Annotated in this window: 205 protein-coding genes, 2 tRNA genes and 2 pseudogenes (2 of these 209 running past the window's edge); 100 read left to right on the forward strand and 109 right to left on the reverse strand. The window is 59.5% G+C overall.

From position 1 onward, the window contains the following. Positions 1-649: the 3' portion of a replicative DNA helicase gene (dnaB, locus tag B9Z43_RS02545; RefSeq protein ID WP_108322562.1), read on the forward strand. The gene continues 776 nt to the left of window position 1, outside the view; 649 of the gene's 1,425 nt are visible here — the last part of the coding sequence; its start codon lies beyond the left edge, outside the window; the stop codon is at positions 647-649. Between the two features lie 18 nt (positions 650-667). Here the strand turns inward: dnaB and B9Z43_RS02550 are convergent, their stop codons facing one another. From B9Z43_RS02550 to B9Z43_RS02560, 3 genes are all read right to left on the reverse strand, one after another. Next, positions 668-2,335: a PhoH family protein gene (locus B9Z43_RS02550; protein WP_108322563.1), complete on the reverse strand. Its 1,668-nt coding sequence runs from the start codon at positions 2,333-2,335 to the stop codon at positions 668-670. A gap of 161 nt (positions 2,336-2,496) precedes the next feature. Next, on the reverse strand, positions 2,497-2,973 hold the full coding sequence (locus B9Z43_RS02555; RefSeq protein ID WP_108323184.1) for a peroxiredoxin: 477 nt from the start codon (positions 2,971-2,973) through the stop codon (positions 2,497-2,499). Positions 2,974-3,133: 160 nt separating this feature from the next. After that, the gene (locus B9Z43_RS02560) at positions 3,134-3,511 is read right to left on the reverse strand and encodes an Mth938-like domain-containing protein (RefSeq protein ID WP_108322564.1); all 378 of its coding nucleotides are present in this window, start codon (positions 3,509-3,511) and stop codon (positions 3,134-3,136) included. Between the two features lie 110 nt (positions 3,512-3,621). On the opposite strand from B9Z43_RS02560, the gene B9Z43_RS02565 reads away from it, so the two are divergent. Genes B9Z43_RS02565 through B9Z43_RS02590 form a run of 6 tightly spaced genes read left to right on the forward strand, consistent with a single transcriptional unit; the run spans position 3,622 to position 9,691 of the window. After that, complete coding sequence (locus tag B9Z43_RS02565; protein ID WP_108322565.1) at positions 3,622-4,863, forward strand: pyridoxal phosphate-dependent aminotransferase; 1,242 nt, start codon at positions 3,622-3,624, stop codon at positions 4,861-4,863. A 54-nt stretch (positions 4,864-4,917) separates the two neighbouring features. Then, on the forward strand, positions 4,918-6,240 hold the full coding sequence (locus B9Z43_RS02570) for a homoserine dehydrogenase (RefSeq protein ID WP_108322566.1): 1,323 nt from the start codon (positions 4,918-4,920) through the stop codon (positions 6,238-6,240). Continuing rightward, the gene (gene thrC, locus B9Z43_RS02575; RefSeq protein WP_108322567.1) at positions 6,240-7,685 is read left to right on the forward strand and encodes a threonine synthase; all 1,446 of its coding nucleotides are present in this window, start codon (positions 6,240-6,242) and stop codon (positions 7,683-7,685) included. Before B9Z43_RS02570 ends, thrC begins: the two co-directional genes overlap by 1 nt. An 8-nt stretch (positions 7,686-7,693) precedes the next feature. After that, positions 7,694-8,950, forward strand: a complete 1,257-nt coding sequence (gene glp / locus B9Z43_RS02580) for a gephyrin-like molybdotransferase Glp (RefSeq protein ID WP_108322568.1) — start codon at positions 7,694-7,696, stop codon at positions 8,948-8,950. Beyond that, the gene (moaD, locus tag B9Z43_RS02585) at positions 8,947-9,198 is read left to right on the forward strand and encodes a molybdopterin converting factor subunit 1 (RefSeq protein ID WP_108322569.1); all 252 of its coding nucleotides are present in this window, start codon (positions 8,947-8,949) and stop codon (positions 9,196-9,198) included. The genes glp and moaD overlap by 4 nt, the downstream gene beginning before the upstream one ends. 4 nt (positions 9,199-9,202) lie before the next feature. After that, positions 9,203-9,691 carry a molybdenum cofactor biosynthesis protein MoaE gene (locus B9Z43_RS02590; protein WP_108322570.1) on the forward strand — a complete coding sequence of 163 codons (489 nt, stop codon included), beginning with the start codon at positions 9,203-9,205 and terminating at the stop codon, positions 9,689-9,691. Positions 9,692-9,704: 13 nt separating this feature from the next. On the opposite strand, the gene B9Z43_RS02595 is transcribed toward B9Z43_RS02590, so the two are convergent. Then, a complete protein-coding gene (locus B9Z43_RS02595; RefSeq protein WP_108322571.1) occupies positions 9,705-10,262 on the reverse strand; it encodes a hypothetical protein in 558 nt (185 codons plus the stop codon). An 87-nt stretch (positions 10,263-10,349) separates the two neighbouring features. Here B9Z43_RS02595 and clpB point away from each other — a divergent pair, with 87 nt between their 5' ends. From clpB to B9Z43_RS02610, 3 genes are all read left to right on the forward strand, one after another. Further along, on the forward strand, positions 10,350-12,956 hold the full coding sequence (clpB, locus tag B9Z43_RS02600; protein ID WP_108322572.1) for an ATP-dependent chaperone ClpB: 2,607 nt from the start codon (positions 10,350-10,352) through the stop codon (positions 12,954-12,956). Positions 12,957-13,088: 132 nt separating this feature from the next. Further along, complete coding sequence (locus B9Z43_RS02605) at positions 13,089-14,312, forward strand: MFS transporter (RefSeq protein WP_108322573.1); 1,224 nt, start codon at positions 13,089-13,091, stop codon at positions 14,310-14,312. A gap of 54 nt (positions 14,313-14,366) precedes the next feature. Beyond that, on the forward strand, positions 14,367-16,067 hold the full coding sequence (locus B9Z43_RS02610) for a thiamine pyrophosphate-binding protein (RefSeq protein ID WP_108322574.1): 1,701 nt from the start codon (positions 14,367-14,369) through the stop codon (positions 16,065-16,067). A gap of 73 nt (positions 16,068-16,140) precedes the next feature. On the opposite strand, the gene B9Z43_RS02615 is transcribed toward B9Z43_RS02610, so the two are convergent. Next, on the reverse strand, positions 16,141-16,524 hold the full coding sequence (locus tag B9Z43_RS02615) for an SWIB/MDM2 domain-containing protein (protein WP_108322575.1): 384 nt from the start codon (positions 16,522-16,524) through the stop codon (positions 16,141-16,143). A gap of 2 nt (positions 16,525-16,526) precedes the next feature. Next, positions 16,527-16,778 carry a hypothetical protein gene (locus tag B9Z43_RS16985; RefSeq protein ID WP_146183902.1) on the reverse strand — a complete coding sequence of 84 codons (252 nt, stop codon included), beginning with the start codon at positions 16,776-16,778 and terminating at the stop codon, positions 16,527-16,529. Here B9Z43_RS16985 and rraA point away from each other — a divergent pair. The 10 genes from rraA to B9Z43_RS02665 all read left to right on the forward strand — a co-directional run bounded on the left by rraA (position 16,759) and on the right by B9Z43_RS02665 (position 26,638). Beyond that, positions 16,759-17,277 carry a ribonuclease E activity regulator RraA gene (gene rraA / locus B9Z43_RS02620; RefSeq protein ID WP_108322576.1) on the forward strand — a complete coding sequence of 173 codons (519 nt, stop codon included), beginning with the start codon at positions 16,759-16,761 and terminating at the stop codon, positions 17,275-17,277. The two genes, B9Z43_RS16985 and rraA, sit on opposite strands and share 20 nt — an antisense overlap. 250 nt (positions 17,278-17,527) lie before the next feature. Beyond that, positions 17,528-18,859, forward strand: a complete 1,332-nt coding sequence (gene aceA / locus B9Z43_RS02625; protein WP_108322577.1) for an isocitrate lyase — start codon at positions 17,528-17,530, stop codon at positions 18,857-18,859. Positions 18,860-18,964: 105 nt separating this feature from the next. Continuing rightward, complete coding sequence (gene thrS, locus B9Z43_RS02630; protein WP_108322578.1) at positions 18,965-20,884, forward strand: threonine--tRNA ligase; 1,920 nt, start codon at positions 18,965-18,967, stop codon at positions 20,882-20,884. A gap of 86 nt (positions 20,885-20,970) precedes the next feature. After that, positions 20,971-21,567, forward strand: coding sequence for a translation initiation factor IF-3 (gene infC, locus B9Z43_RS02635; protein WP_108322579.1), 597 nt, complete (start codon positions 20,971-20,973; stop codon positions 21,565-21,567). A 132-nt stretch (positions 21,568-21,699) separates the two neighbouring features. Further along, on the forward strand, positions 21,700-21,903 hold the full coding sequence (gene rpmI / locus B9Z43_RS02640) for a 50S ribosomal protein L35 (protein ID WP_108322580.1): 204 nt from the start codon (positions 21,700-21,702) through the stop codon (positions 21,901-21,903). 25 nt (positions 21,904-21,928) lie between these two features. Further along, positions 21,929-22,291 carry a 50S ribosomal protein L20 gene (rplT, locus tag B9Z43_RS02645; RefSeq protein ID WP_026036460.1) on the forward strand — a complete coding sequence of 121 codons (363 nt, stop codon included), beginning with the start codon at positions 21,929-21,931 and terminating at the stop codon, positions 22,289-22,291. 112 nt (positions 22,292-22,403) lie between these two features. Continuing rightward, a complete protein-coding gene (gene pheS / locus B9Z43_RS02650) occupies positions 22,404-23,441 on the forward strand; it encodes a phenylalanine--tRNA ligase subunit alpha (protein ID WP_108322581.1) in 1,038 nt (345 codons plus the stop codon). Between the two features lie 34 nt (positions 23,442-23,475). After that, the gene (gene pheT / locus B9Z43_RS02655) at positions 23,476-25,908 is read left to right on the forward strand and encodes a phenylalanine--tRNA ligase subunit beta (RefSeq protein WP_108322582.1); all 2,433 of its coding nucleotides are present in this window, start codon (positions 23,476-23,478) and stop codon (positions 25,906-25,908) included. Positions 25,909-25,920: 12 nt separating this feature from the next. Then, complete coding sequence (locus tag B9Z43_RS02660; RefSeq protein WP_108322583.1) at positions 25,921-26,271, forward strand: integration host factor subunit alpha; 351 nt, start codon at positions 25,921-25,923, stop codon at positions 26,269-26,271. Positions 26,272-26,302: 31 nt separating this feature from the next. Next, positions 26,303-26,638 carry a DUF1840 domain-containing protein gene (locus B9Z43_RS02665; RefSeq protein ID WP_108322584.1) on the forward strand — a complete coding sequence of 112 codons (336 nt, stop codon included), beginning with the start codon at positions 26,303-26,305 and terminating at the stop codon, positions 26,636-26,638. 28 nt (positions 26,639-26,666) lie between these two features. Here the strand turns inward: B9Z43_RS02665 and B9Z43_RS02670 are convergent, their stop codons facing one another. Both B9Z43_RS02670 and B9Z43_RS02675 read right to left on the reverse strand, forming a co-directional pair. Next, the gene (locus tag B9Z43_RS02670; protein WP_108322585.1) at positions 26,667-27,146 is read right to left on the reverse strand and encodes a DUF192 domain-containing protein; all 480 of its coding nucleotides are present in this window, start codon (positions 27,144-27,146) and stop codon (positions 26,667-26,669) included. A gap of 96 nt (positions 27,147-27,242) precedes the next feature. Further along, positions 27,243-27,500: a cold-shock protein gene (locus B9Z43_RS02675; RefSeq protein WP_108322586.1), complete on the reverse strand. Its 258-nt coding sequence runs from the start codon at positions 27,498-27,500 to the stop codon at positions 27,243-27,245. 145 nt (positions 27,501-27,645) lie between these two features. Between B9Z43_RS02675 and clpS the strand changes: the two genes are divergently transcribed. Both clpS and clpA read left to right on the forward strand, forming a co-directional pair. Further along, the gene (gene clpS / locus B9Z43_RS02680; RefSeq protein WP_108322587.1) at positions 27,646-28,005 is read left to right on the forward strand and encodes an ATP-dependent Clp protease adapter ClpS; all 360 of its coding nucleotides are present in this window, start codon (positions 27,646-27,648) and stop codon (positions 28,003-28,005) included. A 55-nt stretch (positions 28,006-28,060) separates the two neighbouring features. Further along, positions 28,061-30,397, forward strand: a complete 2,337-nt coding sequence (gene clpA / locus B9Z43_RS02685) for an ATP-dependent Clp protease ATP-binding subunit ClpA (RefSeq protein WP_108322588.1) — start codon at positions 28,061-28,063, stop codon at positions 30,395-30,397. 71 nt (positions 30,398-30,468) lie between these two features. On the opposite strand, the gene B9Z43_RS02690 is transcribed toward clpA, so the two are convergent. Further along, positions 30,469-31,989, reverse strand: coding sequence for a helicase HerA-like C-terminal domain-containing protein (locus B9Z43_RS02690; RefSeq protein ID WP_108322589.1), 1,521 nt, complete (start codon positions 31,987-31,989; stop codon positions 30,469-30,471). A 70-nt stretch (positions 31,990-32,059) separates the two neighbouring features. Between B9Z43_RS02690 and B9Z43_RS02695 the strand changes: the two genes are divergently transcribed. The 9 genes from B9Z43_RS02695 to rng are packed head-to-tail and all read left to right on the forward strand — an operon-like array spanning position 32,060 to position 39,616. Beyond that, complete coding sequence (locus B9Z43_RS02695; RefSeq protein WP_108322590.1) at positions 32,060-32,785, forward strand: YebC/PmpR family DNA-binding transcriptional regulator; 726 nt, start codon at positions 32,060-32,062, stop codon at positions 32,783-32,785. A gap of 13 nt (positions 32,786-32,798) precedes the next feature. Continuing rightward, positions 32,799-34,079, forward strand: coding sequence for a phosphoribosylamine--glycine ligase (gene purD, locus B9Z43_RS02700; RefSeq protein ID WP_108322591.1), 1,281 nt, complete (start codon positions 32,799-32,801; stop codon positions 34,077-34,079). Positions 34,080-34,103: 24 nt separating this feature from the next. Further along, complete coding sequence (locus tag B9Z43_RS02705) at positions 34,104-34,751, forward strand: 1-acyl-sn-glycerol-3-phosphate acyltransferase (protein ID WP_233249996.1); 648 nt, start codon at positions 34,104-34,106, stop codon at positions 34,749-34,751. Then, a complete protein-coding gene (hemF, locus tag B9Z43_RS02710; RefSeq protein WP_108322592.1) occupies positions 34,748-35,668 on the forward strand; it encodes an oxygen-dependent coproporphyrinogen oxidase in 921 nt (306 codons plus the stop codon). The genes B9Z43_RS02705 and hemF overlap by 4 nt, the downstream gene beginning before the upstream one ends. Continuing rightward, positions 35,665-36,300 (forward strand): nicotinate (nicotinamide) nucleotide adenylyltransferase, encoded by a 636-nt coding sequence (nadD, locus tag B9Z43_RS02715; RefSeq protein ID WP_233253943.1) that lies wholly within the window; start codon positions 35,665-35,667, stop codon positions 36,298-36,300. Before hemF ends, nadD begins: the two co-directional genes overlap by 4 nt. Next, positions 36,300-37,028, forward strand: coding sequence for a ribosome silencing factor (gene rsfS / locus B9Z43_RS02720; RefSeq protein WP_108322594.1), 729 nt, complete (start codon positions 36,300-36,302; stop codon positions 37,026-37,028). Before nadD ends, rsfS begins: the two co-directional genes overlap by 1 nt. Positions 37,029-37,034: 6 nt before the next feature. After that, the gene (gene rlmH / locus B9Z43_RS02725) at positions 37,035-37,502 is read left to right on the forward strand and encodes a 23S rRNA (pseudouridine(1915)-N(3))-methyltransferase RlmH (protein WP_108322595.1); all 468 of its coding nucleotides are present in this window, start codon (positions 37,035-37,037) and stop codon (positions 37,500-37,502) included. Beyond that, on the forward strand, positions 37,499-38,101 hold the full coding sequence (locus B9Z43_RS02730; RefSeq protein WP_108322596.1) for a nucleoside triphosphate pyrophosphatase: 603 nt from the start codon (positions 37,499-37,501) through the stop codon (positions 38,099-38,101). Before rlmH ends, B9Z43_RS02730 begins: the two co-directional genes overlap by 4 nt. A gap of 45 nt (positions 38,102-38,146) precedes the next feature. Next, positions 38,147-39,616, forward strand: coding sequence for a ribonuclease G (gene rng / locus B9Z43_RS02735; RefSeq protein WP_108322597.1), 1,470 nt, complete (start codon positions 38,147-38,149; stop codon positions 39,614-39,616). A gap of 34 nt (positions 39,617-39,650) precedes the next feature. Here rng and msbA read toward each other — a convergent pair whose 3' ends face one another. Next, positions 39,651-41,420 carry a lipid A export permease/ATP-binding protein MsbA gene (gene msbA / locus B9Z43_RS02740; RefSeq protein WP_108322598.1) on the reverse strand — a complete coding sequence of 590 codons (1,770 nt, stop codon included), beginning with the start codon at positions 41,418-41,420 and terminating at the stop codon, positions 39,651-39,653. A 175-nt stretch (positions 41,421-41,595) separates the two neighbouring features. On the opposite strand from msbA, the gene tolB reads away from it, so the two are divergent. The 7 genes from tolB to B9Z43_RS02775 all read left to right on the forward strand — a co-directional run bounded on the left by tolB (position 41,596) and on the right by B9Z43_RS02775 (position 46,548). Next, positions 41,596-42,846 carry a Tol-Pal system beta propeller repeat protein TolB gene (tolB, locus tag B9Z43_RS02745; RefSeq protein WP_233250016.1) on the forward strand — a complete coding sequence of 417 codons (1,251 nt, stop codon included), beginning with the start codon at positions 41,596-41,598 and terminating at the stop codon, positions 42,844-42,846. A gap of 35 nt (positions 42,847-42,881) precedes the next feature. Next, positions 42,882-43,406: a peptidoglycan-associated lipoprotein Pal gene (gene pal, locus B9Z43_RS02750; protein ID WP_199222235.1), complete on the forward strand. Its 525-nt coding sequence runs from the start codon at positions 42,882-42,884 to the stop codon at positions 43,404-43,406. An 11-nt stretch (positions 43,407-43,417) separates the two neighbouring features. Continuing rightward, on the forward strand, positions 43,418-44,176 hold the full coding sequence (gene ybgF / locus B9Z43_RS02755) for a tol-pal system protein YbgF (protein ID WP_108322600.1): 759 nt from the start codon (positions 43,418-43,420) through the stop codon (positions 44,174-44,176). A gap of 17 nt (positions 44,177-44,193) precedes the next feature. Then, positions 44,194-45,306 (forward strand): YeeE/YedE family protein, encoded by a 1,113-nt coding sequence (locus tag B9Z43_RS02760; protein ID WP_108322601.1) that lies wholly within the window; start codon positions 44,194-44,196, stop codon positions 45,304-45,306. Beyond that, a complete protein-coding gene (locus B9Z43_RS02765; RefSeq protein WP_108322602.1) occupies positions 45,303-46,082 on the forward strand; it encodes a ThiF family adenylyltransferase in 780 nt (259 codons plus the stop codon). The genes B9Z43_RS02760 and B9Z43_RS02765 overlap by 4 nt, the downstream gene beginning before the upstream one ends. 44 nt (positions 46,083-46,126) lie before the next feature. Continuing rightward, positions 46,127-46,202, forward strand: a tRNA-Lys gene (locus tag B9Z43_RS02770). Positions 46,203-46,296: 94 nt separating this feature from the next. Further along, positions 46,297-46,548: a hypothetical protein gene (locus tag B9Z43_RS02775; protein WP_108323192.1), complete on the forward strand. Its 252-nt coding sequence runs from the start codon at positions 46,297-46,299 to the stop codon at positions 46,546-46,548. On the opposite strand, the gene B9Z43_RS02780 is transcribed toward B9Z43_RS02775, so the two are convergent. The 4 genes from B9Z43_RS02780 to dapC all read right to left on the reverse strand — a co-directional run bounded on the left by B9Z43_RS02780 (position 46,545) and on the right by dapC (position 52,078). Then, positions 46,545-48,536, reverse strand: coding sequence for an ABC-F family ATP-binding cassette domain-containing protein (locus B9Z43_RS02780; RefSeq protein ID WP_108322603.1), 1,992 nt, complete (start codon positions 48,534-48,536; stop codon positions 46,545-46,547). The two genes, B9Z43_RS02775 and B9Z43_RS02780, sit on opposite strands and share 4 nt — an antisense overlap. Before the next feature lie 156 nt (positions 48,537-48,692). Then, positions 48,693-49,571, reverse strand: coding sequence for a 50S ribosomal protein L3 N(5)-glutamine methyltransferase (prmB, locus tag B9Z43_RS02785; RefSeq protein ID WP_108322604.1), 879 nt, complete (start codon positions 49,569-49,571; stop codon positions 48,693-48,695). Further along, positions 49,568-50,746 carry a succinyl-diaminopimelate desuccinylase gene (gene dapE / locus B9Z43_RS02790; protein ID WP_108322605.1) on the reverse strand — a complete coding sequence of 393 codons (1,179 nt, stop codon included), beginning with the start codon at positions 50,744-50,746 and terminating at the stop codon, positions 49,568-49,570. The genes prmB and dapE overlap by 4 nt, the downstream gene beginning before the upstream one ends. Before the next feature lie 96 nt (positions 50,747-50,842). Then, entirely contained in the window at positions 50,843-52,078 is a 1,236-nt protein-coding gene (gene dapC / locus B9Z43_RS02795) for a succinyldiaminopimelate transaminase (protein WP_108322606.1), read from the reverse strand. A gap of 145 nt (positions 52,079-52,223) precedes the next feature. Between dapC and smc the strand changes: the two genes are divergently transcribed. From smc to def, 4 genes are read left to right on the forward strand one after another with little or no spacing between them, the layout of a single operon-like run. Further along, positions 52,224-55,751 carry a chromosome segregation protein SMC gene (smc, locus tag B9Z43_RS02800; RefSeq protein ID WP_108323195.1) on the forward strand — a complete coding sequence of 1,176 codons (3,528 nt, stop codon included), beginning with the start codon at positions 52,224-52,226 and terminating at the stop codon, positions 55,749-55,751. Positions 55,752-55,778: 27 nt separating this feature from the next. Continuing rightward, positions 55,779-56,813 (forward strand): cell division protein FtsZ, encoded by a 1,035-nt coding sequence (locus tag B9Z43_RS02805; RefSeq protein WP_108323200.1) that lies wholly within the window; start codon positions 55,779-55,781, stop codon positions 56,811-56,813. A gap of 11 nt (positions 56,814-56,824) precedes the next feature. Next, a complete protein-coding gene (ligA, locus tag B9Z43_RS02810) occupies positions 56,825-58,933 on the forward strand; it encodes an NAD-dependent DNA ligase LigA (RefSeq protein ID WP_108322607.1) in 2,109 nt (702 codons plus the stop codon). Then, entirely contained in the window at positions 58,930-59,469 is a 540-nt protein-coding gene (def, locus tag B9Z43_RS02815) for a peptide deformylase (RefSeq protein ID WP_108322608.1), read from the forward strand. The genes ligA and def overlap by 4 nt, the downstream gene beginning before the upstream one ends. Before the next feature lie 4 nt (positions 59,470-59,473). Here def and B9Z43_RS02820 read toward each other — a convergent pair whose 3' ends face one another. From B9Z43_RS02820 to lptF, 5 genes are read right to left on the reverse strand one after another with little or no spacing between them, the layout of a single operon-like run. Beyond that, on the reverse strand, positions 59,474-60,643 hold the full coding sequence (locus B9Z43_RS02820; RefSeq protein ID WP_108322609.1) for a pyridoxal phosphate-dependent aminotransferase: 1,170 nt from the start codon (positions 60,641-60,643) through the stop codon (positions 59,474-59,476). Positions 60,644-60,678: 35 nt separating this feature from the next. Next, complete coding sequence (locus tag B9Z43_RS02825) at positions 60,679-61,620, reverse strand: CysB family HTH-type transcriptional regulator (protein ID WP_108322610.1); 942 nt, start codon at positions 61,618-61,620, stop codon at positions 60,679-60,681. Between the two features lie 43 nt (positions 61,621-61,663). Next, positions 61,664-62,047 carry a sirohydrochlorin chelatase gene (locus B9Z43_RS02830; RefSeq protein ID WP_108322611.1) on the reverse strand — a complete coding sequence of 128 codons (384 nt, stop codon included), beginning with the start codon at positions 62,045-62,047 and terminating at the stop codon, positions 61,664-61,666. Further along, positions 62,044-63,150, reverse strand: coding sequence for an LPS export ABC transporter permease LptG (lptG, locus tag B9Z43_RS02835; RefSeq protein ID WP_108322612.1), 1,107 nt, complete (start codon positions 63,148-63,150; stop codon positions 62,044-62,046). Before lptG ends, B9Z43_RS02830 begins: the two co-directional genes overlap by 4 nt. Further along, complete coding sequence (lptF, locus tag B9Z43_RS02840; protein WP_108322613.1) at positions 63,147-64,256, reverse strand: LPS export ABC transporter permease LptF; 1,110 nt, start codon at positions 64,254-64,256, stop codon at positions 63,147-63,149. The genes lptG and lptF overlap by 4 nt, the downstream gene beginning before the upstream one ends. Positions 64,257-64,279: 23 nt before the next feature. Here lptF and B9Z43_RS02845 point away from each other — a divergent pair, with 23 nt between their 5' ends. From B9Z43_RS02845 to B9Z43_RS02860, 4 genes are all read left to right on the forward strand, one after another. Continuing rightward, the gene (locus tag B9Z43_RS02845; RefSeq protein ID WP_108322614.1) at positions 64,280-65,758 is read left to right on the forward strand and encodes a leucyl aminopeptidase; all 1,479 of its coding nucleotides are present in this window, start codon (positions 64,280-64,282) and stop codon (positions 65,756-65,758) included. An 8-nt stretch (positions 65,759-65,766) separates the two neighbouring features. Then, entirely contained in the window at positions 65,767-66,201 is a 435-nt protein-coding gene (locus tag B9Z43_RS02850; RefSeq protein WP_108323202.1) for a DNA polymerase III subunit chi, read from the forward strand. Then, positions 66,198-66,479, forward strand: a complete 282-nt coding sequence (locus B9Z43_RS02855) for a hypothetical protein (protein WP_108322615.1) — start codon at positions 66,198-66,200, stop codon at positions 66,477-66,479. Before B9Z43_RS02850 ends, B9Z43_RS02855 begins: the two co-directional genes overlap by 4 nt. Before the next feature lie 87 nt (positions 66,480-66,566). After that, positions 66,567-67,733, forward strand: coding sequence for a branched-chain amino acid ABC transporter substrate-binding protein (locus tag B9Z43_RS02860; RefSeq protein WP_108322616.1), 1,167 nt, complete (start codon positions 66,567-66,569; stop codon positions 67,731-67,733). 72 nt (positions 67,734-67,805) lie between these two features. Here B9Z43_RS02860 and B9Z43_RS02865 read toward each other — a convergent pair. Continuing rightward, a tRNA-Ser gene (locus tag B9Z43_RS02865) sits at positions 67,806-67,896 on the reverse strand. A 175-nt stretch (positions 67,897-68,071) separates the two neighbouring features. On the opposite strand from B9Z43_RS02865, the gene B9Z43_RS02870 reads away from it, so the two are divergent. After that, positions 68,072-70,348: an arginine/lysine/ornithine decarboxylase gene (locus tag B9Z43_RS02870; protein WP_108322617.1), complete on the forward strand. Its 2,277-nt coding sequence runs from the start codon at positions 68,072-68,074 to the stop codon at positions 70,346-70,348. Positions 70,349-70,428: 80 nt separating this feature from the next. Here B9Z43_RS02870 and fabI read toward each other — a convergent pair whose 3' ends face one another. Both fabI and B9Z43_RS02880 read right to left on the reverse strand, forming a co-directional pair. Next, positions 70,429-71,244, reverse strand: coding sequence for an enoyl-ACP reductase FabI (fabI, locus tag B9Z43_RS02875; protein WP_108322618.1), 816 nt, complete (start codon positions 71,242-71,244; stop codon positions 70,429-70,431). 58 nt (positions 71,245-71,302) lie between these two features. After that, complete coding sequence (locus B9Z43_RS02880; protein ID WP_199222236.1) at positions 71,303-72,868, reverse strand: hypothetical protein; 1,566 nt, start codon at positions 72,866-72,868, stop codon at positions 71,303-71,305. A 274-nt stretch (positions 72,869-73,142) separates the two neighbouring features. On the opposite strand from B9Z43_RS02880, the gene rimP reads away from it, so the two are divergent. From rimP to B9Z43_RS02920, 8 genes are all read left to right on the forward strand, one after another. Then, positions 73,143-73,706, forward strand: a complete 564-nt coding sequence (rimP, locus tag B9Z43_RS02885) for a ribosome maturation factor RimP (RefSeq protein ID WP_108322620.1) — start codon at positions 73,143-73,145, stop codon at positions 73,704-73,706. 73 nt (positions 73,707-73,779) lie between these two features. Next, the gene (gene nusA, locus B9Z43_RS02890; RefSeq protein WP_108323204.1) at positions 73,780-75,264 is read left to right on the forward strand and encodes a transcription termination factor NusA; all 1,485 of its coding nucleotides are present in this window, start codon (positions 73,780-73,782) and stop codon (positions 75,262-75,264) included. Between the two features lie 25 nt (positions 75,265-75,289). Further along, positions 75,290-78,241, forward strand: coding sequence for a translation initiation factor IF-2 (gene infB / locus B9Z43_RS02895; protein ID WP_108322621.1), 2,952 nt, complete (start codon positions 75,290-75,292; stop codon positions 78,239-78,241). Then, positions 78,242-78,616, forward strand: a complete 375-nt coding sequence (rbfA, locus tag B9Z43_RS02900) for a 30S ribosome-binding factor RbfA (protein ID WP_108322622.1) — start codon at positions 78,242-78,244, stop codon at positions 78,614-78,616. It abuts the gene before it with no gap. Positions 78,617-78,619: 3 nt separating this feature from the next. Continuing rightward, complete coding sequence (gene truB, locus B9Z43_RS02905) at positions 78,620-79,600, forward strand: tRNA pseudouridine(55) synthase TruB (protein ID WP_108322623.1); 981 nt, start codon at positions 78,620-78,622, stop codon at positions 79,598-79,600. Positions 79,601-79,613: 13 nt separating this feature from the next. Further along, positions 79,614-81,431 (forward strand): translational GTPase TypA, encoded by a 1,818-nt coding sequence (gene typA, locus B9Z43_RS02910; protein ID WP_108322624.1) that lies wholly within the window; start codon positions 79,614-79,616, stop codon positions 81,429-81,431. A gap of 13 nt (positions 81,432-81,444) precedes the next feature. Then, the gene (locus tag B9Z43_RS02915) at positions 81,445-82,329 is read left to right on the forward strand and encodes a DMT family transporter (protein ID WP_108322625.1); all 885 of its coding nucleotides are present in this window, start codon (positions 81,445-81,447) and stop codon (positions 82,327-82,329) included. Then, a complete protein-coding gene (locus B9Z43_RS02920; RefSeq protein ID WP_108322626.1) occupies positions 82,322-83,404 on the forward strand; it encodes an enoyl-CoA hydratase/isomerase family protein in 1,083 nt (360 codons plus the stop codon). The genes B9Z43_RS02915 and B9Z43_RS02920 overlap by 8 nt, the downstream gene beginning before the upstream one ends. Before the next feature lie 81 nt (positions 83,405-83,485). Here the strand turns inward: B9Z43_RS02920 and smpB are convergent, their stop codons facing one another. Continuing rightward, positions 83,486-83,974: an SsrA-binding protein SmpB gene (gene smpB, locus B9Z43_RS02925; protein ID WP_108322627.1), complete on the reverse strand. Its 489-nt coding sequence runs from the start codon at positions 83,972-83,974 to the stop codon at positions 83,486-83,488. A gap of 94 nt (positions 83,975-84,068) precedes the next feature. Between smpB and B9Z43_RS02930 the strand changes: the two genes are divergently transcribed. From B9Z43_RS02930 to B9Z43_RS02970, 9 genes are all read left to right on the forward strand, one after another. Continuing rightward, positions 84,069-84,509, forward strand: a complete 441-nt coding sequence (locus B9Z43_RS02930; RefSeq protein ID WP_108322628.1) for a type II toxin-antitoxin system RatA family toxin — start codon at positions 84,069-84,071, stop codon at positions 84,507-84,509. After that, the gene (locus B9Z43_RS02935) at positions 84,502-84,861 is read left to right on the forward strand and encodes an RnfH family protein (protein WP_108322629.1); all 360 of its coding nucleotides are present in this window, start codon (positions 84,502-84,504) and stop codon (positions 84,859-84,861) included. Before B9Z43_RS02930 ends, B9Z43_RS02935 begins: the two co-directional genes overlap by 8 nt. 8 nt (positions 84,862-84,869) lie before the next feature. Beyond that, the gene (locus tag B9Z43_RS02940) at positions 84,870-85,778 is read left to right on the forward strand and encodes a class I SAM-dependent methyltransferase (RefSeq protein WP_108322630.1); all 909 of its coding nucleotides are present in this window, start codon (positions 84,870-84,872) and stop codon (positions 85,776-85,778) included. A gap of 99 nt (positions 85,779-85,877) precedes the next feature. Further along, positions 85,878-87,347, forward strand: coding sequence for an IMP dehydrogenase (guaB, locus tag B9Z43_RS02945; RefSeq protein WP_108322631.1), 1,470 nt, complete (start codon positions 85,878-85,880; stop codon positions 87,345-87,347). Between the two features lie 71 nt (positions 87,348-87,418). Next, on the forward strand, positions 87,419-89,032 hold the full coding sequence (guaA, locus tag B9Z43_RS02950) for a glutamine-hydrolyzing GMP synthase (RefSeq protein ID WP_108322632.1): 1,614 nt from the start codon (positions 87,419-87,421) through the stop codon (positions 89,030-89,032). Positions 89,033-89,077: 45 nt separating this feature from the next. Beyond that, on the forward strand, positions 89,078-89,692 hold the full coding sequence (locus tag B9Z43_RS02955; protein WP_108322633.1) for an FMN-binding negative transcriptional regulator: 615 nt from the start codon (positions 89,078-89,080) through the stop codon (positions 89,690-89,692). A 2-nt stretch (positions 89,693-89,694) separates the two neighbouring features. Continuing rightward, entirely contained in the window at positions 89,695-91,068 is a 1,374-nt protein-coding gene (tadA, locus tag B9Z43_RS02960) for a tRNA adenosine(34) deaminase TadA (RefSeq protein ID WP_369910045.1), read from the forward strand. 68 nt (positions 91,069-91,136) lie between these two features. Beyond that, complete coding sequence (locus B9Z43_RS02965) at positions 91,137-92,048, forward strand: LD-carboxypeptidase (protein WP_108323206.1); 912 nt, start codon at positions 91,137-91,139, stop codon at positions 92,046-92,048. Positions 92,049-92,112: 64 nt separating this feature from the next. Continuing rightward, complete coding sequence (locus B9Z43_RS02970; protein WP_108322635.1) at positions 92,113-94,590, forward strand: penicillin acylase family protein; 2,478 nt, start codon at positions 92,113-92,115, stop codon at positions 94,588-94,590. A gap of 22 nt (positions 94,591-94,612) precedes the next feature. Here B9Z43_RS02970 and B9Z43_RS17240 read toward each other — a convergent pair whose 3' ends face one another. The 6 genes from B9Z43_RS17240 to mltG all read right to left on the reverse strand — a co-directional run bounded on the left by B9Z43_RS17240 (position 94,613) and on the right by mltG (position 99,610). Then, the gene (locus B9Z43_RS17240; RefSeq protein WP_199222237.1) at positions 94,613-95,149 is read right to left on the reverse strand and encodes a hypothetical protein; all 537 of its coding nucleotides are present in this window, start codon (positions 95,147-95,149) and stop codon (positions 94,613-94,615) included. Between the two features lie 210 nt (positions 95,150-95,359). Continuing rightward, positions 95,360-95,986, reverse strand: coding sequence for an ankyrin repeat domain-containing protein (locus B9Z43_RS02980; RefSeq protein ID WP_369910046.1), 627 nt, complete (start codon positions 95,984-95,986; stop codon positions 95,360-95,362). Between the two features lie 112 nt (positions 95,987-96,098). Then, entirely contained in the window at positions 96,099-96,908 is an 810-nt protein-coding gene (locus B9Z43_RS02985) for a TatD family hydrolase (RefSeq protein ID WP_108322637.1), read from the reverse strand. Between the two features lie 3 nt (positions 96,909-96,911). Beyond that, on the reverse strand, positions 96,912-97,916 hold the full coding sequence (locus B9Z43_RS02990) for a DNA polymerase III subunit delta' (protein ID WP_108322638.1): 1,005 nt from the start codon (positions 97,914-97,916) through the stop codon (positions 96,912-96,914). Beyond that, entirely contained in the window at positions 97,913-98,554 is a 642-nt protein-coding gene (gene tmk, locus B9Z43_RS02995) for a dTMP kinase (protein ID WP_108322639.1), read from the reverse strand. Before tmk ends, B9Z43_RS02990 begins: the two co-directional genes overlap by 4 nt. Before the next feature lie 54 nt (positions 98,555-98,608). After that, positions 98,609-99,610: an endolytic transglycosylase MltG gene (mltG, locus tag B9Z43_RS03000; protein WP_304481715.1), complete on the reverse strand. Its 1,002-nt coding sequence runs from the start codon at positions 99,608-99,610 to the stop codon at positions 98,609-98,611. A gap of 131 nt (positions 99,611-99,741) precedes the next feature. Between mltG and B9Z43_RS03005 the strand changes: the two genes are divergently transcribed. Further along, positions 99,742-100,695, forward strand: a complete 954-nt coding sequence (locus B9Z43_RS03005) for a folate-binding protein YgfZ (RefSeq protein ID WP_108322640.1) — start codon at positions 99,742-99,744, stop codon at positions 100,693-100,695. Between the two features lie 76 nt (positions 100,696-100,771). Here B9Z43_RS03005 and B9Z43_RS03010 read toward each other — a convergent pair whose 3' ends face one another. Both B9Z43_RS03010 and B9Z43_RS03015 read right to left on the reverse strand, forming a co-directional pair. Then, a complete protein-coding gene (locus tag B9Z43_RS03010; RefSeq protein WP_108322641.1) occupies positions 100,772-101,629 on the reverse strand; it encodes a YbgC/FadM family acyl-CoA thioesterase in 858 nt (285 codons plus the stop codon). Positions 101,630-101,633: 4 nt separating this feature from the next. Further along, complete coding sequence (locus B9Z43_RS03015) at positions 101,634-102,596, reverse strand: alpha/beta hydrolase (RefSeq protein WP_108323215.1); 963 nt, start codon at positions 102,594-102,596, stop codon at positions 101,634-101,636. A 155-nt stretch (positions 102,597-102,751) separates the two neighbouring features. Between B9Z43_RS03015 and B9Z43_RS03020 the strand changes: the two genes are divergently transcribed. Beyond that, positions 102,752-103,888, forward strand: a complete 1,137-nt coding sequence (locus tag B9Z43_RS03020) for an iron-containing alcohol dehydrogenase (RefSeq protein ID WP_108322642.1) — start codon at positions 102,752-102,754, stop codon at positions 103,886-103,888. A gap of 37 nt (positions 103,889-103,925) precedes the next feature. Here the strand turns inward: B9Z43_RS03020 and B9Z43_RS03025 are convergent, their stop codons facing one another. The 6 genes from B9Z43_RS03025 to B9Z43_RS03050 form a co-directional block, all read right to left on the reverse strand. Then, positions 103,926-104,432 carry a hypothetical protein gene (locus B9Z43_RS03025; protein WP_146183903.1) on the reverse strand — a complete coding sequence of 169 codons (507 nt, stop codon included), beginning with the start codon at positions 104,430-104,432 and terminating at the stop codon, positions 103,926-103,928. A 112-nt stretch (positions 104,433-104,544) separates the two neighbouring features. Next, positions 104,545-104,934 carry a TfoX/Sxy family protein gene (locus B9Z43_RS03030; RefSeq protein ID WP_108323220.1) on the reverse strand — a complete coding sequence of 130 codons (390 nt, stop codon included), beginning with the start codon at positions 104,932-104,934 and terminating at the stop codon, positions 104,545-104,547. A 14-nt stretch (positions 104,935-104,948) separates the two neighbouring features. Next, entirely contained in the window at positions 104,949-105,896 is a 948-nt protein-coding gene (locus B9Z43_RS03035) for a rhodanese-related sulfurtransferase (RefSeq protein ID WP_108322644.1), read from the reverse strand. A gap of 57 nt (positions 105,897-105,953) precedes the next feature. Beyond that, a complete protein-coding gene (locus B9Z43_RS03040) occupies positions 105,954-106,595 on the reverse strand; it encodes a LysE family translocator (RefSeq protein ID WP_108322645.1) in 642 nt (213 codons plus the stop codon). An 83-nt stretch (positions 106,596-106,678) separates the two neighbouring features. Further along, entirely contained in the window at positions 106,679-107,764 is a 1,086-nt protein-coding gene (locus tag B9Z43_RS03045) for a phospholipase (protein WP_108322646.1), read from the reverse strand. 96 nt (positions 107,765-107,860) lie between these two features. Continuing rightward, positions 107,861-110,224 (reverse strand): Tex family protein, encoded by a 2,364-nt coding sequence (locus B9Z43_RS03050; protein ID WP_108322647.1) that lies wholly within the window; start codon positions 110,222-110,224, stop codon positions 107,861-107,863. 724 nt (positions 110,225-110,948) lie between these two features. On the opposite strand from B9Z43_RS03050, the gene B9Z43_RS03060 reads away from it, so the two are divergent. From B9Z43_RS03060 to B9Z43_RS03070, 3 genes are all read left to right on the forward strand, one after another. After that, on the forward strand, positions 110,949-111,683 hold the full coding sequence (locus B9Z43_RS03060) for a hypothetical protein (protein WP_108322649.1): 735 nt from the start codon (positions 110,949-110,951) through the stop codon (positions 111,681-111,683). Positions 111,684-111,785: 102 nt separating this feature from the next. Continuing rightward, the gene (locus B9Z43_RS03065) at positions 111,786-112,355 is read left to right on the forward strand and encodes a hypothetical protein (RefSeq protein ID WP_158270464.1); all 570 of its coding nucleotides are present in this window, start codon (positions 111,786-111,788) and stop codon (positions 112,353-112,355) included. Next, positions 112,352-115,183: a YjbH domain-containing protein gene (locus B9Z43_RS03070; protein WP_158270055.1), complete on the forward strand. Its 2,832-nt coding sequence runs from the start codon at positions 112,352-112,354 to the stop codon at positions 115,181-115,183. Before B9Z43_RS03065 ends, B9Z43_RS03070 begins: the two co-directional genes overlap by 4 nt. Positions 115,184-115,228: 45 nt before the next feature. Here the strand turns inward: B9Z43_RS03070 and B9Z43_RS03075 are convergent, their stop codons facing one another. The 15 genes from B9Z43_RS03075 to B9Z43_RS03145 all read right to left on the reverse strand — a co-directional run bounded on the left by B9Z43_RS03075 (position 115,229) and on the right by B9Z43_RS03145 (position 131,970). Beyond that, the gene (locus B9Z43_RS03075; protein WP_108322652.1) at positions 115,229-116,134 is read right to left on the reverse strand and encodes an SDR family oxidoreductase; all 906 of its coding nucleotides are present in this window, start codon (positions 116,132-116,134) and stop codon (positions 115,229-115,231) included. Then, positions 116,131-117,066, reverse strand: a complete 936-nt coding sequence (locus B9Z43_RS03080) for a glutathione S-transferase family protein (RefSeq protein ID WP_108322653.1) — start codon at positions 117,064-117,066, stop codon at positions 116,131-116,133. The genes B9Z43_RS03075 and B9Z43_RS03080 overlap by 4 nt, the downstream gene beginning before the upstream one ends. Positions 117,067-117,077: 11 nt before the next feature. Beyond that, positions 117,078-118,094: an NADP-dependent oxidoreductase gene (locus B9Z43_RS03085; protein ID WP_108322654.1), complete on the reverse strand. Its 1,017-nt coding sequence runs from the start codon at positions 118,092-118,094 to the stop codon at positions 117,078-117,080. A gap of 26 nt (positions 118,095-118,120) precedes the next feature. After that, the gene (locus B9Z43_RS03090) at positions 118,121-118,543 is read right to left on the reverse strand and encodes a PaaI family thioesterase (RefSeq protein ID WP_108322655.1); all 423 of its coding nucleotides are present in this window, start codon (positions 118,541-118,543) and stop codon (positions 118,121-118,123) included. Positions 118,544-118,560: 17 nt separating this feature from the next. Then, the gene (locus tag B9Z43_RS03095) at positions 118,561-119,352 is read right to left on the reverse strand and encodes an SDR family oxidoreductase (protein ID WP_108322656.1); all 792 of its coding nucleotides are present in this window, start codon (positions 119,350-119,352) and stop codon (positions 118,561-118,563) included. 13 nt (positions 119,353-119,365) lie between these two features. Further along, positions 119,366-119,671 (reverse strand): Dabb family protein, encoded by a 306-nt coding sequence (locus B9Z43_RS03100; protein WP_108322657.1) that lies wholly within the window; start codon positions 119,669-119,671, stop codon positions 119,366-119,368. Next, positions 119,671-121,485: an acyl-CoA dehydrogenase gene (locus B9Z43_RS03105; RefSeq protein WP_108322658.1), complete on the reverse strand. Its 1,815-nt coding sequence runs from the start codon at positions 121,483-121,485 to the stop codon at positions 119,671-119,673. Before B9Z43_RS03105 ends, B9Z43_RS03100 begins: the two co-directional genes overlap by 1 nt. Before the next feature lie 95 nt (positions 121,486-121,580). Further along, positions 121,581-122,756, reverse strand: coding sequence for an acetyl-CoA C-acyltransferase (locus tag B9Z43_RS03110; RefSeq protein ID WP_108322659.1), 1,176 nt, complete (start codon positions 122,754-122,756; stop codon positions 121,581-121,583). 58 nt (positions 122,757-122,814) lie between these two features. After that, positions 122,815-124,926: a 3-hydroxyacyl-CoA dehydrogenase NAD-binding domain-containing protein gene (locus B9Z43_RS03115; protein ID WP_108322660.1), complete on the reverse strand. Its 2,112-nt coding sequence runs from the start codon at positions 124,924-124,926 to the stop codon at positions 122,815-122,817. 119 nt (positions 124,927-125,045) lie between these two features. Next, on the reverse strand, positions 125,046-125,741 hold the full coding sequence (locus B9Z43_RS03120) for an ABC transporter ATP-binding protein (RefSeq protein WP_108322661.1): 696 nt from the start codon (positions 125,739-125,741) through the stop codon (positions 125,046-125,048). Position 125,742: 1 nt separating this feature from the next. Next, positions 125,743-126,519, reverse strand: coding sequence for an ABC transporter ATP-binding protein (locus B9Z43_RS03125; protein WP_108322662.1), 777 nt, complete (start codon positions 126,517-126,519; stop codon positions 125,743-125,745). Then, complete coding sequence (locus B9Z43_RS03130; RefSeq protein WP_108322663.1) at positions 126,516-127,808, reverse strand: branched-chain amino acid ABC transporter permease; 1,293 nt, start codon at positions 127,806-127,808, stop codon at positions 126,516-126,518. Before B9Z43_RS03130 ends, B9Z43_RS03125 begins: the two co-directional genes overlap by 4 nt. Before the next feature lie 3 nt (positions 127,809-127,811). Beyond that, positions 127,812-128,846: a branched-chain amino acid ABC transporter permease gene (locus B9Z43_RS03135; protein WP_108322664.1), complete on the reverse strand. Its 1,035-nt coding sequence runs from the start codon at positions 128,844-128,846 to the stop codon at positions 127,812-127,814. Between the two features lie 133 nt (positions 128,847-128,979). Then, positions 128,980-130,212 (reverse strand): branched-chain amino acid ABC transporter substrate-binding protein, encoded by a 1,233-nt coding sequence (locus B9Z43_RS03140; protein ID WP_108322665.1) that lies wholly within the window; start codon positions 130,210-130,212, stop codon positions 128,980-128,982. 129 nt (positions 130,213-130,341) lie between these two features. Further along, positions 130,342-131,970 carry a 3-(methylthio)propionyl-CoA ligase gene (locus B9Z43_RS03145; RefSeq protein WP_108322666.1) on the reverse strand — a complete coding sequence of 543 codons (1,629 nt, stop codon included), beginning with the start codon at positions 131,968-131,970 and terminating at the stop codon, positions 130,342-130,344. Positions 131,971-132,086: 116 nt separating this feature from the next. On the opposite strand from B9Z43_RS03145, the gene B9Z43_RS03150 reads away from it, so the two are divergent. The 7 genes from B9Z43_RS03150 (at position 132,087) to B9Z43_RS03180 (ending at position 138,370) form a co-directional block, all read left to right on the forward strand. Continuing rightward, the gene (locus B9Z43_RS03150; protein ID WP_108322667.1) at positions 132,087-133,619 is read left to right on the forward strand and encodes a YdiU family protein; all 1,533 of its coding nucleotides are present in this window, start codon (positions 132,087-132,089) and stop codon (positions 133,617-133,619) included. After that, the gene (gene msrB / locus B9Z43_RS03155) at positions 133,616-134,020 is read left to right on the forward strand and encodes a peptide-methionine (R)-S-oxide reductase MsrB (protein ID WP_108322668.1); all 405 of its coding nucleotides are present in this window, start codon (positions 133,616-133,618) and stop codon (positions 134,018-134,020) included. The genes B9Z43_RS03150 and msrB overlap by 4 nt, the downstream gene beginning before the upstream one ends. Before the next feature lie 24 nt (positions 134,021-134,044). Next, positions 134,045-134,575 carry a septation protein A gene (locus B9Z43_RS03160; RefSeq protein ID WP_108322669.1) on the forward strand — a complete coding sequence of 177 codons (531 nt, stop codon included), beginning with the start codon at positions 134,045-134,047 and terminating at the stop codon, positions 134,573-134,575. Between the two features lie 5 nt (positions 134,576-134,580). Beyond that, complete coding sequence (locus B9Z43_RS03165; protein ID WP_108322670.1) at positions 134,581-134,841, forward strand: BolA family transcriptional regulator; 261 nt, start codon at positions 134,581-134,583, stop codon at positions 134,839-134,841. Positions 134,842-134,895: 54 nt separating this feature from the next. After that, a complete protein-coding gene (locus tag B9Z43_RS03170) occupies positions 134,896-135,675 on the forward strand; it encodes a peptidylprolyl isomerase (RefSeq protein WP_108322671.1) in 780 nt (259 codons plus the stop codon). A gap of 153 nt (positions 135,676-135,828) precedes the next feature. Continuing rightward, positions 135,829-137,799, forward strand: coding sequence for a U32 family peptidase (locus B9Z43_RS03175; RefSeq protein ID WP_108322672.1), 1,971 nt, complete (start codon positions 135,829-135,831; stop codon positions 137,797-137,799). Positions 137,800-137,896: 97 nt separating this feature from the next. After that, positions 137,897-138,370: a glycine zipper family protein gene (locus B9Z43_RS03180; protein WP_146183906.1), complete on the forward strand. Its 474-nt coding sequence runs from the start codon at positions 137,897-137,899 to the stop codon at positions 138,368-138,370. A 77-nt stretch (positions 138,371-138,447) separates the two neighbouring features. Here the strand turns inward: B9Z43_RS03180 and B9Z43_RS03185 are convergent, their stop codons facing one another. Further along, complete coding sequence (locus tag B9Z43_RS03185) at positions 138,448-141,843, reverse strand: DEAD/DEAH box helicase (RefSeq protein ID WP_108322674.1); 3,396 nt, start codon at positions 141,841-141,843, stop codon at positions 138,448-138,450. A gap of 24 nt (positions 141,844-141,867) precedes the next feature. Then, a complete protein-coding gene (purL, locus tag B9Z43_RS03190; protein ID WP_108322675.1) occupies positions 141,868-145,854 on the reverse strand; it encodes a phosphoribosylformylglycinamidine synthase in 3,987 nt (1,328 codons plus the stop codon). Positions 145,855-145,988: 134 nt separating this feature from the next. On the opposite strand from purL, the gene map reads away from it, so the two are divergent. Together map and B9Z43_RS03200 are read left to right on the forward strand one after the other, a co-directional pair. Further along, positions 145,989-146,801, forward strand: coding sequence for a type I methionyl aminopeptidase (gene map / locus B9Z43_RS03195; RefSeq protein WP_108322676.1), 813 nt, complete (start codon positions 145,989-145,991; stop codon positions 146,799-146,801). A gap of 1 nt (position 146,802) precedes the next feature. Further along, a complete protein-coding gene (locus tag B9Z43_RS03200; protein ID WP_108322677.1) occupies positions 146,803-149,424 on the forward strand; it encodes a [protein-PII] uridylyltransferase in 2,622 nt (873 codons plus the stop codon). An 18-nt stretch (positions 149,425-149,442) separates the two neighbouring features. Here the strand turns inward: B9Z43_RS03200 and B9Z43_RS03205 are convergent, their stop codons facing one another. After that, positions 149,443-150,153, reverse strand: coding sequence for a GntR family transcriptional regulator (locus tag B9Z43_RS03205; RefSeq protein WP_108322678.1), 711 nt, complete (start codon positions 150,151-150,153; stop codon positions 149,443-149,445). Between the two features lie 88 nt (positions 150,154-150,241). Between B9Z43_RS03205 and B9Z43_RS03210 the strand changes: the two genes are divergently transcribed. From B9Z43_RS03210 to B9Z43_RS03220, 3 genes are read left to right on the forward strand one after another with little or no spacing between them, the layout of a single operon-like run. Beyond that, positions 150,242-151,399: an LLM class flavin-dependent oxidoreductase gene (locus B9Z43_RS03210; RefSeq protein WP_108322679.1), complete on the forward strand. Its 1,158-nt coding sequence runs from the start codon at positions 150,242-150,244 to the stop codon at positions 151,397-151,399. Further along, positions 151,396-152,322, forward strand: coding sequence for an aldo/keto reductase family oxidoreductase (locus B9Z43_RS03215; protein WP_108322680.1), 927 nt, complete (start codon positions 151,396-151,398; stop codon positions 152,320-152,322). Before B9Z43_RS03210 ends, B9Z43_RS03215 begins: the two co-directional genes overlap by 4 nt. Positions 152,323-152,333: 11 nt before the next feature. Then, on the forward strand, positions 152,334-152,867 hold the full coding sequence (locus B9Z43_RS03220; RefSeq protein ID WP_233249997.1) for a flavin reductase family protein: 534 nt from the start codon (positions 152,334-152,336) through the stop codon (positions 152,865-152,867). Positions 152,868-152,929: 62 nt separating this feature from the next. On the opposite strand, the gene B9Z43_RS03225 is transcribed toward B9Z43_RS03220, so the two are convergent. The 6 genes from B9Z43_RS03225 to B9Z43_RS03250 all read right to left on the reverse strand — a co-directional run bounded on the left by B9Z43_RS03225 (position 152,930) and on the right by B9Z43_RS03250 (position 160,004). Next, entirely contained in the window at positions 152,930-153,766 is an 837-nt protein-coding gene (locus B9Z43_RS03225; protein ID WP_108322681.1) for a carbohydrate ABC transporter permease, read from the reverse strand. Then, positions 153,763-154,641 carry a carbohydrate ABC transporter permease gene (locus tag B9Z43_RS03230; protein ID WP_108322682.1) on the reverse strand — a complete coding sequence of 293 codons (879 nt, stop codon included), beginning with the start codon at positions 154,639-154,641 and terminating at the stop codon, positions 153,763-153,765. The genes B9Z43_RS03225 and B9Z43_RS03230 overlap by 4 nt, the downstream gene beginning before the upstream one ends. Before the next feature lie 75 nt (positions 154,642-154,716). After that, positions 154,717-155,982, reverse strand: a complete 1,266-nt coding sequence (locus B9Z43_RS03235) for an ABC transporter substrate-binding protein (protein WP_108322683.1) — start codon at positions 155,980-155,982, stop codon at positions 154,717-154,719. A 48-nt stretch (positions 155,983-156,030) separates the two neighbouring features. Further along, positions 156,031-157,110 (reverse strand): ABC transporter ATP-binding protein, encoded by a 1,080-nt coding sequence (locus B9Z43_RS03240; RefSeq protein ID WP_108322684.1) that lies wholly within the window; start codon positions 157,108-157,110, stop codon positions 156,031-156,033. 116 nt (positions 157,111-157,226) lie between these two features. Next, the gene (locus B9Z43_RS03245; RefSeq protein ID WP_108322685.1) at positions 157,227-158,375 is read right to left on the reverse strand and encodes a Gfo/Idh/MocA family protein; all 1,149 of its coding nucleotides are present in this window, start codon (positions 158,373-158,375) and stop codon (positions 157,227-157,229) included. 42 nt (positions 158,376-158,417) lie between these two features. Next, positions 158,418-160,004, reverse strand: coding sequence for a glycerol-3-phosphate dehydrogenase/oxidase (locus B9Z43_RS03250; protein ID WP_233249998.1), 1,587 nt, complete (start codon positions 160,002-160,004; stop codon positions 158,418-158,420). Positions 160,005-160,139: 135 nt separating this feature from the next. Here B9Z43_RS03250 and B9Z43_RS03255 point away from each other — a divergent pair, with 135 nt between their 5' ends. Continuing rightward, positions 160,140-160,919: a DeoR/GlpR family DNA-binding transcription regulator gene (locus tag B9Z43_RS03255; RefSeq protein WP_108322687.1), complete on the forward strand. Its 780-nt coding sequence runs from the start codon at positions 160,140-160,142 to the stop codon at positions 160,917-160,919. 16 nt (positions 160,920-160,935) lie between these two features. Here B9Z43_RS03255 and B9Z43_RS03260 read toward each other — a convergent pair whose 3' ends face one another. Beyond that, entirely contained in the window at positions 160,936-163,398 is a 2,463-nt protein-coding gene (locus tag B9Z43_RS03260; protein ID WP_108322688.1) for a YgiQ family radical SAM protein, read from the reverse strand. Positions 163,399-163,584: 186 nt separating this feature from the next. On the opposite strand from B9Z43_RS03260, the gene B9Z43_RS03265 reads away from it, so the two are divergent. The 6 genes from B9Z43_RS03265 to B9Z43_RS03290 all read left to right on the forward strand — a co-directional run bounded on the left by B9Z43_RS03265 (position 163,585) and on the right by B9Z43_RS03290 (position 170,500). Next, a complete protein-coding gene (locus B9Z43_RS03265; protein WP_108322689.1) occupies positions 163,585-164,127 on the forward strand; it encodes a heme NO-binding domain-containing protein in 543 nt (180 codons plus the stop codon). Then, on the forward strand, positions 164,124-165,458 hold the full coding sequence (locus B9Z43_RS03270) for an ATP-binding protein (RefSeq protein WP_108322690.1): 1,335 nt from the start codon (positions 164,124-164,126) through the stop codon (positions 165,456-165,458). Before B9Z43_RS03265 ends, B9Z43_RS03270 begins: the two co-directional genes overlap by 4 nt. 106 nt (positions 165,459-165,564) lie before the next feature. Further along, positions 165,565-168,648 (forward strand): DUF748 domain-containing protein, encoded by a 3,084-nt coding sequence (locus B9Z43_RS03275; RefSeq protein WP_108322691.1) that lies wholly within the window; start codon positions 165,565-165,567, stop codon positions 168,646-168,648. A 36-nt stretch (positions 168,649-168,684) separates the two neighbouring features. Then, positions 168,685-169,284 (forward strand): YigZ family protein, encoded by a 600-nt coding sequence (locus B9Z43_RS03280; RefSeq protein ID WP_108323226.1) that lies wholly within the window; start codon positions 168,685-168,687, stop codon positions 169,282-169,284. 23 nt (positions 169,285-169,307) lie between these two features. Continuing rightward, entirely contained in the window at positions 169,308-169,901 is a 594-nt protein-coding gene (locus B9Z43_RS03285; protein ID WP_108322692.1) for a chromate transporter, read from the forward strand. Then, on the forward strand, positions 169,898-170,500 hold the full coding sequence (locus B9Z43_RS03290) for a chromate transporter (protein WP_108322693.1): 603 nt from the start codon (positions 169,898-169,900) through the stop codon (positions 170,498-170,500). Before B9Z43_RS03285 ends, B9Z43_RS03290 begins: the two co-directional genes overlap by 4 nt. 12 nt (positions 170,501-170,512) lie before the next feature. On the opposite strand, the gene B9Z43_RS03295 is transcribed toward B9Z43_RS03290, so the two are convergent. The 3 genes from B9Z43_RS03295 to B9Z43_RS03305 all read right to left on the reverse strand — a co-directional run bounded on the left by B9Z43_RS03295 (position 170,513) and on the right by B9Z43_RS03305 (position 172,465). Further along, complete coding sequence (locus B9Z43_RS03295; RefSeq protein WP_108322694.1) at positions 170,513-170,863, reverse strand: hypothetical protein; 351 nt, start codon at positions 170,861-170,863, stop codon at positions 170,513-170,515. Positions 170,864-170,986: 123 nt separating this feature from the next. After that, on the reverse strand, positions 170,987-171,721 hold the full coding sequence (rlmB, locus tag B9Z43_RS03300; protein WP_108323228.1) for a 23S rRNA (guanosine(2251)-2'-O)-methyltransferase RlmB: 735 nt from the start codon (positions 171,719-171,721) through the stop codon (positions 170,987-170,989). A 57-nt stretch (positions 171,722-171,778) separates the two neighbouring features. Continuing rightward, on the reverse strand, positions 171,779-172,465 hold the full coding sequence (locus B9Z43_RS03305) for an ABC transporter ATP-binding protein (protein WP_108322695.1): 687 nt from the start codon (positions 172,463-172,465) through the stop codon (positions 171,779-171,781). Between B9Z43_RS03305 and B9Z43_RS03310 the strand changes: the two genes are divergently transcribed. Together B9Z43_RS03310 and mnmH are read left to right on the forward strand one after the other, a co-directional pair. Then, a complete protein-coding gene (locus B9Z43_RS03310) occupies positions 172,464-173,114 on the forward strand; it encodes an arylesterase (protein WP_108322696.1) in 651 nt (216 codons plus the stop codon). The two genes, B9Z43_RS03305 and B9Z43_RS03310, sit on opposite strands and share 2 nt — an antisense overlap. Further along, positions 173,111-174,172, forward strand: coding sequence for a tRNA 2-selenouridine(34) synthase MnmH (mnmH, locus tag B9Z43_RS03315; RefSeq protein ID WP_108322697.1), 1,062 nt, complete (start codon positions 173,111-173,113; stop codon positions 174,170-174,172). The genes B9Z43_RS03310 and mnmH overlap by 4 nt, the downstream gene beginning before the upstream one ends. Before the next feature lie 25 nt (positions 174,173-174,197). Here the strand turns inward: mnmH and B9Z43_RS03320 are convergent, their stop codons facing one another. From B9Z43_RS03320 to B9Z43_RS03425, 24 genes and pseudogenes are all read right to left on the reverse strand, one after another. Next, positions 174,198-174,392, reverse strand: a complete 195-nt coding sequence (locus tag B9Z43_RS03320) for a hypothetical protein (protein WP_108322698.1) — start codon at positions 174,390-174,392, stop codon at positions 174,198-174,200. A gap of 10 nt (positions 174,393-174,402) precedes the next feature. Next, on the reverse strand, positions 174,403-175,278 hold the full coding sequence (locus tag B9Z43_RS03325; protein ID WP_108322699.1) for a DUF2189 domain-containing protein: 876 nt from the start codon (positions 175,276-175,278) through the stop codon (positions 174,403-174,405). Positions 175,279-175,383: 105 nt separating this feature from the next. Further along, positions 175,384-176,607 (reverse strand): PLP-dependent transferase, encoded by a 1,224-nt coding sequence (locus B9Z43_RS03330; protein WP_108322700.1) that lies wholly within the window; start codon positions 176,605-176,607, stop codon positions 175,384-175,386. Between the two features lie 62 nt (positions 176,608-176,669). Then, complete coding sequence (locus B9Z43_RS03335; protein ID WP_108322701.1) at positions 176,670-177,194, reverse strand: phosphoribosyltransferase; 525 nt, start codon at positions 177,192-177,194, stop codon at positions 176,670-176,672. Positions 177,195-177,248: 54 nt separating this feature from the next. After that, positions 177,249-178,577, reverse strand: a complete 1,329-nt coding sequence (locus tag B9Z43_RS03340) for an adenylosuccinate synthase (RefSeq protein WP_108322702.1) — start codon at positions 178,575-178,577, stop codon at positions 177,249-177,251. Positions 178,578-178,594: 17 nt separating this feature from the next. Further along, a complete protein-coding gene (locus B9Z43_RS03345) occupies positions 178,595-179,755 on the reverse strand; it encodes an ATP phosphoribosyltransferase regulatory subunit (protein ID WP_108322703.1) in 1,161 nt (386 codons plus the stop codon). Positions 179,756-179,822: 67 nt separating this feature from the next. Continuing rightward, positions 179,823-180,008 (reverse strand): DUF2065 domain-containing protein, encoded by a 186-nt coding sequence (locus tag B9Z43_RS03350; protein WP_108322704.1) that lies wholly within the window; start codon positions 180,006-180,008, stop codon positions 179,823-179,825. 3 nt (positions 180,009-180,011) lie between these two features. Beyond that, on the reverse strand, positions 180,012-180,914 hold the full coding sequence (hflC, locus tag B9Z43_RS03355) for a protease modulator HflC (RefSeq protein WP_108322705.1): 903 nt from the start codon (positions 180,912-180,914) through the stop codon (positions 180,012-180,014). An 11-nt stretch (positions 180,915-180,925) separates the two neighbouring features. Beyond that, the gene (gene hflK, locus B9Z43_RS03360) at positions 180,926-182,305 is read right to left on the reverse strand and encodes an FtsH protease activity modulator HflK (RefSeq protein WP_108322706.1); all 1,380 of its coding nucleotides are present in this window, start codon (positions 182,303-182,305) and stop codon (positions 180,926-180,928) included. Between the two features lie 56 nt (positions 182,306-182,361). Next, complete coding sequence (gene hflX / locus B9Z43_RS03365) at positions 182,362-183,549, reverse strand: GTPase HflX (protein ID WP_108322707.1); 1,188 nt, start codon at positions 183,547-183,549, stop codon at positions 182,362-182,364. Positions 183,550-183,591: 42 nt separating this feature from the next. Continuing rightward, positions 183,592-183,855, reverse strand: coding sequence for an RNA chaperone Hfq (hfq, locus tag B9Z43_RS03370; protein WP_108322708.1), 264 nt, complete (start codon positions 183,853-183,855; stop codon positions 183,592-183,594). Positions 183,856-183,924: 69 nt separating this feature from the next. Continuing rightward, positions 183,925-185,265, reverse strand: a complete 1,341-nt coding sequence (der, locus tag B9Z43_RS03375; protein ID WP_108322709.1) for a ribosome biogenesis GTPase Der — start codon at positions 185,263-185,265, stop codon at positions 183,925-183,927. Positions 185,266-185,284: 19 nt separating this feature from the next. Next, positions 185,285-186,412, reverse strand: a complete 1,128-nt coding sequence (gene bamB, locus B9Z43_RS03380) for an outer membrane protein assembly factor BamB (RefSeq protein WP_108323231.1) — start codon at positions 186,410-186,412, stop codon at positions 185,285-185,287. A 5-nt stretch (positions 186,413-186,417) separates the two neighbouring features. Next, positions 186,418-187,083, reverse strand: a complete 666-nt coding sequence (locus B9Z43_RS03385) for a tetratricopeptide repeat protein (protein WP_108322710.1) — start codon at positions 187,081-187,083, stop codon at positions 186,418-186,420. 23 nt (positions 187,084-187,106) lie between these two features. After that, on the reverse strand, positions 187,107-188,435 hold the full coding sequence (gene hisS, locus B9Z43_RS03390) for a histidine--tRNA ligase (protein ID WP_108322711.1): 1,329 nt from the start codon (positions 188,433-188,435) through the stop codon (positions 187,107-187,109). Beyond that, entirely contained in the window at positions 188,432-189,697 is a 1,266-nt protein-coding gene (gene ispG / locus B9Z43_RS03395; protein WP_108322712.1) for a flavodoxin-dependent (E)-4-hydroxy-3-methylbut-2-enyl-diphosphate synthase, read from the reverse strand. Before ispG ends, hisS begins: the two co-directional genes overlap by 4 nt. Continuing rightward, the gene (locus tag B9Z43_RS17475; RefSeq protein WP_255417083.1) at positions 189,694-190,191 is read right to left on the reverse strand and encodes a RodZ domain-containing protein; all 498 of its coding nucleotides are present in this window, start codon (positions 190,189-190,191) and stop codon (positions 189,694-189,696) included. The genes ispG and B9Z43_RS17475 overlap by 4 nt, the downstream gene beginning before the upstream one ends. Further along, positions 190,100-190,399: a hypothetical protein gene (locus tag B9Z43_RS17335; RefSeq protein ID WP_233250000.1), complete on the reverse strand. Its 300-nt coding sequence runs from the start codon at positions 190,397-190,399 to the stop codon at positions 190,100-190,102. The genes B9Z43_RS17475 and B9Z43_RS17335 overlap by 92 nt, the downstream gene beginning before the upstream one ends. Before the next feature lie 26 nt (positions 190,400-190,425). Beyond that, positions 190,426-190,629: pseudogene (locus B9Z43_RS17535) on the reverse strand (helix-turn-helix domain-containing protein); the annotation flags it as partial. Positions 190,630-190,641: 12 nt separating this feature from the next. Continuing rightward, on the reverse strand, positions 190,642-191,775 hold the full coding sequence (rlmN, locus tag B9Z43_RS03405; protein WP_108322714.1) for a 23S rRNA (adenine(2503)-C(2))-methyltransferase RlmN: 1,134 nt from the start codon (positions 191,773-191,775) through the stop codon (positions 190,642-190,644). 32 nt (positions 191,776-191,807) lie between these two features. Beyond that, a complete protein-coding gene (gene ndk / locus B9Z43_RS03410; RefSeq protein WP_108322715.1) occupies positions 191,808-192,233 on the reverse strand; it encodes a nucleoside-diphosphate kinase in 426 nt (141 codons plus the stop codon). Positions 192,234-192,357: 124 nt separating this feature from the next. Further along, positions 192,358-193,563: a pseudouridine synthase gene (locus tag B9Z43_RS03415; RefSeq protein WP_108322716.1), complete on the reverse strand. Its 1,206-nt coding sequence runs from the start codon at positions 193,561-193,563 to the stop codon at positions 192,358-192,360. Then, entirely contained in the window at positions 193,560-194,312 is a 753-nt protein-coding gene (gene scpB, locus B9Z43_RS03420) for an SMC-Scp complex subunit ScpB (RefSeq protein WP_108322717.1), read from the reverse strand. The genes B9Z43_RS03415 and scpB overlap by 4 nt, the downstream gene beginning before the upstream one ends. Positions 194,313-194,445: 133 nt before the next feature. Further along, positions 194,446-195,432 (reverse strand): RluA family pseudouridine synthase, encoded by a 987-nt coding sequence (locus tag B9Z43_RS03425; protein WP_369910058.1) that lies wholly within the window; start codon positions 195,430-195,432, stop codon positions 194,446-194,448. Positions 195,433-195,503: 71 nt separating this feature from the next. Here B9Z43_RS03425 and B9Z43_RS03430 point away from each other — a divergent pair, with 71 nt between their 5' ends. Then, a complete protein-coding gene (locus B9Z43_RS03430; RefSeq protein ID WP_108322718.1) occupies positions 195,504-196,310 on the forward strand; it encodes an outer membrane protein assembly factor BamD in 807 nt (268 codons plus the stop codon). On the opposite strand, the gene B9Z43_RS03435 is transcribed toward B9Z43_RS03430, so the two are convergent. From B9Z43_RS03435 to B9Z43_RS03475, 9 genes are all read right to left on the reverse strand, one after another. Beyond that, positions 196,276-198,381 carry an ATP-dependent DNA helicase gene (locus B9Z43_RS03435; RefSeq protein ID WP_369910048.1) on the reverse strand — a complete coding sequence of 702 codons (2,106 nt, stop codon included), beginning with the start codon at positions 198,379-198,381 and terminating at the stop codon, positions 196,276-196,278. The two genes, B9Z43_RS03430 and B9Z43_RS03435, sit on opposite strands and share 35 nt — an antisense overlap. Then, complete coding sequence (locus B9Z43_RS03440; protein ID WP_108323237.1) at positions 198,378-198,584, reverse strand: DUF465 domain-containing protein; 207 nt, start codon at positions 198,582-198,584, stop codon at positions 198,378-198,380. Before B9Z43_RS03440 ends, B9Z43_RS03435 begins: the two co-directional genes overlap by 4 nt. 8 nt (positions 198,585-198,592) lie before the next feature. Next, positions 198,593-198,925: a hypothetical protein gene (locus tag B9Z43_RS03445; protein ID WP_108322719.1), complete on the reverse strand. Its 333-nt coding sequence runs from the start codon at positions 198,923-198,925 to the stop codon at positions 198,593-198,595. Next, complete coding sequence (gene zapE / locus B9Z43_RS03450; protein ID WP_108322720.1) at positions 198,922-200,019, reverse strand: cell division protein ZapE; 1,098 nt, start codon at positions 200,017-200,019, stop codon at positions 198,922-198,924. The genes B9Z43_RS03445 and zapE overlap by 4 nt, the downstream gene beginning before the upstream one ends. Positions 200,020-200,132: 113 nt before the next feature. After that, on the reverse strand, positions 200,133-201,560 hold the full coding sequence (lpdA, locus tag B9Z43_RS03455) for a dihydrolipoyl dehydrogenase (protein ID WP_108322721.1): 1,428 nt from the start codon (positions 201,558-201,560) through the stop codon (positions 200,133-200,135). 59 nt (positions 201,561-201,619) lie between these two features. Continuing rightward, a complete protein-coding gene (gene odhB, locus B9Z43_RS03460; protein WP_108322722.1) occupies positions 201,620-202,870 on the reverse strand; it encodes a 2-oxoglutarate dehydrogenase complex dihydrolipoyllysine-residue succinyltransferase in 1,251 nt (416 codons plus the stop codon). A gap of 44 nt (positions 202,871-202,914) precedes the next feature. Beyond that, positions 202,915-205,782 (reverse strand): 2-oxoglutarate dehydrogenase E1 component, encoded by a 2,868-nt coding sequence (locus B9Z43_RS03465; RefSeq protein ID WP_108322723.1) that lies wholly within the window; start codon positions 205,780-205,782, stop codon positions 202,915-202,917. Positions 205,783-205,985: 203 nt separating this feature from the next. Beyond that, complete coding sequence (locus B9Z43_RS03470) at positions 205,986-207,884, reverse strand: propionate--CoA ligase (protein ID WP_108322724.1); 1,899 nt, start codon at positions 207,882-207,884, stop codon at positions 205,986-205,988. Between the two features lie 152 nt (positions 207,885-208,036). Further along, complete coding sequence (locus B9Z43_RS03475) at positions 208,037-208,642, reverse strand: isochorismatase family protein (RefSeq protein WP_108322725.1); 606 nt, start codon at positions 208,640-208,642, stop codon at positions 208,037-208,039. A 72-nt stretch (positions 208,643-208,714) separates the two neighbouring features. Between B9Z43_RS03475 and B9Z43_RS03480 the strand changes: the two genes are divergently transcribed. Both B9Z43_RS03480 and B9Z43_RS03485 read left to right on the forward strand, forming a co-directional pair. Continuing rightward, positions 208,715-209,314, forward strand: coding sequence for a C40 family peptidase (locus B9Z43_RS03480; protein ID WP_233250002.1), 600 nt, complete (start codon positions 208,715-208,717; stop codon positions 209,312-209,314). Continuing rightward, a complete protein-coding gene (locus tag B9Z43_RS03485) occupies positions 209,311-210,015 on the forward strand; it encodes a VOC family protein (protein ID WP_108322726.1) in 705 nt (234 codons plus the stop codon). Before B9Z43_RS03480 ends, B9Z43_RS03485 begins: the two co-directional genes overlap by 4 nt. Before the next feature lie 6 nt (positions 210,016-210,021). Here B9Z43_RS03485 and B9Z43_RS03490 read toward each other — a convergent pair whose 3' ends face one another. The 3 genes from B9Z43_RS03490 to B9Z43_RS03500 all read right to left on the reverse strand — a co-directional run bounded on the left by B9Z43_RS03490 (position 210,022) and on the right by B9Z43_RS03500 (position 214,396). Continuing rightward, the gene (locus B9Z43_RS03490) at positions 210,022-211,197 is read right to left on the reverse strand and encodes a YbfB/YjiJ family MFS transporter (protein ID WP_108322727.1); all 1,176 of its coding nucleotides are present in this window, start codon (positions 211,195-211,197) and stop codon (positions 210,022-210,024) included. A gap of 148 nt (positions 211,198-211,345) precedes the next feature. Further along, positions 211,346-211,840: a hypothetical protein gene (locus tag B9Z43_RS03495; RefSeq protein ID WP_108322728.1), complete on the reverse strand. Its 495-nt coding sequence runs from the start codon at positions 211,838-211,840 to the stop codon at positions 211,346-211,348. A 489-nt stretch (positions 211,841-212,329) separates the two neighbouring features. Then, positions 212,330-214,396 (reverse strand): ATP-dependent DNA helicase RecQ, encoded by a 2,067-nt coding sequence (locus B9Z43_RS03500; RefSeq protein ID WP_233250003.1) that lies wholly within the window; start codon positions 214,394-214,396, stop codon positions 212,330-212,332. Positions 214,397-214,501: 105 nt separating this feature from the next. Between B9Z43_RS03500 and ylqF the strand changes: the two genes are divergently transcribed. The 5 genes from ylqF to B9Z43_RS03525 all read left to right on the forward strand — a co-directional run bounded on the left by ylqF (position 214,502) and on the right by B9Z43_RS03525 (position 219,728). Continuing rightward, positions 214,502-215,440: a ribosome biogenesis GTPase YlqF gene (ylqF, locus tag B9Z43_RS03505; protein ID WP_108322729.1), complete on the forward strand. Its 939-nt coding sequence runs from the start codon at positions 214,502-214,504 to the stop codon at positions 215,438-215,440. Positions 215,441-215,544: 104 nt separating this feature from the next. Further along, positions 215,545-216,498, forward strand: coding sequence for a tripartite tricarboxylate transporter substrate binding protein (locus B9Z43_RS03510; protein WP_158270056.1), 954 nt, complete (start codon positions 215,545-215,547; stop codon positions 216,496-216,498). 40 nt (positions 216,499-216,538) lie between these two features. Next, positions 216,539-217,408: a fumarylacetoacetate hydrolase family protein gene (locus B9Z43_RS03515; RefSeq protein WP_108322731.1), complete on the forward strand. Its 870-nt coding sequence runs from the start codon at positions 216,539-216,541 to the stop codon at positions 217,406-217,408. Positions 217,409-217,425: 17 nt separating this feature from the next. Next, positions 217,426-219,090 carry an FAD-dependent oxidoreductase gene (locus tag B9Z43_RS03520; protein ID WP_108322732.1) on the forward strand — a complete coding sequence of 555 codons (1,665 nt, stop codon included), beginning with the start codon at positions 217,426-217,428 and terminating at the stop codon, positions 219,088-219,090. A 44-nt stretch (positions 219,091-219,134) separates the two neighbouring features. After that, on the forward strand, positions 219,135-219,728 hold the full coding sequence (locus B9Z43_RS03525) for a 3'-5' exonuclease (protein ID WP_108322733.1): 594 nt from the start codon (positions 219,135-219,137) through the stop codon (positions 219,726-219,728). 7 nt (positions 219,729-219,735) lie between these two features. Here the strand turns inward: B9Z43_RS03525 and B9Z43_RS03530 are convergent, their stop codons facing one another. From B9Z43_RS03530 to B9Z43_RS03550, 5 genes are read right to left on the reverse strand one after another with little or no spacing between them, the layout of a single operon-like run. Further along, positions 219,736-220,323 (reverse strand): malonic semialdehyde reductase, encoded by a 588-nt coding sequence (locus B9Z43_RS03530; RefSeq protein ID WP_199222238.1) that lies wholly within the window; start codon positions 220,321-220,323, stop codon positions 219,736-219,738. Positions 220,324-220,358: 35 nt separating this feature from the next. Next, positions 220,359-221,366 carry a tripartite tricarboxylate transporter substrate binding protein gene (locus B9Z43_RS03535; RefSeq protein WP_158270057.1) on the reverse strand — a complete coding sequence of 336 codons (1,008 nt, stop codon included), beginning with the start codon at positions 221,364-221,366 and terminating at the stop codon, positions 220,359-220,361. A gap of 37 nt (positions 221,367-221,403) precedes the next feature. Beyond that, positions 221,404-222,021 (reverse strand): nuclear transport factor 2 family protein, encoded by a 618-nt coding sequence (locus B9Z43_RS03540; protein WP_108322736.1) that lies wholly within the window; start codon positions 222,019-222,021, stop codon positions 221,404-221,406. An 18-nt stretch (positions 222,022-222,039) separates the two neighbouring features. Next, positions 222,040-222,342: a Dabb family protein gene (locus B9Z43_RS03545; RefSeq protein ID WP_108322737.1), complete on the reverse strand. Its 303-nt coding sequence runs from the start codon at positions 222,340-222,342 to the stop codon at positions 222,040-222,042. A gap of 12 nt (positions 222,343-222,354) precedes the next feature. Beyond that, positions 222,355-222,660, reverse strand: coding sequence for a YciI family protein (locus B9Z43_RS03550; protein WP_108323244.1), 306 nt, complete (start codon positions 222,658-222,660; stop codon positions 222,355-222,357). Positions 222,661-222,806: 146 nt separating this feature from the next. On the opposite strand from B9Z43_RS03550, the gene B9Z43_RS03555 reads away from it, so the two are divergent. Beyond that, a complete protein-coding gene (locus B9Z43_RS03555; RefSeq protein WP_108322738.1) occupies positions 222,807-223,706 on the forward strand; it encodes a hypothetical protein in 900 nt (299 codons plus the stop codon). Positions 223,707-223,797: 91 nt separating this feature from the next. On the opposite strand, the gene B9Z43_RS03560 is transcribed toward B9Z43_RS03555, so the two are convergent. Continuing rightward, positions 223,798-224,793: a tripartite tricarboxylate transporter substrate-binding protein gene (locus B9Z43_RS03560; RefSeq protein ID WP_108322739.1), complete on the reverse strand. Its 996-nt coding sequence runs from the start codon at positions 224,791-224,793 to the stop codon at positions 223,798-223,800. A 239-nt stretch (positions 224,794-225,032) separates the two neighbouring features. Here B9Z43_RS03560 and B9Z43_RS03565 point away from each other — a divergent pair, with 239 nt between their 5' ends. After that, a complete protein-coding gene (locus B9Z43_RS03565) occupies positions 225,033-225,815 on the forward strand; it encodes a class II aldolase/adducin family protein (RefSeq protein ID WP_108322740.1) in 783 nt (260 codons plus the stop codon). A 93-nt stretch (positions 225,816-225,908) separates the two neighbouring features. Here B9Z43_RS03565 and B9Z43_RS03570 read toward each other — a convergent pair. Next, positions 225,909-226,673 (reverse strand): annotated as a pseudogene (locus B9Z43_RS03570) (DUF2130 domain-containing protein); the annotation flags it as partial. A gap of 6 nt (positions 226,674-226,679) precedes the next feature. Beyond that, a protein-coding gene (locus tag B9Z43_RS16995; RefSeq protein ID WP_146183907.1) for a hypothetical protein crosses the window boundary here: on the reverse strand, positions 226,680-228,430 show its 3' portion. 103 nt of this gene lie beyond the right edge of the window; 1,751 of the gene's 1,854 nt are visible here — the last part of the coding sequence; its start codon lies beyond the right edge, outside the window; the stop codon is at positions 226,680-226,682.

Raw genomic sequence — 228,430 nt, forward strand, 5'->3', positions numbered from 1 at the left:
CTCCATGGAAATGGGCGCCTCCCAGTTGGCCGTTCGTGTGGTCGGATCGATTGGCCGTGTCGACCAGGGTCATTTGCGAACCGGTAAATTGACCGACGAAGAATGGCCGCGCCTGACGGAAGCCATTGAGAAACTGCGCACGGTGTCCTTGCACATCGATGAAACGCCGGGCCTGACCCCTTCGGAGTTGCGTGCCAACGCCCGCCGCCTGGCGCGCCAGTGCGGCAAGTTGGGTCTCATCGTGGTGGACTATTTGCAGCTCATGAGTGGCTCGGGGAGCTCTGGCGGTGATAACCGCGCCACCGAACTGGGCGAGATTTCACGTGGCCTGAAAATGCTGGCCAAAGAGCTGCAGTGTCCGGTCATTGCGCTGTCTCAGCTCAACCGAAGCGTGGAACAGCGCACCGACAAGCGCCCCATGATGAGTGACTTGCGGGAGTCGGGCGCGATCGAGCAGGATGCCGACATCATCATGTTCATCTACCGCGACGATTACTACAACAAGGATTCCAAAGATCCTGGTGTGGCAGAAATCATCATTGGCAAACAACGAAACGGTCCCACCGGGACCGTTCGTTTGGCTTTCCTGAAGAATCTGACCCGCTTTGAAAGCTTGGCCTCGGGAGGCTTGGGCAGCGACGATTACTGATCGTCGCCGCTGAGCAACTCAGAGCGTTTCGCTGGCGAAGTCAGCCAAGCGAGAGCGCTCACCGCGCGCCAGCGTGATGTGTCCGCCATGGGCCCAGCCCTTGAAACGGTCCACGGCATAAGTCAAGCCTGAGGAGCCTTCTGTCAGGTAGGGCGTGTCGATCTGGGCCAGGTTGCCCATGCAGATGATCTTGGTGCCCGGACCAGCCCGCGTGATCAAGGTTTTCATCTGCTTGGGCGTCAGGTTTTGCGCTTCATCGATGATCACGTACTTGTTCATGAAGGTGCGACCCCGCATGAAGTTCATGCTTTTGATCTTGATCCGGCTCTTGATCAGTTCATTGGTGGCCGCGCGCCCCCATTCGCCCGCATTGCCGCCATCGCCCTTGGCCAGAAACTCCAGGTTGTCGTCGAGTGCGCCCATCCAGGGGCCCATTTTCTCTTCTTCGGTGCCCGGCAAGAAGCCAATGTCTTCGCCCACGCTCACGGTTGCGCGGGTCATGATGATTTCGGTGTAGCGGCGATCGTCCAGAACCTGCGTCAACCCCGCGGCCAAGGCCATCAATGTTTTACCGGTACCTGCGGTGCCCGCCAGCGTCACAAAGTCCACATCGGGGTCGGTGAGCAGGTTCATGGCGAAGTTCTGTTCGCGGTTGCGTGTGGTCACGCCCCAGACCGCGTTCTTTTGCGAGGTGAAGTCCTTGAGCGTGCGCAGCACGGCGGTCTTGCCGCGGATTTCGGTCACGCGGGCATACAAGCTGGGCTCGCCTGGGGCTTCAAAGTACACAAATTGGTTCATGAACAGGCTGGGCACGATGGGGCCTGTGATGCGGTAATAGGTGTGTGTCCCTTGCTGCCAGCTTTCCACGGTTTTTCCATGCTTGGTCCAGAAGTCGGTGGGCAGAGCCAAAGAGCCTGGGTAGAGCAGGTCGCCGTCTTCCAGTGTCTTGTCGTTCTGGTAGTCCTCGGCCTGCAGGCCCAAAGCGCGGGCCTTGACCCGCATGTTGATGTCCTTGGAAACCAACACCACTTCTCGGGGCTTGTGCAGCTCGCCCAAGGCTTTGACCACGCCCAGAATCTGGTTGTCGGCTTTGCCTTGAGGCAAGGCCAGCGGCAAGCTCAGGTCCAGCGCTTGCGTCTGGAAAAAAAGTTGCCCCAAAGCATCGGTGTAACCCGTTGTGTTCAAGGGCGAGCCTTTGCCCAAGTCTGCGCCTTGGGCTGACGCGAGGGCGTCCAGCGAGCGGCTGGCCTGGCGCGCATTGCGGGCCACTTCGGTCATGCCTTTTTTGTGACCGTCCAGCTCTTCCAGCACGATCATGGGCAAGAAGACATCATGTTCTTCAAACCGGAACAGACTCATCGGGTCATGCATCAGCACATTGGTGTCCAGCACAAACAGCTTCGTTGGACCTGTATGGCGTTTGCTGCGCGTCGGTTTGGTTTTTTCGCGCCCGCTTTCACGGGAGTCGGGGGCGGCAGCTTGTGGCGCTGCGGCCAATGGGGCGGTGTCACGAACAGCGGCGGTCTTGCTCGGCTTGCCTGTGCGTTTGGCGTTGCGGGACTCTTGCGATGGCACGGGCTTGTTCGTCGCCTCTGGTGCTGCGCTTTCATGGTCATCGGGCTGGGTGTCGAAAGCCTTGTGGGTCAGACGGCTGGCGCGTTGGGTGGGAGCGGGTGGCAGTGGCATGGACGAAAGCCTCTTGAAAAAGTGAAACGGATGCCGTTAAAAAAGAAAAAGCCGCCTGGAGGCCAAGGCGGCTTTTACGTGGTGTGTGGGGCTGATTTTCACCGGCATGAATTCATTATGCACGAGCCCTGTGACAACTATCGAGAAATGATTTTAAAAAATCACTTGGCCTTTTTCAGGTCTTTGACGGCCTTGAGGACTTCCTCCACATGGCCAGGAACCTTCAGACCACGCCATTCTTGCTTGAGGGTGCCATCTTCGCCGATCAGGAAGGTGCTCCGCTCAATGCCTTTGACTTTCTTGCCATACATGATCTTGTTTTTGACCACACCAAACATGTGGCACATTTTTTCTTCGGTGTCGGCGATCAGTTCGAAGGGCAGTTCCAGTTTGGTCTTGAAATCGTCGTGCGACTTCATGTTGTCGCGCGAAACGCCAAAGACGGCTGCGCCTGCTTTGACGAAATCCTTGTATTTGTCGCGAAACTGCATGGCCTCTGTCGTGCAGCCGGGGGTGTTGTCCTTGGGGTAGAAGTACAGCACAACGTTTTGGCCGAGATGGGAGACGTTCGAAACTTTCAAACCGCCTGTGGCGTTCGATTCAAATTCGGGGAGGGGCTTGTTCAGAACGATCGCCATAAAACTTTGATCTCGCTTGACTGGTTGAGCGTTTGCCACCATCGGTTGGCGTCAGCTTCGCTAAAGGCCATGAGCCTTGACAACCTTCTATTTTACTCTGAAAGCACGGGACTCGGACACCAGGATTCCATGGCCTGATAGGAATCCGAAAATGCATCCTTTAAGGTTCTATCAACAGTGCGGCAAGGACTTTGCGGCCTTCGCTGGCGAGGATGTTGTAGGTCCTGCATGCAGCGGCTGTGTCCATCGATTCCAAGCCGATGCCTTTGGCAATCAAGGGCGCCATCAAGGAAGCGGGGGGGAATTGCAAGCGTTTGCCACAGCCCAGAATGACCAGCTCGACGCCGTCTTTGGCCAGGGACTCAAAGGACTGCACATCGAGCTGAGCGAATTTGTGAGGCGCCCATGTCCATGAGGGCAAACCTTCCAGGCTGCTGACCACCACGGACTGCGTGTGCTTGAAACCATTGACTTCGATCCAGTCAGGTCCATAGGCATTGATGGTGGGGGCATTGGATTTGTCGGGCTGGAGTTTCATGGGGTGGATCCGATGCGCGTCTGATGGCTTGTGGACTGGAGGCCGAAACAGGCCTGAAATTGTGGTCAAATTATAGGTTTTCCCTCACCGCAACTGCCTTTGGAGGCACTTTGAAGCCTATTCAGAAATCCGCCAAGCTCGCCAACGTCTGTTATGACATCCGCGGCCCCATCATGGACCGTGCCCGTCAGATGGAAGAAGACGGGCACAAGATCATCAAATTGAACATTGGCAACCTGGCGGTTTTTGGTTTTGACGCGCCCGAAGAAATTCAGCAAGACATGATCCGCAACCTGCCCAATTCGGCAGGCTACTCCGACAGCAAAGGCATTTTTGCGGCCCGCAAGGCGGTGATGCACGAGACCCAAAAGCAAGGCATTTTGGGCGTGACGCTGGACGACATTTACCTGGGCAACGGGGCCAGCGAATTGATCGTCATGGCCACCAACGGCTTGCTCGACGATGGCGATGAATTGTTGTTGCCTTCACCGGATTACCCACTGTGGACCGCTGCCGCCAGTTTGTCGGGCGGCACGCCCGTGCACTACCGCTGTGACGAAGCCAACGGCTGGATGCCTGACCTGGCCGACATCCGCGCCAAAGTCACACCACGCACCAAGGGTATCGTGGTGATCAACCCGAACAACCCGACGGGAGCCTTGTACTCTGACGCACTGTTGCAGGGCATTGTGGCCATTGCACGTGAACACGGCTTGGTGATCTTTGCCGATGAGGTGTACGACAAGGTGTTGTACGACGGCGTCAAGCACACGCCTTTGGGCAGCTTGTCGCAAGATGTGTTGACCTTGACCTTCAATTCTCTGTCCAAGAGTTACCGCTCTTGCGGTTACCGCGCTGGCTGGATGGTGATCTCGGGCGACAAAAAAGCGGCCAAGGATTACATCGAGGGCCTGAACATGCTTTCGAACATGCGCTTGTGTGCCAACGTGCCAGGTCAGTGGGCCATTCAAACGGCGCTGGGTGGGCACCAGAGCATCAACGAGCTGGTGGGCGAGGGCGGTCGCTTGCGCAAGCAGCGCGATTTGGCGTACGAATTGATCACCGCCATTCCTGGTGTCAGCTGTGTCAAGCCCCAAGCGGCGTTGTACATGTTTCCCAAGTTGGACCCAAAGATGTACCCGATCCAGGATGACCAGGATTTTTTCTTGCACCTGTTGGATGAGACCAAAGTCATGCTGGTGCAAGGCACGGGCTTCAATTGGCCAGATCCTGACCATTTCCGGATTGTCTTTTTGCCACATCTGGACGATCTGCGCGAAGCGATTGGCCGCGTGGCGCGCTTCCTCGAAGGCGCCCGCAAGCGTTTTGGCACCGAACATTTGGTGGCCTGATATTTTTTGAATCATGACCCGGAATGTTCGGGTCCAACTGTAGAAGAGAAGTCGATGAAACCGATCAAAGTGGGCCTGTTGGGCATTGGTACTGTGGGCAGTGGCACTTTCAATGTGCTCAAGCGCAACCAGGAAGAAATCCAGCGCCGTGCGGGCCGTGGCATTGAGATCGCCATGGTGGCTGACCTCAATGTGGCACGCGCCCAAGAGGTGGTAGGCGCTGGTGTGCAGGTGGTGGCCGATGCCCGCGAGGTGATCGCCAACCCTGAAATCGACATCGTGATCGAATTGATCGGTGGTTACGGCATTGCCAAGGCTTTGGTGATGGAAGCCATTGCCGCAGGCAAGCATGTGGTCACGGCCAACAAGGCCCTGCTGGCCGTGCACGGCACCGAGATTTTTGCGGCAGCCCAAGCCAAAGGCGTGATGGTGGCTTTTGAAGCCGCTGTGGCCGGTGGCATCCCGATCATCAAGGCGCTGCGCGAAGGCCTGACCGCCAACAGCATCCAGTGGGTGGCCGGCATCATCAATGGCACCACCAACTTCATCTTGTCCGAGATGCGCGACAAAGGCCTGGACTTTGCTGTGGTGCTCAAGGAAGCGCAACGCCTGGGTTACGCCGAAGCCGATCCGACCTTCGACATCGAAGGCGTGGATGCAGCCCACAAAGTGACTTTGATGAGCGCGATCGCGTTTGGTATTCCCGTGCAGTTTGACAAAGCTTATGTCGAAGGCATCACTCAACTAGGTGCAGCGGACATCAAATACGCCGAACAGCTGGGCTACCGCATCAAGCTTTTGGGCATCACCAAGCGCACGGCACAAGGTGTGGAACTGCGCGTTCACCCCAGCCTGGTGCCGACCCAGCGTTTGATCGCCAATGTGGAAGGCGCCATGAACGCCGTGATGGTGCAAGGCGATGCCGTGGGCACCACTTTGTATTACGGCAAAGGCGCAGGCTCTGAGCCTACGGCCAGCGCCGTGATCGCCGATCTGGTGGACATCACCCGTTTGCATACCGCCGATCCGCTCAACCGCGTGCCGCATCTGGCCTTCCAGCCAGGCGCGATGAGCGATCTGAAGGTCTTGCCCATGGCTGAAGTCGTGACCAGCTATTACCTGCGTTTGCGCGTGGCCGATCAAGCCGGTGTGTTGGCCAAGCTGACCGGTTTGTTGGCCGATGCCGGTATCAGCATCGATGCGGTGTTGCAACGCGAAGCCGACCAGGTCAGCCAGGCCGGTGAGAACCAGACCGATGTGATCATCCTGACCCACGATACCCGCGAAGGCGCGCTCAATGATGTGCTGGCCCAGATGCAGGCGCTGCCCACCGTGATGGCGCCCATCGTCCGTATCCGTAAAGAAGAGTTGAACTGATGCGTTACCTGTCCACCCGCGGCCACGCTGACCGCAAACGCTTTTGCGAAATCCTGCTCGAAGGTCTGGCGCCCGATGGCGGCTTGTACCTGCCCGAGTCCTACCCCCGTGTGGATGCGGCCGCTCTGACGCGTTTGCGCCAAGTCTGGCAAAGCCAAGGCTATGCCGCCTTGGCATTTGAGATTCTGTCGCTGTACATCGACGACATTCCGGCAGAAGACTTGAAGGCCCTGTGCCAGAAGACGTATACCGCGCAAGTGTTCGGCACGCGAGAGATCGTCCCCCTCAAGCCTTTGCAAAGCGCAGGCAACGCCAAACCTGATGTGTACCTCGAAGCCTTGTCCAACGGCCCGACGCTGGCCTTCAAGGACATGGCCATGCAACTGCTGGGCAATTTGTTTGAATACGAGTTGGCCCGTCGCGGCGATGAGCTCAATATTTTTGGTGCCACCTCGGGCGACACCGGCAGCGCGGCCGAGTACGCCATGCGCGGCAAAAAAGGTGTTCGCGTTTTCATGACCAGCCCCTATGGCCGCATGAGCCCGTTCCAGCAGGCCCAAATGTTCAGCCTGCTCGATGAGAACATCCACAACATCGCCATCGAAGGCGTGTTCGACGATTGCCAGGACCTGGTCAAGGCGGTCTCCAACGATCTGGCGTTCAAGCGCCAGTACAAAATCGGCACGGTCAACTCGATCAACTGGGCCCGTTTGCTGGCCCAGGTCGTTTACTACTTTGCGGGTTATTTCCAGGCCACCACCGCCAATGACCAGAAGGTCAGCTTCACGGTGCCCAGCGGCAATTTCGGCAATGTCTGTGCCGGCCATGTGGCCCGCATGATGGGTTTGCCCATCGAGCGTTTGGTGGTCGCCACCAACGAGAACGATGTGCTGGATGAGTTCTTCCGCACCGGCGTTTACCGTGTGCGCGGCACAGCCGACACGCATGAAACATCGAGCCCTTCGATGGACATCTCCAAAGCCAGCAACTTCGAGCGCTTTGTCTTTGATTTGCTCGAGCGCGACGCGTCCAAAACCCAAGCGATTTTCGGTGAAGGTCTCAGCCGTGAAGGCTTCTTTGACTTGTCGGCCGATCCGCGCTTTGCCAAAGCCGCCAGTTTTTATGGCTTCGAGAGCGGTAAAAGCACCCATGCCGATCGACTCAAAACCATCCAGCAGGTGTTTGAACAGTACGGTGTGATGGTCGATACCCACACGGCCGATGGCATCAAAGTGGCCAAGGAGCATCTGAATCCGGCTGTGCCGATGATCGTGCTGGAGACGGCTTTGCCCATCAAATTTGCCGCCACTTTGGTGGAAGCCTTGGGCCGCGAGCCAAACCGGCCTGCGCAGTTTGAGGGGATTGAACAATTGCCCAAACGCGTCATGGTCATGAACGCGGACGTGGCGCAAATCAAGGCCTACATCGCAGCGCACTGCGATTGAGAACGCCCATGTCCAGCGCCCCACGATCGCCTTTGATGCCTCTGGATGAGGCACTGTCCACATTGCTGCAGCAGATCACGCCAGCGAATGGCTCGGAGCTGGTGGCCACCTTCGACGCCGATGGGCGCGTGCTGGCCAAGGATGTGGTGTCGTCATTGCAGGTGCCCGCCTTCGACAATTCGTCCATGGATGGCTATGCCGTTCGCTGTGCGGACTTGCTGCCGGGTGCCGAGTTGTCGGTGACGCAACGCATTCCTGCTGGCCATCAGGGGCAGCCTTTGCAAGCGGGGCAAGTGGCGCGGATTTTCACCGGTGCGCCCGTCCCACAGGGCGCTGATGCCATCGTGATGCAAGAGCAGGCCGAGTTGGTTGCCGACGGTGACATTCCCCGTGTGCGTTTCACGCATCGGCCGCAAGTGGGTGAGTGGATCCGCCAAAGCGGTGAAGACATCCGCCAAGGGCAAACCGCTTTGCGCCGTGGTCAAAAGTTGGGGCCCGCTGAGCTGGGTTTGGCTGCCAGCCTCGGATTGGCCCAGTTGCGTGTTGTGCCGCGTCCTCGCGTGGCTTTGTTCTCTACAGGCGACGAGTTGGTGATGCCAGGTGATGTGGCACCGCAAGACATGCCCGCAGGCGCCATCTACAACTCCAACCGCTTTTTCTTGCGGGCCTTGTTGCACCGCTTGGGCTGCGAGGTCAGTGATCTGGGCATCGTGCCTGACCGCCGTGATGCCACATTGGCCGCGCTCAAAACGGCAGCCGATCACCATGACCTGATTTTGACCAGCGGCGGCGTGTCGGTGGGCGAGGAAGACCATGTGAAACCCGCCGTGCAAGCTTTGGGCGCTTTGGCTTTGTGGCAAATTGCCATGAAGCCCGGCAAGCCCTTTGCCTACGGCCATGTGCGGCGCGAAACCCAAAACGGCACCGCCCATTTTGTGGGCTTGCCGGGCAATCCGGTCTCCAGTTACATGACTTTCCTGCTTTTGGTCAGACCCTTGATCTTGAAGCTGCAGGGCGTTGAGAACCTGGGCCCCGAGTGCCTTCAGTTGCCCGCCCATTTCGAATTGCCCAAAGCCGATAAACGCCGGGAGTTCTTGCGCGCTCGCCGCAACGACCAAGGGGGGCTTGATCTGTTTCCCAACCAGAGTTCGGGGGTGTTGACCTCGGTGGTTTGGGGCGATGGCGTGATCGACAACCCGTCGGGCAAGACCATTGCTCACGGCGACATCGTCCATTTTTGGCCTTTCGCGGGATGGTTGTCATGAAGATTCAAATCCGATATTTCGCCTCTTTGCGCGAGACCTTGGGCATGCCCGGCGAAACGCTGGAAACCACCAGCGCAGATGTTGCCGCTTTGCGTGAGGAGTTGATGGCCAAGGGCGGCGCCTACGCGCAAGCCTTGTCGTCGGGTCGTGCCGTACGGGTGGCGGTCAACCAGGTCATGGCGTCAGGCGATACCCGCTTGTCCGAGCATTGTGAGGTGGGCTTTTTCCCACCCGTCACTGGGGGCTGAAGGCATGTCCGCTCGTGTGCTGATTCAGACCGCCGACTTTGACGTGAGCGCCGAGATCGATGCGCTTCGGGCTCAGGACTTGCGCGTAGGGGCCGTGTGCAGCTTTGTGGGGACCGTGCGCGATACCCAGGCCTTGACCGGGCAAGCGCAAGATGAAGTCCAGGCCATGGAGTTGGAGCATTACCCGGGCATGACCGAAAAATCCATCGAAGCCATGATCGATGAAGCGCACACGCGCTTTGATTTTTATGGCGCACGCGTGGTGCACCGGGTGGGTCGCTTGCTGCCGGCCGATCAGATCGTGCTGGTGGCGGTGACCTCCGCCCACCGGGGTGAGAGTTTCAAGGCCTGCGAATTTTTGATGGACTACCTCAAAACCCAAGCGCCTTTCTGGAAGAAAGAGCAAACCCCCGAAGGGGCGCATTGGGTGGATGCCCGCGTGTCCGACGATGCCGCCTTGGCCCGCTGGGGCATTCAGTCCACCAACGCTTGAGGGTTTGGCACGCTCAGTGCGTGTAGCGCGGTGGCGTTTCGGGCTCCAGCGCTGCAGGCTCGATGGCCGCAGACACATTGGGGGCCGTGGTGAAGCCCCATTCGGCCTTGACCAAGGCTTGTTGTATCAAGTGAACCAAGCCGTGCACCAGGCTCGCCTGCAGGTTGAGCTGACAAGACTTGACGGCGGCATCCACCGATTTTTCCTGGAAAGTCATCAGCAGGCCGCCACCGGCTTGCAAGCTCAGCTGTGCGTCTGTGATCAACAGCGGCTCTTCCCCCAAGGGCCGTTGTTCGGCTTTGGCCTCGAACGGGGTGGCGAAGTCGGCTTTCTGCAAAAACGCATCCCGTTTGATTTCGGTGAGCATTTTTTGCGATGAAGGATCGGGCGCGGCCACCCCCGGCTGACTGGCCTCCAGACGAACCACCGATTGGTCAATGGCCGGCATCAGGCGCAGGCACATGCGGCGCGTCAACCAAAAGCGGAACTCTTGCTTGTCAAGTGTGTTCAAGCGCAACAAGATCCGGTCTTGGCGTTCTTCATAACTGACTGAAAGCTGGTGAATGTTCATGATTTGATTTTAGGCAAATTCCGCGCTCACCTTGGCGCTTGAAAATGCCAAGAGTGGCCCAAGCTTGGAAACATTGGAGAAACATTCATGCGCATCGATAAATTGACCACCAAATTTCAGGAAGCCTTGGCCGATGCCCAGTCTTTGGCTTTGGGCCGTGACCATGCCTACATCGACCCCGCACATGTGCTGGTGACGATGCTCAAGCAAGATGAAGGGCCCAAAGCCCTCTTGCAACGTGCCGGTGTTCAGGTCCCGGGCCTGTTGCAAGCCTTTGAGGCGGCGGTGACCCGTTTGCCTCAAGTGACCGGGCAAGATCAGGTGCAGGTGGGGCCTGACTTGGTCAAATTGCTGCAAGCGGCCGAAAAGGAATCCATCAAGCGAGGCGACGCCTTCATCGCCAGTGAGTTGTTTTTGCTGGCTTTGGCTGACAGCAAAACCGAGGCCGGACGCCTGTGCAAGGAGAACGGACTCTCGCGCAAAAGTCTGGAGTCCGCCATCGATGCCGTGCGCGGCGGCCAGACCGTGGGCAGTGCCGATGCCGAGGGGCAACGCGAAGCCCTCAAAAAATACTGCATCGACCTGACCGAGCGCGCCCGCATTGGCAAGCTCGATCCGGTGATTGGTCGCGACGATGAAATCCGGCGTGCCATCCAGGTCTTGCAGCGCCGGACCAAAAACAACCCCGTGCTCATCGGTGAGCCTGGTGTCGGCAAGACCGCCATTGTCGAAGGCCTGGCCCAGCGCATCGTGGCCGGTGAAGTGCCTGACTCGCTCAAAGGCAAACGCGTGTTGTCTTTGGACATGGCGGCTTTGTTGGCGGGGGCCAAGTTCCGTGGCGAGTTTGAAGAGCGCCTGAAAACCGTGCTCAGCGAATTGGCGAAAGACGAAGGACAGACCATCGTGTTCATCGACGAGCTGCACACCATGGTGGGCGCCGGCAAAGGCGAGGGCGCGATGGACGCCGGCAACATGCTCAAGCCTGCTTTGGCGCGGGGCGAGTTGCACTGCGTGGGGGCAACCACGCTAAATGAATACCGCAAGTACATCGAAAAAGACGCGGCATTGGAGCGGCGCTTTCAGAAGATTCTGGTCAGCGAACCCTCTGTGGAAGCCACGATCGCGATCTTGCGTGGTCTGCAAGAAAAATACGAAATCCACCATGGCGTGGACATCACCGATCCGGCCATTGTGGCGGCGGCCGAGCTGAGCCATCGCTACATCACCGACCGCTTCTTGCCCGACAAGGCGATTGACCTGATCGACGAAGCCGCCGCCAAGATCAAGATCGAAATCGATTCCAAGCCCGAGGTCATGGACAAGCTCGATCGCCGCTTGATTCAGTTGCAAATCGAGCGTGAAGCCGTGCGCAGAGAAAAAGACGAAGCCTCCCAAAAGCGCCTGACCTTGATTGAAGAGGAAATCATCAAGCTCAAGAAAGAGGCCGCCGATTTGGAAGAAATTTGGCAAGCCGAAAAAGCCCAGGCCCAAGGCGGCCAGCAAGTGCGCGAGCAGATTGACCAGTTGCGCCAGCAAATCGAAGAGCTGACCCGCAAGGGTGATTTCAACAAGGTGGCCGAGCTGCAATATGGGCAATTGCCTGCCTTGGAAAAAACACTCAAAGACGTGCAAGCAAAAGAAGCTGCTCCCGGCGAAAAACCGGTACACCGCTTGTTGCGCACCCAGGTGGGCGCTGAAGAGATTGCCGAGGTCGTCTCGCGTGCCACGGGTATCCCTGTGTCCAAGATGATGCAGGGGGAGCGTGAAAAACTGCTGCAGATGGAAGACAAATTGCACCAGCGTGTGGTGGGGCAGGACGAGGCCATTTCGGCCGTGGCCAATGCCATTCGCCGTTCACGCTCGGGCCTGTCTGATCCGAACCGCCCAACCGGCTCTTTCTTGTTCCTGGGGCCTACCGGTGTGGGCAAGACGGAGCTGTGCAAAGCCTTGGCGGGTTTCTTGTTTGACAGCGAGGACCACCTGATCCGCATGGACATGAGCGAGTTTATGGAGAAGCACTCGGTGGCCCGTTTGATCGGTGCGCCGCCCGGTTATGTGGGTTACGAAGAAGGGGGTTACCTGACCGAGGCCGTGCGCCGCAAGCCCTACAGCGTGTTGCTGCTGGACGAAGTGGAAAAAGCCCATCCGGATGTGTTCAACATCTTGCTGCAGGTGCTGGACGACGGCCGACTGACCGACGGCCAAGGCCGAACGGTGGACTTCAAGAACACGGTGATCGTCATGACCTCCAATTTGGGTTCTCACCTGATCCAGGCCATGGTGGGGCAGCCCGCTGAGGACATCAAGGACGCCGTCTGGGACGAGTTGAAGGCGCATTTCCGCCCCGAGTTCCTCAACCGCATCGACGAGACCGTGGTCTTCCACGGGCTGGATGCCCAGCACATCGCCTCGATCGCCAGCATCCAACTGCAAGCTTTGCGCGATCGCTTGGCCCGCATGGACCTGAGCCTGGATGTCAGCGCTGCAGCTTTGTCCGAGTTGGCCAAGGTGGGTTTTGATCCGGTGTTTGGTGCCCGGCCGCTCAAGCGCGCCATCCAGCAGCGGCTGGAAAATCCTTTGTCGCGTTTGTTGCTGGAAGGGCGTTTTCCGCCCAAGAGCACCATCGAGGTCTCGGTGGACCCTGTGCAAAACCCGGGCCATTTCGATTTCAAGGTGATCGAAGCGGCCGTTTGATTGCAGCGCTCCCATAGGGGCATGGTGGCGACACCATGCCCCTTTTTTCATGGCTAAACTGCAGCTTTTGCAGCGTGCCAAGCCCTCATGTTCTTGGAGCCGCCCGTTGCGAGCAGGAAAGAACAGACGTTTATGCAACTGGCCTCATCGGGTTCTGAGCCCACAGTTTCCTTGCAAAGTGACGCCAAAGTGATGGGGCTGGTCGGTCTGGCCCATGCCAGCTCGCACTTTTCGCACCTCTTGCTGCCCTTGATGTTTCCCATCTTCATTCGGGACTTCGGCTGGTCTTATTCCGAGCTGGGCTTGCTCAGCACCTTGTTTTTTGTGGTCTCCGGCGTGGGCCAAGCTTCGGCGGGTTTTGTGGTCGACCGCCTGGGGGCTCGGCCTGTCTTGTTCTGCTCCCTGGTCTTGTTCACCTTGGCCTGTCTTTTGGCTTCCGTGGCCGAGGGCTATGCGGCCCTCATGGCGGTGGCCGTGCTGGCAGGTCTGGGCAACGCACCTTTTCACCCTGTGGACTTCACGATCTTGAACCAACGGGTGTCGACCCCGCGCTTGGGCTATGCCTTCAGTGTGCATGGTTTGAGCGGCAATCTGGGCTGGGCTGTCGCCCCTGTGTTTTTCACGGTCACTGGCGCACTTTGGGGATGGCGTCAGGCCTTTGTGGCGGCCGCTGGCCTGTATGCATTGGTGTTGTTGATGCTGGTGCTGAACCGTGCTGCGCTCAAGACCGAGCCCTCTGCACGTCAGCACGGTGGTGCAGGCGTGACAAATGATTTGGCGTTCATGCGCTTGCCCGTGGTGTGGTGGTGCTTCGCCTTCTTTTTGTTGTCCACCGTGACGTTGGCGGTGGTGCAGAATTTCTCCGTGCCCATCCTCAAAGCCTTGCAAGGCGTGAGTTTGGAGCTGGCCTCGATGACGCTGACCGCCTACATGTTGTGCGGCGCTGTGGGCATGCTGATCGGTGGTTTTGTAGCGGCGCGCTGGCCGCGCTGGAGCGATCGCGTGGTGGCCGCCTGCATGGCGGGTGCCGCGGTGTTGATGGCCTTGTGTGCCAGTGGCTTGTTTGGACAGATGGGCACCTTGTGGGTTCTGGCGGCCACAGGTTTTGCCATTGGTGTGGGGGGGCCAAGCCGCGATTTGATGATCAAGAAGGCGACGCCTAAAGGCGCCACTGGGCGGGTCTATGGCTTGGTTTACTCAGGCCTGGACGTGGGCTTTGCTTTGTCGCCCCTATTTTTCGGTGCTCTCATGGACCGCGGGCTCTACCAAGCGACCTTGCTGGGGGCTGCTTTGGTGCTCTTGTTCAGCGTTGTGGCCGCTTTGGGGGTGGGCAAGCGCACAGCAGTGCCCGCTTGAGCACTTAACGCTTGGGCGACAGACGCCCGGCAGGCGCTTGGGCAAAATCAGCGCATGACACAAAAAATCGCTGGCCATCTTCTCGTTGAATGCCTCTTGGCCCAAGGCGTTACCCATGCTTTTGGCGTACCGGGTGAAAGCTACCTGGCGGTGCTGGATGGCTTCCATCTGCACCGCGACAAGATCCGTTTTGTCATCTGCCGCCAAGAGGGCGGTGCGGCCTACATGGCCGAAGCGCAAGGCAAGTTGACCGGCCGTCCCGGGGTCTGTTTCGTCACCCGGGGTCCAGGTGCGACCAACGCCTCGATTGGCGTGCACACGGCTTTTCAGGACTCCACCCCGATGGTGCTTTTTGTTGGCGATGTGGCCAGCGACACGCGCGACCGCGAGGCTTTTCAGGAAATGGATTACACCCATTTTTTTGGCCCCTCGACCAAAGGCATGGCCAAGCGCGTCGAGCGCATCGATGATCCCGAACGTTTGCCTGAGTACGTGGCACGGGCTTTTGCGACCGCCATGAATGGCCGTCCCGGCCCCGTGGTGCTGGTCTTGCCCGAGGACATGCTGACCCAGGCGGTTGAGCATGCTCAAGCCTTGCCACGTGTCGAGCCCGTTCAGGCTTGGAGCGATCCAGGTGCATTGCGCAGTTTGAGAGACATGCTCCTGAGTGCACAAAAACCATTGGTCATTTGTGGCGGAGGAGGGTGGACTGTGCAGGCTGCGCAAGCCCTGCAGCGTTTTGCCGAAAATTGGCAATTGCCCGTGGCCAACGCGTTCCGCTTCCAGGACACCTTTGACAACCACCACCCTTTGTACGCGGGGGATGTCGGCATCGGCATCAATCCTGCCCTGGCGGCTCGCGTTCGGGACTCGGATTTGATCCTGGCCATTGGCCCGCGTCTGGGTGAGATGACCACGGGTGGCTACACCTTGCTCAAAGCCCCCAAGACGCTGCAAAAGTTGGTGCACATCCACGGCAGTGCCGAAGAGTTGAATCGGGTGTATCAAGCCGATCTGGCCATCCTCTCCACGATGAATGCAGCAGCCAGAAGCCTTGAAGTGCTGACGGCGCCCACCGATTTGCCTTGGGGCGACTGGACGCGCTCAGCGAATGCCGATTACCTGGCCAATCTTGTACCGCAGGCATTGCCGGGCGATATCGACATGCCCGCCATCGTCGCGACCCTGAAAAAACACCTGCCCGAAGATGCTGTGCTGACCAACGGCGCAGGCAACTTTGCCAGTTGGATGCACCGGTTCTTTCAACACAATGGTTTGGTCAAAGGCCACAAGACCCAACTGGCACCGACTGTGGGTGCCATGGGTTATGGCGTGCCAGCAGGCATTGCCGCCAATTTGCTGACAGGCCGGTTGGCCTTCACCATTGCGGGCGATGGTGATTTCCTGATGAACGGACAGGAGCTGGCCACGGCGGTCCAGCATGGGGGCAAAAGCATCATCTTGTTGTTGAACAACGGCATGTACGGCACGATCCGCATGCATCAGGAGCGTGAATATCCAACCCATGTGACGGGCTCACAACTGAGCAATCCTGATTTTGTGATGTTGGCTCAAGCCTATGGCTATGCTGCAACGCGCATTCGCAAAACGCAAGAGTTCGAGGCTGCCTTGCTTGATGCGCTGCAAAGACCGCAAGGCACCTTGATTGAGGTGATGCTCGATCCGGAGGTGATCACCACCCGAGGCACGCTGAGCGCCATCACCCAATCGGCCTTGGCCAAGCGCAAGGTTTGACGTCATGTTTGCAGCGCTGCTGCAGGCATAAAAAAACCCGCTTAACGCGGGTTTTTTTATGGGCTCACCAGAATCACTTCAGGTGCTTGCCGATCAAGCCAGCCATTTCGAACATGGTGACTTGGGCTTTGCCAAACACAGCCTTGAGCTTGTCGTCGGCATTGATGGCGCGGCGGTTGGTCGCGTCTTGCAAGTTGTGCTTTTTGATGTAGACCCACATCTTGCTCACGACTTCGGTGCGTGGCAGGGGAGTAGCACCCACCACGGCGGCCAATGCGGCGCTGGGGGTCAATGCTTTCATGAACGCAGCGTTGGGTGTGCGTTTTTTAGCAGGAGCTTTGGCCGCTACTTTTTTAGCGGGTGCTGCAGCTTTTGGTGCTGGAGCGGCTTTCTTGGCCGGTGCTGCTTTTTTAGCGGGAGCAGCTTTTTTTGCCGGGGTTTTTTTCGCAGTTGCCATGGTTAAGTTCCTTTGATCGGAAGTTGGTTCGCCGCTGAGAAACGATGCGTTTTCAGCTGAATGCATGCTACTGGAGAAATCTTCACTTTCCAAGCGGAAATATCAATTTTTGCTAGGGGTTGTTGCTGATTTGTCTTGCTTGTTCCACATTTCAAGATCTTTTGCCCCGGCATGGTGCGTATGGCCTGTGTAAGTGCGCTGATTTCCACTCGCGTCTTTTTCAAGGACACCTCTATGCCCCAAACATCGGCCATCTCTTTTTCTACGTGTGATTTCTGCGATGCCAACAAAAGGAATGACAGCGGAGACTTTCGCGTCATACCCACCGTGTTCCAAAACTATGGCACTCGCCATCAGTTCGCTGGCCCTGTTTTGACGGTCAAGTGTTACGAGGACAACAGCCATGTCAAGCAGGCAGTGGAGACCGAAGGGCACGGCCGTGTGCTGGTGGTCGATGGTGGTGCCTCAGTCCGCCGTGCCTTGTTGGGCGGCAACTTGGCCGCTTCGGCGCAACGCAATGGCTGGGCTGGGATTGTCATTGATGGTTGTGCGAGAGACGCCGCAGAACTGGCGGTGCTGGACATGGGCATTCGCGCTCTTGCCCTGAACCCCATGCCCACTGATCGCGCCGGACAAGGACAGACCGGCTTGACCATTCACATTCAAGGCGTGCAAGTCAACACCGGCGATTGGCTGTATGCCGATCAAGATGGCATCGTCATCAGCACCACAGCCTTGCATCTTGTTTCATGATGCACATCGAGGCTTTCATAATTTGAAATTTTTAAATGCTGCAACGCGTCATTTTTTCTCAATATGGGAAATGTAATTTTATATTGAGAAATTTATTCTTTAAGTTGTTGATTTTAAACAAATAAAAATAACTCTTGTATAAGACATAAGAATGAAAATAAGTCTTGTACAAGAGTTAAGATTTGTCCAACGACGAAGCAGAATCCGCTGCCCACATCGCCCGATTTCAACTTGACTTCAGGAGTTCTCCATGCCCGCTAACCTCAATCAACAACTGAGCCGTGAACAGCAAATCGCCGCCCTCGAAAAAGACTGGGCGACCAACCCACGTTGGAAAGGCGTCAAGCGCGGTTACTCCGCAGCCGACGTGGTTCGTCTGCGCGGCAGCATGCCCATTGAGCACACCTTGGCCAAGCGCGGTGCAGAAAAGCTCTGGGAAAAAATCAACGGTGGTGCCAAAAAAGGTTACGTCAATGCCTTCGGCGCGATCAGCGCCGGTCAGGCCATGCAACAAGCCAAAGCTGGTCTGGAAGCTGTTTATCTGTCGGGCTGGCAAGTCGCTGCCGACGGCAACACATCCGAAACCATGTACCCCGACCAATCGCTGTACGCCTACGACTCGGTGCCCACCATGGTGCGCCGCATCAACAACACGTTCAAGCGCGCTGACGAAATCCAGTGGGGCCGCGGCATCGAGCCAGGTTCCAAGGACTTCATCGACTACTTCCTGCCCATCGTGGCCGATGCTGAAGCCGGTTTCGGTGGTGTGTTGAACGCTTTCGAACTGATGAAGAACATGATCGCTTCGGGCGCTGCTGGCGTGCACTTCGAAGACCAATTGGCAGCCGTGAAGAAATGCGGTCACATGGGCGGCAAAGTGTTGGTCCCAACACAAGAAGCCTGCGAGAAGTTGATCTCCGCACGTTTCGCTGCCGACGTCATGGGCGTGTCCACCATCGTGTTGGCCCGTACCGATGCCGAAGCCGCCAACTTGATCACTTCTGACCACGACGCCAACGACAAGCCATTCTTGACTGGCGAGCGCACACAAGAAGGTTTCTACCGCGTCAAAAACGGTCTGGAGCAAGCCATCAGCCGCGGTGTGGCCTACGCCCCCTATGCTGACTTGGTGTGGTGCGAAACAGGCGTGCCAGACATTGGCTTTGCCCGTGAATTCGCGCAAGCCGTGCACGCCGCCTGCCCAGGCAAGCTGCTGTCATACAACTGCTCGCCATCGTTCAACTGGAAGAAAAACCTCAACGACAGCCAGATCGCTTCCTTCCAGGATGACCTGTCGGCACTGGGCTACAAGTACCAGTTCATCACACTGGCCGGTATCCACATCAACTGGTTCAACACCTTCCAGTTCGCACATGCATATGCTCGCGGCGAAGGCATGAAGCACTACACGGAAATGGTGCAAGAGCCTGAGTTCGCAGCCCGCGACAAGGGTTACACCTTCGTGTCGCACCAGCAAGAAGTCGGTGCAGGCTACTTCGACGATGTGACCACCGTGATCCAGGGCGGTTCGTCCTCGGTGAAGGCCTTGACCGGTTCTACTGAAGAAGAGCAGTTCCACTGATCGACTTCCCAAGAGGCTGAAGGCGAGGGCGGCTAAAATCTGTCCTCAGCGTTTAGACACCTTTTTCAAGCGCGGCCTTTGCCGCGCTTTTTTACTTGTACACACATGGTTCAGATCACTCTTCCCGACGGTTCATTGCGCGAGTTTCCAGGCCCGGTCACGGTGGCCGAGGTGGCCGCTTCGATTGGCGCAGGCTTGGCCAAAGCCGCTTTGGGCGGCAAGGTCAATGGGCAACTGGTGGACACCAGTTTCAGCATGGCGGCCAACTCGCAGCTGGCCATCGTGACGGCCAAAGACCCTGAAGGCCTCGAGTTGATCCGTCATTCGAGCGCACACCTCTTGGCTTATGCCGTCAAGGACTTGTTCCCCGAGGCGCAGGTGACGATCGGTCCAGTGATCGAGAATGGCTTTTATTACGATTTTTCGTATAGCCGTCCCTTCACGCCAGAAGACTTGGGGGCCATTGAAAAGCGCATGACCGAGCTGGCCAACAAAGACGAAGCCGTGGTGCGCCGTGTCTTGCCTCGTGACGAGGCGGTGGCTTATTTCAAGAGCTTGGGCGAGCACTACAAAGCCGAGATCATCGGCAGCATCCCGGCCGATCAAGACGTCAGCTTGTACCGCGAAGGCAACTTTGAAGACCTGTGCCGTGGCCCCCACGTGCCCAGCACCGGCAAGCTCAAGCACTTCAAACTGATGAAGGTGGCCGGTGCTTATTGGCGCGGCGACAGCAAGAACGAAATGCTCCAGCGCGTCTATGGCACAGCCTGGGCCAGCAAGGACGATTTGCAGCAGTACCTGACGCGCCTGGAAGAGGCCGAAAAGCGTGACCATCGCAAGCTCGGCCGCGAGCTCGACCTGTTCCACATCGACGAGCACGCGCCGGGTCTGGTGTTCTGGCACCCCAAGGGCTGGACCGTCTGGCAAACCATTGAACAGTACATGCGTCAGGTGTACCGCGACAACGGCTACCAGGAAGTCAAGGGTCCACAGATCATCGACAAGAGCCTGTGGGAAAAGACCGGACACTGGGACAAGTACCGCGATAACATGTTCACGACCGAGTCGGAAAAGCGCGATTACGCCTTGAAGCCGATGAATTGCCCAGGACACATCCTGATTTTCAAGCAGGGCATCAAGAGCTACCGCGACCTGCCACTGCGCTACGGTGAGTTTGGGCAGTGCCACCGCAACGAGCCATCGGGTGGCTTGCACGGCATCATGCGCGTGCGCGGCTTCACGCAGGACGACGGTCACATCTTCTGTACCGAAGACCAGATCCTGCCCGAGTGCGACACTTTCACCAAGGTGCTCAAGAAGGTTTATGCCGACTTCGGGTTTACAGACATTCTGTACAAGGTTTCAACCCGTCCAGCGGCGCGCATCGGTTCGGACGAGCTCTGGGACAAGGCCGAAAAAGCCTTGATGGACAGTTTGCGTGCTTCCGGCTGTGATTTTGTGATCTCCGAAGGCGATGGCGCGTTCTATGGTCCCAAAATCGAGTACACGCTGAAAGACGCCATTGGCCGCGAGTGGCAGTGCGGCACGATCCAAGTGGACTTCAACCTGTCCGAGCGTCTGGATGCCGAGTATGTGGCCGAAGACGGCTCGCGTCAGCGCCCCGTGATCCTGCACCGCGCTATCGTGGGCAGCATGGAGCGCTTCATCGGTATTTTGATCGAGCAACACGCCGGCGCCTTGCCCACTTGGCTGGCGCCGCTGCAGGTGTCTGTGCTCAACATCACCGATGCGCAGTCCGATTACTGTCGTGAAATTGCTGCAAAACTGCAAAAATCAGTGTCAAATCAAGGCCTTAGGGTCGATTTGGACCTGCGCAACGAGAAAATCACGTATAAAATACGTGAGCATTCGTTGCAAAAGCTGCCTTACATCCTTGTCGCTGGCGACAAAGAAAAGGCAGCAGGTACCGTCGCAGTGCGCGCCCGAGGCAACAAAGACCTCGGTGTGATGTCGATCGATGCGTTCATTGAACTCATTGCTGCCGACATCGCTTCTAAAGCCTGAAGGTGAGTTTCGCCACAAGCTTTGGCCCGTGGGCACAAAGGCGGTTAGGCTGCTGTTCGCAGTTTTTACCCTTGAAGGATTGAGTCATCGCTACCGAATTTCGTGATCGTCGCCAACGCGAAGAACGCAAACACCGTTTGAACCGTGAAATCATGGCCCCTGAGGTCCGTGTTTCCGGCCCTGAAAACGAGCCATTGGGCATTTTGTCTCTGGCAGAAGCCCTGCGCATGGCTGGTGAGTTGGATGTGGACCTGGTTGAAATCGCCGCCACCGCCAATCCACCAGTGTGCCGTTTGATGGACTATGGCAAGTTCAAGTACCAAGAGCAAAAGCGTGCGGCGGAAGCCAAAGCCAAGCAAACAGTCATTGACATCAAGGAAGTTAAGTTCCGTCCCGGCACTGACGATGGTGACTACAACATCAAGATGCGCAACATCCGCCGCTTTTTGGCAGATGGCGACAAATGCAAGATCACCTTGCGTTTCCGCGGTCGCGAGATCACCCACCAAGAGTTGGGCATGGCCTTGCTGAACCGGATTCGCGACGAATTGGCAGATTTGATCATCGTCGAGCAGTTCCCCAAGCTCGAAGGTCGTCAGATGATCATGATGATCGCGCCAGGTCGTAAAAAGCCCGCCGGTAAGCCTGCAGATGCTGCGGCGCCAGCCGATCAGGCGGGTTGAAGAGTTTGATCTGCCTTCGGGCAGGTCGAATCAAGAGCTTCCTTCGGGAGGTTTTTGTAAAAGTGGCTCGGGGCCATCAAGGCTGCAAAGATTTTGCAGACGCCTCACGAGCACAAATAAAGGAGCATTGAAATGCCCAAGATGAAGACCAAAAGCAGTGCTAAAAAGCGCTTCCGTGTTCGTCCAGGTGGTACCGTTAAACGCGGTCAAGCCTTCAAACGTCACATTCTGACCAAGAAGACCACCAAGAACAAACGCCACCTTCGCGGTGCAGTGGCTGTTCATGAGACCAATATGGGTCACATGGCACAGATGCTGCCCATGGCTGGCCTGTAATTCACTGACGAACTAGGAGAAAAATATGCCTCGCGTTAAACGTGGTGTAACGGCACGCGCCCGTCACAAGAAAGTTTTGGCCCTTGCAAAAGGTTTCCGCGGTCGCCGCGGCAATGTCTTCCGTATCGCCAAACAGGCGGTGATGAAGGCGGGTCAATACGCCTACCGTGACCGCCGCACCAAAAAGCGTGTGTTCCGTCAGTTGTGGATTGCCCGTATCAACGCCGCTGCGCGTGAATGCGGTCTGACCTACAGCCAGTTCGCCAACGGCCTGAAGAAGGCTGCCATCGAAATCGACCGTAAGATGCTGGCGGATATCGCTGTGCACGACAAGGCCGCTTTTGCTGGCATCGTGAACCAAGTCAAAGCCAAATTGGCCGCAGCTTGATTTCATGAGCGACATGGACTTTTTGTCCATGCCTCGCGCACTCGATCAAAGGGATTGAGGCTCACAAAAGCTTCAATCCCTTTTTTATTTTGTCATCTACCGAATTCCCACCATGAACGAGCTGGACACCCTGGTCGAATCTGCACGCCAGAGTTTTGTGCAGGCACTGACACCTGCTGACCTCGAAAACGCCAAAGCCCAATACTTGGGCAAAGCCGGTCGCTTGACCGAGCTGATGAAGGGCATGGCCGCTCTGAGCGTGGAAGACAAGAAAACCCGCGGTGCCGCCATCAACATCGCCAAGCAGGCGATTGAAGCCGCCTTGAATGACCGTCGCCAGGGCTTGGCCGATGCCGAGTTGCAAGCCCAACTCAAGGCCGAAGCACTGGATGTGACACTGCCAGGCCGCAGCGCCAACGTGGGTGGTTTGCACCCCGTTTCGCTCACGCTCGAGCGGGTCGAAAACATTTTTGGCTCCATGGGCTTCGAAGTCGCCCAGGGCCCTGAGATCGAGACCGACTGGTTCAACTTCTCCGCGCTCAACACGCCCGAAGACCATCCAGCCCGATCCATGCATGACACCTTCTATGTGGAAGGCGGTCATTTGCTGCGCACGCACACCAGCCCCATGCAAATCCGCCATGCGGTGCAGCACGTCAAGCGCTACCGCAACCAAATTGATGCCGGTCAGGCCATGCCCGAAATCCGTGTCATCGCGCCGGGCCGCACTTACCGCGTGGACAGCGACGCCACACACTCGCCGATGTTCCATCAGTGCGAAGGCCTCTGGATTGGTGAGAACGTGAGCTTCAAAGACCTGAAAGTTGTGGTCACCGATTTCTGCCGCACCTTCTTCGAGAGTGACGACTTGGTGCTGCGCTTTCGCCCCAGCTTCTTCCCCTTCACCGAACCCAGCGCCGAGATCGACATCCAGTTCCAAAACGGTCCGCTGGCAGGGCGTTGGCTCGAAGTGGGCGGCTCCGGCCAGGTGCACCCGAACGTGGTGCGCAACATGGGCCTGGACCCCGAGCGCTTCATCGGCTTTGCCTTTGGCATGGGCATGGACCGCTTCACCATGCTGCGCTACGGTGTGAACGACCTGCGCCTCTTTTTTGACGGCGATGTGCGCTTCCTGAGCCAGTTCCAGTAATTCCCTCCCCAGTCCGATACACGAGACACGAGTCATGCAATTTCCCGAATCTTGGTTGCGCGAGTTCTGCAACCCGCCCCTGACCACCCAGCAACTGGCCGACACCTTGACCATGGCTGGCCTCGAAGTGGAAGAGCTCGAGCCCGTGGCCCCGCCGTTCACCCACATCGTGGTCGGCGAAATCAAGGTAGCCGTGCAACACCCCAACGCCGACCGCCTGCGCGTGTGCCAGGTCGATGTGGGCCAGGGCGCACTGCTGAACATCGTTTGCGGTGCACCCAATGCCCGCGTCGGCATTCGCATTCCGTGCGCCATGGTGGGTGCTCAATTGCCGCCCGGTGAAGACGGCAAGCCTTTCGTCATCAAGGTCGGCAAGTTGCGCGGTGTGGAGAGCCAAGGCATGCTGTGCTCCGCCAAAGAGCTGAAGATCGCCGATGACCACGGTGGTCTGCTGGAGTTGCCCGCAGACGCGCCCTTGGGGCAAGACATTCGCCAGTACCTGAATCTGGACGACACCCTGTTCACCATCAAGTTGACGCCCAATCTGGCCCATTGCTTGAGCGTGTATGGCATTGCCCGCGAGGTGTCGGCTTTGACCGGTGCGCCTTTGAAGGTGCCAGCTTTCCCCGCTGTGGCGACTCAAATCCAGGACAAAGTGGCGGTGCACGTGCAAGCCACCGACCTGTGCGGTCGCTTCAGTGGCCGTGTGCTCAAGGGCGTGAACACGAAGTCGCAAACCCCGCAGTGGATGGTGGACCGCCTGGCCCGTTGTGGCCAGCGCAGCGTGAGCCCGCTGGTGGACATCTCCAACTATGTGATGTTCGAGTTCGGTCGTCCTTCGCACATCTTTGACCTCGACAAAATCCACGTCGGCCTGCAAGTGCGCTGGGGTCAGGCGGGCGAGACGCTCAAGCTGCTCAACGGCAACACCGTGACCGTGGACGAGAAGGTCGGCGTGATCGCCGATGACAGTCAAGTTGAGTCGCTGGCGGGCATCATGGGTGGCGATGCCACCGCCGTGTCCGACGACACGCAAAACATTTACATCGAAGCCGCTTTCTGGTGGCCCACCTCGATCGCAGGCCGTTCGCGCCGCTTCAACTTTTCGACCGATGCCGGTCACCGCTTTGAGCGCGGTGTGGACCCACAGCTGACGGTGGAGCACATCGAGCGCATCACCCAGTTGGTGCTGGACATTTGCGGCACGCCCGAGACCCAAGTGGGCCCCATCGACGACCAGATTCTGAACATTCCAGCGATCAAGCCCGTCACGCTGCGCGTGGCCCGTGCGGTCAAGGTGATTGGCATGCCGCTCACGCAACAGCAGTGCGCCGATGCCCTGCGTGGTCTGGGTTTGCAGGTGGCTGAAGGCGAGGGCACCGTCACAGTGACGCCGCCCAGCTTCCGCTTTGACCTGCAGATCGAAGAAGACCTGATCGAAGAAGTGGCCCGCATGGTGGGCTACAACAACCTGCCGACCAATCCGCCGCTGGCCCCCATCACAGCCAAGGTGCGCCGCGAGACCGAGCGCAGCCCGTCCGCCGTGCGCCGCGCCATTGCGGCCCTGGGTTACCAGGAAACCATCAACTACAGCTTTGTCGAAGAGTCTTGGGAAAAAGACTTGGCAGGCAATGCCAACCCGATTCGCCTGCTCAATCCGATCGCCAGCCAGATGAGCGTGATGCGCTCCAGCCTGATCGGCTCCTTGCTGCAAGTGGTCAAGTTCAACGCCGACCGCAAGGCCGACCGCGTACGGGTGTTCGAGCTGGGCCGTGTCTTCTTGCGCAATGCGTCGGTGCAAAACAGCGACACCACCGTGGAAGGTTTTGACCAGCCCATGCGTGTGGCGGGTATCGCTTGGGGCCCTGTGGAGCCATTGGGCTGGCAGGGCAAGGCCCGCAACGTTGATTTTTACGACGTCAAAGCCGATGTGGAAAAGCTGCTGGCCCCTCGCCAAGCTGAATTTGTCGCGGCAGATCATCCCGCATTGCACCCCGGGCGCTCTGCCCAAGTGGTGCTCAATGGCGTGGTGATTGGCCATGTGGGCGAGTTGCATCCTCGCTGGCGTCAAGCCTGGGAGCTGCCCAGCGCGCCGGTGGTTTTCGAGTTGTCTCTTGACGCGGTCATTGCCCGCGAAGTGCCCGTGGCCGAAGGTGTGGCCAAGCACCAGCCGGTGGAGCGCGACATGGCGGTGATCGTGGCCGAATCGGTCACGCACGGTCAGTTGATGCAGGCCATTCACGCCGCGCCGACCGATGGCTTGTTGCAAAGCGCGGTCCTGTTCGACATCTACCGGCCCAAAGCAGACGCCACCGGTGGCAGTTTGGCCGTGGGTGAAAAGAGTTTGGCCGTGCGCCTCACTTTGGGGACAGCCGACGCCACTTTGACCGATGCTCAGATCGATGCCGCCATGAACGCGGTGTTGGCCCACTTGGGCAGCCAAGTGTCTGCTCGTTTGCGCGCTTAACAGGGGCTTGTGATGGAAATCTCAGTCGAAAGTCTCGAAACCCCGGCACTGACCAAAGCGCATCTGACCGATTTGTTGTTTGAACAGATCGGTTTGAACAAGCGCGAGTCCAAAGACATGGTCGATGCCTTCTTTGATTTGATGATCGATAGCCTGATCCAAGGCACGGATGTGAAGATTTCCGGCTTTGGCAATTTCCAGATTCGCACCAAAGCAGCACGTCCAGGACGCAATCCCCGCACAGGAGAATTGATTCCGATTGATGCACGTCGTGTCGCCACCTTCCATGCCAGCCATAAACTCAAGGCCTTGATTCAGGGAGAGACCGACGAAGACGGCACCATGGACATGGTGGGCAGCTGACGCGGACCTCTGAATCATTCAGGAGGACCTCATGCTTTTCAAATTCAAATCCGCCGCCGCCAGTGACCTGATCATGCTGGAGGCCGATGCCCGCAAATTGCTGAAGATCATGCTGGGCGATGATCCCGTGCAGGGCATCATGCTGGCCAACAGCCTTGCTGTGCGCATCCAGTCATTGGAAACTGCCGTGCAGCAAGACGAAGCCTTGCGAAAACGCCTTGCGGAGCAAGCTGCATCGGATGCACGCGACGCAAACGAGGAAGAGGTGGCGCTGGATGCCGTGCGTTTGTCGCAAAGGGCTGCGCCCATGCTCAAACTCTTGCAGCGCAGCGAGGCAGAAAGCGCCGACGTGGTTTGGGGCGTTTAAGACGGCTTCAAGCCCGTCCTCAAGATCATCAGCGGGCAAATGCCTGGCCACCCAACTGGTAGCCCGCTTTGATTTGCCGTTTGGCGAACCAACCCACATTCATTTCCAGCACAAAACGCACCGGTTTGGTGGAGCAGTGCGAATCATCGCTTTGCGGCTTCATGTCGGCCAGGTTCACGATGGTGCCATCGTCGGCGACAAAGGCTGCCGTCAGAGGAATCAGGGTGTTGCGCATCCAGAAGCATTGGGTGGCCGCTTGCTCAAAGACAAACAACATGCCTTCGTGCTGAGGCATGTCCTTGCGGAACATCAGGCCGATCTGACGTTGCTCTGGCGTCTGGGCCAGTTGAACATCCAGCATGTGCATGCCTGCCGTCAGTTTGGTACGCGGCAACTGCATTTGAGGGCCGGTCTGTGCCGCAGCCAGGACGCTCGCCAACGCCAGCAAAGTTCCAGCAGTCCAGCGCGTGGACTGCGTGCAAATGCGGGAAATCAAGCGAGAAGTCATTGAAAAAGTCCATCCAAACAGGTTGCTAACCGTGCAAGGATAACGTGTCCGCAGCCATCTCTGGTGCCGACAGTGAAAAAGCCCGCGAGGGGCTGCTCAGGTCACAGAATCAGGAGATTCATCGGCAGATTGTGGTGACGACGCAGACGCTTCTTCAGTCAGGATGTTGGCTGCCATCAAGCCTTTGGCACCTTCTGCCAATTCGAAGGTGACGCGAGCGCCTTCTTTGAGGCTTTTATACCCCTCGGCCTGGATGGCCGAAAAGTGGGCAAAAGCATCCGGGCCACCACCATCGGGCTGAATAAAGCCGAATCCTTTGGCATCGTTGAACCATTTGACCGTACCGCTGGGCATGGCTTGTCTCCGTTTTTGTTTGCACCAGTTTGAGGCGTGCCTGTTAATTTTGTCAATGTGAGGTTTTCCCCGAGTCAACCCGCTTCATTCAAGACTTTTCGGGCCTTGGGTCTCAAGGGCTTCAAAGCGCCGATAGAATGAAATTATGGCCACGAAAAAACCACAGAACCCGACGCTGCCACCGGCAACGCCCCGCACCACAGACGGTGGCGACTCGGTGGTGCTGGAGCGGCGCGCCCAGAAGATCCAGCCGCCCCAGATGTACCAGGTGGCAATGCTCAACGACGATTACACCCCGATGGAGTTCGTGGTGATGGTGATCCAGGAGTTCTTTGGCAAAGACCGCGAGGCGGCCACCCAGATCATGCTCAAGATCCATTTGGACGGCAAAGGCGTTTGCGGTGTGTATTCCCGCGACGTGGCCGCCACCAAGGTCGATCAAGTGCTCGATGCCGCCAAGCAGGGGGGACACCCCTTGCAATGCATCAGCGAACCCATTGAATAGTGGGCAGTACGCCCCACATGCACAGAATCTCTCAGCAAGGCAAAAAGGAAATCACATGATTGCCCAGGAATTGGAAGTCAGCTTGCACATGGCCTTTGTCGAGGCCCGTCAGCAGCGCCACGAGTTCATCACGGTCGAGCACTTGTTGCTCGCCTTGCTGGACAACCCCAGCGCCGCCGAGGTGTTGCGTGCTTGCGCCGCCAACATCGATGATTTGCGCACCGCCTTGACCAACTTCATCAAGGACAACACCCCCCAGGTGGCAGGCACCGAAGAAGTGGACACCCAGCCCACCTTGGGGTTTCAGCGCGTCATCCAGCGCGCCATCATGCACGTGCAATCCACGGGCAATGGCAAAAAGGAAGTCACCGGCGCCAATGTGCTGGTGGCGATTTTTGGCGAGAAGGACTCCCATGCCGTGTATTACCTGCACCAGCAGGGCATCACCCGCCTGGACGTGGTCAACTTCATCGCCCATGGCATCCGCAAAAGCGATCCGCCTGAAGCGGCCAAATCTGCAGAAGCACCGTCCAATTCGGAGTCTGAGGAGTCATCAGGCGGCGAGCGCAACGAGAAAGCCTCGCCCCTTGAGCAGTACACCAACAACCTGAACCAGGCCGCCAAAGAGGGCAAGATCGATCCGCTGATCGGCCGCGAGTACGAAGTCGAGCGCACCATCCAGATCCTGTGCCGCCGCCGCAAGAACAACCCGCTCTTGGTGGGCGAGGCCGGTGTGGGCAAGACCGCGATTGCCGAGGGCCTGGCTTGGCGCATCACGCAAGGCAGCGTGCCTGACATCCTGGCCGAGGCCACCGTCTATTCGCTGGACATGGGCGCTTTGTTGGCCGGCACCAAATACCGGGGCGACTTTGAGCAGCGCTTGAAAGGCGTGCTCAAAGCACTCAAGGACAAGCCCAACGGCATTCTGTTCATCGATGAAATCCACACCCTGATCGGTGCGGGTGCGGCCTCTGGCGGCACGCTGGATGCGTCCAACCTGCTCAAGCCTGCGCTGTCGAGCGGTCAGCTCAAATGCATCGGCGCGACCACTTTCACCGAATACCGGGGCATTTTCGAAAAAGACGCGGCTTTGAGCCGCCGCTTCCAGAAAGTGGACGTGGTCGAGCCTTCGGTGTCCGAGACTGTGGACATCCTCAAAGGCCTCAAGAGCCGTTTTGAAGACCACCACAGCGTCAAATACACGATCGCCGCTTTGCAGGCTGCCGCTGAGTTGTCGGCCAAATTCATCAACGACCGCCAACTGCCCGACAAGGCGATTGACGTGATCGATGAAGCCGGTGCCGCCCAGCGCATTCAAATCGCGTCCAAGCGCAAGAAAACCATTGGCAAGGCCGAGATCGAAGACATCGTGGCCAAGATCGCACGCATTCCGCCAGCCAACGTGTCCAACGACGACCGCAGCAAGCTGCAAAGCATCGAGCGCGACCTCAAGTCGGTGGTGTTCGGCCAAGACAAGGCCCTCGAAGTGCTGTCGTCCGCCGTCAAGATGGCCCGCTCGGGTCTGGGCAAGACCGACAAGCCGATTGGCTCTTTCCTGTTCTCTGGCCCCACCGGCGTGGGCAAGACCGAGGCGGCCAAACAACTGGCTTACATCCTGGGCATCGAGTTGATCCGCTTTGACATGTCCGAGTACATGGAACGCCATGCGGTCAGTCGCCTGATTGGCGCGCCCCCCGGCTATGTGGGCTTTGACCAAGGGGGCTTGCTGACCGAGGCCGTGACCAAGAAGCCGCACTGCGTGCTCTTGCTCGACGAGATCGAGAAAGCGCATCCGGACATCTTCAACGTGCTGCTGCAGGTCATGGACCATGGCACCTTGACCGACAACAACGGGCGCAAGGCCGACTTCCGCAACGTGATCATCATCATGACCACCAACGCGGGTGCCGAGACCATGAACAAAGCCACCATTGGCTTTACCAACCCCCGTGTGGCGGGCGACGAAATGGGCGACATCAAGCGCCTGTTCACGCCCGAGTTCCGCAACCGTCTGGACGCCATCGTGAGCTTCCGTCCGCTGGACGAGCAGATCATCTTGCGCGTGGTGGACAAGTTCCTGTTGCAACTGGAGCAGCAGCTGGGCGAGAAGAAGGTGGAGGTCACCTTCACCGACAGCCTGCGCAAGTTCCTGGGCAAGAAGGGCTTTGACCCGCTCATGGGCGCACGCCCCATGCAGCGCCTGATCCAGGACACCATCCGCAAGGCTCTGGCCGACGAACTGCTGTTCGGTCGCCTGACCGAAGGTGGCCGCCTCACGGTGGACATCAACGACAAGGACGAAGTGCAGCTGGACATCACGCCCTTGCCCAAGAAAGAAGGCCGTGCATCGCGCGTGGAGCCCACTGAGCCGGAAGAGGCCGCAGCGAGCTGACTCACAGCGCACGCCATGAAAAAAGCCAGCCCGAGTGATCGGGCTGGCTTTTTTTCATTCTGTAATCGGAATCAGCGTCTGCGTTTACCGCCAGCGGACCCCATCAATCCCCCCAGCACGCCGCGCACGATCTCCCGGCCGATGGCCGAGCCGACGTTGCGCACAGCACTTTTTACCAGCAGTTGCGCCACGCCATCGTGTTGACCGCCGCGTGGGCCGGTGGAGCCAAAGATGAAGTCGGACACCGTATTCATGAGGCCTGATCCGCTTTCGGCGGGGGCTTCGGCTGCGCCCGTCGCGGCTGGGGCGCCATTCGCTGCGGGTGAGCCTTTGAGCTTTTCGTAAGCCGATTCACGGTCTTGCGTGGCTTCATACACACCCGCCACCAGGGAATTCTTCAGCAAAGCTTGGCGTTGCTCTGGCGTGATCGGGCCCAGCTGGCTGGCTGGGGGCATCACAAACACGCGTTCGGTCTCGGTCGGGCGGCCCTTGGCGTCCAGCAGGCTGATCAGGGCTTCCCCCACGCCCAGCTCGGTGATGGCCGCTTCGATGTCCAGGCCCGCCTTGGGGCGCATGGTTTGCGCGGTGGCGGCAACGGCTTTTTGGTCGCGGGGAGTGAAGGCGCGCAGGGCGTGCTGCACCCGGTTGCCCAACTGGCCTAGGATGCTGTCCGGGATGTCCAGCGGGTTTTGGGTCACGAAATACACCCCGACCCCTTTGGAGCGCACCAGACGCACCACCAGCTCGATGCGTTCGATCAAGGCTGCGGGTGCGTCTTTGAACAAGAGGTGCGCTTCGTCAAAAAAGAACACCAGCTTGGGTTTCTCGGGGTCGCCAATTTCGGGCAAGACCTCAAACAGCTCAGAGAGCAGCCACAGCAAAAACGTCGCATACAAACGTGGCGAATTCATCAGCTTGTCGGCGGCCAGGATGTTGACCACGCCCATGCCGTCAGCGGTTTGCATGAAGTCTTCGATGTTGAGCATGGGCTCGCCAAAGAATTGGTCGCCGCCCTGGGTCTCGATCTGCAGTAAGCCTCGCTGGATGGCGCCAATGCTGGCCGCGCTGATGTTGCCGTATTCGGTGGTGAAGTTCTTGGCGTTGTCGCCCACATGCTGCAGCATGGCCCGCAGGTCTTTCATGTCCAGCAGCAGCAACCCGTTGTCGTCAGCGATCTTGAACACCAGGTTCAGCACACCGGCCTGAGTCTCGTTGAGCCCCAGCATGCGGGCCAGCAGCAGGGGGCCCATGTCGGACACCGTAGCCCGCACGGGATGGCCTTGCTGGCCGAACACGTCCCACAAGGTGGTGGGGCAGGCCAGTGGCTCGGGCAGGGCGATGCCCCGGTCATTGAGCACAGCCGCCAGCTTGTCGCCGATGTTGCCCGCCTGGCTGATGCCGGTCAGGTCGCCTTTGACGTCGGCCATGAAGACGGGCACGCCCAGACGGGAAAAGTTCTCGGCCAGGGTTTGCAAGGTCACGGTTTTGCCGGTGCCGGTGGCACCGGTGATCAGGCCATGGCGGTTGGCCAGGCCGGGCAGCAGGTGGCACTGTGCCGTCTTGTTTTGGGCAATCAACATGGGTTCAGCCATCAAAAACTCCCTCACGCGTGTGAAAAGTAAAATCTACCCATAGGTTAAATCAACATTCAAGGAATTCCCGATGGCTGGCCACAGTAAATGGGCAAATATTCAGCACCGCAAGGGCCGACAAGACGAAAAAAGGCAACGCATTTGGACCCGGGTGGTCCGCGAGATCATGGTGGCCGCTCGCACCGGCGGCGGTGATGTCTCGGCCAACCCCCGTTTGCGTCTGGCCATTGAGAAGGCCAAGGCGGCCAACATGCCGGCCGACACCATCAAGCGCAACGTGGACAAGGCCACGGGCAACCTCGAAGGCGTGAGCTATGAAGAAATCCGCTACGAGGGCTATGGCATTGGCGGCGCTGCCGTGATCGTGGACACCATGACCGACAACCGCGTGCGCACCGTGGCCGAAGTGCGCCACGCCTTCAGCAAGCATGGGGGCAATTTGGGCACCGAAGGCTCGGTGGCTTTTCAGTTCAAGAACTGCGGTCAGCTGATCTTTGCCCCTGGCACCGACGAAGACAAGGTCATGGAAGTGGCTTTGGAGGCGGGCGCCGAAGACGTGATCACCGATGAGGAAGGCGCCATCGAGGTGCTGACCACGCCGGCCGATTTTGAAGCCGTGAAAAACGCACTCGAAGCCGCGGGCCTGGTGGCCGACATGGCCGAAGTGACCATGCGTGCCGAAAGCACCATCGCGCTCAGCGGTGATGACGCTGCAAAAATGCAAAAGCTTCTGGACATTCTGGAAGATTTGGACGACGTGCAAAACGTCTTCCACAACGCCGACATTGAAGAATAAACAAGGACATTTGATGAAAGTTTTGGTGGTCGGCAATGGTGGCCGTGAACATGCCATGGCCTGGAAATTGGCCCAGTCTCCCCGTGTGCAACAGGTGTACGTGGCCCCCGGCAATGGCGGCACAGCCCGCGACAAGAATTTGGTGAATGTGCCGATCACGGACATCCCCCAGCTGCGCCAGTGGGCGCAGGACAATCAGATCGGCCTGACGGTGGTTGGCCCTGAGGCCCCTTTGGCTGCGGGCATCGTGGACGACTTCCGTGCGCACGGGCTGCGCATTTTTGGGCCCACCCAAAAGGCCGCTCAGCTCGAAAGTTCCAAGGCCTTCTCCAAAGCCTTCATGGAACGCCACAACATTCCCACAGCGGAGTTCGAGACCTTCACCGATCCGGTTGCCGCACACGCCTACGTGGACCGCAAAGGCGCCCCCATTGTGGTCAAGGCCGATGGTCTGGCCGCAGGCAAGGGCGTGGTCGTGGCGATGAGTTTGGCCGAAGCGCACGAAGCGATCGACTTCATGCTGCTGGACAACACCTTGGGCGTGACGCATAACGAAGGTGGCGCCCGCGTGGTGATTGAAGAGTTTTTGCAAGGCGAAGAGGCCAGCTTCATCGTGCTGTGCGATGGCAAGAATGTGACCGCTTTGGCCACCAGCCAGGACCACAAGCGCTTGCTGGACGCCGACCAAGGCCCCAACACGGGCGGCATGGGCGCTTATTCGCCAGCGCCCGTGGTCACGGCCGATGTGCACGCCCGCGCCATGCGCGAGGTGATCATGCCCACGATCAAGGGCATGGATAAGGACGGTATTCCTTACACCGGCTTCTTGTACGCCGGGTTGATGATCGATGAACAGGGCAAGCCCAAGACGCTGGAATTCAACTGCCGCATGGGCGATCCCGAGACGCAGCCGATCCTGATGCGTTTGAAGTCCGATCTGGTGGAAGTCATGCTGGCCGCGACCTCCGAAGGCTTGGACAAGATCGAGCTGGAGTGGGACCGCCGCGTGGCTTTGGGTGTGGTGATGGCTGCAGCCGGTTACCCGCTGAACCCGCGCAAAGGCGATGCCATCAGCGGCTTGCCTGCGGATGCAGAAGACGCCATGGTGTTCCATGCGGGCACCACCGAGAAAGATGGCCAAATCCTGACCTCGGGTGGTCGCGTCTTGTGCGTGACGGCCTTGGCCGATTCGGTGCGGCTGGCTCAGCAAAAGGCTTACCAGAGCGCCAGCAGCATTCAGTTTGACGGCATGCAAATGCGCAAAGACATTGGCTACCGCGCCATCAAAAACTGAAGCAAACCCGAAAGACACCTGTTCATGGCACACCCTGTGACGTTCAAAGGCTCTCGCCTGGCCCGATGGATTTTGAAAGCCTTTGGCTGGAAGCTGGCCTTTGAGGGTTTCCCCACGCTGCAAGGGGTGGCCATCGTGTACCCGCACACCAGCAATTGGGATTTTCCGGTCGGCATTCTGGCCAAGTGGGCCTTGGGCATTCCTGCCAATTTTTGGGGCAAGGATTCCTTGTTCAAATTCCCGGTGATTGGTGCCTGGATGCGATGGGTGGGCGGCGTGCCGATTGACCGCAGTTCGCCCAAAGGCGTTGTGGGCGAAATGGTGCAGGTCTTCGAGCAGCACAAGCGCGAGGCGCGCCTGCTTTGGCTGGCCTTGGCCCCCGAGGGTACGCGCAGCCTCACGCCCGGCTGGCGCAGCGGTTTTTACCAAGTGGCCAAAGGCGCTGACGTGCCTTTGGCGCTGGTCAAGATCGATTGGGGCACACGCACCTTGTCCTTGGTCGATTTCTACAATTTGACGGGCGATGTCGATGCCGATTACGCCCACATGGCCCAGGTCTTTCAGGGTGTCAAGGGTTACCACGACGAGCAAGCCTCGCCTGTGCTGCCTTGGAGTCCTGCGTCCAAGTCGAGCCTTGAAGCCCGTGGCGCCAACAAAACAATCCATTCATGAACGATTCCCTTGATCTCAACGCCGTTCGGCAATACCTGGTGGGCCTGCAGTCGCGCATCACCCAAGCCCTGACCGACATGGACGGCACGCCTTTTCTGGTGGACCACTGGACCAAAGAGCCTGGCGAAAAACTGCAAGGCAACGGCATCACCCAGATCCTGGAAGGTGGCCCGATTTTTGAGCGCGCAGGCTGTGGTTTTTCACACGTGAGTGGCCCTCAGTTGCCGCCCTCGGCCACGCAACATCGCCCAGAACTGGCGGGCTCGGCCTTTGAAGCCATGGGCGTCTCGCTGGTGTTCCATCCACGCAACCCTTATGTGCCCACGGTGCACATGAACGTGCGCATGATCGCGGCCAAGCCCGAGGGCAGGGCGCCGGTGGCCTGGTTTGGCGGCGGCATGGACTTGACGCCTTATTACGGCTTTGACGAAGACGCCGTGCATTTTCACCAGACCTGCAAGGATGCCTTGAACTCATTTGGCGAGGGTTTGTATCCCCGTTTCAAGACCTGGTGCGACGATTACTTTTGCAACAAACATCGCCACGAGCAACGCGGCATCGGTGGCATCTTCTTTGATGACTTTTCTGAGCTGGGCATGGGCCAAAGCTTTGCCATGCTGCAAAGCGTGGGCGATGCTTTGCTGAAAGCCTATCTGCCCATCGTCGAACGTCGCAAAGACATGGCCTGGGGCGAGCGTGAGCGCGATTTCCAGTTGTACCGCCGTGGCCGCTATGTCGAGTTCAACCTGGTCTGGGACCGGGGCACGCATTTTGGTTTGCAGTCCGGTGGCCGGACCGAATCGATCTTGCTGTCCATGCCGCCCGAGGTGCGCTGGTCCTACCAGCGCCAGGACGAGGCCGGATCGCCCGAGGCCCAATTGCTCAGCCACTATCTGGTGCCCAAGGACTGGATTTGAGCGCTGCACAGCCACCGATGCGAATGGGCGTTTTTGGCGGCGCGTTCGATCCGCCGCACCTGGCCCACGTCGCTTTGGTGCAAGCGGCGATGGCGCAGCTGCAGCTCGATCAGGTGCGCGTCTTGCCGACTGGTCAGGCTTGGCACAAAACGCGCCAGCTGAGCGATGCCTCACACCGTCTGGCGATGGCCCAACTCGCTTTTGGCCCGGTGCCCCATGTGCTGGTGGATGAGCGTGAAATGCTCAGGCATGGGCCGAGCTACACCGTCGACACTTTGCGTGAGCTGAAGACGCAATTTCCGCAAGCGCAGCTGTATTTGTTGATCGGTGATGACCAGCGCCGCTCACTGCCATCCTGGCATCAAATCGATGAAATCGCCCGGCTCGCTATAATCTGTGCCGCAGGCCGCGATGCAGCCGTTCAGGCTTGGAGTGATTCCAGCACAGGAACCCCAACCGCAGCCCTCTCCCATTCATTTGACGCGCGCATCCACTCCTTGAAGATGCCGCTCATGCCTCACAGTGCCACGGACATCCGTGCGCTGGTGGCCACAGACCAAAGTATTGAAGGTCTGGTGCCACCCGCTGTTGAGCGCTATATTCACGAACACCACCTCTACAGGCCCCATTGATGACCGACACCGCTGCCAAAAAAGACATTCAGAAACTCCAGCGTGCCATTGTGGACGCTCTGGAAGATGTGAAAGCGCAAGACCTTCAGGTCTTTGACACCGAGCACCTTTCCCCTTTGTTTGAGCGCGTGATCATCGCCTCGGGCACATCGAACCGCCAGACCAAAGCCCTGGCCGCCAGCGTGCGCGACAAGGTGCGCGAGGCCGGTTTCGGCAAGCCCCGCATCGAGGGTGAAGACAACGGTGAATGGATCATTGTGGACTGCGGCGCTGCCGTGGCGCACATCATGCAGCCCACCATCCGCACCTATTACAACCTTGAAGAAATCTGGGGCGACAAGCCTGTGCGCCTGAAATTTGGTGCACCCAAGCCGGTGGCGCCCGAGCCCAAGACAGCTGGCCGCAAAACTGCCGCCAAGAAGGCAGCCGCCAAAGCGCCTGCAGCCAAAACCAGCACCGCCAAGCCAGCTGCCAAGGCCAAAGTCGCTTTGAAGGCCCCAGCCAAATCGGCCAAGCCTTCAGCCAAAGCACCGGCCAAAACAGCCGCCAAGCCTGGCGCCAAGTCCGCTGCGGGAAAAACCACCGCCAAGACAGCGGTCAAATCGACCTCCAAACCTACGGTGAAAACCGTGGGCAAGCCGTCACCCAAAGCGGCGTCCAAAGCTGCTGCCACGAAGGCCCCCGCCCGTAAAGCGGTCAAAGCACCGACCCGCCGCAAAGCCGATTGATTTTTCATGAAGCTGCTGATCGTTGCGGTCGGCCAGCGCGTGCCTGACTGGGCGCAGACCGCTTGGGACGACTATGCCAAGCGATTCCCGCCCGAGCTCAAAGTGGAGCTCAAGGCGGTGAAGACCGAGCCGCGCGGCTCCAAAACCTTGCCCACACTGTATGCGGCCGAGCGCCAACGCATCGAAGCGGCCATCCCTCGCGGCACCCGCATCGTGGTGCTGGACGAGCGCGGCACCAACCTCACCACGCAAGCCCTGGCCGCGCGATTGACCTCGTGGCAGTTGGGCGGTGACGATGTGGCCTTGGTGATTGGCGGGCCCGATGGTCTGGAGCCCGAGTTTCGCCAGGCAGCGCACGAGCGCATCCGTTTGTCCGACATGACCTTGCCCCACGCCATGGCCCGGGTGCTGTTGATTGAGCAGCTCTACCGCGCCTGGTCGATCAACGCCAACCACCCCTACCACCGCGAATGAGTGCATTCATTTACCTGGCTTCGCAAAGCCCGCGCCGCAGCCAGCTGCTGACGCAAATTGGCGTGACCCACGAACTCCTCTTGCCCGACACCGCCGAAGATGCGGAAGCCTTGGAAGACATCCGGGGCAGCGAAGCCCCGCGCCGTTATGTGGCCCGAGTGACGGCGCTCAAGCTCGATGCCGCTGTGGCCCGCCTCCAGCGTTTGGGCTTGCCCGCAGCGCCGGTGCTGTGCGCCGACACCACCGTGGCCTTGGGCCGCGAGATTTTGGGCAAGCCAGCCGATGAAGCCGATGCCCGGCGCATCTTGCAGCAGCTGTCGGGTCAGACGCACCGCGTGCTGACCGCTGTGGCTGTTCAGTCTGGCCGCAAACGCGTGCAGGCGGTGTCCGAGTCGTGGGTGCGTTTTGTGCCCATGAGCGCTGCGCAAATCAAGGCTTATGTGGTCAGCGGCGAGCCCATGGGCAAGGCGGGCGCTTACGGCGTGCAGGGCAGGGCCGCGTCGCACATCGAACAGATCCGTGGCAGTTATTCGGGCATCATGGGCCTGCCCCTGTTCGAGACGGCGACGCTTTTGCGATCAGTGGGCATCTCTTGCTGATCCTTGTCGGCTGACCGACACCCCTCATTTCTCACGAAGCGTTCCATGCAACAAGATATTTTGGTCAATTGGTCCCCGCAGGAGACGCGTGTGGCGGTCGTCGAGTTTGGCGCCGTGCAAGAGTTGCATGTGGAGCGCACGCTCGAGCGTGGCTTGGTGGGCAATGTTTACCTGGGCAAAGTGGCCCGTGTGTTGCCGGGCATGCAGTCGGCTTTCATCGACATCGGTCTGGACAAAGCAGCGTTCTTGCATGTGGCCGATGTCTGGCAAAAACACACCGACGGTGATGCCTCTGCACGCACGGGCCAACCGCTGGTGCCGATTGAAAAGCAGGTGTTTGAGGGCCGGGCCATCATGGTGCAGGTCATCAAGGACCCGATGGGCACCAAAGGCGCCCGCTTGTCCACCCAGATCAGCATTGCCGGTCGGCACTTGGTGTTTTTGCCGCAAGACGATCACATCGGCGTGTCGCAAAAAATCCCGTCTGAGCAGCGCGATGCTTTGCGCAAACGCGTGCAAGCCTTGGTGGGGCCCGCCGGTGGTGGCTTCATTTTGCGCACCAATGCCGAAGACTCCAGCGACGAAGAGTTGCAAGACGACATCGCCTACCTGCGCAAGACCTGGGCCCGAATCAAAGAAGCGTCGATGCGCTTGCCGCCAGCTTCTTTGCTGCACCAGGACTTGACGCTCTTGCAGCGCGTGCTGCGTGATCTGGTGGGCGAGGTCACGCAAAGCATCCGCATCGACTCTCAAGAGCAATATGCCCAGCTCGTCGAGTTTGGCCGCGAGTTCATGCCCAAGGCGGCCGAGCGTTTGCTGCTGTACAAAGGTGAGCGGCCGATCTTTGACCTGTATGCCATCGATGAAGAAATTGCCCGAGCTTTGGGGCGTCGTGTCGATTTGAAATCGGGGGGTTACCTGATCATCGACCAGACCGAAGCCCTGACCACGGTGGATGTGAACACCGGCGGTTATGTGGGGGCCCGCAATTTTGAAGACACCATCTTCAAAACCAATCTGGAAGCCGCGCAGGCCATTGCGCGCCAGCTGCGCTTGCGCAATCTGGGCGGCATCATCATCGCCGACTTCATCGACATGTCGCGCAGCGACCATCAAGAACAGGTGTTGGCCGAGTTCCGCAAGCAGCTGTCGCGCGACCGGGTCAAGACCATGGCGGGCGGTTTCTCGTCGCTGGGCTTGCTGGAGATGACGCGCAAGCGCACCCGGGAATCTCTGGCGCACATGCTGTGCGAGCCATGCCCCAGCTGCCAAGGCAAGGGCATCGTCAAAACAGCACGCTCAGTGGCCTATGACATCTTGCGCGAGATCCTGCGCGAAGCACGGCAGTTCAATCCGCGCGAATTCCGCGTGGTGGCGGGCGCGGCGGTGATCGATTTGCTGCTCGACGAAGAAAGCCAGCACCTGGCCGGCTTGTCGGATTTCATCGCCAAACCGATTTCGCTGCAGGTGGAGTCTTCAATGGGGCCTGAGCAGTACGACATCGTGCTGCTCTGAGGCGCGAATTTGGGTCTGGTCTCAGGGCCTGGACTTAGGCCTCAGAGGCTGCCCACTCGCCGCGGTGGTGCAAGCGGGCATAGGCACCGCCTGCGGCCAGCAACTGCGCAGGCGCACCTTGCTCCACGATCTGACCTTGGTCCATGACCACCACGCGGTCCGCATGCTCGATCGTGGACAGGCGGTGCGCCACGATCAAGGTGGTGCGGCCTTGCATCAGTTTTTGCAAGGCGTCTTGCACCAAGCGTTCTGATTCGTTGTCCAAAGCCGAGGTGGCCTCGTCCAGGATCAGGATCGGCGCGTCTTTGTACACAGCGCGGGCAATCGCCAGGCGTTGGCGCTGGCCGCCAGACAGTTGGTTGGCGTTGTGGCCGAGCAGGGTGTCCACGCCCTGCGGCAGCTGGGTCACGTGTGCCCACAAATTGGCCGCTTTCAGACTGCGCTGAACGCGTTCTCTGTCAGGCGTCTGACCCAGGCTGACGTTGGCCGCCAAGGTGTCGTTGAGCATGACCACATCCTGGCTGACCATGGCAATTTGTTGGCGCAGGCTGCGCAAAGTCCAGTCTTGCACGGGCACTTGGTCTATGAGCACCTGGCCCTGCGTCGGGTTGAGGAAGCGGGGCAACAACTGGATCAGGGTGGATTTGCCGGCGCCGGAGCTGCCGACCAAAGCCACGGTTTCTCCGGGCTGCACAGCCAGGCAGACACCGCTCAAGGCGGGTAGGCTGTCGGGTTTGAATTGCAGGCTCACGTCTTGCCATTCGATGGCGCCGGTCGCCCGAACCACTTCGTGTGTGCCTTGGCTTTCTTCCGGCGCGTCTTGCAGCAAGGCCAGGCCGCGCTCCAGTGCCGCCAGCCCGCGTGTGATCGGATTGGCCACTTCAGCCAGGCGTTTGATGGGGGACACCAGCATCAGCATGGCGGTGATGAAGGCCACAAATCCGCCGACGGTGGCACCCGATGCGCTGTCGCGGCTCTGGATCAAGGCGATCACCAGCACCATGGACAGGGCTATGGCCGACATGATCTGCGTCAATGGCGACATGGCCGCCGATGCAGCTGTGGATTTGAGGGCGAGCTTGCGCAGGTTCTTGCCCAGAGCAGCGAACCGGTCGATCTGCTGGTTTTGAGCGCCATGAAGCCGAATCATGCGGTGTGCCAGCACGTTTTCCTCGACCACATAGGCCAATGCGTCTGTGGATTCCTGGCTTTCGCGGGTGAGGCGGTAAAGGCGCTTGGACAAGGCCTTCATGATGTAACTCAGGGCCGGGGCGACGATGAACACCACCAGGGTGAGCTTCCAGTTAAGCCACATCAAATAGCCCACCAGCGCCAACAAGGTAAAACCGTCCCGACTCAGCCCAATCAGGGCTGAAATCAACTGTGATGCGCCATTGAGCACTTCGTACACCACTGTGTTGGACAGGGCGCTGGCCGATTGGCGGTTGAACAGACTCAAATCCGCCTTGACCATCTTGGCAAACAAGTCATTGCGCAGCATCTCCATGCCATCGTTGGTCACGCGTGCCAGTGCGTATTGCGCCAGGAAAAAAGTGATGCCTCGGATCGAAAATAAACCGATCACGGTCACGGGGATCAACCAGATGGGCAAACCGTTGCCCGCAAAACCCTCGTCCAAAAGTGGTTTGAAGAGAGCCGGTATCAAGGGTTCGGTCAGTGCTGCAACCAAAGTGGCGGCAAGCGCCATGGCCCAGATGCCACGTTGGCGGGCAAAATAAGGCGCCAGTTTCAACATTCTGCTGCGAATGCTGGGGGCTGGGGAGGTGTTTTGGTCGTTGTGCATGTTCAATTCGATTGTAAGCAGGCAAACCAAGGCGTGTTGGCTTGGTTTTTCAGCCGACTTTCCACCCTGAAACGGGGCTTGGACGGTGTACGATAAGCGCTTGTCTTTCATGGCGATGTTCAACGTGCTACACATCAAGCGATTTCCTTTGCAAAACTTTGCCCTTCGCTGGCTGATGCCTTGGTTGGCCTTGTTCGCTTTGCACCTGCCCGCTTGGTCGCAGTTTCGCGTCGAAGTCTCTGGTGTGGGCATGACGCAGTTGCCTGTCGTGATTGCGCCCTTCAAGGGCGAATCGCAAGCACCCCAAAAAATTTCCTCGATTGTTTTGGCCGATCTGGAGCGGAGCGGTCAATTCAAAGGTTTGCCTGCGGGCAACGTTCAGCTCGATGAAGCGAGCCGTCCTGATTGGTCGGTTTGGCGTCAATTGTCGGCAGAAGCCTTGCTGGCCGGCTCTGTTAACCGATTGGCGGACGGTCGTTTTGATGTTCGAGCACGTTTGTGGGACGCGGTCAAAGGCCAAGAAAAGGCCGAGTTCCGTGAGACGGTCCTTGCGGCTGATTTGCGCTTGTCTTCCCACCGCATGTCCGACTGGATTTACCAGCAATTGACGGGGGTGCAGGGCGCATTTGCAACCCGTATTGCTTACGTCACCAAGTCTTCAGGCCGTTATACCCTCTGGATCGCCGACTCTGATGGCGAGGGTGCCAAAGCTGCTCTGGGCAGCCCGGAACCCATCATTTCACCATCCTGGTCTTCCAGCGGCACGCAGTTGGCTTACGTGTCCTTCGAGCTGCGCAAGCCTGTGGTCTATGTGCACGAACTCGCCTCTGGTCAGAGACGTCCCGTGGCCAACTTCAAAGGCTCCAACAGTGCACCGACTTGGGCACCCGATGGGCGTTCTTTGGTCGCCACGCTCAGCCGTGATGGGGGCTCTCAACTTTTCAGGATCGATTTGAATGGTGGCGAACCCCGCAAACTGACGCAAGCGGGCTCGATCAACACCGAGCCTGTCTTCACGCCCGATGGCTCTGCTTTGTATTTCGTCAGCGACCGCGGGGGAAGTCCTCAGGTCTACCGCATGCCCGCTCAGGGCGGCCCTGCAGAACGTGTGACGTTTTCCGGCAGCTACAACATTTCACCCGCCCTCAGTCCCGATGGGCGATGGCTGGCTTATGTTTCCCGCAGTGGTGCTGTTTTCCGTTTGCACATCATGGACTTGAACTCTGGCCAAGTCACGGCATTGACCGACACATCTGCTGACGAGCGCCCCAGCTTTGCGCCCAACAGCCGACTCCTTGTGTACGCGACTTTGCAGCAAGGCCAGGAAGCCTTGATGACGACGACGTTGGATGGCCGCATCAAAGCCCGTTTGTCAGGGCAGGGCGGCGATATCCGTGAACCCCACTGGGGTCCTTTGCGCAAATAATATTTCTTTGTTTTTTTTGATAGACGAGGTTGATGATGAAAAAAAGTGTCTGGGTTGGTTTGTTGATGGTGGCTTTGTTGTCTGGTTGTGCTTCGGGCGTGAAACTTGACGATGTGCCTGTGGAAGACAAGAGCGCAACCTCTTCGGGTGCCAACAGCCAAGGCATTGGTTCTGGGCAAAACGGCGTTGCCGGCGTGTTGACCGATAAGTCCGGAGCGGGTGTTGGACCTGCCGGTGTGGGGACCGTGGTGTATTTCGATTACGACAGCTACGTCGTGCGTGCGGAAGCCCGTCCATTGATCGAAACCCATGCCCGTTTCTTGAAAGCCAACCAGCAGCGCAAAGCTTCGCTGGAAGGTCACACCGATGAACGCGGTGGCCGAGAGTACAACTTGGCCCTGGGTCAAAAGCGTGCCGAAGCTGTGCGACAAGCCATGACGTTGTTGGGCGTGTCTGACAGCCAAGTTGAGGCTGTCAGCTATGGCAAGGAAAAGCCTGCGGCCATGGGTTCGTCCGAAACGGACTTGGCCAAGAACCGCCGCGTTGAAATCCGCTACTGATCGTCAAGACCATGCGCCTGAATTTTCGCTTTTCATTGAACCAGCTTGCACTGGCCTTGGCATTGAGTGCCTTGACCGGGTTGGCTCAAGCGGCCTTGTTTGACGACGATGAGGCGCGCCGTGCCATTTTGGATTTGCGCCAGCGTTTGGAGCAATCGAACAAGAACTTCGCCGAGGAAAACGCGCAGTTGCGGCGCTCTTTGCTCGACTTGCAGTCGCAAATCGAAAGCCTTCGTGGTGATCTGTCCCAAAGCCGTGGGGCCCATGAAAACCTGGCGCGTGATGTGTCAGATGTTCAGCAGCGTCAAAAAGATGTGGCGGCCGGTGTCGATGAGCGCCTGCGCAAATTTGAGCCTGTCAAGGTGTCTGTGGATGGGCGAGAGTTTCTGGTGGAACCCGCTGAAAAGCGCGACTACGAAGCGGCTATGGACATTTTCCGCAAAGGTGACTTTGTGGCGGCTCAAACGGCTTTGGTGCAGTTCTTGCAGCGCAATGGCAAGAGCGGTTACGCCCCTTCTGCCCTGTTCTGGTTGGGCAATGCGCAGTACGCCAACAAGTCCTACAAGGACGCGATGGCCAATTTCCAGCAATTGCTGAATGTGGCGCCGGGTCATGCCCGCGCACCAGAGGCGATGCTGGCGATTTCCAATGTGCAACTCGAACTCAAAGATCTCAAAGCAGCGCGCAAGACGCTGGATGACTTGGTCAAGGCCTTTCCTGCGTCTGAAGCCGCCAACACGGCGCGTGATCGACTGACGCGATTGCGTTAAGGCATGAGGCGTTTGTGATGTCATTGTTGCCATTGCAGGCCCAAAACCTGGAGGTTTTGGGCCTTTGTTTTGGGGTCGCATTTTTGTGGGGTGTGCTTTTGCAGCGCAGCCACTTTTGCACCATGGGCGCCATCAGCGATGTGGTGATCATGGGTGACAGCACGCGCCTTCGCCAATGGGTGCTCGCTGTGGCCATCGCTGTTCTCGGTTTTGGCTGCATGGCATGGCTGGGCATGATCAGTCCCTTGAATACCATTTATGGCACACGTGCACTCAATTGGCTGACCCTTTCTTTGGGCGGTCTGATGTTTGGTGTCGGCATGGTATTGGCGTCGGGCTGTACCACCAAAAACATCACTCGCCTGGCGGGCGGTAATTTGAAATCGCTGGTCGTTCTCATGAGCATGGGCATCTTTGCCTTGGCCACCATGCGTGGTCTGCCGGCTGTCTGGCGTGTGCAAGTGCTGGACACCTTCACTTTGCCGCTGTCAGCGCCTTTTGCGGGACAGTGGCTCAGTGCTTTGACCGGATGGTCTTTGCCCAAGGGCATGGGCGTCATGTCCGTGCTGTCATCGGCTTTGTTGATGGTCTGGGTTTTCAAGGATCGGGCTTTTCGTGCCGCCAGCGCGTACGGGCCGGGTTTGTTGACTGGGGTAGTGGTTTTTGCTGTTTGGTGGATCAGCGGTGTCCATGGCTTCGTGCCTGAGCATCCCGAGACTTTGGAGGCGGTCTTCTTGTCCACCGCAAGTGGCCGCATGGAGTCCATGAGCTTCACGGCCCCAGTGGCCTATGCGCTGGATGCTTTCATGTATTTCAGCGATGGCAGCAAACGTGTGAATCTGGGCATGGCCCTGGCCTTGGGTCTGCTCATGGGCGCTTGGGTCAGCACAGTTCAACAAGGCGTATTCCGTTGGGAAGGCTTCACCCGCATTGGCGACTTGGCCTTGCACGTGCTGGGCGGTGCCTTGATGGGCATGGGCGCTGTGATGGCCATGGGCTGCAGCATCGGTCAGGGCTTGTCGGGACTGTCTACTCTGAGTGTCGGCAGCTTGTGCGCGGTGTTGGGCATTGTCTTGGGTGCCGTGTTGACTTTGCAGTGGCAGCTTCGCCGAGCGGAGTCACAGGCATGAACGAATGGAACGATGAAGAGCAGCGCCGCTTTGGCGGCTTGCAGCGCCTGTATGGCATGGATGGTGCCCAGCGCATCCGCCAAGCGCATGTGGTGGTGGTGGGCATAGGCGGTGTTGGTTCTTGGGCCGCAGAGGCGCTGGCCCGCAGCGGGGTGGCCCGCTTGACGCTGGTGGACATGGACCATATTGCCGAATCGAACATCAACCGGCAAATCCATGCCCTGACGTCCACGGCAGGCCAAGCCAAGGTGGAGGCCATGCGTGAGCGCATCGCCTTGATCCATCCGCAGTGTCAGGTCGATGCGGTCGATGACTTTGTGACGCCTGACAACTGGCCTGCTTTGTTGCCGACCATGCCCGATGCCGTGATCGATGCTTGCGATCAGGTCAAGGCCAAAGTGGCCATGGCCGATTGGGCCTTGCGCTACAAAGTGGGGTTCATCACGGTGGGCGCTGCGGGCGGCAAACGACTGGCCCACAAAGTGGATGTGGACGACTTGTCCCGCATCACGCACGACCCCTTGCTGGCCCAAGTGCGTTACCGTTTGCGCAAGCACCATGGCGCCCCCAAAGGTGACAAGCGCATGGGCGTGCAAGGTGTGTTCAGCCGAGAGTCGGTCGCGCCGCCAGATGCCTCATGTGCCATCGAGGGCGATGGCTCGCTCAATTGCCACGGCTATGGATCGGTGGTCAGCGTGACGGCGACCTTTGGCATGTGTGCAGCGGCAGAAATTTTGAATTTTTTAGCCAGCGCACATTTGAAGCCCAAAAAATGACGCTATAATTTGAGTCTTGCTGCAGTGCACCGCAATGCAGCATAGGGACCATAGCTCAGTTGGTAGAGCAGCGGACTTTTAATCCGTTTGTCGTGGGTTCGACCCCCGCTGGTCCCACCAATCCAGAAAAGCACTTTGTATGAAAATACAAAGTGCTTTTTTCATTGGCGCTGTCATTTGCCTGGCGCCACTTTTCGACCGAAAGAATCCCGACATGTCCGCCAAAATGAACATCCAGAACGAATTGAAAAAGATGGAACTGTGCGAGCCATGCTCTGGCATTCAGCGCAACTGGCGACGCGCACCGGGCCATGCAGAGCTGGTGCAAGGCACCAACCGCAAAGAAGTTCGTGAATCCAGCCAGGTGACCATCACGCGTTACCGCTGTGACCGCTGTGGCACCAGCTGGGAATATGAAAACAACAAAGCAGACCAGCACGCCGGCTGGTCTGTGGTGGGCGGTTAAGCCGTCGCTTCCAGCTGCGCGGTCAGCGCCAACCAGCGCTCTTCCAGCACCGCCACCTCGTCGCTCAGTGCCTTGAGGCGACGACCAGCTTCGGCAATTTCTGCCGGAGGCAGTGGGGTGCTCAGTTGCTGTTCCAGCGCGCTCTTTTCTTTTTCAATGGCGGCCATGCGCTGCTCGTTTTGCTCCAGCTCTTTTTTCAGCGGACGGGTTTGCGCGGCCATTTGCTGACGGCGCTGTGCATCCATCTTGCGCTGCTCGCCGCTGCTGACCGCAGGCGTTGATGCGGCTGCGGCAACAGGTGCAGCCACCACGACCACCTGGGCGGGTGGTGCAGGTGGATTGGCTGCGGCATCTTTGGCCGAGTTTTTGGCCACTTCGCGCAGGCGCTTGGACTCTTCCAACAAATACTTTTGGTAGTCGTCCAGATCGCCATCAAAGGGCTCGACCTTGCCTCGGCCCACCATCCAGAACTCGTCACACACGGCTCGCAGCAAGGCGCGGTCGTGGCTGACCAGCATGACGGTGCCTTCGAACTCGTTGAGGGCCATCGACAGGGCCTCACGCGTAGCCAAGTCCAGGTGGTTGGTGGGCTCGTCCAGCAGCAGCAAATTAGGCCGTTGCCACACGATCATGGCCAGCACCAGTCGGGCTTTTTCGCCGCCGCTCATGGTGCCCACGGCCTGCTTGACCATGTCGCCTGAGAAGTTGAAGGTGCCCAGGTAGTTGCGCAGGTCTTGCTCTCGGCTGGGCTCGCCACTGCCCAGCTCTTTGGCCAGGCGGATCATGTGCTCCAGGGGGTTGTCTTGTGGGTGCAGCACGTCGAGTTCTTGCTGGGCGAAGTAGCCGATGTTCAGGCCCTTGCCCTCGGTCAGCGTGCCTGCCAGCAGCGGCATGGTGCGTGCAATGGTCTTGACCAAGGTCGATTTGCCCTGGCCGTTGGCACCCAAAATGCCGATGCGCTGTCCTGCCAATACCGATTTGCTGACGCCTTGCAAGATGGCTTTGGGCTCGTCGTCCACGATGTAGCCAAAGCTGGCTTCGCTGATGGCCAGCATCGGGTTGGGCAGGTTGTTGGGTTCCTTGAAGCCAAAGGTGAATTCGGCATCGGCCAGCAACGGTGCCACTTTTTCCATCCGTTCGAGTGCCTTGACCCGGCTTTGCGCCTGCTTGGCTTTGCTGGCCTGCGCCTTGAAGCGGTTGATGAACTTTTGCAAGTGGGCGATCTTGTCTTGCTGCTTGGCAAAGGAGGCTTGTTGCAGCTCCATCTGTTGGGCACGCAAGATTTCAAAGCCGCTGTAGTTGCTGCCGTAGCGTGTGAGCTTGGCGTGGTCAATGTGCAGGGTGACGTTGGTCACCGCGTCCAGAAATTCACGGTCGTGGCTGATCACGATCATGGTGCCGGCATAGCGTTGCAACCAGGCTTCCAACCAGACCAGAGCGTCCAAATCCAGGTGGTTGGTGGGTTCGTCGAGCAGCAAAATGTCTGACGGGCACATCAGCGCGCGGGCCAGTTGCAAGCGCATGCGCCAGCCGCCCGAGAAGCTGTTGACCGGGTTGTTCAACTCGTCCACCCGAAAGCCCAGGCCCAAAATCAAGGCTTCGGCGCGGGGCAGGGCATCGTGGTCGCCTGCATCGGCCAGGTCGGTGTACACATGGGCCATCTCCATGCCGTCGCCACTTTCTTCGGCCGCGATCAGCCGTTGGCGCAATTCAGCCAAGCGGGTGTCGCCTTCCAGCACAAAGTCAGATGCGGGCTGGTCGGTCTCGGGCATGTTCTGGGCCACTTGCGCCATGCGCCAGGCTTTGGGCATCTCAAAGTCGCCGCCGTCTTCGTGCAGCGTGCCGTTGAACAGCGCAAACAAGGTGGACTTGCCCGCGCCATTGCGCCCGACCAAGCCGACTTTCTCCCCCGGGTTGAGGGTGACCGAGGCTTGATCCAGCAGCACTTTGGTGCCGCGGCGAAGGGTGACGTTTTTGAGATTGATCATGAAAAAGCAATGTCCGGACAGAGGCCGGTATCGAGAGCAAGGGCCGTTTGAAGGACTGACTTCAAAGGGCGTAACCCGCTATTTTCGCCGATGTGGCGAAGGCTGAGACAGCAGGCGCAAGGATTTGTCCGCCTCGACTTGAAGCGGGCAGGGCATTCACAGCGCCAGAAGGGATTCGCGGGTGATCAATAACACTTGGTCATCGCCTGCACTGGTGTCGAGCCAGGCCACTTCAAGTTCTGGAAAAGCCGCGATGAAGTGTTCCACCTCGTTGCCAATTTCCAGCACCAGCACCGCGTGTTCGCTCATGCGCGCAGGTGCGTCCTTGAACAGCTGGCGTACAAAGTCCATGCCGTCCGTGCCGCCAGCCAGCGCCAGTTCAGGCTCGGCGCGGTACTCGGCGGGCAGCGCGTCCATGCTGGCCTGACAAACGTAAGGCGGGTTGCACAGGATCAGGTCAAACGGGCCGGGCAAGTTGCTCAGGCCGTCACTGTGCACCAGCGTCACGCGTTCTTGCAATTCATGACGCTCCACATTGATGCCGGCCACGGCCAGTGCGTCATCCGAAATATCCGCTCCCGTGACTTGCACCTCGGGCCAGGCCAGCGCTGCCAGCACGGCCAAGCTGCCGTTGCCGGTGCACAGGTCCAGCACTTGCCGTGTCTGGTCAGACAGCCAAGCGTCAATCGTGCCATCGGCCAACACCTCGGCGATCAGGCTGCGCGGCACGATGGCGCGCTCGTCAACGTAAAACGACACGCCTTGAAGCCAGGCTTCTTGCGTCAGGTAGGCGGCGGGCTTGCGGGTGGTGATGCGTGTTTCGATCAGCGCAGCGCAGGCCGCTTGCTGCTCGGGCGTCACAACTTGATCGGCCACCTCGTCCAGATCGGTGTCCAGCGGCAAACCCAGCCGCCAGAGCACCAGCCAGACGGCTTCGTCAAAAGCGTTCTGGGTGCCGTGACCAAAGGCCACTTGGGCTTGTGTCAGGCGCTCGGCCGAATGCGCGATCAGGGAGGACAGGTTCAAAACGCTCATGCAGACAAGCCCAGGTTGAGTTGTTCCAGCGTGCGACGGTAGATGGCCTTGAGTGGCGCAATGTCACTCAGCGCCACATGCTCGTTGACCTTGTGGATGGTGGCGTTGGGCGGGCCGAATTCGATGACCTGTGGGCAGATCTGCGCGATGAAGCGGCCGTCGCTCGTGCCGCCGGTGGTGGACAGCTCGGTGGTGAGGCCCGTTTCGTCGGCAATCGCTTTTTGCACAGCGGCCACCAAAGTGCCGGGTGTGGTCAAAAACGGCAGGCCGCCAATCGTCCAGTTCAGCTCGTATTTCAAACCGTGTCGGTCGAGCACCGTTGTCAGGCGCTGTTGCAGGCTCTCAGGTGTGGACTCGGTGCAAAAGCGGAAGTTGAAATCCACCACGCAGTCGCCGGGAATCACGTTGCTTGCGCCGGTGCCCGCATGGATGTTGCTCACCTGCCAGCTGGTGGGCGGGAAGAAGGCGTTGCCTTCGTCCCAACGGATGGCGACCAGTTCGGCCAGCGCGGGTGCCAGGCGGTGGATGGGGTTGTCGGCCAGGTGCGGGTAGGCGATGTGGCCTTGTACGCCTTTCACGGTGAGCTTGCCGCTCATGGTGCCGCGTCGGCCGTTCTTGATCATGTCGCCGGTCTGTTGCACCGAGGTGGGCTCGCCCACGATGCAAAACTGCGGCGCGTCGCCACGGGCTTTGAGTTTTTCACACACCACCACCGTACCGTCGAGGGCAGGGCCTTCTTCGTCGCTGGTCAGCAAAAAAGCGATGCCCAAAGCGGGGTTGGGGTTGGCCGCCAGAAACTCTTGCACCGCCACGACCATGGCCGCCAGCGAGGTTTTCATGTCGCTCGCGCCCCGGCCAAACAATTTGCCATCGCGGTGTGTGGGTGTGAAGGGGTCGCTGTCCCATTGGGTCAATGGCCCAGTGGGCACCACGTCGGTGTGACCTGCAAAGGCCAAGGTCTGGCCAGATGTGCCTGCGCGCTTGGCCCACAGGTTGCGCACGCGGAATGTCTCGGGGCCGGAATCGATGAACTCGCAAACGAAGCCCAGCGGCATCAGGGCGTCGGCGATCAAGTCCAGGCAGCCCGCATCCTCAGGCGTGACCGAGGGCTTGGAGATCAGCTGCTCGGCCAGTCGCAGGGTGTCGTGACAAACGGAGGGGCGGGTGGTGGTCATCGTTTGGGTTCTCTCAAGAAGATGGATGCCGGGTCAAGCCCGGCATGACAACACGTGATAAGCAGGGCTCTGAACTAAACAAGCACAGTTGAACGGTCATCCCGGGCTTGACCCGGGGTCCATCTTCGAAGGATTTGCCCGCACAAAGCGGGCGATGCGCTCGGCCGCTTCCAGGCACTCGGCGGTCTCGGCCACCAAGGCCATGCGAATGCGGCCCCGGCCCGGGTTGCTGCCGTTGAAGTCACGCGCCAAGTAGCTGCCGGGCAGCACCGTGACGCTTTCGGACTCATACAAGGCTTTGGCAAACGCCGCGTCGTCACCTTGCCAGCCTGCAGGCACTCCGGCCCACAGGTAAAAGCTGGCGTCGGGCAGTTTCACGTCCAGCACCTCGGCCAGCACGGGTGTGACCTGGGCGAACTTGGTGCGGTATTGGTTGCGGTTGTCCACCACATGGGCTTCGTCACCCCAAGCAGCCACGCTGGCCGCTTGCACGACCGGGCTCATGGCGCTGCCGTGGTAAGTGCGGTAGAGCAAGAACTGCTTGATGATGGCCGCGTCGCCCGCCACAAAACCGCTGCGCAGGCCGGGCACATTGCTGCGTTTGCTCAGGCTGGTGAAGGCGATCAGGCGCTTGAAGTCGGTGCGGCCCAGTTGGTGGGCGGCTTCCAGACCGCTCAAAGGTGCTTCTTCGCGGAAATAAATCTCGCTGTAGCACTCGTCCGACGCAATGACGAAACCGTGTTGGTCGGACAGGGCAAACAGCTTTTGCCATTCCGACAGCGGCATGACCGCGCCGGTGGGGTTGCCGGGCGAGCAGACAAACAGCAGCTGCGTGCGGGCCCAGACCTCAGTGGGCACGCTGTCCCAGTCGTTGGCAAAGTTGCGTGCTGGGTCGCTGGGCACGTAATAGGGCTCAGCGCCTGACAACAAGGCCGCGCCTTCGTAGATTTGATAGAAGGGGTTGGGGCTGACCACAGTGGCGCCGGGTCGGGTCGGGTCGATCACGGTTTGCGTCAGGGCAAACAGGGCTTCGCGCGAGCCGTTGACGGGCAGCACCTGGGTGGCCGGGTCCAGCGTCAGGTCGTAGCGGGTTTTGAGCCAAGCCGCACAGGCTTTTCGCAAGGCGGGCTCGCCTGCGGTGGCCGGGTAAGCCGACAAGCCGGTGGCCACAGACGCCTTGAGTGCTTCCTGAATGAAAGCGGGCGTGGCGTGTTTGGGCTCGCCAATGCCCAGGCTGATGGGCTTCAAGGCGGGGTTGGGCGTGACGGCGGCGAACAGTTGTTTCAGCCGTTCAAAAGGGTAGGGCTGCAGCTTGGCGAGAAGGGGATTCATCCCCCGATTATCCGGGATCGGTCGGGCCGGTTGGCTAAGGTAATATTGAAGACTGTTCCGGGCGTCCGGGTACAGGCTTTCAATCGGGCTGATGCGCCTTGTGTTGCGTCATTTCGTTTACTCTTTTTTGATCGATCCGACCGCCGTGCGTCTCAATTCCATCAAGCTTTCTGGCTTCAAATCGTTCGCTGAGCCGACCAACTTCCTGCTGCCCGGGCAGCTGGTGGGCGTGGTGGGCCCCAACGGTTGTGGCAAATCCAACATCATGGACGCGGTGCGTTGGGTGTTGGGCGAGTCCAAGGCGTCCGAGCTGCGTGGCGAGTCCATGCAGGACGTGATCTTCAACGGCACCACCACCCGCAAGCCCGCCAGCCGCGCCAGTGTGGAGCTGGTGTTTGACAATGCCGACCACCGCGCAGGCGGCCAGTGGGGCCAGTTTGCCGAGATCGCCGTCAAGCGCGTGCTCACCCGCGACGGCAACAGCAGTTACTACATCAACAACCAACCTGTGCGCCGCCGTGACGTGCAGGACGTGTTTCTGGGCACGGGCCTGGGCCCACGCGCCTACGCCATCATTGGCCAGGGCACCATCAGCCGGATCATCGAGTCGCGCCCCGAAGAGCTGCGCCTGTTCCTCGAAGAAGCCGCGGGCGTCTCCAAATACAAAGAACGCCGCCGCGAGACCGAAAACCGCCTGTCCGACACCCGAGAAAATTTGACCCGGGTCGAGGACATCCTGCGCGAGCTGAATGCCAACCTCGAAAAACTCGAAAAGCAGGCCGAAGTTGCCCAGCGCTACAACAACCTGCAGGCCGACAGCACGCTCAAGCAACACCAGCTGTGGTTCTTGAAGCGCCGCGACGCTGAAAGCGACCAAGGCAAAGTCAAGAGCGATGTGGACCAAGCGGTCAATGCGCTCGAATCGCGCATTGCCGATTTGCGCCATGTGGAGTCCGATCTGGAAACCATCCGCCAGGCGCACTACGACGCGGGCGACCAGGTCAACCAAGCGCAAGGCGCTTTGTACGAAGCCAGTGCCGAAGTGGGGCGCCTCGAAGCCGAAATCCGCTTTGTGGTGGAAGGCCGCCAGCGCGCCGAGCAGCGCCTGCAGCAGTTGATTGAACAGACCGCCCAGTGGGGCACACGCAGCGAAGACGCCAAAATGGAGCTGGAAACCCTGGCCGAGCAAGCGGCCATGGCCGAAGACCAGAGCATGACGCTGGCCGCCCAGGTCGAAGACCAGGCCATGGCCTTGCCCGATTTGGAAGAAGCCTTGCGCAAAGCGCAAAACGATGCCACCGCGCAGCGCGCCAGCGTGGTGCAGGTGCAGCAGCAAATTGGCGTGCTGGCCGCAGACCAACGCAACGTCGAAGAACAATCGCGCCAGCTCGAGAATCGCCGTGAACGCTTGTTGACCGATCGCAATGCCTTGGCCGCGCCCGATGAGGCCCGTCTGCACAATCTTCAAGAGCAGCTGGCTGCGGCCGAGGCCCAAGCGGCCGAATCGGAAGCCCGTTTGCACGATTTGCAAGAGATGGTGCCTGCGCTGGACGAAGACCGCCGTGAGCGCCAAAAAGCGGTCAACGAAGAGTCGGCCCGCTTGGCCGATCTGAGCGCCCGCATCGAGGCCCTCAAGGCCTTGCAAGAAAAAGTCCGCACCGACGGCAAGCTCAAACCCTGGCTGTCCAAGCACGGCATGGATGGGCTCGAAGGCCTGTGGAGCCGCATCCACATCGAGTCGGGTTGGGAAAACGCGCTCGAATCGGCCCTGCGCGAACGCCTGTCGGCTCTGGAAGTGTCACGTCTGGACATGGTGCGCGCCTTTGCTGGCGATGCGCCTCCGGCCAAGTTGTCATTCTTCACTTCGCCTTTGGCCTCTACCGCCAAGCCACGCAGCGGCATGCCGGGCGGCTGCCTGCCTTTGGCGCAAAAGCTGCGGATCTCGGATGCCGGTTTGTCCGCCTTGGTGACCGACTGGCTGCAAGGCTGCTACACCGCACCCAGCATCGAAGAAGCCTTGGCCTGGCGCAGCCAGCTCCAAGCGGGCGAAACGCTGTTGGTGCAAGCGGGCCATGCGGTGGACTTGAACAGCGTGGTCTTTTACGCGCAAGACTCCGAGCAAGCCGGTTTGCTGGGCCGCGCACAAGACATTGAAAACCTCGAAAAGCAGCAGCGTGCGCAAACCCTGATCGCCGAAGAAAGCCGCAGTGCGCTGGTGCGCGCTGAAGCGGCTTATGCCGATGCTTCGCAGCGCCTGATCACCGTGCGCCGTGAAGCGGCCGAAAGCCAGTCGCGCACCCACGAGCTGCAGGTGGAGACTTTGCGTCTGTCGCAGCTGGTGGAACAAACCCGCGCCCGCAGCGAACAAATCAACAACGACCTGGCCGAAGTGGACGCTTTGCTGGAGGAGTTGCAAGAGCGGCGCGTCACGGCCGAAGCCCGTTTTGAAGAGCTGGACATGCAACTGGCCGACAGCCAGGAACGCCATGCCCAGCTGGACGAGCGCGTGATCGAGGCCGAGCGCAAGCTGAGCGAATGCCGTGAACAGCAACGCAGCCTGGAGCGCCGAGCCCAGGAGGCGCAGTTCTCGCAGCGCAGTCTGGATGCGCGCCGCGCAGAACTGAGCCGCACGATCGAGACGGCGCAGCAGCAAGTGGCCAGCATCGACGCCGAAATGCAGCGCGCCCGCGACGAACTCAGCCGCTTGACCGATGCGGCTGCCCAAGCCGGTTTGCAAAACGTGCTGGCCGTCAAGATGGAGCGCGAGCAGGCCTTGGCCGCGCGCCGCAGCGCCTATGACGACCTCACGGCCAAACTGCGCGCCAGCGACGAACGTCGCGTGGCCTTTGAGCGCGAGCTCGAGCCCCTGCGCCAGCGCATCACCGATTTGCAGCTCAAGGAGCAAGCGGCCCGCTTGGGCCTGGAGCAATACACCCAGTTGCTGGCCGATGCGCAAGCCGATCTGGAAGCCGTGGCCCTGTCGATCGAGACCGGTCAGGTGCGCGTGACCGGTTTGCAAGGTGAGATCGACCGCATCCACCGCGAAATCACCGCCTTGGGCCCGGTCAACTTGGCCGCGTTGGAAGAGCTCTCCACTTCGCGCGAACGCAAGACTTTCCTGGACTCGCAAAATGCCGACTTGACCGAGGCCATGAACACCCTCGAAGACGCGATCCGCAAGATTGACGGTGAAACCCGCGAATTGCTGGGCGGCACTTTCAAGATCGTCAACGAGCATTTCAGCCGCATGTTCCCCGAGCTGTTCGGTGGCGGCAATGCGCGCTTGGTCATGACCGGCGACGAAATTTTGGACGCGGGTGTGCAGGTCCTGGCGCAGCCGCCTGGCAAGAAAAACCAGACCATCCATCTGTTGTCCGGTGGTGAAAAAGCCCTGACGGCGATTGCGCTGGTGTTTGCGATTTTTCAGCTCAACCCGGCACCCTTTTGCTTGCTCGACGAGGTGGACGCGCCGCTGGACGACGCCAACACCGAGCGCTACGCCAAACTGGTGGCGGGCATGGGCAAGGAAACGCAGTTCCTGTTCATCAGCCACAACAAGATCGCCATGGAAATGGCCGAGCAGTTGATTGGCGTGACCATGCAGGAGCAGGGCGTTTCGCGCATTGTGGCTGTGGACATGGAGTCCGCAGTGTCTATGGCCGACGTGGCCTGAAATTGAAGATTTCTTATGTTGGATTCCTTGAGCTCTTTGCAAGTCAGCCTGGCTGGCATCGGTGGCCTGACCTTGGTGGCAGTTTTGATCTACAACTATTGGACGTCGCGCAAAAACGCGCCACGCCAAGCCGAACCCCAAATCGAGCCCTCGGCCGAACAGACTTCAAGCCTGGATGCATCCGCGCCACGAGAGCCGGTTTTGAACGATGACTTCGCCAGCCTGCCGCAACCTGAGCGCAAAGCCCAGCTGGATGCCTTGATCGACGTGATCGCCATGGTGGAAGTGGACCAGCCGGTGTCGGGCGATGCCGCCTTGGCCGCTTTGCCATCCACCCGGCGCGTGGGCACCAAGCCTTTCAATGTGGAAGGCTGCAGCCAGCTCAACGGCGAGTGGGAGCCTTTGCTGCCCGGTCGCCGTTATTCGGCTTTTCAGGCCGGTGTGCAACTGGCCAACCGCATGGGTGCACTCAATGAAATCGAGTTCTCCGAGTTTGTGGTCAAGACCCAGGCCTTTGCCGATGCGGTCAACGGCACGGCCACTTTCAGCGACATGCTGGAAGAAGTGGCCCGTGCCCGTGAACTGGACCAGTTCGCCAGCGACCACGATGCACAGCTGAGCTTCACGCTGTGCGCCCGCGCTGCAGCCTGGAGCCCGGGTTATGTCCAGCAACATGCAGCCCGCCTTGGTTTTGTGGCGGGCGTGATCCCTGGACGCATGGTCTTGCCATCGTCGGTGCAGGGCTTGCCTCCGATCTTGTCTTTGACCTTTGACACCCAAGCTGCCATGGCCGATGACCCGGCGCTGTCGGCCATTCGCGAGTTCTCCTTGAGCCTGGACTTGCCTCAAATTGCCCGCGAAGACCATGCTTTCGGGCGTTTGCGCGAAGCGGCCACTTTGCTGACCAAAGATATGGACGGCTTGATCACCGATGGCGGTGGGCAGGTTCTGGGTGAGGATGTGCTCGATCAAATCGCCATCGACTTGACGCAACTGTATGACGCGCTCGACCAGCGCGAGTTGTCAGCAGGTTCGCAGCAAGCACGCCGTCTGTTTTCTTGAGCGGGTCATCCATGTCCACACTGGACCTGTTTGGGGACGCGCCGCCAAGCGACGAGGACAAAGCCCGCGATGTGGCCCGCGCTGCCGAGTTGCGGGCACTTTTGCACCACCATGCGCATTGCTATTACACGCTGGACGCACCCGAAGTACCCGATGCCGAGTACGACCGATTGTTTCGCGACTTGCAGGTGCTGGAAACCGCGCACCCCGAGTTGTTGACGCCCGACTCGCCCACGCAGCGTGTGGGCGGCAAGGTGCTGGACGCCTTTGCCTCGGTGCAGCACCGCGTGCCCATGCTCAGCATTCGCACCGAAACCGACACCGAAGCCAGCGGGGCAGAGGCCTTTGATGCCCGTGTGCGCAAAGAGCTGAACCTGAGCGAGGCCGAGCCTGCCGTTCAGTACGTGGCCGAGCTGAAATTTGACGGCCTGGCCATGAGCCTGCGCTATGAAAACGGCGTGCTGGTGCAGGCCGCCACACGGGGAGATGGCGAAACCGGTGAAGAGGTCACTGCCAACATCCGCACCATCGGTCAGATCCCGCTGCGCTTGCCGGCTGATGCCCCGCCTGTGCTGGAAGTGCGCGGCGAGGTGTACATGCGCCGCGATGACTTTGAAAAACTCAACGAACGCCAGCGCGCACGCATTGCCGCAGGCATGAAGGGTGAAAAAACCTTCGTCAATCCGCGCAATGCGGCGGCGGGAGCGGTGCGCCAACTGGATTCGGGCATTGCCGCCGAGCGGCCCTTGAGCTTTTTCGCCTACGGCTGGGGTGACATGACGCCTGCTGCCGAGGGCGGCCCGGTGTGGGGCACCCATTTTGAAGCGCTGCAGCAACTCAAAAGCTGGGGTTTTCCGGTGGCCGAGCAAACCTCATGTGTGCAGGGCGCTGCAGGCCTGGTGGGTTTTCACCAGCGCATGGCCGCTGAGCGCGATGCCTTGCCTTACGACATCGACGGCGTGGTCTACAAAGTCAACCGCCTCGACTGGCAGCAACAACTGGGCTTTGTCACGCGCGAGCCGCGTTGGGCCGTGGCCCACAAATACCCGGCACAGGAAGAAATGACCACCGTGCTGGCCATCGACGTGCAGGTGGGGCGCACCGGCAAGCTCACCCCGGTGGCCAAATTGGCGCCGGTCTTTGTGGGCGGCGTCACCGTGACCAACGCCACGCTGCACAATGAATTGGAAGCCCGCCGCAAAGACGTGCGGGTGGGCGACACCGTGATCGTGCGCCGTGCGGGCGATGTGATTCCCGAGGTGGTGTCCGTGGTGCTGGACAAGCGTCCGGCGGGTGCCGAGTTGTTCACCATGATGAGCCACTGCCCCGTGTGCGGCAGCTTGGCCGAACGCGAAGAGGGCGAGGCCGACCACCGTTGCACGGGTGGGCTGTTTTGCAGCGCACAGCGCAAGCAGGCGGTTTGGCATTTTGCGCACCGCCGCGCCATGGACATTGAGGGCCTGGGCGACAAACTGGTGGACCAGCTGGTCGACTCAGGCCAGGTCAACACATTGGCCGATCTGTACCACCTGCAGCTGGACACACTGGCCAATATGGACCGCATGGCCGAGAAGTCGGCCGTGAACCTGTTGGACGCCTTGGAGAAATCCAAGCAAGCGACCTTGCCGCGCTTTGTGTTTGGTCTGGGCATTCGCCATGTGGGGGAAGCCACGGCCAAGGAACTGGCACGTCATTTTGGACAGCTGGCCGCCATCATGGACGCCAGCGAAGATGCGCTCTTGCAAGTGCCCGATGTGGGCCCCATCGTGGCGCACAGCATCCACACTTTTTTTGCCCAGGCGCACAACCGCGAAGTGGTCCAGGCCCTGCGTGATGCGGGCATCCATTGGCCCGAGGGCGATGCCCTGGCCCCGACCGAAATGCCCTTGGCCGGTCTGACCGTGGTCCTCACTGGCACTCTGCAAAGCATGGGCCGGGACGAGGCCAAGGACAAACTCGAAGCATTGGGCGCCAAAGTGGCGGGCTCGGTCAGCAAAAAAACCAGCTATGTGGTGGCCGGAGCCGAAGCGGGCAGCAAGCTCGACAAGGCGCAAGCGCTGGGCATCAAGGTGCTGGACGATGCAGGCTTGGCCATGTTGTTGAACGGAGAAAAACCATGACGGTGCGTGACATTCTCAAAATGGGCGATGAGCGCCTTTTGCGCGTAGCCCCCGCGGTGACGCAATTCGATACGCCCGAGTTGCACGCCTTGGTGGCCGACATGCTGGAGACCATGGCGGCTGCGAATGGCGCAGGCCTGGCTGCGCCCCAGATTGGCGTGAACCTGCAGGTGGTGATCTTTGGCACGGGTGCCATGAATCCCCGTTATCCGCATGAGCCAGCGTTTGCGCAAACCGTGCTCATCAACCCCGTGATCACCCCATTGGACGCTGAAGAGCAAGAGGGCTGGGAGGGCTGCTTGTCCGTGCCCGGCATGCGGGCCATCGTGCCGCGCTGGCAGCGCATCCGTTACACGGGTTTCGACGTCCAGGGTCAGGTGATTGACCGTACCGCCGATGGTTTTCACGCCCGGGTGGTGCAGCATGAATGCGACCACCTGATCGGCAAGCTGTACCCCATGCGGGTGCGTGACTTCAGCCGATTTGGCTTCACCTCGGTGTTGTTTCCGGGCTTGGACGACAACACCGACGATTGAAAACTCAAAGTCCTTTGAGTTTTTCCAGGGCCGACAGCAAAGTGCTGTCTTGCTTGGCGAAACAAAACCGGATGACTTTCTGGTCAAAACCGCCGCCATAAAAAGCCGACAGCGGAATCGCGGCCACACCGATCTCGGTGGTCAGCCATTTGCAAAAATCAGCTTCACTCAGGTTCTTTTCCGGCACGGACAGCGCCGAAATGTCCACGCACTGGAAGTAGGTGCCTTCGCCTGGCAGCAGTTTGAACTTGGTGTGGGCCAAACCCTCTCGGAACAGGTCCCGCTTGCGCTGGTAAAAGGCTGGCAATTCAAGATAGGGTTTGGGGTCTGCCATGTAACGCGCCAATGCGTGCTGCATGGGGGTGTTCACGGTGAACACGTTGAACTGGTGCACTTTTCGAAATTCCGCCGTCAGTGCTGCCGGTGCGGCCACGGTGCCAATTTTCCAGCCGGTCACATGGTAGGTTTTGCCAAAGCTTGAGACGATGAAAGCACGTGCCGCAAGACCTGCAAAATGGGCAGCACTCCAGTGCTGGTTGGGGGCATAGACCATGTGCTCATAGACCTCGTCACTGATCAGGATGATGTCGGTCGGGTCCAGAATTTCCTGCAAGGTGAGCATGTCCTGGCGAGACCAGATCATGCCGCTGGGGTTGTGGGGTGAGTTGATCAGGATGGCGCGTGTTTTGGGGCTGATGGCCGCACGGATCTTGTCAAAGTCCGGACGGAAAGTGCCAGGGGTCAGGGGCACTCGCACGACCACGCCACCAGCCAGTTCGATGTTGGGCACATAGCTGTCGTAGCACGGCTCCAGCACAATGACTTCATCACCGGGATGCACGATGGCCAGGATGGTCGTCAGGATGGCTTGTGTGGCCCCTGCCGTGACGGTGATTTCGCTGACCGGGTCGTAGTGGCGACCATACAAAGTTTCGATCTTTTGAGAGACCGCTTCGCGCAAGGGCGCGACACCCGTCATGGGCGGGTATTGGTTCAGGCCCTCACGCATGGCGTCGTCGACCAGATCCAGCAAGCGCGGATCGCAGTGGAAGTCCGGAAAACCCTGCCCCAGGTTGACAGCGCCTTTTTCGGCTGCCAAGGCAGACATGACGGTGAAGATGGTGGTGCCCATGTTGGGGGCTTTGGAGACCAGGTTCGGTGTGCGTGCGTTCATGGCGTTTAACAAAGAAAGGTGTGGAATGCGAGAGGTCAGAGTTCGTAATCGTTGACATGACCCGTCATGGCTTTGGCGATCAGCGGTGCAGTCAGTCGATCACTGAGCAATTGTGCGAAATGGTAGACAAAGTGGCGCAGGTAGGCGCCGCGCTTGAAAGCCACGCGGGCCACGTTCATGCCCAGCAGATTGCCCAAGGGTCTGACGGCCAGGTCCTGAACCGGATCGTCCTTGACGGCCATCTCGGCCACGATGCCAATGCCCAGACCCAGCCGTACGTAAGTCTTGATGACGTCAGAATCGATGGCCTCTAGCGCGATGCGCGGCTCAAGTTTTCGGGCTGCAAAAGCTTGGTCGATTCGGCTTCGACCCGTAAACGACGGGTGGTAAGTGATCAAGGGTTGAGCGGCAATGTCTTCCAGCGATATGTGTTCTTTCGCCGCCAAAGGATGATCCAGGGGCAGGACCAATACGTGTTGCCATTCATAGCAGGGCAGGGTCACCAGCTCTTCATAAGCGGACAAAGATTCTGTAGCGATGCCAATTTCAGCGGTGTCATCGAGCAGCATTTTGGCCACCTGGTCGGGGGCGCCTTGGTGCAGACTGATGTTGACCAGCGGGTATTTATCGCGCAGCTTGGCCACCGGCAATGGCAAGACGTAACGCGCTTGGGTGTGGGTGGTGGCAATGGACAGGGTGCCACTGTCCTGGGCGCTGTATTGGTCACCGATTTTGCGCAAATTGCCCACTTCACGCAGGATCACTTCGATGCTCTGCAGGACATGCTGGCCAGGCTCGGTGATGCGTTTGAGGCGTTTGCCATGCCGGGCAAAAATCTCGATGCCCAGCTCCTCTTCGAGTTCAATGATGGCTTTGGACACGCCCGGTTGCGAGGTGTGCAAGGCCTTGGCTGTTTCGGTGAGGTTCAGGTTGCGTCGGGCAGCTTCTTGAACGAAGCGAAATTGGTGAAGGTTCATATGCTTGATGTCATATTGATCAACATCATTATGCTTTATGAGTCTATGCGGATGCTGCGGCGATGTCAGCCAAGAGCGCCGTCATGGCTGGATGCTCGCCCACCGATGGGGTGAGTTCAAACGCCATCTGTGGATAAGCCAAGCGCAGCTCATCGACCAGTTTGGGCAGATCTTCTCTGGCATGTCGGCCTACGCCCAGAAACATGGGCACGATGCGCAGTCGGGTCAAGTTCTGAGCCATGAGTTGCTCGACCACCGTGGCCAGATCGGGCGTGGTCAATTCCAGAAATGCACATGCGACAGGAAGATCCGGCCAGCGCTGGCGCATGCTTTGGGCGACGGCATCGATGGGCAGGCGCCACAAAGGATCGCGTGATCCGTGGGCAAACAAAATAACACCAGTGCCGACAGGAAGTTGTTGTTTCATCGCCTTAAAACCATCCACCAAAATGCGGCCAAGGATATGGCGCTGTAAATCAAGGAGGGCGCTGCTGACGTGAGCCAAGGCTCCCAGTTTTGCAAGTCACCAACGAAGCGGAAGACGTTGTTGAGCAATGAAAAACTGATGCCTGCCAGCACACCCAAAAACACATGGCCTGCAATTTGTCCTGTGCGAAAGTGCAAATAGGCAAACGGCAAAGCCAGAACCAGCATCACCAAGCAACTCAAGGGGTAGAACACTTTGCGCCAGAATTCAATTTCGTAGCGCTGGGAGTTTTGATTGTTGCTGGACAAATGCCGCATGTATTTGAACAGCTCCCAAGTCCGCATGCGATCTGGGGTGAGCAACGCTGCCGCCACCATGTCCGCGCTGATCTCGGTAGGCCAAAGCAGCTCTTGATGCTTTTGGGAAACGTATTTCAGCGTGCTCGATGACTTTTCTAACCCGACCGTTTTTTGGGCAACTTGCTGCAAAGCCCATTGCCCGTTGTGTATGTCAGCTTGCTCGGCGGTGGTGATGCCCAGCAATTGGCCTGCCTCGTTGAACTCGTGGATGCGCACATTGCGCATGTGCGCGATGCCATCGAAACTGCGCACATTGACCGCGAAATGCCGCTCATTTTGTTTTTCTTTGAGCCACGCGCCGGTTTGGCCAATGGTCAAATGACCCTGGTACAGCGCTTTGACTTGTATGGCCTGCCGATCGGCCCATGGGGCGATGTAATCACCGATCACAAAGGTCAGACCTACAAAAATCACCCCAAGGCGAAGCAAGGTGACCAATGCGCGCAATGGGTCAAGCCCACCCGTTCGCAAAATGGTGAATTCGGAACTTTGAGCCAAGCGCGCCATCACGAAAATACAACCAATCAGCACCGACAAAGGCAGCAATTGGTACAGATGCTCGGGAACCTTCAACGCAATGTAGAGCAAGGCTTGTTGCAATTGATAGCCTTGAGCCGCGTGTTTCGCGACAGCTTGCAGCTCATCGACGAGGTCAAAAAACATAAACAAGGCCAAAAATCCGACAGCCACAAAAGCCACGGCTGTGACGATCTCTCCATGCAAAAGACGCCGGACGGTTTTCATTTCAGCCCTCCCTTGGCGTCGGTTTTACGCACCCAGAAAGAACGCCAGGACCAATTCATGTGGCGAGCCCATAACCAGCTTGCCGCAAGCAAAAAGACGCCGCCATGCAGGGCAATCAGGAAAGACAAGAGCTGCACGCGACCGGTGGCCACCCAGCTTTGCCCCACGTTCAGCATGTTGTAGTAGGCGATGAAAATGAACAAGGCCAGTCCCAGGTGGTAGCTTTTGCCGACACGTGGGTTGATGGCCGAGACGGCCAATGCGAGCAACACCAAGTTGATGGCCGCCAGGCCCAAGCCCAATCGCCAACCGAGCTCACCCAGGTTTTCACGTGTCGGATTCTTCAACAAGTCCCAACTGGCGGTGTGCCGGCTGCTGAGCGATTCGTTGGCCGGCAAAACATCGTCATCCACCAGCACTTCGTAATGCTCAAACTGTGTCAGGCGTGTTTCACCCGTGGCGAGGTTGGTGGACCATTGTTGGCCTTTTTCCAGCTTCAAAAATCGTTCGTTACCCACCAAGTCGATGCGTCCTTGTTGTGCTGTGGTGACGATTTCCAGACCGGCTTCGATGCTGGACACAAAGACGTTTTTGCCAAAACGGTTGTCCGGGCTGTCTTTGTCGATGAAAAAAACGCGCTTGCCTCCTGAAGACTCCTGAAATTGCCCAGGGGCTATCCGCTCAAGGTCATTGCGTTGTTCGTAACGGTGTTGCAGTTCCTGGATTTGAAGGTTGCTCCATGGCCATGCGAACAGCGCCAGCAAGACGATGATCAGCAACACAGGCCACGCAAAACGCAACAGGGGCCTGACGAAATTGGCCAGCCCCTGACCACTGGAGAACCAGATCACCATCTCGCTGTCGCTGTACATGCGAGAAAGTGTGGAAACCACTGCAATGAACAAGCTCAGCGTGATGATGGTGGTCATTTGGCTCAAAACACTGAAGCCCATGACCAGCAAGACTTCGGATGGGTTGACGCTGCCTCGGCTGGCTTGCCCCAGAGTCCTGATCAAAATGACGGTCATCACGATGGTGATCAATATCACCAGCGTGGCACCGAAATTGCGCGCAAGGTCCTTGCGTAAAGAGGAATGGAATAACATTGGCAGGAAGGAAAAACTGAATTATGAACTTCGAAATCCAAAAACGCGCCTTGTCCCGTGTCATTCGTGACGATCTTGATGCTTTGATTGTTTTCTGGCCCTCGCAACCAGATGCGACTTCCGCAGAAAAAGATCCCATCAGCACCCTGGTGCAGCAAGCGGTTCAAAAGGGTGACTTCGAGCTGAAAACAGGTTCTGTTTTGAGCACCTACGGACAGGCGGGCACCAAGGCACGCCATGTGATCGTGGCATGTACAGGTGAAAACAAAGCGTCACAGATTCGAGTCGCCGCGACGGCCGCCTGGGCTGCGCTGAAGTCCGCCAAGGTCAAGCACCTCGGTGTTTACGCACATGGCCAATGGTCGGCCAATAGCCTGCAGTCGGCGGCAGCGGCGCTGGCAGACGCCAGTTACATCTACACCACGACTCTGAGCAAACCTTCATACAGGACTTTGAAGCAGATCACGTTCAGTGCATCAGAAGTCAATGCGGCGCACAAAACGGCTCTGGCGCAGGCACAAGCCCTGTCGGCGGGTGTTGAATTGGCCAAAGAATGGGCCAATCGCCCGGCCAACCACGCCACGCCCACCATGCTGGCCCAGGCGGCTCAAGCCATAGCCAAAGGTGCGGCATTCAAATGTGAAGTCTTGGGACCCAAAGAGGTCGCCAAACTGGGCATGGGCTCTTTCATGGCGGTGGCTCGGGGTGCTGCTGAGCCTTTGCGTTTCATCGTGATGCGCTACAACGGCGCGTCCAGCACACAGGCACCGGTAGTGCTGGTGGGCAAGGGCATCACCTTCGACACCGGAGGCATCTCGATGAAGCCTGCGGCTGAAATGGATGAAATGAAATACGACATGAGCGGCGCGGCCAGTGTGCTGGGTGTGTTCAAGGCTTTGGGAGAACTCAAGCCAGAGATCAACGTGGTGGGCCTGATCCCCGCGACTGAGAACATGCCCGATGGCCTGGCAGTCAAGCCCGGTGATGTGGTCACCAGCATGAGCGGTCAAACCATTGAAATCCTGAACACCGATGCAGAAGGGCGCTTGGTCTTGTGTGATGCATTGACCTATGCCGAGCGCTTCAAGCCCCAGGCCGTGATCGACATCGCCACCTTGACAGGCGCTTGTGTCATCGCCTTGGGAGGGGTTCGATCAGGCTTGTTCACCAGCGACGACGAATTGGCGCAACAGCTGCAGCAAGCCGGTGACAACGCTGGCGACTTGTGCTGGCGCATGCCGATGGACGATGAATACGCCGAGGGTCTGAAAACCCGTTTTGCCGATGTGGCCAATGTGGCCGGCCGACAAGCCGGATCGGTGACCGCTGCCAAGTTCTTGCAGCGTTTTGCCAAGAAATACCCCTGGGCGCATCTGGACATTGCTGGCACGGCTTGGCGCACTGGGGCCGCCAAAGGCGCCACCGGCCGCCCGGTGGCCTTGCTGCTGCATTACCTCTTGTCCAAGGCGAGCACGCCAGCCCGAGCCCCTCGTCGTCGATGACTGTGGCCATGACCCGAATTGAATTCCATTTCAACGCGCCAGAGCGCTTGCAATACGCCTGCCGCCTGCTGCGCAAAGCCAATGCACAAAACTTGCGCATTGGCGTGCTGGGCTCGGCGGCGGCTTTGCGCCAACTCGATTCGGCTCTGTGGACCTTTTCCGCAGCGGATTTTTTGCCGCACAGCACGGCAGCTGACAGCCCAGAAGTGCAAAACGCCTCGCCGATTTTGTTGAGTGAAGATGCCGATCTGTGCGCCGGGCGGCAAGTGCTGGTCAATTTGGGCGATGAGGTGCCAGCAGGTTTTGAGCGCTTTGAGCGCTTGATTGAAATCGTGGCGGGGGACGACCATGGCCGCATGACGGCGCGCCAGCGATGGAAGCATTACACCGCGCAGGGCTATGATTTGTTGCAACACGATTTATCCAAACGGAGCGCGTCATGAACATGGATTCACCCTCTGGCGCAGCATCCGCAGCCATTCCCGTGCTGACCCATGTCGTGTCCACGTCCGATATCCCGGCCGCTGTTCTGGTTGCATTGGATGCCCGTATGGCCGAGAAAGCCTCGGTGTTGGCGCTGTCTGCGGAACTGATGCAAAACCTGCGACCCGAGCTCGACCGCATGGCCTCGGAGCTCGTGCAGCGAAGCGTTGAAGGCATGTGGGCCAAACGCGCTGAAATCTACAAAAACATCAGCCGATCACCTGACGAGGACAGGTGATTTAGGTTTTCCCTGAGTCACAAATTGCATCAATTGCAGTATGGTTCAGCGTTGCTTGATTGAAGCAATTACTAATTCGGAGTTCTTATGAAATTTTCAGGTCATCGTTCTTTGTCTGTGGTCGCTGTGGCCGTCGCTGCCGTGCTTTTGGCGGCCTGCGGCAAGAAAGAAGCCGCATCGGATGCGCTTGTGATCAAAATTGGCCACGTGGGCCCGGTCAGTGGTGCCATCGCTCACTTGGGTAAAGACAACGAAAACGGCGCCCGGATGGCGATTGAAGAACTCAATGCTGCCGGCCTGAAAATGGGTGAGAAAGTCGTCAAGTTTGAATTGCTGGCTGAAGATGATGCCGCTGATCCCAAGCAGGGTACGGCGGCCGCGCAAAAGCTGGTGGACGCCAAAGTCAACGGCGTGATCGGCCACCTGAACTCTGGCACGACCATTCCTGCCTCACAGATTTACAACACGGCAGGTATTCCCCAGATTTCGCCATCGGCGACCAACCCCAAATACACCCGTCAGGGCTACACCGGCGCTTTCCGCGTGGTGGCTGACGACGTGCACTTGGGCGGCACGCTGGGCAAATACGCAGTGGAAACCCTCAAAGGCAAAAACATTGCCGTGATCGACGACCGTACCGCTTACGGCCAGGGTGTGGCCGAAGAATTCAAAAAGGGCGCGACCGCTGCTGGCGGCACCATCGTGGGCCATGAGTTCACGACCGACAAGGCTTCTGACTTCAACGCCATTTTGACCACCTTGAAGGCCAAAAAACCGGATGTCGTCTTCTTTGGCGGTATGGACGCTGTGGCTGGCCCGATGCTGCGCCAGATGAAATCCCTGGGCATCAACGCCAAATTCATGGGCGGCGATGGCATCTGCACCACCGAGTTGGCCAAACTGGCTGGTGATGCCATGAAAGACGAGACCGTCTTCTGCGCTGAAGCAGGCGGTGTGGAAGGCGAGCAAAAAGCCGGTATGGACAAGTTCCGTGCAGACTTCAAAGCCAAGTTCAACGCTGATGTGCAGGTCTATGCACCTTATGTGTACGACGCCGTGAAAGTCATGGCGACCGCCATGGTGAACGCCGGTTCTGCCGATCCAGCCAAGTATTTGCCCGCCCTGAAAGCCATCAAATACAAAGGCGTGACCGGTGACATCGTGTTTGACGAAAAAGGCGACATCAAGAACGGCGCTTTGACCCTGTACACCTATAAAGGTGGAGAACGCGCCCAGTTGGCCGTGGTTCGCTGAAGCCACCCGCCCCCTAACGGGGGCGTTTGGGCATAAAAAAAGCCTGCACGTGCGTGCAGGCTTTTTCATTTCTGGCGGAACAGGCGGGATTCGAACCCGCGGTGGGCTATTAACCCACACACGCTTTCCAGGCGTGCGACTTAAACCACTCATCCACCGTTCCAGAGCCTCTGATTGTAGCAGTGGAAATACCCGTTTTTGAGAGCCCAGGGCAAATCACAGGGTGGATCGGGTGCAGGTTTTTTCAGGAAATCTGATCTTTGTCGCGTGGAAGTCACTTTTTATCCTTAAACTTCGCGCCTGTTTCTCCCTCTTTAGGGCTTGAGCCCAACCCCGCCATGAAATTTCGCTTTCCCATCGTCATCATTGACGAAGACTACCGTTCTGAAAACACTTCAGGCTTGGGTATCCGCGCTTTGGCAGACGCCATCGTCAGCGAAGGCTTTGAGGTGTTGGGGGTGACCAGCTACGGCGACCTGTCGCAGTTTGCGCAGCAGCAAAGCCGCGCCAGTGCTTTCATTTTGTCGATCGATGACGAAGAGTTTTCGCCAGGTCCCGATCTCGACCCTGCGGTCATCAGCTTGCGTGCATTCATTGACGAAGTGCGCCGCAAGAACGCCGATGTGCCGATCTACATCTATGGCGAGACCAAAACCAGCCAGCACTTGCCCAACGACATCCTGCGCGAGTTGCATGGCTTCATCCACATGTACGAAGACACGCCGGAATTCATGGCGCGTCACATCATCCGTGAGGCCAAGAGCTACCTGGAAGGCCTGCAGCCACCGTTCTTCAAGGCACTACTCGATTACGCCGAAGACGGCTCTTACTCGTGGCACTGCCCGGGTCACTCGGGTGGCGTGGCTTTCTTGAAGAGCCCTGTGGGCCAGATGTACCACCAGTTCTATGGTGAAAACATGCTGCGCGCCGACGTGTGCAATGCGGTGGAAGAACTCGGCCAGTTGCTGGACCACAACGGTGCCATCGGCGAGAGTGAGCGCAACGCAGCCCGCATTTTCAATGCCGACCATTGCTTCTTTGTGACCAACGGCACCAGCACGTCCAACAAAATTGTGTGGCACCACACCGTGGCGCCGGGCGATGTGGTGGTGGTGGACCGCAACTGCCACAAATCCATCCTGCACGCGATCATCATGACCGGTGCGATCCCGGTGTTCTTGAAGCCGACACGCAACCATTTCGGCATCATTGGCCCGATTCCCAAAAGCGAATTCGAGCCAGCGGCCATCCAGGCCAAGATCAAAAAGAACCCGCTGCTCAAAGGTGTGGATGCCAAAAAGGTCAAGCCACGTGTGATGACCTTGACCCAGTCGACCTATGACGGCGTGCTCTACAACACCGAAACCATCAAGAGCATGCTCGATGGCTATGTCGAGAATTTGCACTTTGACGAGGCCTGGTTGCCGCATGCGGCATTCCACCCGTTTTATGGCCCCTACCACGCCATGGGTAAAAAACGTGCGCGCCCGAAAGAGTCGATTGTTTACGCGACACAGTCCATCCACAAGTTGCTCGCTGGCATCAGCCAAGCCAGCCATGTGCTGGTGCAAGACGCGCAAAACACCAAGCTGGACCGCCCGCTGTTCAACGAGGCGTACCTGATGCACACCTCGACCAGCCCGCAGTACAGCATCATCGCCAGCTGCGATGTGGCTGCCGCCATGATGGAGCCGCCTGGCGGCACCGCGCTGGTAGAAGAGAGCATTGCCGAGGCTTTGGATTTTCGCCGTGCCATGCGCAAGGTGGATGCCGAATACGGCAAGGATTGGTGGTTCAAGGTCTGGGGACCTGAGAAGTTTGGCGAGGAGGGCATTGGCCGCGCCGATGATTGGATCTTGCGCAACGACCCGCGCAAGAAGGCCAGCAAGTGGCACGGCTTTGGCCAGCAACTGGCCGATGGCTTCAACATGCTCGACCCGATCAAGTCGACCATCGTGACGCCCGGCCTGGATCTGGATGGCAAGTTCGACAAGACCGGCATCCCGGCTTCGATCGTCAGCAAGTTCCTGACCGAGCACGGCGTGGTGGTCGAGAAGACGGGCCTCTACAGCTTCTTCATCATGTTCACCATCGGCATCACCAAGGGCCGCTGGAACACGCTGCTGACGGCTTTGCAACAGTTCAAGGACGATTACGCCAAGAACCAGCCGATGTGGAAAATCCTGCCCGAGTTCTGCCAGAAGCACCCCCGCTACGAGCGCATGGGTCTGCGTGACCTGTGTCAGCATGTGCACGAGATGTACGCCAAGTACGACATCGCGCGCCTGACCACCGACATGTATCTGTCAGACCTCGCGCCAGCCATGAAGCCTTCGGATGCCTACGCCCACATTGCCCAGCGCAAGACCGAGCGCGTGGAAATTGATCACCTGGAAGGCCGTATCACCGTGGGCTTGGTGACGCCTTACCCACCAGGCATTCCTTTGCTGATTCCTGGCGAGGTTTTCAACAAAAAAATCGTGGACTACCTCAAGTTCGCCCGCGAGTTCAACGAGAAGTGCCCAGGCTTTGAGACCGATATCCACGGCTTGGTCGAGATCAAGGACGAAGACGGCAAGAAGCGTTACTACGCCGATTGCGTGCGTGAGTCCTGATCGGTTTGGCCCTGGGCAGGCGCCAAAGTTCGGACAACAAAAAAGCGGCCAAGGCCGCTTTTTTGTTGGGCGCAGCGCAATCAGGCCGCTTCGGCAGGTTCGGCAATGCCGCCCACGACTTGGCTGAAGCCACCGTCCACATAGGTGATCTCGGCGGTCACGCCTGCGGCCAAATCGCTCAGCAAGAAAGCGGCCACATTGCCCACGTCATCGATGGTCACGTTGCGGCGGATGGGTGACGTTTCGGCCACCACCGACAGGATTTTGCCGAAGCCCTTGATGCCGCTGGCCGCCAGGGTTTTGATGGGGCCGGCCGAGATGCCGTTGGCACGCATGCCGCGGCCTTGGCTGCCCAGAGATTCGGCCAGGTAACGCACCGAGGCTTCCAAGCTGGCTTTGGCCAGGCCCATGGTGTTGTAGTTGGGCACGTTGCGGATGGCACCCAAGTAGGTGAGGGTCAGCACAGACGATTTGTCATTCAGGTAGGGCAAGCAAGCCTTGGCCATCGCAGGGAAGCTGTAGGCGCTGATGTCATGGGCGATCTTGAAACCTTCACGCGACAGACCGTCGAGAAAGTCGCCGGCGATGGCTTCGCGGGGAGCGTAGCCGATGGCGTGCACGAAGCCGTCGAACTTGGGCCAGTGGGCCGACAGATCGGTGAACAGCTTTTCAATTTGCTCGTCGCTGCCGACATCGCAATCGAACACCAACTTGGAGCCAAAGTCGGCTGCGAATTCGGTGATGCGGTCCTTGAAACGCTCGCCGACATAGCTGAACGCCAGCTCGGCCCCTTGGGCATGGCAGGCCTTGGCGATGCCATAGGCGATCGAGCGGTTGGACAAAACGCCGGTGATCAGCAGTTTTTTGCCTGCGAGGAAACCTGTTTGGGTGGTCATGGAAGTCATCTTTCGGAAAAAATCTGGGTGGGATTGTCGCATGCGCCACACTGTGGTTTCAGGCGCTGCCCCAGCCGCGCCAGCGTGCAAAGGCGATGGCTGCCAGCGGCATCAGCAGACCGATCAGCAAGGTGCTGAGCAGCAAGCCGCTCAGGTCGGCGTAATTGGCCGGCACGGTCACGGTGCCAGCGGCGTCACGCACTTGACGTGTCAGCGTAAAAATCTGATTGAGGTACTTGGTGCCCAACTGCGCGGCCGAAAGCGCCAGGTTGGTGAAGCTGGCCATGACCGCAAAGTAAGTGGCCTTCAGGTGGGGTGGGGCGGAGTTGGCAATCCAGACCAGCATCGGGATCATGCTGATTTGGCCCAGTGGCGACTCCAATGCGGTATCGACGATGGCGATAAACCGTGCATCGACCACGCCGCCGGTGTGTGCGGCCGTCCATTCGTGCAGGCCCAGGCTCATGCCCAGGGTGGGCAAGCTGAGCAAGGTGCCCAGCACCGTGAGCGAACCGACCACATAAAAAATCGAGCGGTCCGTCATGAAGCGGCGAAACACGAACATGCCTGCGAGCGCCAGGGTGCTGCCAATCAGCGACAAGACCGAGAAAAAGGGCTGATCAAAGCCCAGTTGGTCGATCATCCACCATGACATGCCGGCCCCGGTGCCGGGTACGGCTCGGAACATGAAGATCACCAAAGCTGTGCCCAGCAGGGTGCGGCGTGCAGCAGGTTCCAGCTCACGCATCAGGCGCGCCATGAGTGCGCCGATGATGAGCATGGAACTCACAAAAATCAGTTCCTGGCTGAAACGCCAGCCTGACAAACCCAGACCAATGGTCAAGGTCACAAACACCAGGCTGCCGCCGAGCAGCACCGCATTGGGCTTCGTGTCGCCATCTTCCGGCTGGAACAAGGCCATGGCCTGGGCCCGGCTCAGTCCCCGCGCCATGTGTTGCTTGACTTGGGCATTTTGCTGCACGCGTGCCACGACCAAGCCCATCACAGACAGCAAAGGGATGATGAGGGCCAGGAGGTAAAGATTGCGGTAAGTGAGTGTTTTTTCGGCCGCACTCAGGGTTTGCACATCGGCGAACATGCCCAGATTGATCAGCGCCACGAGGATGGTGCCGCCCACGATCGCCACGCGTCCCAGTGTTTGCATGGTGGTGTGCATCCGTTTGAGCGAGGCTGCATCGACCGGCGTTCCGTCGGGCTTGCACTTGGGCACGGCCTCGACGGTCATGGCGTCTGCGGTGGCGTCTTGCAATACATAGCCCACCGGACTGAGCAATGCGGCCAACACGAACCAGGCGTTGACACTCCAGACCGAGGCCATGGCATCGCGCTGGCCCACCAGCCCCGCCATGATGAGCAGGCTGGCGCTGATGAGGGTGGCACCCAAAAGGATAAATCCAGCTTTGTAGCGCCAGAAAATATCCACCAAATGCCCAATCGGCATCTTGAGCGCCCATGGCAAGCCCGCCCAAAAAGCCAATGCAGCCAGAAATTCAGCGGGCAAACCCAGGTGCTCTTTGACAAAAAATGTGCCCACGATGCCGGTGAGGCCCTGCACGCCAGCGGCCATATAAACCATGAGTGGCGGCAAATAGGACCAGCGCATGTCGCGACTCAAAGACCGGACGTTCTCGTCCATCCAACGTGATACCGTATTCAAACCATGCCCCTGTGAATGCTTTTGACGGCCCATTGTGCCTTGCCGTCGGCCCCGGGATGACCCAGTCTGGCCCAATGCGCTTTCCTGCTCATATTTCTCTTAAAAATCACACACTTAGCGCATTTATCGGATAGAATACTGGCTTCACGACCAAACGGGCGGGTTTTCACCGCCCGTTTTTTTTGGTCTTTCATTTTTAAGTTTGACATTTCGAAGTTCTGTGGCACTGCAACAAATCGTTGAAGAAACCGTGATCGGCCTGGGCTATGACCTGGTCGAAATTGAACGCTCTGCGGGCGGATTGCTCCGGATCACGATCGATTGGCCATGGCAGCCTGGGTCGGATGTATTTGTCACTGTGGAAGACTGTGAAAAAGTCAATCGCCAACTGCAGTTTGCGCTGGAAGTGGACGGTGTCACGTACAACCGCCTCGAAGTGTCATCGCCGGGTATTGACCGTCCCTTGCGCCACGAAAAAGACTTTGAGCGTTTCACCGGTGAGTTGATCGACCTCACGCTCAAGGCCCCGATGGGCGAAAACGCGGCGGGCATGGTCAGTGCGAACCGCAAAAAATTTCGCGGCACGCTCGAGCGTGACGCCACCGGCACAGGCTGGCAAATCGTCTGGAGCGATGAGCCCGTTGGTAAACCCGGTCAACGGATCAGCAAGAAACGAGCCCCGGCGCCTTTGCATGCCCTGGGCTTCACGCTGGACGAATTGCGCGAAGCCCGTCTGGCGCCCGTGGTGGATTTCAAGGGGCGCAAGCCCAAGGCAGAAGCTTGACCCTTGTGGCGGCTTTAAGAATATTTGAATCGGGGCTCAATCCCAAGCCCCAATGGAACAGGAGAGTCGAGTCATGAATCGCGAAATGTTGATGTTGGTCGATGCCATCTCACGTGAAAAGAACGTGGAGCGCGACGTGGTATTTGGTGCTGTGGAAGCGGCTTTGGCCCAAGCCACCAAAAAGCTGTATCCCGGCGAAGTGGATATCCGTGTGTCGGTTGACAGAGACAGCGGCAGTTATGAAACTTTCCGCCGCTGGCACGTGGTGCCCGATGAAGCGGGTCTGCAATTGCCCGAGCAGGAAATCCTTCTGTTTGAAGCAAAAGAGCAAATCCCAGACATCGAAGTGGACGAGTACATCGAAGAGCCGATCGAGTCATTGCCCATTGGCCGCATTGGCGCCATGGCGGCCAAGCAGGTGATCTTGCAAAAAATCCGTGACGCCGAGCGTGAAATGCTGCTCAACGACTTCATGTCGCGTGGCGAGAAGATTTTTGTGGGCACCGTCAAGCGCATGGACAAGGGCGACATCATCTGTGAAGCCGGGCGCGTCGAAGGCCGCCTGCGTCGCAGCGAGATGATCCCCAAGGAAAACCTGCGCAGCGGTGACCGTGTGCGCGCCATGATCATGGACGTGGACCTGACCTTGCGCGGCGCCCCCATCATCTTGTCGCGTTCAGCGCCTGAATTCATGATCGAGTTGTTCCGCCAGGAAGTGCCCGAGATCGAACAAGGTCTGCTCGAAATCAAAACCTGCGCCCGTGACCCAGGCTCACGCGCCAAAATTGCCGTGTTGTCGCACGACAAGCGCGTTGACCCTATTGGCACTTGTGTCGGTGTGCGCGGCACGCGTGTGAACGCCGTGACCAACGAGTTGGCCGGTGAGCGCGTGGACATCGTGCTGTGGAGCGAAGATCCTGCTCAGTTCGTGATCGGTGCCTTGGCACCTGCCAACGTGCAGTCCATCGTGGTGGACGAAGAAAAACACGCCATGGATGTGGTGGTGGACGAAGAAAACCTGGCGATCGCCATTGGCCGTGGTGGTCAAAACGTGCGCCTGGCTTCTGACCTGACAGGCTGGAAGATCAACATCATGGACGCCGCCGAGTCTGCCCAAAAGCAGGCCGAAGAAAGCTCGGGCATCCGTCAGCTGTTCATGGAAAAGCTGGATGTGGACCAGGAAATTGCCGATATCCTGATCGAAGAAGGTTTCACCAGCCTGGAAGAAGTGGCCTATGTGCCGATCCAGGAAATGCTGGAGATCGAAAGCTTCGACGAAGACACCATCAACGAGCTGCGTGCGCGGGCCAAAGACGCCTTGCTGACACTTGAAATCGCACGTGAAGAGAGCGTTGAAGACGTCTCTCAAGACCTGCGTGACCTGCCGGGCTTGACGCCTGAGCTGATTTCCAAGCTGGTGGAAGCGGGTGTTCATACCCGTGACGACCTGGCTGACCTGGCCACCGACGAGTTGACCGACATCACCGGTCAATCTGCCGAAGAGGCCACCGCCCTGATCATGAAAGCCCGCGAACATTGGTTCGCAGGCCAGGCCTGAAGTTAACGGAGGCTTGAACACCATTATGTCCAGCACCACAGTTGCCGAGTTCGCCAATGAACTCAAAAAATCCGCCGATGTCTTGTTGCAGCAATTGAGCGCAGCAGGCGTGGCCAAACAATCGGACAGCGATGCGCTTTCCGACGCCGACAAGCAAAAGCTGCTGAGCTATTTGCAAACCAGTCACGGCACCCAAGCTGGTGATCGCAAGAAAATCACCCTGGTTAAGAAATCGACCAGTGAGATCAAGCAGGCCGACTCCACGGGCAAGGCCCGCACGATTCAGGTGGAAGTGCGCAAGAAACGCACTTTGATCAAACGCGATGACGAAGTGGTGACTGAGTCACCCGTCGAAGAGCCTCAAGAGCCCTTGATTGATCACGCGGAACTGGCGCGACGCGAAGAAGAAGCTCGCCGTCAGGCCGAATTGATTCGCCGTCAGGAAGAAGAGTTGGCTGAAAAGCGTCGACTCCGCGAAGAGCAAGAAGCCAAACAACGAGCCGCCGCGCAAGCCGAAGCGCTGCAAGCGCAAGCCGAGGCCTCTGCTCAGGCCGCGCAGGCGGCCCTGGCTGCCAAACCTGTTTTGAGCCGCGATGAGCGTGAGCAACTCGCTCGTGCAGAAGCCGCCAGCATCAATGCATCACAAGCCAAACCGGCCGCACCAGCCGCGCCTGCTGAGGCCCCGGAAGTGACTGCAGCTGCCAAAGCTGCAGACAAAGCCAAGGCCGATCAGGAGGCCCGTGAAGCCGCTGCTGCCCAAGCCGCTGCGGATTCCAAAGCACGCGCGGACGAAGAAACTGCCCGTGCCCGTGATCTGGATGAACGCCGTCGCAAGGCTTTGGCCGAGGCTGAAGCCATTCGCGCCATGATGAATGCACCCAAGAAGGTGCTGGTCGCTAAAAAAGAAGAACCCAAAGTCGAGCCCAAAGCGGCTGTCAAGGGCACACTGCACAAGCCAGCAGGCACACCTGCGCCAGGCGCTCGTGCAGCTGCAGCCAAGGCCGGCGAAGCCGCCGCGCCTGGTGGCAACAAGGAAGTCAAATCCGCCAAGCTGTCCTCCAGCTGGGCAGGGGACCCGGCCAAGAAAAAGGCCATTCCGACGCGTGGTGATTCCAGCGGTGGTGTGGGGCGCAACAGTTGGCGCGCTGGCCCTAAAGGCCGTCGTGGCAACGACCGCGATCGCAACGACTCACACGGCCAATCGGCACCACAAGAAGTGCGTGTGCTCGAAGTCCACGTGCCAGAAACCATCACCGTGGCCGAATTGGCCCACAAGATGGCGATCAAGGCATCCGAGGTCATCAAGCACCTGATGAAGCTCGGCCAGATGGCCACCATGAACCAGCCGCTGGACCAAGACACCGCCATGATTGTGGTGGAAGAAATGGGCCACAAAGCGGTGATCGCGGCACTGGACGATCCTGAAGCATTCACCGACGAAGAAGTGTCCGAGCAGCACGCCGAGGCTTTGCCGCGTGCGCCTGTGGTCACGGTCATGGGTCACGTTGACCACGGTAAAACATCTTTGCTGGATTACATTCGCCGTGCCAAAGTGGCTTCCGGCGAGGCCGGTGGCATCACGCAGCACATTGGTGCTTACCACGTGGAAACACCACGCGGCATGATCTCTTTCCTGGACACCCCCGGTCACGAAGCCTTCACGGCCATGCGTGCCCGTGGTGCACAAGCCACCGACATCGTCATCCTGGTGGTGGCGGGTGACGACGGCGTCATGCCCCAGACCAAGGAAGCCATCAAACACGCCAAAGCAGCCGGTGTGCCACTTGTGGTGGCCATCAACAAGATGGACAAGCCCGATTCGAACATCGAACGCGTTCGCGCCGAGCTGATTGCCGAAGAAGTCGTGCCCGAAGAATTCGGTGGCGATTCGCCTTTCGTTTCCGTCTCGGCCAAAACCGGTATGGGCATCGACGATCTGCTCGAGCAAGTGCTCTTGCAAGCCGAAGTGCTGGAACTCAAGGCCCCGGTGCAAGCTGCCGCCAAGGGTCTGGTCATCGAAGCGCGTCTGGACAAGGGCCGTGGTCCTGTGGCCACAATCCTGGTGCAGTCGGGAACTTTGAATACAGGCGACGTGGTGCTGGCAGGCCAGACTTTTGGCCGCGTGCGCGCCATGCTGGATGAAAACGGTGCTGCCATCAAATCGGCAGGCCCTTCGATCCCGGTCGAAATTCAGGGTCTGACCGAAGTGCCGCAAGCCGGTGATGAATTCATGGTCATGGGCGATGAACGCCGTGCCCGCGAAATCGCCACTTACCGCGCCGGTAAATTCCGCAACACCAAGTTGGCCAAGCAACAAGCGGCCAAGCTGGAGAACATGTTCACCGACATGTCTGCGGGCGAAGTCAAGATGCTGCCCATCATCATCAAGGCCGATGTGCAGGGTTCGCAAGAAGCGCTGGGTGCTTCCTTGCTCAAGTTGTCGACGGAAGAAGTCAAAGTTCAGTTGGTTTACTCCGGCGTGGGCGGTATCAGCGAGTCGGACATCAACCTGGCGATCGCTTCCAAAGCCATCGTGATCGGTTTCAACGTTCGTGCCGACGCCGGTGCCCGCAAACTGGCCGAAGGCAATGGCGTGGACGTGCATTACTACAACATCATTTATGACGCTGTGGATGAACTCAAAGCGGCCATGTCCGGCATGCTGGCGCCCGAGCAGCGCGAAGAAATCATGGGTATGGCCGAAATCCGTACCGTGTTCGTCGCGTCCAAGATCGGTACGGTTGCAGGTTGTATGGTCACTTCGGGTCAAGTCACCCGCAACGCCAAATTCCGCCTGCTGCGCGACAACGTGGTCATCTACACCGGTGAACTCGACTCGCTCAAGCGCCTCAAGGACGATGTGCGCGAAGTCAAAGAAGGCTTCGAGTGCGGTATCAAGCTCAAGAACTACAACGACATCAAAGAAGGCGATCAACTCGAATTCTTCGACGTCAAGGAAATTGCGAGAACGCTGTAAATGGCTCGTAAGAAGGTTTCATCCGTACCGAACCGCGGTTTCCGCGTGGCCGACCAGATCCAGCGTGATCTGGCCGAGTTGATTGCGCGTGAGTTGAAAGACCCACGCGTGGGCATGGTCACGATCAACGCGGTCGAGGTGACACCCGACTACGCCCATGCGAAAGTGTTTTTCAGCGTCTTGACGGGCAACCCCGAAGAGGCGACGGAAGGCTTGAACGCCGCAGCCGGTTTCTTGCGCAATGGTTTGTTCAAGCGTTTGCACATCCACACCGTGCCGACGTTGCACTTCATGTTTGACCGAACCACAGAGCGTGCCTCGGACATGAATGCCTTGATTGCCAAAGCCGTTTCTTCGCGCGCACAGGACGACTGAGCCATGAACGCGCCACGCACCAGGGTGCAGCGGCGCCCTGTGCACGGGGTGTTGTTGCTCGATAAACCGCTGGGACTGTCCAGCAACCAGGCTTTGCAAAAAGCCAAGTGGTTGCTGCGCGCTGAAAAGGCCGGTCACACCGGGACTTTGGACCCTTTGGCCACAGGCGTATTGCCTTTGTGTTTTGGTGCTGCGACCAAGTTCAGTCAGCAGCATCTGGATGCGGACAAGGTTTACGAAACGACCGTGCGCCTGGGTTTGAAAACCAGCACGGCCGATGCCGAAGGTGAAGTGGTTCAAACGCGAGAAGTGCGTTGCACGCCAGGCATGGTGGTGGAAGTGCTGGACCGGTTCATGGGACCGATCAGCCAAGTGCCACCGATGCACAGTGCCTTGAAAAAGGACGGCAAGGCGTTGTATGAATATGCCCGGCAGGGCGAAACCGTGGAGCGCCAAGCGCGCCACGTGGTGATCCATGACCTGGAGTTGCTGGACATGCAACTGCAGGGCGACGCCCCGTTTTTGCGTTTGCGCGTGGCCTGCAGCAAGGGCACTTACATCCGAACCTTGGGCGAAGACATCGCCGAGGCTTTGGGCTGTGGCGGTCACTTGAGCGCTTTGCGCCGGGTGGTGACGGGGCCTTTCGAGGCCTCGGCGTGTGTGACGCTGACGCAGCTGGAGTCCATGGACGAAGCTGCACGTTTGCAAGCCTTGCAGCCCGTAGACGTGCTGTTACCTGGCCACACCGAGGTGGGGCTGGACAGCGAGAACGCTGGAAGATTTTTGAGTGGGGTGCGCCGACGCGGCCCTTGGGTTGATTGTGATCATGTGGCCGTCTATGGAGAACATCCTCGGGCATTGCTGGGAACAGCACATGTGCGTGGCGGCGAATTGATTCCGGGTCGATTGTTGAGCCCGATCGAAATTCAACAGATTTTGGAAAAATCACCTGTCAACGAGCCTTTGCTGGCCGAGCAGGTTTAAAGGAAGAGAAAGCATGAGCAAGCAAATTCGCAACATCGCCATCATCGCGCACGTTGACCACGGTAAAACCACCATGGTCGATCAGTTGCTGCGCCAGTCGGGCACCTTCGCTGACCACGAAAAAGTCGTGGACACCGTCATGGACAACAACGCCATCGAACGCGAGCGTGGCATCACCATTTTGGCCAAGAACTGCGCCGTGAGCTGGGAAGGCACCCACATCAACATCGTGGACACCCCCGGACACGCGGACTTCGGCGGCGAAGTGGAACGTGCCTTGTCCATGGTCGACGGCGTGGTGCTGTTGATCGATGCACAAGAAGGCCCCATGCCTCAGACCCGCTTCGTGACCAAAAAGGCCTTGGCTTTGGGCCTCAAGCCCATCGTGGTCGTGAACAAAGTGGACAAGCCCGGTGCCAACCCCGACAAAGTGGTCAACGCCGCTTTTGACCTGTTCGACAAACTCGGTGCGAACGACGAGCAGCTGGACTTCCCCGTGGTGTATGCCTCCGGCATCAACGGCTGGACCTCGATGGAAGAGGGCGCTCCTGGTGAGCAGTGGGGCCCCGACATGTCGGCCTTGTTCAACACCGTGCTCAAGCACGTCAAGCCCAACGCGGGCGACCCTGCAGCGCCGCTGCAGTTGCAAATTTCTGCCCTCGACTTTTCGACCTTTGTGGGCCGCATCGGTGTGGGCCGTATCAGCCAAGGTACCGTCAAGCCCAACATGGATGTGGTTGTGATGGAAGGCCCAGACGGCTCGACCATCAAAGGCCGCGTCAACCAAGTGCTGACTTTCCAGGGTCTGGACCGCGTCCAAGTGACCGAAGCCGGTCCTGGCGACATCGTGTTGATCAACGGCATTGCCGACCTGAACATTGGCGTGACGGTGACCGACCCGATCAACCCCGCACCACTGCCCATGCTCAAAGTGGACGAGCCCACGCTTACCATGAACTTCTGCGTGAACACCTCGCCATTGGCCGGTCGTGAAGGCAAGTACGTGACCAGCCGTCAAATCTGGGATCGTCTGCAAAAAGAACTCCAGCACAACGTGGCGCTGCGCGTCAAAGAAACCGACGAAGACGGCATTTTTGAAGTGGCCGGTCGCGGTGAATTGCACCTGACCATCTTGCTGGAAAACATGCGCCGCGAAGGCTACGAGCTGGCTGTCTCCAAGCCTCGCGTGTTGTTCCGCGACATCGACGGTGAGCGCCATGAGCCTATCGAGCTGGTCACCGCCGACATCGAAGAAAACCACCAAGGCGGCGTGATGCAAGCCTTGGGCGAGCGCAAGGGCGAACTGGTCAACATGGAGCCCGATGGCCGTGGCCGTGTCCGTCTGGAATACCGCATCCCGGCCCGTGGCCTGATCGGTTTCACCAACGAATTCCTGAACTTGACCCGTGGTTCCGGCCTGATCTCCAACATCTTTGACGGCTACGAGCCGCACAAGGGCGAAATCGGCGGCCGCAAGAACGGCGTGCTGATCTCCATGGACGACGGTGAAATCTTCACCTACGCCCTGGGCAAGCTGGACGACCGTGGCCGCATGTTCGTCAAGGCGAACGATCCGGTGTACGAAGGCATGATTGTGGGTATCCACAGCCGTGACAACGACCTGGTCGTCAACGCGACACGTACCAAGCAGCTGACCAACTTCCGCGTGTCCGGCAAAGAGGACGCCATCAAGATCACACCTCCAATCGACCTGACACTGGAATACGGCGTCGAGTTCATCGAGGACGACGAGTTGGTCGAAATCACGCCCAAGAGCGTGCGTCTGCGCAAGCGCTTCCTCAAGGAAAGCGACCGCAAGCGCAACAAGTGATCGGCTGACGACCATGCGTTTATCGCACGGCATGGCCGTCTGGACCATGGTGGGCGTCACCGCCCTCTGGTCCATGGCCGGGGTGGTGACGCGGCATCTGGAGCAAGCGCGCAGCTTTGAAGTCACCTTCTGGCGCAGCTTCTTCACCGTGGTGTCCTTGCTGGTCATCCTGCCTTTGTGGCAGGGCCGAAGTGTTTGGTCACGGCTGCCTTTGCGCAGCCGTTACTTTTGGTATTCCGGCATTTGCTGGAGTGTCATGTTCACCGCCTTCATGGTGGCGCTCACCCTGACCGCTGTGGCCAATGTGCTGATCACCATGGCGGTGGGGCCTTTGCTGACGGCGTTGATCACCCGGGTGTTTTTGGGCCACCGCCTGCCAGGGCGCACTTGGTTGGCCATTGTGTTGGCTGTCGTTGGCATTGGCTGGATGTATGGCTCGCAACTCAGTCTGGGCGATCCCCATTTCCTGATCGGTTCTCTGGTCGCCTTGTGCGTGCCCATTGCGGGTTCCGTGCAATGGACGCTGGTGCAAAAAAGCCAGAGCGAAGGCCAAAATTTGGATCTCGTGCCCTCGGTCATGCTGGGGGCCATCCTCTCAACGTTGCTGACCTTGCCTTTGTCCATGCCGTTTCAGGCCTCAGTTCATGATGTGGGTTTGCTGGCCATGCTGGGCTTGTTTCAATTGGCCATCCCCTGCGCTTTGTCGGTGGTGTGTGCTCGGGTGCTCAAAGCACCTGAAGTGGCGTTGCTCGCTTTGCTTGAAATCGTTTTTGGCATCGCTTTGGCTTGGTGGGGCGCGAATGAAGCGCCGCAGCTGAGCGTACTTTTGGGAGGCACCCTGGTCCTGGGTGCCTTGCTTCTCAATGAATGGTTAGGCTGGAGACAAAACAATGTCTGATGTCATCGCGCAAATTGAAGGCCGCATCGGCTGCATCACCTTGAACCGCCCCAAGGCGCTGAATGCCTTGTCGCTCGACATGGTGCGTTCATTGACCCAGGCTTTGCTCGCATGGCAGGACAACCCTCAGGTGTTGGCGGTGGCCGTTCGCGGAACGGGCAAGGAGGGGCCCTTTGGCGCTTTTTGTGCAGGCGGGGACATTCGTTTCTTCCATCAAGCCGCACACGCAGGCGACGCCGCCTTGGGTGATTTTTTCACCGAAGAGTACCGCCTCAACCACCTGATCCACACCTACAGCAAGCCCTACATCGCCTTCATGGACGGCATCGTCATGGGCGGTGGCATGGGCATCAGCCAAGGCGCCAGTGTGCGCGTGGTCACCGAACGCACCAAGATGGCAATGCCCGAAACCAATATTGGGCTCTTTCCCGATGTGGGCGGCGGCTATTTTCTGAGCCGTTGTCCAGGTCGTCTGGGGGAGTACCTGGGCCTGACCGGGCACATGCTGGGAGGGGCACAAGCCGTGGCCGCCAAGCTGGCCGACATCGCCTTGCCCAGCGGCATGCTGGAGCCGATCTGGCAGACCTTGATCAGCAGCCCTTTTGAAAATGCTGAATCGGTGGAGCGCTGGGTGCTGGCCCAAGCAGGTGCCATGACGCCAGAAAAACTGACGCCACAGCCTCAGATCGATGAAGTCTTTGGCCTGCCCACCATTGCCGACATGCTGAACAAGCTGGAATCGGCGACCGACGAGTGGAGCCAGAAAACGGCGCACGCCTTGCGTCACCGCTCGCCTTTGATGCTGCATGTGGTCCTTGAGCAAATCCGCCGTGCGCGTCAAATGAGCTTGGCCGACGACTTGCGCATGGAGCGTGACATGGTTCACCACTGTTTCCACCTGCGATCGGTGGCCGACAGCGACACCGTCGAAGGCATTCGCGCCTTGGCGGTGGACAAAGACCACTCGCCGAAATGGAAGCCTGCGCGAATCGAAGAAGTGGATGCATCCGAAGCGGCACGGTTCTTTGTCAGCCCTTGGCCTTCAGACCACCACCCGCTGCGCGATTTATTCTGAGTGTGGCGCCCCGCTGCGGTGGGGCATTCATTGGCGGCTTGCGCTTGATCGCCCGAAAGGCGGCACTCCCACAAGCCACTTTCAGCGGTGACGGCTCTTCATGGCGCGTTCGACTTCGCGCTTGCCTTCGCGGTCCTTGATGGTGTCGCGTTTGTCGTGCTCGGCCTTGCCCTTGGCCAACGCAATGTCGCATTTCACCTTGCCTGATTTCCAGTGCAGGTTGATCGGCACCAGGGTATAGCCCTTTTGCTCGATCTTGCCGATCAAGCGCTTGATCTCTTCCTTGTTTAGCAGCAACTTGCGCGTGCGTGCGGCTTCGGGATTGATGTGGGTCGATGCGGTTTTGAGCGGATTGATCAGGCAGCCAATGATGAAAAGTTCGCCATTGCGAATGACCACATAACCGTCCGTGAGCTGCACCTTGCCTTCTCGGATGGCTTTGACTTCCCAGCCTTCCAGCACCATGCCTGCCTCGTAGCGTTCTTCGAAGAAATAGTCGAAGGCCGCCTTTTTATTCTCGGCAATCTTGGCAAAGGTGGGGGCTGCGCTTGTTTTTTTGGTGGTGGCCATGGTCAACAGATAGGGACGGCCTGGCCGTTCTCAAGGAAGTCCAAACGGCTGTACAGAAAAGCGCCGATTCGGAAAACTACAATCGCACCATTGTATGAAGAATATCCACAAGTCCGTCCTCATCTGGTATGCCCCTGAGGAAATGTTTCGCCTGGTCACCGATGTGGCCCGCTACCCCGAGTTTTTGCCTTGGTGCGACCAGTCGCGTGTGCTCGAATCAGACCCCCAGGGCATGCTGGCCGAAGTGGGCATCAGCCTGGGCGGCATCCACCAAACCTTCACCACCCGCAACACCCACGAAGAGGGCCGCTCTGTGGGCATGGCGTTGGTCAAGGGACCCTTTTCGCAGCTCAGCGGCACCTGGCGCTTTTTGCCAGTGGGCGATGGCACGCAGCGGGCTTGCAAAGTCGAGCTGGACTTGCATTACGGTTTTTCCAGCGCCACTTTGGCAGCGCTGATCGGCCCGGTGTTTGACAAGATCGCGGCCAGCTTGGTCGATGCCTTCGTCAAGCGTGCGGAAGCCGTTTATGGCTGAGCCGATGATTCAGATCACGCTGTGCTGGAGCCTGCAGCCGCGCCAGGCGCATGAACACGCCATGCAAGTGCCCGAGGGCTGCACCGTGCAGTCGGTCATGGCGCAGGTGCTGGGCGCAGGCTTGCCTCAGGTGTCGGCGGCTGACCTGGCCCAACTGCCTTTCATGCACCCAGGCATCTGGGGCCAAAAGGTGGCTTGGACGGCCAAGGTGCACGATGGCGACCGCATTGAGCTGTACCGCGAACTCAAGGTAGACCCCAAAGTGGCACGCCGCCAACGCTTCAAGCGTCAGGGCAAAGGCCGCACCGGCTTGTTTGCCAACCGCAAAAGCGGCTCTGCCGCAGGTTACTGAACACCTCCATGCAATCCCTTTTGAACGCCATCGCCCAGATGGACAAGACCACCGATGCGCGCCGTGTTTTTCACGGTCGCGGCGGTGTTTATCCCGACAGCGAACAGTGGACGCTCGATTGGTTTGCGCCGGTCTGGGTCTTGACGAGCTTCAAGCCCGTCACCGACGAAGAACTGGCGCAGTGCCACAGCGCGCTCGAACAGCGCTGGCAAACGCTGGCTCCCGGTGAGCCGCTCAACTGGGTGTTCCAGTGCCGCGCCACAGGCCAGACCGAAACCCGCTTGATGGCCGGCAGCGTGCCCGAAAAACACGTGGTGACAGAGCAGGGCGCGCAATACCTGGTGCATGTCTTGCGGGGTCAAAACCACGGTCTGTTTCTGGACATGGCCAATGGGCGTGAATGGCTCAAAAACCACGCCAAGCACGAAAACATCTTGAACCTCTTTGCCTACACCTGTGCCTTTTCGGTGGTGGCCTTGCAGGGCGGGGCGGCGCAAGTTGTCAATGTGGACATGAGCCAGGGCGCTCTGGCGGTGGGCCAGCAAAACCACCGCCTGAACGATTTACCGCCCAAAGCCCGATTTTTGGGGCACGACATCTTCAAGACTTGGGGCAAGATCAACAAGATGGGGCCTTATGGTGTGGTCGTGATCGACCCGCCCAGCTACCAAAAGGGCAGCTTCATCGCGACCAAGGACTACATCAAGCTGATCCGCCGCCTGCCCGATCTGCTGGAGCCGCAAGGCCATGTGCTTCTGTGTCTGAACGCGCCGGAGTTGGACACGCAGTTTTTGCATAGCCAGGTGACCGAGGCTGCACCCAGCCTGCGCTTTGTGGAGCGCTTGGCCAATCCGGCCGCATTTGTGGATGTTTCACCCGAAAAATCCCTCAAAGTGCTGCATTACCAGAATGCCTGACCCGTCCTGAAAAGCTTCAGCTCAGGCCATTTTTTGGCACACAGGCAGGGAAATCCCTTGCCCGGCACGGGTACAATCCATTTTTTGGAGCCCTAGCTTATGCGACTACTCGGTAAAGCCCTTACTTTTGACGACGTTCTCCTCGTCCCCGCTTACTCCCAAGTCCTGCCCAAGGACACGTCGCTTGCGACGCAATTCACACGCAACATCCGCCTGAACCTGCCCCTGGTGTCCGCCGCCATGGACACAGTCACCGAAGCACGTTTGGCCATTGCCATCGCGCAAGAAGGCGGCATCGGCATCGTGCACAAAAACCTCACCGCGCAAGAGCAAGCCGCTCAAGTGGCCAAGGTCAAGCGCTACGAATCCGGCGTGCTGCGCGACCCGGTCGTCATCACCCCCGACACCACCGTGCGCCAAGTCATGGCCTTGAGCGATGAGCTGGGTGTGTCCGGTTTCCCGGTGTGCGATGGCCGCCAAGTGGTCGGCATCGTCACCGGTCGCGACCTGCGCTTTGAGACCCGCTACGACCAAAAAGTCAGCGAGATCATGACCCCGCGCGAACGCCTGGTGACTGTGCCCGAAGGCACCACGCCCGAGCAAGCCAAGCACCTGCTCAACAAACACAAACTCGAACGCCTGCTGGTGGTGAACGACGCCTTTGAGCTCAAGGGCCTGATCACCGTCAAGGACATCACCAAACAGCTGAACTTCCCCAACGCGGCACGCGACGCTGCAGGCAAGCTGCGCGTGGGCGCTGCCGTGGGCGTGGGCGAGGGCACCGAAGAGCGCGTCGAAGCGCTTGCCCGTGCGGGCGTGGACGCCATCGTGGTGGACACCGCGCACGGCCACAGCAAAGGGGTCATCGACCGTGTGCGCTGGGTCAAGCAAAACTACCCGCACATCGAAGTCATCGGCGGCAACATCGCCACGGGCGCAGCGGCATTGGCCCTGGTCGAGGCGGGTGCTGACGGCGTCAAAGTGGGCATTGGCCCCGGCTCCATTTGCACCACCCGCATCGTGGCGGGTGTGGGCGTGCCGCAAATCATGGCGGTGGACTCTGTAGCCACCGCCCTCCAAGGCACGGGCGTTCCCCTGATCGCTGACGGCGGCATCCGCTACAGCGGCGACATCGCCAAAGCCATTGCCGCAGGCGCGGGCACCGTGATGATGGGCGGCATGTTTGCGGGCACCGAAGAAGCACCAGGCGAGATCGTCTTGTTCCAAGGCCGCAGCTACAAGAGCTACCGCGGCATGGGCTCGATTGGCGCCATGCAGCAGGGCAGTGCTGACCGCTACTTTCAAGAAAGCAGCACCGGCAACCCCAACGCAGACAAATTGGTGCCCGAAGGCATTGAAGGCCGCGTGCCCTACAAAGGCTCGGTCGTCTCCATCATTTACCAAATGGCCGGCGGCTTGCGCGCCAGCATGGGCTATTGCGGCTGCGCCACGATTGAGGCCATGCACAAGGAATCGCAGTTTGTGGAAATCACCGCTGCGGGCATTCGCGAAAGCCATGTCCACGACGTGCAGATCACCAAAGAAGCGCCGAACTACCGGGCTGAGTAAAATCTCCAGTTGATCACCAAGGCGTCTGGACACCCAGACGCCTTTTCATTTCTTATAGAACGACGTTTGCCATGCAGCATTCCAAGATCCTGATCCTCGACTTCGGCTCGCAAGTCACCCAGCTCATCGCCCGCCGTGTGCGTGAAGCGCATGTGTTTTGCGAAGTGCACCCCTGTGACGTGAGCAGCGACTGGGTGCGTGAATACGCCAAAGACGGCAACCTCAAGGGCGTGATCTTGTCCGGCTCACACGCCAGCGTGTACGAGGTGGACGACAAGGCGCCCGATGCGGTGTTTGAGCTGGGCGTGCCGGTCTTGGGCATTTGCTACGGCATGCAGACCATGGCCCAGCAGCTGGGTGGCAAGGTGGAGGCGGGCACCACACGCGAGTTTGGTTACGCCGAAGTCCGCGCCCACGGCCACACCGAACTGCTCAAAGGCATTGAAGACTTCGCCACGGCCGAAGGCCACGGCATGCTCAAGGTCTGGATGAGCCACGGCGACAAGGTCACCCAGCTGCCCGAAGGCTTCAAGGTCATGGCCTCGACACCGGCTTGCCCGATTGCGGGCATGGCCGACGAGGCCCGCCGTTTTTATGCGGTGCAGTTCCACCCCGAAGTGACGCACACCGTGCAGGGCCAGGCCCTGCTCAACCGCTTCGTGCTCGACATCTGCCAGGCCCGTCCTGACTGGATCATGGGCGACTACATCGAAGAAGCTGTCGCCAAAATCCGCGAGCAAGTGGGTGACGAAGAAGTCATCCTCGGCCTGTCCGGCGGCGTCGACTCGTCGGTGGCTGCAGCCTTGATCCACCGAGCCATCGGCGACAAGCTGACCTGCGTGTTTGTGGACCACGGCCTGCTGCGCCTGAACGAAGGCGACATGGTCATGGAGATGTTCGTGGGCAAATTGCACGCGAAAGTCATCCGCGTCGATGCCAGCGATTTGTTCCTGGGCAAACTGGCAGGCGTGAGCGAGCCTGAAGCCAAGCGCAAGATCATTGGCGGCTTGTTTGTCGATGTGTTCAAGGAACAAGCGGCCAAGCTCAAAGCGGGTGACGGCGGCCACAAAGGCGCGACCTTCCTGGCCCAAGGCACGATTTACCCCGACGTGATCGAGTCGGGCGGCGCCAAGAGCAAAAAAGCCGTCACCATCAAGAGCCACCACAACGTGGGCGGATTGCCCGAGCAACTGGGCCTGAAACTGCTGGAGCCGCTGCGCGAATTGTTCAAAGACGAAGTGCGCGAACTGGGTGTGGCGCTGGGCTTGCCCCGCGAGATGGTCTACCGCCACCCCTTCCCAGGCCCAGGCTTGGGTGTGCGCATCCTGGGCGAAGTCAAAAAAGAATACGCCGACCTGCTGCGCCGTGCGGACGCGATCTTCATCGAAGAGCTGCGCAACTTCACCGATGAATCCGGCAAAACCTGGTACGACCTGACCAGCCAAGCCTTCACCGTGTTCCTGCCCGTGAAAAGCGTGGGCGTGATGGGCGACGGCCGCACTTACGACTACGTGGTGGCGCTGCGCGCCGTGCAAACCAGCGACTTCATGACCGCCGACTGGGCCGAGCTGCCGTATGCGCTGCTCAAGAAAGTCTCGGGGCGCATCATCAACGAGGTGCGTGGCATCAACCGCGTGACCTACGACGTGAGTTCAAAACCACCGGCGACGATCGAATGGGAATGACAGACAAGGCACCTTCGGGTGCCTTTGTTTTGGTACAGTCATTTCATGTATTTACCCCAGCAATTCAACCACCCGCAACACGCTGCGACCATCATGCGCGAGCACCCGTTTGCCAGCTTGGTGTCTACGGACGGTGATGGCTTCCCGTTTGTCACGCATTTGCCGCTCAAATTGATCGAGGAGGGCGGCCAGCCCTTGGCGCTGTTGGGGCACTGTGCCCGCGCCAATCCGCATGCCGGGTTCTTGCAAGCACGGCCGCAGGCGTTGGTGACCTTCATGGGACCGCAGGCTTACATGTCGCCCGCCGTGTACCCTGACTTGCAGCGCGTGCCAACCTGGACTTACCTGGCGGTGCATGCCCGGGTCGAGGCCCGCATGCTGGACGGCGACGATGCCAAAGACGCCATGCTCAAGCAGATGATTGCCGACCATGAGCCCGCTTATGCCGATCAGTGGCGTGCGCTGCCCGAGAGTTACGCCCACGGCATGCTCAATGGCATTGTGGCGTTTGAATTGAAGATTCTGGACCTGAAAACCAAGGTCAAGATCAACCAACACCGACCCGAGTCGCACGCGGCCATGCATGCGGCCTACGCCCAAGGCGGCGAACAAGAGCAAGCCCTGGCGCAGTGGATGCAGCGTTTGGGCATGGTGGCTTGACCGTGGATACGCCAAGCCAAGACGCCCACTGGATGGGCCTGGCCCTGGAGCAAGCCCGCCAAGCCGCCGAAGCTGGGGAGGTGCCGGTGGGCGCGGTGGTTGTGAAAGACGGCCAAGTCATCGCCACGGGACGCAACGCCCCGATTTCCAGCCACGACCCGACGGCACACGCCGAAGTGGTGGCGCTGCGCGAAGCGGCCCGCTTGCTGGGCAATTACCGGCTGGATGGTTGTACCTTGTATGTGACGCTGGAGCCCTGCGCCATGTGCAGCGGAGCCATGTTGCACGCCCGGGTCGACCGGGTGGTGTTTGGTGCCCCCGACCCTCGCACCGGGGTGGCGGGCTCGGTGCTCAACCTGTTTGACCACACGCAACTGAACCACCAAACCGAGGTCACGGGCGGCGTGCTGGCCGAGGCATGCGGCCAACTGCTCAAAGACTTTTTCAGGCCCAAGCGAATGAACACACAGCCCCTCAGAGAAGATGCGCTGCGCACCCCCGACGACGCGTTTGCAGGTTTGCCCGACTACCCCTGGCAGCCGCATTACGTGAACGACCTGCCCAGCATCGCCGGGCTGCGCATGCATTACCTGGACGAGGGCGACGCGAATGCCCCTATGACCTGGCTGTGCCTGCACGGCAACCCGGCCTGGAGTTACCTCTACCGCAAGATGATTCCGGTTTGGCTGGCTGCGGGGCACCGCGTGGTGGCGCCCGACCTGATTGGTTTTGGCAAGAGCGACAAGCCCAAAAAGGACAGTTTTCACCAGTTTGAAACCCACCGCCAGTCACTGCTCGATTTGATCGAACGGCTCGACCTGCAGCGCGTGGTGCTGGTGGTGCAGGACTGGGGTGGCATTTTGGGGCTGACTTTGCCCATGTCCTCACCCGAGCGCTACAAGGGCCTGCTGGTCATGAACACCACCTTGGCCACCGGCGAAGCCACCTTGAGTGCAGGCTTTTTGGCCTGGCGCGATTGGTGCCAAAGCCAGCCGCTGTTCGATGTGGGCAAGTTGTTCAAGCGCGGCAACCCCGGTATGACGCCGCAAGAGACGGCGGCTTACAACGCGCCCTTTCCGGACAAGGGCTACCGCGCCGCGTTGCGCGCCTTTCCGCCCATCGTGCCGGAGTTCACCGATTCGCCCGGTGCAGCCATCTCGCGGCAAGCGCGTGACTTTTGGCGCAATGACTGGCAAGGCCAGAGTTTCATGGCCATTGGCCAACAAGACCCGGTGCTGGGCGAGCCGGTGATGCGCCATTTGCAAAGCCAGATCCATGGCTGCCCAGAGCCCATGCTGCTGCCCGATGCAGGCCATTTTGTGCAGGAGCAGGGCAGGGCGATTGCCGAGGCGGCTGTGCGACACTTCAGGCCTTGATTCGCTTGCGCACGGCACTTGCCGAGCACCAGAGCGCAGCGAAGCGTGACCGCAATAGAACAAAGATCATGGCCCACATTTACATTTTTTCCCCCTCCAGCGCGGTGCGCGACAAAGCCGCTTTCCGTCGTGGCGTGAAGCGCCTGCAAGCCCAAGGCCATGAAGTCGAGGTGGACGAAGCGGCTTTGGCCAGCCACATGCGCTTTGCGGGCGATGACGCCACACGCATCGCCGCCATCCATCGCGCCGCAGCCAGTGGTGCCAATGTGGCGCTGATTTCGCGCGGGGGTTACGGCCTCACGCGCATCCTGCCTGCCTTGCCCTACAAAGCCATTGCCAAAGCCATCGACGGCGGCACGCAGTTTGTGGGCTTCAGCGACTTCACCGCTTTCAACCAAGCGGTGTACGCCAAGACCGGCCGCATCAGCTGGCAAGGCCCGGCATTGGGCGAAGACTTTGGCCCCGAACAGGAGCCCGACGACATCATGCAGGCTTGCTTTGACGACTTGGTGCTGGAGCAAGGGGAGGGCACGGGCTGGCAACTGCCCAAGCTTGAAGCCGAGCGCCGTGTGTTGGTCAAAGACGCGCCGCTGTGGGGAGGCAACCTCACGGTGCTGACTTCCCTTTTGGGCACGCCGTACTTCCCGCAAGTCAAGGGTGGCGTGCTCTTTCTGGAAGACGTAGGCGAGCACCCTTACCGCATCGAGCGCATGCTCACGCAGCTGTTGCACGCGGGTGTGTTGGCCCAGCAAAAAGCGGTGATGTTCGGTCAATTCACCAACTACAAGCTCGTGCCCACGCACGACAAAGGCTTCAAGCTGGCCACGGTGGTCGACTGGTTGCGCAGCCAGATCAAGGCCCCGGTGCTCACCGGTTTGCCTTTTGGCCATGTGGAGACCAAGGTGCTGCTGCCCGTGGGCGCCAAGGTGGACCTTGTCACCGAAGGGCGTGACGCGCTGATGGTTTGGGGCCACATTTAAAAAAAGCACCAAAGCCTGCTCAAGCGAGACAAGAGGCGTGTCCAACGCCCAACAGGAGACACCCATGAAATGGATCGGACGACTTGTTTTAGGGCTGCTGGCCGCCGTGTTGGTGGCGGGCGGCGTGTTGGCCGTGCACTTGCTGCGCAGCATGCCGCAACTGGACGGACAGCTTAAACTGGCGGGCTTGAGTGCCCCGGCCAGCATCACCCGCGATGCCGCTGATGTGACGCACATCGAAGGTAAAACCGCCCTGGACACCTGGCGTGCGCTGGGCTTTGTGCACGCGCAAGAGCGCGGCTGGCAGCTCGAATTCAACCGCCGCCTGATGCGCGGCGAGTTGTCTGAAATGTTGGGTGCGGCCACGCTGGACACCGACAAACTCATGCGCACGCTGGGCATCATCGGCATGGCCCAAAAACAGTTGAAGGGTTTATCGCCTGCAACACAAGCGGCCCTGCAGGCCTACTGCGAAGGCATTCAAAACGCTTGGGCCAGTGGCGCTGTGCGGCCATCGCCCGAATTCAAGCTGCTCGGCAGCGTGGCCGGTGGCCCCAAAGGTCAAGCTTGGTCACCCGAAGACAGCCTGGGCTGGGCGCTGATGATGGCGCTTGATCTGGGGGGCAACTGGGGGCAGGAATTCGCCCGTTTGTCGGCCTCGCAGGTGCTCAACCATGAGCAGCTGTGGCAACTTTTGCCACCCTACCCGGGCGAAAAACCCGCCACCGCAGTGGATTTGCCCGCCTTGTATGCCGAGTTGGGTGTGTACGCCACCAAGGACATAACCGCGTCGGCCATTGAGCCTGCTCCAAACGCCTTGGCTCAATGGTCAGCCGACTGGGTGCGCGATGTCGGCATTCTCGAAGGCAAGGGCAGCAACAACTGGGTGGTGCCCGGCAGCCGCACTGTCAGCGGCAAACCCCTGCTGGCCAACGACCCGCATCTGGCCTTGAGTTCGCCCGCCATTTGGTATTTCGCGCACCTCAAAGCGCCTGCTGGCGAATTGCCCGGTGGACACAAACACCCCGCGCTGGATGTGATCGGGGCCACCTTGCCCGGTTTGCCTTTTGTGGTGCTGGGCCGTACACAGGGCGTGGCCTGGGGCTTTACCAACACCGGTCCGGATGTTCAGGATTTGTATCTGGAGCAGCTGGACGCAGCCCAACCCGGCCAATACCGCACGCCCACCGGATGGGCTGCGTTTGAAGAGCGCGCCGAAACCATCCGCATCAAAGGGCAGGGCGATGTGACCCTGCAAGTGCGCAGCACGCGCCACGGGCCAGTCATCAGTGATGTTCAGGCTCAGTACGGCAAACTCATCAACAAGCAACGCTACGCCATCAGCCTGCGCTGGTCGGCTTTGACCGAAGACAACAAAACAGTCGAAGCGGGCATGCTGACCAACTGGGCGCAAACCGTGCCCGAGTTGCAAAAAGCCTTCACCGACAACCATGCGCCCATGCAAAGCGTGGTCATGGCCGACACGTTGGGCGATGTGGCGTTTCAGGCCGTGGGCAAGCTGCCTATTCGCTCACCTCAAAACGACATTCGGGGCGTGGCGCCTGTCCCCGGATGGCTGGCCCAATACGACTGGACCGGTTGGCTGCCCGCAGCCCAAAACCCTGCCGTGAATCGCCAAACCATCGAAGCCAAAGGCTGGCACGCCACCGCCAACCAAAACATCCTGCCACCGGGCTATGCCCATTTTGTGGGCGGCGACTGGACCACGCCTGAGCGCTTTGACCGCATCGAACAACTGCTGGCCGCCAGCCCTCAACACAGCCGGGAAAGCCTGCAAGCCATCCAAAACGACGTCATGTCACTGGGCGCAAAAGCCCTGTTGCCGGTCGCTTTGAGCGCCAAGCCACAACACCCATTGGGCGATCAAGCCCTGAAACTGCTGGCCACTTTTGACGGGCAAATGACAGCAGACAGCGCTGCTGCGCTGGTGTTCAACGTCTGGGCCGACGAGTTGACACGCGGTTTGCTGTTGCCGCATCTGGGGGCCGAGCGTTTTCAGGCCCTGTATGGCAAACGCCATTTCCGTGCGGCGGTAGAAGGCATTGTGAAACGTTCGGACGCTTTTTGGTGCGGCGCTGCAGGCTGCCCGGCGCAAGTGTCTACGGCGCTCGATCGTGCTTTGACCCGCATTGCCACCCAACATGGCAAGGACATGCGCACCTGGCGATGGGGTGCTTGGCACCCGGCCATCAGCAGCCACAAACCCTTTGGCAAAGTGCCTTATTTGAACGCCGTGTTTGATGTGCGCACTGAGAGTGCAGGGGACTTGTTCACGGTGAATGTGGGCCAATACTGGGCCAACGACCCCAAAGAACCCTTTGCCAACCGCCATGCGGCGTCGATGCGGGCGGTCTACGACCTGGCCGAACCCGAGCAATCGGTGTTCATTTACCAAACGGGTCAATCAGGCCATGCCTTTGACCCGCGCAGCCGAGACATGGCCAAAGCTTGGGCATCGGGGCGTTACAGGTCCTTGAAACCCCAAAGCAAACCCCAACACACCCTGATATTGACCCCTTGAGCTTGGCCGCAGATGGCCTGGCTCATCGAACCAGGTCCTCGATGGCATCGACCACCATGTTGGTGCCCACAGCCAAGAGCAAGATGTCGGAGGCGACCCTGACGTAGCGGTAGCCCGAGGGCGGTACACCCAAGGTCAGCACCACGCTGCGGGGCACTTCGTAATAGACCAGGCCTGCAGGCAAGGGATGTCCGCGCTGCCACTTTCGGGCTTGTCCAGGAGGCATGCAACTGCCCCCTTTTTTGGCGAGCCCAGGCGGGCAATAGCCTCTGTTTTCGGGTCGCCCGTAATACTCCTGGGCCGCTTCGCGGTGGTGCGACTGAAAATAAGAACCGATCTGAACGGGCCCGTTGTAAGAGGGCGTGTGCCTGCCTTCACGGTAAGGCATGTCGCGACCTGCTTGACGATCTTCCCGCTGCTGCTGTTGGCCTTGGTGCGTTTGAGGCTTGTGAGGTTTGTCCCGTTTGTCGTGGCCCGGTTGGGCATTGGCGGGCTCCAGCATCCAGCACGCTTGCGTCACAGCCAACAAAGCCGAAATGATGGCGGATGTGTTTTTCATGGCGTTTTCCTTCTGAGATGGTCTCTGTGCATTCATCACAGTTGTCTATAGTCAGCTCAGAAGATAGCTTTTCAAACCAGAATGGACGGTGCGTTGGCGCTCATTCATGCTGCATTGGATTCACCTTTGAATGCATATCTGAATGACTTAACATAATATACATCGTACGAACTCATTCAATGAAGGAATGGGTCACTCCAACCCAGTCCCTTATTCCACGCGAAAAACCCCAGTGCCCTTGGACCCAGAACGAATTTCAAGCAAGCCGGTATCAGATGGCACAGGCAAAGGCGCCTTGCGAGTACGTGGCAACGTTTGAAGCAGTTGGATAGCGTCTTTGCGGCTGGCTTGCTTGGCGAAATCCAATGCGGTCATGCCAAGCTGGTTTTTCAAAGAAGGATCAGCACCTTCCTCAATCAACAATTTGACCACCTCGGGTGTGCCGTACATCGCGGCCATCATCAAGGGCGTGGTGCCATTGGGCGATTCAGCGTCGATGTAAGCGCTGTGTTCCAACAGCAATTTGGCAATGCCCACCTGTCCCGAACTGGCTGCGTAATGCAAAGGCGTCCAGCCAGACTTGTTCACATCTGCATCGCGCCAGATCAACAATTCAACCAATGCTTTTTCGCCCCGTAAAGCAGCCAGCATCAAGGGGCTCTCATCCTTGTCGTTGCGCAGCTCAACTTGGGTTTTTTCTGCACGGATCAAGACTTCGGCCGATTTGGGCGCTGGTACTTGCAACGCAAACAGCAAAGCGGGACGGCCTTTTTCATCGTGTGTATTGGGGTCAAACCCGCGGCTCAGCAAACGCTCAATACCCTTGTCATCGTCCACCCTCAGGGCTCTGAAGAAATCCTCATAAGAGCCCGCAAATGAAGTATGTAAAAATGAAAAAAATCCAATGAAAACAAGGATATATTTGACTTTTTTAAAGTTAGACATAGCTTTAAGTTGCTGATATTTTAGAGAACAGCTGATTGAAATTGACGCTGGTCAATTCACCGATCGCCTCGGCGGTAGATCCTCGCAGCTCGGCCAATTGCTTGGCAACAAAGGGCACGTAGGACGGGTTGTTGGTCTTGCCCCGGTAAGGCACCGGTGCCAGATAAGGGCTGTCGGTTTCGATCAGCAAGCGGTCATCGGGCACGAACTTGGCCACTTCCCGCAGATCGGCGGCGGTCTTGAAAGTCAGTATCCCGGAAAACGAAATGTAAAAGCCCAGATCCAAGGCCGCCCGCGCCACCTGCTGGCTTTCGGTGAAGCAGTGAAACACCCCACCTGCGCAAGCGGCACCGCCGGTTTCGCCCTCTTCTTTCAATATCGCGATGGTGTCGTCAGAAGCCTGCCGGGTATGGATCACCAGCGGCAATTGTGTCTGCCTTGCGGCCCGGATATGGGTGCGAAATCGCTCGCGCTGCCATTCCATGTCGGCGACGGTTCGCCCACCCTTGCGTTCTTCCATCTGGTAATAATCCAGCCCCGTCTCGCCAATGGCCACCACTTTGGGTCGCGCTGCGCCGTCCAGCAGGTCTTGCAAGCTGGGATCGCGCACGCCTTCGTTGTCGGGGTGCACGCCCACCGTCGCCCACATGTTGCCGTGGGCCATGGCCAGGCCATGAACGCTGTCAAAGTCTTCCAGTGTGGTGCAAATGCACAGAGCACGGGTGACCTTGGCGGCCAGCATGGCTTGCTGGATGGTGTCCAGCTGGCTCATCAGTTCAGGAAAATTCAGATGGCAATGGGAATCGGTGTACATGGATCAGCCCTGCGTGCGCAGGGTTTGTTGGGCATCGGCGGTCAAAGCTTCCAGCATCAGACCGGCATTGAAGGGGTGTTCTGCACTGCGCGCCGACAGCATCAGGCGTTTGAACCAGTCGGTCAGAACCGTCACCGATGCCTTGCTGGTGGGCAGTTGACTGGCCTCAAAAAACCGCGGGTCTGCACCGGCTTGGCGCAAAACCAGGTCGTGGCAAAGTTTTTGCAAGGCGTCGATGGCTTGGGCCGGGCTCAAATCGGCCAGATGACGGGCATCGCCTTGCAGCATGGCCTTGGGCAAAGCGGCCCACCAATCAGGCGACAAGCCACTTTCGGCCTGTCGTAAAACATCGGTTGGGCGTCCGCCTGCGCTGCGCAACAGGGCTTGCGCCACCGCATCGGGCACACCCTGTGCCTTGAGCCAGGTCATGGCCTCATCGGCCAGGGGCCACTTCATGGTGTGGGCCAAGCAACGACTGCGTATGGTGGGTAGCAGCAAATGGCTGGCCTCGGTGGCCAGCACAAAACGCACATCGCCCGGCGGCTCTTCGAGTGTTTTGAGCAAAGCGTTGGCCGTCACGGTGTTCATGCGCTCGGCCGGAAAGACCAGCACCGCCTTGCCGCGACCACGGGCATCGGTGCGTTGCGAAAACTCCACCGCATCGCGCATGGCTTCCACCCGGATTTCCTTGCTGGGCTTGCGCTTCTTGTCGTCGATATCGGCTTGCGCCTTTTCAGACAGTGGCCAGCCCAGCTCCATCATTTGGGTTTCGGGCATCAGCACGGCCAGGTCGGCATGGGTGCGTACAGCAATGGCGTGGCAGCTGGGGCATTCGCCACAAGCGCCCTGCTCGGTCGGTTTTTCGCACAACCAAGCCGATGCCAAAGCCAGCGCCAGTTCGTACTGCCCCAAACCCGAGGGCCCCTGCAGCAACCACGCGTGGCCACGCTGGGCCAGCAATTCGGTGGTCTGGCGGGTGATCCAAGGGGCATTCAAGACAACGCTCATGCGCGGCCCCTTTCCAAGAAAGCTTGCACGGCCCGTGCCACATCAGCCCCCACCGCCTCGCGGGTCTGTGCGGCATCAATGCAGGCAAAGCGCTCGGGCATGTCGGTTTGTCGGCGGGCATAACCGGCACGCACCGCCGCGAAAAAGGCCGTCGGTTGGGATTCAAATTTGTCGGGCACGCGGGCCGAGGCCAGCCGCTCGGCCGCAATCTGTGGGTCCAGATCGAACCAGACCGTGAGTTCGGGTTGGCGCAGAAGGCCTTCAGGCGTGGCTTGCACCATGCGCTCGAGTTGAAGGAGCACCTGCCAGTCAAAACCACGGCCACCGCCTTGGTAGGCAAAGGTGGCGTCGGTGAATCGGTCACACAGCACCACATCCCCGCGAGCCAGCGCTGGCTCGATGACTTGCACCAAGTGCTCGCGCCTGGCGGCAAACATCAAAAGCGCCTCGGTCAGGGAATCCATCGGCTCGTGCAGCACCAGTTCGCGCAACTTTTCGGACAAGGCGGTGCCACCGGGCTCACGGGTCAACACCACCGCCCTGCCCGCTTGCCGAAAAAGCGCCGCCACGCGCTCAATGTGGGTGGATTTGCCCGCACCGTCGATGCCTTCAAAACTGATGAATGTGCCGCGTGTCATAGAGATGTGGAGTGAATCGTCGATTGTCGCCTAAGCCAAGCGCGTGCAGTCCCGTCAGCGCCCGCGCTGGAAGCGGTTGACCGCACGGTTGTGCTCGTCCAGCGTGGCGCTGAAGTGGCTGCTGCCATCGCCTTTGGCCACGAAATACACGGCACGCGTGTCGGCCGGTTGCACAGCAGCCAGCATGGCCGATTTGCCGGGCATGGCGATCGGCGTGGGGGGCAAGCCCCCGCGGGTGTAGGTGTTGTAAGGCGTGTCGGTGCGCAAATCGCTGCGGCGCAAATTGCCGTCAAAACCTGCGCCCAGTCCATAAATCACCGTCGGGTCGGTCTGCAACAGCATGCCGATGCGCAGGCGGTTGTTGAACACCCCTGAAATCTGAGGGCGGTCTGAGGCTTTGCCGGTTTCCTTTTCCACAATGCTGGCCAAAATCAGCGCTTCTTCGGGCGACTTGACTGCGGCCAGGGCCGAGCGGGCTTGCCAAGCCTTGTCCAGCTGTTTGTCCATGGCTTTCATGGCGCGTTGGAGGACCGCCAGATCGCTGGAGCCTTTGGCGTAGCTGTAGGTGTCCGGAAAAAACCGGCCTTCGGGATGCACGCCAGGGCGCCCCAATTGCGCCATCAAAGCCTTATCGTCCAAAGTTTGGCTGTCGGGTTTGAGCTGGTCGGCTCGGGCCAGCGCCTGGCGCAGCTGGCGGATGTTCCAGCCTTCCACCAGCGTGAGGGTGCGCAGGCTTTCTTCGCCGCGAACCAGCATGGACAACAGACGCACGGGCGTGGTCTGCGCGTTGAACTCGTAGCTGCCGGCCCGAATTTGGCGTGACTGGCCCGACAGGCGAAACCAGCCGTACAAAGCCAGGGGCGGCACATCGGCCCCGGCATCCACCACCATTTGGGCAATCGCTTTGGGCGAGGTCCCGGGTTCAATCGACAAGTCCAGTGCTTGCGGCCCGCTCACGCGGGCCCCCATGGGCTGGTGGAGCCAGTGGTAAGCACCGGCTGCCAAAGCCCCTGCCAGCAAAAGCAACACCACCACACCCTTGAACAAACTTTTGATCACCCGAGGCCTTTTGCAAAATACCGTGAAAAATAGCCGTGTCGGCCCAGTCAAAACGAGGCTTGATCATAATTCAGGGCTTACCCTGCACCCTTGCCCCTGACCTTGGGCTCCATTTGTCAAAGCGCACCATGTCCACCCAGACCTTTTCCCCAGCAGATCCCCGCTTGCTCAACGGCTTGGCCGCCCTGCCCCATTGGGGCGTGATTCAGGCCCAGGGCGAAAATGCCGCCAACTTTTTGCACAACCAATTGACCAACGATGTGCTGCTGTTGCCCGTGGGCCAGGCCCGTCTGGCGGCTTTTTGCTCGGCCAAAGGACGCATGCAGGCCAGTTTTGTGGTGATCAAAACAGCCCCCGATACGGTGCTGCTGGTCATGCGCCAGGATTTGCTGGCCCAGACGCTCAAGCGCCTGTCCATGTTCGTGCTGCGTGCCAAGGTCAAGCTCAGCGATGCCAGTGAGCAATGGCAGTTGCGCGGTTTGCTGGGCGACAGCGCTCGTGCCTTGCACGGCGATGCCGCCGCCTGGCACACCGCATCGGCCGATGCGGCCCACGCGGTCGCACTCTACCCGGCCGTCGTGGGTGACGTTCAAGTGCCCCGCGCTCTTTGGCTGGCGCCGCCAACTCAGGCCTTGCCTCAAGGCCCTGCGGTTTTGACTGCGATCTGGTCATGGTCCGAAGTCATGAGCGGTGTACCCCTGCTCAGCCAGCCCTTGTTCGAGGCCTTCGTGCCCCAAATGCTCAATTACGAATCGGTGGGCGGCGTGAACTTCAAAAAAGGCTGCTACCCCGGCCAGGAAGTCGTGGCCCGCAGCCAGTTTCGCGGCACATTGAAGCGCCGCATGGCGCTGGTGCACAGCCCGGTGGCACTGAGTGCCGGGCAAGAGGTGTTCACCCCCACCGACCCCGAGCAGCCTTGCGCGACGGTGGTGCAAAGCGCCGCCCGGCCGGATGGTCAGGGCTTTGATGCGCTGGTCAGTGGCACGCTGGAGAGCCAACAGACCGGCTGGCGTCTGGGCAGTGCGGATGGTGCGACGCTGGCATTACAGCCTTTGCCCTACGCATTGCTCGAAGACATCTGAGAAGACCCGCAGGAATTCAGCCCTCGCCGCCCATGTCGTTACTTTGCGAGCGCCGATTCCGGCTCAGGCGCTGAGCCTACAGCGTGCGCACCATCTCGATGTGCGCAATGCCCGCCTCTTCAAAAATGGCCCCGTGCGGCTCGAAACCCGAACGTTTGTAAAAGCCCTCGGCACTGCATTGGGCATGCAGGACCACTTGCGTGTCGCCTCGCGCTTTGGCCGCGTCCATCAGTGCGCTCAAGATGCGCCGTCCCAAATCGCTGCCGCGCATCTGCTTTTTGACGGCCATGCGGCCAATGCGGGCCACGCCCGGGGCGTGTTGCAGCAGGCGGCCCGTGGCCAGCACCATGCCCATGCGGTTGATGGCCACGCCATGCAAAGCGGTTTCGTCGTCATGGTCCCATTCCATGTCGGCGGGCACTTTTTGTTCATCCACGAACACTTCGGTGCGCAGCGGTGCGGCCAGCTTCTGGAAGTCATGCCAAGAGCCCAGGTGCAGCTGCACCATGTCTTCGCCTCGCTCAAAGCCTTCCAGCATTTCACGCAGCTGGGGCGGGATGGGCTGGCTCTTTTTGGCCACTGGGTCAGCGTAGACATAGACCAGCTCACTGGTGATGAGCAGTTCGTCGCCCCGGAAGATCGCTCCGGCGAAGGTCATGGACGAGTTGCCGATGCGGTCGCAGCGCATGCACACATCCAAGTAGTCGTCCATCTCGGCGCTGGCGTGGTACTCAACGCTGGCTTTTTTGACAAACAGGTCGCCGCCCAGCTGGTGCATGGTGTCGGCGTAAGGCATGGCCAGGTTGCGCCAGTAGTCGGTCACGGCGGTGTCGAAGTACATGAGGTAGTGACCGTTGAAGACGATCTTTTGCATGTCCACCTCGACCCAGCGCACGCGCATGCGGTGAGAAAAACGGAAGTCCTGGCGTTTCATGGGTTCAACTTTCAAAAGCGTGTTTCAAGGCCCGGCCCGCGTCGGCATGGGCCTTCAGGGCATCGGGTATGGCGCGGCCCATGGTGATGAAGCCGTGGATCACGCCCCGGTAAATCTCCAGATCGACCGGCACGCCCGCCATGCGCAGGGTGTCGGCGTAGCGCACGCCCTCGTCCACCAGCGGGTCACATTCGGCCAAGCCCATCCAGGCCGGGGCCAAGCCGCTGTGGTCGGGCGCGTTGCCGGGGGCAAAGCGCCAGTCGTCACGGTCGGCTTTGTCGATGTAGCCGTCAAAAAACCAGGCGATGGTTTCTTTGTCGAGCATGAAGCCTTCGCCAAAGCTGTGGTGCGAAGCGGTGTCCTGCTTGGAGCCGCAGCCGGGGTAGAACAGCAGCTGCAAAGCGAGCTTCACCCCCGCATCGCGGGCCATCAAGGCGCAAACCGCGCTGAGCGTGCCGCCCGCGCTGTCGCCGCCCACGGCCAGGCGCGTGCTGTCCAAGCCAAGCGTCTGGCCATGCCGGTGCAGCCAGTTCAGGGCGTCCCAAGCGTCGTGCACGGCCGTCGGGAATCGGTGCTCGGGCGCGAGCCGGTAGTCCAACGACACCACGGCGCAGTGGCCCTGGCGGCTGAGCTGGCGGCACAGCACGTCGTGTGTGGTGAGGCTGCCCACGGTAAAACCGCCGCCGTGCAGGTAGAGCAAAACCGGCAAGGGTGTGGCGCTTTGCGGGGCGTACAGCCGTGCAGGCATGGCGAACCCATCGCGAGCCGGGATGGTGAAGTTCTCGACCTTGTCAACATGGGGCGCGGGTTGAAGGTCGAGGATGGGGCCGCCGATGTCGTAAAACTCGCGGGCTTGAGCCGCCGTCAAGGCGTGCATGGGCGGACGCCCTGCTCGCTGGACGCGGTCGATCAAGGTGCGCGTGGCGGGGTTCAGCAGGGATCGGGGATGGGTGTGGTGGCTGCTCATGAAAGCTGGAATGGGTGGGATTCGGGTGTTGCCAACGTGACGGCTGGGGCCTTGCACCGGATGGACAAAGGCGGTTCCTGAATCAAAATGAACGCAAATCGTACAACGCCCCGCAGCAGGGGTCTGTCACCTGCACACATCCTGGAGAACTTTGCATGTCATTCATCAATTACGTCACCCAAATCCAGATCGACTTTGGCGCGATCAGCCTGCTCAAGGCCGAATGTGAACGTGTGGGCATCACCCGACCCTTGATCGTGACCGATGCGGGCGTCAAGGCCGTGGGCATCCTGGACAAGGCGCTGGCCGCCTTGCTCGGCCTGCAGGTCAGCGTGTTCGACCAGACACCGTCCAACCCGACCGAGGCCGCTGTGCGCGCCGCTGCCGCCGTCTACAAACAAAACAACTGCGACGGTCTGATCGCCTTGGGCGGCGGCTCGTCCATCGACTGCGCCAAGGGCGTGGCCATTGCCGCCACACACGAAGGACCGCTCAAGACATACGCCACCATCGAAGGCGGCTCGCTCAAGATCACAGACCGTGTGGCCCCCTTGATTGCCGTACCCACCACCGCAGGCACCGGCTCTGAAGTGGCCCGGGGGGCCATCTTGATCGTGGACGACGGCCGCAAGCTGGGTTTTCACAGCTGGTTCATCGTGCCCCGTGCCGCCATTTGCGACCCCGAACTCACGCTGGGCCTGCCGCCCATGCTGACGGCTGCCACCGGCATGGATGCGGTGGCGCATTGCATGGAAACCTTCATGGCCGCGCCCTTCAACCCACCGGCCGACGGCATTGCGCTGGATGGCCTGCAACGCGCCTGGGCGCACATCGAACGCGCCACCACCAACGGCCAAGACCGCGAAGCGCGCCTGAACATGATGAGCGCAAGCATGCAAGGCGCCATGGCCTTTCAAAAGGGTTTGGGCTGCGTGCACTCCTTGAGCCACAGCTTGGGCGGCGTGAACCCGCGCTTGCACCACGGCACTTTGAACGCCATGTTTTTGCCAGCGGTGGTCAACTTCAACGCCGCAGCTGAAACCGTGCAAAAAGACAAGCGCCTGGCCCGCATGGCGCAAGCCATGGGCCTGCAAAGCGGCTCGGACATCCCCGATGCCATCAAAGACATGAACGCCCGCTTGGGCCTGCCCACCGGGCTGGGCGCGATGGGTGTGACGGAAAGCTTGTTTGACGCGGTGATCACAGGCGCCTTGGCCGACCACTGCCACAAGACCAACCCACGCATCGCCTCGGCAGACGAATACCGAGAGATGCTGAGCGTCAGTCTGTAAAAGTAGGATGCCGGAGGGCTTTGTCTCCCCGGTCTTTTCAGATTTTGCTCAATGGGCTGTCAAGCACCGCATCGTGGGTGAATTTGACTTGGCCTTTGATGGACAACACATACATGTCCTTGACGCGGACCACTTCCACTTGTTCGGCCGTGTTGCGCAAAACCACAGGGCGTGCATCGCCGGCCATGGTGTTGACGATGTCCAGCGCCACAGGCCCCTGGAGTTGGGGCAAGAACACCTCTGCTTTTTCCGGGCCGAGCACCACAAAGGCCTTGAGTGTCTGATCAGGGTTATCGACATGCGGATCAAAGGACAAGGCGTCTTCAAACAAACGCATGCAACGCTGTTGGACGGTCGACCACACATAGCCCGCAGAAGCTTTGCAGCCATGAGCATCCATGTCACCGCCAGCCCCAATGGATGGGGCGGTATTGGGGCTAGAGGGTTGGCAAGCGCTCATGGCCATGACAGCCAAACCAGCTGCGACTTTGGCAGCCCAGGTGCTTGTGAAAAAAGGACCGATGGCATAGGGCATCACGCTCAAAAAGTCACCTGTGAAATGAATTCGATGGGCGAGATTCTGGATTCAAATCTCGGCCCCTACAGGTGCCCCGTCGCTTCAATTGTGAGCAGACGTTAACGCACGGCAAGCTTGCTCAGGATGAACTGGGTAAGCGTTTTCGGGCTTTGGCCCTTGCGCTTTGTTGCGCCTTGGCCGCTTGCGCTCGCCAAGCGGCCTCCCAAGAGCGCCGGGCCCACAAAGCGGCCACCTCGCGCTCGTCCATCAAAGACGCAGGGGCCTGGTGGTAGGACAAATGCACCGGTTTGCCCTTCATCTCGAAAATGAAGGGGTCCAGTTGCAAATCCGTGAAAAAAGAACGGTTGTCTTCGTCCACCTTCAGATAAAGCTGGTTGGCCACCACCAGGCCAAACATCAAGCCGTCGTGGTAGATGCCATACCCGCCGAACATGCGCTTGGCTTGGATCGGTCCGAACTGCTCGAACACTTCGTGCAGAAAATTGATGAATTCCCTGGACGTCGACATGCCCTGCAAGCCCATCAGTCGTGGCCAGGCATCTTGGCCCCCACATGGATTTCACCCCGCGCTTCGGCCAGCTCCACCTGGCGCTGGCGTTCGGCCAGTTTCTCTTTTTGCTCAGGCGTGCGCTGGTCGTGGCAATGGGCGCAGCTCACACCCAGCACGTAATGCGGTGACTGCTTGTCTTCGGCACTCAGCGGCCAGCGGCAAGAGCGGCACAGCTCATGGTGGCCGACACCCAGGCCGTGGCCCACGCTCACGCGCTCGTCGAACACAAAGCAGTCGCCCTCCCAGGTGCTTTGCTCGGGCGGGATTTCTTCGAGGTACTTGAGGATGCCGCCTTCGAGGTGGTAGACCTCTTCAAAGCCGCGCATTTTCATGAGCGCGGTGGATTTTTCGCAGCGGATGCCACCGGTGCAAAACATGGCCACTTTGGTCTTTTTGGCGGCCTCGCCTTGCAGGTTTTCCTGCGCGTCCAGCCAGGCGGGCAGCTGCACAAAGGTCTTGATGTTCGGGTTGACCGCACCCTTGAAGGTACCAATGGCCACCTCGTAGTCGTTGCGCGTGTCAATCACCACCACGTTCGGGTCGGCCAGCAAGGCGTTCCAGTCGGCGGGCTTGACATACTGGCCCACGGTCTTGTTCGGGTCCAGCTCGGGCACGCGCAAGGTGACGATCTCTTTTTTGAGCTTGACCTTCATGCGGGTGAACGGCGGCTTGGGGCTCCACGATTCTTTGTGCGGCAAGCTGGCTAGGCGCGGGTCGGCATGCAAAAATGCCAGCACGGCGCGGATGCCCGCCTCGGGCCCGGCAATGGTGCCGTTGATGCCCTCGTGCGCCAGCAACAGCGTGCCTTTGACGTCGTTGGCCTCGCAACAGGCTTGCAAAGGCGCTTGCAGATCGACGAAGTCGGGCAGGTCGACGAATTTGTAGAGGGCGGCGGTGAGGTAAAGGCTGGGAGAAGGCATGGCGGGATTATCTCAGTGCAGACACGGTGGTGGTTCAGTCACTCACCAACCAGCAGTTCAGACGCCAGGCTCTTGCAGTGCCAGTCGAATGCCCAAGGACACGAACACGGAGCCCAAGCACCGGTCCAACCATTGCCCTACGCGAGGCTGATCGCGCCAAGTTTGGGTCAGGCGACTACCCAACACCACCAAAGGCGGCTCCACCACGGCGGCAACAGCAATCACGAGCAAGCCATGCAGCGCCAATTGCGCCCATTGTGGGCCTGCTCCATCGACAACAAACTGGGGCAAAAACGCTAGAAAGAAAATCGCCACTTTGGGGTTCAGCAAAGACACCCCGATACCTTGTTGCATAAGCTTTAGCCCAGAAAGCGGCGCTTCGGCTTGGTCGGACAACACCAGCCGTCCCGAAGAGCGCCAAGCCATCACGCCCAGATAAACCAAGTAGGCTGCCCCCGCCCACTTGACGACAGTGAACGCGGTGGCCGAAGCCACCAAAATGGCTGCCAAGCCCACCGATGCAAAAAACACATGCACCAAAGTCCCCGCCCAAACGCCGCCCATGGCTGCAAAACCAGCTCGGCGCCCTCTGCGTACCGTTTGACCCAGGATGAAGGCGATGTCTGGTCCCGGTGACAAATTCAGCAACAAAGCTGCGCCCAGAAAAGTGGTCCAGTGCACAAGGGAATAATCAAACATAAGGGCGTATGGAGCCAAGTTGGCCAGTTAAATAACAACCAAATTAATTCCGTCTAGTATGTTTTTTTATTCAAAAAAAGACATCAAATGGGCCGAATCTGCAGGACATTTGCGCGTGGCAGCCACTGTGCAAACTCCTCCGCCAGTTGCTGTGCCGCGCTGGCAGCCGTTTTCCAAGTCTTCACGCGCCCCGCCAGATCACGGTCGTAAGTCATGAAGTCCTTGCGGTCGGGCAGCTTGCCGTTCGGCAGCGTTTTGACCCACTCGGGGTTGGGCGCCAGCACAACGGTGTTGTCCAGAAAGTGGCTGGCGCCATGCCGCCACTTGAGCGCTTTGTCGAGCCAGCCGGGCACCACGTTTTGCTGGAAGTGCGGGTACAGCACGATGGCACGTTCGGGGCCATCGGTAGGGGCTGACCAGTTCAGATGCAGGTGGTAGTCGGTGATGCCGCCGTCCCAATAAGCGCCAGCGGGTGCGCCGGGGATGTCGTGCACCGCTTTGAGTGCGAACGGGATCGAGCAGCTCGCTTGGAGTGCAGGCATGAAATTGCCTTCGGTCAGGGCCAGGGCTCGGGTGCGGAAGTCTTGCGCGTCAAAGGGCAAGGCGGCGCTCTGCGCAGAGAAAACCACCCGCTCCAGCCAAGCGCCCAGGGCACGGCGGCTCACAGCGTTGCTCAGATAAGCCCCGGCATAGCCCAGGGGCGTGGCCACCGGATGTTCGCGGTGCAAGACGTGCTGGCCCCGCGAGGTGACGATGTGCAAGCGGTAGCGTGGGTGGCTCAGCGCTTCTTGGATGCGCCCACCGTAAAAGGCTTGCAGGCTGTGGCCAAAGGCCTCGCTCACCTGCTCGGCCGTCACGCGCTTTTGCCCCGGCAAAGGTTCGTAATGCTGGTGGATGTAATCGTGCTCCAGCCGCTCGAAGGCACTCACGGGGTCGATCAAGCAGGCGGTCGACATGCGCCACGCGCCAATCGACGCACCCACCAGGTCCACGGGCTGACTGCTTTGCGTCAGCCACTCACCAAAGATGAAGCGGTCCAGCGCCCCGAGGATCAGCCCTTTGGGGCCACCCGCTGCGCCCGGGATGACGCCAATGTGCTCGGGCCGCAAGCCGTGTTCGCGGATGTGGGCCAAGGCCTTGGGGCCAGCGTGGATGTGAAGGGCTTGCATGGGATCAGGTGTTCACACTTGATCGCCGCGTCGCTGCGCTCCTCGCGATGACAAGTAGGTATGTCACTGCGAGCGCAGCGTGGCAGTCCAGCGTGCTCATTTTTTCAGGCCTTGCAGCTTGGCAAAGGCGCTGGCCATGGCCGATCCCGCACCGGCTGCGGGTGGCGAGGTGTAGCCACCGCCACCGCCGCGCTGGCGGTTGTCGCGCCCTGCCCCTTCAAACTTGTTGTCACGCGGGCCATCGCGCCTTGCAGGTGCAGCGTCCAGCTTCATGGTCAGGCTGATGCGCTTGCGGGCCACATCGACCTCCAGCACCTTCACCTTGACGATGTCGCCGGTCTTGACCACTTCGCGGGCATCGGTCACGAACTTGTTGGCCAGCTGGCTCACATGGACCAGGCCGTCCTGGTGCACGCCCAAGTCGATGAACGCGCCGAACTGGGCCACGTTGCTCACGGTGCCCTCCAAGGTCATGCCCTCTTTCAGGTCCTTGATGTCTTCCACGCCATCGGCCAGGCGGGCCACCTTGAAGTCGGGGCGCGGGTCGCGACCGGGCTTTTCCAGCTCACCCAGGATGTCCTTGATGGTGATGGCGCCGAACTTGTCGCTCACAAACAGCTCAGGCCGCAGGGTTTTGAGCACATCGCTGCGGCCCATGATCTCCTGAATCGGTTTGGCGGTTTTGACGATGATTTGCTCGACCACCGGGTAGGTTTCGGGGTGCACGCCCGTCATGTCCAGCGGGTTGTCGCCCCCGCGAATGCGCAAAAAGCCTGCGCTTTGCTCGAAGGTTTTGGCCCCGAGGCCGGTGACTTTGAGCAGGTCTTGACGGGTCTTAAACACGCCATTGGCATCGCGCCAGCGCACCACGGCCTTGGCAACGCTGCCCGAAAGGCCCGACACGCGGGTGAGCAAAGGGACGCTGGCTGTGTTCAAGTCCACGCCCACCGAATTCACGCAGTCTTCCACCACGGCGTCCAAGGTTTTGGCCAGCTCGCTTTGGTTCACGTCGTGCTGGTATTGGCCCACGCCAATCGCTTTGGGGTCGATCTTGACCAACTCCGACAGTGGATCTTGCAGGCGGCGGGCAATCGAGGCCGCGCCGCGCAGGCTCACGTCCACATCGGGCATCTCTTGGCTGGCGAATTCGCTGGCCGAATACACCGAAGCGCCTGCCTCGCTAACGACGACCTTCTGAATCTCAACACCGTCACGAAGACGGGCCAGTTGCTTGATCAGGTCACCGGCCAATTTGTCGGTCTCGCGGCTGGCGGTGCCGTTGCCAATCGCAATCAGGTTGACGTTGTGCTTTTCGCACAGCTTGGCCAGGGTGAAGAGCGAGCCCTCCCAGTCCTTGCGCGGCTCGTGCGGGTAAACCGTGGAGGTGTCCACCAGTTTGCCGGTGGCATCGACCACAGCCACCTTCACGCCGGTGCGGATGCCCGGGTCCAGGCCCATGACCACGCGGGGGCCAGCGGGCGCGGCCAGCAACAGGTCGCGCAGGTTGTCACTGAACACCTTGATGGCGACTTTTTCAGCGTCTTCACGCAGACGGGCAAACAAATCGCGCTCGGTGGACAGGCTCAGCTTCACGCGCCAGGTCCAGGCCACGCATTTGCGGATCAGGTCGTCCGAAGGGCGGGCCGCATGGCTCCAACCCAAGTGCATGGCGATCTTGCCTTCGGCGATGCTGGGTTTGCCAGGCTCGGGCTCCACAGGCAGAACCAACTTGGCGTCCAACATCTCCAGTGCACGACCACGGAACACGGCCAAAGCGCGGTGCGAAGGCACACGGCCAATCGGCTCGTCGTAGTCAAAGTAATCGCGGAACTTGGACACGTCGGCGTTGTTCTCGTCCTTGCCGTCGGCCAGCTTGCTTTTGAACAGGCCTTCGTTCCACAGCCATTCGCGCAGCGCCTGCACCAATGACGCGTCTTCGGCCCAGCGCTCGGAGAGCAAATCGCGCACGCCGTCCAGCACAGCGGCGGTGGTCGTGAAGTCAGCACCTTCAATGGCACCTGCAGCCAGGACAAAAGCAGCAGCCTCAGCATGCGGGTCGAGTGTCGGGTCGGCAAACAGCTTGTCGGCCAGGGGCTCCAGCCCGGCCTCGCGGGCAATCATGCCCTTGGTGCGGCGCTTGGGCTTGAAGGGCAAATACAGATCTTCCAGCTCTTGCTTGGTGGGCGCGGCGTCGATGGCGGCCAGCAGCTCGGGCGTCATCTTGCCCTGCTCGGTGATGCTTTTGATCACGGCGGCGCGGCGGTCTTCGAGTTCGCGCAAATAGCCCAAGCGCGACTCCAACTCGCGCAGCTGGATGTCGTCCAGCCCGCCGGTCACTTCTTTGCGGTAACGGGCGATGAACGGGACGGTGGCCCCGCCGTCGAGCAGCTCCACGGCGGTCTTGACCTGGTCAGGGCGGATACGGATTTCAGCGGCCAGTTGGGCCAGGATTTTTTGCATGCGCGATATGAAAGATAAACACGAAGCCATCGAGTTTGCCACAGAGTTTTCGTGCGCCCTGCCTCGTTCCCACTGCATTGGTTCAGTCGGGAAAGGGGCAAACCATGCAGATTTTTTTCGAAAAAATAGTCCTAAATGATCGAAAAATTGATAGTTATCAGTTCTGATGGTATTGACTGTTTAAGTTTGACTATTTAAAATAATTATCACTAATGACAATTCAAGTTGTAAAAAACAACTGAGCGGAGGACTGAGTATGAAGACGAGCAGAATTTTTTGGCCTTTGCGACTCTTGACCGCCGGCGCTTGCGTGATCGTTACCGCAGGGTGCAGCTCACTTCCAATGGAGGAGTATGCGCAATTCTCCCCAGCACCCAGCAGCAAGCGAATCATGAACCAGGTCAAGATCAGTTGGGAAGTGCGTGACGACGTAGCAGATTTCTGTGCAAAAGCCAAGGGCATGGGTAAAGAGCAAGCTTTTTTGACCCCGCCCGTAGCGTGCGCCATATGGCATGTACCACTCAAAGAGTGCACGGTTGTTACCGGAAGCAGTACATCTCATGTGGCTTTAGGCCACGAAGTCAGGCATTGTTTTGAAGGCCACTTTCATTGAAATAAATAGAACTTTTAAGACAATATTTACATATTAAAAATTCTTAAGAATCTATTGTTATTTTTTTGCAGCTAGAATTGACTGGTTCTAGCACCCCCTTAGGAGATCATCATGTCCAATCAAAAATATCTTGCTGCCAGCACTTTGTTGGCATCACTGTTGGCAAGCCAAGGTGCATTTGCCGGCATGGTCAAAGACAGCCATGGCAACGTTGGCTATGACACGCTCGCCGAATGCGATGCCGCTGTGACTGCTGGCTCAGCCAAGTTTTATCAGCCTTTCACCAAAAAACCTGCAGTACTGCGTGCCGGTGAAACCCGCACCCAAGTGATGACCTTGAAAGATTTGGTGATTCCACAAGACACCGTGAAATCAATGAGCTACCAAGCCAACGACTACAAGCGCGGCGCTTGCGAAATTGGTCTCGGTCCCAAGGCTGGTCAAAATGGTGTCTCGCAGTCATTGCAAGGTAAATACGTGCCTTACAGCCCGGACATGCCTGTGAACGTTTATTTCAACAAATTGGGCCAACCAGTTCGTGCAACCATGAAGCAATGCGACAACCGTTTTGCCGCCAACATGCCACGCCCCATCCCTCAGACACCTGTGGCTGTGAAAGCAGCAGTTGCACCTGCTGCTAACGTGCCTGCGGCGACAGTCGCAACAGCACCTGCTGCTGTCGTGGCACCAGTTGCACCAGCACCTGTTTCAGCGGCCATTGGTGCAGCTCAGGGTTCATTGGGTTGGAAAGAAGCGCTTGGCGTTGCCGGTGTGTTGGCCGTTGGCGCAATTTTGGTCCACAACAACGGTGATACCGGCACAACGGGCACTACAGGCACACGTTGATTAAATTCTGAAGTGATCAAGATGCACCCGATCAAGACCGGACTGGCAGTATTAGCAAGTCTCTTCTTGTCAGGTTGCAGTTCTGGCATGAAGGCTGGGTTCATGACTTTGAAAGACGAAGTCATGCCCAGCCGATCGGATGTGCGAAAAACAGCACTCCAAACGAATTACCGCTATCTGTTGGTAGAAACAGAAGGCCAAGAAGCCCTGATGGTTTGGATTGGCAATGAACCCCACCGACTTGGACAAGCCAGTGTCTGGGTCAGTTCAGACGGGGTGATCATTCGTCTCGTCAATGGCAAGCTTGTCGGGGTATCCGAGCCTCGCCGTCATTGGCAATTGATTTCGGAATCCATCGTCACCTCGCCTTCATCCGGATCCACAATCATGCGGCTCACGCAAACGAGCGATGCCCAACCCGGCTATCGCATGGGTGTGATACGTACCGTCGACCAAAGAGTTTTACCTGCAAGCGAGCAAGCCATGGCTTGGGTTGACCATTCTCTTGGTCTGCGCTGGCAGGAAGAGGTTGATTCAAGTACAGGTGAGCGCACCGCTTTGTATGGTTTGAACGGCAGCAACCAAATTACAGCTGGACACCGTTGCATGAGTGCTCAATGGTGTTTGCGTTGGCAAACATGGCCGGCCAAAGACTCTGCACCTCCCCTATGAAGTATTTTTTTTTGCCATGTGTTGGTGCACTGATTTTTGTGGCGCCAGTGCTCGCCAATGCGCAAGACGCTAAACAGCTTACGGCCTCCACGTCTGTCAAACTATCTCCGCCTGCCGGATTGAGGCTTGGCGCATGGCTGACGCAAAACCATACTGCGCTTGCCGAATCGATGTATTGGCCAGGGACAATGTGGCTCAATACTTTGGAGGCAAACAAACAGTCATCTGACAAGAAACAATTGGTCAATGAACTGGCAAAACTTGCCACGGGCAACACCGATGCAGCACCTCAGCTGGACAAGTTGACAGCACTGTTGTCTGCCATGCCGATCACCGGTCGTAAGCCCTTGTTGTTGCAGGATCCTTGGCTCATGCAAGCGCACAGTCACCTGGAGCCCGTCATCAGTGAGGGTGATAGCCTGGTCATCGCAGGTCGTACAGACCGCGTGCGAGTCATCAATGCAGATTCGCAATCTTGCGATGTTCCTGTGAAATCGGCCACCTGGGCCATCGATTACTTGCGTGCTTGTGGCATGGATTCCGAAGTCGACACCGCTTGGCTGATCCAGCCAGATGGGCAAGTTACTCGACTGGGTGTCGGCACTTGGAATCAACACGCACAAGAAGCGCCAGCACCTGGCGCGTGGCTTTGGGTTCCCCCAGTCATCGCTTCGCATGACTTGAGTGAGCGTATAGCCAAAATCATGTCCACTCAGGGTTTGGCTCAAGGGGTGGGACCTATGGCGCCACTTCCGAGCACGTCCGCCAACGAGCCCAAAGACTTGGCAATTTTCGCCAATGATTGGGGTGTGACGGGTCTTCTTCAAACCGCAACAGCCAGATCACCCAGTGCTGGGCATGTCGCGTTAACAGCCAACCGAGTCTGGCCTTACACCCATACCACCTTGGCCATCAGTCCATTTGACAGTCTGGAACTGGGTTTCAGATACACCGACATCGCCAATCGGCTCTACGGCCCTGACATCGCTGGAAATCAGTCATACAAGGACAAGTCATCAGAAATCAAATGGCGCATGCTCGAAGAAACGGCCTCTCGTCCCGCATTGGCAGTTGGCTTGCGTGACCTGGGTGGTACAGGTCTTTTTGCAGGAGAGTATTTGGTCGCTTCGAAGCGCTGGCAAAACTTGGATGTGAGCATGGGCCTAGGCTGGGGCTATCTCGGTTCACGTGGCAACTTGGGCAATCCATTGGGTTTTCTTGGCCAAAGATTCACAACGAGACAAAACAGCAATGTTGGCTCGGGCGGAACTGCCCAACTTTCTCCTCTGTTCACGGGGCGTACAGCGCTGTTCGGCGGCGTTCAATGGCAAACACCCATCCCGCAATTGGTCGTGAAAGTTGAGCTCGACGGCAACAACTACAAGAATGAACCTTCCAACAATGACGTGGGCGGTGCTCGCTCACCCTTGAATTGGGGTCTTGCATGGCAAAACGGCCCGTTGAGCCTGACTGTGGGTTACGAACGCGGCAAACAATGGATGCTGGGCTTCTCCCTGAGCACAGATCTGACCAAACTGACGCAATCCAAACGCAGTGAACCAGCACCTTGGCCGGTCAAACGACCTGCACAAGCAGCGACTTTGAATTTACAACCCTCTGTGATGGGTTCCTCTCCTTCATTGCCGCCAAGTCCTGCTGTGGCAGGTGCCATTGAGGCACAAACCGGTTGGCCTGTTCGTGATCTTCGTCAGGAAGAAAACACCTGGATTGTTGAACTTGATAATGTGCAAGGTTTTTCATTGCCAGAGCGAATTGATCGCGGCATGAGCGTGGTGCATGAGATGGCGCCCTCCCATGTACGTGCAGTGCGTTTTGTTTTGATGCAGCAAGGGGTACCCGTCAGCAGCCGATTGATCGACAGGGGCTCTTGGGCTGATACCCGTTATGCATGGCGGGGACAATCACCCAGCCATGCTTCTGTAAACGCACCTGCAGATCTGACACCAACCGCAGAATCACCTAACAGAAAACCCTCAGCCAGCATGGGGCTGGGTTACCAGCAACATCTGGGTGGCCCCGATGGTTATTTGTATTCTCTGAATGCGACCACAGAGGGGCAATGGCCTTTGTGGAAAGGCGCCTGGGTCCAGGGTACATTGAAAGCCCGCTTGGTCGACAACTATGAGAAGTACCACTACACCGCACAAAGTGACTTGCCGCGTGTCAGAACACTGGTGCGTGAGTACTTGACGAACCAACGCCTCACCTTGCCCAACGCTCAGCTCAACCAATTGAACCAATGGGGTGACAGCGTGTACAGCTTGGTTTATGCCGGCGCGTTGGAGTCGATGTTTGCAGGCGTGGGGGCGGAAGTCATGTGGCGCCCATCAGGAAGCCAATTTGCTCTGGGTGCCGACGTGAACAAGTTGGCTCAACGAGATTTTGATCAGCGCTTCAGTTTGCGGGATTACCGTGTCAACAGTGGTCACATCACCGCGTATTGGGACACGCGATGGAAAGGGGTCGAAGCCAAGCTGATGGTCGGTCAGTATTTGGCTGGCGACAAAGGTGCCACATTGGAAGTCTCAAGACGCTTCAAAAATGGGACCAGGATGGGGGCTTGGGTGACCAAAACCAATGTGTCGTCTGCAAGTTTTGGTGAAGGCAGCTTTGACAAAGGTGTGTTCTTTTCCATTCCCTTTGATGCTTTCCTGACGGCGTGGTCAACCCAAACCATGAGCTTCACCTGGCAACCGCTGATCAGGGATGGCGGTGCGCGCCTGAACAAAGCACAGACCTTGTGGAACTTGACCAACAGCCGCGATGAGCGCGAATGGTCCAGTGAACCAGCCAGGTTCAGCAAGTGAAGCGGGGCTAGGCCGAGCGATTTGTTCGTCGCCTGGCCCCTGACCTCAGGAAGCTCTTAAGGCTTCGCGCAGTTTTTCGCCGACATCCGGGCGTGCCTCAAACGGATCAGGAGGGTTGAGACCCTGAACAATCGCTTCCATGCGGCTTTGCACATTGCCCAGCGCTTGCGGGTGGCTGTAGATGTAAAACTGCCCGGAAGCCACCGCATCAAACACTTTTTGCGCCACATCGCTGGCTGAGACTTTGCCGCTGCCCACAGCCTTGTCGCTTTGGGCTTGGCCAATCAACTGACTGGCGGTTGGCTTTTCAGCCGCCAAATCCGCTGGCCTGTTGCGGTGACTCTGACTGATGCCGGTCGGCACAAAATAAGGGCACAGGACGCTGGCGCTGACCTGGTCGCTCACCAATTGCAAGTCTTGGTAAAGGGTCTCGGTCAGTGACACCACCGCGTGTTTGCTGACGTTGTAGATGCCCATATTGGGCGGGGTGAGCAAACCTGCCATGCTGGCGGTGTTGACGATGTGGCCACGGTAAGCCGGATCGGCCTTGGCGGCTTCGAGCATCATGGGGGTGAACAGGCGCACGCCATGCACCACACCCCAGAGGTTGACGCCCAGCACCCATTCCCAGTCGGCCACCGAGTTTTCCCAAACCAAGCCCCCTGCCCCGACACCGGCGTTGTTGAACACGAAGTGCGGTGCGCCAAAGCGCTGTTTCACATCGGCGGCCAGCTGCTCCATGGCCTGGGCGTTGGACACATCGACCTTGCGGGCCAGCACTTGAACGCCTTGGGCCTTCATTTCAGCTTCGGCCTTGTCCAGCGCGTCTTGCTGCACGTCCACCAACACCAGATTCATGCCCAGCGTGGCGCCGATGCGGGCGCATTCCAGACCAAATCCGGAACCGGCACCGGTCAAGACAGCGGTTTTGCCTTTGAAGTTGTCGATCATGGGGAAACCTTTTTCAATGTGAACCCGACACGCGGGAAGTGAACATGGACGGTGCCCGTACGCTCATCGCTGCGGCGCAAGCTGTAGCGGGTGCGGGTGGCGGCGATCAGCTCGCCTTCGGTCGGCTCCAGGCCAAAGTTGTCGGCGGCGATCACCACCTGGCTGCCCAGCGGGATACCGTGCTCGTCCTGGAAGACCTCGCCCTGCACTACCGCAGGCGTTGAACTGCGGGCGGTTTGCAAGGCTTCTTCAGCGCTGCATTTGCCGGGTGTGCCGTGACCGATGGCCTTCATGCGGGCCATCCAAGTCTTGACTTCGGGTGTTGCGTCCAAAATGCCCGCCAAAGCTGGCGTGCGTTCTTGCGTGAACCACAAAGGGTGATAAGCCGCAAAGTCAGCCACGCAAGGCTGAGCACCGAACAGAAAGTCTTGCCCGTGCAGCATGTTGGCGATGCGGCGCAGGTAGCTTTTGTAAGTGGCGGCGGCATCGGTGGAGGACATGCGCGCAGCGCCACTGCGCATGGCGGCGCGGTCGGCCACAAAAGCCTGCACGCCTTCAGCGGGCGCGCCCGCAAAGACCTGCGCCACGCCAGCGGGCTGGAAGTTATAGGCCATGGACGCCGTGAACAAAGCGCTGTCGGCCCACTGCGCCACGATGCGCGCCGCGCCTTTGACGGCTTCGGGGTAGATCGTGGGCTTTGGCGCCATGTGCTCCAGCACATCGCCAATCAGTGCGGTGTCGCAGTAAATGTCCGCGCCGATCTGCAGCACCGGGGTTTTGCGGTAACCACCCGTGAGTGCCGTGAGGTCCGGTTTGGGCATGATCATCGGAATGAACACGCTCTTCCAGGCCAGTTGCTTGTGGCCCAGGATCAGCCGAATTTTCTCGGCAAACGGCGACGTCGGGTAATGGTGCAGGATCAGATCGGACATGGGGCCTTGCCTTAGACCAGCTTGACCAACTGCTTGCCGAAGTTCTTGCCTTTGAGCAGACCGAGGAAAGCCTCAGGCGCAGCGGCCAGGCCTTGGGCCACGGATTCGCGGGGGCGCAGCTTGCCGGTGCCCACCAGTGTGCCGAGTTCCTGCAGCGCCTCGGGCCACACTTCCATGTGCTCGCTGACGATGAAGCCTTCGATCTTCATGCGGTTCACCAGAATCAAGGCGGGGTTGCTCATGGGCAGTGGCGCGCCGTCGTAGCCCGCGATCATGCCGCACACCGCGATGCGTGCGAACGCGTTGGTGCGCAGCATCACAGCATCCAAAACCATGCCACCGACGTTTTCAAAGTGGCCGTCGATGCCATTGGGGCATGCTTCGCGCAACGCCTTGGACAGGCTCAGGTAGTCCTTGTGTTCCTTGTAGTCGATGCAGGCGTCAAAGCCCAGCTCGTTGACGACGTAGTCGCACTTGTCTTTGCCACCGGCAATGCCCACCACGCGGCAGCCACGGGCTTTGGCCAAAGCGCCGTAGGCGCTGCCCACCGCGCCGCTGGCCGCGCTCACGGTCACCGTTTCGCCCGCTTTGGGGTTGATGATTTTGCACAGGCCATACCAAGCGGTCACGCCGGGCATGCCCACGGCGCCAAGGTAGTGCGACAGCGGCACATGGGTGGTGTCGACCTTGCGCAGGGCGCCGATCACATTGGCATCGACCACGCTGTACTCTTGCCAGCCGCCCATGCCCACGACCTGGTCACCGGCCTTGAACTTGGGGTGGCGGCTGTCCACCACCTCACCCACAGTGCCGCCGATCATGACTTCGCCCAGCGGCTGGGGCACGGCGTAGCTCTTGCTCTCGTTCATGCGGCCGCGCATGTAGGGGTCCAGGCTCAGGTAATGGTGGCAAACCAGCACTTCGCCGTCTTTCAGCTCGGGCAATGGCAACTCAACCATTTTGAAATTGTTGACGGTGGCTTCGCCCTGCGGGCGGTTGTCCAGAACGATGCGGTGATTGATGGGCATGTGTGTCTCCAGTGAATTTGAAAGAATTAATCGGTGGAAGGCGATGGGGTTTCGCGACGGCTGACGTATTTGAAGGTGCCGGTGGCGTGGGCGCACAGCTGGCCTTCGGCATCGAACACGCTGCCTTCGGTGAACGCCATGCTGCGTGTGCGGTGTTTCAGGTGGCCTTTACCCGCCAGCGCTTGCCCGACGGGGACTTTGGCGGGGCGCATGAAGCTGGTCTTCATCTCGATGGTGACCACACCCATTTCCGGGTCCACGCTGCGCGCGGCCGTGGCCATGATCACGTCCAGAAACGTCATGACGGCGCCGCCATGCGTGACATCGAATGAGTTGAGGTGTTCGGGGCGTGGCGCGAAATGCAGTTCGGATTCGCCGCCTTCAAATTTCTCCAGAGAGAAACCCAAATGGTCAACGAAGGGAATCTTGGCGCCGAAAGGGATGCTCATGCTCAAAGACTTTCGCATCAGCCGCCGATGATGGCGCTCACGCCACCATCCACCGCCATCCATTGGCCTGTGATGTGCTTGCCTGCGTCCGAGGCGTAAAGCAAGGCCAAGCCTTTGAGGTCTTCGTCATCGCCCAGGCGACGCAGCGGAGCGCCTTTGGCCATGTTGTCGGCCCCCAGTTTTTCCAGCAGACCATAGGTCATTTTGCTGGGGAAAAAACCCGGGCAAATCGCGTTGACGCTGATGCCATGCTCGCCCCACTCGCCTGCCAGTGCGCGGGTGAAGTTGACCACCGCACCTTTGGAGGTGTTGTAGGCAATCGTCTTCATCTCGGACGGGTTGCCAGCCAGACCCGCGATGGAGGCCACATTCAGAATGCGGCCTTTTTTGCGCGGGATCATGCAGAGCTTGGCCACTTCCTGCGACAAGATGAAATAGCCGCGCACGTTCAGGTTCATCACCTTGTCCCAGGCCCCGACCGGGTGCTCTTCGGCGGGCGCGCCCCAGCTGGCACCGGCGTTGTTGACCAAGATGTCGATCGGGCCCATGCGTTCGATGGTCTCTGCCGCCAGACGGCGGATGTCTTCTTCTTTACCGCAATCTGCAGCGATCCAGCGGGCGTCGATGCCCGCGGCTTGCAGCTCGGCGGCGGCCTCTTCCAGATCGGCCGCTTTGCGTGAGCTGAGCATGATCTTGGCGCCTGCCTCACCCAGCGCATGGGCCATTTGCAGGCCCAGGCCGCGCGAGCCGCCGGTGACCAAGGCCACCTGGCCGGTCAAATCAAAAAGTTGTTGGACTGTGCGTGCCATGTCGGGGCTCCATTTATTCAACGTTGAAATCCATGCAGCGACGTTCTTTGACGACCGCTTTCATGAAGGGTTTGATGGCCACATGTTGCGGGTGATTCTGGTAAGCCGCTAGCACCTGCGCGTCATCGAGCAGCATGTGGAGCACCAAATCATTCGTGCAGTCCATGCCCGGTGTGGCGGTGGCGACTTCAAAAGTGCGGATACCGGGCACCACCTGAGCGCATGACAGCAACAAAGCCTTGGCTTTTTCCAGATTGGTGGCCTTGTCGGCGCCTTCGGCCTGCTCATGCAGGTTCCACATGACGATGTGACGGATCATCAAAACGCCTCCTCGGGCAAGTCGGCGCAAGTCGGGTCGCGGCTGCTGACCACATTCAGCCAAGCGCCGATTTTGGGCAGTTCATAGCGGAAAAAATAACGGCAGGCGGCGCGGCGGCCTTGTGCAGCGGGGCTGTCTTGGCCCTCCAGGCTTGCTGCAACATCCAGCCAAATCCAGGCGATCACGGTGTGGCCAAAGGCCTGCAAATACGGCACGGCATTGGCCAGCGCCTGAGCAGGTTCTGCGCCGTCCCAGGCTTGCTGGGTGGCTTGGCCGATTTGCTTGAGCGCGTCACGCAAAGCTGCGGCTTCAGGACCCCAGCTGGCTTCCGCCTTGTTCGCGGTAGACAGCATGCGCTCCGCCAACAGTTGCAGGCCCCGGCCGTTTTCCATCAACACCTTGCGGCCCAAGAGGTCCATGGCCTGGATGCCATGCGTGCCCTCGTGGATCATGTTCAGGCGGTTGTCACGCCAGTACTGCTCGACCGGAAAGTCGCGGGTGTAGCCGTAGCCACCGTGGATCTGTATGGCCAAGCTGTTGGCTTCCAGACACCACTCGCTGGGGAAACTCTTGACGATGGGGGTCAGCACCTCCAGCAGCAAGCGTGCCACATCGGCATCTTCGGCTGTGCCGGTGTGCTGCTCGTCCACCAGGCGAGCACTGTACAAAGCCAGCGCCAGAGCGCCTTCGCTGTAGGCCTTCTGGGCCAGCAGCATGCGCTTGATGTCGGCGTGTTCGATGATGCGCACCTGCGGACGGCTGGCGTCTTTGCCCCCTGCCCCGCTGGGTCGGCCTTGCGGGCGGTTCTTGGCGTAATCCAAACTGGCGTAGTAACCGGCCATGCCCAGCATGGTGGCGGCCATGCCCACGCCAATGCGGGCCTCGTTCATCATGTGGAACATGCAGCGCAGGCCTTCGCCGGGTTTGCCGACCAAATAACCAACGGCTCCGATATCGCCTCTAACTGGGTATTTGCCCTCACCAAAATTCAGCAAGGTGTTGGTTGTGCCGCGCCAGCCGCACTTGTGGTTCAGCCCCGCCAGCGCCACGTCGTTGCGCTCACTCGTCAGTTGGCCATTCGTGTCCACCATCTTCTTGGGCACGATGAACAGCGAAATGCCTTTGACGCCCGGCACCAGTTGGCCATTTGCATCCGGGATCTTGGCCAGCACCAAGTGGATGATGTTCTCGCTCAATTCGTGCTCGCCCGAGGAGATCCACATCTTGTTGCCCTTGAGGCGGTAACGTGCCCCCAAAGCGTCAGCTTCAAAATCAGTGCCATCGGGCGTGGCACGGGTCGTCACGTCGCTGAGCGAGGAGCCCGCTTGCGGCTCGGAGAGGCACATGGTGCCCGAAAAGCGTCCACTGAATTCGTTGGCGGCGAACACCTGCTTTTGCAAATCGGTGCCATGCACCATCAGCAAATTGGCGTTGCCGCTGGTGAGCATGCCTGAGCCAATGCTGACCGAGGCCATGGCAAAAAAAGCGTTGGCCGCCGCCTCCACGGTGTAGGGCAATTGCATGCCGCCAAACTCGTAATCTTGCGCGGCAGACAGCATGCCGGATTCTGCATAGGCCTTGTAGGCGTCGTGTGTGGCCTGCGGCAAGATGACTTTTTCGCCATCAAAGTGCGGCTCTTGCGTGTCGACCAGACGGTTAAAAGGCGCGTACTTCTCGCGGGCAATGCGCTCGCAGGTGTCGAGCACGGCGTCAAAGGTTTCACGCGAGTGGTCGGTAAAACGCTCGCGGCTTTGCAGGCTTTCCACCTTCAGCCAGTCGTGCAGCAAAAAATCAACGGTGGGGCGCAGGCTCATGTCGCATCATCCCGGTTCAAAAAAAGACAAAGAAAAAGGCGGTCAGCTGCAAACCGACCGCCTTGGTGTTGATCAGGCGTCAACAGCCACGGGCATCACAGCACTTCAAAAATGCCGCAAGCGCCCATGCCACCGCCAATGCACATGGTCACCGCCACGCGCTTGGCGCCACGGCGTTTGCCTTCGATCAGGGCGTGGCCCGTCAGGCGCTGGCCCGACACGCCGTAGGGGTGACCCACCGCGATCGCACCACCGTTGACGTTCAAACGGTCGGCCGGGATGCCCAGCTTGTCGCGGCAGTACAAAACCTGCACCGCAAACGCTTCGTTCAGTTCCCACAGGTCGATGTCGTTGACCGTGAGGCCCAGACGCGCCAGCGCTTTGGGCACAGCGTAAACGGGGCCAATGCCCATTTCGTCAGGCTCGCAACCGGCCACGGCAAAACCGAGGAAACGGCCCAGGGGCTTCAAACCGCGTTGCTCGGCCAGTTTTTCGTCCATCAACACGCAAGCGCCTGCGCCGTCCGAGAACTGGCTGGCATTGCCTGCTGTGACCAAACCACCGGGCAATGCAGAGCGCAGGCCGCTGATGGCCTCCACGGTGGTGCCTTCGCGCAGGCCTTCGTCCACGCTCACGGTCACTTGTTTGGTGGTCATGCCCATGACCTTGTCAATCACGCCTTGTGTCACGGTGATGGGCGCGATTTCGTCGTTGAACAAGCCAGCAGCTTGCGCAGCGCAGGCTTTTTGCTGGCTGGCCGCACCGTAGGCATCCATCACGTCACGGCCGATCTTGTAGCGCTTGGCCACTTGCTCGGCGGTTTGCAGCATGTTCCAGTAGATCTCGGGCTTCATCTTGGCCAGCGCCAAGTCTTGCAGCATGTGGGTGTTCATCTCTTGCTGCACGCAAGAAATGCTTTCCACGCCACCGGCCACATACACCTGGCCTTCGCCCGCGATGATGCGTTGCGCCGCCAAAGCAATGGTTTGCAGGCCCGACGAGCAAAACCGGTTCACGGTCATGCCCGACACCGAAATCGGCAGACCGGCTTTGAGCGCGACTTGGCGGGCGATGTTGGCTCCGGTGGCGCCTTCGGGTGTGGCACAACCCATGATCACGTCTTCGACTTCGGCGGCATCAATGCCGGCGCGGGCCACAGCGTGCTGCACGGCGTGACCGCCGAGAGTTGCACCGTGGGTCATGTTGAAAGCGCCCTTCCAGCTCTTGGCCAGAGGGGTGCGGGCGGTAGATACGATGACAGCATTCGTCATGATGGTCCTTTCAAGTGGGGGACAGAGCTGAAAATCTGTCCCGCCAAAAATTTAAAAATCAGTTGAATGTCTTGCCTTCGGCCACCAAACGTGCCAACAAAGGCGCGGGTTGCCAGAACTGGGCGTCGTCATGCGGATTTTTCGCAAAGCGCTTCATGGCTTCGGCGACGTTGAACAGGCCAATCGTGTCGGCGTAGTTCATGGGGCCACCGCGCCAGAACGGGAATCCGTAACCGGTGATGTAGACCATGTCGATGTCGCTGGCTTTGCTGGCAATGCCTTCTTCCAGAATGTGGGCCGCTTCGTTAACCAGTGAGAACACCAGGCGTTGCACGATTTCGTCGTCCGAAATCTTGCGGGCGGTGATGCCCATGTCGGCGCGGTGCTTTTCGATCATCTCGACCACCACGGCGCTGGGGATCGCGTCGCGCTTGCCCGCTTGGTAGTCGTACCAGCCTGCGCCGGTTTTTTGACCATAACGGCCCATTTCGCACAACAAGTCAGCGGTTTTGCTGTACTTGAGGTTGGGCTTTTCGGTGTAACGGCGCTTGCGAATCGCCCAGCCAATGTCGTTGCCAGCCAAATCGCCCATGCGGAAAGGCCCCATGGCAAAGCCGAACTTCTCGACGGCCTTGTCGACCTGCGCGGGGGTGCAGCCTTCTTCGATCAAAAAGCCGGCCTGGCGGCTGTATTGCTCGATCATGCGGTTGCCGATGAAGCCATCACACACGCCCGAAACCACCGAGGTTTTCTTGATCTTCTTGCCGATGGCCATCACGGTGGCCATGACGTCCTTGGCGGTTTGCGCACCGCGCACCACTTCCAACAGCTTCATCACGTTGGCGGGGCTGAAGAAGTGCATGCCCACCACGTCTTGAGGGCGCTTGGTGAAAGAGGCAATCTTGTTAACGTCGAGCGTCGATGTGTTGGACGCCAAAATCGCGCCAGGCTTCATGACTTCATCGAGCTTCTTGAAGACGGCTTCTTTCACGCCCATTTCTTCGAACACGGCTTCGATCACCAGGTCGGCTTGGCCGATGTCGTCATAGCTCAGCGTGGTGGACAAGAGCGCCATGCGCTCGTCGTATTTCTCTTGCTTGAGCTTGCCTTTTTTGACTTGCGCTTCGTAGTTCTTGCGGATGGTGGCCACGCCACGGTCCAGAGCGTCTTGCTTCATCTCCAGCATTTTGACCGGGATGCCCGCGTTCAGGAAGTTCATCGAGATGCCACCGCCCATGGTGCCTGCACCAATCACGGCGATCGACTTGATCTCGCGCTTGGGCGTGTCTTCGGGCACATCCGGAATCTTGCTGGCGGCACGGTCGGCCATGAAGATGTGACGCAGTGCGCGGCTTTCCGGCGTGAACATCAGGTTGGTGAAAATCTCACGTTCGAACGCCATGCCGTCTTCAAACTTTTTCTTGGTGGCGGCTTCAACCGCGTCCACGCACTTGACGGGCGCTGGCAGGTTTTTGGCCATGCCTTTGACCATGTTGCGTGTGAACTGGAAATAAGCATCGCCTTGGGGGTGCTTGCAAGGCAGATTTTTCACCAGAGGCAGTGGCGCGCCATCGGCATGCGCTGCGGCCACTTTGCGCGCCAAGGCCAAAGCTTCTTCTGCCAATGATTCTGCTGATTGGGCCATCGCATCAAACAGCTTTTGACCAGGCAACATGGCCAGCATCTCGCTCTTGATGGCTTCACCGCTGACGATCATGTTCAGCGCGGCTTCAACACCGATCACGCGCGGCAGACGCTGCGTGCCACCTGCTCCGGGAATCAAGCCCAGCTTCACCTCAGGCAAGGCAATCGAGGTGCCAGGCGCTGCAATGCGGTAGTGGCAACCCAGCGCCAATTCCAGACCACCGCCCATGGCGACCGAGTGGACAGCGGCGACCACGGGTTTGCCTGAATTTTCACAAGCGCGGATCACGCTCAGCAAATTGGGTTCCTGAACGGCCTTAGGCGAGCCAAATTCACGGATGTCCGCGCCGCCCGAGAAGGCTTTGCCGCCACCGGTGATGACAATGGCTTTGACTGCCGCGTCGTTGTTGGCTTTTTCCAGACCATCGGTGATGCCGATGCGGGTGGAAAGGCCCAGACCGTTGACGGGCGGGTTCATCAAGGTGATGACCGCGACATCACCTTGGACTTTGTATTCAGCTGTCATGCTGGCGTTCCTTTGCGTGAAATAAAGCGTGAATTAAAAAAGAACGGTCGTTCGTTTTTAGAGATTGTAGTGGCTGTACCGATGAAAAGAAGCCCGGCCTGTCTCAACCGGGACGAATCTCAAACCTCCAGCCATTCCTTGCGGATGTAGGTATTTTGACGAAGCTCTTCGGGGGTGCCTTCAAACACGATGCTGCCATGCCCCATGACCAGTGCGCGGTCTGAAATGTTCATGGCGATCGTGAGCTTTTGCTCGATCAGCAAGACCGAAATGCCTCGGCTTTTGAGTTGCTGCAGGTATTGGCCCACCAGCTCGACGATCTTGGGGGCCAAGCCTTCGGTTGGCTCGTCGATGATGATCAGATCGGGGTCGCCCATCAGGGTTCGGCACAGCGTCAACATCTGCTGCTCGCCACCTGACAACACCCCGGCTTCGGTGTGTTCACGCTCTTTGAGCCGCGGAAACATGGCGAACATGTCGTCAAAAGACCAACGCCCGTTTTTGCCGCTGCGCTTTTGGCCCAGTTGCAGGTTCTGGCTGACGGTGAGCTTGGGGAAGATGTCCCGGTTCTCGGGCACATAGCCAATGCCCAGATGCGCCACTTCGTAGGCTTTCTTGCCCTGAATGGCTTGGCCTTGCCAGTCGATGCTGCCTTGGCAGTCCACCAGCCCCATGATGGCTTTGGCCGTGGTCGAGCGGCCCGAGCCGTTGCGGCCCAGCAGGGCTACGATCTCGCCTTGGCCCACGCCAAAACTCACCCCATGGAGCACATGGCTTTTGCCGTAATACGCGTGAAGGTTGTCAATTTTGAGCATCTCAGTGGCCTCCCGCTTGGCTGTCGGCCACACTGGAGCCCAGATAAGCCTCTTGAACTTTGGCGTTGGCACGCACCGCCTCAGGGGTGTCAAAGGCGATCACCTCGCCGTAAACCACCACCGCGATTTTGTCGGCCAGGCCAAACACCACGCCCATGTCGTGCTCCACGGTCAGCAGGGTTTTGCCGACGGTGACTTCCTTGATGAGGCGAATGAAACGCGAGGTCTCGCTTTTGCTCATGCCGGCCGTTGGTTCGTCCAGCAAAATCACGTCGGCGCCACCGGCAATGGTCACCCCAATCTCCAGAGCGCGCTGCTCGGCATAGGTCAGGTTCATCGCCAACACATCGCGTTTTTTGTCCAGGTGGATCATGTCCATCAACTGCTCGGCGCGTTCGTTCGCGTCCTTCAGGCCTGAGAGGAACTTGAAGAAGGTGTACTTGTAGCCCAGGCTCCAGAGCACCGCGCAGCGCAAGTTCTCGAACACGCTGAGCTTGGGGAAGATGTTGGTGATCTGAAAGCTGCGCGACAGCCCCATGCGGTTGATCTCGTAGGCCGTCTTGTGCTGGAAGGCCTGGCCATTGAGCAAAATATCACCACTGGTCGGGCCAAAGCGGCCGCTGATGAGGTTGAACAGCGTGGACTTGCCCGCGCCGTTGGGGCCAATCACGGCCACACGTTCACCGGATTGCACGGCCAGGTTCACACCACGGATGATCTCGGTCTTGCCGAAATTTTTGCGAACGTCTTTCAGTTCCAGTGCGTAGGTCGTACTCATACTGCAGTCTCCCGGCGCTTGATTTCTTTTTCGATCTCGGTTTGGATTTCACCCCATTCGAGCATGTACTGTCGGCGAGTCAACTCAAACAAGCCCAAACCGGTCAGCATGACGAAGGCGCAACCAAACCAGCTGTCCAGTCCTTTGGCATTCAGACTGACGCCCATGAATTTGACGGTATCCCCGAGGGCCGAATTCAGCTGCAAGTGGTAGACCATTTCAATCATGGCACCAGCACCGGCCAACATGACCAATGCAGTCAAAGCCAAGCCAAGGTAACTCGTCCAAATCTGTTTGAGCTTGCCAAACTTGGCCACCCGCAGGTTCATCATGATCAGGCTGGCAATGCCGCCCGGGGCGTACATGACCATGAACAGGAACACCAAGCCGAGGTACAGCAACCAGGCCTTGGTCAGCTCCGACAGCAAGACAAAGGCAATGACCATCAAGATGGCGCCGATGATGGGGCCAAAGAAGAAGGTTGCGCCACCCAGAAAAGTGAACAGCAAATACGCCCCCGAGCGCCCTGCCCCCACCACTTCGGCCGTGACGATCTCGAAGTTGAGTGCCCCCAGGCCGCCCGCGATACCGGCAAAGAAACCGGCAATGATGAAGGCGATGTAACGCACACGCTGCGTGTTGTAACCAATGAACTCCACGCGCTCCGGATTGTCACGCACCGCATTCAGGATGCGGCCCAAAGGCGTTTGCGTGAAGGCGTACATGAGCGCCACACACACGAAGGTGTAAGCCGCGATCAGGTAATAGACCTGAATTTGCGGGCCGTAGTTGATGCCCAAAAAGGCTTGACCGGCCACACGGTTGCCCGACACACCGGCCTCGCCCCCGAAGAACTCCGAAAACATCAAGGACATGGCGAACACCAGCTCGGCCACGCCCAAAGTGATCATGGCAAAGGGTGTGCCCGATTTGCGGGTGGTGACATAGCCCAGCAAGATGGCAAAGCCCATACCAGCCACGCCACCCACGATGGGCAAGAAACTGACCGGTATGTTGAGCTGTCCACCGCTGACCATGTTCAGCGCGTGAATGGCCATGTAAGAGCCCAGGCCCGTGTAGACCGCATGGCCGAAGCTCAGCATGCCGCCCTGCCCCAACAAAATGTTGTAGGACAGGCAGGCGATGATGGCGATGCCCATCTGGGCCAGCATGGTGGTGGACAAGTTGCTGGTGAAGACCAGTGGCGCAGCGATCAACACCAGCGCAAACAGGCTCCAGATGACCCAGCGGCCGACGTTGTAGGGTTTGAATTTGTATACGGCAGCCATGTCTTAACCCTCACGTGTGCCCAGAAGACCCTTGGGGCGGAAGATCAAAATCAGCACCAGGAACAAATACGGCAGGATCGGGGCGACCTGCGAAACCGTCAGCTTGGCAAAGGTGTTTTCCTGCGTTGCCGCCGATACGACCCATCCCATGTCCTTGGCCAAAACCAAATAAGAGTAGTCAATGGCCACGGCAAAAGTTTGGATCACACCGATCAAAACCGAAGCCAAGAACGCGCCCGACAAGGAGCCCATGCCACCGACGACGACGACGACAAAGATCACCGAGCCCACGGTGGCGGCCATGGCGGGTTCAGTGACAAAGGTGCTGCCACCGATGACGCCAGCCAGACCAGCCAGGCCCGTGCCCGCGCCAAACACCAGCATGAAGACACGCGGCACGTTGTGCCCGAGCGCCTCGGCCATTTCAGGGTGGGTCAATGCCGCTTGAATCACCAGGCCAATGCGGGTGCGGGTGAGCAAAAGCCACAAGGACACCAGCATCAACAAAGCCACCAACATCATGAAGGCACGCGTGGCTGGAAATGGAGAACAGACGACACGAACAGCCGCGTCAGTGGCGTTGCACAACTCTGCGGGTGCTGCGCCCCAGACCAGACTCAAGCCATTGATGGAATGGGTGATCAAGGTGAATGCCGAGCTGCGCAAAATTTCAGGGGGCGTGAATTCGACCGCCGTGCGGCCCCACACCAGCTGAATCAACTCGAGCACCACATAAGACAAACCAAAGGTGACCAGCAGTTCTGGCACGTGGCCAAAGGGGTGCACCTTGCGAAGGGTCACGCGTTCGAACAAAGCACCGCAGGCGCCCACGAACAACGGGGCCAGCAGGAGCGCGGGCCAAAAACCGATCCACCCGGACAGGGTGTATCCGAAATAGGCGCCGATCATGTAGAAACTGGCGTGCGCGAAATTGAGCACGCCCATCATGCTGAAAATCAAGGTCAGCCCAGAGCTGAGCATGAAGAGCAACAGCCCGTAACTGAGGCCGTTGAGCATGGAGATGATGAAAAACTCCATAAATACTGCTACTTTCCAGGCTTTGTGAGCCTAACTTCGTTACCGAAAGTGGGTTGCTGAAGGCGGTGTGTACACACCCAAGAAAAAGGCCCGACAACGGTGCATGTCATCGGGCCCGCGAGCCAAACTCAAATCAGCCGGGACGCTTCATCTGGCAGCTGGTCGGTGTGCTGGACACATACGATGGGAACTCCTTGACCGGTGCCAGCGTCATGCCGGTGTTTTCCGGGCTGTAGGGGTACTTCTTGTCGGCCTTTTGCCACACAGTCATGTACAGCGGTTGCTGCAGCTGGTGGTCGGTCTTGCGCATTTGGACTTCACCGTGATAGCTGTTGAAAGTCAGGCCTTCCAACGCGGCCGCCACTTTTGCGGGCTCTGTTGATTTGGCTTTGGCCATGGCAGCGCCCAGAGCGTTGTAGATGGAGATCACCGAGCCGGTGTAAAAATCGTCGTTGAACTTGGTCTTGAACTCGGCCATCCACTTGCCCAGGTCACCCCCCATGTTGTAGTGGTTGTAGGCGATCTGGTAAACACGGCCCGCACCGCCTGTGCCCAAAGCCGTCGGGGTGCCGGACACACCTGTGTAATAAGTGTAGAACTTGCCGTTGTAGCCGCCTTCGTTGGCCGCTTTGACCAACAGTGCCAGGTCAGAGCCCCAGTTGCCTGTGATCACGGTATCGGCACCAGAAGCTTTGATTTTGGCAATGTAGGGCGAGAAGTCACGCACCTGGGCCAGAGGGTGCAGGTCTTCGCCCACGATCTGAACGTCCGCACGTTTGCGTGCCAAATTTTCCTTGGCGAACTTGGCGACCTGGTGGCCGTGCGAGTAGTTCTGGTTGAACAGGTAGACCTTCTTGATGTCTTTTTGGTCGGCCATGAAGGTGGTCATGGCTTCGATCTTCATCGAGGTGTCGGCATCAAAGCGGAAGTGCCAGTAGCTGCACTTGCTGTTGGTGAAGTCAGGGTCCACGGCCGAGTGGTTCAGGAAAATGATTTCCTTGCCGGGGTTGCGCTCGTTGTGTTTGTTCACCGCCTCGATCAGAGCACCGGCCACAGAAGAGCCGTTGCCTTGGGTGATGTAACGCACACCTTGGTCCATGGCGGCTTTGAGCGCGTTCAGGCTTTCAGCGGGGCTCAATTTGTTGTCGATGCCGATGACTTCGAACTTGACGCCCGCTGGATTGGTTTTGCTGAATTTTTCGGCAAAAAACTGAAAGCTCTTGAGCTGGTTGCTGCCGACCGGGGCCATCAGGCCAGACAAGGGGTCAATCCAGGCGATTTTGACGGTCTCGCCTTTTTGGGCAAACGCGCCAAAGGCACATGTGGTCAATGCGGCGGCAGCGATCAAGCGGGTGGTGAATTTCATTCAAAGTCTCCTGCGTTTGTGAATCAGACGATGTCAGCGTAACCGCTGATTTCACAAACACGCTCGGGGTTTGCACCTAAGCCGTATCACCCGTGCGACTTGAGTGCCGCACGGTTGACTTGATGCGCATCAAAGGCCAGGCAAGACGTAGTCCGTCAGTTGTTCGCGCAGGCGGGTTTTGAGCATCTTGCCGGTCGCACCCAACGGGATGGCATCGACAAACACGACATCATCGGGTATCTGCCACTTCGCGGTTTTGCCGTCATAAAACTGGATCAATTCATCGCGTGTGACTTCAGCGCCCGGTTTCTTGACCACGCACACGATGGGGCGCTCATCCCACTTGGGGTGGCGAATGCCAATGCAAGCGGCCATGGCCACGGCGGGGTGTGCCATGGCGATGTTTTCCACATCGATCGAGCTGATCCACTCGCCGCCAGACTTGATCACGTCCTTGCTGCGGTCGGTGATCTGCATGAAACCATCGGCATCGATGGTGGCCACATCACCCGTGGGGAACCAGCCATCCACCAACGGGCTGGCGCCTTCTTGTTTGAAATACGAGGCGATGACCCACGGCCCTTGCACCAGCAAGTCCCCTGCGGCCTTGCCGTCGTGTGGCAGCTCTTTGCCCTGCTCGTCCACGATCTTCATCTCGATGCCAAAGATGCAACGGCCCTGCTTCATCCGCAGCTTCATTTGCTCGGCTTCGGGCAAATTCTGGTGCTTGTTTTTGAGTGTGCACAAAGTGCCCAAGGGGCTGAGTTCGGTCATGCCCCAGGCGTGCAGCACATCCACGCCGTAGTCTTCGCGGAAGGCGGTGATCATGGCCGGTGGGCAAGCCGAGCCGCCAATGACGGTGCGGTTGAGCTTGGAGAACTTCAACCCCGCAGGCTTCATGTGGCCCAACAGCATTTGCCACACGGTGGGCACGCCCGCCGCAAAGGTCACGCCTTCGGCTTCGATCAATTCGTAGACCGATTTGCCGTCCAAGGCGGGGCCCGGGAAGACCAACTTGGCACCCACCATGGCCGCGCTGTAAGGGATGCCCCATGCATTGACGTGGAACATGGGCACAACGGGCAAGATCGAGTCACGTGCGGACATGCACATCACATCGGGCAAAGCCGCGGCGTAAGCATGCAAGATGGTCGATCGGTGGCTGTACAGCGCGCCCTTGGGGTTGCCCGTGGTGCCGCTGGTGTAACACAGGGTGCAAGCGGTGTTTTCATCCAATTCGGGCCAGGTGTAGCGGTCGGACTGCTGGCCGATCCAGGCTTCGTAGCTGACCAAGCCGGGAATGCCCGAATCGGCCGGCAGCTTGTCGGCATCGCACAGCGCCACATATTGGCGGATCGTGGGGCACTTGGCGTGCACCGCTTGCACCAAGGGCAAGAAGCTCATGTCAAAGCACAGCACCTGGTCTTCGGCATGGTTGGCGATCCAGGCGATCTGGTCGGGGTGCAGGCGCGGGTTGATGGTGTGCAACACGCGGCCGGAGCCGCTCACGCCAAAGTACAGCTCCAGGTGACGGTAACCGTTCCAAGCCAGCGTGGCCACACGGCTGCCGTGCGCCATTGTCATACCGTCCAGTGTGTTGGCCACCTGGCGCGAGCGCTTGGCAGCAGCAGCCCAGTTGTAGCGGTGGATGTCGCCTTCAACGCGGCGCGAGACGATCTCGCCATCGCCGTGGTGACGCTCGGCAAATTCGATCAAGGAAGAAATCAGCAAAGATTGCTGTTGCATCAGTCCCAGCATGGGGGTCTCCTGTTGGTGGTGGATTGAATGCATTCATTTTGCACCCGCCTAACCCACCGGCTCGAACGAAGACCCGTCAAACCATGTGTCCTTGTCAAGGGCGTGACAATCGAGCCATGTTTTCAGCCTCTGCGCCCTCTTCTGCCCCATCGCCCAGCTGGGATTGGACACACCGCCTGACCCAATTGGGTCCGCGTTTTTTCACTCGGCTGCAGCCCACGCCTTTGGCCGCGCCGGTCTGGGCCATGCGCAACCGGGCCTTGCTGGACGAGCTGGGCTGGTCATCGGACTTGCTGGACGACGCGCACCTGAGCGCCTTTGCCGGCAACAGCGTGCTGCCCGGCTCGGACCCCATGGCCACGGTGTACAGCGGTCACCAATTCGGCCAATGGGCAGGCCAGCTGGGCGACGGCCGCGCCATTTGGCTGGGCGAGGCGCCGTCTCGGCTGGGTCCGCAAGAAATCCAGCTCAAGGGCGCAGGCAGAACACCCTACTCTCGCGGCGGCGATGGCCGTGCGGTGTTGCGATCGAGCATCCGTGAATACCTGTGCAGCGAAGCCATGCACGGTCTGGGCATTGCCACCACCCGGGCCCTGTGCCTGGTGGCCTCCCCCGAGCCGGTGCGGCGCGAAACCCTTGAGACCGCAGCCCTTGTGACCCGCTTGGCGCCCAGCTTTTTGCGCTTTGGGCATTTTGAGCACTTTGCTGCACAAGGCGATGTGGACAGCCTGCGGACGTTGGCAGACCACGCGATCGCTCACCACCTGCCCGAATGCCATGCGCGTGCAGAACACCTGAACGGCAATGTCTATGCGGCTTTGCTGCAGGTGGTGCAAGAGCGCACGGCGCATTTGCTGGCGCAGTGGCAAGCGGTGGGCTTTTGCCACGGCGTGATGAACACCGACAACATGAGCCTGCTGGGCCTGACCATCGACTACGGCCCCTTCCAGTTCATGGACGGTTTTGACCCCGGCCACATCTGCAACCACACCGACACCCAGGGCCGCTACGCCTACAGCCGCCAGCCCAACATCGCTTACTGGAACCTGTTTTGCCTGGCGCAAGCCCTGTTGCCATTGATCGAAGACCAGGACCTGACCTTGCAAGTGCTGGAGGGCTACAAAACCGGTTTCCCTCGCGAACTGGGCGATGCCATGCGGGCCAAGCTGGGGCTGACGGGCGATTTGGCCACCGAAGACCAGCGCGAAGCCGACTGGCAACTGGTCGAGGACTTGCTGCAACTGCTGGCCTCAGAGCGGGTGGACTACACCCTGTTTTGGCGACGCCTGAGCCATGCGGTGGCCAGCGGATGGGGTCAGCACAAGCCACACGCCCCTGCCACCGACGTCCAAGACCTGTTGATCGACCGCCATCGCTGGCAAGCTTGGCTCAGCCGTTACCAAGCGCGCCTGGGCCAGGCTGACTTGGCCCAGATCGGACAAACCATGTTGCGCACCAACCCCAAGTTTGTTTTGCGCAACCACCTGGCAGAACTTGCGATCCGCCAAGCGCAGACGGGTGACTACTCGGAAATCGAGACCCTTCACAACTTGCTAAAGTCCCCCTTCGACGAGCATCTGGGCTTTGAAGCCCATGCCGACTTGCCGCCCGACTGGGCCAGCCAACTGGAAATCAGCTGTTCATCATGAGCCTCATCAAAACCGAACAAGAATGGCGCGACATTTTGCAAGCCAAAGGCGCCGAGCCTGTGGCCTACGCCGTGACCCGCCAAGCCGCCACCGAGCGCCCCTACACCGGCAAATACGAAGCCCACTGGGAGCCCGGCACCTACCGTTGCGTCTGCTGCGATGCCGAGCTGTTCAAGTCGGACACCAAATTTGACGCCGGTTGTGGCTGGCCGAGCTTTTCGCAGGCCATCACCGACACGGCCATTCAGGAACATGTGGACCGCAGCCACGGCATGACACGGGTTGAAACCGTGTGCGCCCAATGCGGCGCACACCTCGGTCATGTGTTCGAAGACGGCCCAGCCCCCACCGGCCTGCGCTACTGCATGAACTCGGCTTCGTTAGACTTCGAGCCTCTGTGACGAACCCGGCCAACGATTGATTTCATGAAATTCCTGATCGACTTTTTCCCCATTGCATTGTTTTTTGGGGCCTACAAAATGGCCGACATCTACACCGCCACAGCGGTGTTGATGGTCGCCACCGTGGTCCAAACCGCCCTGATTTACAAGTTGGACGGCAAGCTGCAAACCATGCACAAGATCACGCTGGTGTTGGTGCTGGGCTTTGGCGCCTTGACACTGGGCCTGCACGATGAGCGCTTCATCAAATGGAAGCCCACCTTGCTTTACACCGGCTTGGCCGTGGCTTTGGCCATCGCGCATTGGGCGATGAAGAAGAACTTCCTGCAAATGATGCTGGGCCAACAACTGCAACTGCCTGGCCGCGTTTGGCACCGACTGAACATCGCCTGGATGCTGTATTGCCTGTTCATGGCCGCCATCAATGCCTATGTCGCCACCTATTTTTCGACCGAAGACTGGGTCAACTTCAAAGTCTGGGGCTACGTGTTCCCCTTGGTGTTCATCGTGGCGCAAGGCGTTTACGTGGCCCGTCACCTGCCCAAGGACCAATAAAGCCCATGAGCACCGTTGCCGAACAAATTCACGCTCGTCTGTCCGAGCGCCTGCAGCCGACAGCATTGAAGGTGATCGATGAAAGCGCTTCGCACGCCGGTCACGCGGGCGCCAGCGCCACCGGGCAAGGCAGCCACATGCGTGTGTGCATTGCTTCACCTTTGTTTACACCCCTGTCACGCGTTCAGCGCCATCGCCTTGTGTATGATGCGCTGCAAGATTTCATCGACCAAGGCTTGCACGCCTTGGCCATTGAGCTGATCTGAACTTCCCCCCCCCTTTGTTTCATACCTGACGAACCGTCATTGAGGAAAGAATCCATGAAAAAGCAAATGCTCAGCGCCGCGACCGCCGTTTTGGCATTGATGGCTGCGCCAGCTTTCGCCCAAAACCTTGCTGTGGTCAACGGCAAACCCGTGCCCTCCTCCCGCGTGGATGTGCTCAAGCAACAAGTGGAAGCTTCTGGCCGCCCTGTGACCCCCGAAGTCTTGGCACAAATCAAGGAAGAATTGGTTGCCCGCGAAGTGTTCATGCAAGAAGCCAAAAAGCGTGGCTTGGATGCCTCCGACGAGTACAAAAACCAGATTGAACTGGCCCGCCAGACCATCCTGATCCGCCAGCTGTTTGCCGACTTCCAGAAGAAAAACCCTGTGACCGATGCCGACATCAAGGCTGAATACGACAAGTTCGTGGCCGCCAACGGTGGCAAGGAATACCGCGCTCGCCACATCCTGGTGGAAAAAGAAGACGAAGCCAAGGCTTTGATTGCTGACATCAAGAAAGGCGCCAAGTTTGAAGACCTGGCCAAGAAGGCCTCCAAAGACCCAGGCTCCGGTGCCAACGGTGGTGACCTCGACTGGGCAGCGGCTGGCAGCTATGTGCCCGAGTTTTCCGGTGCCATGGTCAAACTGGACAAAGGCCAGATGACAGAAACCCCGGTCAAGAGCCAGTTCGGTTTCCACATCATCCGCGTGGACGATGTGCGTGAAGCCCAATTGCCCAAGCTGGAAGAAGTCAAGCCCCAGATCGCCCAGCAGTTGCAACAGCAAAAGCTCAGCGGCTTCCAGGAAAGCTTGCGCTCCAAAGCCAAGATCCAGTGATCTGAGCCCGGTGCTCGAATCCAAAACGCGGCTTCGGCCGCGTTTTTTGTTGGTGCGCATTGCGGTGACGTACGCTCTGGGGCTGCGAGCGCTGGCCCAGAGCTGTTGGTCTGCATGAGTGGCCAACTTCACAAGCTGGGATAATCCCAACCCATGCAGCCTCACCAACTCGAACTCCTCGCCCCTGCCCGCACCTTTGACATTGGCATTGAAGCCATCAACCATGGCGCGGATGCGGTCTACATTGGCGGCCCTTCGTTTGGTGCCCGGTCCACGGCCGACAACTCGGTACAAGACATTGCCAAGCTGGTGCAATACGCCCACCGCTTTCACAGCCGAATTTTTGTCACGCTCAACACCATCTTGCGCGACGACGAACTCGAAGGCGCACGCAAGCTCGCCTGGCAACTGTATGACGCAGGCGTGGACGCCTTGATCGTGCAAGACATGGGCCTGCTGGAGATCGACCTGCCGCCCATCCAGCTGCACGCCAGCACCCAGACCGACATCCGAACCCCCGAAAAAGCCAAGTTCTTGCAAGACGCGGGTTTGAGCCAAATCGTGTTGGCCCGTGAACTCACGCTGCCGCAGATCAGCGCGATCCGCGACGTGATCGACACCGAGCGCACGGTGATCGAATTCTTCGTGCACGGTGCTTTGTGCGTGGCCTACAGCGGCCAGTGCTTCATCAGCCACGCCCACACGGGTCGCAGCGCCAACCGAGGAGATTGCTCGCAGGCTTGTCGGCTGCCTTACGAAGTCAAAGACGCGCAAGGCCGCATCATCGCGCACGACAAACATGTGCTGAGCATGAAAGACAACAACCAGAGCGAGAACCTGCGTGCCCTGGTCGATGCGGGCATCCGCAGCTTCAAGATCGAAGGCCGCTACAAGGACATGGCCTATGTGAAGAACATCACGGCCCATTACCGCAAGCTGTTTGACGAGGTGCTGCACGAGCGCCCCGAGCTGGCATCGTCTTCGCACGGTCGCACCACCTTCAGCTTCGAGCCCGACCCGAACCAAAACTTCAACCGCGAGTTCACCGACTACTTTGTGCAAGGCCGCAAGGAAGACATTGGCGCGTTTGACACCCCAAAAAACCCCGGCCAGCCGATTGGTTGGGTCAGCAAAGTCACGCCGGAGCACGTCGAAATCACCACCGACGACCCGGCCACCGAGCTGCACAACGGCGACGGCCTGTGCTACTACGACCTGCAAAAAGAGCTGATCGGCCTGCAAATCAACCGCGCCGAAGCGCAAAAAGCCCAAGGCGTTTGGCGTCTGTTCCCCAAAGACCCGATGGACGGCTTCAAAGACTTGCGCAAAGGCGTGCAGGTCAACCGCAACCGCGACATGAGCTGGGTGCGCACGCTGGACAAAAAATCGGCCGAGCGGCGCATGGGCGTGTGGATGCAATTGGCTGAAAGCGCTGATGGCTTACAGCTGACCCTGACCGACGAGGCCGGCCACACCGGCACGGCCGAACTGGCGATTGCCTGGCAAGCCCCCAAAGACGCCACGCAGGCCGAGGACAAACTGAAAGCCGCCCTGGGCAAACTGGGCGACACCCTGTTTGAGCCGCTGGATGTGCAAGTGGCCCTGCACCGCCCCTGGTTTGTGCCGCCCTCACAGCTCAATGCCTTACGTCGCGATGCCGTGCAGGCCCTCGAAGCCGCCCGCACCCAAGGCCTGCACCGCCTGCCACGTGCCGTGCCTGCAGAGCCGCCAGCGCAGTATCCCGAAGACACGCTCACCTATCTGGCCAATGTGTTCAACCAAAAAGCCCGGGACTTTTACGCCAAACACGGCGTGAAGGTGATCGATGCCGCCTACGAAGCGCAAGAAGAATTGGGCGAGGTCAGCCTGATGATCACCAAACACTGCGTGCGTTTCAGCTTGAGCCTGTGCCCCAAACAGGCCAAAGGCGTGACCGGCGTGCAAGGCACCGTGAAGGCCGAGCCGCTGCAGCTGATCAACGGCAAGGAAAAACTCACCTTGCGCTTCGACTGCAAACCCTGCGAGATGCATGTGGTCGGCAAGATCAAGAAATCGGTGCTCAACGCCGTGCCGGAAAGCCCGCTGCAGTTTTACAAGACGCGGCCTGTGGTCGGTCTGCACTGATTCAGCTGTTTCTTGTTACAAACTGACGTTGTCATTTTTGAAGTTTTTAGAGGTCTACTGCTAGCATCCCGCTGTCCCATTCACCGAGATGCATTCAATGACCGCCACAACTTTACCCACCCGTTTTATTCGCCTGAGCGCTGTCCTTGGCCTGCTCGGTGTCTTGACCTTCGCAGGTTGTGCGGGCATGGGAGAAGGTGCCGCCAGGCCCGTGCTCTACCCCAACACGGCCTACAAATCCATGGGCGAAGCCGCTGCCAACCAGCACCTGAACCAATGCCTGAGCCTGGCCCAGTCCAGCGGTCTGCATCCGTTGGACAGCAACAATTCGGTGGCATCGGGTGCGACCATGGGCGCTGCTGTGGCCGGGGTCACTGGCGCCGTTGGTGGCTTGGTGTTTGGCCGTGGCGATTTGAACCAGGCCATCAAATATGGCGCGCAAAGTGCCGTGGTCGGTGCTGCAGCGGGCGGAACTCGCGGCGCCATGAGCCAGCAGCCCAGCGGGACTTACCGCCAGTTTGTTCAGCGCTGCGCTGGCGAAAAAGGCCTGGACATCATTGGCTGGCAATGACACGAAGAGCGCTGCACTGAGCGCTCAAGACTTGCGTCGGCGTCTGCGTCACAAGGTGTCAGTATCCCCTGCCCGGCTCAGCCCAGCGGCTTGAGCAACTCGTTCAGATCGGCCTCGCCAAACAGGGGCTCTTTGCGCTGCACGGCGCCTTCGTACATGTCTTGTGCCAACTGAGCCTTGCGCTCTTGCAGGGCCAGCATGCGCTCTTCGATGGTGCCTTGCGCCACCAGTTTGACCACCCAGACACTTTGCTTTTGGCCGATGCGGTGTGCACGGTCGGTGGCCTGGTTTTCCACCGCAGGGTTCCACCACGGGTCATAGTGGATGACGGTGTCGGCCTGCGGCAAGTTCAGGCCCACGCCACCGGCTTTCAGGCTGATCAAGAACAGCGGCACCTGGCCACTGGTGAACTTGTCGATGATCGCATCGCGGTTTTTGCTTTGGCCGGTGAGTTTGACCCATGGGATGCCCAATGCAGGCAAGGCTTTTTCGATCAGGCCCAGCATTTCGGTGAACTGTGAGAACAACAAAATCTTGCGACCTTCCGCAACCATCTCGGGCAGCATGTCGAGCAGCTGCTCCAGCTTGGCCGACTGCTGCACCTGGCTGGCCGCACTCAGCTTGAGCAGGCGCGGATCGCAGCAAACCTGACGAAGCTTGAGCAAAGCATCGAGGATGGTGATTTGCGAGCGGCCCAGACCCTGGGTGTGCAACGCTTCGCGCACGGTTTTTTCCATGCCCAGGCGAATCGTCTCGTACAAGTCCGCCTGCTGGCCTTGCAGGGGCACAGGCATCAGGGTTTCGATCTTGGGCGGCAACTCGCTGGCCACCAGGTCTTTGGTTCGGCGCAGCATGAAGGGCGTCACGCGTGCACGCAACTGGGCGAGTTTTTCAACACTGCCCTGACGCTCGATCGGGTTGCGGAACAGTTCGGTGAAACGCTTTTGGCTGCCCAGAAATCCAGGCATCAAGAAGTGAAACTGGCTCCACAACTCGCCCAAATGGTTTTCAATGGGCGTGCCAGACAGGCACAGGCGGTGCACCGCCGGGATCTCGGTGACGACTTGCGCCGCGTTGGTGTTGGCGTTCTTGATGTTTTGCGCTTCGTCCAGCACCAGCAGGTGCCAAGGCACTTCCAGCCACATGTCGCGGTCACGCGAGAGCAGCGAATACGCAGTGATGACCACGTCGTAGCGGCACAGCTCCTGAGGGGTTTCGTGGCGCGACAGGCCGTGGTGGATGTGCGTGGTCAAGGCCGGGCAAAAGCGGGCTGCCTCGCGCTGCCAATTGCCCAACAAGCTGACGGGGGCAACGATCAGGGCCGGTTTCGTCAGTCGACCCGCTTGCTTTTCGGTCAGGATATGGGCCAAGGTCTGCAGTGTTTTGCCCAGGCCCATGTCGTCGGCCAAGATGCCCGCCAGGCGGTGCTCGCGCAAAAACTGCAACCAATTGAGGCCTTGCTGCTGGTAAGGCCGTAAGGTGGCTTGCAAGCCTTCCGGTGTTGGCACGGGCGTCAAGGCCGCTTGGCCGCGCATTTGCTGCACAAGACTCAACAAGCTGTTGGCCCCCTGCCAGCGTGCACCTTCACCCAAGGATGTGGCTGTGCGCAATGCGTCCATGCGCGACAGGCGCAAGGCATCGCCATCCCAGTCGTGGCCGCGCTCGCCGTGCAGCTCCATCAGCATGCTCAACCAGGGTTTGATGCGGGCCGTGGGCAGCCTCACATAGCCCGGGCCTTGCAAGTCAGGCAGGTACAAATGGGCCGGAAGCCCCTGCATGTCGGTCGGATCACCCGCATTCTTAACGCCTGCCAAGGCCGCCAAAATGGCGGGCACCCAGGGCAAGATGTTGACCCGCTGGCCATCGATGTCCATGCCCAGCGACAAGTTGAACCACGGCGATGTTTCATCGAAGCCGTCTTCGCCCGACAGGTCAATGTGCACGTCATCGGCCAAACGCAGCCAAGTGTTCAAGCCACTGTCGGTGTGGACCTCCAGGCCCGCTTCGCGCAGCGGTTCAAAGTCGCTTTCCAGCCATTCGAGCCACAGCGCCGCACTTTGCGAGCCGGTCAGGCTGAGTGTGGCGCCCTGCGTCACATCGAAGCCCAAATCCTCCAGCGTCTCGATAATGCGCTGTTCGGCCGCCAAGTCGCGCAGCAGCATGCGGGCAGACGCTCCTTTGCCCAGCGCCACACGCCTTTGGGCATGCGCCCAATGGCCTTGTTGGCCATCGTAATCAAAAGTCAACTGCGCCTGAAAAATCCCGTGGTCCATGCGCTTTTGCAAGGGCACCGCAGAAATCCGCAGCACGCCCACAGGCTCTACGCCCCGGATTTCGGGCAGCTGTTCAATGACGGGCGGCAGCGGCATGGGGCCGAGTCGCTCCATCAACTGCTGCTGGAACTTGAGCGCCACGCGCTCGGGCACGACAGGCGACTGCGTCAGCAGCAGCAAGCGCTCGGCGCTCAGGCCTTGGGTGTCAAGGCGACCGCATCGGCCACGCGCGACATCCACAAAAATCGGCGGCTCGTTCAGCCCGTGAACCACCCCTTCTGGCCCGGCCTGCATGTGCAGCCTCCAGCCTGCAGGGGCGCCGTCTTGCTCGGGCACGGCCTGCCAGCTGCCGGAGATGGTCAGGGCATCGTCGGTCCACTGCAAAGGCGTCATGGCCTTGTCGTCTTCCCACATCAGGCGACCGGTTTCGCTGCATTTTTGCAGCAGCAGTTCAGCCGCCAAGCCTTGCAGCTTGACCGCGCTGTGAAAACCATACGAGCCAAAACTGTTGGTGGCTGGGCACGCTTTGAACAGGTCAAAAATACCGCGCTCGTTGGCCGCACTGCCCTGCCAGATCGGGTCGTGCGCGAAGGGTTCTGTGGTCACTTTTTTGGGCTTGCCCCAGAGGCCCTCACGCTTGAGGATGGCCCGTTTGATGGTCAGGTGAAACACCGGCCTTTGGCCCGCGGTATCCACCGACATGCAGTACAAAAAATGTTCGGGCGTGCTGCTGGGCAGGCTGAAGTGTTGTGCCACATCCGCCGTTTCGAGTCGCCCAAGCCAGTCGCGCACCTGGTATTCAGACTGCTGGATGGCCCGCTCTTGACGGGCTTGCAATTGCTGCTCAGACAACTCGCCCGTTTCATCCTCATCGCGAGCATCTTCGCGCAAAGAACGCCCTTGCATGGCCACATGAATGCCCAAGGCGGCGCCGTGTTTGCACATGCGGCCCACCGAGCAGCTGCAGGTGGAGCGCCAAGCTTGCAAGTTACCGCCCTCGGACACGCGCAAATGCGCCGTGACGGTGAAGGGTGACGCCTGCAATTCAGGCACCTGGGCGACCAACTTCCAGCCATCGGCCTCCGGGCTCAGCTGCGCGACGATGTCATCGTTTTGCAGGTACAGCGCCGTGCCCTTGGCCCACGCATTGGAGTCAAAGTAAAAGGCCAGCTGAGACGGCGGGAACCACTGCTCAGACACTTCGGATCTCACACGCACAGACGGTCAACCCACCCACTTGCGGGCGTTTTGCCACACGCGCAGCCAAGGGCTGGTGGCTGCGATGTCACCGCTGGTCCAGCTCATCTGCACATTGCGGAACACGCGCTCGGGGTGCGGCATCATGGCCGTGAAACGCCCATCGGCGGTGGTCACGGCTGTCAGGCCGCCCGCGCTGCCGTTGGGGTTGAAGGGGTATTGCTCGGTGGCCTGGCCGTGGTTGTCCACAAAGCGCATGGCACCAATGGCCTGCGCCGCGTTGCCACGGCGCTTGAAGTTGGCAAAGCCTTCGCCGTGTGCCACCGCAATCGGCAAGCGGCTTCCCGCCATGCCTTGCAAGAACAAGCTGGGCGATTCGAGCACTTCGACCATGGACAGGCGCGCTTCGAAGCGCTCACTCTGGTTGGTGGTGAAACGCGGCCAGTCTTGCGCGCCGGGGATGATGTCGGCGAGTTCCGCGAACATCTGGCAGCCGTTGCACACACCCAGACCGAAGGTGTCGGTGCGGCCAAAGAAGCCTTTGAACTGATCCGCCAGCGCCGGGTTGAAGGTGATGCTGCGCGCCCAGCCGATGCCAGCGCCCAGTGTGTCGCCGTAGCTGAAACCGCCACAAGCCACCAAGCCCTGGAAGTCGGCCAAGTTGGCACGGCCAGACTGCAAATCGGTCATGTGCACGTCGTGCGACTCGAACCCCGCTTTGTGGAAGGCGTAAGCCATTTCCACATGCGAGTTGACGCCCTGTTCGCGCAAGATCGCAACCTTGGGGCGCGACAAGTTCAGAAACGGTGCGGCCACGTTTTCACTCGGGTCAAAGCTCAGCGCCACATGCATGCCGGGGTCGCTGGCCTGGCCTGCGGCGGCGTGTTCGGCATCGGCGCAAGCGGGGTTGTCGCGTTGCTGGCAAATCTTCCAGCTCACACTGTCCCAGACCTGGTGCAGGTCTTCGAGCTTGGCGGAAAACACCTCTTTGGTGTCGCGCCAGATGCTCAGCTCGCCCACGCCTTTTTGGATGGTCGATTGAGTCGGACGGGTCTTGCCAATGACGTGCGTGTGTTTGGACAGGCCATGTTCACGCAGCGTCTGCAGCACCGCGTTGCGCTCAGCCGTGCGCACTTGCAGCACCACGCCCAGCTCTTCGTTGAACAAGGCTTTGAGGGTGAGTTCTTCGCGGCGGGCGCTGACCTGGCCTGCCCAGTTTTTGGCGTCGCCATGGTCGGCGCGGCTGTCGGTGATGCCGTCGCCTTCGGTGACCAGCATGTCCACATTGAGCGCCACGCCCACATGGCCTGCAAAAGCCATCTCGGCCACAGCGGCCAGCAAGCCGCCGTCGCTGCGGTCGTGGTACGCCAGGATCTGGCCCTTGGCACGCAAATCGTTGACGGCGTTGACCAGATTCACCAGGCTTTGCGGGTCTTCCAGATCGGGCACGCTGTCGCCAAACTGGTCCAGCACTTGGCCCAACACGCTGCCGCCCATGCGGTTTTGGCCTTGGCCCAGGTCGATCAGCAGCAGGCTGGTGTCGCCCTCTTGTGCATCCAGCTGCGGGGTCAGCGTGCCGCGCACGTCAGGCAAGCTGGCGAAGGCGGTGATGATCAGGCTGACGGGTGAAGTGACTTTGCGTGTCTCTCCCTTGTCGGTCCACTGCGTGCGCATCGACAAGCTGTCCTTGCCCACGGGGATCGAGATGTCGAGCGCCGGGCACAGTTCCATGCCCACGGCCTTGACGGTTTCGTACAGCGCGGCGTCTTCGCCCGGCTCGCCGCAAGCGGCCATCCAGTTGGCGGACATCTTGACGCGCGGCAGCTCGATGGGCGCGGCCAGCAAATTGGTGATGGCCTCGGCAACCGCCATGCGACCCGAGGCGGCGGCGTTGAGCGAGGCCAGCGGCGTGCGCTCGCCCATGCTCATGGCTTCACCGGCAAAGCCTGCGTAGTCGGCCAGGGTCACGGCCACGTCGGCCACGGGCACTTGCCAGGGGCCGACCATCTGGTCGCGGTGCGTCAGGCCACCCACAGCGCGGTCACCGATGGTGATCAAAAAGCGCTTGGATGCCACGGTGGGGTGGCTCAGCACGTCGATCACGGCTTTTTGCAAACTCACGCCCGTGAGGTTCATGGCGGGCGACTGGCGGGTCACGGTGCTCACATCGCGGTGCATCTTGGGCGGTTTGCCCAGCAGCACGTCCATGGGCATGTCCACGGGCGATTCCTGGCCTTTGTCTTCCAGCACCAACTGGCGCTCTTCGGTGGCCACACCGATCACCGCAAACGGGCAGCGCTCGCGTTCGCAAAAGGCGGTGAACTGGTCCAGCGATTCAGGCGCGATCGCCATCACATAACGTTCCTGGCTTTCGTTGGACCAGATTTCTTTGGGCGACAGACCGGATTCTTCGAGCTTGACGGCGCGCAAATCAAAGCGTGCGCCACGACCAGCGTCGTTGGTCAGCTCGGGGAAGGCGTTGGACAAACCGCCCGCGCCAACGTCGTGGATGGCCAAAATCGGGTTGTTGTCACCTTGCGCCCAGCAGTGGTTGATGACCTCTTGCGCACGGCGCTCGATCTCGGGGTTGCCGCGCTGCACAGAATCAAAGTCGAGGTTGGCGGCGTTGGTGCCCGTAGCCATGGAGCTGGCCGCACTGCCGCCCATGCCAATGCGCATGCCGGGGCCGCCCAGTTGAATGAGCAAACTTCCTGCAGGGAACTCAATCTTTTTCGTTTGCTCGGCGTCGATCTGGCCCAGACCGCCCGCGATCATGATGGGCTTGTGGTAACCGCGCACCACGCCGTCCACGGTCTGTTCGTATTCGCGGAAATAGCCCAGCAAGTTGGGGCGACCAAATTCGTTGTTGAACGCCGCGCCACCCAAGGGGCCTTCGGTCATGATTTGCAAAGGGCTGGCGATGTGCTCGGGCTTGCCGCCGGGCTGGTCGCTCAAGCCGCCCCAGAGTTTGGACACGGTGAAGCCGCTCAACCCCGCCTTGGGCTTGGAGCCGCGACCGGTAGCGCCCTCGTCACGGATCTCACCGCCCGCGCCGGTGGATGCGCCGGGGAATGGCGAAATCGCGGTCGGGTGGTTGTGGGTTTCGACCTTCATCAGCACATGGTGCAGAGCTGGTTCGGCTTGGTAAGCCGCGCCCTGCTCCGCTTTGCGTGCAACGAAGCGCTCCACGGTGTGGCCTTCCATCACCGAGGCGTTGTCTGAATATGCCACCACCGTGTGCTGGGGGCTCAGCTGGTGGGTGTTGCGGATCATGCCGAACAGGCTCTTGGGCTGGGCCACGCCGTCGATGGTGAACACGGCGTTGAAAATCTTGTGGCGGCAGTGCTCGCTGTTGGCCTGCGCGAACATCATCAGCTCCACATCGGTGGGGTTGCGCTGCAAGCCCGTGAAGGCGTTGACCAAATAGTCAATTTCGTCTTCGGCCAGGGCCAGGCCCCAGGCCTTGTTGGCCGCTTCCAGTGCCGAGCGACCGCCGCCCAGCACATCCACATGGTCCATCGGCGCAGGCTCCAGCGCGGTGAACAAAGCCGCAGCTTCATCGCGGCTGGGCATGGCCGACTCGGTCATGCGGTCGTGCAATACAGCGGCCACTTGGCCCAGTTGCTCGGCGCTCAGTTTGGCGGTGCTGAGCAATCCAGACTTCATCACCAGGCGGTATTCGGTCAGGCGCTCCACGCGGCGCACTTCAAAACCGCAGTTGTGGGCAATGTCGGTGGCCTTGGACGCCCAAGGCGACACAGTGCCGATGCGCGGGCTGACCACGATCACGGGGCCATCGGTGGGACCGGCATAAGGCTCGCCATAGGTCAACAAGGCCGAGAGGGTTTGTTTTTGGGCATCGGCCAAAGGGGCGGACGTGGCCACCAGGTGCACAAAACGGGCGGCGATGCCCACAATTTGCGGCGAGATTTCTGCCAGACGTGGCAAAACTTGGGCAATGCGAAAGTCGCTGAGGGCGCTGGCGCCTTCGAAAGTCGTGATGTGCAGGGACACGGGGTGGCCTTGTAAAGAGACGGGAAACCGTAGCGCCGGGGCCGCTGACTGGGGCTGACCGGCAAAGGCAGTATTTTAACCGTGGAAACCCTGAGCTTCGACCGACTAAAGGCCCAATGGGATAATCCTGTCCCATGACGATCACCATCAAAACCGCCGAAGACATCGAAGGCATGCGCGTGGCTTGCCGCCTGGCTTCGGAAGTCCTCGACTACATCGAGCCCTTCATCAAGCCGGGCATCACCACCAACGAGATTGACAAGCTGTGCCACGACTACATGGTCGATGTGCAGGGCTGCATCCCGGCCCCGCTGAACTACGCACCGGGCGGCTACAAGCCCTACCCCAAGTCGATCTGCACCTCGATCAACCACCAGGTCTGCCACGGCATTCCGAACGACAAGCCGCTCAAAAAAGGCGATTCGCTCAACGTCGACATCACCACCATCAAAGATGGCTGGCACGGAGACACCAGCCGCATGTTCATGGTGGGCGAAGCCTCGATTGCGGCCAAACGCCTGGCCAAGCTCACGTACGACGCCATGTGGAAAGGCATTGAGCAGGTCAAGCCCGGTGCCCATTTGGGCGACATTGGCCATGCGATCCAGAAATTTGCCGAGGGCAACGGCTTTTCGGTGGTGCGCGAGTTTTGCGGCCACGGCATTGGCCGGGGTTTTCACGAAGAGCCGCAAGTGCTGCACTACGGCAAGCCTGGCACCCTGGTGGAGCTGGTGCCCGGCATGATTTTCACGATCGAGCCGATGATCAACGCCGGCCGCAAAGAGATCAAGGAAATGGGCGATGGCTGGACCATCGTGACCAAGGACCACTCCTTGTCAGCCCAGTGGGAGCACACCGTGGTGGTGACCGAAACCGGCTACGAAGTGCTGACCCTGTCAGCAGGCAGCCCGGCCATCCCCGACTTCATCACCTCCAAAGCGGCTTGACATGACCGAGCTGGCCCCGCTGCGCGAAGCGTACAAACGCGACAAGGCAGCGGTGCTGCAAAACCTGGCCGCCAGTGGTGCCAGCACCCGAGGTCTGCAAAAAACCTTGCACCACTTGGCGGGCCTGGCCGACGCCTTGCTGATCCAGCTGTGGCAAAGCGCCGGTTTCTCGGCCGATGTGTGTCTGGTGGCTGTGGGCGGTTTTGGACGGGGCGAGTTGCTGCCCTACTCCGATGTGGACGTGCTGGTGCTTTTGCCCGATGGCCAGTCGCCTGAAAACAGTCCCGCGCTGCAATCGCAGCTGGAGCGCTTCATTGGCAGCTGCTGGGACACCGGGCTGGAAATCGGCTCCAGCGTGCGCACCCTGAGCGAGTGCCTGGCCGAGTCGGCCAAAGACATCACGGTGCAGACCTCCTTGCTGGAGTCGCGCCCCATCACCGGTGACCTGAAGCTGTTTGGGGCGTTCCAGACGCAATACCAATCGGCGATGGACCCGCAAGCATTTTTTGTGGCCAAAACGCTGGAAATGCGCCAGCGCCACACCAAGTTTGAAGACACGCCCTACGCCCTGGAGCCCAATTGCAAGGAGTCGCCCGGCGGCTTGCGCGATTTGCAGATCATTTTGTGGGTGGCCCGTGCGGCAAGCTTGGGCCAAAGCTGGGACGATCTGGCGCGCAAGGGATTGGCTACGCCCCTTGAAATTCGCCAGATCAAACGCAACGAAGCTTTGCTCAGCTTGATTCGCACGCGCCTGCACTTGCAAGCGCGCCGCCGCGAGGACCGTTTGGTGTTTGATTTGCAAACCGGTGTGGCCGAGTCCTTTGGCTACGCGGCCGACATCAGCAGTGACGGCCGCATTGCTGTGCGCGCCAGTGAAAAGCTGATGCGCCAATACTATTGGGCGGCCAAGGCGGTCACGCAGCTGAACCAGATTTTGTTGCTCAACATCGAAGACCAACTCAAAAGCGATCGAGGGGAAACGTTGGGCAGTTTCCGGCCCCTGAACGAACGCTTTTTTGAAAAGGCCGGACTGATCGAAGTGGCCAGTGACGACCTGTACGACAAGCACCCCCACGCGATCCTGGAAACCTTTTTGCTCTACCAGGCCACACCAGGGGTGACCGGTTTGTCGGCCCGCACACTGCGGGCGCTGTACAACGTGCGACCAATCATGAACGGTCAGTTCCGCGCCGACCCGGTCAACCGCCAAACCTTCATGCAGATCTTGCAGCAGCCCTTTGGCATCACGCACGCGATGCGCTTGATGAACCAGACCTCGGTGCTGGGCCGCTACTTGTGGGTGTTCCGCCGAATCGTGGGGCAAATGCAGCACGACCTGTTCCATGCCTACACGGTGGACCAGCACATCTTGATGGTGCTGCGCAATGTGAGGCGCTTTTTCATGGCCGAGCATGCCCATGAGTACCCTTTTTGTTCGCAGCTGGCTGCGGGCTGGGACAAGCCCTGGATCATGTACGCTGCGGCGCTGTTCCACGACATCGCCAAAGGCCGGGGCGGTGACCATTCGCAACTGGGCAAGACCGAAGTGCGCACCTTTGCCCGCCAGCACAAGCTGGGTAAAGCCGACGCGCAGTTGATCGAGTTTCTGGTCGGCGAACACCTGACCATGAGCCACGTGGCCCAAAAAGAAGACTTGAGTGATCCCGATGTCATCGGCCGCTTTGCCCAACGCGTGGGCAATGAGCGCAATTTGACGGCCTTGTATTTGCTGACAGTGGCCGACATTCGCGGCACCAGCCCCAAAGTCTGGAACGCCTGGAAGGGCAAGTTGCTGGAAGACCTCTACAAATCCACGCTGCGCGTATTGGGTGGCCGTGCGCCCGATGCCAATGCCGAGGTGGAAGCGCGCAAGCGCGATGCGCTGGTGGAACTGGCCCGCCATGCCGAACCGCACGAAGGCCACAAGGCTTTGTGGGAAACGCTGGATGTGGGCTACTTCATGCGGCACGATGCCAGCGACATCGCTTGGCACGCCCGCCAGCTGTCGCGCCATGTGGCCAAACCCGACCCGAACGGTCCGCGCACCATCGTGCGTGCCCGCATATCGCCCGTGGGCGAAGGCTTGCAGGTGCTGGTGTTCACACCCGATCAGCCCGATTTGTTTGCCCGCATTTGTGGTCACTTCGATCAGGCTGGCTTCAGCATCCTGGACGCCAAAGTGCACACCACCCGCACGGGCTGGGCGCTGGACACTTTCCAGATCGTGACCACCATGCTGCCAGAGCATTACCGCGAGCTGATCACCATGGTGGAGTCGGGTCTGACCCGCACCGTTGAACAACAAGGCCCGCTGCCAGCACCCAGCCGTGGCAGGGTTTCACGCCGAGTCAAGAGCTTCCCCATGACGCCACGCGTGAGCCTCAAGCCCGATGACAAAGCGCAAAACTGGCTGCTCAGCGTCTCGGCCAGCGACCGCATCGGCTTGCTTTACGGCATCGCCACCGTCTTGGGCAAGCACGGCATCAACCTGCAACTGGCCAAAATCAGCACCTTGGGCGAGCGGGTGGAAGACACCTTCTTGATCAGCGGCTCGGCCTTGCAACAAAACAAGGCGCAAATCGAGATCGAGACCGAGTTGCTGCAGGCCCTGCAAGCCACCTGAGCCCACGCCAAAGCCAGCTCACTGGCTCAGGCGCGAGGAGTAACGGCAGACCTTCGGGTCAAACCATGTTTTGGAAAACTCGGCCAACTCGTTGTTGGCGGTCCAGGATTGCCGCTCGATGTAACCGGCCCAATCGCCTGTCTGCAGAGGCGATGTGGCTGGTGCCCAGTCGGGTGCGGTGGCTGCACTGATCTGGTCTTCCACGCGTGAAATCCACACATTCAAGCGCTGTTGGTAGAACAAGTACATCGAGTCGCCCAACTCAGGGGCACTCAAGTTGGCGATACGCGTGCCGGGAAACCAGATCTCTTCCAATGCGACCGGCACTTGACTTAAAAACCGCAAACGCCGCACCCGCCAGCAAACGGCTCCATCCCAATTGGGCATGCCGGGTTCGGGCCTGGCTTGCGCCACATCCAGAATCTGTGCCGTGGGCAAACCCGGCCCGTTGGTCAGTTCCAAGCGGAACAACTCGTAAATCTGCTGCGTGCCTTGCACGCTTTTCACGTAGGTGCCCGAGCCCTGTATGCGCTCCAAAACGCCTTGCTTTTCCAAGAGCGCCAATGATTTGCGCAAGGTGCCCACCGCCACCGACAGCGTTTGGGCCAAGGCGGCCTCGGTTGGCAAACGTTCGCCCGCGTGCCAATAACCTGCCTTGATTTGCCTGACCAACAGCTCTGCGATTTGCTGGTAGACCGGCAAGGGTTGGGCGTGATTTACAGAGTTCATGCCCCACAGTATGACAAATAAGTGGAAACCCCCAAGCCAACATGCGTCAATTCATATACCATTCATTCACTTAATTGTGAGGTTTGATATGAGCATCGTTCCCGTCAAAGGTCAAGACATCCAAGGCGCTGAAGTCGCTTGGTTTGCACCCCTGTGCTCGGATGACTTTCGCCACCTGGGTGTACCCGATGGCGACTTGCGCAGCAGCTGGGCCAACACCAGCCGCATCGTGCAAAAAGCCGAAGAGCTGGGCTACCGCAACATTTTGTGCCCCTCGTCTTACCAAGTGGGCCAGGACACCCTGACCTTTGCCGCCGCTGTGGCGCCCATGACGAAGCGCATGAACTTGCTGGCGGCCATTCGCTGCGGTGAAGTGCACCCGGCCATGCTGGCGCGCACCGTGGCCACGCTGGACCACATTCTGGAAGGCCGCCTCACGCTGAATGTGATTTCGTCTGACTTTCCCGGCCAACAAGAAGACAGCGCCTACCGTTACCGCCGGTCCTGGGAAGTGGTCGAGATCCTCAAACAAGCCTGGACCCAAGACGAGATCAACTACGACGGCGAGATCTACAAGCTCAAGGGTTTGTCCACCGACCCCGTGCGCCCCTACCAAACCAACGGCGGCCCCCTGCTCTACTTCGGCGGTTACAGCCCCGATGCACTGGCCTTGTGCGGCGCCCATTGCGACACTTACCTGATGTGGCCCGAGCCCAAGGACATGCTGGCCCAACGCATGCGCGATGTGCATGCCCAGGCTGAGAAATACGGCCGCTTGCTGGACTATGGCTTGCGCGTGCACATGATCGTGCGCGACACCGAGGCCGAAGCGCGTGAATACGCCGCCGAGCTGGTCTCGCAACTGGACGATGAAAAAGGCCGCGAAATCCGCCAACGCGCACTGGATGCAAAGAGCCTGGGTGTCTCGCTGCAAAGCGCCAACCGCGACCGTGCCGATGACGAAGGCTACGTCGAGCCCCATTTGTGGACCGGTGTGGGCCGCGCCCGCAGCGGCTGTGGGGCCGCTTTGGTGGGCAGCGTCGATCAGGTGCTCAGTGAAATAGAGGCCTATCAAAAGATGGGCATCCGGGCCTTCATCTTTTCCGGTTACCCTCACCTGCAAGAGTGCGAGATCTTTGGCACCAAAGTCTTGCCACAGCTCAAGACGGTATCCCTTGCACACGAATATGGCCGCGTTCCGGCCCAAACACCGCCCACACCGCTGGGCACAGGAGTTCGCAAATGAGTTCAAAACACATCGGCCGCATGGCGCTGCCCAACGGGCGCAGCCTCAGTCGCATGGCTTATGGCGTCTGGCGCCTGTCCGAGGCCCAAGACTGCTCGGTTGACGCCAATCTGGCCCGCATCGATGCCTGCCTGGCGCAGGGCATCACCACGTTTGACCATGCCGACATTTACGGCGACTACAGCTGCGAAGCGCTGTTTGGCCAAGCCATCAAGGCCCGTCCCAGCCTGAAAGACCAGATCGAGATCGTCACCAAGACCGACATCATGCTGCTGTCAGGCCAATGGGCAGACACCCGCGTCAAGCACTACGACACCAGCCCCGCCCACGTCACCGCCAGCGTAGACCGTTCGCTGTCGCGCATTGGCGTGGATGTGATTGATCTGCTGCTGATCCACCGCCCTGACCCGCTGATGGATGCGCAGGCACTGGGCGCATGCCTGGACGGCTTGATCGACAGCGGCAAGCTGCGCGGCGTGGGCGTGTCCAACTTCATGCCCTGGGATGTGGACCTGCTGCAGTCGTGCATGAAGCACAAGCTGCAAACCAACCAGATCGAGCTGAGCCTCTTGAACACCGCGCCCTTCACCAACGGCCAGATCGCCCATGCCCAACAGCACCGCATGCCGGTGATGGCTTGGTCGCCTTTGGGCGGTGGCCGTCTGCACGCGCAAGCGCACACCGCAGGCACTGCGGCCGCTCGCCTGGCGCCCAAGCTGGCCAAACTGGCCCTGGCATCGGGCACCGACACCACCGCTGTGGCCATGGCCTGGCTGATGCACCACCCTGTGGGCGTCTTGCCTGTCATGGGCTCCAACCAGATCGAGCGCATCCAGCGTTTTGCCGATGCAGCACGCGTGCCCATGGACCGACAGACCTGGTTTGAACTGTATGAATTGGCCAATGGCCATGAAGTGCCTTGAAGAAAGACCCCATGCGACACATGCCCGATGACATCAATTCAGCCGCCACAGCAGCTGCGCCTGTGAGCGACCCGGCAGATTACCGCAGAGCACTGGGCTGCTTTGGCACCGGCGTCACAGTGGTCACCGCCCACCACGAGGGCCAAGATTGGGGCATGACCTGCAACTCGTTCAGCTCGGTCTCCTTGAACCCCAGGCTGGTGCTGTGGAGCATCCGCAAAGAAGCCAGCAGCTTGCCCGCGTTCACACAATCGGGCGGGTTCACCGTGAGTGTCTTGGCCAGCGCCCAAGCCGACTTGGCCATGCAATTTGCCAAAGGCACCATGACAGAGCGATTTGCCGGCGTGAAGACCACAAAACAAGCCAGCCAGCGTTTGCGCCTGGATGGCGCTGTGGCCTGGTTTGACTGCACCTTGCACCAGTTGGTCGATGCCGGTGATCACCACATCGTCATTGGGCAGGTGCAAGACTTTGGCTGGCAAGATGCCGCCCCCTTGGCGTTTTGCCGCAGCCAGTTCGGGATGTTTCAGTCTTTGCCGGCCTGAAGCCACCAAGCTGCAAAACACCCCCAGAAAGTCGGAGCTTGAGCTCCGACTTTTTTTTTGCATCAGCCTTTGAGGCCACCTTGCGTGAGCCCGCCCACCACCCGCTCTTGAAACAGGGCGATCAAAATGGCCACCGGCACGATCGCCACGATCAAGGCCGCAGAAATGATGGGCCAAGGGAAGGTGAACTCCCCCTGGTAAAGCGCAATGCCCACCGGCAAAGTGCGCACGGCCGGACTGGAATTGAGGGACAGCGCCAGCAGGAATTCATCCCAGGAATTCACAAACGCCAAGATGCCCGCAGTGAAGATGCCGGGAGCCGCCAAAGGCACCACCACTTGCCAAAGCGCCCCCATGCGTGTGCAACCATCGATCATGGCGGCGTTTTCCAAATCGCGCGGGATGCTCTGGAAGAAACTCACCAGCACCAAGGTGCACACGGGCAAGTTGAGGACCACATAGGGCAGGATCAAAGCGATGTAGGTGTTCAACCAACCCAGAGCCCGCATGGTCTCGAAGATGGGCACCAACAAGGTCACCAGCGGAAACATGCTGGAGGCCACGATGCAAGTCAAGATCAATTGCCGGCGCTTGAGTTGCAGCCGCGCAATGGCATAGGCCGCAAATGCCGCCACCACCAAGGACAAAGCCGTGGCACCACAGGCCACCAGCAAACTGTTTTTCAAATACATCAACAGCGGTTGATCGGTGAACGCGCGCACATAGTTGTCCAGCATGGGGTTGGCCGGCCACCAGGTGATGGGTTTTTGCACCAGCTCGGCCTCGCTTTTGAGCGAGGTGAACAAAATCCAGACCGCCGGGAAAAAGCCATTGACGACCACCATGCCTGCGGCCACCCAACGCAGCATGGGCGAGCTCCAAAGTCCTGTGGGGTTCATGCGGCGTTCTTTCCGATCTGTTTCAAGTAAAAGCCGGTCACAAAAAGCGAAATCACGAACATGAACACGGCCAGGGTCGCGCCGAAACTGATGTCCGAATAATCGATGGTGTATTTGTGAATCAGCATGGCCAAGGTCTCGGTGGCCTCACCGGGCCCGCCACGCGTCATGGTGTAGGGGATGTCAAAAGTCTGCAAAGCTGTGATGGTGCGGAAAATCAAGGCCACCACAATGCTGGGCATGAGCATGGGGATGGTGATCTGCCAGAACTGCTGCCAACGGCTGGCGCCATCCACTTCAGCCGCTTCATAGAGCGACTTGGGGATCATTTGCAAACCCGCCAGCAAAATCAAAGCCATGAAAGACGATGTTTTCCAGATCACCGTCAGGCAAATGGCGGCAAACGCCCAATTGGGCTTGAGCAGCCAGCTGGTGGGCTCGTCTTGCAAGCCCAGCCGGTTCATCACATCGTTGACCACGCCGTACTCGGTGTGAAAAAACCAAGCAAAAATCAGCCCGGCAAAAGACAGCGGTAAGGCCCAGGGCAAGAGCAAAGACAAACGCACTGGCCATTTGCGCTTGAAGGGCAAGTTGGCCAACATGGCCAATGCCAGCCCGGCGATCAATGCACCAGGCACCGTGATCAGCGTGATCAGCAAGGTGTTTTTCGTGGCGTTCCAGAACAAAGGGTCCTGCACGACATCGATGTAATTTTGCAAACCCAGAAACGCCCCGTTCTTGTCCACCGCGTACAAGCTGTTGTAAATCAGCTTGCCGATCGGATAAACCACGATCATCAGCAGCAACAAAAATGCGGGTGCCAAGAGCAGCACTGCAAGCGTTTTTTCACTGGGATCGCGCAATTTGGACAACATGGCAACGTTCAATAGATTTGGGGGCAACTGCGCCGGACCCTGAGGGATCCGGCGTCAGATCGGCTCAAAGAGCCTTCAGCGCATCAGTCTGCCAACACGGGCTGCGATTTCATCCACACCGGCCTCAGGCGTCTTGGTGCGGGCCAAAATGGCGCTGGTGGTGGTCCGGATGATGTCCGACACTTGGCCGTAATCTTCGACCATCGGGCGACTCTGAGCGCCCAAGACCACGGGCAAAGCGTCCTTGAACCATGGCACGGCTTTGTTGACCGCTGGATCCGAATACACGCTTTGGAACACCGGCAAGATCGAGCCCTCGCGAGCGATGAAGGCGCTGGCCTCTTTGGACGACAGGTACTGGATGAGCTTGCCCGCGGCATCCTTGTTTTTGCCATAGGCATTCATGGCCCACTGCCAACCACCCATGCAGGTCGCCGACTTGCCGCCAGTCATGGCGGGCAAAGGCATCACGCCCACGTTGCCTTTGACCTTGGAGTCCGCATCGTCCTTGAAGCGGTCGAAGGCAAAGCCCCAGTTGATCGCGAACACGGCCTGACCGGCTTTGAATTCGTTGACAGTAACCGGGGTGGTGACTTCAGCAACGTTCTTTTTGATCACGCCTTGATCGACCATGCTCAGCCAGTTGTTCAAACCTTTGACAGCCGCCGCCTTGTCGAGGGTCAACTTGCCAGCGGCATCGTTGAATTGTTTGCCCTGCCCCCAATAAGGCAACAAGAAAGTGCAGACAGCACCTTCAATGGGTGCACCCTGAATGGACAGGCCCTGAAGATTGGGGGCGTTTTCTGCAGCCATGACCTTCTTGGCCGCTGCGGCCAACTCATCCCAGGTTTTCGGTTCGGCCACACCGTGTTTGGTCAGCAAGTCCTTGCGGTAATACATGAACATGGCATCGCCCTGGCTGGGCATGGCGTAGAGCTTGCCGCCGATCACGTTGGCATTTTGATAGACCGGCAGGTAGTCATTTTTGAGCACAGCGGCCCCACCGACGTACTTGTCCAAAGGTTCGATCCAGCCTTTGGAGGCGTATTGCGCGGGGTTGACGATGTCGATCAGGAACAGGTCGATGGCCGAGTCCTTGGCGTTGAGCACGGTGGACAGGTACTGGCGCTGCAATTCGGACGTTGCGCCGCCGGTTTCGATCTCGACTTTGACACCCGGATTGGCCTTGTTGTACTGCTCGAACAATTTGGCTTGCAAATCGGGGCGCTGGTTGGGGCCAACGAACACACGCAAGGTGGTTTGCTGAGCCCAGACTGCACCTGCGGCCAGTGTGCTGGCCAGGGCCACAGCAGCCAGTTTGATGGCGTGACGCTTCTTCATGGATGTCTCCTTGGGGTTGAAATCAAATGGACTTACAAAAAAACTTTGTCAAATCGCCTGCCCCGAGGCCTGACAAAACAAATGCATGGCCGAGGGATCGAGGTAGAGGGTTTGCGCAGTGCCTGAGGGGGACTTGAAACTGGCCGCACACCGCGCGACCAACTCCACATGCCCCACTTGGAATGTGACCAGTGTCTCTGCACCCAAGGGCTCGCTGATGACCACCTTGGCAGGCACGGCCACCTCGCCGGGCACATGCCGAGGCGCCAGCGCCAGGTTTTCCGGGCGGATACCAAAAACATGCCCCGCAGAGCTGCCGGCACGCGCCAGCAACTCGGCAGGCAATGCGATTCGGGCACCCAAGCCAAGATCGGCGCCCAAGGCATCGATGTGACAGGCCACCAGATTCATGGGCGGGCTGCCCGTAAAGCCTGCCACAAACTGCGCGGCAGGACGGTTGTAGATCTCGTCAGGGCTGGCGTATTGCATTTTGTGCCCAGCACTGAGCACGGAAATGCGGTCGGCCAAGGTCATGGCTTCGACTTGGTCGTGCGTCACATAAATGATGGTGGCACCCAGGCGCTGATGGAGCTTTTTGATTTCGCTGCGCATTTCGTTGCGCAACTGAGCGTCCAGATTCGACAAAGGCTCGTCAAACAAAAAAACCTTGGGTTGTCGAACGATGGCCCGGCCAATGGCAACCCGTTGGCGCTGTCCGCCAGACAAAGCCGCCGGTTTGCGGTCCAGCATGTGGTCGATGCGCAGCAAACGAGCCGCATCCATCACACGCGTTTTGATTTCTTCTTCAGGTGTCTTTCGCAAACGCAAGCCGAATGCCATGTTGTCATAAAGGCTCTTGTGCGGATACAGCGCATAGTCTTGAAAAACCATGGCGATGTCCCGGTTGCGGGGCGGCTCATCGTTCACGCGCTTGCCATCGATCAGCACATCGCCCTCGGTGATGGTTTCCAGGCCCGCGATCATGCGCAGCAAGGTGGACTTGCCGCAGCCCGATGGGCCGACAAACACCACGAACTCGCCATGGCGGATGTCCAGATCAATGCCGTGGATGACCTTGTTTTTCCCGTCGTAGGATTTCTGAACTTGACGAAGCTGGACCGATGCCATGTGCTTTTAACTCTGGTGATATTGGAAAACAAGCCGCCGCTGTGGCGTGAATGAATAATAGATGACTTGAGTCAATAAAGATGTTGGGGTTATCGCGAAGGCCAGGACCCAAACGCTTAAAACTTGAGCAACTCCGACCAAGAAAAATCGCCCTGGGTCAGATCCACCGCCTGACCGGTTCGGGCTGACTCCTGCGCAGCCAGGCCCATGATCACGGCTGCCAAGCCATCGCGCAAGCCCACCTCGACAGCGCCCTGCCCCCGCACGACGGCGTTGAACTTTTGGTGCTGGTACAAGGTCGATCCGTTGTGGTCGCCTGCGGCCAAGGCCTGGGGGTCGACCGGCACATCCAGCTCGCGCGGGCCTTTGGGCTCGCGGGGGCTGATGACCAGCTTGGGCACGGGCGCATCGCCCAAGTGCTGGGGCCAAAAGCGGCCGGGGCCGGGTACGAAACATTCGGCTTTGCCCAGCGGACCCACCACCGAAATTTCTTCCTGGTACCGGGCGCCTTCTGCAAACATGCACAGCTCCAGCATGGCCCGCTGACCCGATGCGAAATCGACGATCACATAGGCGTTGTCCAGAATGTCCGGCGTGCCATCGGCGTAGGTTTCATCGAGGTGGTTGTGGTCCACCCCGGCCGAGGCGTACACGCGCACCGGCTCGCTTTGCGTCAGGTGGCGCATCAGGTCAAAAAAGTGGCAGCACTTTTCGACCAGCGTGCCGCCGGTGTAACGGTTGAAACGGTTCCAGTCGCCCACCTTGACCAAGAATGGAAACCGGTGCTCCCGGATGGTGATCATCTTGACCGGACCGGTGTTGTGCTGGCCATGCACCTCGCCCGCCAAGGCGGTCACGGGGGGCATGTAGCGGTATTCCATGGCCACCCAGATCGGCGCGGGGTAACTGGCTTGCAAAGCTGCCAGGCTGCGCACATCGTCCAAGCTGGTGCAGGCGGGCTTTTCCAGGAGCACCGGCAGCGGGCGCAGGCGGGCAATCTCGCGCAACTGCTCGGCGTGGCAAAAGTTGGGGCTGGCGATCAGCAGGCAATCCACATCGGGCGACTGCACCACCTCGGCCAGGCTCGCGGCACTTTGCGCGCCCGGCACCATGGCCAAGCTGCTCGCCAGCATGGCGGCATCGGGTTCAAAAATGCGCGTCACCTGCGCCCCTGGCAGCAAGGCGATGTTGCGCAAATGCTCTTGGCCCATCATGCCGCAGCCGATGATGCCGTAACGTGTGGTGCTGATGCTTGCCGTTGTCATCGTGTTCAAAGCCCGTTCTGTGTTCAATTCAAGTTTAAAAATTCAGTCGGCCAGCGTGTAGCGCCGGCACAAAGCCAAAAACGCATCCAGTTGGGGATCGATCCCGGTTTCTGCTTGCAGCAAGGCCGCCACCGCTGGCGCCATCCGGGCAGCTTGCCGCGCATCCAAAAACAGCGCACGCCAGCGACGCGCAAGCATATCCTCAACCGTCAGGGCCCACTCGTTGCGTGCGGCAAAACGCACCATCGCCTCGGTCAGGCCCATGCCCAGATCATGCTCGGCGCCCGGCAAAGCCAGCACCTGAGCGGCTTCGCTGCCCCACAAATGCAAGCCCGGCGCTTCGCTGATCGCATGCACGGCTTGGCCCGCGTCGGGCGCACCCACCAGCCGGTGCTGCCCTGTTTTGGCCGGCTCTTGCGCGGCAGACGGCAAATCGTGGTGTTCCAGCATCGCGTGCATGACCTGCGCGGCCATGCTGCGGTAAGTTGTCCATTTGCCCCCGGTCACGGTGAACATGCCGGGCGCTTCGCGGCGAATGAGGTGCTCCCTCGACATCTGGCTGGTCAAGCCACCCTGGGCTTTATCGACCAAGGGGCGAAGCCCCACCCAAACACTGCGCACATCGGCCCGCGTCAAGCTCACACCCAGAGACTGGCGGGTTTCGCGAAACAGAAAATCCAGCTCCTCTTGCAAGGGCAAAGGCTCCAGCGGCGCATCGCCGCGTGGTGTGTCGGTGGTGCCGATCAGGGTGGCGCCCAACCAGGGCACCGCAAACAGTACGCGGCCATCGGCAGTGCGGGGAATCAAGACCGCCTCTTGAATGGGCAAACGCTCGCGCGCGACCACCAAGTGCACGCCCTGGCTGGGCTTGACCAGCGCTTTGACCGGCTCTTGGCCCGCCCAAGGCTGCAAAACCATTTGGCGCAAAGCGTCCACCCAAACCCCGGTGGCATTGACCACGCAACGGGCCTGCAGGGTCGAGGTCTGGCCATCGCGTTCGTTGAACAAGCTGACTTGCCAGCCTTGCGCCGAGGGCGCCAAAGCCGTGACCCGCATGTGGTTGTGCACGCTGGCCCCGGCCTGGCGCGCCGTTTTGGCCAAGGCCAGGGCCAGCCGGGCGTCTTCAAATTGACCGTCCCAATAGCGCATGCCCGCCACCATGCGCGGCAAACCCGGCAAACCCGGCAAACCCGGCAAACCCGGCAAACAGCGCAGCAATGCCTGCTTCGACAAAGCCGTCGTGGCCCCCAAGCTCATGCGGCCAGACAACCATTGATAAGCCTTGAGCCCCAGCCCAGTCCACGCCCAAGACCACCAGCCCTTGCCCGGCACCACAAACGCCAAAGGCTGCGCCAGATGAGGCGCCAGCGCCAAGACCGTGGCCCGCTCGCGCAAAGCCTCGCGCACCAAACGCCAACGGCCTTGCGCCAAATAACGCACGCCGCCGTGCAGCAATTTGGTCGAACGCGAAGAGGTTCCAGCAGCAAAGTCCCGCGCTTCCACCAAGGTCACGCGGCGGCCTTCCAAGGCGGCTTGCACCGCCACACCCAAGCCCGTGGCGCCACCGCCGATGACCAAGAGGTCCCAGACAGTGTCTTTCGCTTCACCACCCAAACCCTGATTTTTCAAAATAAGATCCCAAACAATCAACAATTTATGATTTATTCGATTCGTTTTTGATTGTATAGAGCCCATGCGCGCAAATTGCGTTATTCTTGACCGCCTAGTGAAGACCCCTAGTCCAGCACCTCAACGAGCACACTCATGGCCCTGAACCCCAGACAAATTGCCATCTTGCAATCCGTGCGCGAGCAAGGCAGCGTCAAAACCGAAGAGCTGGCCGAAGAGTTCGGCATCACCTTGCAAACCGCCCGACGCGACATCCAGCGCCTGACCGAGGCGGCCGAGCTGGAGCGCTTTCATGGCGGCGTGCGAGCCGTGGACTCGTCCACCCGCAACACCACTTACACCGAACGGCAACGCACCCAGTCAGAAGCCAAGCAAGACATTGCCCGGCAAGTGGCCGCCGCCATTCCACATGGGGCCAGCCTGTTCATGAACATCGGCACCACCGTGGAAGCCGTGGCCAGCGAACTGCTGCACCACCGCGACCTGCGCGTGGTGACCAACAACCTGCATGTGGCCCGCATCTTGGCGGCCAACCCGCAGTGCGAAGTGGTGGTGGCCGGCGGCACCGTGCGCCACGAAGACCTGGGCGTGGTCGGCGAAGCGGCGCTGAACTTCATCCGCCAATTCAAGGTGGACATTGGCCTGATCGGCATCAGCGGCATCGACGCCGACGGCACCCTGCGCGACTACGACATGCGCGAAGTCATGGTCGCCCGCGCCATCGTCGAACAATCCCGCCAAGTCTGGCTGGTGGCCGACCACAGCAAATTCGACCGTCCGGCCATGATTGAGATGGCCCCGCTGAAAGTGGTGCACACCCTGTTCACCGACATGGCGCCAGCGCCTGCTCAGCAACGGTTGATGGCGGAATTGGGGGTGCGGTGCGTAGTGGCACAGTCCCCCGTTCAGGATTGAATCCCGAACAGTTGCCTTAGATTTTCTTGCGCGGTGGCAAGCCCGTGTGCTGAGTCAGCAGTTGACCTTTTTTAGGCTGCCCAAAGCGCTTGGGCTTGGTCGACAAGGCCACCGATGACTTCTCCCCTGCCCCGGTGCTGTTTTTGCGTCGTGCGCTCTTGTAGCCGTCTTCGGCCAGCGGCTGCCAGCTCGGAATCAGGTGATGCTTGCCGTTCCCAATCAAGTCCGCCCGGCCCATGGCCTTGAGTGCTTCGCGCAGCAGGGGCCAGTTGTTGGCGTCGTGGTAGCGCAAAAACGCTTTGTGCAGGCGACGGCGTTTGTCGCCTTTGACCACGTCCACTTTTTCGCTGTCGCGGGTGATTTTGCGCAGCGGGTTGCGGGTGGAGTGGTACATGGCCGTGGCCGTGGCCATGGGGCTGGGGTAAAAGGTTTGCACCTGGTCGGCCCTGAAGCCGTTCTTTTTGAGCCAGATGGCCAGGTTCATCATGTCTTCGTCGCTGGTGCCTGGGTGGGCGGCGATGAAGTACGGGATGAGGAACTGCTTTTTGCCGACTTCTTCGCTGTACTTGTCGAACATCGACTTGAAGCGGTCGTAGGTGCCGATGCCCGGCTTCATCATCTTGGACAGCGGGCCGCCCTCGGTGTGCTCGGGCGCAATCTTCAGGTAGCCGCCCACATGGTGCTGCACCAGCTCTTTCACGTACTCGGGCGACTGCACGGCCAAGTCATAACGCAGACCAGAGCCGATCAAGATTTTCTTGATGCCCTTCAAGTTGCGCGCCCGGCGGTACATGTTGATCAGCGGACCATGGTCGGTGGTCAGGTTCTGGCAGATGCCGGGGAAGACGCAGCTCGGTTTGCGGCAGGCCGATTCGATCTCGGGGCTGCGGCAGCCCAGGCGGTACATATTGGCCGTGGGGCCGCCCAGGTCAGAGATGACGCCGGTGAAGCCTTTGACCTTGTCGCGGATGTCTTCCACCTCGCGGATGACGGATTCTTCGGAGCGGCTTTGGATGATGCGGCCTTCGTGCTCGGTGATGGAGCAGAAGGTGCAGCCGCCAAAGCAGCCCCGCATGATGTTCACGGAAAAGCGGATCATCTCCCAGGCGGGGATCTTGGTCGCGTGGTCGTGGCTGCCGTTCTCGTCGGCATAGCGCGGGTGCGGGCTGCGGGCATACGGCAGGTCGAACACATGGTCCATCTCTGCCGTGGTCAGCGGAATGGGCGGCGGCGTGATCCACACGTCGCGGGCGGTGTGGCCTTCGCCGTGCGCTTGCACCAGGCAGCGGGCGTTGCCGGGGTTGGTTTCCAGGTGCAGCACGCGGTTGGCGTGGGCATACAGCACGGGGTCGGACTTGACCTGCTCGTAGCTGGGCAGGCGGATGACACTTTTGTCACGCGGCGGCACTTTGTGGGTGCCTTTGCCGCGCAGGGCTGGGTTGGGCACAAAGGTGAGCGGCTGGATGGCTGCTTGCACGGTGCGGGCTTGTGCCACAGCAGCCGACAAATCGGCTTCAACGCCCGATGCGTCATTCCCGCGAACGCGGGAATCCATGGATGCCGGGTCAAGCCCGGCATGACGTTCTGTCGTGGGCGTGTTGCCCGATTGACGGTTGGCGTTTTGCGCATCGGCCACTTCCTTGGCCTCTTCCTCACGGGCGCAAGTGGCGCCCTGCTCCCGAGCCTGGTCCGAAATCATCAAATACGGGTTGATGTGTGCCTCAACGTGCCCGGGCGTGTCCACACTGGTGGAGTCGATCTCGAACCAGCCATCTGGGGTCTCGCGGCGCACAAAGGCGGTGCCGCGCACGTCGGTGATCTGCTGAACCGGCTCACGGGCGGCCAAGCGGTGGGCAATCTCGACAATCGCACGCTCGGCGTTGCCGTACAGCAGCAAGTCGCACTTGCTGTCCACCACCACAGAGCGGCGGACTTTGTCAGACCAGTAGTCGTAATGCGCGATGCGGCGCAGGCTGCCTTCGATGCCACCCAGCACGATCGGCACTTCGGGGAACGCTTCACGGCAGCGCTGGCTGTAGACGATGGCGGCGCGGTCAGGCCGCTTGCCGCCCACGTCGCCGGGGGTGTAGGCGTCGTCGCTGCGGATTTTGCGGTCCGCCGTGTAGCGGTTGATCATCGAATCCATGTTGCCGCTGGTCACGCCCCAAAACAGGTTGGGTTGGCCCAGTTCTTTGAAGGCATCGGCGCTGGTCCAGTCGGGCTGGGCGATGATGCCGACCCGAAAACCCTGGTTTTCCAGCATGCGGCCAATGACCGACATGCCAAAGCTGGGGTGGTCCACATAGGCGTCGCCCGTGACGATGATGATGTCGCAGCTGTCCCAGCCCAGTTGGGTCATTTCGGCGCGGCTCATCGGCAAAAACGGAGCCGTGCCAAAGCGCTGCGCCCAGTACTTGCGGTAACTGGTCAGCGGCTTGGCGTCGCGCGGGAAAAAGGAGACGTCAACAAAGGCGTTCATGGGCTTGCACTCGGGATAACCCGCTAGTGTAGGGGTTTGGGGGTGAGCGTGTGCGCCAGATGGGTATTGGCGATCGCTTCGCTGGGCATGGCAAATCGACCTTACCTGTCGCAAAAATATTACATAAATTTATTTAAAATAAAAGAAATAGTAATTTAAAAATGAATTCTTCAAGGGGGAACAGGCATGAAAGGCGTCGTATTCACAGAGTTTCTGGACATGGTCGAAAAACGCCATGGTGCAGACTTTGTTGATGACATCATTGAAGATAGCCACTTGTCATCCGGTGGGTCTTACACGGCGGTGGGCACCTACCCTCATACCGAGATGGTGTCTTTGATTCATGCATTGGCGGCAAGGAACCAATGTGCCGTGCCGGTGTTGATGCTGGACTTTGGCCACCATCTTTTCGGACGATTTCATGCCAACTACCCCACGTTCTTTGACAATGTGCATTGCGCACTTGACTTCATGGAGGGGATCGAGAACATCATCCACGCCGAAGTGCGCAAACTCTATCCGGATGCTGAACTGCCCAAATTTGAAGTGGAATACAGAGACTCAAAACAATTGAGGCTGCTGTACGACTCTCACCGTCACTTTGAAGATCTGGCCGAAGGGCTCATCTTGGGCTGCATTGACCATTTTGGAGTGCCGCACCAACTTCAGCGTGAAAATGACGTTTCAGGCCCACAAGGAAAAACCCGCTTCATTTTGACTCGGCTATGACAGGTGAAGACCAACGCTTGCTCAAACGCGTTCAACGCGAACGCGACGCTCGACATCAGGCTGAAAGATTGCTTGAAGAAAAGTCGCTGGCGCTCTACCACGCCAACATCAAATTGCAAGCGGCGGCCAACCAATCCGAACAACTCGTCACCGAGAGAACGGCTCAACTTCAAGAAGCCCTGCTCTTGGCCGAACGTGCCAACTTGGCCAAAAGTGATTTTTTGGCCAACATGAGTCACGAAATCAGGACACCGATGAACGGCATCATCGGCATGACCGATCTGGCCCTCAATGCCGACAAGCCAGAGAAAATTCCGAATTACCTGGCCATTGTCAAACGCTCGGCCGAGTCCTTGCTCGACATCCTCAACGACATTTTGGATTTCTCCAAAATCGAAGCGGGCAAGCTGAGCCTGGAGTCCATTGCGTTCGACCTGCATCAAACCATGCGCGATTGCGTGCAAGAGTTGCAAATCCGGGCGGACGAAAAAAAATTGGCCATCCTGTACACCCATGACCCCAACACGCCCGAACGGATTCTGGGAGACCCCACCCGGCTGCGACAGGTGTTGATCAATTTGATTGGCAATGCGATCAAATTCACCAACGTGGGCACGATCACCATTCACGTTCAACCCCAGCCCAGCGATGAGCAAGAACTGATGTTGCGTTTCAGTGTCCAAGACACGGGCATTGGCATACCCACGGCAAAGCTTCAAAATATTTTTGAAGCTTTCTCGCAGGCAGACATCTCGACAACACGCAAATATGGCGGCACCGGGTTGGGATTGGCCATCACCCAAAGTCTGGTGCACTTGATGGGCGGGCAATTGAGCGTTGAGAGCCGCGAAAGGGTTGGCAGCACCTTCAAATTCACTTTGCCGACACAGACAGCGCCGTTGCAGCTTCCCGCCCTGCAGATCACCGAGCAGGAGCCGGCCAGTTACCAACAGCTTTCAGTTTTGGTGGCCGAGGATCACCTGGTCAACCAAATGATTGTCAAAGGCATGCTGGAGAGATGGGGCCATCTCGTCACCCTGGTCGAAAACGGCGAAGAAGCGATCAAGGCCATGCACCATGCTCAGGTGCCTTTTGATTTGATCTTCATGGACATGCACATGCCCATCATGGACGGCATCGAGGCCACGCAAAAAATACGAACGCATCCGGCATGGCGGCAAGTTCCCATTGTGGCGCTGACGGCCAATGCCATGCTCAACGACCGCAACACGTGCATTCGCGCGGGAATGACCGATTTCTTGGCCAAACCCATACGCATTCATGATTTAGCGATAGTCATCAACGCACTGTTCCCGGGCGCCAGTCACTGAGCAACGCTTGGTCAAGCGGGACAATGAAGCGCCTCACGACTGGGTCATTTGGCCTTCCACAAGCGTGGAATGGGACAATCTGGGCTTGTTAAATTCAAACTCCAAAATGACAACTCACCGTCAATGGTGGCATAGCCTCACGCGGCGACTCCACGCGGGGCGTGCGCCCAAAATATTGGCCTGGTTGCTGGCAGGCTGGTTGTTGCTCTTGGCCTTGGGCTATTTTGTGGCGCCGCCGCTGGCCCGCTCGGTCTTGGCCGCGCAGCTGGGCAAGGCCTTGGGGCGTGATGTGGCCATTGAGCGTGTGGCGATCAATCCACTGAACTTGTCGGTGGATGTGATGGGCTTGTCCGTCAAAGACCGGGCTGGCGCTGAGCAGTTGGGCTTTGCGCAACTGCACATCGACCTGTCGAGCGCTTCTGTGGCGCAAGCGGGCATCGTGGTCGATGACATCCGTCTGCTGGCCCCGCGTGTGGCCATCACGCGCCTGGCCGATGGGCGCTACGACATCTCGGACTGGCTGGACCGCTGGGTCAGCGGAGCGCCAACCGACTCGGGCCCCCTGCCCCGCTTTTCACTGAACAACATCCAGATCACGGACGGCCAGTTCGTGTTCGACGACCGCCCCAAAGGGGTCCGGCACACGGCCTCGTCGGTGAAGTTCAGTTTGCCTTTCATCTCCAGCCTGCCTTACAAGTCCGATGTGTTTGTGTTGCCCGCCTTTTCGGCGGTGGTGGACGGCTCGCCGGTGGCGCTGCAGGGCCGCAGCCTGCCCTTTGCCAAGTCACACACCAGCGCGCTGAAGATCGACCTCGACAAGCTGGACTTGGCCCAGTTGCAAGCTTATTGGCCCAGCGACCTGCCCTTGCGCCTGAAATCGGGCCAGCTGGCCACCCGCTTGAGCTTGGACTTTGCCCATTTGCCCGATGGCGCGCCTTCGCTGAGCCTGAGCGGCTCGGCGCAATTGCAGGGGCTGGCCCTGACCGACGCGGCGGGCAAACCTTGGCTGGGTCTGGAATCGCTGGATGTGCACCTTGAAAAGTCCAGCCCCTTGCAACAGCGTTGGCTGCTGGCGCAATTGGACCTGCGAGGTTTGCGCCTGGGCCAAGAAGCCGCCGATGCGCCATTGCGGGTGCAAACCCTGTCGGCGCGGCAAGTGCAGGCCGACTTGCAGGCCCACCGCATCGATGCCGAGTCGCTGCAAGGCTCGGGCATCAAGGCGCGCATGGTCCGGTCTGCCGATGGCACTGTGGCTTGGTTGCCGGTGCTCGGCTCAAGCAGCTCTGCTGCGGGGGCGGCACCAGCCGACAAGTCGAGCCCTCCGATCTGGTCGGGCGTGCTCGGCCGCCTGAGCCTGGACGAAGTCGGGCTGCGCTTTGAAGACCGCACCTTGTCGCCGGTGGCGGTTCAAGAGCTGACACATGCGAGCTTGTCGGCCAAGCAACTGGACATCCACCCCGAGCACGAAAACACCTTGGCACTGAACGCCACGCTCAACCAGACCGGCCAAATCAAGGCCAGCGGATCGGTGCAGCTGCAGCCACTGGCCGTGCGTCTGGCGCTGGAAACCCAAGCTTTGCCGTTGGTGCCGATGCAAGGCTATGTGGCGCCCTACCTCAACACATCGATCGCGCAGGGCCTGTTGTCCAACAAGGGCACCCTGGAGATTCGCCAGCCTGCCGACAGGCTCTTGGCCAACTACAAGGGCGGGCTGACGCTGGGCCAGTTTCGCGCCGTGGACCAGGCCAACAGCGCGGATTTTTTGAGGTGGAAATCGCTGTACTTTGGCGAGGTGGACTTTCAGCTTGAACCCGCTCGGCTGAACATCGGCGAAATCGCCCTGTCCGACTTTTACTCGCGCTTGATCCTCAACCCGCAAGGGCGGCTCAACCTGGCCGACATTTTGCGTAATCCGGCCAGCCCCAGCGCCGATACACCAGCGAGCGCGCCAAGCAACGCAGGCAAGCCTGCCGCATCGACGCCCACAGCGGCGATGCCCATTCAAATCGCCAAAGTCACCCTGCAAAACGGGCGCGTGGATTTTTCGGACCGCTTCGTCAAGCCCAACTACTCGGCCACCGTGACCCATCTGGGCGGCAGCGTCAAGGGCTTGTCTTCAGCGCCCGACACGCTGGCCGATCTGGATCTGCGGGGCAACTACGCCAGCAATGCACCGGTGCAGATCAAGGCCCGCTTCAACCCGCTGACGGAGAAAAAGTTTCTGGACCTTCAGGCCAAAATTTCCGACATCGATATGGTCGATTTTTCGCCCTATTCGGGCAAATACGCGGGCTACAACATCAACAAGGGCAAGCTGTCCATGGACGCCACTTACAAGCTCCAGGACCGCCAGCTGACCGCACAAAACCGGCTCGTGATTGACCAGCTGACCTTTGGCGAGAAGGTGGAAAGCCCGGATGCCACCCAGTTGCCCGTGCAGCTGGCGATCTCTTTGCTCAAAAACAACCGGGGGCAAATCGACATCGAGTTGCCCATTGCAGGCTCTCTGGACGACCCGCAATTTTCCATCGGGGGTTTGATCTTCAAGGTCATCGGCAACCTGTTTGTCAAAGCCGTCACCGCCCCCTTTGCGCTGCTGGGCTCGCTATTTGGCGACAGCCAGGAGCTCTCGCAACTGAGCTTTGCACCGGGCCGCGCTGATTTGGACGAGACCGCTGTGCAAAAGCTGCAAACCTTGTCCAAAGCGATGCGCGAACGCGAGGGCTTGACCCTGGAGATCACGGCAGGCAGCGACAGCACCACAGACCCGGAAGGCCTCAAGCGGGCCTTGTTGGAGCGGACCGTGCTGAGCGAAAAACGCAAAGACATGACGCCATCGCAGCGCGACAAAACGCCCCTGGCAGACATGCGCCTGGACAGCAGCGACTACGCGACCTACCTGGCTCGCGCCTACCAACAGGCCAAGTTCCCCAAACCCCGCAACGTGCTGGGCCAGACCCAAGCGCTGCCGGTGGACGACATGGAAAAGCTGATGCTGGCCAACTTGTATGTGGGCGACGAAGAGTTGCGCGCCCTGGCCACACGCCGTGCGCAAGTGGTGCAAGGCTGGCTGTTGGCGCAAGGCCAAGTGCCCTTGGGCCGGATTTTCCTGCTGCCGGTCAAACTCGGCGCCTCCGCCATCGGCGCAGCGGATGCGGGCCACAACCGTGTGAATTTCTCTTTGCGCTGAGCGTTTCGCTCACTTTTGTACAAGCTTGTCTCTTTCATGGCCTTTTCTCTCGCTCACCCTGCCCACCACGAACTGGTCATCAAGAAAAGCCGCTTCATCGCCTGCGTGGAGCCCGTGGCCGACCGCGAGGAAGCGCAGGCCCGGGTGGCCCAGCTCAAGGCCGAGCACCCGGATGCCGCCCATGTGTGCTGGGCCTTGCTGGCCGGGGGGCAATCGGCCGCCAACGACGATGGCGAGCCCGGCGGCACCGCTGGCCGCCCCATGCTGGACGTGCTGCGGCACCAGGATCTGCAAGGGGTGATGGCTTCCGTGGTGCGTTACTTTGGCGGCGTCAAACTGGGCGCGGGCGGCTTGGTGCGGGCCTACACCGATGCTGTGGCCCAAGCGCTTTTGACGGCCGAAAAAATCCCCCTCATCAAACAGGCACAGCTGGCGTGCAGCGTGCCTTATGCGCTGGAGGGGCTGGTGCGGCGTGAAGTGGAGCTGGCCCAAGCGCAGCTGCAGGAGGTCTCGCATGGCAGTGTGGTCACCCTGCACTTTGCCCTGCCTGAGTCCGACGCCGCCGCCCTGATGCACCGCCTGAGCGAGAGCGGGCGCGGCCAACTGGTGTGGCTGGATGACGGCAACGCCCCCTGAGGCCCGGCACGGATAATCCCGTCATGCCAGATCAAGTGCCCCTGAACCAACCCCAGTCCAAAACCGACTTGTTCGTCTCCTTCACCGTCCTCGCGCTGCAAGGTTTCGGAGGTGTTTTGGCGGTCGTTCAGCGCGAGCTGGTCGAGAAAAAACGTTGGATGACACGTGAACAGTTCATCGAAGACTGGGCCGTGGCCCAAATCCTGCCCGGCCCGAATGTGATCAACCTCTCACTGATGATCGGTGGGCGTTACTTTGGCCTGGGGGGTGCATTGGCAGGCGTTGCGGGCATGCTGATGGCTCCGCTGGTGGTGGTCTTGCTCTTGGCCATGGTCTTCGGCAGCGTGTCGGATGCCGCTTGGGCCCAAGGTGCTTTGCGCGGCATGGGCGCTGTATCGGCGGGCTTGATTGCGGCAGTCGGACTCAAAATGATTGCGGCCTTGCGCGCGAACCCCATGGGCATGCCGGTCTGCATTGGCTTGGCTGCGGCCAGTTTTGTCGGTGTGGGTATTTTGCGATGGCCATTGGCCTCTGTGCTGCTGGGCACAGGCTTGGTGGCCTGCAGCTGGGCTTATTGGCAACTGGCCAAGCAAGCTTGGCCTGGAGCCCGCCCATGAACCCGGTGCTGCACTTGAGTGCCAGCGACTGGCTGGGCCTGTTCACGCATTTCACATCGCTGTCGCTGTTGGCTGTGGGCGGCGCCATCACCGCAGCGCCAGACATGCACCGCTACCTGGTGGATGAAACCCATTGGTTGAGCGATGCGCAGTTCACCTCATCGATTGCGCTGGCGCAAGCGGCACCAGGGCCCAATATTTTGTTCGTGGCGCTGATGGGCTGGAATCTGGGTCTGAATGCGGGCGCCGGGCTGGGCGGCGGCTGGATGAGTGTGGCAATGGCCAGTCTGGGTGTTCTGGTGACGATGCTGGGCATCATGCTGCCCTCTTCCATCCTGACCTACACCGCCACACGCTGGGCGCACCAGCACCGCGACAAGATCGGCATCCGGGCCTTCAAGTCGGGCATGGCGCCCATCGTGATCGCCTTGCTGCTGTCGACCGCATGGCTCTTGACGCTGACCCACAACCAGCCATCACGCGATTGGCCGCTGTATGTGCTGACGGCCCTGACCACCTTGGTGGTCTGGCGCACCAAGGTTCACCTGCTGTGGCTGATTGGTCTGGGCGCGCTGTTGGGCGGCCTGGGCTGGGTTTGAGCCGCCAATGGGTCAGCGTGGGTTCTCGAAGAACACCGAGTTGGTGTAATCGCTGATCTCGAAATACACCTTCTTTTCACCGTCATCGACCTGCATGTTCAGGTTTTCATCGAGCACGCCGTAGCCATAACGGTAAGCACGCGGCATTTTGTCGTCGGTACCCAAGGCGGTGCTGATCTTGTCCACTTTCAAAAAGCGGCGCACCACCTTTTCACCGGCATAGACCTCGAGCACGCCGTTGGTGCCGGTCCAGTTCTGGATGTCACGGCTGATCTTGTTTTGCTGCTCTTGGGTGCAGGCAGACAGCAAGCTGGCAGCGGCGACCGTCGTGATCAGCGCCATATGTTTGATTTTTTTGGACATGGAAAACTCCCTTGGATAAAGTTGGTTAAAAAACAGTCGAGGCTCAAGCCACCGACCTGCAAAATCAATCTGTCGGACCGCAGGTCAGCACTTGAGCGCCGACAAACAAGTCGACAAACTCGGTCAGGTGCGCTGGCGCAGCGCCTCGTACAGGCACACACCACTGGCGACCGACACGTTCAGGCTCTCGACCGCGCCGCGCATGGGGATGCTCACCAGCTCGTCGCAATTTTTTCGGGTCAACTGACGCATGCCGGGGCCTTCAGCACCCAGCACCAAAGCTGTGGGGCCTTTGAGGTCGCTTTGGTACACGGTGCGCGGCGCATCGCCGCTGGTGCCCACGATCCAGATGTTGCGCTCCTTGAGTTCGCCCAAAGTGCGCGCCAAGTTGGTGACCATGAAATAAGGCATGGTCTCGGCCGCGCCGCTGGCCACTTTGGCCACGGTCGCGTTGATGCCAGCGGCATGGTCTTTGGGCGCGATCACGGCGTGCGCCCCGGCGCCATCGGCCACACGCAGGCAAGCGCCCAGGTTGTGCGGATCGGTCACGCCGTCCAGCACCAAGAGCAATGGCGGGCCTTCGACGGTGTCGAGCAAATCGTCCAGCGAATGGTTTTGGGGCATGGGCGTGACCAAAGCCACCACGCCCTGATGGCCGTGACCACCAGCCAGTTTGGCCAGGCGCTCGCCGTCGGATTCGATCATGCGCATGCCCGAATCACGGGCCTTGTCGATGAACTGCCGCATGCGGGCATCGCGGCGGGTGACCTCAAAATGGATTTCGACGATGGATTGGGGGGCGATCTTGAGGCGAACGCCTACGGCATGGAAGCCGTACAGCACTTTGTGAGATGACATGCAGCGATTATCGTTGGTCCGCCACACCACCCTGGGTGGGCCGGGCAAACAGGTTTATCAGCGGGCCGCGGTGGATTCCGACAAGCGCCCCGCCTGAATGACCAGCACGCGCTCGCAGCGGGCGGCCAGTTGGCGGTCGTGGGTGACCAGCACCAAGGTCGTGCCTTGCTCGCGGTTGAGCGCAAACATCAGGTCCATGATGGCTTCGCCGGTGGCATGGTCCAGGCTGCCGGTGGGCTCGTCAGCCAAAAGCAAAGCCGGTTGCACCACAAAGGCTCGGGCCAGGGCCACGCGCTGCTGCTCGCCGCCCGACAGGACTTTGGGCAAGTGCTTGAGCCGCTCGCCCAAGCCCACGCGTTGCAGCATGGCCGTGGCAGTGCTGCGGGCGTCCGCGCGACCGGCCAGCTCCAGCGGCAGCATGACGTTTTCAAGCGCCGTCAAATTGGGCATGAGCTGAAAGCTCTGGAACACAAAGCCCACGTGCTGGGCCCGCACCGCAGCGCGTTGGTCTTCGCTCAAATCGAACATCGACTGCCCAGCCAACATGACTTGGCCCGTGCTGGGCGTGTCCAGCCCGGCCATGATGGCCAGCAGCGTGCTTTTGCCCGAGCCGGAAGCACCGACAATAGCGGCTGTTTCCCCCGCCAAAAGCGAGAAATCGATATCGCGCAAAATGTCCAGCGTACCGCTGGCGTCTTGCACGCTTTTGGAAACGCCACGAACGGCAATGATGGATTCAGGCATGCACACACCCTTGTTGAGACGACGCCACTTTACCTTGAGCCTGCTGGCCCTTGCCAGCCAGGGCTTTGGCGTGTCTGCGCAAGCGGCCAAAGCGGCGCGCATCCTGGTGGTCGGGGACTCGCTGAGCGCCGAATACGGCCTGACCCGTGGCACGGGCTGGGTGTATTTATTGCAGCAAAAGCTCCAGCAAGAGCGCCCGGGCACAGAAGTGGTCAACGCCAGCATCAGCGGTGACACCACATCGGGTGGGCGCTCGCGCTTGCCCGCCTTGCTACAAAAACACCAGCCCACGCATGTGATCATCGAGCTGGGCGGCAACGACGCCTTGCGCGGCCTGCCCTTGGGCATGACGCAAGACAACCTGCAGGCCATGACGCGCTTGGCCAAGAGCGCGGGCGCGCAGGTGCTGCTTTTGGGCATGCAGATGCCACCCAACTACGGCCCCGAGATGACGCGCCAATTTGCTGCCGTGTACAGCCAATTGGCCAAAAGCCAGAGCACGGGCCTGGTGCCTTTCTTTTTGCAAGGGGTCGGCGATGATGCCGAGCCCTTGAAGTGGTTTCAGGCCGACCGCATCCACCCCAATGAAGCCGCGCAAGCGCGCTTGCTGGCCAATGTCTGGCCCCAACTGAAGAAACAATTGAAATGAGCGTTCACCTGATTTCGGCCTTTGATGCCATGGCCAAACTGGACCAATTCGATGCCATCCTCGATGCACGGTCCGAGGGCGAGCATGCCGAAGACCACCTGCCCGGCGCCGAGAGTTGGCCGTCGCTCAACAACGAAGAACGCATCCGCGTGGGCACGCTCTACAAACAGGTCAGCCCGTTTGAAGCGCAAAAGATCGGCGCAGCGCTGGTGGCCAAGAACATCGCCCACCACATCGAAACCCGCGTGATGGACAAGCCCAGGAACTGGCAGCCCCTGATTTATTGCTGGCGCGGTGGCAAGCGCAGCAATTCGCTGGCGCTGATCCTGGGGCAAATTGGCTTCAAGGTGCACCTGATTGAAGGGGGCTACAAGGCTTTCCGCAAAGAGGTCATGGAAGACACGCCACGCCAGGCTCAGCGTTTGCAATTCCAGGTCTTGTGCGGCCCCACCGGCTCGGGCAAAACCCGCTTGCTGCAGGCGCTGACCCAAGAAGGCGCTCAGGTGCTGGATCTGGAAGCGATTGCGGTACACCGCAGCTCGGTGCTGGGTTTGATTCCTGGTCAGCCCCAGCCCACACAAAAAGCCTTTGACACCCAAGTGTGGGACGCGCTGCGCCGCTTTGACCCTGCGCGGCCCGTGTACGTCGAGGCCGAGAGCAAGAAAGTCGGCAATCTGACAGTGCCCGCCGAGTTGATGGTGGCCATGCGGGCCAGCCCCTGCATCCGCATGGAACTCTCACTTGAGAACCGGGTAGATCTGCTGATGGAAGACTATGCCTTCTTCACGCAAGACACGGCCTTTTTTGTGGACCGGCTGGAGCGCCTGGTCGCACTGCGTGGCAAAGCGGTGGTGGATGCCTGGAAAGAAAAGATTGCGCTGGGCCAAATGCGCGAGGTGGTGGCCGATTTGCTGAACCTGCATTACGACCCGGGCTATGAAACGTCCACAGGCAAGAATTTTGTGCATTACAACAAAGCCCCCGTGGTCGTGCCACAGAGTCATTCGCTGGCGCACATGCAGGCGCTGGCGCAGCAAATGGTGCAAGGCCGGGTCTGATCGACCTGCGGCCTGGTGCCTGAACTCAGGGGGCTGGGGCGTCTGGCGCAGGGGCTGCAGGATCTGCAGCGGGCGCCAGGCCGGAATCCTCCTCATCCAAGCCGTCGTCTGAAGGCGAGCCGGTTTTGCGTTCGGCTTTGGCTTTGAGTTTGTCCTCTTTTTTGCGTTTCTTGGCCAATTCTTTCTGGCGCTTTTCGAATCCGTAGTTGGGTGTGGCCAAGATGGCTCCTTTAATTTGAGCTGCCCAATGTAACAGCTTCCTGAACGCATTCTTCCCATTCAACGCTGCCACGGTAGGCGTGCCAGCTCGCATGACCCAGCCAAGGGCCCACCAAAATGATGCCCAAGCCCCATGGCCAGAGGGCGCCGACCACCAAAACGCTCAACACAAACCCCCACAGCAGCATGACCGCCATGTTGGAGAACACCACACGCATGCTGGTCAAGACGGCCGAAATGGCATCGGTGTCGCGGTCCAGGATCATGGGAATCGACACCACCGACAGGCCATAAACCAGCGCCGCGAAAAAGCCGCCCACAGCCAGATACACCATGACAAATTCGATGTTTTGCGGGTTGAACACCGCCTCCAGCACGCCAGTGGTCGATGGCATGCCGGTGTTGAAGAACACGGCAAACACCACCAGCGATGCCCGGCCCCACAGCAGCTCAAGCACCATCAACACCAAAACCAGCATGGCCATGCTGGGGATGTGATTGTCCCAGCAAGTCAAGGACGAGCCCAAGTCTGGCACAGCGCCCTGCTCTTTGCGGCGGCTGACCTCGTACAAACCCATGGCCAAAAAAGGCCCGACCAGCAGACAACCCGAAATCATTGACAGCGTGTATTCGGGCTTGTGTTTGAAGACCAGCGCCAGGATCTGCGCCATGACAAAAAAGCTGACCCCATAAAACAGCGCGATGCCGGGGTGACTGAACAGATCTTTCCAGCCCAGATCCAGCCAACGAAACGGCGCAGCCAGGCTCAAAGGCCGCATGCGGGCGCGAGGACCTTCGGCAGGCGGCGGCACATAGGGTTGCGCCATGGTGGGCAATGCCGAATCATGGGCGTCTGTAGGGTCGGAAGTTGAAGCGTTGGAATTCATGGCGCGCCAGTCAGTCAAATTGAAAACCAGAGTACCCTCGATCGCGCCTGTTGAACATTCAGGAAACTACCGAACGCCTACCTTCAAACAGGTAAGGCTGTGGATTCAAGCCACGGGCAAATGGGCTGCGGCCGAGCGCTGCAGGTCTTCACGCAAATCGCCAACAGCTTCCAGGCCCACAGAAAAACGCACCAACGTGCCGGGCTGCAAATGTTCAGGCTGGTGTTGGCGCATGCGCTGGATCTCGTAGGGCATGACCAGGCTGACCGGGCCGCCCCAGCTGTAGCCGATCTTGAACAGCTTCAGACCATCGCAAAACGCGTCCACCTGCGCCTGGCTGTAACGGGCATCGATCATCACGCTGAACAAGCCTGCCGCCAGGCCCGAGCCCTGACCACACAGACGCTGCCAATGGGCATGCCCCGGCGCACCGGCCATGGCCGGATGCAGCACTTGCGCGCACTGCGGCTGATCTTGCCACCAGGAGGCCAAGGCGCGAGCCGACTGGTCATGGGCGACGTAGCGCAAGGCCATGCTGGGCAAGGAGCGCAGCACCGTTTCTGCGTCGTTGGCCCCCACGCCCAAGCCCAGCCGCATGTGGCACAGCTTGATTTTCAGGTGCAGCGCCGCATCGCGCGTGACGATGCTGCCCATGAGCACATCGCCACCGCCGCTGGGGTATTTGGTCAGTGCATGGGCGCTGATGTCCACACCCAGCTGGCCATCGCGCAGCAAGTCAAAGGGCTGAAACGCCAGACCCGCGCCCCAGGTGTTGTCGAGGGCACAAAGCACGCCTTTGGCCTTGCAGCGGCGCACCAATTCGGGCAAATCCGGAAACTCCATGCTGACCGAGCCTGGCGCTTCCAACCAAACCAACCGGGTCCGCTCATTCAAGCGGGCCGACAAGTCTTCGGGGTTCATCGGGTCGTAATACTGGTGCGTGATGCCGTAATGGTGCAACTCGCCTTCGGCCAAGGCTTTGTTGGGGCCGTAAGCGTTGTCGGGCATCAGGACTTCATCGCCTGTTTTCAGCAAGGCGAGTGCCACGGTGGCCAAGGCCGCCAAACCACTGGGCACCAACAGGCATTGCGCACCCCCTTCCAGCGCACACAAACGCTCTTCCAGCGTGTAGGTGGTGGGTGTGCCATGCAGGCCGTAGGTGTAGGCCGATTTGTCTTTCCACTCAAACTGCCGCATCGCGGCCACGGAGGGGAAGTAAACCGTGGAGGCTTTGAACACGCCAGGCTGCGGCGCCGCAAAGCCGGCAGGCGGCACATAAGGGTGGTGGATCAAGCCAGTGACATCGGGGGCTGCATGCTTTTCATTCATGGGCCGATCCTAAAGCAAACAGCCTCCCGAAGGAGGCTGTTGCGATCATCCAAAGCGTGGACTCAGACTTTCCACTTTTCAATCAGTTTCTCGGGGCGCATGCTGTCATACGGCTCGAAAGGCTGGTGAATCCAGGGGTTGGTCGGCAGGTCTTCGATCGAGTAGTCGGGCTTGAACGTGGACACGCCTTTGGTCCAGATCACGGCAGAGCGCAGCTCGGTGATGGGCTTGTAGTTGTTTTTCAACTGGTCCACCACAGCGCGCAGGGTGTGGCCGGTGTCGGCCAGGTCGTCCACCAGCAGCACGCGGCCAGCGATCTCGCCCTTGGGGGTGGTGATGAAACGGGCGATGTCCAGGTGGCCCTGCACCGTGCCTGCGTCGGCGCGGTAGGAGCTGGTGGACATGATGGCCAAAGGCTTGTCGAACACGCGCGACAAGATGTCGCCGGGGCGCATGCCACCACGGGCCAGGCACAAGATGGTGTCGAATTCCCAGCCGGATTGGTGGATCTTGATGGCGAGCTTTTCGATGAGGTTGTGGTACTCGTCGTAGCTCACGTACAGGTGCTTGCCGTCTTCGGTCAACATGGGGTCACTCCAGTCAAAGGTTCTGTGAAGGTTTGAAAATTCAGGCCGCAGCGCTTAAGCGCTGAAGGGGTTGTGCAACAAGATCGTGTGGTCACGGTCCGGGCTGGTGGACACCATGTGAACGGGCACGCCGGTCACTTCTGCAATGCGGGCCAGGTATTGGCGGGCATTGGCGGGCAGCTTGTTCAGGTCGGTCACACCCACGGTGGTTTCTGTCCAGCCGGGGATCACTTCATAAATGGGCTTGCAACGGGCGATCTCGTCAGCGCCCATGGGCAGGATATCAATCACTTCGCCGTCCAGTTCGTAGCCAGTGCACAGCAGCAATTCTTTCAGGCCATCGAGCACATCCAGCTTGGTGATGCACAGACCTGTGAGGCCGTTGACTTGTGCGCTGCGCTTGAGCAAGGCGGCGTCAAACCAGCCGCAACGTCGGGCACGGCCTGTGGTGGTGCCTTTTTCAGCGCCGACGGTGGCCATGTGATAGCCCGGCGTGCCTTCGGTCTCCCAATCGAGTTCCGTCGGGAATGGGCCGCCACCCACGCGTGTGCAATAGGCTTTGGTGATGCCGAGGATGTAATGCAACATGCCAGGGCCCACGCCCGAGCCTGCAGCGGCGTTGCCCGCCACACAGTTGCTGGATGTGACAAAGGGGTAAGTGCCGTGGTCAACGTCGAGCAAGGTGCCCTGCGCGCCTTCAAACAACAAATTGGCGCCTGCTTTGTGGGCGTCGTTCAATTCGCGGGAGACATCTGCCACCATGGGCAGCAGCGCTTTGGCATAGGCCATCGCTTCGTTGTAGGTGGCGTCAAAGTCCACAGGCGCTGCGCCCAGGAAGTTGACCAACACATGGTTGTGCAAAGCCAGGTTCTCGCGCAGCTTGGTGGCAAAGCGCTCAGGGTATTTCAAGTCCTGCACGCGGATGGCGCGGCGGGCAACTTTGTCTTCGTAGGCAGGGCCAATGCCTCGACCGGTGGTGCCGATCTTGGCGGTGCCGGCTTTTTCCTTGGCCGCTTCACGGGCCACATCGAGGGCCACGTGGTAAGGCAAGATCAATGGGCAAGCATCGCTCACGCGCAGACGCGAACGCACTTCGACACCGGCTTTCTCAAGACCCGCGATTTCTTCGAGCAGCTTGGGCACCGACAACACCACACCGTTGCCGACGTAGCACTTGACGCCTGCGCGCATGATGCCGCTGGGGATCAGGTGCAAGGCGGTTTTCACGCCGTTGATCACCAAGGTGTGCCCTGCGTTATGACCGCCTTGAAAACGGACCACACCTTGCGCGGTTTCGGTCAGCCAATCGACCAGTTTGCCTTTGCCTTCGTCACCCCACTGGGTGCCCACGACGACCACGTTACGGCCTTGCGTCTTGTTCATGCTTGAAATGTTCTTTCTCAAAGAGCCTGTACCAACCACTGCCCGGCCGCTTCAACGAGTTCGCGGTCGCAATGGAATTCATCAACTTCACTTTCGTGGCCCGGCAGGACGCACACCACGGTCTCGCCACGGCTGCGCAGACCGGCAATGGCCTCACGCAAAGCGGGTGAGTTGCCCCAAGGGGCACGAATGGCGGCGCGCAAAGCCAGGGGCGCAACGGCAGACACCAATTCTTTCAGATCGAGGCTGAAGCCCACTGCCGGACGGTCGCGCTCGATGCGGTGACCGAACACGGCGCCCACGCCGTCGTAACGGCCACCTCGGGCCAAGGCATCGGATGCGCCTTTGGCATAAATGGCAAAGCGCATGCCGCTGTAATAGGCATAACCACGCGAGTCGCCCAGATCAAAGCTGATGGCCACGCCCGGGATCTGCTCGGCCAACCAACGCAACTGCGCCAAGGCTTGGGTGATGGCTGGGGTTGCGGGCAAACGCTGGGCCGCTTCGGCCAGCACGCTCACATCGCCATACAAACCCACCAAGGCCAGCAAGCCTTGTCGGCTGTCGGCAGAGAAATCGGCCGTCAGCTGGGCCAGCTTGGAGGCGTCTTTGGTGGCCAAGGCGGCATGGATGTCGTGGCGCACGGCCTCGGACATGGCTTGGCCTTCGAGCAAACTGCCCACGATGCGGGCGTCTGCCAAATCGACTTGCAAATCGCTCACGCGCGCAGCGCGCAGGCAATCGAGCGTCAATTGCAAAATTTCCAAATCGGCTTCGGGACCGGCATGACCGTAAATCTCGGCGCCCAGCTGCAGGGGTTCGCGCGTGGCGTGCGGGCGCGCAGGACGGGTGTGCAAAACCGGGCCGCAATAGCAAAGACGGGTCAAACCCGAGCGGCCAAGCAAATGGGCGTCGATGCGGGCCACCTGGGGGGTGGTGTCGGCGCGCAAGCCCAGTGTGCGACCTGAGAGCTGGTCCACCAGCTTGAAGGTTTGCAAGTCGAGGGCTTCTCCCGTGCCGGTCAGCAGGGATTCCAAATGCTCCAGCAGCGGCGGCATGACCAGCTCGTAGCCATAGCCACGGGCGGTGTCGAGCAGTTCGCGACGGAGTTCTTCGATGTGACGAGCCTCGGAAGGCAAGACATCGGCAATGTGATCCGGGAGGACCCAAGCAGACATGGGATTGGAGGGGGACGGTTAAAACAGGGATTTTACCGGCTTGCAGGCCGGTTTTCTGCCCAAGGCGTCAGGAAACCCACCAAAGCAACAACAAGCCTGCGAAGACCATGAACAGTCCGAAAAAACGGATTTGCCCATCTTGCAGCTGCAAAAGCTGCTCAAACAGGCGCCGCCAGCGCAGCGGCGAGACCATGGGCATCAAGCCCTCCAGGATGAGCATCAGGCCCAAAGCCAGCAGGAGGGTTTGACTCAAGACTTACTTTCTGGGCGAAGTGCCCGCACCAGCCGAGCTGCGCATGGCCTTGAAAAAGTCGGAGCTTGCCGGGTCGAGCACCATCACATCGGACTTGCTGGCGAAGGTGGTTTTGTACGACTCGAGGCTGCGGTAGAACTGCGCAAACTGCGGGTCGCGGCCAAAAGACTCGGCATAAATGCGGGCGGCTTGGGCATCGCCCTGCCCTTTGATCTTTTGGGCTTCACGGTAAGCATTGGCCACGGCGACTTCACGTTGACGGTCAGCATCGGCGCGGATTTTTTCACCTTCAGCGCCGCCGGTGGAGCGCAACTCGTTGGCCACGCGCTTGCGCTCGGCCTCCATGCGGCGGTAAACCGATTCGGTGATGGTGTCCACATAATCGGCACGGGTGATCCGCACATCGACCACATCGACGCCCCAGGGCTTGCTGCCCTTGACGACTTCCAGCACGGCGCGCTTGACATCCTCCATCAATGCTTCACGCTTGAGAGACAACAATTCCTTGACGGTGTGTTTGTTGATTTCTTCTTGGAAAGCATTGCGCACCACGCGGTTGAGCTGATTGGCACCCGACTTTTCATCGAGACCCACGTTGCGGATGTACGCTTGTGGATCGCTGATGCGCCAACGCACATACCAGTCGACCACCACACGCTGCTTCTCCGCGGTCAGCATGGGCTCATTGTCAGGACTGTCAAGCGTCAACAAACGCTTGTCGATGTAATTGACGTTTTGCAAGGGCGGCGGCAACTTGAAGTGCAGACCGGGCTCGGTGATCACTTCCTTGATTTGACCCAAGGCATAGACGACACCAAACTGGCGCTGATCGACCACAAACACGGTCGAGCTGAGCAGCGCGAACGCCACGAAAAGGCTGGATATCCAAAATCCAATGCGGTTCATGTCAAATGTCCTTATCGTGGATCGCGTTCGCGTGTGCGCATGGCATCACGTGAACGGCTGTCAGGGGTGGCAACCGGCGCCACGGTGGTGGCGGGCAATGGCGTTTCGACAGAAGCAGAAGGCGTCTGAGCAACTTGTTGCATGATTTTGTCCAAAGGCAAATACAACATGTTTGACCCTTGTTTGCTGTCCACAAGCACCTTGGTCACGCTGCTGTAAATCTGCTGCATGGTGTCGGTGTAGAGGCGATCGCGCATGACCTGCGGTGCCTTTTGGTACTCCGGCAGGATCGACTTGAAGCGCTGGGCATCGCCTTCGGCTTGCGCAACGATCTTCTCGCGGTAAGCATCGGCCTCTTCCTTCAGGCGAGATGCGGCACCTACTGCACGGGGAATCACGTCGTTGGCGTAGGCCTGTGCTTCGTTTTTGGCGCGCTCGCGCTCCTGACCTGCTTTGAGAACATCGTCAAACGCCGCTTGAACTTGCTCGGGTGGGCGCACGCCACCTTGCTGCAAGTTGATGCTGACCACTTCAATGCCCACTTTGTAGCGGTCAAGGATGGATTGCATTTTTTCACGCACCCGGGGCGCAATTTGGTCCCGCTCCTCAGCCAAGGCGGAGTCCATTTTCATTTTGCCCACCACCTCACGCACGGCTGTCTCAGCAGACTGCACCACAGCCTCGGTGGGGTTTTTGCTTTCAAACAAGTAGGCCCGGGCATCGTTCAAGCGGTACTGCACTGCAAACTTGATTTCAACGATGTTTTCGTCTTCGGTCAGCATGGCCGACTCGCGCAAGCCCGTGGCCTTGATCACCGTATCACGGCCGATGTCGACCGATCGGATTTGAGACACATAGACCAGTTCATGGCGCTGCAAGGGATATGGCATGCGCCAGTTGAAACCGGCCCCCACCGTGGATTTGTATTTGCCAAACTGGGTAATGACCGCTTGTTGACCTTCCTGGACGATGAAAAAGCCTGTGCCAAGCCAAACCAACAAGGCTGCAGCCACGATCACACCCAAACCCAGGTTTTTCACAAAACCAGGCAAACCAGGACCGCCGGCAGAACCACCGCCGCCGCCCTGAGGACTTTGTGAGCCCCCCTTGCCACCAAACATCTGGCCCAGCTTGCGGTTGAAATCACGCCACAATTCGTCGAGATCAGGTGGGCCGCTGCTTTGCGGATTGCCTCGGCCGGGTGGATTTTGCGGCCAGCCATCGGGCTTTTGACCCGTCGGTGGTGGCGTATCACCGCTGGGTTTTGAGCCCGTGTCGCTTGGCGACTTGTTGTCGTCGTCGCGCCCCCATCGGGGGTCATTCAAATTGAACATGCCGCGGATCTTTGCAGGCAGCAAGGACCATCGCAGGGTTGGCAGTTGAAAATTCATGGTGAAGTGTCTTTGTCAGAATGACGAATCCGCATTGTGCCGAATTCAGGAGGCTTTCAAGCCAGATCACCCGGATATTCCCGGGTCATGTCACGGGGATCTACTGGCTCGACCACCGCAGGCGGCAAAGCCGTTGTGACAATGCCAGACAAAGCCGTGCGCAACACATCCAGGCCTTTGCCCGATTTGGCGCTCACGAACACGCGCTGCACAGGCTGGCCATCGAGTTCATAACTGTCTTGCAGTTGCAAGGGGTAGCGCTCGGCATCCAGCGCATCGAGCTTGTTGAACACCAGCAATTGCGGCACCGTGTCGGCACCGATCTCGGCCAGCACTTTTTGCACCTCGGCCATCTGCTCCGGAAAATCCGGGTTGGCCGCATCGACCACATGGAGCAACAAATCGGCTTCGGTGGCTTCTTGCAAGGTGGCCTGAAAGGCCTCCACCAATCCGTGCGGCAGATCACGGATGAAGCCCACGGTATCGGACAAAGAAACCGAGCGACCGGCCTCACCCAGATACAGCTGGCGGGTGGTGGTGTCCAACGTGGCGAACAACTGATCGGCGGCATATGCACGCGCTTTAACCAAAGCGTTGAACAAGGTGGACTTGCCCGCGTTCGTGTAGCCGACCAAGGAAATGTTGAAGGTGTCGCGCCGCTCACGCTGGCGGCGCTGTGTGTTGCGCTGCTTCTTGACCTTGACCAAGCGCTCCTTGGTGCGCTTGATGGCCTCGCCAATCATGCGGCGATCCAGCTCGATCTGCGTCTCGCCTGGGCCGCCGCGCAAACCGATACCGCCAGTTTGGCGCTCCAGGTGCGACCAACGGCGCACCAGCCGAGTGCTCAGGTATTGCAGTTTGGCCAGCTCTACTTGCAGCTTGCCTTCGTGGCTGCGAGCGCGCTGCGCGAAGATTTCCAGAATCAACAAGGTCCGGTCATTCACCGGCAAGCCCATGTGGCGCTCCAGATTGCGCTGCTGCGCGGGGCTCAGAGCTTGGTCAAACAGCACCTCTTTGGCGCCATGCATCAGGGCCAATTCCTTGATTTCATCGGCTTTGCCACTGCCCACAAACAAGGCAGGATCGGGGGCTTTGCGTTTGCAGGTCAGGCGTGCCACCGGCTTCAAGCCACCGGACTCGGCCAACAGCCCAAGCTCTTGCAACTCGGCATCGAAATGCGGCAGCCCAAAGTCAACGCCGACCAATAAGGTCGGCGCAGGCTGTTTGAAGGAAGTTTCAGACAATGTCAGGAAGCACCAGTGGCCCGATCAGGCCAGCCGGGCAGATCAAGCGGTGATTTCGCCTTCGCCGGGCGTGTTGAAAGTCACAGAACGGCCGGGAACAATGGTCGAGATGGCGTGTTTGTAAACCATCTGGGTCACGGTGTTGCGCAACAAAACCACATATTGGTCGAACGATTCGATCTGGCCTTGCAGTTTGATGCCGTTGACCAGGTAAATCGAGACCGGCACATGCTCGCGACGCAGTGCGTTCAAGAAGGGGTCTTGCAGAAGTTGGCCTTTGTTGCTCACGATATTCTCCGTGTTCAGAAGTTATAAAGTTGTGACCTTACCACAGGCTCGGTCGGTGCTTTTTGAAAAAACCCAAAACCACAAAATTCAAGCGGCATCTTTGTTGGCGTATGGGTTGTTGGCTGTTTTCATTTCAATGCGCAAGGGCGTGCCTGACAAATCAAACGCCTTGCGGAAACGCCCTTCCAGGAAGCGCTTGTAGGACTCGGTGACGTGCTCAAGCGAGTTGCCGTGGATCACGATCACCGGCGGGTTCATGCCGCCTTGGTGCGCATAACGCATTTTGGGACGGAACATGCCACCGCGCTGTGGGCTTTGGAACTGAACGGCTTCCAAGAGCAAACGCGTCAGGATTGGGGTGCTCATCTTGACCATGGCCGACTTGTGCGCTTTGGTGATCGACGTCCACACCGGGCCCAGGCCTTGGCGCTTTTTGGCCGAAATGAAATGCATGTTGGCAAAACTCAGAAACGGCAAACGCGTTTCAATGGATCGCTGCACCAGCTGGCGCTGGTACTCGTCTACCGCATCCCATTTGTTGACGGCCAGCACCATGGCGCGACCACTCTCCAGGGCAAAGCCTGCGATGTGGGCGTCCTGGTCTGTCACGCCCTGCTCTGCGTCCAGCAGCAGCAAAACCACGTTGGCCGACTCAACCGCTTGCAGGGTTTTGACCACCGAGAACTTTTCGATGGCTTCGAACACCTTGCCTTTGCGGCGCAGACCGGCTGTATCGATCAATTCAAACTTCTGACCGTCACGCTCAAAAGGCACACTGATCGCGTCACGTGTGGTGCCCGGCATGTCGAACGCCACCAAGCGCTCTTCGCCCAGCCAGGTGTTGATCAGGGTGGACTTGCCCACGTTGGGGCGCCCTGCCACCGCCAGCTTGATGATGGTTTTGTCTTCTTCGGTTTCTTCGGGGTCTTCGGGCAGGTTCAGTGGCTCCAGTGCCAGATCCACCAGGCCTCGAATACCCTGTCCGTGCGCAGCAGAGATGGCCAAGACCTCGCCCAAGCCAAGCTCATAAAACTCTGTGATCTGGATGCCTTCGAGCATGCCTTCGGCCTTGTTGGCCACCAGCAAGCAGGGCTTGCCAATCTTTCTCAGGTATTTGGCGATGTCGTGGTCTTGCGCGGACAAACCACCGCGTGCGTCGACCACAAAAATGACCACATCCGCCTCGGCGACCGCTTGCTGGGTCTGCTTGGCCATTTCCTTGTAGATACCGCTGCTGGCATCGGGCTCGAAGCCGCCCGTGTCGATCACGATGTATTCATGCTTGCCCTGCTTGCCCTGGCCGTAGTGACGGTCACGGGTCAAGCCTGCAAAATCGGCCACGATGGCATCCCGGCTCTTGGTGAGTCGGTTGAACAGCGTGGATTTGCCCACATTGGGGCGGCCCACCAGGGCCAAAACGGGTTTCACTTAAAAATTTTCCGATCCATCATTCAGGGCGATATCCAAAAACGCCCCCGGCGCGTGTCACCACCACCAAAGTTTGATCCACCGCGACGGGGCGACCCACGATGGCACTGCCATCTGTCACCACCCGCAGCAGTGGCTTACCGTCTTGGCGCGACAGGAAATGCAACAAACCATTCTCATCGCCCAAAACCACTGAACGGCCCAGCACCAAAGGCGCCGTCAAGCCTCGGAAACGAAGCCCTTCCTGTGACCACGCAATTTGTCCGCCTTGACGCTGCCAAGCATGGACTTTGCTGTCCGACTCGGCACCAAAAATAAGATTTTCATCACCGGTCAGACCGGTATGGCCTTGCGCACTGCGCGACCAGAGGTTGCTGCCGCGGCTGGCATCCACACAAGCCACTGAAGACTGAAAGGCCCGTGCGCAAACTGTGTTGCCTTGTCGGTCTGCTCCAGCCACCAAATCCACGAGTCGCTCCACTTCGTTGGTGCCACGTGAAGTGGCCAACAAGGTTTCCCAACGCACGCTGCCATTGTTGGGGTTGAGCGACGCCAAACGCCCTCCCCAACCGACCAACAAGGAATCACCAAATGGGATCAAAAGGCCCGCTTGGTTGAGCACCAGAGGATCGCCAGCGCGCTGTTGTGTCCAGATTTTCTGACCAGAAGCGCCATCGAGTGCGGTGACCGTGCGGTCCGCGCCCAGAACAAAGACTCGTCCACCAGCCACCAGCGGTGGGGTCAATGACACCGCGGACAAAGCGTAGCGCCACAGGACTTTGCCTGCCTCCATGGTGACCACTTCGTTGCGTTGATTGACAACCGCGAATCGGCTCCCATCACCACCAACGCCGGCCACGATGCCCTCAGATAATTTGAGTCGCCAGATGTCTTTACCGGTCAAGCCATCCATGACTGCGACCCAGCCCTGGCTCGATGCCAGCGCCACAAGGCCGCCGTGGACCGATGGCAACAGCGGTGATGTGATCGGGCCCAAGTTGTTAGACCACACTTTTTTGACCGTGAGCTCGCCCGAGACCGATGGCAAAGGCGCCGGATCCGGTTTATTGGGGGCACTCGAGCAGGCGGACAGCAAGACCCAGAGGCCGCAGACGCAAGCCCAACGAAAGCCAGTCAGTTGCGTCATGCGTTTCACTTCTTGCGCTCCACCGAGGATTGAGGGTCTGCACCCAAAGCGTTGAGCTTGGCCTGGACCAGGCGACGGTAATCGGGGGTATCCGCCAATTGAGTCCAAGCTTGCTGGTAGGCAGAAACTGCCAGATCTGACTGGCCCTTGGCTTGCAAGACGTCACCGCGCAAATCCGCAGCCAGGCCTGCCATGGCAGGCGTGAACGATGAACTCAATTGCTTCAATGCTTCATCGTAGCCCTTGGCATCCAATTGCATGCCAGCAAGGCGCAAACGTGCCACATCGCGGTAGGCTTCGTCTGCGGCAGTTTCAGCAACCCAGAGCAAGGCTGCACGTGCAGCGTCTGGTTTGCCTTGCGACTGCAAAGTTTTTGCGGCCAACAAAGCCGCTTGTTGTGCGAACTGAGTTGAACCGAACTTGTCTTTCATGTCTGCCAAGCTGCGCTCAACGCGCGCCAAATCGCCTGAAGCCACCGCGCGATCGACCTCATCGTAAAGGGCAGAAGCTTTGACTGCCTGCGTCCGCTGCCAATACTGGTAACCATTCCAGGCGGCATAGCTGCCCAGGACCGCAATCAGCACCCAAGAAATCAGGTTGCCCCAGGTTTTCCAGAAGTGTTTGAGCTGGTCAAGTTGTTCTTGTTCTTCGAGATCGAGTGCGTTGGACATGGTGTAGAGCGTGAATGCGCAAATTAATGAGGGGATTGTAGGCTCTGGGCCCAATCGGCGACATGGGCCAGGGACTCCGTCCGTTGAGCGCCGAGGCCATCGCGCAAAGACTTGACCGTGACCTGTCCCTTGGCCAATTCATCACCACCGAAAATCAGGGCAAAACGGGCACCGCTGCCATCGGCTTTTTTGAATTGCGACTTCATGCTGCCCATGCCTTCGCCACTGCCTGCATGCATTTGGGCCGACACGCCATGCGTGCGCAAAGCCTGCAGCACTTGCATGGCCACGGGCAAAGTGGCGGTTTCGGGGACGATGGCGTACACATCGGGGGCCAGATCAGGCAATGCCTCGCCCTGCTCCTTGATGAGTTCGAGCACGCGCTCAACGCCCAGCGCCCAGCCCACGGCAGGCGACGGCTTGCCGCCCACTTGCTCAATCAGGTAGTCGTATCGGCCACCACCGCAGATGGTGCCTTGCGAGCCCAGACTGGTGGTGATGAACTCGAACACCGTGAGGTTGTAGTAATCCATGCCGCGCACCAGGCGCGGATTGATGCTGTAGGCCACACCGTTGGCATCCAGAATGGCTTTGACCGCGTTGAAGTGGGCCAAAGACGCTTCACCCAAAAAGTCGAGCAAGCGAGGGGCCGACTCCACCACGCTTTGCATGGCCGGATTTTTGGTGTCCAGAATGCGCAGCGGGTTGCTGTGCAGGCGGCGTTTGGCTTCTTCGTCCAGCACATCGCTGTGCTTTTCGAGGTGGGCGATCAGGGCGGCGCGGTGGGCTTGGCGCTCAGCGGGCTGGCCCAGGCTGTTGAGTTCCAGTCGCACGTCTTTCAGGCCCAACACCTTCCACAGATCATTGGCCAGCAAAATCAGCTCAGCGTCGACCTCGGCACCACCAAAGCCCAGCACCTCGGCACCGATCTGATGGAACTGGCGGTAGCGTCCGCGCTGCGGACGCTCGTGGCGAAACATGGGGCCCATGTAATACAGGCGCTTGCCGCCTTCGTACAGCAGGTTGTGCTCGACGACCGAGCGCACCAGGCCGGCCGTGCCTTCGGGGCGCAGGGTGAGTTGCTCACCATTCAAGCGGTCTTCAAAGGAGTACATCTCCTTTTCGACGATATCGGTCACTTCGCCCAAGCCGCGCACAAACAGTGCCGTCGGCTCGACGATGGGCAAGCGCACATTGCGGTAGGCGTAACGCGCCATCAAAGCGCGCACCTGACCTTCCAGCCATTCCCAGCGGGCCGAATCGGGCGGCAAGATGTCGTTCATGCCCTTGACGCCCACCAGCTTCTGGGCTTTGACGATCTTGGTGTTGTTTTCTTTCAGCGACTCGCTCATTTTTTCTCAGCAGATCCGGAACCAAAACGGTTCTCAATGTAGTTTTCAACCAGCCCCTGAAACTCTTGCGCAATGCCTTCACCGCGCAGCGTCAGGCGCTTTTCGCCGTCGATGAAGACTGGGGCAGCAGGCGCTTCGCCCGTGCCAGGCAGGCTGATGCCGATGTCGGCATGTTTGCTCTCGCCGGGGCCGTTCACGATACAGCCCATCACCGCCACCTTGAGGTTTTCCACCCCGGGGTAGCGCGCGCGCCAGACAGGCATTTGGGCGCGCAAAAAGTCGTCAATCTGTTTGGCCAGCTCTTGGAAGGTGCTGCTGGTCGTGCGGCCGCAGCCAGGGCAAGCGGTCACGCTGGGCACAAAAATGCGCAAACCCAGCGACTGCAAAATCTCGGACGCAATCACCACCTCTTGCGTGCGGGCTTCGCCTGGCTGTGGTGTGAGCGAGACACGGATGGTGTCGCCGATGCCCTCTTGCAGGAGCACCGACAAGGCTGCAGCCGAAGCCACCGTGCCCTTGGTGCCCATGCCCGCTTCGGTCAAGCCCAGGTGCAACGGATAATCGCAGCGGCGTCCCAATTCGCGGTAAACCGAAATCAAATCCTGCACACCCGAGACCTTGCACGACAGGGCGATCTGGGCACCGTTCATGCCCATGGCCTCGGCGCGCTGTGCGGATGTGATGGCCGAAGTGATCAAGGCCTCGTACATGACCTGCCGCGCTTCCCAAGGCTGGGCACGCTGGCTGTTGGTGTCCATCAATTCGGCCAGCAATTCCTGGTCAAGGCTGCCCCAGTTCACGCCGATGCGGATGGCTTTGTCAAAACGCATGGCCGCTTCGATCATCTGACCGAACTGCACATCACGCTTGTCGCCTTTGCCTACGTTGCCGGGGTTGATACGGTATTTGGACAAGGCCTCGGCACATGCCGGGTAGTCGGTCAGCAGGCGGTGGCCGTTGTAATGGAAGTCGCCAATCAAGGGCACGTCAATGCCCATTTTGTCGAGTTGGTCGCGGATGTGCGGCACAGCCTCGGCGGCTTCGGGCGTGTTCACAGTGATGCGCACCATCTCGGAACCTGCCAAAGCGAGTTCCTTGACCTGAATGGCTGTACCGATCACGTCGACCGTGTCGGTGTTGGTCATGGACTGCACGCGCACGGGGGCGCCGCCGCCCACAGTGACCACCCGCGAACCCCAGACCACGCGGGACTGGCGACTGGTGCGGCTGGCCGGCACCGCAATGGCAATGGCTGAGTTCATTCTTTCACCTCAAAACGGGCTACGGTCACCTTGGTGTGGGGTGACAGATCAAAGGGTTTGCCTTTGTAGGTCATGCGCACCACGCTGGCGCGACCGACCACCACACTCAAAGGCAGCGGGTATTGAACTTCAAAGCTCTCACCTGCATGAACCACACGACTCCACAACACTTGGTTCCTGCTGTTGCGTATTTCGATCCAGCTGTCGCTGGTCGCTGAAAAACCCAGCGAAGCGCCTGCTGAGGCCGTATTTGGAGGCACTGCTGAAGTCACAGAGACTGGTGCGACCTTCACCGTTTGAGGAACAGAAGCTGCTGGCGCGGCAGCAGCAGGCGGTTGAGCAGCGGGTGTGGGCTCGATTGCCTCGGCTGGAACAGCTGGCACGGGCTCGGACGTCACTGGTTCAGGTGCCGGCAAAAGCTGCACAGCTTGATCCGCCGATACGGCTTCTTTGGACGCTGACGGCCACCATGACCAGGTCGAAGGAGATGGCATCCACAACAAAGCGGCAATCAACGCCAACATCAAAACAGCGATACTCACCGTTTGGATGGGAATGCTGCGAAAAAAAGCCAAGCGACCTGCTCGCATCGATTTCTCGGATGTCAGGGGTTCCAGGCTGGGACGGTGCAAGGGCAAACGATCCGCAGATGGTGGCAACAAGGCCAACACCGGCGTTGGATCCATTTGCAAATGACGACAAACACTGGACGCCAATGCCCGAACGAAAACCGGCCCTATGAATGCATCGTATTGATCGGCTTCCAGAGCCTCAAGCTGCCGAACCGGAACTTTCAAAGTCACCGATAACAAAGCCGTGTGCATCCCCTTTGCCATGCGTGCGGCACGGATCAATTGACCCGCCGTCTGATTTGGTGTGACGGTTTGCGTTTGCGCCAACTCGGCCGATGGTGGGGAAAGGCTATCGGTCATCAGTCATCAAGCTTAGGAATTAAAAGAATTCACAGGCACCAAGGGGATGGTGCGCTGCTGTGCCATGCGGCTTTGCACTTGCGTGCGGTCTTTCACGTCACCGGCCAATTGACCGCAAGCAGCGTCAATGTCGTCACCACGGGTTTTGCGCACGGTTGTTATCAAGCCGGCGTCTTGCAGAGACTTGGCAAACGCCTGAACGCGGGCATGGGGTGAGCGAAGCAAACCCGAGGCCGGAAAAGGATTGAAAGGGATCAAATTGAATTTACAACGCAAACCCTGACGGGCATGTTTTTGCACCAAATCAATCAATTGCTCGGCATGCTCGGGCTGGTCATTGACGCCATCGAGCATGCAATATTCAAAGGTGATGAAGTCACGTGGTGCATGCGCCAAATAAGCGATGCAAGCTTGCATGAGTTCATCCAGTGGGTATTTGCGGTTGAGCGGCACCAGGTTGTCGCGCAGCGCATCGCCCGGCGCGTGCAAGGACACGGCCAACGCAACAGGACAATCGGCCGAGAGCCGCTCGATCATGGGCACAACGCCCGAGGTGGACACCGTCACGCGGCGGCGCGACAAACCATAACCGTGGTCGTCGAGCATGGTGCGCAATGCGGGCACCAGAGCAGAGTAGTTTTGCAGCGGCTCGCCCATGCCCATCATCACCACGTTGGAAATGACGCGGTCATCGGTGCCCAAATGCTTGCGCAGGAAATGTTCGGCAAACCACAACTGCGCCAGGATTTCACCAGTCGTCAAATTGCGACTGAAGCCTTGGTGCCCGGTGGAACAAAACCGGCAGCCCACAGCACAACCGGCCTGGGAAGAAACGCACAAAGTGCCCCGGTCGTCTTCTGGGATGAACACCGATTCAATGGCATTGCCATCGCCGACGTCGAACAGCCATTTGATGGTGCCGTCGGCAGAAATGTGTTGACTGATCACAGGCAGCGCCGAAACGTGCGCGTGAGATTTGAGCTTTTGGCGCAAAGATTTCGCCAAATCGCTCATCTGATCGAAATCAGAAGCGCCCCGCTGGTGAATCCAGCGGAACAGCTGGGTGGCTCGAAAGCGCTTTTCGCCCAATCCGTCACAAAAAACGGCCAGACCTTCCAGGTCAAATTCGAGAAGGTTGGCCGTCATACGGATAGGGTCGCGCTGGAGCCGCGACGCAATCAGCGTGCGTAAACGTTCATGCCGGGGAAGAAGAAAGCAACTTCCACAGCAGCAGTTTCAGGGGCGTCAGAGCCGTGCACAGCGTTGGCATCGATGCTGTCAGCGAAGTCAGCACGGATGGTGCCAGCGTCGGCCTTCTTGGGATCGGTTGCGCCCATCAGGTCACGGTTCTTGGCAATGGCGTTCTCGCCTTCCAAGGCCTGGATCATGACGGGGCCAGAGATCATGAAGTCCACCAGGTCCTTGAAGAAAGGACGTGCGCTGTGCACAGCGTAGAACTGCTCGGCTTCGCGTCGCGACAGATGAGCCATCTTGGCAGCGACCACTTTCAGGCCAGCAGCTTCAAAACGAGCGTAGATCTGGCCGATGACGTTCTTGGCGACTGCGTCGGGCTTGATGATGGAGAGAGTGCGTTCGATAGCCATGGTAATTTCCTCTAACAGAGTGTTTTTAAAGCATTTTTGCCATTCAGCAAAGCCCACTATTCTAACCTGTGCAGCCCCTGGATCCCCCTCATTTTGGGACAAGGGCACACAGGAAATCCGGTTTTCAGCGGCTTCGACCGCTACCGCCGCGACCTCCACGGCCAGGGGCGACCGGATTGCGCTTGAGCCGATTGAAACTTTCTGCACCAATGAAACCTTGCGATGACTTCACCGCTTCAGGCTGGGCGGCTCCCCCACCCATGCCCGATTGGGCTGCAGGTTTGGCCCGAGGCACGGCCGTGCCCGCTTTGCCACCGCCGCCCGTGCGAGGGCGTCGGTCATTTCGATTGGTACGGGAGACTGGCCGCTCGGTGACGGGGCGAGGACGCTCGGCGCTACCCGCCGCACGCATCAAGGAACGGATGTCGGCCTCGTCCAGTTCCAGCCAGGCCCCGCGGCGCAAACCATGCGGCAAAACCATCGCGCCATAACGGATACGGATCAACCGACTGACAGCGTGGCCCACCGACTCCATCATGCGGCGGACTTCGCGGTTGCGGCCTTCGGAAATCGTGACGCGGTACCAGCAGTTGGAGCCTTCCCCACCACCGTCTTCGATCGAGCCAAACTGGGCCGGGCCGTCGTCCAGCATCACGCCGTCGAGCAGTTTTTGTTTTTCGTCTTTGCTCAAAGCGCCCAGCACCCGGACTGCGTACTCACGCTCCAGACCAAAGCGGGGGTGCATCAACTGGTTGGCCAACTCACCGGAGCTGGTGAACAGCAACAGACCTTCGGTGTTCAAGTCCAGACGGCCTACCGACTGCCATTTGCCGTTCATCAGGCGTGGCAGTTTGCGGAACACCGAAGGACGGTTTTGCGGGTCGTCATGGCTGACGATCTCGCCAGCCGGCTTGTGATAAGCGATCACACGGGCTGGCGGCGGATCGATCCGGATGCGCAGCGGCTTGCCGTTGACCTTGATCTGGTCACCGTACTGAACGCGCTGGCCCACGTGGGCAGGTTCGTTGTTGACCGCGACGCGGCCTTCGGCAATCAGCTTTTCCATTTCCAGGCGCGAACCCAGGCCGGCTTGCGCCAGCACTTTGTGCAGCTTGGGCGAGTCCGCTTCAGGGGCCAGCACACGTTTGCCCAGATCCACCGCCTCTTCTGGTGCCGTCTCTTCTTCGTCGAATTGACCGGACACCACGTCCGACAGCTCGATCGGCTTGTAAGCCCTTTCGGGGTCAAACATGGAGCGCGGCTTGCGGGACTGCGCGCGCTGGCCAGCTGGTTTGGAAGGACGAGCGTCGTCTTGGGTGTGATCTGTCATGAATTAGGGGATTCTTCGCCGTGCGAAATAGGTGAAATTAACGTGTCAGGCACGGCGAAGGAGGCCTCTGCTTGATCAGCAGAAGCATTAGAAATAGCGTCAAAAGCCAAGCTCTCTTGAGACTCGGAAGACGGGGCGACAAACGCAGAAGGCAAGGCCTCGATGGCATCTTCAAGCGACAAGGTCGGTTGCATCGGCAACTCATCAACCAGCCCCGTCAAGGCAGATGCCGGGGAATCTGTTTGTGCCAACAAGGGCAACTGATCGAGCGATGCCAGTCCCAGATCGTCCAGAAACTGGCGTGTGGTGGCATACAAACCGGGACGGCCCACGGTTTCACGGTGACCAATGACCTCCACCCAGCCACGGTCTTCGAGCTGCTTGAGGATCTGCGAGTTAATCGTCACACCGCGGATGTCTTCCATGTCGCCACGCGTGACCGGTTGACGGTAGGCAATGATCGCCAAGGTTTCCAGCGCCGCACGTGTGTACTTGGGTGGCTTTTCGGGATGCAAACGGTCCAGGTATTCGCGCATTTCCGGGCGGCTTTGAAAACGCCAGCCACTGGCCACGGCCACCAGATCCAGGCCTCGTTGAGCCCAGTCGAGTTGAAGGTCTTGCAGCAATTGCCGCAGGGTATCGGCCCCGAGTGCATCGTCAAATAAAACGCGCATGTCGCGCAATGACAAAGGCTGGCCTGCCGTGAGCAGGGCCGTTTCCAGGACACGCTTGGCTTGCGCCATATTCATGGTGTCAATCTTTCGGGAAAAAGACGCCTCACGGCGTCGAAAGTGCAGAGATGGTGGTCGTCTTGACCACCCCGTTCTGAGAGCCTTGGCAAACATGCCTGGCTCTGGATTCGCTCAAACCGGCGCTGCCAGCTCATGCTCCCTGTGAAATCGCATTGTAACTGAGGCCCAAATCGGCCAAAGCGCGGGCCATGTCATCGGGCAATGCGATCCGCAGGTCAATGGCTTGGCCCGTGATTGGATGCTCGAATGCCAGATGCCAGGCATGCAGGGCCTGCCGGGTCATGCCGGCCAAAGCGGCGCCGCCGTACATGGCATCCGCCAACAAGGGATGCCCCAGATGGGCCATGTGCACCCGTATCTGGTGCGTGCGCCCCGTGTGCAAGGTGCACTGGACCAGACAGACGCGCTCATTTTGGTCCAACAAATTGATGGTGGTCGCTGCTGTTTTCCCGGACTGGTAAGTCAAGTCGACCACCGCCATGCGCAAGCGGTTGGCCGGATCGCGCCCGATGGGCGCTTCAATGGTGCGTGGTGAAGGTCCCGTCCATGGCTTGTGGGCCAAAGCGAGGTATTGGCGATGCACCTCACGGGCCGCAATTTGCTGCACCAAAGCATCCATGGCTTGGCGGGTGCGGGCCACCACCATCAGGCCACTGGTGTCCTTGTCCAGACGGTGAACGATGCCGGCGCGCGGCACATCTGCGGCCATGGGGTCCAGGGCCAGCAAGCCGTTGAGCAGCGTTCCCTGCCAATTGCCCGGTGCAGGATGCACCACCAAACCCGCAGGCTTGTGGATCACACGCAAATGGGCATCTTCGTACACCACGTCAATGGGCATGGCCTCCGGTACAAAGGCCTTCGACTGGGGTGTGGCGCGCAAGGTGACTTGAACCGCATGGCCCAGCCGCACCTTTGTCGACGGCTTGGTGGTGACGCGACCGTCCACCAAGACATCGCCCTGCTCGATCAGTTGCTGCAGGTAATTGCGGGAAAACTCGGGCACCAATTGGGCCAGCGCGCGGTCCAGGCGTTGCCCATGCAAAGCCACTGGAACCTGGCTTTGGCGAATCTCTTCCTCAGCTGCCTCACTGACTTGTAAAACATCATCTTGCGCCAGGGCGAGAGACGCGTCGATTTCGGGGGGGGTCGATATAATCAATTCGATTGAACAGTTCAAGGACGTCAGAGATGCAAAGCAACAGATTATCGATGGTTCCAGCCAGCTTGGTGTTGGCAATGGGCCTGATGCTGGCAGGCTGCTCGAACACGCCCAAAGATGTGACTGTGGGCTGGTCCCCAGAGAAGATTTACAGCCAGGCCAAGGAAGACGCTGATTCGGGTGCATGGGACAAGGCCATCGGCATGTTCGAAAAACTCGAAGGCCGCGCTGCAGGAACCGTGTTGGCTCAGCAGGCACAAATCGACAAAGCTTTCGCACAGTACAAAACGGGCGACAAAGTCCAAGCGGTGGCCACCTTGGACCGCTTCATCCGCTTGCACCCGTCCAGCCCGGCCGTCGATTACGCCCTCTACCTGAAGGGCTTGGTCAATTTCAATGACAACCTGGGCTTGTTCTCCTCCATCGTTGACCAGGATCTGTCCGAGCGCGATCAAAAAGCGGCCAAAGACGCGTATGAATCCTTCCGGGAGTTGAGCGCACGCTTTCCGGAATCGAAATACACGCCCGAAGCACGCCAGCGCATGACCTACATCGTCAACTCATTGGCGGCTTATGAAGTGCACGTGGCGCGTTACTACGCCAGCCGTGGCGCCCATGTGGCCGCCATCAACCGCGCACAGCAAGCGATTTCAGACTTTCCCGGCGTGCCCGCCAACGAAGAAGCCTTGTCGATCCTGATCAGCTCCTACGAAGCCATGGGCATGACAGATTTACGCAACGATGCGCAACGCGTGTTAGAAAAGAACTTCCCCGCCTCACCCTATCTCAAGGGACAAGCGTTCAAAAAATCGAAGAGCTGGTGGCGTTTTTGGTGAGCTGCGCCACGGCGTCCAAAAACGCCTTGTGATCGCTCAAGCGGCGCATGGGAGGCAAACCCCTGACCAGTCTGCGTCCATAAGACATGCTGCTCAGTCGGCTGTCGCACACCACCAAAATGCCCTGATCGCTCTCACTGCGAATCAAACGCCCAGCCCCTTGCTTGAGGGTCACGGCAGCTTCGGGTAAAGCATGGTCGGCGAATGCACTGCCGCCTTCTCGCGTGATGCGTTGGCTGCGCGCCTCAAACAGCGGATCGCCCGGTGGAGGGAAAGGCAATTTGTCGATCACCACCAATTGCAAGGCCTCGCCGGGCACATCAAAGCCCTCCCAAAACGAAGCCGAAGCCACGAGAATGCAGCCGGCACGCCCTTCACTGGCGCCTTCGCGGAAACGCTCCATCAAGCGCCGCTTCGGGCTCTGGCCCTGAACCAGCACTTCAATGTGGCTGCTGGCATCCAGACGCGACTGCAAATGCTCGCCAATGCTGCGCATAGCGTTCAAGGTGGTGGTCAACACCAAGGTGCGGCCGCCCAAGGCGGTCACGGCCTCGGTGACCAGCTGGGCCACATGTTGCACATGGGAAGGATCGCCTGGCTTGGGGAAATGCTCAGGCACATACAGGCAAGCTTGCGATGCATAGTCAAAGGGGCTGCCGACCTGCATCACGCGAGCAGAAGTCAAGCCGCAGGGCTGCGTGAACCAGCGCAAACTGGGCTCATCACCCAAAGTGGCCGAGGTGAAGATCCAGGCTTTCTGACCGACACCACCGCCCTCGCCTGTCGCCTGCCCCGCTGAAGCAGCGCTGTCCATGCTGGTGGTGAACGGCAGATCATTGGCCTGCTCGTCTTGTCCAGAGGTGGCCGCCACAGGCGATTGGGTCAACTTGATGAAGGCATTGGCAATGTCCAAGGGTGATTCGACCATGCGCAGCTGCGCGCTGACTTCCAGCCAACGCACCCCTTCGGGATTGGGGACGTCGGAGAAGATCGCCACACGCTGCACCAATTCACGGGTCCGGTCGCCCAGGCGTTGAAAGTCAGGCGCCAACTCACTCACCATGTCCAGGCCGTCGCGCAAAGACTCCAGGGCATGCGTCAGCACCCGCATGGCGTGCTGCCATTCGGCGGGTTCTACGCCCTCGGGCAAGCTGTCTGTCCAGCGCAGGCGAACAGCGCCACGGTGCATGCCTGCCGCCAAACGCAAGTCGCGCGACGCTTTTTCCAACTGTGAGCTCAAAACCTGCCAATCCACCAGACCTCGGGCCAGTTGCAAGCCTGTGGCCAACACATCCCGGGACAATTCGAGCAGCTGCACGGTCGACAGCTGCTGCCCCAGAAAATTGACGCCAATTTCGTTGAGCTGGTGCGCCTCGTCAAAGACCGTCACGCGCACGGTGGGCAACAACTCGGCCACCCCGGATTCGCGCACCGCCACATCGGCAAAAAACAAATGGTGGTTGATCACCACCACATCCGACGCCATGGCCTCTTTGCGCGCCAAATTCACGTGACAGGCCTTGTAACGCGGGCAAGACGATCCCAAGCAGTTGTCGCGCGTAGAGGTCACCAAAGGCCACAAGGAAGAGCGCTCATCCAAGCCCGGCAGCTCCGCCATGTCGCCCGTGCGCGTGCTCTGCGCCCAAACTTCGATCTTGGCCAACGCGCGCTGTGCACCAGGTTGCGCCGACTCGGGGTTGTGACGGGCCTGCTCCATGCGGTGCAGACACAAATAATTGGAGCGCCCCTTGAGCAAAGCCACGCGGATGGGCAAACCCAGCACATCCACCAGGCGCGGTATGTCGCGCGAGAACAACTGGTCCTGCAAGGCCTTGGTGGCCGTGGAAATCAAGGCGCGTTGCCCACTGAGGAGCACAGGCACCAGGTAAGCGTAGGTCTTGCCCACACCTGTTCCGGCCTCCACCACCAACTGCCCCCCGTCTTCGACGGTCTGGCTGACGGCCAAGGCCATGTCGGTCTGCCCTTCACGCGCATGGTAGCCAGGAATGGCTTGCGCCAACGTGCCCTGCCCTGACAAGGTCTGCAGCACCCTTTGCGTGAGCAGACTCAAGCGGGCTCCTTGGGGTCCAGCATGGCTTGCAGGTGGGCCATTTGATCGCGCAAAGCCAAGCGGCGCTTTTTCAGGCGACGCATGCGCAGCTCATCGAGCGGCTGGGGATGCAAACTGGCCTGATCAATCAGCGCATCCAGATCGGCATGCGCCATTTGAAGCTCAATCAACTGACGATGTGGCGAGTGCAAATCCTCGGACAAAGAATCCATCATGGCTTGGCGGCGCTTTCCGCCTGTTTGTTTTCCAAGCGCTCGTTGCGTTGCTGCGTGCGCCATTGACGCTCTCGCTCATTGACGGCCAATTCAGCCTGGCGGATGGGCTCCAAATCTGCGCGGCGTGTGCGACGGGCCTGGATGATGCAATTGTTGACGGCAAATTTTTGCCAGCAAGCTTGAGATCGCTCTTCAAAAGCATCTAGCACCAACTGGCGTTGCGCCCCCAGGACTTCGCGCTCTTTGGCAAAAGCAGCCGCCGTGTCATCGGCGGTTTGCGCGAACGCACAAGCGCTTGAACACAACAAAAGAAGAAAGCGCTTCTTCATGTCAGGTGCGTGTCCACAGTGCGGTGCTCCAGCGCCAAGAATTCGCTGGACTGCATCTCATGCAGACGCGAAATCGTGCGCGGAAACTCGTGCGACATCGGCCCTTGCAAGTAAAGCGCTTCAGGCTCAACGGCCGCAGACAAAATCAACTTGACCCGGCGGTCGTACAGCACGTCGATCAGCCAGGTGAAGCGCCTGGCTTCGGAGGCCATGCTCACTGGCAGTTGCGGCACATTGCTCAGCAGCACCGTGTGGAACTGGGTAGCGATTTCCAGGTAATCGTTTTGTGAACGGGGCCCGCCGCAAATGGCCATGAAATCGAACCAAACCACATCGCCCGATCGGCGGCGCGATTGGATCTTGCGCGCCTCGATGTGCAGCACGGGGTCTTCGTCCGGTCCTGTGGCCAGGCGGTTGAAGGCGTCTTGCATTTCGGCATCGGCTTGTTCACCCAGCGGTGAGTGGTACAGCTTGACCATCTCCAGTGTGCGGCGGCGGTAATCGGTGCCGTTGTCAACGTTCAGCACATTCATGCGCTGATTCAACAAAGCAATGGCCGGCAAGATGCGGTCGCGGTGCAAGCCGTTGGGGTACAGGCCATCGGGCATGAAGTTGGACGTGGTCACAAAACCCACGCCGTTGTCGAACAGGGCCACCAACAAGCGGTGCAAGATCATGGCATCGGTGATGTCGGCCACATGGAATTCGTCAAAGCAAATCAAGCGGTAGCGCTTGGCCATTTTCTTGCCCAGCACATCCAAGGGGTTGACCGTGCCTTGGATGGCCGTCAGTTCGCGGTGGACCTCGCGCATGAATTCGTGAAAATGCAAGCGGGTTTTGCGTTTGATCGGGACGGCTTCGTAAAAGCAGTCCATCAGGAAACTCTTGCCGCGCCCTACCCCGCCAAACATGTAAACCCCTTTCGGAATTTCAGGGCGGTTGATCAGCTTTTTCAGCGCATTGGAGCGCTTGGCCCGGTAGGCCGCCCAGTCGTTGGCGCACTGCTCCAGCGCCTCGATGGCGCGCAACTGGGCAGGATCACTTTGGAACCCACGTTTGCGGAGTTCTTCTTCGTAAACAGCACGAACAGACATGGGTGAATCGATCTTCGACGTCAAAAACGAAACCCGGGGCCAGCCCGGGTTTTGGGGATGCAAGAACTTTAACCCAACTCGTTGCCGACCGCAGTCGGCAACGGGCCATGGGCTTAGAAGTTCAGGGTGCGCTTGTCCACCGCCAAAGCCGCTTCCTTGGTCGCTTCGCTCAAGCTGGGGTGTGCGTGGCAGATGCGGGCGATGTCTTCGGCGCTGGCGCGGAACTCCATCGCCACCACGGCTTCAGAGATCAACTCTGACACCTGTGGACCCACCATGTGTACGCCCAAGATTTCGTCGGTCGTGGCATCGGCCAAGAACTTCACCATACCGGTGGTGTCGCCCAAAGCGCGTGCACGGCCGTTCGCCAGGAACGGGAAGGTGCCAGCCTTGTACGCCACGCCGTCGGCCTTGAGCTGCTGCTCTGTGCGGCCCACCCAAGCGATTTCGGGGCTGGTGTAGATGACCCAAGGAATGGTGTTGAAGTTGACGTGACCGTGTTGGCCAGCGATACGCTCGGCCACAGCCACGCCTTCTTCTTCGGCTTTGTGCGCGAGCATCGGACCGCGCACCACATCGCCCACCGCCCAAACGCCGGGAACGTTGGTTTTGCACTCGCCGTCCACCACAATCGCGCCGCGCTCGTCGAGCTGCAAGCCGATGGCTTCGGCGTTCAAGCCGATGGTGTTGGGCACGCGACCAATCGACACGATGAGCTTGTCAGCATCCAACACAATGGCTTCGCCTTTGGCGTTGGTGTAGTTGACGGTGACGCCCTTCTTGCCGTTGACGATCTCGCCGACTTTCACACCGAGTTCGATCTTCAAGCCTTGCTTGTCAAATGCCTTTTTGGCTTCTTTGGCGATTTGCTCGTCCACAGCGCCGAGGAATGTGGGCAGGCCTTCGAGGATGGTCACGTCAGCGCCAAGACGACGCCACACAGACCCCATCTCCAAACCAATCACGCCTGAACCAATCAAGGCCAGCTTCTTGGGCACAGCGCCCACGCGCAAAGCGCCGTCGTTGGACAACACGTTGACTTCGTCGAACGGTGTGCCTGGCAAGGCACGGGCGTTCGAGCCTGTGGCGATGATGACTTGCTTGGCCGTGATGGCCTCTTCGGTTTTGCCAGCTACGTTGATGGTGTAGCCGCCTTCGGCTTTGCCAGCAAAGCTGCCGCGACCGTGGAAGAACGTGACCTTGTTTTTCTTGAACAGATACAAGATGCCGTCGTTGTTTTGCTTCACAACGTTGTCCTTGCGGGCAATCATCTTGGCCACGTCCATCTTCACGCCTGTGGCGGAGATGCCGTGCTCTGCGAAGTGGTGGTTGGCATGGTCAAAGTGCTCGCTGGACTGCAGCAAGGCCTTGGAGGGAATGCAACCCACGTTGGTACACGTGCCGCCGGGCGCTGGGCCACCGGCTGCGTTTTTCCACTCGTCGATACAAGCGACCTGGAAACCGAGTTGTGCAGCGCGAATCGCTGCGATGTAGCCACCGGGGCCACCGCCAATGACGACGACGTCGAATTGTTTGCTCATGGTATTTGTCTTCTGGATGAAAAACGCCCCCTGGGCAGGGGGCATTCAAAACAAGGGGTTTAGATGTCGAACAGCAAGCGTGCTGGATCTTCCAGCGCCTCTTTCATGGCGACCAAGCCCAAGACAGCTTCGCGGCCGTCGATGATGCGGTGGTCGTAAGACATCGCGAAGTAGTTCATGGGGCGAACCACGACTTGGCCGTTTTCCACCATGGCGCGGTCTTTGGTCGCGTGCACGCCCAAAATGGCCGACTGGGGTGGGTTGATGATTGGGGTCGACATCATGGAGCCGAAGGTACCGCCGTTGGAGATCGAGAAGGTACCACCGGTCATCTCTTCGATGCCCAGCTTGCCGTCACGGGCCTTGACGCCGAATTCGGCGATCTTCTTCTCGATGTCGGCAAAGCTCATTTGGTCAGCGTTGCGCAAAATCGGCACCACCAAACCGCGTGGCGAGCCCACAGCGATACCGATGTCGAAGTAGCCGTGGTACACGATGTCGTTGCCGTCCACCGAAGCGTTGAGCACAGGGAATTTCTTCAAGGCGTGCACAGCGGCTTTGACGAAGAAGCTCATGAAGCCCAGCTTGCAGCCGTGCTCCTTCTCGAAACGCTCTTGCATGCGCTTGCGCATGTCCATGACCGGGGCCATGTTGATTTCGTTGAAGGTGGTCAGGATGGCGTTGGTCGATTGCGACTGCAACAGGCGCTCGGCCACGCGGGCGCGCAGACGGGTCATGGGCACGCGCTGCTCTGGACGGTCGCCCAAAGCGACTGCCGGTGCAGCCACTTGCGGCAAGGACTTGGTGGGTGCGCCTGTTGGAATCACAGCGGCGGTCGACTTGACACCACCGGCCACTGCGGACAGCACATCACCCTTGGTGACGCGGCCGTCTTTGCCGGAACCAGCGACCGAGCCTGCGGCCAGGTGGTTGTCGGCCATCAGCTTGGCGGCTGCGGGCATGGCCACACCGGCCATGTTGCCACCGGTGGCTGCAGCAGCGGCCACTGGGGCTGCGGCTGGTGCAGCAGCAGGCGCGGCAGCGGGCGCAGCCACGGCACCGGCTTTGCCTTCGGTGTCGATGCGGGCGATCAGCTGCTCAGCAGCCACGGTGCCGCCATCGGCCACGATGATTTCAGAGATCACGCCAGCCGCAGGTGCAGGCACTTCGAGCACGACTTTGTCGGTTTCGATTTCGATCAGGATTTCGTCAGCAGCGACGGCTTCGCCAACTTTCTTTTTCCACTGCAGCATGGTGGCTTCTGCCACGGACTCGGACAGTTGGGGGACTTTGACTTCTACGATAGCCATTTTGAATTCTCTTTAAAGGTTAAACGCAAGGTTGTTCTGTTGGATCACTTGGTCAGCACGAAGCCCTTGAGCTTCGAGAAGGCCGCTTCGATCAGTGCTTTTTGCTGGTCCTGGTGCAGGTGTGAGTAACCCACCGCTGGCGATGCGGACGCTGCGCGACCGGCATAACCGAGCTTTTGACCATCGAGCATGTTCTCGTGGATGTTGTGCTGAATGAAGAACCAGGCACCCTGGTTCTGTGGCTCGTCCTGGCACCACACGATGTCGGTGGCGTTGGGGTACTTCTTGATCTCAGCTGCAAAGGCTTTGTGAGGGAAGGGATAGAGCTGCTCAACGCGAATGATCGCGGTGTCGTCCGCACCCTTGGCTTCGCGTTGCTTGACCAGGTCGTAATACACCTTGCCCGAGCAAGCGATGACGCGCTTGACCTTGTCAGCCTTGAGCGCCTTGTTCTCGGGGATCACGGTCTGGAAGCTGCCTTTGGTGAACTCGGACACCGGGCTGGTGGCGTCTTTGTTGCGCAGCAGCGACTTCGGCGTGAAGATGACCAAGGGCTTGCGCAGATCACGCACCATCTGGCGACGCAGCACATGAAAGATCTGGCTGGCCGTGGTGGGCTGCACGATCTGCATGTTGGTGTCAGCTGCCAGCTGCATGAAGCGCTCCACGCGGGCCGAGCTGTGCTCAGGGCCCTGGCCTTCATAGCCATGCGGCAGCATCAAAGTCAGACCGTTGACACGGCCCCACTTGACTTCACCGGACGCGATGAACTGGTCGATCACGACCTGTGCGCCGTTGGCGAAGTCGCCAAACTGGGCTTCCCAGACCACCAAGGTGCTGGGGTCGTTCGATGCGTAGCCGTATTCGAAGCCGAGCACGGCTTCTTCGGACAGGATCGAGTCGATGACGACGAACGGAGCTTGCTTGTCCGAGACGTTTTGCAGGGCCACGTAAGTGCCGGTGTCCCACTTCTCACGCTTTTGATCATGGATCACAGCGTGACGGTGTGTGAACGTGCCACGGCCGCAGTCTTCGCCAGACAAACGCACAGGGTAGCCGCTGGCCACCAAGGATGCGAAAGCCATGTGCTCGCCCATGCCCCAGTCCACTGGCGTGTCGCCACGGCCCATGGCTGCGCGGTCGTCATACACCTTCTTGACCAGCTGGTGCGGTGTGACCGACTCAGGGATGGTCGTGATTTTTTCGGCCAAACGCTTCCAGTCAGCCAATGGGATCGATGTGTCACCGGCATCGGTCCACTTCTTGCCCATGTAAGGCGCCCAGTCCACGGTGAACTTGGTCTTGAAGTTGGTCAGAACCGGCTCGGTGGTGTTCTTGCCTGCGTCCAAAGCAGCACGGTAAGCCTTGACCATGTCGTCACCGAGGGTCTCGCCCAAACCTTGCGTGGTCAATTTGTCGGCAAACAACTTGCGGGTGCCGGGGTGTGCGCTGATCTTCTTGTACATCAGCGGCTGGGTCAGTGCTGGCGTGTCCTGCTCGTTGTGGCCCAGTTTGCGGAAGCAGACCACGTCCAGCACCACGTCCTTGCGGAAAGTCATGCGGTACTCCAGGGCCAGCTGGGTGGCCAGCACGACCGACTCAGGATCGTCACCATTGACGTGCAACACGGGCGCTTCGACCATCTTGACGATGTCGGTGCAGAACACGCTGGAGCGCATGTCGCGTGGATCAGAGGTGGTGAAACCGATCTGGTTGTTGATGATGATGTGGACGGTGCCGCCTGTGGAATAACCACGGGTCTGGGCCAGTGCCAGAGTTTCCTGGTTGACGCCCTGGCCGCCGAAAGCGGAGTCTCCGTGCACCAACACAGGCAGCACTTGTTGGCCCAGCGGGTCGTTGCGACGGTCCATGCGAGCGCGCACAGAGCCCTCGACCACGGGGTTCACGATTTCCAGGTGCGAAGGGTTGAAGGCCAGCGACAAGTGGACGGGACCACCGGCGGTGTTCACGTCCGAGCTGAAACCTTGGTGGTATTTCACGTCACCGGCGGGCAGGTCTTCGGGGGCGGTGTGGTCGAACTCGGCGAACAGGTCCGCAGGCAATTTGCCCATGGTGTTGACCAGGACGTTCAAGCGGCCACGGTGGGCCATGCCGATCACCACTTCCTGCACGCCTTTGGCGCCAGCTTGCTGGATCAGCTCGTCCATCGCGGCGATGAAGCTTTCGCCACCTTCGAGCGAGAAACGCTTTTGGCCGACGTATTTGGTGTGCAAATAACGCTCAAGACCTTCGGCTGCGGTCAGGCGGTCGAGGATCTGCTTTTTCTTCTCAGCGCCAAAGTTGGGCTTGCTGCGGATGCTTTCCAGCTTTTGCTGCCACCAGCGCTTTTCAGCCTGCTCGGTGGTGTACATGTACTCGGCGCCGATCGTGCCGCAGTAGGTTTCGCGCAGCGCATTGAGCAGCTCGCGCAAGGACATGTTGTTCTTGCCGAAGAAGGTGTTGCTGGTGTCGAACACGGTTTCCTGGTCGGCATCAGAGAAGCCGAAGAAAGCGGGGTCGAGGTCAGGGATGTTGGGGCGCTCGGTGCGCTTGAGCGGGTCCAGATCGGCCCAGCGTTGGCCGACGTTGCGGTAAGCGGCAATCAGCTGCTGAACGGCGGTGCGCTTGCGGCCCATTTCGACGTTTTCGCTGGCCATGACGACCTTGGTGCCGCCGGCTTTGGCGCGCTCTGCAAAAGCGTTGATGACGGGCAGGTGCGGCACGTCTTTGGCGTTGGAGCCATCGACTGCGGGAACGTGCTGGAGGGCGTCGAAGTATTCGCGCCAGGAGTCGGGCACGCTGCCTGGGTTGGCCAGGTAGTTCTCGTACATCTCTTCGACGTACGGGCCGTTACCTCCGAAAAGGTGGGTGTTGCCTGAATAGGCAGCGTAGACGGAATTTGTCTCGCTCATTTTTCGCTGACCTCCGTTCCCCTCTGGGAAACATAAGTTGGTTGAGTTTTACCTTCCGCGACACGGCTGGACCGGTTGGCGGATGCGACTGTGGCTAAGGAAGGGCCTGAGTAACGACGCATTGTGCCATGGCTTGGCCGATGTCAAACTTACAGCTTCACGCTGTCCAAACGAAAAAAGGCCCCGCAAGCGGGGCCTTTTTGTCATGACTTCATCAGATCGACGATTTGCTGCAGAGCAGCCGGATCATCCATCGTGGTCAAATCACCAGGGTCACGGCCTTCGGCTACAGCCTGCATGGCGCGGCGCAGCAGTTTGCCACTGCGCGTCTTGGGCAAAGCCGACACGAAGAACACGCGCGAAGGACGTGCCACAGCACCCAGCTGTGAATCCACCACCTTCATGACTTCGGCCTCCAATGCCTTGCGCGCCGCGTCGTTGGTCAGCCCCGATGTGTCTTTGGCAATGGCAAAAGCCATGGCCACCTGCCCTTTGAGCTGGTCAGCCACACCGACCACCGCCACTTCGGCCACGTTGGGGTGGCTCGAAATGCTTTCTTCGATCTCACGGGTGCCCAGGCGGTGACCGGCCACGTTGATCACGTCGTCGGTACGGCCCAAGATGAAGTAATAACCATCTTCGTCGCGCACCGCCCAGTCGAAGGTGCTGTAGACCAGCTTGTTGGGCACCGTCTTCCAATAGGTTTTCACGAAACGGTCATCGTCACCCCATATGGTTTGCAGGTTGCCGGGCGGCAACGGGCCTTCGATGGTCAACACGCCCTTCTGGTTGGCACCGGTCAGTTCTTCACCGGTCTGGTCATCGACCAGTTTGACGTTGTAGCCGTAAATGGCTTTGCCAGGCGAGCCAAACTTGCTGGGGGCTTTTTCCACGCCGTTGCAGATCGTCAAAATCGGCCAGCCGGTTTCGGTTTGCCAGTAGTTGTCGATGATGGGCTTGCCGTTCAGGCCTTCGGAAATCCACTTGGCGGTGGGCTCGTCCAGCGGCTCACCGGCCAGGAACAGCGCTTGCAGGCTGGACAGGTCGTATTTGCTCAGCAATGCGGGGTCCTGCTTTTTCAACACTCGGATGGCCGTGGGCGCGCTGAACATGACGTTGACCTTGTACTTCTCGACCAGGCTCCACCAGATGCCGCCGTCTGGGCGGATGGGCAGGCCTTCGTACATGATGGTGGCCATGCCGCCGATCAGGGGGCCGTAGATGATGTAGCTGTGGCCCACCACCCAGCCGATGTCGCTGGTGCAAAAGAATGTGCCGCCGGGCTTGCCCTGGAAGATGTGCGGCATGCTGGCCGCCAGCGCCACGGTGTAACCACCGGTGTCGCGCTGCACGCCTTTGGGCTTGCCGGTCGTGCCCGAGGTGTACAAGGTGTAGCTGGAGTGGGTGGAATCAACCCACTCGCAAGGCACCACGGTATCCATGTGCTTGGCGCGCTCGGTGGCGTAATCCACATCGCGACCGGCCACAGGCGTGAAGGCCGCCAGTTTGCGGTCAACCATGATCACGTTGGCAGGCTTGTGCGCCGACAACTTGATGGCTTCGTCCAGCAATGGCTTGTAAGGCACGCCCTTGCCGCCGCGAGAACCGGCATCGGCGCTGATGATGACCTTGGGCGATGCGTCTTCGATGCGGGTGGCCAGCGAATGCGAGGCAAAACCACCAAACACCACCGAGTGGATGGCCCCCAAGCGCACGCAGGCCAGCATGGCGAATGCGGCTTCGGCGATCATGGGCATGTAAATCAACACACGGTCGCCCTTGACCACGCCCAAGTCTTTCAAGATCGCGGCCATGCGCTGCACTTCGGCGTGCAGGTCACGGAAGGTGTAGATTTTTTCCTGGTCGGTTTCCGTCGACACGAAGATCAGCGCGGGCTGATCGGCGCGCTCGGCCAAGTGGCGGTCCACGGCGTTGTGGCACAGATTGGTTTGACCGCCCACGAACCACTTGGCAAATGGCGGGTTGCTGTAGTCGCAAATTTGCTGCGGCTGGACTTTCCAGTCCACCAGTTTGGCCTGCTCGGCCCAAAATGCGTCGCGGTCGTTGATCGAACGTGCGTGAAAGTCAGCAAAGCTGCCCATGAAAGACTCCTCAATACCTGCCAATAAGAACCCGTGAGGCCCCCTCGCCGCGTGCGGCCAGAGAGCTCTTTATGAATTCTTAATTATGGATAAGGGACTTGCAACAAGCTGACTTTGTCACACACAAGACAAGGCGGACCCGCCGCCGGGGATCACTTGAAGAGACTTTGCAGCAATTTGAAGTCGGGGTGCTCGGCCGTTCGGATCCACTCAAAGGCCACCATCTCGGCCGTTACCAACTCGGCGCCAGCACCGGCCAAGCGGTCGTAGGCTGCATCGCGGTTGCGTTCGGTGCGCGAACTGCAGGCGTCGGTCACCACCCACACATCGAATTCGTCTTCAAGCAAATCGAGCGCCGTTTGCAGCAAGCAAATGTGGGCTTCGCAACCCGCCAACACAATGGTTTTGCGCTCCTGGCTTTCAGGCTGGGGCTTTTGCAGGTGACGCGGCAAACTGCGGGCGTTGCCACGCGGCGGCTGGGCAGGCACGGGCTGCAGCCATTCCCCCAGGCCCTCTTCCACAGCGCTGAATTGCATCTTGGCCAGCACTTTGCGGCAATGCGAGCGCAACTCTGGCGGCATCTCCCCCAGGCGCGAGGGGTTCTGCTCGGTGCCCCACACGGGCAGCTCCAGTGCAGCGGCCAACTCGGCCAGCTTGGCGGCGTTGGACCAGACGCTCTCGGCGTCCAGCATCACCGGCTTGAGCTTGGCCTGGAAATCCACCAAAACCAACTGACTCTCTTCGACATCGATCAACATATCAAAATCCATTCTCTAGATGGAACAATTGTCGCAGGAGCGCTCAGCAAACTTTGACGACATGAATATTGAATGATTTGGCATGACATCCAATCCGACAATCAGTTATGCTCGAAAGTTATGCGTCAGTTGTTCCTTTCTCTTTGTTGCCTGATCTTCTCGTCAGTGGCACTTGCCGCGCCGACGGATGAAGAAGCGCTCAAACCTTTGGTCGAAAAAGGTTTGATGTCCCAATTCGCAGGTCAATTGAGCACAGCCAAAGACAAAGCCAGCGGACAAGCCACAGGACTGATCACACAAGCCATGGACCTGCTCGGTGTGCCATATCGCCGCGGCGGCACCAGCGAAGCATCGGGGTTCGATTGCAGTGGTTTTGTCCGCTACCTGTATGAAAATTCGGTTGGGCAAATCCTGCCTCGACGCGCTGAAGAACAAGCCCACAGCACAGAAACCATTGACCGCAGCGAACTCAAGCCCGGCGACCTGGTCTTCTTCAACACCATGAAGCGCGCTTTCAGCCATGTGGGCATTTATGTCGGGGATGGCAAGTTCATCCATGCGCCACGCACCGGCAAGGCGGTTAAAGTCGACGACATGCGCAGCGCCTATTGGCAAAAACGGTTCAATGGGGCGCGGCGCGTTCCACTTGACACCGAACCGAACAAACCATGAACTCTCAAATCGACCACCTCGTGGTCATGGCCTCGACGCTGGATGCAGGCGTGGCCTGGTGCGAAGCCACCCTGGGCATCACCCCTGCAGCTGGCGGCGAGCACGAAAAATACGGCACCCACAACCGCCTTTTCAAAATCGCGTCGCCCAAGCACCCGCTGGCCTATTTTGAAATCATCGCCATCAACCCGGATGCCCCAGCCCCCAAAGGCTCCGTGGCACGCTGGTTCGACATGGACGACAAGGCTCTGCAAAAAGCCGTGGCCCAGGCGCCTCGTCTCGTCACTTTTGCGGCCAGCACCGACGACATCAAGGGCGCTCGCCATGCGCTGCGGACCCAAGAGATCGAGCGCGGCCAAATCGTGCATGCCAGCCGCAAATCGAACAAAGGCACCCTCAACTGGCAAATCACCGTGCGCGAAGACGGTGAACGGCTTTTCAACGGTTGCCTGCCCACCTTGATCCAGTGGGGCAAGCCCGATGCCGCCGAGCCGCTGCGCCTGCACCCGCGCAACAGCCTGCCCCGCTCGGGCGTGACGCTGCAAAGCATCGCCATCAGCCACCCCAGCGGCCCCAAGCTGCAAGCCGCCTACGAAGCGATCGGTCTGCAGGGCATCGCCATCGCAACGGGCCCAGCCAACATCACCGCCACCTTGCAAACCCCCAAAGGCCTGGTACAGCTGGACAGCCTGGGCATTTGAAGTGCCTCAGCCCTGCCCCTCATCGGGCAGGGTCGACAGCAGCGCCATGCCTGAGGCCATGACGCCTGCCGTGAGCCATAAAGCCCCCTTGAACGTACCCGTGGCTTGCGCCATGGCCCCCGCCACCACCGGCGCAATCACTTGAGCGGCGCCATAGCTCAAAGTCAGGCGGGCCATGGCCTTGCCAGGGTTTTGCGGCGCACGGCGGCCGACCAAAGCCAGCGTCAAGCTGACGATGCCGATGAAGGTCGCGCCGTAGCCGATGGCCCCTCCCAAAGCAGCGGCGAGCGAGCCCGACAAAGCGGGCAAGATCACCGACAGCGTCTGCAAGCCAAAAGCCAACAACAAAGCCCGCGTATCACCCCAACGGCGCGCCACCTTGTCCCACAAAAACACCGCAGGCATGGCCGCCAGGCCCACCAAGGCCCAAGCCAAAGCGCCCTGCCCGGCCAAAGCCGGTTCGCGCTCGACAATGGCCACGGTGAAGGTCGCGCTGATGACAAAACCCCAGCCCGCCGCAAAATAGCTGCCCGCCATGGTCAGCATCCAGCGGCGCGAGACCTTGTTGGGCACATCGGCGGCGCTGCTGGCAGCAGGTGCAGTCGGCACCGGTGGCCGCCAAGCCCAAGCCGGCACAAAAAACACCAGCCCGATGGCCGCCATGGCCAACCACTGCGATGACCACAGGGCCCAGACCCGCGAGACGACCCACACGCCCAGGGCCGACACCACAATGCCCAAACCGATGCCAATGAAATGAAGGCCCAACTCGGGTCGGCGCCCTTGGCGCATCAACCAGCCCAGCACCAGCCCGGCGCCGAGCAACATGCCCGTGGCACCGCACAAACCGCCCAGGTAGCGCCACAGGGCCCAAGCTGGCATCCAGGTCGACAGCGCCATACCGGCCACCGTGAGCAAGGACATCCACAGCCCCATGCTGTAGAGCCGGTGGCGCCAGCGCACATCGTCGATCCAGGCAGCGGCCAGCGCGCCCGAGATGTAGCCCGCGTAATTGATGGCCGCCAAAGCGCCCGCACTGGCATCGTTCAAGCCTGTTTGCAATTGCAAGGCGGGCAGCAAAGGGGTGTAGGCAAACCGGGCCAGACCAATGCTGAGCACCAGGCCAAAAATGCCGCCGATGATGACCTGCCAAGGTTTGAGGTGCGATGCGTCAGTGCTCATGGATTGCGATGTTGAAGCCAAGTGGCCTTGGTGCAGATTGTGGCTTAGCCAACGTAATGGACTTGTAGCCGCCAAGACAGGTGCCCCACCCAAAGCCACCGCAGTCGCAGCTCAGGTCGCCAGCTTTGCCACGCAGACATCTCCACGTTCAGCGCCGCCCACCGCCGGGTTTGACCAAGTCGGCATCCACCCAGGCTTGCGCCGTCTGTCGGTTGAGCTTGAAGCCAGCCTCCACCTTGAACTCGGCCAGGGTCTCGCCAACCTCGTCTTGGGCGCTCAGCAAGGCATAAGGGTTGTCCTCGTCGGGCACGATGCGCAAGAGCACTGTCACACGGCCGTCTTGGCCGTTCACCGTCACGCTCTGGTTGAGCTGCGCATGCAACTGCTGCTCGCTGCGGCGCACAAACTCGCTGGCGGTTTTGACCAGCGTGATGAAGGCCGTGCCATCCAGCGGCTTGGGGTTCTTTTTGTCGCGGCCCATGGTCCAAGGGCCGACCAACGCGGGCTCAGACTCACCGGCTTTGTACATGGCCACCGCCCAGCCGTCATCGTCTTCATTTTTGATGACCTTGGCGGTCCATTGCTCGTCTTGCCAAAGGCGTGCTTCCTGCAGCAAGGGCGTGTCTTGGGTGTCTTCGGTCATGGTTTGTTGGAGAAATGTGGGATGGCGATCATGCCTGATGAAACCAAGCCCGATGAGGTTGACATGTCAGCGCAGCACCTGTTTTTGTGATCCCGGGCGAAGACCCGGGGTCCATGGTGCAGCGCAGTCCTTTGGAAACGCCAGCTGGGCGCGATGGATCCCGGATCAAGTCCGGGATGACAGATGGAGCAAGTCCGGCATGACAGCCTCTGTTTTTGTCATCCCGGGCGAAGACCCGGGATCCATGGTGCAGCGCAGTCCTTTGCAAACACCAGCTGAGCGCCATGGATCCCGGATCAAGTCCGGGATGACAGATTAGCCAATTCCGCGATGACAGATGGAGCAAGTCTGGGGTGACAGATGGAGCAAGTCTGGGGTGACAGATGAAGCAAGTCCGGCATGACAGCCTCTGTTTTTGTCATCCCGGGCGAAGACCCGGGATCCATGGTGCAGCGAAGCCCTTTGCCAACACCCGTTGCGCGCTTCGGTTCAAGGCTGCAAATGCAAAGCCAGCACCAGCACCTGGCTTGCGCCTTGCTCGCGCAACAGCGCCGCGGCCACGGTGGCAGCCCAGCGGGTGCGCACCGTGCTGGCGACCAGCAGCACCGGGCCGTTCGGCAGTTCCGCATCGTCGGCCAGACGAATGGCCGACTCCAGATGCGCCACAACAGGGGTCGAAGCGGTGTCGTCGGGCGCAGGCCCGCCGCGCCAGCTGAACACATCGTGCAGCGGCAAGCGGCCCTTGCGCGCAATGTGCTCGGCCAGCACGCGGTGGGCGGACATGTCGGGCGCGGGTAGGGGCACCACGCACACCGGGCGCGCAGGCCAGGTCTTGGCCCAGCGTCCCAACGTGGCCACGGCCCCGGCCAGCAAATCGGGCGGCACATCACCGGGGGCCAAGCGCAAAGCCTGCAGCTCAGCCACCCAGCCTGGATCATCGGCAAAGGCCACAGCGCGGCCCACATCAAAACCTCGGATCGTGCCTTTGCGGCCGCCCCCGGCCGGCCAGCGCTTGCGCGGCTCGATGTCCACGTCCATGCCGCGCAAGAAGTTGCGTGCCGCGATCAATTTGTCTTGTGAGGGCGTCAAGCCCGGAAACGGCACATGCCCAGTACAGACCGAACACCGCCCGCAAGGCGCGGGCGACGGGTCGTCCAGCGCCGTTTGCAAATACGCCATCAAACAGCCCGCACCGTGCGCGTATTGGCGCATGATGCCCGCCTCTTGCTGGCGCACCTGGGCCAGCGCTGTCCATTTGGCTGTGTCGTGCACATAGGGCACGCCGGTGGCCCGCCAGGCCGCGCCGTCTTTGTCCACCACGCCCTCTACCGCCAAAATTTTCAGCAGCGCCTCCAAACGCCCTCTTCGCACGCCCGTGTCGGCTTCGATCTCGATCAGGCTGCGTGCATCCCCGCCCAGGCTGTTCAGCACTTTCTCGGCCGTCTTCGGATCGGGAATGGACGCGGTAGCGAAGTAGTCCCAAATGCGCTCGTCCGCATCCGACGGCAGCAAGACCCCTTCGGCATGCGCCACCGCCCGCCCTGCCCGCCCAACCTGCTGGTAATAGGACACCGGTGTCGAGGGTGAGCCCACATGCACGCAAAAGCCAAGGTCCGGCTTGTCGTAGCCCATGCCCAGCGCCGAGGTGGCCACCACCGCCTTGACCTGGTTGTGGCGCAAGCGGTCTTCCACTTTCAGACGCGTGTCGGCGTCGGTCTGGCCCGAATAGGCCTCCACCTCGTGACCGCAGCTGCGCAGAAAAGCGGTGAGCCGCTCGGCCTCGGCCACCGTCAGCACATACACAATGCCCGAGCCGGGCAGCTGCTCCAGCGCGTCAGCGATCCAGGCGTAGCGCTGCAAGGGCGAGAGCCCCGGCACCACCGACAGCGTGAGCGAGGTGCGGGCCAGCGTGCCGCGAAACGTCACCGTGTTGGCGCCCAGCTGCTTGCCAATGTCATGCGTCACCCGCTCGTTGGCCGTGGCCGTGGTGGCCAGCACGCTGGCTGTTGGCGTGGACAACAGCGCCCGCGCCAAGCGCTGGTAATCGGGCCTGAAGTCAAAACCCCAATCGCTGATGCAATGCGCCTCGTCAATCACGATCAGGCCCACCCGGGCCAGCAAAGCGCCCAGCCGCGCCGCAAAGCGCGGGTTGCCCAGCCGCTCGGGCGAGACCAGCAGCACGTCGATGGCATCGTCGTCCAGCTGCTGAAACACCTCGTCCCAGTCGTCAATGTTGGTGGAGTTGACCGTAGCCGCCTTCAGGCCCGCCCGCTCGGCCGCGCTCACCTGGTCGCGCATGAGGGCCAACAGCGGCGACACCACCAGCGTGGGACCAGCGCCCGTGCTGCGAATGGCGTTCGTGGCCGCCCAATACACCGCCGACTTGCCCCAGCCCGTGGCCTGCACCACCAGCACACGGGATGCAGGTTGCAACACCGCATGCACCGCATCGACCTGGTCCGGGCGCGGCGTGGCACCCGGTCCGGCCAGTCGGGCCAGCACGGTGTTCATGTGGGTTTGAGCAAAGGCGCGGTCTTCGGCTTGGCGGGTGTGCATGGCGTTCTCCCTGAAATTTTGTTTGTGGCATTTTGCGACCAAGTGGACCATTCGGGAAGTCAACGACAATCACCATCTTTGACATTTGGTCTTCAGCGGCTTTTTATGGCGATTCAATGGTTCCCCGGACACATGCACCTCACGCGCAAGGCGATCGGGGAGCGCATCAAAGAGATTGACGTCGTCATCGAGATGTTGGACGCCCGCCTGCCCGGCTCAAGCGCCAACCCCATGCTGGCCGAGCTCATCAAGGGCAAGCCCGCACTCAAAATCCTGAGCAAGCAAGACCTGGCCGACCCCGCCCGCACGGCGCAGTGGCTGGCCCACTACAACGCCATGCCCGGCGTGAGCGCCTTGGGCCTGGACACCAGCATGACCTCGCCCACCAAGGCATTGATCGACGCTTGCCGCCAACTGGCCCCCAACCGGGGCGGCATGGTCAAGCCCATGCGCGTGCTCATTTGCGGCATCCCCAACGTGGGCAAATCGACGCTGATCAACACCCTCAAAGGCAAACGCGCCGCCAAAACCGGTGACGAAGCCGGGGTCACCAAGCAGGAAATGCGCATCGCTCTGGCCGACGACTTTTACCTCTACGACACGCCCGGCGTGCTGTGGCCGCGCATCATCGTCGAGCAAAGTGGCTACAACCTGGCCGCCAGCGGCGCGATTGGCGTGAACGCGTTTGACGAGGAAGTCGTGGCGCTGGAGCTGCTGAACTACCTGATCCCGCACTACCCGCAGGCGCTGACCGAGCGTTACAAGATCGCCGACGTGCCCAGCCACACCGATGAAACTCTGCTCGAAGCCATTGGCCGCGTGCGCGGCGCCATGCAAAGCGGCGGTCGCGTCAACACCACCAAGGCCGCGCACATCGTGATCCACGACTTCCGCTCTGGGGCCCTGGGCCGCGTGAGCATCGAAACGCCAGCGCAATTTGCCCAATGGCTGGCCGAAGGCAAGAAAGCCGATGCCGAGCGCGCTGTGCGCAAAGAAGCCACCGACAAGGCCAAAAAGTCGGGGCGCAAACAAGCTGGGAAGTGAGAGACTGATCGGCTGGGGTCAACCCTAGCACCCCACGTGACACCGCTGCAGAACTTTCTCCCCTAGCATCCGCTTCGGCAGATGCCCTGCCCAGGAGATGCTCCGTGAAAACTTCGCTCAAATATTGGCTGGCTGGACTGACTTTGGCGGCAAGCGCCGCCCATGCGGCCTACCCCGACAAGCCGATCAAAATTGTGGTGGCCTTCCCGCCCGGCAGCTCCACCGACATCGTGGCGCGCGCACTGAGCCAGCCCCTCGCAGAAGCCCTGGGCCAAGCCGTGGTGATTGAAAACCGCCCCGGCGCTGGCGGCAATATTGGCACCGTGGCCGTGACCCGCTCCGTCGCAGACGGCTACACCCTGCTCATGCACAGCGTGGCCTACTCGGTGAACCCCTCGCTCTACAGCAAGGCCGGTTACGAGGTCGGCAAAGAATTGACCGGCGTGGCCATGGCGGCCGTCTCGCCCAACATCATTTACGTGCACCCCTCGGTCAAGGCCAACAGCCTCAAAGAGCTGCTGGCACTGGCCCCCACGGACAAGCTCAGCTACGCATCGTCCGGCAATGGCACGACCACCCACCTGGGGGCCGAGTTGCTGTTCCGCAACCTGGCCAAGGTGGACATCTTGCACGCGCCCTACAGCCCGGCAGCGGCGGCCAACGCGGTGGTCAGCGGCCAGGTGCCGGTGGGCTCCACCTCGATCCCCCCCGTGGTGCAACTGGCCAAAGCAGGCAAAGTGCGCCCACTGGCCGTGACCAGCAGCAAGCGCAGCGGCGCCCTGCCCGACGTGCCCACCGTGGCCGAGCTGGGCTACCCCGGCTTTGAAGCCAACACCTGGTTTGCCATGCTGGCACCTGCGGGCACGCCCCGCGAAGTGCTGGACCGCCTGAACGCCGAGGTCAACAAGATCCTGCAAAACAAGGCGCTCAACGACAGCTTTGCGGCGCAATCGCTCGAAACCGTCCGCATGGACCGGCCCACACTCGACAACTACCTGGGCGCGGAAGCCAAAAAATGGGGGCTGGTCGTACAAGAGACCGGCGCCAAAGTGGACTGAGTCCACCGACATTCACACCACCTTCAAGAAGAAAGAACCCATGAAACTCATCAGCTACACGCAGGACAACGCCACCCGCTACGGGGTCTTGTTGGCCACAGGCGTGGTGGACATGCGCCAGTGCATGGACAACGCGCCCACCAGCATCAACGACTTCTTTGCCCTGGCCAGCGGCAACGCGGCGCTGATGGCCAGCATCGCCCAACGCGCCGCCAGCGCACAAGCCACGGCCTTGAGCCAAGTGAGCTTGCTGCCTTGCGTGCCACGCCCCAGCAAAATCATTTGCCTGGGCGTGAACTACCACGACCACGCGGCCGAAGGCGGCAACAAAGTGGCGGACTACCCCACCATCTTTTTCCGTGGGCCTTCGTCGCTGCTCGCGCACAAAGGCACCATCCCGATCCCGCCCATCTCCACCTCTTTAGACTACGAGGCCGAACTGGCCTTGGTGATTGGCAAAACCACCCGCAATGTGAGCGAGGCCGACGCGCTGGATTCGGTGTTTGCCTACGCCTGCTTCAACGACGCCACTTTCCGCGACTACCAGCGCAAGACGACCCAATGGACCGTGGGCAAGAACTTTGACCAAACCGGGGGCTTTGGCCCCCACTTGGTCACCGCAGACGAGTTGCCACCCGGCTGCGTGGGCCTGCACATCGAGTCACGCCTGAACGGCCAGGTCATGCAAAGCGCCAGCACCACCGACATGGTGTTCCATGTGGCCCCCACGATTGCCATGATGTCGGCCTGCATGACCCTGGAGCCCGGTGACGTGATCGTGATGGGCACGCCAGCCGGTGTGGGCTATGCGCGCAAACCGCCGGTGTGGATGCAGCCCGGCGACACCATCGAGATCGACATCGAAGGCATCGGCATTTTGAGCAACCAGATTGGCCTGCTGGCCCGCTGAACCGGGCATACCTCTTCATGACGCCAACCCTCCAGGTCGATGTTCTGATTGCGGGCGGTGGCCCTTGCGGCCTGATGCTGGCCATTGAATTGGGCCGACGCAACATCCGCTGCCTGCTGGTGGACGCCAAGCCCGGCACCGCCTTCAACCCGCAAGCCAACGCCACGCAGGCTCGGACCATGGAGCATTTCCGTCGGCTGGGTTTTGCGCATGAAATCCGCAGCATGGGTTTGCCGCCTGATCACCCGACCGACATCGCTTACCTGACCCGCTTTGCAGGCACCGAGCTGGCCCGCTTGCGCTTGCCCACAGCGGCCGCAGCGCCACAGGCGATCAAAAACATGTCGGGCTCATGGAGCGCGGCCGAGCTGCCCCACCGGGTCTCGCAAAAGTTTGTCGAAGTGAACTTGCACCGGCATGCCCAAGCACAAGCCAGTGTCGAGATGCGCTACGGCTGGCGGCTTCAGGCCTTCAAGGACACCGGCGCGGGCATCGAGGCAACGGTGCAAGCCGTGGATGGCGGCGAGTCGCTGAACGTGCAGGCCGCCTACATGGTGGGGGCCGATGGCGCACGCAGTTTTGTGCGGCACGAACTGGGCATTGCCTGGGGCGGCGCCACCGGCTTCAAGCGCAACTTCATGGGCGGCAAGATGCTGGCCGTGTACCTCAAAGCGCCCGAGTTCTATGCCCGCAACCCCAATGACCGGTCCTGGATGTACGTGGTGGTCAACCCCGAGCTGCGCGCCTTCATCATGTCGGTCGACGGGGTGAGCGAATTTGCCTTTCACATCCAGATGGCCGATGACGCCGCCACCGAAGCCCTGACCGAAGCCGATGCCAGGCGTTTGTTTGCGCAGGCCTATGGGCAAGCCATCGAGATCGAGATTTTGTCCATGGCCACCTGGATGGCCGGGCACGCGCTGGTGGCCGAGTCGTTCCAGCAAGGCCGTGTCTTTCTGGGCGGTGATGCCGCGCACCTGTTCACCCCCACCGGTGGCTTGGGTTACAACACGGCGGTCGAAGACGCGGTCAACCTGAGCTGGAAACTCGCCAGCGTGCTCAAGGGACTGGCCCCGCCCGCCTTGCTGGACAGCTACCACTTGGAGCGCCACCCGCTGGCGGTGCGCAACACCGGCTATGCCCGTCAATTTGCGGACTCCATCGGTTTGTTCGACGCAGCCCCCGAGCTGGAAGACGACAGCCCGCAAGGCGAAGCGGCACGGACGCTGGCCTCGGAATACCTGAACGGCCATGTGCGGCGCGAATTCAACATCCCGGGCGTGACCTTTGGCGGGCGCTACGACGGCAGCCCCATCATCGTGGGCGACGGCAGCTCGGCCCCGCCCGATGCCGCCAACAGCTACACCCCCTGCGCCACGCCGGGCGGCAGACCGCCCCACGCCTGGCTGGCCGATGGCCGCTCGCTGTATGACAGCTTCAACTTCGAATGGACCTTGCTGGCATTGGGCGATGCGCCGCCAAATGCCCAGGCTTTCACGCAAGCGGCCCGTGACATCGGACTGGATTTGAAAGTGGTGAGCCACCCTGGCCCCGACTTGCTGGCGCTGTATGAGGCGCCCTTGGTCTTGATACGCCCTGACCAGATCGTGGCCTGGCGAGGTCACGAGGCCACCCACGCACACGTCATCCTGGCACAAGCGCTGGGACTGGTACCGGGATAAGGCGCTACAGTCCATGGTCAATCCACGGACCCGAACACGCCTTCATGAACATCCACCACGCCACGCCAGACAAAGACGCCATCGCCCTGCTCCCACCTTTTGAACGGCTGGGGCTGGACCGCATCACACTGGTGAGCACGGGTGCTCAAGCGCAAGAGGCCAAAGCGCAACTGCGCAACGCTACGGCCTGGGGCTTTGATACAGAGTCCAAGCCCACCTTTCGTGTGGGCGAACAATCGGACGGGCCGCACATCCTGCAGTTGTCCACCGCTGAACGCGCTTGGGTGTTTCAACTGCACGAAGGCGAGTGCCGAGACGTGGCGGCCGAACTGCTGGCGCTTGCAGGCATCGTCAAGGCTGGTTTTGGTTTGGGCGATGACCGCAAACGCATCATCCAGAAACTGGGCATTGAGCCCCAAGGCATCCTGGAGCTCAACACCGTCTTTCACCAACGCGGTTACCGCAAGGACATGGGCGTCAAAGGCGCGGTGGCGGTGCTGTTCAATGAACGCTTCATCAAATCCAAGAAGGCGGCCACCAGCAACTGGGCCAACGCCCGCTTGAGCGAGTCACAACTGGTGTACGCCGCCAACGATGCCTACGCGGCCTACCGCGTTTGGCAAGCATTGGCGATTTGAATACAGCTCAGTAAACCGTACACGCCTGCTCAAAACTCAAGCGCGGGTTGCGCGCAAACAGTTTGCTCTCATCGCCATAGCCCAGGTTGATGAGAAAGTTGGCCGTGCAGCGCCCGTCCGGGAAAAACTCTGCATTGACTTTGGCCAGGTCCACACCACTCATCGGGCCGCAGTCTAGGCCCAAGGCGCGGGCAGCGATCATGAAATAAGCCCCACCCAAAGTGCCGTTGCGCGTGGCAGTGCCTTGTGCCAATGCGGCATTGCCTTCAAACAGCGCTTTGGCCCCGGGGTTGTTGGGAAAGACCACAGGCATGTGCTCGTAGAACTGGTTGTCGGTGGCCACGATCACGCACACGGGGGCCGATTCGGTCTTGACCACGTTACCAGGGCTCAGTGCTGGCATGAGACGCGCCTTGGCGGCTTCGGTCGTGAGGAACACATAACGCGTGGGCTGCGCGTTCATCGATGTCGCGCCCATCTTGGCGATGTCGTAAATGTCTTGCAGCAGCGAAGCTGGCACGGGTTTGTCGAGAAAGCCGTTGGCCGTGCGGGCGTTCAGAAACAGTTGCTCAATGGCGGCGTTGTCAATTTTCATGATGATGCGGTTCCAGTTGGAAAGATGGGGAGAATTTATTCTGCTTTGATGCCGATGTCGCGCACCAACTTGGTCCAGCGCTCCACATCGCGACGCACCAAGGCGCGGGTCTGCTCGGCATTGAGTGCCAAGGGCTTGCCACCCGCCTTGCGGAAGTTGTCTTGCAAATCCGTTTGCGCAATGACTTTGGCCAGCTCACTGCGCAGGCGCTCTTGCACATCGGCGGGTGTCTTTTTGGGCACGAAATAGCCAAACCAAGACTCCAGATCCAGCTGTGCCACACCGCTTTCCAAAATGGTGGAGACATCCGGGTGCATCGGGTTGCGCTCGGCACCCGAAACCGCCAGGGCCTTCACGGTGCCCGCATTCACCTGCACGCGGGCCGTGGAAGACAGATCGAAGAACAGGTCAACGCGCCCGCCCAATAAATCTTGATAAGCCGCCTGGGCCCCGCGATACGGCACATGCACCAGGTTCACCCCCGCCAAATGCCACAGAGCCGCAGCCAGCACATGTTGTCCTGAGCCGTTGCCCGCAGAGGCATAGGTCAGCTTGCCGGGGTTGGCCTTGGCATACGCCACGACATCTTTGAGCGAGTTGAAAGGCAAATCTTTACGGGCCATCAAGGTGTAGCTGTAGCTCACGGCCAAACCCACCGGCTCGAAATCGCGCAAGCTGTCGTAGGAGAGCTTGTCGTACAAACCCATGTTCAGCGCGATGTTGGAGACCGAGCCCAACAGCAATGTGTAGCCATCGGGATCGGCTTTGGCGGCAGCATCCGTGCCCACCAGCGTGCCCGAGCCGGGCTTGTTCTCCACCACGATGCTTTGCCCCAGCGGCTTACCCAATCGCTCGGCCAGCGCACGCGCCACAAAGTCAAAACCGCCACCGGGTGGCTGAGGCACGATCACCTTGAGTGCGCGATTGGGGTACGCGCCCTGCCCCCATGCGCCAGGCGCCAGCCCGACCAAGCCCGCAGCGGACAAGGCCTGCAAGAAAGCCCGGCGATGCGCATCAGACACAGGAATACGAGTTTGATCCATGGAATTCACCTCACAAAATGAATGCGATTTTTTGAACTCAGCGCTCCAGTGCGCCACCAGCGAGCCAGCGTGCGCCGCGCTTGTACAGCTCATCGACCACCGGGCCCTTGAGCATGGGCATGTCCATCTTGACCGTGTAACCAATGCGCGTCTGGATATAGGCCAGATGGCGATAACCCTCCGGGAAGGTGGCCAGTGCCGCCGTGTCGAGCTTGAGCACGGCCGTGGAGTCCACCGGATCAATGCGGTCTTTTTCGTAGATGGGTTGGCGGTGCAGCAACTTCCACTCGCCGTTGTGACGGGTCACGAAATCGTAAAAACGCCCTGTGCAAACCACATCGCACAGCACGGGGCCGTTTTCGCCCTCCACCATGCCGCGCTGCGAAATGGTCATCTTGGTCTGGGCAATGGCCCGGTCACCCGCGACCTCGACGGCAGAGCCGCCCAGAAAGTGCAAGATGCTCACGCCCTTGGCCCAACCTTCTTGGGTCACGCGGATGAATTCGCTGAACGGCCCCTGAAACCAGGTGGCCATCATCACGCCCTCGGGGTGCCACACGGTGGCAAAGCGGTCCCAATCGCCGGCGTCGCGCCAAACGGCCCAACGCTCGACCATTTGGCGGATCAACAACTCATCGTTCAATGCTGGGCTCATCTCTTGTCTCCTGATCAATCAATTGGGGGTGTAGTCCACTTGGTGGCGCGCAATGCGCAAATCTGCCACCTCATTCTTCACACGCGTGTGCTCTGGGTGACTGGCATAGGCATCCAGCGAGGCCTGGCTGTCAAATTCGCTGTACAGCACCACATCGCAGGCGTAGTCGATGCGGCTGCTGTCCACCCCGATTTCCAGGTGCAGCAAACCGGGGATACGGCCTCGCAAACTCTCAAAGCTGCGCTGAATCTGATTCACAGCCCCCAGGCGCTCCTCGGCTGAGTCGCTGCGGACGTTCCACATCACAATGTGTTTGATCATGGCGTATGTCCTTCATGCTGCGGGCGGAAAGCCCATTTTTTGGGGCCATAGGTTAACAAAGGCCTGCACAGATGCGTTGCCATACAAACCGGCTCGGGTGAACGGCTCATCGGCCAGCCACGCATGCGCCGCATCGCGGCTGGGGAAATCCATCACCAGCAGACTGCCCAACATGGTGGTGCCATCGTCGTGGGTGAACGGCCCTGCAAACGCGATGCGCTCAGCTGCAGCCGCCAGATAAGCCTTGTGCTCGGGCCGAACGCGCTGGCGCAGCGCGGACGAGTCGGGTTTATCGATCAAGATGAATGCAAAAAGCATCATTTGTCTCCGTGTTGGGGTGTTTGAGATCATTCTTTCATGCGCCCAACACAGGATCAGTCCTGCAGAAGACACCCCTGCGAAGCCCTAAAATTGGCCCGGTCCTGGGATCGCTGTTCGAGCCCAACCACAACCGAATTTCCACCATGTCCGAAGCCACGGCCCCATGTGCCGACACACCCCCAGAAACCACCAACACAGTGCTGGACTTTGCCAACGCCTTGTGGCGCGTGCGCAGGCCCAAGCCGTTTGTGTTGGTGATCGAAGGTGAAGTCGGCCAAGAAGGCACGGCGCCCAGCGACTACCTGCACGAGCAACTGCTCTTGCCCGAATGGCGCGAAGCCTTTTACCAATTGGTGGATGCCACCGGCTTGGTGGTCTGCCTGAATGCACACACACAGCACCCCACCTACCGCGACGTGCGCGGGCGCTCCAGCAAAGGGCGGCTGAGCCAGGGCGAGTACTACCACCACGACGGCTGCACCGGCCCCGTCAAGCCGCGCTTTGTGGAAATTCGCTGCCCCATCCAGCCGCAAACACGCGGCGTGGCCACTGCTGTAGCGCCCCATCACGATGTGGTCAAAGCCATGGTGCAAGTGCTGCCCGCCGAGTTGGCCACCACGCCAGCGCTGGCCGGACGGGACATGAGCCTGACCACCATCAGCCAGATGGACGATGCCGCGCTCGACCACTTGCAAGGCCTCATCACGCGCACCGTGCGCAAGAAGCTCAACGCCGAAGGCGCACGCAGCTACTTCCGCCAAGTGGATGCCGCGGCCAACGCCTACTTTGAACCCTGGGCCTTGGGCGAAAGCCGATTTATTGCCAACGCCAACAGCGGCATCACCATGCAACACCGCCGCGCCTACCAAGCCCCGCACACCGGCGGCGTGGCCAATGGTCACTTGGTCAAACGCTGGACGAATGAAGAGCTGTTGCTACCCGGCCAAGTGGTGGACCAAGCCTTGATTGCGGCGCTGTGCAGCGAAGAAGGTGATGAATCGGATGGGGAGCGGGCTGAAGGGTGTTACCTCGGGGCGCATTGATTGCGCCGCCCGGCCCTGGGCATTGGAAATGATGTGCGCCACCCAAATTCAACAATGGTTGACCGCGCGTTAGAAAGATCTGATCTCTCGCTTAATGCTTGAGTGCCATTCCCAGTGTGTTGGAGAGATCGGCACGCAAGATGTATTGCTCCAGCAGGACTCGACTTTGCTGGATTTGCTGCTGCAGATCGGAGGGGGAGGCAAGCATGACTTGGTGGTGCGTGGCGCCGGCGACCGCAGCAAAGGCCCCTGCAGCTTTGATGCCGCGTATGGCTTCAATGATGCTTTGTTGCATGTGCAAGGGCATTTGCGCTGATGCGCAAACCGACAGCCAGTTGTAAAACTGAAAGGCTTGGGCCTCGGGTGTGTCTGCAACAGAGGCCATGGTGGGCACCGTGTTGTGCTTGCCCCACTCGATGGGCTCTGCACCGCTGGTGAGCAAGACGCGGTAATGTTGATCAAGTGGCGGCAACAGCGAACCTATGCTGATAACGGCCAAGTCCAGCTCTCCCTTGGCCAAGCTCTCCATGGAGGGCAGGTCTCCATCGGTGTTGTAGGCATCACCCATGGCAAACACCGATTTATCCAAGTGTGCGGCGACAAAATGAGCTGGCGAGCCCAGCCCTGAGACGCCAATTCGCAAACGGCGTTTGCTGCGCTTGATTTTTTGCCAATGGTCCAAGTCGGAATTTCTGTGACTGATCAAGACCATAGGGCCTTGAATCAGGCCGAGCAACACTTTGAGCGCACTGTCGGCTTTGACACTCATGAATGGGTTCATGCTGTCACCAATGGTGAGTACCGTTGGCCCAGCGATCATCAGATCCCATTGGCCTTGGTGACCGGCTTCCAGCAAGGAACGCACCGCGCTCATATTGGAGTAGCCCGGGATGTGCTGCACAGTCCAGTTTTGTTGCTTGATTTGATTCAGCTCAGAGACGAGCGTGTTGGCCAAGAGGCTGGATATGCCCCCAGGCTGAAACGGCACCAACACCCGCATTTGACTTTGCGCCCTCACCAGCGGCCAAGCGGCCAACATCAATCCGAAGGTGCAGAGGTGACGAAGGGTTTGGCGTTTGTGGATCATGTGTTTTTTTATGAAATTTTAGCTATTAATTATTAATAATAATTAAATATTCAATTTATGTAAAGCATCTGGGCTATCTTGATGCAGCAAGCAAACACAGCCGTTATCGACATGGCAAGCAAACACTTGCAGAAGTGGCAAGCTGACTAAAACAACTCAATCACTTGCCTCAAAAGTGACAGCTACGCAGGCGGCTCCTGCATAAAGTGCAGCCCAGATCCCTCATCGAAAGAGCACCCATGTCGTCCGCATCAACCTCAGCAAACGCCACATCACACAGCCAAGACGACCCCGTTTGGCAAGCCAAGGTGCACTTGGCCGCCGCTTTGCGTTTGGCGGTGCTGCACGACTTTGACGAAGGCATCGACAACCATTTCACCGTCATGGTGCCTGGGCGTGAAGACCAGTACCTGATCTCGCCCTTTGGCGTGCATTGGTCCGAAGCCAAAGCCAGCACCATGATGGTTTTCAACGAAGCGGGCGAAACGCTGGAAGGCACTGGCGTGGTCGAGTTGTCGGCGCAATCGATCCACGCCCCGGTGCACCGCCTCACGGGTGCCAAAGTGGTGCTGCACACCCACCAACCCTGGGCCACGGCTTTGAACATGCTCAAAGCCAACCGCTTGCTGCCCGCCACCCAAACCGCCGCCTTTTTTGACGGCGTCATCGCCTACGATGACCACTACACCGGGCTGGCCGCAGAATTGTCCGAGGGCGAACGCTTGTCGCAGCTCATGAGCGGCGGCAAAACCGTGCTCTTCATGAAAAACCATGGCGTGATGACGGTCGGTGACACCGTGGCACAAGCCTACCGCCGGCTCTACAAACTCGAAAAAGCCTGCCGCACCCAAGTGCTGGCCATGGGCACCGGCCAGCCCCTGAACGTGCTGACCGAATCCGTGATCCAGCGCATCAAAAATCCCAGCCCCCATGACCGACACCCCCGCAGCGAACGCGAGCGCCTGTTTTTTGAAGCCATGATGCGGGTGGTCGACCGGGTGAACCCGGGTTATGCCGACTAAAACCTTGATTGCCGCGCTGTGCAGCGAAGAAGGTGACGAAGCGGATGGCGAGCGGGCTGAGGGGTGTTACCTCGGGGCGCATTGAGCGCCATCTCAGTCGGAGGTGTTCCCCGGCAACTCTGCAAACTTGGCCGCCATCGTGGGGTTACCCCGTGTGAGCTTCTTGATCGTCAAGTCGTCGGCCTTGTCGTTGGCCAGGCGCAAATTGTTGGCCGACTTGTGCAGCGCTTCCTTGGTTTTTTCCAGGTCCTTGATCGCTTCGTCAATGCGCTTGACGGCTTCTTCAAAGCCCTCAGAGGCCAGACGCCAATTGCGCCCAAACGCCGTCTTGAATTCGTCCAGCTGGGTTTCAAACTTGGTGATGTCCACGTTCTGCGAGCGCACCAAGGCCAGCTCGGACTTGTACTTCATCGCGTTCAAAGCGGCATTGCGCAACAGCGTGATCAGGGGCACAAAAAACTGCGGCCGCACCACGTACATCTTGGGGTAGCGGTGCGACACATCGACGATGCCACTGTTGTACAACTCGCTCTCCGGCTCCAGCAGGGACACCAGCACCGCGTACTCGCACGCCTTTTCTGTGCGGTCCTTGTCCAGCTCTTTCAGAAAATCTTCGTTCCGCTTCTTGGTGGCCGTCTCGTCGCTCTCGTTCTTCATCTCAAACATGATGGAGACGATCTCAGCACCCGACTCGTCCGAGTCGCGAAAAATGTAGTCACCCTTGCTGCCGGTGCGGGTGTCGTTGTCTTTCTCAAAATGCGCCCGCTGGAAGGCCGCCGCACGGATGCGGTTGAACTCGATCTCGCAGTGCTGCTCCAGGGTTTCACCCACCATCTTGGTTGACAGCCGCGCCTTTAGTAACACCTATAACCCGCTGGACTCTCGAAGAATATTTTCGCATCCAAAAACCCAATCCAAAGTGCTGTCCAATGCGACATTCTTGTCTTTCGAGAATTCAACAAGTTCATCCATCCGAATTTTCTCGTGCACACTGAATAGTTCTAACACAGAGGGGATTGAGGTCGCTTGTACTTTTCCAACCGTAAACAAGATACTTCCAAGGAATGAATCAACGTATATGTGCAAATGCTCTACCAATGTAGAAAGGTACGGCAGCGACTCTGCCGAATGAACTATTAGGTTGCGATTCCAATAAATTCGATTCATCTGCCAAGTGAGTTTTTCGCGATGATGTACAAGAGTCGCCTTTGTCATCTTTGGATTTTCGAATCGCTTCACTAACTCAAAGAGCCGATACAAGAGCACAGAGTCCTTTTGTGATACCAGCTCTGTAAGTTTTGTTCTCGTGTCAATATATGTCGGGTTTAACAGTACCAACGCAAGTCGTTCCCGCGATTCCGATACTTCGATCAATTCAGGCCCGAACAATTCAGCTAACTGAGCTTCACCGAATAATTTGAGAATGCGATTGGCTATCAAAGAAAAAAGTCTTTGGGGATACTGAAGTGTTAAGCAAGATAGAACAGCTTCCCGAACAAAGGCAATCTTTGATCCTGCAGTCGACGGCACGCCGACAAATCCTTCTAGACAAGACCAAAGGTTTAGCAATTGTTCTTCGTGTCGTTTTGAAGCTAATGCTGCCCCGTGATATTCAATTGCTTGACCTAAACGTGCTTTGGCTGCATTTGACAAGCGGCTTTCGTTGAAAAAAAAGTCCAGAAGATTGAGGCCTATAGCCAACTCACTTTCTGTAGTTCTTGAAATGAAACTTAGTGGAGAGGATGAACGAGGAAGAATACTGGTGAAAGTGGTTTCAGACTCAATGCACAACCCTTTGTTGTGAATGTGAACTGGGAGATGATGATCGAGAAACTGGACTTGTTCGCCAACGCGATCAATGACGTTGAAAAAGTGCTTCACAGCACCGTGCTGACAAACACTTTTTCCATTGTATTCAATAGCTGTTGTTGTCAATGATAAATCTACAGTTTTATTGAACTTAACAAAATTTTTTTGCGATCGTATTCTTCCCAATAATGTGGCGTCATGAATTGACCACCCACTTTTCCGCACGATAGCATTGGCCATAGCATGTGAAACATACCCAATTACTGAGTAATCCTTAGGTTCGAAATTAAACATCTCTAGAAAGAGCTCTACAGTGTGAGGCGCTCCGTCATTCAGTTTTTTTTGTTTATTTTTCGTCGACAATTTTTGGACAATGGAATAAATATAAGGTCGCGGAAATCCAATCAGTTCATATTCGACGATTAGTGCATCTAGCAATTGAATTACCCTGACCTTAGACCAGTCTGATTTACTAGCTTCCAGTTGCAGTTGTTGGCATAGGCTTTCTCGATAATCCCGAAATTGAAGTAGGAGAGCAGACATTGCGGGCAAGAACTGTGTTCTCTTCCCCCATCCGGTTTTTACGCGCATCAATAGCTCTTGTATGAGTTGCTTCCTACCCCCGCGGATAATAGGATCAGATTGGATGCTCCAAGAAATTTCCAAAAAGAATGAATCAATTGACGCGCTGATAAATTCTTGATTTTCTGCCTGGCCTCCAATGCGATTAAGTTCAACTATTCGCAAATGGGAATTTAGTGCAGGTGCCTTAAATGAGTCAGGGGAATAGTCAAAAAGCGCCTCAT

It is taken from the genome of Limnohabitans sp. MMS-10A-192 (assembly GCF_003063335.1).
Classification (GTDB): domain Bacteria; phylum Pseudomonadota; class Gammaproteobacteria; order Burkholderiales; family Burkholderiaceae_C; genus Limnohabitans_A.

What these genes read in the sequence shown, in the direction of transcription:
- B9Z43_RS02550 (WP_108322563.1), bottom strand. Translation starts at nt 2,335, where the DNA reads ATGCCACTGCCACCCGCTCCCACCCAACGCGCCAGCCGTCTGACCCAC.
- B9Z43_RS02555 (WP_108323184.1), bottom strand. Translation starts at nt 2,973, where the DNA reads ATGGCGATCGTTCTGAACAAGCCCCTCCCCGAATTTGAATCGAACGCC.
- B9Z43_RS02560 (WP_108322564.1), bottom strand. Translation starts at nt 3,511, where the DNA reads ATGAAACTCCAGCCCGACAAATCCAATGCCCCCACCATCAATGCCTAT.
- B9Z43_RS02570 (WP_108322566.1), top strand. Translation starts at nt 4,918, where the DNA reads ATGAAACCGATCAAAGTGGGCCTGTTGGGCATTGGTACTGTGGGCAGT.
- thrC (WP_108322567.1), top strand. Translation starts at nt 6,240, where the DNA reads ATGCGTTACCTGTCCACCCGCGGCCACGCTGACCGCAAACGCTTTTGC.
- glp (WP_108322568.1), top strand. Translation starts at nt 7,694, where the DNA reads ATGTCCAGCGCCCCACGATCGCCTTTGATGCCTCTGGATGAGGCACTG.
- moaD (WP_108322569.1), top strand. Translation starts at nt 8,947, where the DNA reads ATGAAGATTCAAATCCGATATTTCGCCTCTTTGCGCGAGACCTTGGGC.
- B9Z43_RS02590 (WP_108322570.1), top strand. Translation starts at nt 9,203, where the DNA reads ATGTCCGCTCGTGTGCTGATTCAGACCGCCGACTTTGACGTGAGCGCC.
- B9Z43_RS02595 (WP_108322571.1), bottom strand. Translation starts at nt 10,262, where the DNA reads ATGAACATTCACCAGCTTTCAGTCAGTTATGAAGAACGCCAAGACCGG.
- clpB (WP_108322572.1), top strand. Translation starts at nt 10,350, where the DNA reads ATGCGCATCGATAAATTGACCACCAAATTTCAGGAAGCCTTGGCCGAT.
- B9Z43_RS02605 (WP_108322573.1), top strand. Translation starts at nt 13,089, where the DNA reads ATGCAACTGGCCTCATCGGGTTCTGAGCCCACAGTTTCCTTGCAAAGT.
- B9Z43_RS02610 (WP_108322574.1), top strand. Translation starts at nt 14,367, where the DNA reads ATGACACAAAAAATCGCTGGCCATCTTCTCGTTGAATGCCTCTTGGCC.
- B9Z43_RS02615 (WP_108322575.1), bottom strand. Translation starts at nt 16,524, where the DNA reads ATGGCAACTGCGAAAAAAACCCCGGCAAAAAAAGCTGCTCCCGCTAAA.
- rraA (WP_108322576.1), top strand. Translation starts at nt 16,759, where the DNA reads ATGCCCCAAACATCGGCCATCTCTTTTTCTACGTGTGATTTCTGCGAT.
- B9Z43_RS16985 (WP_146183902.1), bottom strand. Translation starts at nt 16,778, where the DNA reads ATGGCCGATGTTTGGGGCATAGAGGTGTCCTTGAAAAAGACGCGAGTG.
- aceA (WP_108322577.1), top strand. Translation starts at nt 17,528, where the DNA reads ATGCCCGCTAACCTCAATCAACAACTGAGCCGTGAACAGCAAATCGCC.
- thrS (WP_108322578.1), top strand. Translation starts at nt 18,965, where the DNA reads ATGGTTCAGATCACTCTTCCCGACGGTTCATTGCGCGAGTTTCCAGGC.
- rpmI (WP_108322580.1), top strand. Translation starts at nt 21,700, where the DNA reads ATGCCCAAGATGAAGACCAAAAGCAGTGCTAAAAAGCGCTTCCGTGTT.
- rplT (WP_026036460.1), top strand. Translation starts at nt 21,929, where the DNA reads ATGCCTCGCGTTAAACGTGGTGTAACGGCACGCGCCCGTCACAAGAAA.
- pheS (WP_108322581.1), top strand. Translation starts at nt 22,404, where the DNA reads ATGAACGAGCTGGACACCCTGGTCGAATCTGCACGCCAGAGTTTTGTG.
- pheT (WP_108322582.1), top strand. Translation starts at nt 23,476, where the DNA reads ATGCAATTTCCCGAATCTTGGTTGCGCGAGTTCTGCAACCCGCCCCTG.
- B9Z43_RS02660 (WP_108322583.1), top strand. Translation starts at nt 25,921, where the DNA reads ATGGAAATCTCAGTCGAAAGTCTCGAAACCCCGGCACTGACCAAAGCG.
- B9Z43_RS02665 (WP_108322584.1), top strand. Translation starts at nt 26,303, where the DNA reads ATGCTTTTCAAATTCAAATCCGCCGCCGCCAGTGACCTGATCATGCTG.
- B9Z43_RS02670 (WP_108322585.1), bottom strand. Translation starts at nt 27,146, where the DNA reads ATGACTTCTCGCTTGATTTCCCGCATTTGCACGCAGTCCACGCGCTGG.
- B9Z43_RS02675 (WP_108322586.1), bottom strand. Translation starts at nt 27,500, where the DNA reads ATGCCCAGCGGTACGGTCAAATGGTTCAACGATGCCAAAGGATTCGGC.
- clpS (WP_108322587.1), top strand. Translation starts at nt 27,646, where the DNA reads ATGGCCACGAAAAAACCACAGAACCCGACGCTGCCACCGGCAACGCCC.
- clpA (WP_108322588.1), top strand. Translation starts at nt 28,061, where the DNA reads ATGATTGCCCAGGAATTGGAAGTCAGCTTGCACATGGCCTTTGTCGAG.
- B9Z43_RS02690 (WP_108322589.1), bottom strand. Translation starts at nt 31,989, where the DNA reads ATGGCTGAACCCATGTTGATTGCCCAAAACAAGACGGCACAGTGCCAC.
- B9Z43_RS02695 (WP_108322590.1), top strand. Translation starts at nt 32,060, where the DNA reads ATGGCTGGCCACAGTAAATGGGCAAATATTCAGCACCGCAAGGGCCGA.
- purD (WP_108322591.1), top strand. Translation starts at nt 32,799, where the DNA reads ATGAAAGTTTTGGTGGTCGGCAATGGTGGCCGTGAACATGCCATGGCC.
- B9Z43_RS02705 (WP_233249996.1), top strand. Translation starts at nt 34,104, where the DNA reads ATGGCACACCCTGTGACGTTCAAAGGCTCTCGCCTGGCCCGATGGATT.
- hemF (WP_108322592.1), top strand. Translation starts at nt 34,748, where the DNA reads ATGAACGATTCCCTTGATCTCAACGCCGTTCGGCAATACCTGGTGGGC.
- rsfS (WP_108322594.1), top strand. Translation starts at nt 36,300, where the DNA reads ATGACCGACACCGCTGCCAAAAAAGACATTCAGAAACTCCAGCGTGCC.
- rlmH (WP_108322595.1), top strand. Translation starts at nt 37,035, where the DNA reads ATGAAGCTGCTGATCGTTGCGGTCGGCCAGCGCGTGCCTGACTGGGCG.
- B9Z43_RS02730 (WP_108322596.1), top strand. Translation starts at nt 37,499, where the DNA reads ATGAGTGCATTCATTTACCTGGCTTCGCAAAGCCCGCGCCGCAGCCAG.
- rng (WP_108322597.1), top strand. Translation starts at nt 38,147, where the DNA reads ATGCAACAAGATATTTTGGTCAATTGGTCCCCGCAGGAGACGCGTGTG.
- msbA (WP_108322598.1), bottom strand. Translation starts at nt 41,420, where the DNA reads ATGCACAACGACCAAAACACCTCCCCAGCCCCCAGCATTCGCAGCAGA.
- tolB (WP_233250016.1), top strand. Translation starts at nt 41,596, where the DNA reads ATGCCTTGGTTGGCCTTGTTCGCTTTGCACCTGCCCGCTTGGTCGCAG.
- pal (WP_199222235.1), top strand. Translation starts at nt 42,882, where the DNA reads ATGAAAAAAAGTGTCTGGGTTGGTTTGTTGATGGTGGCTTTGTTGTCT.
- ybgF (WP_108322600.1), top strand. Translation starts at nt 43,418, where the DNA reads ATGCGCCTGAATTTTCGCTTTTCATTGAACCAGCTTGCACTGGCCTTG.
- B9Z43_RS02760 (WP_108322601.1), top strand. Translation starts at nt 44,194, where the DNA reads ATGTCATTGTTGCCATTGCAGGCCCAAAACCTGGAGGTTTTGGGCCTT.
- B9Z43_RS02765 (WP_108322602.1), top strand. Translation starts at nt 45,303, where the DNA reads ATGAACGAATGGAACGATGAAGAGCAGCGCCGCTTTGGCGGCTTGCAG.
- B9Z43_RS02775 (WP_108323192.1), top strand. Translation starts at nt 46,297, where the DNA reads ATGTCCGCCAAAATGAACATCCAGAACGAATTGAAAAAGATGGAACTG.
- B9Z43_RS02780 (WP_108322603.1), bottom strand. Translation starts at nt 48,536, where the DNA reads ATGATCAATCTCAAAAACGTCACCCTTCGCCGCGGCACCAAAGTGCTG.
- prmB (WP_108322604.1), bottom strand. Translation starts at nt 49,571, where the DNA reads ATGAGCGTTTTGAACCTGTCCTCCCTGATCGCGCATTCGGCCGAGCGC.
- dapE (WP_108322605.1), bottom strand. Translation starts at nt 50,746, where the DNA reads ATGACCACCACCCGCCCCTCCGTTTGTCACGACACCCTGCGACTGGCC.
- dapC (WP_108322606.1), bottom strand. Translation starts at nt 52,078, where the DNA reads ATGAATCCCCTTCTCGCCAAGCTGCAGCCCTACCCTTTTGAACGGCTG.
- ligA (WP_108322607.1), top strand. Translation starts at nt 56,825, where the DNA reads ATGTCCACACTGGACCTGTTTGGGGACGCGCCGCCAAGCGACGAGGAC.
- def (WP_108322608.1), top strand. Translation starts at nt 58,930, where the DNA reads ATGACGGTGCGTGACATTCTCAAAATGGGCGATGAGCGCCTTTTGCGC.
- B9Z43_RS02820 (WP_108322609.1), bottom strand. Translation starts at nt 60,643, where the DNA reads ATGAACGCACGCACACCGAACCTGGTCTCCAAAGCCCCCAACATGGGC.
- B9Z43_RS02825 (WP_108322610.1), bottom strand. Translation starts at nt 61,620, where the DNA reads ATGAACCTTCACCAATTTCGCTTCGTTCAAGAAGCTGCCCGACGCAAC.
- B9Z43_RS02830 (WP_108322611.1), bottom strand. Translation starts at nt 62,047, where the DNA reads ATGAAACAACAACTTCCTGTCGGCACTGGTGTTATTTTGTTTGCCCAC.
- lptG (WP_108322612.1), bottom strand. Translation starts at nt 63,150, where the DNA reads ATGAAAACCGTCCGGCGTCTTTTGCATGGAGAGATCGTCACAGCCGTG.
- lptF (WP_108322613.1), bottom strand. Translation starts at nt 64,256, where the DNA reads ATGTTATTCCATTCCTCTTTACGCAAGGACCTTGCGCGCAATTTCGGT.
- B9Z43_RS02845 (WP_108322614.1), top strand. Translation starts at nt 64,280, where the DNA reads ATGAACTTCGAAATCCAAAAACGCGCCTTGTCCCGTGTCATTCGTGAC.
- B9Z43_RS02850 (WP_108323202.1), top strand. Translation starts at nt 65,767, where the DNA reads ATGACCCGAATTGAATTCCATTTCAACGCGCCAGAGCGCTTGCAATAC.
- B9Z43_RS02855 (WP_108322615.1), top strand. Translation starts at nt 66,198, where the DNA reads ATGAACATGGATTCACCCTCTGGCGCAGCATCCGCAGCCATTCCCGTG.
- B9Z43_RS02860 (WP_108322616.1), top strand. Translation starts at nt 66,567, where the DNA reads ATGAAATTTTCAGGTCATCGTTCTTTGTCTGTGGTCGCTGTGGCCGTC.
- B9Z43_RS02870 (WP_108322617.1), top strand. Translation starts at nt 68,072, where the DNA reads ATGAAATTTCGCTTTCCCATCGTCATCATTGACGAAGACTACCGTTCT.
- fabI (WP_108322618.1), bottom strand. Translation starts at nt 71,244, where the DNA reads ATGACCACCCAAACAGGTTTCCTCGCAGGCAAAAAACTGCTGATCACC.
- B9Z43_RS02880 (WP_199222236.1), bottom strand. Translation starts at nt 72,868, where the DNA reads ATGCGCTGGTCCTATTTGCCGCCACTCATGGTTTATATGGCCGCTGGC.
- nusA (WP_108323204.1), top strand. Translation starts at nt 73,780, where the DNA reads ATGAATCGCGAAATGTTGATGTTGGTCGATGCCATCTCACGTGAAAAG.
- infB (WP_108322621.1), top strand. Translation starts at nt 75,290, where the DNA reads ATGTCCAGCACCACAGTTGCCGAGTTCGCCAATGAACTCAAAAAATCC.
- rbfA (WP_108322622.1), top strand. Translation starts at nt 78,242, where the DNA reads ATGGCTCGTAAGAAGGTTTCATCCGTACCGAACCGCGGTTTCCGCGTG.
- truB (WP_108322623.1), top strand. Translation starts at nt 78,620, where the DNA reads ATGAACGCGCCACGCACCAGGGTGCAGCGGCGCCCTGTGCACGGGGTG.
- typA (WP_108322624.1), top strand. Translation starts at nt 79,614, where the DNA reads ATGAGCAAGCAAATTCGCAACATCGCCATCATCGCGCACGTTGACCAC.
- B9Z43_RS02915 (WP_108322625.1), top strand. Translation starts at nt 81,445, where the DNA reads ATGCGTTTATCGCACGGCATGGCCGTCTGGACCATGGTGGGCGTCACC.
- B9Z43_RS02920 (WP_108322626.1), top strand. Translation starts at nt 82,322, where the DNA reads ATGTCTGATGTCATCGCGCAAATTGAAGGCCGCATCGGCTGCATCACC.
- smpB (WP_108322627.1), bottom strand. Translation starts at nt 83,974, where the DNA reads ATGGCCACCACCAAAAAAACAAGCGCAGCCCCCACCTTTGCCAAGATT.
- B9Z43_RS02930 (WP_108322628.1), top strand. Translation starts at nt 84,069, where the DNA reads ATGAAGAATATCCACAAGTCCGTCCTCATCTGGTATGCCCCTGAGGAA.
- B9Z43_RS02935 (WP_108322629.1), top strand. Translation starts at nt 84,502, where the DNA reads ATGGCTGAGCCGATGATTCAGATCACGCTGTGCTGGAGCCTGCAGCCG.
- B9Z43_RS02940 (WP_108322630.1), top strand. Translation starts at nt 84,870, where the DNA reads ATGCAATCCCTTTTGAACGCCATCGCCCAGATGGACAAGACCACCGAT.
- guaB (WP_108322631.1), top strand. Translation starts at nt 85,878, where the DNA reads ATGCGACTACTCGGTAAAGCCCTTACTTTTGACGACGTTCTCCTCGTC.
- guaA (WP_108322632.1), top strand. Translation starts at nt 87,419, where the DNA reads ATGCAGCATTCCAAGATCCTGATCCTCGACTTCGGCTCGCAAGTCACC.
- B9Z43_RS02955 (WP_108322633.1), top strand. Translation starts at nt 89,078, where the DNA reads ATGTATTTACCCCAGCAATTCAACCACCCGCAACACGCTGCGACCATC.
- B9Z43_RS02965 (WP_108323206.1), top strand. Translation starts at nt 91,137, where the DNA reads ATGGCCCACATTTACATTTTTTCCCCCTCCAGCGCGGTGCGCGACAAA.
- B9Z43_RS02970 (WP_108322635.1), top strand. Translation starts at nt 92,113, where the DNA reads ATGAAATGGATCGGACGACTTGTTTTAGGGCTGCTGGCCGCCGTGTTG.
- B9Z43_RS17240 (WP_199222237.1), bottom strand. Translation starts at nt 95,149, where the DNA reads ATGAAAAACACATCCGCCATCATTTCGGCTTTGTTGGCTGTGACGCAA.
- B9Z43_RS02985 (WP_108322637.1), bottom strand. Translation starts at nt 96,908, where the DNA reads ATGTACACCGATTCCCATTGCCATCTGAATTTTCCTGAACTGATGAGC.
- B9Z43_RS02990 (WP_108322638.1), bottom strand. Translation starts at nt 97,916, where the DNA reads ATGAGCGTTGTCTTGAATGCCCCTTGGATCACCCGCCAGACCACCGAA.
- tmk (WP_108322639.1), bottom strand. Translation starts at nt 98,554, where the DNA reads ATGACACGCGGCACATTCATCAGTTTTGAAGGCATCGACGGTGCGGGC.
- B9Z43_RS03005 (WP_108322640.1), top strand. Translation starts at nt 99,742, where the DNA reads ATGTCCACCCAGACCTTTTCCCCAGCAGATCCCCGCTTGCTCAACGGC.
- B9Z43_RS03010 (WP_108322641.1), bottom strand. Translation starts at nt 101,629, where the DNA reads ATGAAACGCCAGGACTTCCGTTTTTCTCACCGCATGCGCGTGCGCTGG.
- B9Z43_RS03015 (WP_108323215.1), bottom strand. Translation starts at nt 102,596, where the DNA reads ATGAGCAGCCACCACACCCATCCCCGATCCCTGCTGAACCCCGCCACG.
- B9Z43_RS03020 (WP_108322642.1), top strand. Translation starts at nt 102,752, where the DNA reads ATGTCATTCATCAATTACGTCACCCAAATCCAGATCGACTTTGGCGCG.
- B9Z43_RS03030 (WP_108323220.1), bottom strand. Translation starts at nt 104,934, where the DNA reads ATGTCGACGTCCAGGGAATTCATCAATTTTCTGCACGAAGTGTTCGAG.
- B9Z43_RS03035 (WP_108322644.1), bottom strand. Translation starts at nt 105,896, where the DNA reads ATGCCTTCTCCCAGCCTTTACCTCACCGCCGCCCTCTACAAATTCGTC.
- B9Z43_RS03040 (WP_108322645.1), bottom strand. Translation starts at nt 106,595, where the DNA reads ATGTTTGATTATTCCCTTGTGCACTGGACCACTTTTCTGGGCGCAGCT.
- B9Z43_RS03045 (WP_108322646.1), bottom strand. Translation starts at nt 107,764, where the DNA reads ATGCAAGCCCTTCACATCCACGCTGGCCCCAAGGCCTTGGCCCACATC.
- B9Z43_RS03050 (WP_108322647.1), bottom strand. Translation starts at nt 110,224, where the DNA reads ATGCAAAAAATCCTGGCCCAACTGGCCGCTGAAATCCGTATCCGCCCT.
- B9Z43_RS03060 (WP_108322649.1), top strand. Translation starts at nt 110,949, where the DNA reads ATGTCCAATCAAAAATATCTTGCTGCCAGCACTTTGTTGGCATCACTG.
- B9Z43_RS03065 (WP_158270464.1), top strand. Translation starts at nt 111,786, where the DNA reads ATGACTTTGAAAGACGAAGTCATGCCCAGCCGATCGGATGTGCGAAAA.
- B9Z43_RS03070 (WP_158270055.1), top strand. Translation starts at nt 112,352, where the DNA reads ATGAAGTATTTTTTTTTGCCATGTGTTGGTGCACTGATTTTTGTGGCG.
- B9Z43_RS03075 (WP_108322652.1), bottom strand. Translation starts at nt 116,134, where the DNA reads ATGATCGACAACTTCAAAGGCAAAACCGCTGTCTTGACCGGTGCCGGT.
- B9Z43_RS03080 (WP_108322653.1), bottom strand. Translation starts at nt 117,066, where the DNA reads ATGTCCGATCTGATCCTGCACCATTACCCGACGTCGCCGTTTGCCGAG.
- B9Z43_RS03085 (WP_108322654.1), bottom strand. Translation starts at nt 118,094, where the DNA reads ATGCCCATCAATCACCGCATCGTTCTGGACAACCGCCCGCAGGGCGAA.
- B9Z43_RS03090 (WP_108322655.1), bottom strand. Translation starts at nt 118,543, where the DNA reads ATGAGCATCCCTTTCGGCGCCAAGATTCCCTTCGTTGACCATTTGGGT.
- B9Z43_RS03095 (WP_108322656.1), bottom strand. Translation starts at nt 119,352, where the DNA reads ATGGCACGCACAGTCCAACAACTTTTTGATTTGACCGGCCAGGTGGCC.
- B9Z43_RS03100 (WP_108322657.1), bottom strand. Translation starts at nt 119,671, where the DNA reads ATGATCCGTCACATCGTCATGTGGAACCTGCATGAGCAGGCCGAAGGC.
- B9Z43_RS03105 (WP_108322658.1), bottom strand. Translation starts at nt 121,485, where the DNA reads ATGAGCCTGCGCCCCACCGTTGATTTTTTGCTGCACGACTGGCTGAAG.
- B9Z43_RS03110 (WP_108322659.1), bottom strand. Translation starts at nt 122,756, where the DNA reads ATGACGAATGCTGTCATCGTATCTACCGCCCGCACCCCTCTGGCCAAG.
- B9Z43_RS03115 (WP_108322660.1), bottom strand. Translation starts at nt 124,926, where the DNA reads ATGACAGCTGAATACAAAGTCCAAGGTGATGTCGCGGTCATCACCTTG.
- B9Z43_RS03120 (WP_108322661.1), bottom strand. Translation starts at nt 125,741, where the DNA reads ATGCTCAAAATTGACAACCTTCACGCGTATTACGGCAAAAGCCATGTG.
- B9Z43_RS03125 (WP_108322662.1), bottom strand. Translation starts at nt 126,519, where the DNA reads ATGAGTACGACCTACGCACTGGAACTGAAAGACGTTCGCAAAAATTTC.
- B9Z43_RS03130 (WP_108322663.1), bottom strand. Translation starts at nt 127,808, where the DNA reads ATGGCTGCCGTATACAAATTCAAACCCTACAACGTCGGCCGCTGGGTC.
- B9Z43_RS03135 (WP_108322664.1), bottom strand. Translation starts at nt 128,846, where the DNA reads ATGGAGTTTTTCATCATCTCCATGCTCAACGGCCTCAGTTACGGGCTG.
- B9Z43_RS03140 (WP_108322665.1), bottom strand. Translation starts at nt 130,212, where the DNA reads ATGAAATTCACCACCCGCTTGATCGCTGCCGCCGCATTGACCACATGT.
- B9Z43_RS03145 (WP_108322666.1), bottom strand. Translation starts at nt 131,970, where the DNA reads ATGCTGGGACTGATGCAACAGCAATCTTTGCTGATTTCTTCCTTGATC.
- B9Z43_RS03150 (WP_108322667.1), top strand. Translation starts at nt 132,087, where the DNA reads ATGTTTTCAGCCTCTGCGCCCTCTTCTGCCCCATCGCCCAGCTGGGAT.
- msrB (WP_108322668.1), top strand. Translation starts at nt 133,616, where the DNA reads ATGAGCCTCATCAAAACCGAACAAGAATGGCGCGACATTTTGCAAGCC.
- B9Z43_RS03160 (WP_108322669.1), top strand. Translation starts at nt 134,045, where the DNA reads ATGAAATTCCTGATCGACTTTTTCCCCATTGCATTGTTTTTTGGGGCC.
- B9Z43_RS03165 (WP_108322670.1), top strand. Translation starts at nt 134,581, where the DNA reads ATGAGCACCGTTGCCGAACAAATTCACGCTCGTCTGTCCGAGCGCCTG.
- B9Z43_RS03170 (WP_108322671.1), top strand. Translation starts at nt 134,896, where the DNA reads ATGAAAAAGCAAATGCTCAGCGCCGCGACCGCCGTTTTGGCATTGATG.
- B9Z43_RS03175 (WP_108322672.1), top strand. Translation starts at nt 135,829, where the DNA reads ATGCAGCCTCACCAACTCGAACTCCTCGCCCCTGCCCGCACCTTTGAC.
- B9Z43_RS03180 (WP_146183906.1), top strand. Translation starts at nt 137,897, where the DNA reads ATGACCGCCACAACTTTACCCACCCGTTTTATTCGCCTGAGCGCTGTC.
- map (WP_108322676.1), top strand. Translation starts at nt 145,989, where the DNA reads ATGACGATCACCATCAAAACCGCCGAAGACATCGAAGGCATGCGCGTG.
- B9Z43_RS03200 (WP_108322677.1), top strand. Translation starts at nt 146,803, where the DNA reads ATGACCGAGCTGGCCCCGCTGCGCGAAGCGTACAAACGCGACAAGGCA.
- B9Z43_RS03205 (WP_108322678.1), bottom strand. Translation starts at nt 150,153, where the DNA reads ATGAACTCTGTAAATCACGCCCAACCCTTGCCGGTCTACCAGCAAATC.
- B9Z43_RS03210 (WP_108322679.1), top strand. Translation starts at nt 150,242, where the DNA reads ATGAGCATCGTTCCCGTCAAAGGTCAAGACATCCAAGGCGCTGAAGTC.
- B9Z43_RS03215 (WP_108322680.1), top strand. Translation starts at nt 151,396, where the DNA reads ATGAGTTCAAAACACATCGGCCGCATGGCGCTGCCCAACGGGCGCAGC.
- B9Z43_RS03220 (WP_233249997.1), top strand. Translation starts at nt 152,334, where the DNA reads ATGCGACACATGCCCGATGACATCAATTCAGCCGCCACAGCAGCTGCG.
- B9Z43_RS03225 (WP_108322681.1), bottom strand. Translation starts at nt 153,766, where the DNA reads ATGAACCCCACAGGACTTTGGAGCTCGCCCATGCTGCGTTGGGTGGCC.
- B9Z43_RS03230 (WP_108322682.1), bottom strand. Translation starts at nt 154,641, where the DNA reads ATGTTGTCCAAATTGCGCGATCCCAGTGAAAAAACGCTTGCAGTGCTG.
- B9Z43_RS03235 (WP_108322683.1), bottom strand. Translation starts at nt 155,982, where the DNA reads ATGAAGAAGCGTCACGCCATCAAACTGGCTGCTGTGGCCCTGGCCAGC.
- B9Z43_RS03240 (WP_108322684.1), bottom strand. Translation starts at nt 157,110, where the DNA reads ATGGCATCGGTCCAGCTTCGTCAAGTTCAGAAATCCTACGACGGGAAA.
- B9Z43_RS03245 (WP_108322685.1), bottom strand. Translation starts at nt 158,375, where the DNA reads ATGACAACGGCAAGCATCAGCACCACACGTTACGGCATCATCGGCTGC.
- B9Z43_RS03255 (WP_108322687.1), top strand. Translation starts at nt 160,140, where the DNA reads ATGGCCCTGAACCCCAGACAAATTGCCATCTTGCAATCCGTGCGCGAG.
- B9Z43_RS03260 (WP_108322688.1), bottom strand. Translation starts at nt 163,398, where the DNA reads ATGAACGCCTTTGTTGACGTCTCCTTTTTCCCGCGCGACGCCAAGCCG.
- B9Z43_RS03265 (WP_108322689.1), top strand. Translation starts at nt 163,585, where the DNA reads ATGAAAGGCGTCGTATTCACAGAGTTTCTGGACATGGTCGAAAAACGC.
- B9Z43_RS03270 (WP_108322690.1), top strand. Translation starts at nt 164,124, where the DNA reads ATGACAGGTGAAGACCAACGCTTGCTCAAACGCGTTCAACGCGAACGC.
- B9Z43_RS03275 (WP_108322691.1), top strand. Translation starts at nt 165,565, where the DNA reads ATGACAACTCACCGTCAATGGTGGCATAGCCTCACGCGGCGACTCCAC.
- B9Z43_RS03280 (WP_108323226.1), top strand. Translation starts at nt 168,685, where the DNA reads ATGGCCTTTTCTCTCGCTCACCCTGCCCACCACGAACTGGTCATCAAG.
- B9Z43_RS03285 (WP_108322692.1), top strand. Translation starts at nt 169,308, where the DNA reads ATGCCAGATCAAGTGCCCCTGAACCAACCCCAGTCCAAAACCGACTTG.
- B9Z43_RS03290 (WP_108322693.1), top strand. Translation starts at nt 169,898, where the DNA reads ATGAACCCGGTGCTGCACTTGAGTGCCAGCGACTGGCTGGGCCTGTTC.
- B9Z43_RS03295 (WP_108322694.1), bottom strand. Translation starts at nt 170,863, where the DNA reads ATGTCCAAAAAAATCAAACATATGGCGCTGATCACGACGGTCGCCGCT.
- rlmB (WP_108323228.1), bottom strand. Translation starts at nt 171,721, where the DNA reads ATGTCATCTCACAAAGTGCTGTACGGCTTCCATGCCGTAGGCGTTCGC.
- B9Z43_RS03310 (WP_108322696.1), top strand. Translation starts at nt 172,464, where the DNA reads ATGCACACACCCTTGTTGAGACGACGCCACTTTACCTTGAGCCTGCTG.
- B9Z43_RS03305 (WP_108322695.1), bottom strand. Translation starts at nt 172,465, where the DNA reads ATGCCTGAATCCATCATTGCCGTTCGTGGCGTTTCCAAAAGCGTGCAA.
- mnmH (WP_108322697.1), top strand. Translation starts at nt 173,111, where the DNA reads ATGAGCGTTCACCTGATTTCGGCCTTTGATGCCATGGCCAAACTGGAC.
- B9Z43_RS03325 (WP_108322699.1), bottom strand. Translation starts at nt 175,278, where the DNA reads ATGAATTCCAACGCTTCAACTTCCGACCCTACAGACGCCCATGATTCG.
- B9Z43_RS03330 (WP_108322700.1), bottom strand. Translation starts at nt 176,607, where the DNA reads ATGAATGAAAAGCATGCAGCCCCCGATGTCACTGGCTTGATCCACCAC.
- B9Z43_RS03335 (WP_108322701.1), bottom strand. Translation starts at nt 177,194, where the DNA reads ATGTTGACCGAAGACGGCAAGCACCTGTACGTGAGCTACGACGAGTAC.
- B9Z43_RS03340 (WP_108322702.1), bottom strand. Translation starts at nt 178,577, where the DNA reads ATGAACAAGACGCAAGGCCGTAACGTGGTCGTCGTGGGCACCCAGTGG.
- B9Z43_RS03345 (WP_108322703.1), bottom strand. Translation starts at nt 179,755, where the DNA reads ATGTCTGCTTGGGTCCTCCCGGATCACATTGCCGATGTCTTGCCTTCC.
- hflC (WP_108322705.1), bottom strand. Translation starts at nt 180,914, where the DNA reads ATGAACCGCATTGGATTTTGGATATCCAGCCTTTTCGTGGCGTTCGCG.
- hflK (WP_108322706.1), bottom strand. Translation starts at nt 182,305, where the DNA reads ATGAATTTTCAACTGCCAACCCTGCGATGGTCCTTGCTGCCTGCAAAG.
- bamB (WP_108323231.1), bottom strand. Translation starts at nt 186,412, where the DNA reads ATGACGCAACTGACTGGCTTTCGTTGGGCTTGCGTCTGCGGCCTCTGG.
- B9Z43_RS03385 (WP_108322710.1), bottom strand. Translation starts at nt 187,083, where the DNA reads ATGTCCAACGCACTCGATCTCGAAGAACAAGAACAACTTGACCAGCTC.
- hisS (WP_108322711.1), bottom strand. Translation starts at nt 188,435, where the DNA reads ATGAGCGAGTCGCTGAAAGAAAACAACACCAAGATCGTCAAAGCCCAG.
- ispG (WP_108322712.1), bottom strand. Translation starts at nt 189,697, where the DNA reads ATGAACTCAGCCATTGCCATTGCGGTGCCGGCCAGCCGCACCAGTCGC.
- B9Z43_RS17475 (WP_255417083.1), bottom strand. Translation starts at nt 190,191, where the DNA reads ATGCCATCTCCTTCGACCTGGTCATGGTGGCCGTCAGCGTCCAAAGAA.
- rlmN (WP_108322714.1), bottom strand. Translation starts at nt 191,775, where the DNA reads ATGACGGCCAACCTTCTCGAATTTGACCTGGAAGGTCTGGCCGTTTTT.
- ndk (WP_108322715.1), bottom strand. Translation starts at nt 192,233, where the DNA reads ATGGCTATCGAACGCACTCTCTCCATCATCAAGCCCGACGCAGTCGCC.
- B9Z43_RS03415 (WP_108322716.1), bottom strand. Translation starts at nt 193,563, where the DNA reads ATGACAGATCACACCCAAGACGACGCTCGTCCTTCCAAACCAGCTGGC.
- scpB (WP_108322717.1), bottom strand. Translation starts at nt 194,312, where the DNA reads ATGAATATGGCGCAAGCCAAGCGTGTCCTGGAAACGGCCCTGCTCACG.
- B9Z43_RS03430 (WP_108322718.1), top strand. Translation starts at nt 195,504, where the DNA reads ATGCAAAGCAACAGATTATCGATGGTTCCAGCCAGCTTGGTGTTGGCA.
- B9Z43_RS03445 (WP_108322719.1), bottom strand. Translation starts at nt 198,925, where the DNA reads ATGAAGAAGCGCTTTCTTCTTTTGTTGTGTTCAAGCGCTTGTGCGTTC.
- zapE (WP_108322720.1), bottom strand. Translation starts at nt 200,019, where the DNA reads ATGTCTGTTCGTGCTGTTTACGAAGAAGAACTCCGCAAACGTGGGTTC.
- lpdA (WP_108322721.1), bottom strand. Translation starts at nt 201,560, where the DNA reads ATGAGCAAACAATTCGACGTCGTCGTCATTGGCGGTGGCCCCGGTGGC.
- odhB (WP_108322722.1), bottom strand. Translation starts at nt 202,870, where the DNA reads ATGGCTATCGTAGAAGTCAAAGTCCCCCAACTGTCCGAGTCCGTGGCA.
- B9Z43_RS03465 (WP_108322723.1), bottom strand. Translation starts at nt 205,782, where the DNA reads ATGAGCGAGACAAATTCCGTCTACGCTGCCTATTCAGGCAACACCCAC.
- B9Z43_RS03470 (WP_108322724.1), bottom strand. Translation starts at nt 207,884, where the DNA reads ATGGGCAGCTTTGCTGACTTTCACGCACGTTCGATCAACGACCGCGAC.
- B9Z43_RS03475 (WP_108322725.1), bottom strand. Translation starts at nt 208,642, where the DNA reads ATGTTGATCGATGTCGAAGAGAGTCAGTTGGTTTTGGTGGATTTCCAG.
- B9Z43_RS03480 (WP_233250002.1), top strand. Translation starts at nt 208,715, where the DNA reads ATGATTTGGCATGACATCCAATCCGACAATCAGTTATGCTCGAAAGTT.
- B9Z43_RS03485 (WP_108322726.1), top strand. Translation starts at nt 209,311, where the DNA reads ATGAACTCTCAAATCGACCACCTCGTGGTCATGGCCTCGACGCTGGAT.
- B9Z43_RS03490 (WP_108322727.1), bottom strand. Translation starts at nt 211,197, where the DNA reads ATGAGCACTGACGCATCGCACCTCAAACCTTGGCAGGTCATCATCGGC.
- B9Z43_RS03495 (WP_108322728.1), bottom strand. Translation starts at nt 211,840, where the DNA reads ATGACCGAAGACACCCAAGACACGCCCTTGCTGCAGGAAGCACGCCTT.
- B9Z43_RS03500 (WP_233250003.1), bottom strand. Translation starts at nt 214,396, where the DNA reads ATGCACACCCGCCAAGCCGAAGACCGCGCCTTTGCTCAAACCCACATG.
- ylqF (WP_108322729.1), top strand. Translation starts at nt 214,502, where the DNA reads ATGGCGATTCAATGGTTCCCCGGACACATGCACCTCACGCGCAAGGCG.
- B9Z43_RS03515 (WP_108322731.1), top strand. Translation starts at nt 216,539, where the DNA reads ATGAAACTCATCAGCTACACGCAGGACAACGCCACCCGCTACGGGGTC.
- B9Z43_RS03520 (WP_108322732.1), top strand. Translation starts at nt 217,426, where the DNA reads ATGACGCCAACCCTCCAGGTCGATGTTCTGATTGCGGGCGGTGGCCCT.
- B9Z43_RS03525 (WP_108322733.1), top strand. Translation starts at nt 219,135, where the DNA reads ATGAACATCCACCACGCCACGCCAGACAAAGACGCCATCGCCCTGCTC.
- B9Z43_RS03530 (WP_199222238.1), bottom strand. Translation starts at nt 220,323, where the DNA reads ATGAAAATTGACAACGCCGCCATTGAGCAACTGTTTCTGAACGCCCGC.
- B9Z43_RS03535 (WP_158270057.1), bottom strand. Translation starts at nt 221,366, where the DNA reads ATGGATCAAACTCGTATTCCTGTGTCTGATGCGCATCGCCGGGCTTTC.
- B9Z43_RS03540 (WP_108322736.1), bottom strand. Translation starts at nt 222,021, where the DNA reads ATGAGCCCAGCATTGAACGATGAGTTGTTGATCCGCCAAATGGTCGAG.
- B9Z43_RS03545 (WP_108322737.1), bottom strand. Translation starts at nt 222,342, where the DNA reads ATGATCAAACACATTGTGATGTGGAACGTCCGCAGCGACTCAGCCGAG.
- B9Z43_RS03550 (WP_108323244.1), bottom strand. Translation starts at nt 222,660, where the DNA reads ATGCTTTTTGCATTCATCTTGATCGATAAACCCGACTCGTCCGCGCTG.
- B9Z43_RS03555 (WP_108322738.1), top strand. Translation starts at nt 222,807, where the DNA reads ATGTCCGAAGCCACGGCCCCATGTGCCGACACACCCCCAGAAACCACC.
- B9Z43_RS03560 (WP_108322739.1), bottom strand. Translation starts at nt 224,793, where the DNA reads ATGATCCACAAACGCCAAACCCTTCGTCACCTCTGCACCTTCGGATTG.
- B9Z43_RS03565 (WP_108322740.1), top strand. Translation starts at nt 225,033, where the DNA reads ATGTCGTCCGCATCAACCTCAGCAAACGCCACATCACACAGCCAAGAC.